The sequence below is a fragment of the Photorhabdus temperata genome, assembly GCF_025384845.1.
In the GTDB taxonomy this organism is placed as follows: Bacteria; Pseudomonadota; Gammaproteobacteria; order Enterobacterales; family Enterobacteriaceae; genus Photorhabdus; species Photorhabdus temperata.
The window spans coordinates 1-174,797 of sequence record NZ_JAJAFX010000002.1; the positions used below are offsets into that span (position 1 = coordinate 1).

General features: G+C 41.4%; 155 protein-coding genes, 3 tRNA genes and 1 other annotated feature. Of the genes, 66 read left to right on the top strand and 92 right to left on the bottom strand.

The features are described from left to right. Nucleotides 1-1,079 (bottom strand): tyrosine-type recombinase/integrase (locus tag LGZ99_RS00675; protein WP_262978792.1); only part of this gene is annotated, 1,079 nt, incomplete at its 3' end. Nucleotides 1,080-1,856: 777 nt separating this feature from the next. Next, complete coding sequence (sohB, locus tag LGZ99_RS00680; protein ID WP_262978793.1) at nt 1,857-2,903, bottom strand: protease SohB; 1,047 nt, start codon at nt 2,901-2,903, stop codon at nt 1,857-1,859. A gap of 198 nt (nt 2,904-3,101) precedes the next feature. Between sohB and LGZ99_RS00685 the strand changes: the two genes are divergently transcribed. Both LGZ99_RS00685 and cobO read left to right on the top strand, forming a co-directional pair. After that, on the top strand, nt 3,102-3,866 hold the full coding sequence (locus LGZ99_RS00685) for a YciK family oxidoreductase (RefSeq protein WP_036837135.1): 765 nt from the start codon (nt 3,102-3,104) through the stop codon (nt 3,864-3,866). After that, nucleotides 3,866-4,462 carry a cob(I)yrinic acid a,c-diamide adenosyltransferase gene (cobO, locus tag LGZ99_RS00690; protein WP_023045294.1) on the top strand — a complete coding sequence of 199 codons (597 nt, stop codon included), beginning with the start codon at nt 3,866-3,868 and terminating at the stop codon, nt 4,460-4,462. The genes LGZ99_RS00685 and cobO overlap by 1 nt, the downstream gene beginning before the upstream one ends. A 55-nt stretch (nt 4,463-4,517) precedes the next feature. On the opposite strand, the gene rluB is transcribed toward cobO, so the two are convergent. The 8 genes from rluB to LGZ99_RS00730 all read right to left on the bottom strand — a co-directional run bounded on the left by rluB (nt 4,518) and on the right by LGZ99_RS00730 (nt 20,394). After that, nucleotides 4,518-5,450, bottom strand: a complete 933-nt coding sequence (gene rluB, locus LGZ99_RS00695; RefSeq protein WP_021325828.1) for a 23S rRNA pseudouridine(2605) synthase RluB — start codon at nt 5,448-5,450, stop codon at nt 4,518-4,520. 465 nt (nt 5,451-5,915) lie between these two features. Further along, nucleotides 5,916-7,064 carry a C2 family cysteine protease gene (locus LGZ99_RS00700; RefSeq protein WP_021325829.1) on the bottom strand — a complete coding sequence of 383 codons (1,149 nt, stop codon included), beginning with the start codon at nt 7,062-7,064 and terminating at the stop codon, nt 5,916-5,918. A 305-nt stretch (nt 7,065-7,369) separates the two neighbouring features. Beyond that, nucleotides 7,370-7,990, bottom strand: coding sequence for an L-threonylcarbamoyladenylate synthase (locus LGZ99_RS00705; protein ID WP_023045293.1), 621 nt, complete (start codon nt 7,988-7,990; stop codon nt 7,370-7,372). A 27-nt stretch (nt 7,991-8,017) separates the two neighbouring features. Then, a complete protein-coding gene (gene rnm, locus LGZ99_RS00710) occupies nt 8,018-8,878 on the bottom strand; it encodes an RNase RNM (protein WP_036837133.1) in 861 nt (286 codons plus the stop codon). A 165-nt stretch (nt 8,879-9,043) separates the two neighbouring features. After that, nucleotides 9,044-10,933: a glycosyl hydrolase family 18 protein gene (locus LGZ99_RS00715; RefSeq protein WP_036837132.1), complete on the bottom strand. Its 1,890-nt coding sequence runs from the start codon at nt 10,931-10,933 to the stop codon at nt 9,044-9,046. 127 nt (nt 10,934-11,060) lie between these two features. Continuing rightward, the gene (locus LGZ99_RS00720; RefSeq protein ID WP_036837131.1) at nt 11,061-15,146 is read right to left on the bottom strand and encodes a Tc toxin subunit A-related protein; all 4,086 of its coding nucleotides are present in this window, start codon (nt 15,144-15,146) and stop codon (nt 11,061-11,063) included. Continuing rightward, a complete protein-coding gene (locus LGZ99_RS00725) occupies nt 15,139-18,675 on the bottom strand; it encodes a Tc toxin subunit A (RefSeq protein WP_262978794.1) in 3,537 nt (1,178 codons plus the stop codon). Before LGZ99_RS00725 ends, LGZ99_RS00720 begins: the two co-directional genes overlap by 8 nt. 96 nt (nt 18,676-18,771) lie before the next feature. Continuing rightward, nucleotides 18,772-20,394, bottom strand: a complete 1,623-nt coding sequence (locus LGZ99_RS00730) for a glycosyl hydrolase family 18 protein (RefSeq protein WP_036837129.1) — start codon at nt 20,392-20,394, stop codon at nt 18,772-18,774. Nucleotides 20,395-21,072: 678 nt separating this feature from the next. Then, nucleotides 21,073-21,173: a sequence feature (Trp leader region), on the top strand. Between the two features lie 28 nt (nt 21,174-21,201). Here LGZ99_RS00730 and LGZ99_RS00735 point away from each other — a divergent pair. Genes LGZ99_RS00735 through trpA form a run of 6 tightly spaced genes read left to right on the top strand, consistent with a single transcriptional unit; the run spans nt 21,202 to nt 27,778 of the window. Beyond that, on the top strand, nt 21,202-22,788 hold the full coding sequence (locus tag LGZ99_RS00735; RefSeq protein WP_262978795.1) for an anthranilate synthase component 1: 1,587 nt from the start codon (nt 21,202-21,204) through the stop codon (nt 22,786-22,788). Further along, nucleotides 22,788-23,366, top strand: coding sequence for a glutamine amidotransferase-related protein (locus LGZ99_RS00740; RefSeq protein WP_023045287.1), 579 nt, complete (start codon nt 22,788-22,790; stop codon nt 23,364-23,366). The genes LGZ99_RS00735 and LGZ99_RS00740 overlap by 1 nt, the downstream gene beginning before the upstream one ends. 15 nt (nt 23,367-23,381) lie before the next feature. Further along, nucleotides 23,382-24,380, top strand: a complete 999-nt coding sequence (trpD, locus tag LGZ99_RS00745) for an anthranilate phosphoribosyltransferase (protein WP_036837126.1) — start codon at nt 23,382-23,384, stop codon at nt 24,378-24,380. Nucleotides 24,381-24,382: 2 nt separating this feature from the next. Then, entirely contained in the window at nt 24,383-25,747 is a 1,365-nt protein-coding gene (trpCF, locus tag LGZ99_RS00750) for a bifunctional indole-3-glycerol-phosphate synthase TrpC/phosphoribosylanthranilate isomerase TrpF (protein WP_262978796.1), read from the top strand. Nucleotides 25,748-25,781: 34 nt separating this feature from the next. Further along, a complete protein-coding gene (gene trpB, locus LGZ99_RS00755; RefSeq protein ID WP_021325836.1) occupies nt 25,782-26,972 on the top strand; it encodes a tryptophan synthase subunit beta in 1,191 nt (396 codons plus the stop codon). Next, nucleotides 26,972-27,778, top strand: a complete 807-nt coding sequence (gene trpA, locus LGZ99_RS00760) for a tryptophan synthase subunit alpha (protein ID WP_036837122.1) — start codon at nt 26,972-26,974, stop codon at nt 27,776-27,778. The genes trpB and trpA overlap by 1 nt, the downstream gene beginning before the upstream one ends. Nucleotides 27,779-27,851: 73 nt before the next feature. Here trpA and ompW read toward each other — a convergent pair whose 3' ends face one another. Then, nucleotides 27,852-28,493 carry an outer membrane protein OmpW gene (ompW, locus tag LGZ99_RS00765; protein ID WP_021325838.1) on the bottom strand — a complete coding sequence of 214 codons (642 nt, stop codon included), beginning with the start codon at nt 28,491-28,493 and terminating at the stop codon, nt 27,852-27,854. 437 nt (nt 28,494-28,930) lie between these two features. Between ompW and LGZ99_RS00770 the strand changes: the two genes are divergently transcribed. Further along, nucleotides 28,931-29,695, top strand: a complete 765-nt coding sequence (locus LGZ99_RS00770) for a YciC family protein (RefSeq protein WP_036837120.1) — start codon at nt 28,931-28,933, stop codon at nt 29,693-29,695. Nucleotides 29,696-29,900: 205 nt separating this feature from the next. Here the strand turns inward: LGZ99_RS00770 and LGZ99_RS00775 are convergent, their stop codons facing one another. The 3 genes from LGZ99_RS00775 to LGZ99_RS00785 all read right to left on the bottom strand — a co-directional run bounded on the left by LGZ99_RS00775 (nt 29,901) and on the right by LGZ99_RS00785 (nt 32,713). Further along, entirely contained in the window at nt 29,901-30,431 is a 531-nt protein-coding gene (locus LGZ99_RS00775) for an Ail/Lom family outer membrane beta-barrel protein (RefSeq protein ID WP_036837116.1), read from the bottom strand. Between the two features lie 319 nt (nt 30,432-30,750). Continuing rightward, entirely contained in the window at nt 30,751-30,990 is a 240-nt protein-coding gene (locus tag LGZ99_RS00780) for an HVO_A0114 family putative DNA-binding protein (protein WP_327078665.1), read from the bottom strand. 10 nt (nt 30,991-31,000) lie between these two features. Further along, nucleotides 31,001-32,713: a SulP family inorganic anion transporter gene (locus LGZ99_RS00785; protein ID WP_036837114.1), complete on the bottom strand. Its 1,713-nt coding sequence runs from the start codon at nt 32,711-32,713 to the stop codon at nt 31,001-31,003. A gap of 225 nt (nt 32,714-32,938) precedes the next feature. Here LGZ99_RS00785 and LGZ99_RS00790 point away from each other — a divergent pair, with 225 nt between their 5' ends. Together LGZ99_RS00790 and yciA are read left to right on the top strand one after the other, a co-directional pair. After that, complete coding sequence (locus LGZ99_RS00790; RefSeq protein ID WP_023045278.1) at nt 32,939-33,475, top strand: septation protein A; 537 nt, start codon at nt 32,939-32,941, stop codon at nt 33,473-33,475. Between the two features lie 77 nt (nt 33,476-33,552). Beyond that, complete coding sequence (yciA, locus tag LGZ99_RS00795; protein ID WP_039878806.1) at nt 33,553-33,990, top strand: acyl-CoA thioester hydrolase YciA; 438 nt, start codon at nt 33,553-33,555, stop codon at nt 33,988-33,990. Nucleotides 33,991-34,052: 62 nt separating this feature from the next. On the opposite strand, the gene tonB is transcribed toward yciA, so the two are convergent. Next, nucleotides 34,053-34,739 (bottom strand): TonB system transport protein TonB, encoded by a 687-nt coding sequence (gene tonB / locus LGZ99_RS00800; protein ID WP_021325317.1) that lies wholly within the window; start codon nt 34,737-34,739, stop codon nt 34,053-34,055. Nucleotides 34,740-34,841: 102 nt separating this feature from the next. Beyond that, entirely contained in the window at nt 34,842-35,024 is a 183-nt protein-coding gene (locus LGZ99_RS00805; protein ID WP_023045275.1) for a YciY family protein, read from the bottom strand. Nucleotides 35,025-35,265: 241 nt separating this feature from the next. Here LGZ99_RS00805 and cls point away from each other — a divergent pair, with 241 nt between their 5' ends. Both cls and LGZ99_RS00815 read left to right on the top strand, forming a co-directional pair. Then, nucleotides 35,266-36,726 (top strand): cardiolipin synthase, encoded by a 1,461-nt coding sequence (gene cls / locus LGZ99_RS00810; RefSeq protein ID WP_021325319.1) that lies wholly within the window; start codon nt 35,266-35,268, stop codon nt 36,724-36,726. A 112-nt stretch (nt 36,727-36,838) separates the two neighbouring features. Continuing rightward, the gene (locus LGZ99_RS00815; protein ID WP_021325320.1) at nt 36,839-37,168 is read left to right on the top strand and encodes an HI1450 family dsDNA-mimic protein; all 330 of its coding nucleotides are present in this window, start codon (nt 36,839-36,841) and stop codon (nt 37,166-37,168) included. A gap of 28 nt (nt 37,169-37,196) precedes the next feature. Here the strand turns inward: LGZ99_RS00815 and LGZ99_RS00820 are convergent, their stop codons facing one another. From LGZ99_RS00820 to LGZ99_RS00860, 9 genes are all read right to left on the bottom strand, one after another. Further along, the gene (locus LGZ99_RS00820; protein WP_036837112.1) at nt 37,197-38,411 is read right to left on the bottom strand and encodes an MFS transporter; all 1,215 of its coding nucleotides are present in this window, start codon (nt 38,409-38,411) and stop codon (nt 37,197-37,199) included. Further along, the gene (locus tag LGZ99_RS00825) at nt 38,399-39,346 is read right to left on the bottom strand and encodes an HEXXH motif domain-containing protein (RefSeq protein WP_036837110.1); all 948 of its coding nucleotides are present in this window, start codon (nt 39,344-39,346) and stop codon (nt 38,399-38,401) included. The genes LGZ99_RS00820 and LGZ99_RS00825 overlap by 13 nt, the downstream gene beginning before the upstream one ends. A gap of 407 nt (nt 39,347-39,753) precedes the next feature. Next, nucleotides 39,754-40,755: a murein tripeptide/oligopeptide ABC transporter ATP binding protein OppF gene (oppF, locus tag LGZ99_RS00830; RefSeq protein WP_021325323.1), complete on the bottom strand. Its 1,002-nt coding sequence runs from the start codon at nt 40,753-40,755 to the stop codon at nt 39,754-39,756. Continuing rightward, the gene (gene oppD / locus LGZ99_RS00835) at nt 40,752-41,750 is read right to left on the bottom strand and encodes an ABC transporter ATP-binding protein (RefSeq protein WP_036837108.1); all 999 of its coding nucleotides are present in this window, start codon (nt 41,748-41,750) and stop codon (nt 40,752-40,754) included. The genes oppF and oppD overlap by 4 nt, the downstream gene beginning before the upstream one ends. Before the next feature lie 9 nt (nt 41,751-41,759). Further along, nucleotides 41,760-42,668 (bottom strand): oligopeptide ABC transporter permease OppC, encoded by a 909-nt coding sequence (gene oppC / locus LGZ99_RS00840; protein WP_021325325.1) that lies wholly within the window; start codon nt 42,666-42,668, stop codon nt 41,760-41,762. A 14-nt stretch (nt 42,669-42,682) separates the two neighbouring features. Next, nucleotides 42,683-43,603: an oligopeptide ABC transporter permease OppB gene (oppB, locus tag LGZ99_RS00845; protein WP_021325326.1), complete on the bottom strand. Its 921-nt coding sequence runs from the start codon at nt 43,601-43,603 to the stop codon at nt 42,683-42,685. 85 nt (nt 43,604-43,688) lie between these two features. Next, the gene (gene oppA / locus LGZ99_RS00850) at nt 43,689-45,329 is read right to left on the bottom strand and encodes an oligopeptide ABC transporter substrate-binding protein OppA (RefSeq protein ID WP_036837106.1); all 1,641 of its coding nucleotides are present in this window, start codon (nt 45,327-45,329) and stop codon (nt 43,689-43,691) included. A 136-nt stretch (nt 45,330-45,465) separates the two neighbouring features. Next, nucleotides 45,466-47,103: an ABC transporter substrate-binding protein gene (locus LGZ99_RS00855; protein WP_036837205.1), complete on the bottom strand. Its 1,638-nt coding sequence runs from the start codon at nt 47,101-47,103 to the stop codon at nt 45,466-45,468. Nucleotides 47,104-47,664: 561 nt separating this feature from the next. Further along, the gene (locus tag LGZ99_RS00860; protein ID WP_023045269.1) at nt 47,665-48,309 is read right to left on the bottom strand and encodes a YchE family NAAT transporter; all 645 of its coding nucleotides are present in this window, start codon (nt 48,307-48,309) and stop codon (nt 47,665-47,667) included. 427 nt (nt 48,310-48,736) lie between these two features. Between LGZ99_RS00860 and adhE the strand changes: the two genes are divergently transcribed. After that, nucleotides 48,737-51,385, top strand: coding sequence for a bifunctional acetaldehyde-CoA/alcohol dehydrogenase (adhE, locus tag LGZ99_RS00865; RefSeq protein ID WP_036837104.1), 2,649 nt, complete (start codon nt 48,737-48,739; stop codon nt 51,383-51,385). Nucleotides 51,386-51,518: 133 nt separating this feature from the next. On the opposite strand, the gene LGZ99_RS00870 is transcribed toward adhE, so the two are convergent. Next, nucleotides 51,519-52,115 (bottom strand): thymidine kinase, encoded by a 597-nt coding sequence (locus LGZ99_RS00870; RefSeq protein WP_036837103.1) that lies wholly within the window; start codon nt 52,113-52,115, stop codon nt 51,519-51,521. A gap of 642 nt (nt 52,116-52,757) precedes the next feature. On the opposite strand from LGZ99_RS00870, the gene hns reads away from it, so the two are divergent. Further along, on the top strand, nt 52,758-53,162 hold the full coding sequence (gene hns, locus LGZ99_RS00875) for a histone-like nucleoid-structuring protein H-NS (protein ID WP_021325507.1): 405 nt from the start codon (nt 52,758-52,760) through the stop codon (nt 53,160-53,162). Between the two features lie 294 nt (nt 53,163-53,456). Here the strand turns inward: hns and LGZ99_RS00880 are convergent, their stop codons facing one another. From LGZ99_RS00880 to rssB, 4 genes are all read right to left on the bottom strand, one after another. Continuing rightward, nucleotides 53,457-54,470 (bottom strand): NAD-dependent epimerase, encoded by a 1,014-nt coding sequence (locus LGZ99_RS00880; RefSeq protein ID WP_021325508.1) that lies wholly within the window; start codon nt 54,468-54,470, stop codon nt 53,457-53,459. Nucleotides 54,471-54,478: 8 nt separating this feature from the next. Next, a complete protein-coding gene (locus LGZ99_RS00885) occupies nt 54,479-55,822 on the bottom strand; it encodes a UDP-glucose dehydrogenase family protein (RefSeq protein ID WP_021325509.1) in 1,344 nt (447 codons plus the stop codon). 25 nt (nt 55,823-55,847) lie between these two features. Further along, complete coding sequence (galU, locus tag LGZ99_RS00890) at nt 55,848-56,765, bottom strand: UTP--glucose-1-phosphate uridylyltransferase GalU (RefSeq protein ID WP_031281089.1); 918 nt, start codon at nt 56,763-56,765, stop codon at nt 55,848-55,850. Nucleotides 56,766-57,180: 415 nt separating this feature from the next. Beyond that, entirely contained in the window at nt 57,181-58,206 is a 1,026-nt protein-coding gene (gene rssB, locus LGZ99_RS00895; RefSeq protein ID WP_023045266.1) for a two-component system response regulator RssB, read from the bottom strand. Nucleotides 58,207-58,362: 156 nt separating this feature from the next. On the opposite strand from rssB, the gene LGZ99_RS00900 reads away from it, so the two are divergent. The 12 genes from LGZ99_RS00900 to LGZ99_RS00955 all read left to right on the top strand — a co-directional run bounded on the left by LGZ99_RS00900 (nt 58,363) and on the right by LGZ99_RS00955 (nt 68,410). Continuing rightward, complete coding sequence (locus LGZ99_RS00900) at nt 58,363-58,824, top strand: YchJ family protein (protein ID WP_021325511.1); 462 nt, start codon at nt 58,363-58,365, stop codon at nt 58,822-58,824. Nucleotides 58,825-58,869: 45 nt separating this feature from the next. Further along, nucleotides 58,870-59,718, top strand: coding sequence for a formyltetrahydrofolate deformylase (purU, locus tag LGZ99_RS00905; protein ID WP_021325512.1), 849 nt, complete (start codon nt 58,870-58,872; stop codon nt 59,716-59,718). 153 nt (nt 59,719-59,871) lie between these two features. Continuing rightward, nucleotides 59,872-59,956, top strand: a tRNA-Tyr gene (locus LGZ99_RS00910). A 264-nt stretch (nt 59,957-60,220) separates the two neighbouring features. Then, complete coding sequence (locus LGZ99_RS00915) at nt 60,221-60,505, top strand: hypothetical protein (protein ID WP_021325513.1); 285 nt, start codon at nt 60,221-60,223, stop codon at nt 60,503-60,505. A 12-nt stretch (nt 60,506-60,517) separates the two neighbouring features. Next, nucleotides 60,518-60,931 carry a putative type II toxin-antitoxin system PemK/MazF family toxin gene (locus LGZ99_RS00920; RefSeq protein ID WP_023045264.1) on the top strand — a complete coding sequence of 138 codons (414 nt, stop codon included), beginning with the start codon at nt 60,518-60,520 and terminating at the stop codon, nt 60,929-60,931. A 438-nt stretch (nt 60,932-61,369) separates the two neighbouring features. Then, nucleotides 61,370-62,662 (top strand): 3-oxo-tetronate kinase, encoded by a 1,293-nt coding sequence (otnK, locus tag LGZ99_RS00925; RefSeq protein ID WP_262978797.1) that lies wholly within the window; start codon nt 61,370-61,372, stop codon nt 62,660-62,662. Further along, nucleotides 62,655-63,293 (top strand): 3-oxo-tetronate 4-phosphate decarboxylase, encoded by a 639-nt coding sequence (gene otnC, locus LGZ99_RS00930; protein WP_036837101.1) that lies wholly within the window; start codon nt 62,655-62,657, stop codon nt 63,291-63,293. Before otnK ends, otnC begins: the two co-directional genes overlap by 8 nt. Nucleotides 63,294-63,315: 22 nt before the next feature. Beyond that, a complete protein-coding gene (otnI, locus tag LGZ99_RS00935; RefSeq protein WP_021325517.1) occupies nt 63,316-64,095 on the top strand; it encodes a 2-oxo-tetronate isomerase in 780 nt (259 codons plus the stop codon). Nucleotides 64,096-64,107: 12 nt separating this feature from the next. Beyond that, nucleotides 64,108-64,875 carry a DeoR/GlpR family DNA-binding transcription regulator gene (locus LGZ99_RS00940; RefSeq protein ID WP_021325518.1) on the top strand — a complete coding sequence of 256 codons (768 nt, stop codon included), beginning with the start codon at nt 64,108-64,110 and terminating at the stop codon, nt 64,873-64,875. Between the two features lie 58 nt (nt 64,876-64,933). After that, a complete protein-coding gene (gene denD, locus LGZ99_RS00945; RefSeq protein ID WP_036837100.1) occupies nt 64,934-65,899 on the top strand; it encodes a D-erythronate dehydrogenase in 966 nt (321 codons plus the stop codon). Between the two features lie 2 nt (nt 65,900-65,901). Then, the gene (locus LGZ99_RS00950) at nt 65,902-67,287 is read left to right on the top strand and encodes a GntP family permease (protein WP_023045260.1); all 1,386 of its coding nucleotides are present in this window, start codon (nt 65,902-65,904) and stop codon (nt 67,285-67,287) included. Nucleotides 67,288-67,618: 331 nt separating this feature from the next. After that, the gene (locus LGZ99_RS00955; RefSeq protein WP_023045259.1) at nt 67,619-68,410 is read left to right on the top strand and encodes a S1 family peptidase; all 792 of its coding nucleotides are present in this window, start codon (nt 67,619-67,621) and stop codon (nt 68,408-68,410) included. Between the two features lie 163 nt (nt 68,411-68,573). On the opposite strand, the gene LGZ99_RS00960 is transcribed toward LGZ99_RS00955, so the two are convergent. From LGZ99_RS00960 to LGZ99_RS01045, 18 genes are all read right to left on the bottom strand, one after another. Then, a complete protein-coding gene (locus LGZ99_RS00960) occupies nt 68,574-69,284 on the bottom strand; it encodes a hypothetical protein (RefSeq protein WP_021325522.1) in 711 nt (236 codons plus the stop codon). Between the two features lie 398 nt (nt 69,285-69,682). Next, nucleotides 69,683-70,615 (bottom strand): YwqJ-related putative deaminase, encoded by a 933-nt coding sequence (locus LGZ99_RS00965; RefSeq protein ID WP_023045257.1) that lies wholly within the window; start codon nt 70,613-70,615, stop codon nt 69,683-69,685. Nucleotides 70,616-70,913: 298 nt separating this feature from the next. Beyond that, entirely contained in the window at nt 70,914-71,804 is an 891-nt protein-coding gene (locus LGZ99_RS00970; protein WP_036837098.1) for a Pvc16 family protein, read from the bottom strand. Nucleotides 71,805-71,828: 24 nt separating this feature from the next. Then, on the bottom strand, nt 71,829-73,904 hold the full coding sequence (locus LGZ99_RS00975) for an ATP-binding protein (RefSeq protein ID WP_036837097.1): 2,076 nt from the start codon (nt 73,902-73,904) through the stop codon (nt 71,829-71,831). 9 nt (nt 73,905-73,913) lie between these two features. Further along, nucleotides 73,914-75,812, bottom strand: coding sequence for a contractile injection system tape measure protein (locus LGZ99_RS00980; RefSeq protein ID WP_036837095.1), 1,899 nt, complete (start codon nt 75,810-75,812; stop codon nt 73,914-73,916). 63 nt (nt 75,813-75,875) lie between these two features. After that, nucleotides 75,876-77,150, bottom strand: coding sequence for a tail fiber protein (locus LGZ99_RS00985; RefSeq protein ID WP_036837093.1), 1,275 nt, complete (start codon nt 77,148-77,150; stop codon nt 75,876-75,878). 155 nt (nt 77,151-77,305) lie between these two features. Next, nucleotides 77,306-80,266 (bottom strand): baseplate wedge protein, encoded by a 2,961-nt coding sequence (locus LGZ99_RS00990; RefSeq protein WP_036837091.1) that lies wholly within the window; start codon nt 80,264-80,266, stop codon nt 77,306-77,308. Then, entirely contained in the window at nt 80,259-82,976 is a 2,718-nt protein-coding gene (locus LGZ99_RS00995) for a baseplate J/gp47 family protein (RefSeq protein ID WP_036837089.1), read from the bottom strand. The genes LGZ99_RS00990 and LGZ99_RS00995 overlap by 8 nt, the downstream gene beginning before the upstream one ends. 84 nt (nt 82,977-83,060) lie before the next feature. Further along, the gene (locus LGZ99_RS01000) at nt 83,061-83,477 is read right to left on the bottom strand and encodes a contractile injection system spike tip protein (RefSeq protein WP_036837087.1); all 417 of its coding nucleotides are present in this window, start codon (nt 83,475-83,477) and stop codon (nt 83,061-83,063) included. Continuing rightward, the gene (locus tag LGZ99_RS01005; RefSeq protein WP_023046404.1) at nt 83,474-83,920 is read right to left on the bottom strand and encodes a GPW/gp25 family protein; all 447 of its coding nucleotides are present in this window, start codon (nt 83,918-83,920) and stop codon (nt 83,474-83,476) included. Before LGZ99_RS01005 ends, LGZ99_RS01000 begins: the two co-directional genes overlap by 4 nt. A 12-nt stretch (nt 83,921-83,932) precedes the next feature. Continuing rightward, on the bottom strand, nt 83,933-85,534 hold the full coding sequence (locus LGZ99_RS01010) for a phage baseplate assembly protein V (RefSeq protein WP_036837085.1): 1,602 nt from the start codon (nt 85,532-85,534) through the stop codon (nt 83,933-83,935). Continuing rightward, a complete protein-coding gene (locus LGZ99_RS01015) occupies nt 85,531-86,214 on the bottom strand; it encodes a CIS tube protein (RefSeq protein ID WP_036837083.1) in 684 nt (227 codons plus the stop codon). The genes LGZ99_RS01010 and LGZ99_RS01015 overlap by 4 nt, the downstream gene beginning before the upstream one ends. Continuing rightward, nucleotides 86,201-86,380, bottom strand: a complete 180-nt coding sequence (locus tag LGZ99_RS01020) for a DUF5908 family protein (RefSeq protein ID WP_021325530.1) — start codon at nt 86,378-86,380, stop codon at nt 86,201-86,203. The genes LGZ99_RS01015 and LGZ99_RS01020 overlap by 14 nt, the downstream gene beginning before the upstream one ends. Further along, nucleotides 86,377-86,835: a phage tail protein gene (locus LGZ99_RS01025; protein WP_023046406.1), complete on the bottom strand. Its 459-nt coding sequence runs from the start codon at nt 86,833-86,835 to the stop codon at nt 86,377-86,379. The genes LGZ99_RS01020 and LGZ99_RS01025 overlap by 4 nt, the downstream gene beginning before the upstream one ends. Before the next feature lie 16 nt (nt 86,836-86,851). Continuing rightward, nucleotides 86,852-88,048, bottom strand: coding sequence for a phage tail sheath C-terminal domain-containing protein (locus LGZ99_RS01030; protein ID WP_036837081.1), 1,197 nt, complete (start codon nt 88,046-88,048; stop codon nt 86,852-86,854). A gap of 48 nt (nt 88,049-88,096) precedes the next feature. After that, nucleotides 88,097-89,602 (bottom strand): phage tail sheath family protein, encoded by a 1,506-nt coding sequence (locus tag LGZ99_RS01035; RefSeq protein ID WP_036837079.1) that lies wholly within the window; start codon nt 89,600-89,602, stop codon nt 88,097-88,099. A 54-nt stretch (nt 89,603-89,656) separates the two neighbouring features. Next, nucleotides 89,657-90,811: a phage tail sheath family protein gene (locus tag LGZ99_RS01040; protein ID WP_036837077.1), complete on the bottom strand. Its 1,155-nt coding sequence runs from the start codon at nt 90,809-90,811 to the stop codon at nt 89,657-89,659. A 63-nt stretch (nt 90,812-90,874) separates the two neighbouring features. After that, on the bottom strand, nt 90,875-91,324 hold the full coding sequence (locus tag LGZ99_RS01045) for a phage tail protein (RefSeq protein WP_021325533.1): 450 nt from the start codon (nt 91,322-91,324) through the stop codon (nt 90,875-90,877). A gap of 689 nt (nt 91,325-92,013) precedes the next feature. Here LGZ99_RS01045 and LGZ99_RS01050 point away from each other — a divergent pair. Continuing rightward, nucleotides 92,014-92,496 carry a winged helix-turn-helix domain-containing protein gene (locus LGZ99_RS01050; protein WP_021325534.1) on the top strand — a complete coding sequence of 161 codons (483 nt, stop codon included), beginning with the start codon at nt 92,014-92,016 and terminating at the stop codon, nt 92,494-92,496. Nucleotides 92,497-92,505: 9 nt separating this feature from the next. Here LGZ99_RS01050 and LGZ99_RS01055 read toward each other — a convergent pair whose 3' ends face one another. The 4 genes from LGZ99_RS01055 to LGZ99_RS01070 all read right to left on the bottom strand — a co-directional run bounded on the left by LGZ99_RS01055 (nt 92,506) and on the right by LGZ99_RS01070 (nt 96,843). Beyond that, on the bottom strand, nt 92,506-92,682 hold the full coding sequence (locus tag LGZ99_RS01055; protein WP_160171144.1) for a hypothetical protein: 177 nt from the start codon (nt 92,680-92,682) through the stop codon (nt 92,506-92,508). A gap of 114 nt (nt 92,683-92,796) precedes the next feature. Further along, nucleotides 92,797-93,924 (bottom strand): KPHS_23130 family T6SS system protein, encoded by a 1,128-nt coding sequence (locus LGZ99_RS01060; RefSeq protein WP_036837075.1) that lies wholly within the window; start codon nt 93,922-93,924, stop codon nt 92,797-92,799. A gap of 227 nt (nt 93,925-94,151) precedes the next feature. After that, complete coding sequence (locus LGZ99_RS01065; protein WP_036837074.1) at nt 94,152-95,252, bottom strand: Tli4 family immunity protein; 1,101 nt, start codon at nt 95,250-95,252, stop codon at nt 94,152-94,154. Beyond that, nucleotides 95,245-96,843, bottom strand: coding sequence for an esterase/lipase family protein (locus LGZ99_RS01070; protein WP_072008824.1), 1,599 nt, complete (start codon nt 96,841-96,843; stop codon nt 95,245-95,247). The genes LGZ99_RS01065 and LGZ99_RS01070 overlap by 8 nt, the downstream gene beginning before the upstream one ends. A 775-nt stretch (nt 96,844-97,618) precedes the next feature. Between LGZ99_RS01070 and LGZ99_RS24640 the strand changes: the two genes are divergently transcribed. Together LGZ99_RS24640 and LGZ99_RS24645 are read left to right on the top strand one after the other, a co-directional pair. Next, on the top strand, nt 97,619-97,885 hold the full coding sequence (locus LGZ99_RS24640; RefSeq protein WP_051769147.1) for a hypothetical protein: 267 nt from the start codon (nt 97,619-97,621) through the stop codon (nt 97,883-97,885). Nucleotides 97,886-98,038: 153 nt separating this feature from the next. Continuing rightward, nucleotides 98,039-98,200 (top strand): hypothetical protein, encoded by a 162-nt coding sequence (locus LGZ99_RS24645; protein WP_315903445.1) that lies wholly within the window; start codon nt 98,039-98,041, stop codon nt 98,198-98,200. 388 nt (nt 98,201-98,588) lie between these two features. On the opposite strand, the gene LGZ99_RS01080 is transcribed toward LGZ99_RS24645, so the two are convergent. After that, nucleotides 98,589-99,452, bottom strand: coding sequence for a helix-turn-helix domain-containing protein (locus LGZ99_RS01080; RefSeq protein ID WP_021325537.1), 864 nt, complete (start codon nt 99,450-99,452; stop codon nt 98,589-98,591). Nucleotides 99,453-99,953: 501 nt separating this feature from the next. Here LGZ99_RS01080 and xthA point away from each other — a divergent pair. Then, nucleotides 99,954-100,760: an exodeoxyribonuclease III gene (gene xthA, locus LGZ99_RS01085; RefSeq protein WP_021325538.1), complete on the top strand. Its 807-nt coding sequence runs from the start codon at nt 99,954-99,956 to the stop codon at nt 100,758-100,760. A gap of 55 nt (nt 100,761-100,815) precedes the next feature. Here the strand turns inward: xthA and LGZ99_RS01090 are convergent, their stop codons facing one another. The 3 genes from LGZ99_RS01090 to LGZ99_RS01100 are packed head-to-tail and all read right to left on the bottom strand — an operon-like array spanning nt 100,816 to nt 104,357. Next, complete coding sequence (locus LGZ99_RS01090; RefSeq protein WP_021325539.1) at nt 100,816-102,744, bottom strand: DNA topoisomerase III; 1,929 nt, start codon at nt 102,742-102,744, stop codon at nt 100,816-100,818. 5 nt (nt 102,745-102,749) lie between these two features. Further along, nucleotides 102,750-103,793 (bottom strand): selenide, water dikinase SelD, encoded by a 1,044-nt coding sequence (selD, locus tag LGZ99_RS01095; protein ID WP_262978798.1) that lies wholly within the window; start codon nt 103,791-103,793, stop codon nt 102,750-102,752. A 12-nt stretch (nt 103,794-103,805) separates the two neighbouring features. Then, nucleotides 103,806-104,357: an NAD(P)H nitroreductase gene (locus tag LGZ99_RS01100; protein ID WP_262978799.1), complete on the bottom strand. Its 552-nt coding sequence runs from the start codon at nt 104,355-104,357 to the stop codon at nt 103,806-103,808. Nucleotides 104,358-104,527: 170 nt separating this feature from the next. On the opposite strand from LGZ99_RS01100, the gene sppA reads away from it, so the two are divergent. The 3 genes from sppA (at nt 104,528) to pncA (ending at nt 108,233) form a co-directional block, all read left to right on the top strand. Beyond that, nucleotides 104,528-106,393 carry a signal peptide peptidase SppA gene (gene sppA, locus LGZ99_RS01105; RefSeq protein WP_262978800.1) on the top strand — a complete coding sequence of 622 codons (1,866 nt, stop codon included), beginning with the start codon at nt 104,528-104,530 and terminating at the stop codon, nt 106,391-106,393. A gap of 169 nt (nt 106,394-106,562) precedes the next feature. Beyond that, nucleotides 106,563-107,582, top strand: coding sequence for an asparaginase (ansA, locus tag LGZ99_RS01110; RefSeq protein WP_036837067.1), 1,020 nt, complete (start codon nt 106,563-106,565; stop codon nt 107,580-107,582). Between the two features lie 12 nt (nt 107,583-107,594). Next, nucleotides 107,595-108,233: a bifunctional nicotinamidase/pyrazinamidase gene (gene pncA, locus LGZ99_RS01115; protein WP_036837066.1), complete on the top strand. Its 639-nt coding sequence runs from the start codon at nt 107,595-107,597 to the stop codon at nt 108,231-108,233. A 61-nt stretch (nt 108,234-108,294) separates the two neighbouring features. On the opposite strand, the gene LGZ99_RS01120 is transcribed toward pncA, so the two are convergent. Together LGZ99_RS01120 and msrB are read right to left on the bottom strand one after the other, a co-directional pair. Further along, entirely contained in the window at nt 108,295-108,564 is a 270-nt protein-coding gene (locus LGZ99_RS01120) for a YeaC family protein (RefSeq protein ID WP_021325544.1), read from the bottom strand. An 85-nt stretch (nt 108,565-108,649) separates the two neighbouring features. Next, nucleotides 108,650-109,060, bottom strand: coding sequence for a peptide-methionine (R)-S-oxide reductase MsrB (msrB, locus tag LGZ99_RS01125; RefSeq protein WP_023045181.1), 411 nt, complete (start codon nt 109,058-109,060; stop codon nt 108,650-108,652). 340 nt (nt 109,061-109,400) lie between these two features. On the opposite strand from msrB, the gene gapA reads away from it, so the two are divergent. Continuing rightward, nucleotides 109,401-110,396, top strand: coding sequence for a glyceraldehyde-3-phosphate dehydrogenase (gene gapA / locus LGZ99_RS01130; protein WP_036837062.1), 996 nt, complete (start codon nt 109,401-109,403; stop codon nt 110,394-110,396). A gap of 218 nt (nt 110,397-110,614) precedes the next feature. Here the strand turns inward: gapA and LGZ99_RS01135 are convergent, their stop codons facing one another. From LGZ99_RS01135 to fadR, 4 genes are all read right to left on the bottom strand, one after another. After that, on the bottom strand, nt 110,615-111,367 hold the full coding sequence (locus LGZ99_RS01135) for a MipA/OmpV family protein (protein ID WP_023045179.1): 753 nt from the start codon (nt 111,365-111,367) through the stop codon (nt 110,615-110,617). A gap of 278 nt (nt 111,368-111,645) precedes the next feature. Continuing rightward, entirely contained in the window at nt 111,646-112,722 is a 1,077-nt protein-coding gene (gene dadX / locus LGZ99_RS01140) for a catabolic alanine racemase DadX (RefSeq protein ID WP_021325547.1), read from the bottom strand. Between the two features lies 1 nt (nt 112,723). Continuing rightward, the gene (locus LGZ99_RS01145; RefSeq protein ID WP_021325548.1) at nt 112,724-114,034 is read right to left on the bottom strand and encodes a D-amino acid dehydrogenase; all 1,311 of its coding nucleotides are present in this window, start codon (nt 114,032-114,034) and stop codon (nt 112,724-112,726) included. A 520-nt stretch (nt 114,035-114,554) separates the two neighbouring features. Next, a complete protein-coding gene (gene fadR / locus LGZ99_RS01150) occupies nt 114,555-115,274 on the bottom strand; it encodes a fatty acid metabolism transcriptional regulator FadR (RefSeq protein WP_021325549.1) in 720 nt (239 codons plus the stop codon). A 222-nt stretch (nt 115,275-115,496) separates the two neighbouring features. Between fadR and nhaB the strand changes: the two genes are divergently transcribed. Then, nucleotides 115,497-117,044 carry a sodium/proton antiporter NhaB gene (gene nhaB / locus LGZ99_RS01155; RefSeq protein WP_262978801.1) on the top strand — a complete coding sequence of 516 codons (1,548 nt, stop codon included), beginning with the start codon at nt 115,497-115,499 and terminating at the stop codon, nt 117,042-117,044. A gap of 179 nt (nt 117,045-117,223) precedes the next feature. Beyond that, nucleotides 117,224-117,733, top strand: coding sequence for a disulfide bond formation protein DsbB (gene dsbB / locus LGZ99_RS01160; RefSeq protein WP_023045177.1), 510 nt, complete (start codon nt 117,224-117,226; stop codon nt 117,731-117,733). A gap of 129 nt (nt 117,734-117,862) precedes the next feature. Here dsbB and LGZ99_RS01165 read toward each other — a convergent pair whose 3' ends face one another. Then, a complete protein-coding gene (locus LGZ99_RS01165; protein WP_021325551.1) occupies nt 117,863-118,168 on the bottom strand; it encodes a putative hemolysin in 306 nt (101 codons plus the stop codon). Between the two features lie 48 nt (nt 118,169-118,216). Beyond that, nucleotides 118,217-118,549, bottom strand: coding sequence for a DMT family transporter (locus tag LGZ99_RS01170; RefSeq protein ID WP_021325552.1), 333 nt, complete (start codon nt 118,547-118,549; stop codon nt 118,217-118,219). Nucleotides 118,550-118,985: 436 nt separating this feature from the next. Between LGZ99_RS01170 and LGZ99_RS01175 the strand changes: the two genes are divergently transcribed. Genes LGZ99_RS01175 through LGZ99_RS01205 form a run of 7 tightly spaced genes read left to right on the top strand, consistent with a single transcriptional unit; the run spans nt 118,986 to nt 122,683 of the window. Further along, on the top strand, nt 118,986-119,987 hold the full coding sequence (locus LGZ99_RS01175; protein WP_051769144.1) for a hypothetical protein: 1,002 nt from the start codon (nt 118,986-118,988) through the stop codon (nt 119,985-119,987). Nucleotides 119,988-119,989: 2 nt separating this feature from the next. Then, nucleotides 119,990-120,394, top strand: coding sequence for a hypothetical protein (locus tag LGZ99_RS01180; protein WP_031281038.1), 405 nt, complete (start codon nt 119,990-119,992; stop codon nt 120,392-120,394). Nucleotides 120,395-120,435: 41 nt separating this feature from the next. Continuing rightward, nucleotides 120,436-120,867, top strand: coding sequence for a hypothetical protein (locus LGZ99_RS01185; RefSeq protein ID WP_262978802.1), 432 nt, complete (start codon nt 120,436-120,438; stop codon nt 120,865-120,867). A gap of 37 nt (nt 120,868-120,904) precedes the next feature. Further along, the gene (locus LGZ99_RS01190) at nt 120,905-121,327 is read left to right on the top strand and encodes a hypothetical protein (RefSeq protein ID WP_023045172.1); all 423 of its coding nucleotides are present in this window, start codon (nt 120,905-120,907) and stop codon (nt 121,325-121,327) included. A 35-nt stretch (nt 121,328-121,362) separates the two neighbouring features. Continuing rightward, entirely contained in the window at nt 121,363-121,767 is a 405-nt protein-coding gene (locus LGZ99_RS01195; RefSeq protein ID WP_262978803.1) for a hypothetical protein, read from the top strand. Between the two features lie 41 nt (nt 121,768-121,808). After that, entirely contained in the window at nt 121,809-122,228 is a 420-nt protein-coding gene (locus tag LGZ99_RS01200; protein WP_262978804.1) for a hypothetical protein, read from the top strand. Between the two features lie 47 nt (nt 122,229-122,275). Beyond that, nucleotides 122,276-122,683 (top strand): hypothetical protein, encoded by a 408-nt coding sequence (locus LGZ99_RS01205; RefSeq protein ID WP_262978805.1) that lies wholly within the window; start codon nt 122,276-122,278, stop codon nt 122,681-122,683. A 1,632-nt stretch (nt 122,684-124,315) separates the two neighbouring features. Here LGZ99_RS01205 and LGZ99_RS01210 read toward each other — a convergent pair. After that, entirely contained in the window at nt 124,316-124,795 is a 480-nt protein-coding gene (locus LGZ99_RS01210) for an Hcp family type VI secretion system effector (protein WP_021325589.1), read from the bottom strand. A gap of 276 nt (nt 124,796-125,071) precedes the next feature. Here LGZ99_RS01210 and ttcA point away from each other — a divergent pair, with 276 nt between their 5' ends. Continuing rightward, a complete protein-coding gene (ttcA, locus tag LGZ99_RS01215) occupies nt 125,072-126,001 on the top strand; it encodes a tRNA 2-thiocytidine(32) synthetase TtcA (RefSeq protein WP_200862505.1) in 930 nt (309 codons plus the stop codon). Between the two features lie 344 nt (nt 126,002-126,345). Here the strand turns inward: ttcA and zntB are convergent, their stop codons facing one another. Together zntB and LGZ99_RS01225 are read right to left on the bottom strand one after the other, a co-directional pair. Further along, nucleotides 126,346-127,329: a zinc transporter ZntB gene (gene zntB, locus LGZ99_RS01220; protein ID WP_021325591.1), complete on the bottom strand. Its 984-nt coding sequence runs from the start codon at nt 127,327-127,329 to the stop codon at nt 126,346-126,348. A 16-nt stretch (nt 127,330-127,345) separates the two neighbouring features. Further along, nucleotides 127,346-128,968 (bottom strand): peptide ABC transporter substrate-binding protein, encoded by a 1,623-nt coding sequence (locus tag LGZ99_RS01225; protein WP_262978806.1) that lies wholly within the window; start codon nt 128,966-128,968, stop codon nt 127,346-127,348. Between the two features lie 170 nt (nt 128,969-129,138). Between LGZ99_RS01225 and tpx the strand changes: the two genes are divergently transcribed. Next, on the top strand, nt 129,139-129,642 hold the full coding sequence (gene tpx / locus LGZ99_RS01230) for a thiol peroxidase (protein ID WP_021325593.1): 504 nt from the start codon (nt 129,139-129,141) through the stop codon (nt 129,640-129,642). A gap of 121 nt (nt 129,643-129,763) precedes the next feature. On the opposite strand, the gene tyrR is transcribed toward tpx, so the two are convergent. The 6 genes from tyrR to pspA all read right to left on the bottom strand — a co-directional run bounded on the left by tyrR (nt 129,764) and on the right by pspA (nt 135,411). After that, the gene (gene tyrR, locus LGZ99_RS01235) at nt 129,764-131,347 is read right to left on the bottom strand and encodes a transcriptional regulator TyrR (protein WP_021325594.1); all 1,584 of its coding nucleotides are present in this window, start codon (nt 131,345-131,347) and stop codon (nt 129,764-129,766) included. A 256-nt stretch (nt 131,348-131,603) separates the two neighbouring features. After that, nucleotides 131,604-132,668: a YcjF family protein gene (locus tag LGZ99_RS01240; RefSeq protein WP_021325595.1), complete on the bottom strand. Its 1,065-nt coding sequence runs from the start codon at nt 132,666-132,668 to the stop codon at nt 131,604-131,606. Beyond that, nucleotides 132,665-134,062 (bottom strand): YcjX family GTP-binding protein, encoded by a 1,398-nt coding sequence (locus LGZ99_RS01245; RefSeq protein WP_036840477.1) that lies wholly within the window; start codon nt 134,060-134,062, stop codon nt 132,665-132,667. The genes LGZ99_RS01240 and LGZ99_RS01245 overlap by 4 nt, the downstream gene beginning before the upstream one ends. A 66-nt stretch (nt 134,063-134,128) precedes the next feature. Beyond that, on the bottom strand, nt 134,129-134,482 hold the full coding sequence (gene pspC, locus LGZ99_RS01250) for an envelope stress response membrane protein PspC (RefSeq protein ID WP_036840480.1): 354 nt from the start codon (nt 134,480-134,482) through the stop codon (nt 134,129-134,131). Then, on the bottom strand, nt 134,482-134,700 hold the full coding sequence (gene pspB / locus LGZ99_RS01255) for an envelope stress response membrane protein PspB (protein WP_023045672.1): 219 nt from the start codon (nt 134,698-134,700) through the stop codon (nt 134,482-134,484). The genes pspC and pspB overlap by 1 nt, the downstream gene beginning before the upstream one ends. 36 nt (nt 134,701-134,736) lie before the next feature. Further along, complete coding sequence (pspA, locus tag LGZ99_RS01260) at nt 134,737-135,411, bottom strand: phage shock protein PspA (RefSeq protein WP_036840482.1); 675 nt, start codon at nt 135,409-135,411, stop codon at nt 134,737-134,739. Between the two features lie 183 nt (nt 135,412-135,594). Between pspA and pspF the strand changes: the two genes are divergently transcribed. The 9 genes from pspF to gstA all read left to right on the top strand — a co-directional run bounded on the left by pspF (nt 135,595) and on the right by gstA (nt 145,236). Next, complete coding sequence (gene pspF, locus LGZ99_RS01265) at nt 135,595-136,599, top strand: phage shock protein operon transcriptional activator (protein ID WP_036840485.1); 1,005 nt, start codon at nt 135,595-135,597, stop codon at nt 136,597-136,599. Between the two features lie 257 nt (nt 136,600-136,856). Further along, nucleotides 136,857-138,521, top strand: a complete 1,665-nt coding sequence (sapA, locus tag LGZ99_RS01270) for an ABC transporter substrate-binding protein SapA (protein WP_036840522.1) — start codon at nt 136,857-136,859, stop codon at nt 138,519-138,521. After that, entirely contained in the window at nt 138,518-139,483 is a 966-nt protein-coding gene (gene sapB, locus LGZ99_RS01275; RefSeq protein ID WP_023045676.1) for a putrescine export ABC transporter permease SapB, read from the top strand. Before sapA ends, sapB begins: the two co-directional genes overlap by 4 nt. Next, nucleotides 139,470-140,360 (top strand): putrescine export ABC transporter permease SapC, encoded by an 891-nt coding sequence (gene sapC / locus LGZ99_RS01280; RefSeq protein ID WP_036840487.1) that lies wholly within the window; start codon nt 139,470-139,472, stop codon nt 140,358-140,360. Before sapB ends, sapC begins: the two co-directional genes overlap by 14 nt. Then, entirely contained in the window at nt 140,360-141,352 is a 993-nt protein-coding gene (sapD, locus tag LGZ99_RS01285) for a putrescine export ABC transporter ATP-binding protein SapD (RefSeq protein ID WP_021325600.1), read from the top strand. The genes sapC and sapD overlap by 1 nt, the downstream gene beginning before the upstream one ends. After that, a complete protein-coding gene (gene sapF / locus LGZ99_RS01290; protein ID WP_021325601.1) occupies nt 141,353-142,162 on the top strand; it encodes a putrescine export ABC transporter ATP-binding protein SapF in 810 nt (269 codons plus the stop codon). A gap of 174 nt (nt 142,163-142,336) precedes the next feature. Continuing rightward, complete coding sequence (gene fabI, locus LGZ99_RS01295) at nt 142,337-143,125, top strand: enoyl-ACP reductase FabI (protein ID WP_036840489.1); 789 nt, start codon at nt 142,337-142,339, stop codon at nt 143,123-143,125. Nucleotides 143,126-143,537: 412 nt separating this feature from the next. Further along, entirely contained in the window at nt 143,538-144,296 is a 759-nt protein-coding gene (locus LGZ99_RS01300; protein WP_036840492.1) for a hypothetical protein, read from the top strand. Between the two features lie 334 nt (nt 144,297-144,630). Continuing rightward, complete coding sequence (gene gstA / locus LGZ99_RS01305; RefSeq protein WP_023045581.1) at nt 144,631-145,236, top strand: glutathione transferase GstA; 606 nt, start codon at nt 144,631-144,633, stop codon at nt 145,234-145,236. Nucleotides 145,237-145,307: 71 nt separating this feature from the next. On the opposite strand, the gene pdxY is transcribed toward gstA, so the two are convergent. The 4 genes from pdxY to anmK all read right to left on the bottom strand — a co-directional run bounded on the left by pdxY (nt 145,308) and on the right by anmK (nt 149,559). After that, nucleotides 145,308-146,171, bottom strand: coding sequence for a pyridoxal kinase PdxY (pdxY, locus tag LGZ99_RS01310; protein ID WP_021325604.1), 864 nt, complete (start codon nt 146,169-146,171; stop codon nt 145,308-145,310). A gap of 179 nt (nt 146,172-146,350) precedes the next feature. Beyond that, a complete protein-coding gene (gene tyrS, locus LGZ99_RS01315; RefSeq protein WP_023045582.1) occupies nt 146,351-147,625 on the bottom strand; it encodes a tyrosine--tRNA ligase in 1,275 nt (424 codons plus the stop codon). Nucleotides 147,626-147,744: 119 nt separating this feature from the next. Continuing rightward, nucleotides 147,745-148,398: a pyridoxamine 5'-phosphate oxidase gene (pdxH, locus tag LGZ99_RS01320; protein WP_036840496.1), complete on the bottom strand. Its 654-nt coding sequence runs from the start codon at nt 148,396-148,398 to the stop codon at nt 147,745-147,747. Between the two features lie 48 nt (nt 148,399-148,446). Then, complete coding sequence (gene anmK, locus LGZ99_RS01325; RefSeq protein WP_262978807.1) at nt 148,447-149,559, bottom strand: anhydro-N-acetylmuramic acid kinase; 1,113 nt, start codon at nt 149,557-149,559, stop codon at nt 148,447-148,449. Nucleotides 149,560-149,904: 345 nt separating this feature from the next. On the opposite strand from anmK, the gene LGZ99_RS01330 reads away from it, so the two are divergent. Next, entirely contained in the window at nt 149,905-150,375 is a 471-nt protein-coding gene (locus LGZ99_RS01330; RefSeq protein WP_023045584.1) for an outer membrane lipoprotein, read from the top strand. A gap of 84 nt (nt 150,376-150,459) precedes the next feature. On the opposite strand, the gene slyA is transcribed toward LGZ99_RS01330, so the two are convergent. Beyond that, nucleotides 150,460-150,891, bottom strand: coding sequence for a transcriptional regulator SlyA (gene slyA / locus LGZ99_RS01335; RefSeq protein ID WP_021325608.1), 432 nt, complete (start codon nt 150,889-150,891; stop codon nt 150,460-150,462). Between the two features lie 558 nt (nt 150,892-151,449). Next, nucleotides 151,450-151,689, bottom strand: coding sequence for a DUF1289 domain-containing protein (locus tag LGZ99_RS01340; protein WP_023045585.1), 240 nt, complete (start codon nt 151,687-151,689; stop codon nt 151,450-151,452). 172 nt (nt 151,690-151,861) lie between these two features. Here LGZ99_RS01340 and gloA point away from each other — a divergent pair, with 172 nt between their 5' ends. Next, on the top strand, nt 151,862-152,275 hold the full coding sequence (gloA, locus tag LGZ99_RS01345) for a lactoylglutathione lyase (protein WP_021325610.1): 414 nt from the start codon (nt 151,862-151,864) through the stop codon (nt 152,273-152,275). Continuing rightward, nucleotides 152,275-152,931: a ribonuclease T gene (rnt, locus tag LGZ99_RS01350; RefSeq protein WP_021325611.1), complete on the top strand. Its 657-nt coding sequence runs from the start codon at nt 152,275-152,277 to the stop codon at nt 152,929-152,931. The genes gloA and rnt overlap by 1 nt, the downstream gene beginning before the upstream one ends. Before the next feature lie 114 nt (nt 152,932-153,045). On the opposite strand, the gene LGZ99_RS01355 is transcribed toward rnt, so the two are convergent. After that, the gene (locus LGZ99_RS01355; protein ID WP_036840524.1) at nt 153,046-153,393 is read right to left on the bottom strand and encodes a Grx4 family monothiol glutaredoxin; all 348 of its coding nucleotides are present in this window, start codon (nt 153,391-153,393) and stop codon (nt 153,046-153,048) included. Between the two features lie 485 nt (nt 153,394-153,878). Here LGZ99_RS01355 and purR point away from each other — a divergent pair, with 485 nt between their 5' ends. Next, a complete protein-coding gene (gene purR / locus LGZ99_RS01360) occupies nt 153,879-154,904 on the top strand; it encodes an HTH-type transcriptional repressor PurR (protein ID WP_021325613.1) in 1,026 nt (341 codons plus the stop codon). A 6-nt stretch (nt 154,905-154,910) separates the two neighbouring features. Here the strand turns inward: purR and punR are convergent, their stop codons facing one another. Further along, on the bottom strand, nt 154,911-155,819 hold the full coding sequence (gene punR / locus LGZ99_RS01365) for a DNA-binding transcriptional activator PunR (RefSeq protein ID WP_023045588.1): 909 nt from the start codon (nt 155,817-155,819) through the stop codon (nt 154,911-154,913). 146 nt (nt 155,820-155,965) lie between these two features. Between punR and punC the strand changes: the two genes are divergently transcribed. Next, nucleotides 155,966-157,165, top strand: coding sequence for a purine nucleoside transporter PunC (punC, locus tag LGZ99_RS01370; RefSeq protein ID WP_036840499.1), 1,200 nt, complete (start codon nt 155,966-155,968; stop codon nt 157,163-157,165). Between the two features lie 296 nt (nt 157,166-157,461). Beyond that, the gene (gene cfa / locus LGZ99_RS01375) at nt 157,462-158,613 is read left to right on the top strand and encodes a cyclopropane fatty acyl phospholipid synthase (protein WP_021325616.1); all 1,152 of its coding nucleotides are present in this window, start codon (nt 157,462-157,464) and stop codon (nt 158,611-158,613) included. A 52-nt stretch (nt 158,614-158,665) separates the two neighbouring features. Here cfa and LGZ99_RS01380 read toward each other — a convergent pair whose 3' ends face one another. Both LGZ99_RS01380 and LGZ99_RS01385 read right to left on the bottom strand, forming a co-directional pair. Beyond that, entirely contained in the window at nt 158,666-159,643 is a 978-nt protein-coding gene (locus tag LGZ99_RS01380) for a CgnE/CgnB domain-containing protein (protein WP_036840503.1), read from the bottom strand. Between the two features lie 406 nt (nt 159,644-160,049). After that, entirely contained in the window at nt 160,050-160,706 is a 657-nt protein-coding gene (locus LGZ99_RS01385) for a riboflavin synthase (RefSeq protein ID WP_036840506.1), read from the bottom strand. A gap of 224 nt (nt 160,707-160,930) precedes the next feature. Between LGZ99_RS01385 and LGZ99_RS01390 the strand changes: the two genes are divergently transcribed. From LGZ99_RS01390 to pykF, 4 genes are all read left to right on the top strand, one after another. Next, the gene (locus LGZ99_RS01390; protein WP_036840509.1) at nt 160,931-162,304 is read left to right on the top strand and encodes an MATE family efflux transporter; all 1,374 of its coding nucleotides are present in this window, start codon (nt 160,931-160,933) and stop codon (nt 162,302-162,304) included. 169 nt (nt 162,305-162,473) lie between these two features. Then, nucleotides 162,474-162,550 (top strand) — tRNA-Val (locus tag LGZ99_RS01395). 32 nt (nt 162,551-162,582) lie between these two features. After that, a tRNA-Val gene (locus LGZ99_RS01400) sits at nt 162,583-162,659 on the top strand. 417 nt (nt 162,660-163,076) lie between these two features. Continuing rightward, on the top strand, nt 163,077-164,486 hold the full coding sequence (gene pykF, locus LGZ99_RS01405) for a pyruvate kinase PykF (protein WP_021325620.1): 1,410 nt from the start codon (nt 163,077-163,079) through the stop codon (nt 164,484-164,486). Between the two features lie 768 nt (nt 164,487-165,254). Here the strand turns inward: pykF and LGZ99_RS01410 are convergent. Then, nucleotides 165,255-166,106, bottom strand: a complete 852-nt coding sequence (locus LGZ99_RS01410) for an enoyl-CoA hydratase-related protein (protein WP_023045595.1) — start codon at nt 166,104-166,106, stop codon at nt 165,255-165,257. A 440-nt stretch (nt 166,107-166,546) separates the two neighbouring features. Between LGZ99_RS01410 and LGZ99_RS01415 the strand changes: the two genes are divergently transcribed. Next, nucleotides 166,547-166,783: a major outer membrane lipoprotein gene (locus tag LGZ99_RS01415; RefSeq protein ID WP_021325622.1), complete on the top strand. Its 237-nt coding sequence runs from the start codon at nt 166,547-166,549 to the stop codon at nt 166,781-166,783. Between the two features lie 111 nt (nt 166,784-166,894). On the opposite strand, the gene LGZ99_RS01420 is transcribed toward LGZ99_RS01415, so the two are convergent. From LGZ99_RS01420 to LGZ99_RS01455, 8 genes are all read right to left on the bottom strand, one after another. Beyond that, complete coding sequence (locus LGZ99_RS01420; protein WP_036840512.1) at nt 166,895-167,965, bottom strand: L,D-transpeptidase family protein; 1,071 nt, start codon at nt 167,963-167,965, stop codon at nt 166,895-166,897. A 123-nt stretch (nt 167,966-168,088) separates the two neighbouring features. After that, on the bottom strand, nt 168,089-168,505 hold the full coding sequence (gene sufE / locus LGZ99_RS01425; RefSeq protein WP_021325624.1) for a cysteine desulfuration protein SufE: 417 nt from the start codon (nt 168,503-168,505) through the stop codon (nt 168,089-168,091). 39 nt (nt 168,506-168,544) lie between these two features. Further along, a complete protein-coding gene (gene sufS, locus LGZ99_RS01430) occupies nt 168,545-169,783 on the bottom strand; it encodes a cysteine desulfurase SufS (protein ID WP_036840514.1) in 1,239 nt (412 codons plus the stop codon). Continuing rightward, nucleotides 169,780-171,093, bottom strand: a complete 1,314-nt coding sequence (sufD, locus tag LGZ99_RS01435) for a Fe-S cluster assembly protein SufD (RefSeq protein WP_036840516.1) — start codon at nt 171,091-171,093, stop codon at nt 169,780-169,782. Before sufD ends, sufS begins: the two co-directional genes overlap by 4 nt. Next, a complete protein-coding gene (gene sufC / locus LGZ99_RS01440; RefSeq protein WP_036840518.1) occupies nt 171,068-171,814 on the bottom strand; it encodes a Fe-S cluster assembly ATPase SufC in 747 nt (248 codons plus the stop codon). The genes sufD and sufC overlap by 26 nt, the downstream gene beginning before the upstream one ends. Before the next feature lie 57 nt (nt 171,815-171,871). Further along, complete coding sequence (gene sufB / locus LGZ99_RS01445) at nt 171,872-173,368, bottom strand: Fe-S cluster assembly protein SufB (RefSeq protein ID WP_036840520.1); 1,497 nt, start codon at nt 173,366-173,368, stop codon at nt 171,872-171,874. Between the two features lie 12 nt (nt 173,369-173,380). Then, nucleotides 173,381-173,749, bottom strand: a complete 369-nt coding sequence (gene sufA / locus LGZ99_RS01450; RefSeq protein ID WP_021325629.1) for a Fe-S cluster assembly scaffold SufA — start codon at nt 173,747-173,749, stop codon at nt 173,381-173,383. A gap of 577 nt (nt 173,750-174,326) precedes the next feature. Next, nucleotides 174,327-174,464: a hypothetical protein gene (locus tag LGZ99_RS01455; RefSeq protein ID WP_155806654.1), complete on the bottom strand. Its 138-nt coding sequence runs from the start codon at nt 174,462-174,464 to the stop codon at nt 174,327-174,329. Nucleotides 174,465-174,797: the final 333 nt, after the last annotated feature.

Sequence of the window (174,797 nt, forward strand, 5' to 3'; positions counted from 1 at the left end):
TCAGAAACTCCGGTACGCATGGTTCTGCGTAAGTCGTGGATTGACCAATAGGTGTAGGAGTCAAAATAAGGTGCCATCTTTTTATTAAGCCCCTCAATGATCCTATCATGTGATCCATTAGCAAAAGGTTTGCCACCCGACACTGTCAATAGGTATTCACTCCCGTGATTTAATTTCTTTGCCTGCTCAATTAATTCCTTGGCTTCCGAGATAATCGGTCTGACAATGGGTTTTTTGGATCTTCTCCCTGTTTTGTGGTTACCTGGAGGAATAACCCAGATATTCTTCTCATAATCAAAATCGTCAACTTTTGCCTTTAATAATTCACCAATACGACACCCAAATAACAGACATAATTTTATTATTAATGCGTTCCGGGGATTATATTTAGGAGCATTAATAATACGGAAAAGAACCTCTAGTTCCTCTTCGCTTAATGTTCTCTCTCCCGTGTCAACATCGATATCAATGTCAGCATTAGGCTTCTTACCCTCCAAATCACTTGATGCCACATCAGATAATGGCGTGATGCTGGTCATTCCTCGCCGGACGGCCCACTTATGTGCCCTCTTGGAATATGTCAATATACGCGCTCCAATTGCTGGGGTTCGTTTGGAAACATCTTCAATTAAAGCTAACCAGACATGCAATGTCACTTCATCATGGGGTAATTTGCCAATCTTAGGGAAAACATGAATTTCAAAGGTACGCAATATCTGGTCAGCGTTAACCTTTGAACCCTCCATTGTCGTTTTCCACCACTCTCTTATGAGGCTTTCTACTGTTACGGCACTCAATGCAGATTCTTTGCGAACACGTTTAACTGTTTTAGGATTGCGGTGCTGTTCCAGCTCCCCGCGATAAGAAATCACGGTATCACGCGCATCTTTTAAGCTCATCGCCGGATACGTGCCGATGTCAATCCGATCCCCTTTTCCATCCCAACGATACCTGAACTGAAAAACTACTTTTCCTTTCGGAGTAACACGAACAGACAGACCATCCCTATCTGACTTGGTAATCATATTTTCTTGGGGTTTGCCGCTGATTGAGCGCAGCCATGAATCAGTAATAGCCATATCAATTTCCTTAAAAAATAATACAGCTTTTAATGTAGTTTATGTACACTGACATGTACATAATTTTCATGATGCCAAGTGAATATTTATGATTGCCACTGACTAAGACAAACCAAGATTGAATAAATTTCAATTTAAAATCAATTAATTAAGTTTATTTTCATGGCTAAGAATGATCATTAATGTTGAGGGGTGATTATAACAAGGTATTCGTCGCCAAAACATCTCACTTGATGACAAAAAACGTCTTTACTGCTCGAATTACCATGTATAAAAAGTACAGGTAATCCGTTACCGCCAGTATCAGCAACAGAGATGACGGCATGACTGGTATGAATATCGTACTGCGAAATAGCCATAATACTTTATTTCCTTAGGAATATTATTAATAAGTCGCCATTTTTTGGGATATGTACTGCGTTTAAATGCGCCGGCGGCGCGGTGTAAAAGTGACTTATACTTATTTGGAAATCAGCCAGATAGGACACATAAACGCGAAGCCAGAGTACCAATTATCAGTGTAGAAAATCCTGATTCTCATCACACAGGTGAAGTGGTATGTAAAGCAAATTATGTAACACCTGTAATGTTTTAACAGGGACAAAACATCTGGTTTTTCAGGGGAATAGCATCTTAACGATCAATGGGAAATGAGCGTAGCACAGTTCAATCAGAGACAGGCTATTAACAGACACAATATCAAGGCGCCCCTGAGCGTTAAAAAAACGCCGCTTCGGGTACGCCAGGATTTATTCATTTAAAGCCGGGGGATTTTAATCAAAGCAAAGGCTTTTCTCCTCTCTGCCACCAGCGTAATAACAGTTTATCAACGTTTTCCATTGCACTGCCAGTGAAACGCTCTACCATGCGTTTACGACGTGTAAAATTGACACCAATAACTTCACAATGATCTATTTGAGCAATTAACAGATCATCACTGACACCAATTTCGTCAATCAACCCTTTTTCTTTCGCCTGTGTGCCATACCAGTATTCACCTGTAGCGACACTTTCCACGTCAAGCAATGGACGATGTGTATGAATAAATTCTTTGAACAATTCGTGAGTCTGATTGAGATCTTCCTGGAACTTTTTCCGGCCCTGCTCTGTATTTTCCCCTAAAAAAGTCAATGTGCGTTTATATTCACCAGCCGTATGCAGTTCTACATCAATATCATTTTTCTTCAATAACTTATGAATATTTGGGATCTGAGCGACCACCCCAATAGAACCAATAATGGCAAATGGCGCGGCAACAATGCGATCAGCAACACAAGCCATCATATAACCCCCACTGGCAGCCACTTTATCCACGACGACAGTCAGGCGGACACCTTTCTGACGCAGGCGGGCAAGCTGGGAAGCGGCAAGTCCGTAACCATGAACCATTCCACCGGGGCTTTCAAGACGCAGCAAAACTTCATCTTTTGCATCTGCCACTGCCAGAACTGCGCTAATCTCTTCACGTAATGAATCCACTTCATGTGCATCCATACTGCCTTTAAAATCCAGCACATAGAGGCAAGGTTTCTGTAATCCTTTCTGCCCTGTCTTAGCTTCACTCTTCTTCTGCTTAGATTCGAGCTTTTGCTGTTTATTAAACTCTTTGTGCCAGATTTTTCTTTCGGCTTCGGTCATGCGGGCCCGCTGCATTTGACGCTGTTTATCCCGGTATGATTCACCAAGATCTGTCAGTTTCAACTCGCCTTTTGGCGAAGATTTCCGCATTCCCACACCAATACCAAATATAGCCAGGGCAATAACGGCCAACACCAACGTTATCACTTTGGCTAAAAACAACCCGTAAAGAGATAAATACTCCACAAAACCCACCTTTGTCTTCTGATAATTAATATTTTTCATTCTAACTAAAAATAGATATTAACGCCTGCAATGTTTCACCATTTATTTCTTAAGCAATCAGCCTTTACAAATTTGACTCAATATATCAATTTCTGTTTTGATAGCCTGAACTGCCTCCGACGGTAATAAATCGCTCTATCAATAACAGGAAATCTTCAAATGTTACATTACCAACCTAAACATGACCTCCTACAGCAACGTATTATTCTGGTTACAGGCGCTGGAGATGGAATTGGTCGTGAAGTGGCTTTGACTTATGCCCGTTATGGAGCGCAAATGGTCTTACTTGGCAGAACCACGCACAAACTGGAAGCTGTCAAAAAAGAGATAGAACAAGCAGGTGGCGCCCCTGTAGCTATTTACACCCTGGATCTACTCACCATAACAGCCGAAGAATGCAAAACATTTGCTGACGATTTAACGAAACATTATCCGCGTCTGGATGGTGTATTGCATAATGCCGGATTACTGGGCGCCGTCGCACCAATGGCAGAACAGCCGGTTCAGTTATGGCACGATGTTATGCAAGTCAACGTCAATGCGACCTTTATGTTAACTCAGGCATTGCTTCCGTTATTATTGAAATCACCCCACGGATCATTAATCTTTACCAGTTCAAGCGTTGGCCGTGAAGGTCGCAGCGGTTGGGGGGCGTATTCCGCCTCTAAATTTGCAACCGAAGGCATGATGCAGGTTTTAGCAGAAGAATATAAACACAGTTCGCTGCGCGTTAATTGCATTAACCCTGGAGGCACACGCACAAATATGCGTGCCAACGCATTCCCTAACGAAAATTCTGCTAAACTGAAAACACCGGCGGATATTATGCCGCTGTATCTTTATCTCATGGGCAGCGACAGTCTGCGCAAAACAGGCATCAGTTTTGATGCACAACCCGGACGCAAAGCAGGACCAGCCGAATAATGACAATCAATGATAACCAGCACCAAAAAAGGCAACAACGCCTGAAAGAAAAAGTGGATTCCCGTATTGAAGCCGCCCAGTTAGAGCGGGGAATTTTCATCGTTTTTACCGGCAATGGTAAAGGCAAAACCACCGCGGCTTTTGGCACAGTGACCCGCGCGGTAGGTCATGGGTTACGTGCCGGTGTTATCCAGTTTATAAAAGGTCAATGGGAGAATGGCGAGAAAAATCTGCTGGAACAGCATGGTGTGAATTTCCATGTTATGGCAACAGGTTTTACCTGGGAAACCCAAAGCCGGGAAACCGATACCGTAGCCTGCCATCAGGTATGGCGCCACGCGTTGGAGATGCTGGCTGATCCTGATTTGGATCTGGTGGTACTGGATGAACTGACTTATATGGTGAGTTACGGCTATCTTCCTCTTGAAGATGTTATTACTGCCCTGAAACACCGGCCAGAACACCAATCCGTTATTATTACCGGCCGCGGTTGCCACCGTGAATTATTGGAAATGGCCGATACCATCACAGAGATGCGCCCGGTAAAACATGCCTTTGATGCCGGCATTAAAGCACAAAAAGGAATCGACTGGTAAAAAAGGCCCCGTGATTACACGAAGCCCACAGAGCCTAGAAGCCTAAAAATAGAAATTAGCGCCCTTTTGGTGCAGTTGGACGCCCCGCGTTCTGGCGAGAGCTACCCGGACGCTTTCCTGCCGATGGACGTGATGTCCCCTGAGTATGGCGTTTAACCGCACGGCGGATTTGGTTAGCTTTAAGACGGCGTTGATCACGTTCAACCGCCACTTTGGAAACCGTCTCTTCATTCAAGCCCACTAATTGGCGCAAATAATTAGTCTGTTCCAGACCCAGTTCTGTCCAACCCCCGCGTGGTAAACCTTTTGGCAAACCAATATCACCATAACGCACACGAATAAGGCGGCTCACCTGTACACCCACCGCTTCCCAAAGACGACGAACTTCACGGTTACGTCCTTCTGTCAGCGTTACGTTATACCATTGGTTTATCCCCTCTCCGCCTTTGAACGCGACAGTGCAGAATGATGCCGGACCATCTTCCAGTTGAATCCCCTTAGTCAGTTGTTTCAGTTTGGCATCATCAACTTCGCCAAAAACACGAACAGCATATTCGCGCTCAACTTCCCGACTTGGATGCATCAAACGGTTCGCCAGCTCGCCATCCGTGGTAAACAACAGCAAACCACAGGTATTCACATCCAGACGCCCAACAGCTATCCAGCGGGAACCCAGCAATTTAGGCAGACGATCAAAAACAGTTGGCCGCCCTTCCGGATCACGACGGGTGCAAAGTTCACCTTCTGGTTTGTAATAAGCCAGAACACGGCAAACTTCTTTTTGTGGTTCTTTGATATTTAATATCCGGCCATCAAGGCGGATTTTTGTGGAGGGCTGAACTTCAATACGATCACCTAAAGTGGCAATCTTGCCGTCAACACTGACGCGCCCCTGTTGAATATAACCTTCTACTTCGCGGCGGGAACCGTGGCCGGAACGCGCGAGAATTTTCTGTAACTTTTCAGATTTTTGTGTCTTACCGCTCATTGAGCAACCTCTGCTGTCGCCTTCACAGGCGTCGTGTTATATGTCAATCAATACGTCATATTAGAAAAAATTATAACAAATTGATTTTAATAAATTTTTTAACATAGAGTGTTAGAAAACAGGTCATACACTCCGGTCCGTGGCCGGGCATTCTACACTAATTTTAAAATCAATGACTCAAATAAATATGCCCGTTTATCACTCACGCCGAAACTCATCAAGAAAATCCAAGATATATTACAGCCACAGCCGGAAACCAAAATAAAAATGGCCATAAGATATTAATCTCAGGCCATGTTTCATCAATCTTTTATTTAGCTTGTCATTAATACAAAACTAGAATATTAGTTATTTATACCCTTCATCTTTCAAGTTGCTGCTTTGTTGACTGCGTTCACTTACCGCCGCGCTGCAACTTGAAATCTATTGGGTATATAAATCAGTCTTGGTAAAATAACAATACTGTCACTCCTGAATTGGAGAGGGATTCGCAATACTCTTCAGTGAATCAGGAATTGTTTCACTTAGATACATATCACTGATTTTTGGCAAATTCTTAACATAGAGATCATATGGCATCCAAAATGATTTCCCTTCAAACCGGTTATTCTGGAATATATCGTTTTGAACGTCCGCTGGAATATCATCCCATTCAGCAGATCCAGGGGAATATGGACCTTGATATTTAACAACATTCCACGGATTATGCAGTCGGACTAACTTAATACCATTCCATTGTTGGGCATCAAGTAATAAATAAGCATGACCCGCGACTAAATCAGTAGATGAACCTGTTCCCTGATAAGTCACATGATGTTTTATTTTGAAAATATCTATAAATTTCCCATCCCAGAGACGTTCCTGATTATCCTGATCAATATAAGTATTCGCCGTAGAATCTATACCAAAATAGACTTCATTACCACCACCTAAATTCTGGTAACCTCCATGCAGTTTTGAAAATGCCTTTTCAATAAGGTAGTACCAGAATTCATTTTCATCTTCCATCTCAGAAAAACTAACTTGAGGGAGATCATCATCAATCAATAGATAACCAATCGTAGACCGATTTATAATCCTGATTGAATAAACGCCCGTTGGATTATAAACCGGCGGATAAATAGCAGAAAATAATACATTATGCCCTTCAGGATGGGATACGATTGCGCCAATAGTGCTAACAAAGCCACAATTACCGAGATAAAGCTGGCCCATATCGATCATCTCTATCCCTTTAATATACATCCCAGGAGATTTAATAAAATCCTTAATACGGCAATGCGTTGCAACGCCTCCACTTTGCCATTGCTCAGGAGGATATGAATCATCCAACAAATACGCATTCTTAGCTGATAATGCCTTAATTAAAGCCAACACCGGATCTTTGGTATATAAGGTTATTCCTTCAAAATCAAAAGGTTCACAGGTAGCCAGAATATCATTTAACTCACTTAATTTTACCGCTTTATCAGGATCCCCGACCAATGCTTCCTGCACCGATTTTTCAGCATACGCATCGCGCCCACATGCTATTAAATCCCTATCTGGTGATTTCGGCCAGGTATTAACATTACTGACATCAATTGGTTTATCGGAGAAATTAACAACTGCCATTTTCAATATCCTTTAAATTTATGATAAATGAATAACCTTACGCTGCCATTTATTTCAAATAGCCAAACTCAAGTTTTATACCTAATAGTATTTGATCACACTTACCTTAGGTGAGGTAAATATTTCCTTATCACGTTATCAAAAGCAACTTAATTATTAAATACATGATGTCTTTATTTTATTTAGTTACTATTAACAATTCGAAGCAATAATAAAAATTTCAATTCAATCAAAAAATCAAAAATATAAAGCCAGTGTATAACACACTGGCTTTATATAGATATTGGGAATGATTACAGCTTAACCTATAAGAATGGCGTTACATTTCCGGCACCTTCACGTATTACAACAGGCGTATCTTCAGTCAAATCAATTACCGTTGTAGGTTGCTGCCCTAAATAACCGCCATGAATAATCAGATCAACCAGTTTTCCCAAATTATCTTTAATTTCTTCCGGATCAGATTCAGCAAAATCATTCCCCGGTAAAATGAGACTGGTGGACATGAGTGGTTCAGCCACTTGTTCCAGAAGAGCCAACGCAATAGGATTAGATGGAACACGTAATCCTATTGTTTTCCGCTTATCATTCATCAAACGACGAGGCACTTCTTTCGTCGCCCGCAAAATAAATGTGTAGTTGCCCGGTGTATTATTCTTAATCAGACGAAAAGCCGAATTATCGACATAAGCATAGGTCGATATCTCTGATAAATCACGGCACATTAAGGTGAAATTATGATTACTGTCCAACTGGCGGATACGACATATCCGGGTCATCGAATCTTTATCTTCCAGACGGCAACCAATCGCATAACCGGAATCAGTTGGATAAACCACGACCCCACCTTTTTTGAACACATCCACACTTTGCCCTATTAAGCGTGGTTGCGGATTATCAGGATGAATATAAAAAAACTGGCTCATAAATTGCCTCTTAATTTTATGCAGCCCCTACAGTGACCAGTTGCGCCATATTGGTACCACATCACCGGGTAACCACAATTTACGCCCTAACTCTATCCATGAACAAGGCTGGTGAAAATCAGAACCTAACGATGCCATCAAATCGTACTCCCGTGACAATTGACCGAGATGTTTCCGCTCGTTAGGTGCCTGCCGGCACTGTGCAACCTCCATTGCATCACCACCATGTTGCTTAAACCAGACAATCAAACGTTTCAACCACTTGGCAGATAAATCATATCGCCCCGGATGCGCAATCACTGCCTGTCCGCCTGATTGATGAATGGCATCAATAGCTTGTTCAATTGTACACCATTGCGGTGGAACGTATCCGGTTTTTCCCCTCGCCAGATACTTCTTAAAGACTTTCGCAATGGTCGGCTCTTTACCAATTTCTATTAAGTAACGAGCAAAATGGCTCCGCGTCACCTGACCACCATCCGCTAACTGACTTGCTCCTGCCCAGGCATCAGGAATACCTGCCTTTGCCAGCCTGCGACCTATTTCAATTCCGCGCGCTTTCCTGAGTTCAGCCTGTTTACCCAACAATTCAGTCATTGCAGTTGCCTGAATATCTATATTCAGACCCACAATGTGAATCTCCATACTTTCCCACAGGGTAGATATCTCAACACCGGGTATTAATTTCAAGGGCAGATGATGATTGCGGATATATTCATGGGCCAGAGGAATAGCATCTGTCGTATCATGATCAGTCACTGCCAATACATTGACTCCCATTGCCACCGCCCGTTCAACCAACGCTGATGGTGAAAGTGAACCATCCGATGCAGTCGTATGGCTATGAAGATCATAAATTGTCACCAACTCAGTGGTTGAATTTGTCATTATCTCTTTCTCTGCCTGAATAGATTAGAACATACGACCAGGTAGCTTAACGGTAAATGGCGGCGTTTTACAGAAAAGAACGATATTCAGCCCTAAAATACCGGGCTGAATATTATCATTTTAAGCGGTAATAAATTTCATACTTTTTTCTATAAAGGATGAAAGTTAATCAGAATTTTTCTTCATTTCACCAATAGATTTCAAATACTGTGACTTGCCCGGATTATAGAGTGGCCCCATGTCGATAGTTTCATTATTAGATTTAGCAACATAGCCCATCCCTTCTCTGGCTGCATTTGCCAACAAACCACAATCCTGATCGCCTGACCAGGAAAATATACCACCCAGTTTATTCTTGGCTACATATTCAGCTTTCTGTTTCACCGTGCGCGGCGTATCTAATGAGATAAAGTGCCCTTCTTTTTCACTAAACAAGAAATCGGCATCGGCATTGGTATCCGTCATTAACACGAAGCTATTTTTCCCGGTAGCAAGAGTATGTTCAGTATCCAGATAATTATTAACAATATCAAAAAATTCAGGCGATCCTTTTTCCATTGTTCCTAATGCATCGCCATCTTTATTATATTCGCGCGTTTCAAGATTTGCTCCTTTGCCTGCACGACCATAGTTAGCATAGCCTAAGTTAATTTTCTCCAAAGGTATGCCAAGATCCTGATGTAAATAATTGATAGCAACCTCCGCGGATAAATCAGATGCACCTGATGGATCAGGCTCTTTCGGCGAATAAAGATTAGTATGATGCCCGATATAAGGTGCCCATCCAGTACCAAAATAGTCATAACTCATTAAGAAAATGTTATCCAGGCCATTTTTAACTAACTCTGCAATATTCGATGTTTCCAGTTTCGCTTTTACACCACTACAGGCAATCGAGATCTCTTTTCTGTCCTCTCGACCAAATCGACTATCCAAAGACTCACGTAATTCTTTAATTAACAGAGCATAATGTTCCCCATCTTTTTCACTGATAACATTACCGACCTCACCAGCGCTTCCTGGATATTCCCAGTCAATATCGACACAACTGAACATGGGAAAGCGCTCAAAAAAATCAATAATACTGTCAACAAAAACGCGGCGCTGCGCCACATCAGCAGCCATCACTGAGAAATAACCGGACATACTCCAGCCACCAATACTAAAAGCCAGTTCAAGTTTATGACCCGCTAAACGCGCTCTTTTTTGTAGCTCGCGTAATCCACCCAATAAGCCCGATGCTTTCTTTTGTTGATAATAAGGCAGAAATGTTCCGGAATTAATATCCGTATTAGCACTTTCTTTAGGTAATCCCACATTACGGGCAGTACCTAAATCACCATAAGGATCAAGAGGAACAATATGACCTTCAGTAATTTTAATGTCACTCTGGCTATTCCAGCCCTCTGCAACTTCCTTGATCTTCTTTCCTTTAACACCAGTGTCACCGTAAATACCCAAGAAGCTGAATATTAACTTATCATAGGCGGTGATATTGATAGTGCTTAAGTCAAATCCTCTTCCCCGATCATCCGCCTCTTCATTTTTACCATCCAAGCGGGCATCATATTGACACCAATCAGTAATATAAGCAGAAAGTTTCGGTCTGGATTTATCGCTCTCATATTCATTAAACATCGGGCGACAAACACGAGTCGCCGTGTAGGAAAGATTGTTACCTGAACCATCCGGCTTAAAATTAACATCTGGTCGCTGATAAGTTTCCTCGGTAATAGCATCCGGCTGTAAAACCGGTGAAGGAATCTCTTCAGTTGGATTAACACTCCCGTCAGTAGGATTTCCATGCTGTTTTATCTCTTCTTCTGTCGCTGGACGGATATACTTCCAGGCATTATGCGGTGTTCCCTCCTTAGAAGAAGGATCGGGAATATGCCAGCGTTCAACCCAATAGGTATTGGTATAAACACCACCATTAAAAATAACATTATAAACTTGTCCACCTGCCTGATTTTTCCATGCGGCTAATGGTTCACCAATAATATCACTGACATCGGACATGGATCTTGATGAAGTATAAGTATATTTGTTTACCATTTATAAACTCCAATGAGATTTATATTTAGCCTCCACATGGGTAGAAGAGGCTAATTTAAATATTAAAGATAACAAGTCAAAATTTTAAATTCAGATGACTGATTTATTTAATTTTCAAGTCCCACTATTACGAAGCTGGATTTTCCTTTTTTAATAATTCCTTAACCGCCACGCCAAACGATGCGGATCCTTCTTGCGCTGTATAGCGAATATGCAGAATCACATCCGTCAGACTGTCTAAATCCTGCGATGTATTGGTAAATTGGAAATTCCAACTCGATCCTACCCCTACCCCCTCAAAGGGTAAGAAACGCTCATCATCGAAATTAAGCGTGAACATCCCACTGTCATTAATCCCCGTAGATAAAGCGATTTGTTGATTGGGCTGTATACTGCGAACAGTATAAGGGGTTTCCGCACGCGTCCCTTCTTTCAACATCTTTTCAACGGTTTTGAGATCGGCTTTTGTCGTATAACTACTCACACCCGACAAACTTAATTTGGCGCAAATATCTGTATAAGGCCCAATTAACATAGGCAGCGTAACCGAAACTGATTTAATCCGCCGATTAAATAAACCCGAATAATCCGCACCAAATTGTTTTAATTCATCCAGATTAAACGTAATGGCATTATGCGCTTGCAGAATTTTAAGGTTATCTTCCCAAGACTCGCCCAATAAAGATTTAAGCGAAATCGTTTTGATAATTTCCAATTTACGTGAATTTTGCTCAACATAAGTACGTTCCATACGTTGCAGCGCCAATTTCAGATTTTCACCTACCAACAGCCCTTGATAGAGATCATTCCAGCTCGCACCATCAATAAAATTCTGCTCACCTAACCCGAGTTCATATTGTAAAGAGGCCTGTGCAGACAAACATAACGATGAAACCGCATCATAAGCTTGCAAATAGAGACTAGAAATCTGGCTAATCATCCAAGTATATAAACTTTCATTGGTAAAACGACTGGAGAAATAAGCCAACAGCGCCTGAGATTGCTGCTGCTGCGCTTCAACCTGCGCCAAACGCTTACGGGCAGCACTGACCTGCAACTGTTGGATACTGATTTGTTGCTCAATCGACTTCACTTCCCAGTCAGCTTGTTTATATTGCAGCTCCCACTCCTGCCGACGACGGCGATAAGATTCAGAAACACTGAGACTTTCCGCTTTAGTACTGTCAGATTGATATTTCAGTGTCGCTATCTCAGCCACCGCATTCAAAGCCGCTCCCCAGCGCGAACCACCAACAGCTAAACCATAAATATTGGGGATTAAATCCAGTGCGGCCGCAGCCGTTCTTGATACTTGTGAAGCCAACAGGGCAGAAGATGCCTGAGATTGTAATTCAATAACCTGCTGTTCCGTTGACGAGATATTTTCATCATAAAGACTTTTATAATGTTCGTACCGCTCCTGAGCAGATTGTTTACTCACTTGCAATGCATCAAGATTGGCCTGGTTAATATTGATATCCTGTTGCTGGAGGTCAACAGCAAAACGGTAGAGATCATTATTCTGGACCATCTGAAATGATTCAAAACTCAGATTATCTTTGCGTTCCAACAGGCTTAATAACGTGCTACCGAATTGTATCAATGTATCGACACCGGATTTTGCCCGTGCCAACATCGGTTCAAAACGATAATTTGGCACTCTGAAATTCATTCTGCTGGCATTTCTGGCCGCAACAACCCGCTGATAACGCTGATTCATTAACCCTCTGGGAGAAATTTTCGAATCATAAAGATCCATAGAAATTTCTTTACCATCCAGCGTTAAATTATGCCGTAAATTGTAAATCCGGTTTTCTATTCTATCCCACAACGCAGTCAACTCTTCATTGATAGGTTTCATAAAGAGATCATTATCAAGCGCACGAATAGTTTTATCATGGACCACCGGGGCATAAGGCAAAGGATAACTTATCATCTCCAATGCACGTACAGCACTATTCTTCTTATACGATGCATCCTCAAGAGTGATTGGCTGCCAAGAACTGGCTAATTGCAGATCAGGACGAGCGCCCAATAACGAACTTGCTGTTGCATAGCTTAGACGCGCCAACGTTCTGGCAGTCGGCTGAAGCTTCCGGTATTCCATGTCACCCTGATCGATAACATTTTTAACGTAAAAGTTAAAAATAGCCTTACGATAATGAATAGGTTCACTGGCAGAAATTGCATCAGGATCCGTCGGTTCTATCAAGCTACGCAATCGCTTTGGCTCGTCAATAATCGGACGGCTATTCCAATAACGAGGCTTATCCTGTGTTAATGCGGGTTCATCACTACTTTCAAAAGGGTTAAAAATAAACTTAATCCAGCGACTGGCTTCTTCATAACGCTGTTCCACATTAAACCGCCAGGCCACCATAAATGGCATATGGAAGAACAGCTCCCAGAAATAAATACCATTTGCCCCTTTCAGGTCGATAGGTTTTGAATCATTGCCGGTAATCGGCTCCTCATGAATATTTTGGGTTTCCCAACTCAGAACTTTGTCCAGTTTCTGACTCGCCTTACTAATTAACTCCTTTGCAAAAAGCGTATTTAAACGAATCTCTTGATCAGAATACCAACTTTCTGATTGCTCTTCTTTTGGAAATTGTAAATATTGGGTTTGTTTAGTCTGCTTAATTTGAACCTTGTCACGAAGCAATTTCCCGACACTCAGTTTTTGCTTAATTCTACCTGCAATATCTGTTCCCGTTTCTGATGGCAGGCTAAAACCAGTAACAACCGTCACATCACTCCTGTCACACCGATTCAGTACCACACTCAATGTTGGATCATAATCTTCCGGGGTAAGCACCTTATATTTCAGCCAACACCGTTCACCCTTGCTATCCTCCAGCCAAATACAATAAAGAATATTTTTGCTTCGGCTAAAATCATATTTATACGTTGATTTGGATGTAAGAGATATATTCAGTGTCCCTTCAACATAACCCGCTTGAAGATCAAATTGATCTATTGTACCCAAACTTCCTTCAAACTCTTTTTTCTCCGCTATCGGCCACTTCATATTATTATTAACGGGATAAAGCACCAATTGCTTATATTCCTCCGGCCCGCCATTCGATGGTTCCCGGAAATAGAACCAGACCAAAGCCGCGCCGTATGAATCCAGATCGGATAACTTTGAATTAGATGATTTAGGCAAATCCGTCGCCGCCATTAATAAGTTGTCACAAACATAGGTGAAAACCTCGTCATAATCGTACAACGAACCATCGTCATTCTTACCGTGCAAACGAACAAATGCAACCAACGCCAAACGTTCAACATCTCCGGTACGATCGAGAACAGCAATCAACTCTTTCATCGCGTGATCAAGTAAATCTTCACGAACCGTAGTTCCGGTACTCCAAGTACCATCAAACGCCAAATGGGCCAAATTAAGTTTGGTGCGATATTTAATGCTATTATCTTTATCTTGTTTTTCTTCAGAAACTTCAAACCAACTAATATATAACCGGTTATTTAAGATAATTGGACGAACAATACCGTTATACGCATTTTCTAAAGGGACATTAATCAGCTTCCACTCACTCCAAGCGGTAGGATACAGTTCGTCAGTCTGATTATTACGCTGTTTGGCATCTAAAGTCCGCCAAAAATAACGGTAGGGTTGGGTACGGGTCTTGGCAATGAAATAGACCTTATCATCGGCAATACCAACACCATCTTCGTAACCCGCAATAACCTCTAAATTACTGACCTCTTCAAAGTTATTCAGGTATCCCAATATTGCTTTCTGAGCAACATCATCCGTAAGCTTTCCTTGATTAAGTGCGCTTTCAAGTTGGAAGAAGAATTCTGTTTTTGTTAAACGTAATGTGGGATCAACATAGACTTCCGGGTAAATAGCCAGTTGTTGATTTGCAGCCCAATAACCATAACGATTAGCAAACTCCTGCCAATTATCTGCATCTTCCTGAGTCATCGATAAACCTGACTCTAAATTCAAAACAATACGATTAATATATTGTTGTACAGACTGAGTAACATGTGCGACACGGGCTGTTTTTACTTTGGAAGAAACCTGAGTGTCTAACAACAGAAAATCATACAGATCATCCACATTTTTAATTTTTTCACGCTGGGATTGAAAAGCGGTATCATGCGGGACAATCTGCCCAAGATAATAATCCACTAATGCATCACGCAGATTTTCCTGTAATTTTGCTTCAATTAAATTAGACATGCTCATCATCTCCTTGCGCTTTTAATGCGGCCATTACCGCTTCACCCATGCTTTGGAAAGCTTCAAAACCTGAATTAACGTCAAGTGCGCCAGCACCTAATAAAGGTTCAACGGACAGATTGGTTTTCACAGAAAGTTGTTGTAGTCGCCGTATCCAATCTATTTGAGATAAAGTCATTACACGTGTTTTTTCTAATCCTCCTTTTTCACAGGCAAGATAAATTTCATCAGGATCCCAATCTAGAATTTCAGCCAGTAACTGCGCACATTTATAATTGTTATCCTCTTCTTCTGCCTGTGGTAAGGTTTCATTGTTAGCAAAAGTAAAATATTCTTGAACCTTATCTTCATTTTGTTTTGCATTTTCCAATAAATCCTGATAGCGATTCAGCAGGAAAATTTCGTCTAACGATAATGATATTTTTGTTGTTTCATCTGCGCTTAGTCCAAGCCATTTAGGATTTGTCAGGCGCAATAACAACAGATTATTACTTATGCTCAATGCATTAATTAATTGAGTATAAATTAACAGACTGTAAGTCAGGTCCAGAAACTCTTTCTTAATATCCTCAACTTTTTCTGGCGTATTATCTAATACCAATTTCAGTACTGAGTAGACACTGCTTCCCAACCAACGAAGCTGTAATGGCACAATATCTTTTGATACGCCATATTCACCCGCAACAGCACTAGATAATAGACTCTCTTGTGCGGTTTTAGCTTGCAATATAATCTGCAAGACAATATTAATTTGATTATTATCTGGATTTATTTTTTTCTCCTTGACGATATCTTCAATCTTTTTCCTCAGAGATTCTTCGTCCGTTTTTCCCCATATCAATGGAATATCTTTTACTAATCCATTATCTCCATCAAAAACACCTTCTTTATCTGACAGAGTCGCCCACCAATCTATATCATTTATCTCTTGCCGATTAAAATCAGATTTTTTTAAACACACATTATCAGTAAGACCATCAGAAATTCCCTTATAAAAGGTTAACATCCCACTTGTTGGCACTAACGGAAGCTGAGTTTTACCTAATAATAAAGAGAGCTTAATGGGTGTCAGTTTTGTTTTAACTAACCAAGACGTTAAAACTTCCATCTGAGCAATAATACTGAGGATGTCATCTTTCTCCCCTAAAGCCGGTATATTTGCCAGATATCCGCGTTTATCCGTTAAAATATCGGCCAAAATCAATCCATCTTCCGCAGAAAAACCAAATAATCGTGGAATAGTGACTAAGCGATAAAGTCTGGACACGACATCGAGATTACGCACCAATTTGCCAGAATCAAGCTTCAGTGCATTTTCAACGATAGGCGCAATCACTTGAAATGTGGATACAGAAATAGCTAATCCAGCACACAATTGTTTAACTGTTTTCGCCCCATCTCCTTGATTTTCTGTATAGCTAAATACTTTACCATCCAAGATTAAAGGTTGATCAAAAAGTTTAGACTGATTAAAAAGTTGATCAAAAAAAGGAATATTATTGCTGATAGAGAATGGCGTAATTTGATATATCCATCCAGCAAACGCCTCCGGTAATACTTTATATTGTGTAGATAAATGCTGGAATAAGCCTAACGCTCTTAATGTATTATTAGAAATAGCCAATTCCATATTCTTTGGTTCAGCTTTTATTGCTGAGGTTACCAGTAAGTCAAGCTGATGATAAGGTAACGCTAACCAACGCTGTAAACGAATAAAGCGATTCATTCGATCATAGCGAAAATCAGAAACTGCACTTATCTGACGACCAGAGTCGGTTCTGACAATACTTAATGCCTCTAATTGGCCAGAATTTATATAAACACCACCATAATGGTAAGGTGCTGGAAAGTGTTCCGAGGTTTGCCCGCTATTAAAGATGGGATTAGAAAACACCACACTCGGTGAAACTAACGGCCGGAAATCACCACTGCTAAATAAGTGTTCGAGATCTGTCACTTTCGATCCTGTCTGTTGACCAAAAGACAAAATCTCGGTTAATTTCACACGGTCATCCGCAGAAAGGCCATAATTATCCTGGAAAAACTTCTCTGCTTCCGGCAATAATTCTGATTGTTCAGTGCCTTGTTTAGCAATAGCAAAACGGTAAGTCATCGTCAGGAAATTAATACCTTCAATATTTACCGAGGTATTATTTGTGCTTTCTTTTGGCACCGCAGCATAGACTGTCATTTCACCAAAAAAAGGTCCATTATCCAAATTACCAATTTCACTATTATCACTTTCGACATAAGTTAACGTTAATTGCCGGCTAAATGGTGATGAATTATCAAATGGTTCCATCCTTGCTTTTACGCGGTTATAGGTCAAGATATTTTCACCACGAAGTTTAACTTTAATTGTCTCTTTAACCTTATTTTTGCAGGTAATCACAATCTCATCATAGGCTTTATCAACATTATCACTCAACAATGTCGGGCCAGTGATATTTTCACCAGAAAGAATAATATAAGCATGTTTTGAAATATCACGCTCAGGCAATACTTCTGTCGTACTTGTGCTGAAATAACGCTTAATAAGCTGCTCACGTGATAAAAAATTTTGTGAAAATGGACTTTTCTCTGTCAGTAAAGTCATTTGCTCCTGACTCAATTGACTATAGGCAAACAAAGCCTGATCACGTTTTTCAGTTAAGATATGCCAGGGAAATTGCTGATCCACTTGCTGAATAATCGTGCCTAATTCAATCTCTTTTTCAGCCAAACCTTTATTGATCTGTTGAGAAGGCAAACTATAAGGTAATATGAATGGAAAACGGGTCTCTCCTAAAACCTGATTAACCGGCTTATCCGCATGGCCTGTTTGATCAATATATTCTCTAGCACTCTTCGACAAAACATCATTCACAACAGATATTGCCGTGATCTCTTTGTAAAGATTATCACTATCAAGTAATAAGTCAGGAATATCTGCGCGCCGTTGCTCCAACCCCACGGCATTATTAGCACCATCCAGCTCTATTTGTTTGACAAATTTATAAAGATCGAGCAGGTAATTTACCGGACTATCAAGAGACTCAATAGCGTCCGGCTGGCAGAAATTATCCCAAGGTTCAGGAAATAAATTACTGTAATCAGGTAATTTTTCTTTCTCATCAGCATTATCATTGCTATAAGAAAAATATCTTGCCTGATGACTCGCTTTTCTTAATGTTGCTCCATCATAATCTCTCAGTTGCCTTTGCCGATAATTTTGCACCAGTTGGTTAGCTGCACTAACGGCTTTATCAAAAATCACCTCTGCATGGCCCAATAAAGATTCATTATGGCGTTTAATAAAGCGTTGTTTTGACACATCAATAATGTCAAAAATAGAATGATAACCCAAATGCTGGAGTGTATTAAGCAGCGTGATAGTGGAATTATCTTCATTCTGTACTGAGTTTGATAACATATAACTCGTCGGTAATATTGACGATGCTGGTGATTTTATTTCCGCCACCGCAGACAATAACGGTGATACTTTTGTTATATCCTGTTTTTCACGAGAAATGCTTTTATATTTATCCATTATATTATTCCCAACCTAATTAATCGGAAACACCTGAATAGAACAGTTATAGAGACTATAACCATATTAAACAGTGAAATTTTTTAAAGAGTTAGTTCAATTTAATTTGCACGCTTCACACTGCTTCTCTTTCGGTTTGTCATAAGAAGGAAGCTCACCTTCGAAATAAAATGGCTCCATTTCGATAATTTTTTTAATTGGCTTACGCCCCAACCCTTCATGAGCAGCATTAGTTAACAAACCATTATCTTGATCACCCGTCCAAATAAATAGACCACCCAAACCTTTCTCTTTAACATAACGGCCTTTTTCCCTTACTGAACGGGGAGTATCTAATGACATAAATACTTTGAGATCTTTATTGTAAAGATAATCAGCTTTAGCGATCGGATCATGGAAAACCTCAAAGCCATTACGTCCTATTTGATTCTCATAATCAACATAATTATAAATAATATCTGTCCATTCAATGACACTGCTTTCAAAACTCCCTACCGTGGAGGTTCCATCAGTATATTTCCCAACCAGCTGTTCATTGTTCTTACTCTCTAACTCCGCAGTTCTGGCATTGCGTGTATAACCAGAATAGCCGATATAAATTGATTTTTTATCAATCTTTAAAGAAAGAAGATAATTAACCGCATCATCGACTGAATATTTAGAATACTGATCATCTTCTTTGCGATAAAGATTGGTATGGTGAGAAAGTTTATTATCGCCTAATGTAAAGAAATCATAAGTCATTAGGTTAATTTCGTTAACGCCCGCTGCGATCAATTCTGGAATATGCGCGGCTTTAATTTTTTCTATATCGGCGGAGGCAGCAATACTTATGCTTTTTAAATTACTTATATTTGCATTCTTCAAATCCTTAATAAGTTCGACAAAATGCTCATAGTCATCTGGAGCGTTTGGATTACCGTCCCCGGCAGAACCGGGATATTCCCAATCAAGATCAATGTGAGTCAATATAGGAAACTTGTCGAATAAATCTTTAATCCCATCAATAAACCGCTGGCGGAAAATGTCATTACGGCATACTTCATAAAAAGCACCGCTCATTGACCAACCGCCAACGCTAACAGAAATTTCCAGATCCGAATTTGCCTCTTTTAGCAAACGAAGGCCGCCTAATACCCCTTGTGCTTTATTTCCATCATATAAATTCCAAGTTTCGTCCTTCCAACTACTGAAACCACAATTAAGATAAGCCGCCACATCCCCCCAAGGATCAACCAGAATAGGTCTCCCTTTGTAGTTTTTAAGGATTTCATCCTTATCTTCTCCCATCTTCCATCCCTTTATCGCCTGTTCTATGATGCCCTCCCCTTTACTACCGGGATCACCAATAATACCGGCAAAGCTAAAGATAATTCTTTTAAACGGCTTTCCATTTTCTTTATCACCCTTAAAACGCATTAAATCAGCACCTCTTCCCCCTTTTATTTTAAAGGAATCCTCATTTATTGGTGCTAAACGCTCATCATAAATTGACCAATCAGTTAAATAACAGAGAACAGCAAAATCATCATTCTCGTCATAAGTATTGAAAACTGCTTTAGCAAGTCTTGTTGGTGTATACGATAATGCACTATCGGTTTTTTTTGGATCAAAATCATTTAACCGATAGGTTTTTTGCGCTGCTCCTTCTCCCGAATCCTTATGTGGATCAGTTTGATATACTAATTGACTATCTGCTTTTGATTCATCTTTACTCATATCATACTCCACTAACGATACAATTGTTTTAAACATCAGAAAGTTACATCATGGCAATCTATGCCGGAATTCAGTAGAGTTCTATAAGTATTCATATTAAAAACCGCTCACCAAGAATACCTATAATTTATTGAATACAAAGGATTACATAGCTTAAATGCATGAAAATGCACACTTTAAGTAACACGATATGTTAGAGGTCTGAATACTACTTCTTACCGTAATATTTGTTAAACCTCTTTTTTCCATATGCAGATATAAAAATTGATTGTCTATTCTCGCCATCTGACTATTGACTCAATAAAAAGCCAGCCAATCATGCTTTTTAAGTAAAATTCACTACAGCTAAATTCTGTTTTTTATGGAATAAAATTGATATGTGTAATATTATTAAATATGCACCATAGCGATATCATAAAATGATAATATTAACTATTTATGACAGTAGAATAATAAATTTATTAATATCAAACGACCAGAATTAGCCGATTCTATCCTGATAACCCGTTGTACTTATCCAACCAACCGACAAAAATTTAATAGAATTTTTTTCATAAAATTCTTGACACACAAACATCGTTCCAGTTTACTAGTACACAAGAAATGGCAGTATTATCTCGTATATCATCTATATTTAATGCGAAAGAGGCACTGAAAATGACTGTATTTATGATGTCTATCCGTTGGTGGCACAACTTCCCATTAAGGGCGGTATGGTCACGCACATAAATCCACAGTGCCAAATTACCAGAACCCGCCAAAAAGGCGGGTTTTTTTATATGCATAACTCATGAGCAGGACGAAAAAATGACGGATAAACAACCAAAACTCACAATTATTGAGCAGGAAACAACTTATCAGCCCGATCCTGCACGGCTATTTAATCAACTCTGTAGTCAGCGACCGGCAACGTTATTGCTGGAATCGGCAGAAATTAACAGTAAAAAAAGCCTGAAAAGCCTGTTAATCATCGACAGTGCCTTGCGTATCAGCGCAAACGGCAATCAAGTCAATTTCGACGCCTTGACAGAAAATGGCCGAAATTTATTACCGGTTTTGCTTAAAAAATTTCCCAGCAATGTCCAATCTGAAATGACACACGATTCTCTTCAATTGATCTTTCCACCAATCAATCACAATATGATAGATGAAGATAGTCGCCTGAAAGCCATATCTGTATTTGATGCACTACGTGCCCTTCTTTCTCTGGCAGAATTGCCATCGCAAAACGAATTACCATCGCAAAACAATGCAGAAGCAATATTCGTTGGCGGCCTTTTCTCCTACGATCTGGTCGCCGGGTTTGAGCCGTTACCCACAGTAAAAACCGTTCAACGTTGTCCTGATTTCTGTTTTTATCTGGCAGAAACTTTAATGGTGATCGACCATCAAAATAAAAGTGCACGCCTGCAAATCAGTCTCTTCAATGATTCTCCAGAAGAACGACAACGTCTTAAGCAACGGTTGAAAACATTAGCGAAACTCATCACAGAACCCACTGAGCCAGTGCAACAAATCTCGCTGCCGGCAATGAAAGTCTCATGTAATCAGGATGACGAGACATATGCAGAAATAGTGACACAATTGCAACAATACATCCGCCAGGGAGATATTTTTCAGGTGGTGCCATCACGGCGCTTTTCTCTGCCATGCCCAGCACCGCTTAATGCTTATCAAAAACTTAAACAGCGCAATCCAAGTCCTTATATGTTCTTCATGCAGGATAAAGACTTCTGTCTGTTCGGCGCTTCCCCTGAAAGCGCACTGAAATATGATGCGTCTAATCGTCAAATCGAGATTTACCCTATCGCCGGCACACGTCCCCGTGGGCGCAATGCTGCCGGAGAGTTGGATGCAGATCTGGACAGCCGGACTGAGCTGGAGATGCGTACAGATCATAAAGAATTAGCTGAACACTTGATGCTGGTTGATTTAGCCCGTAATGATTTGGCCCGTATTTGTGAACCCGGCAGCCGCTATGTCGCTGATCTGACAAAAGTCGATCGTTACTCTTTCGTCATGCATCTGGTTTCCCGTGTGGTCGGGACATTACGCCATGACTTGGATATTTTCCATGCTTATCAAGCTTGTATGAATATGGGAACACTTACCGGCGCACCGAAAGTTCGGGCAATGCAACTTATCGCCCATTACGAAAATGAACGTCGTGGCAGCTACGGTGGCGCAGTCGGTTATTTCACCGGCAAAGGTGATATGGATAATTGTATCGTTATCCGCTCCGCTTACGTGGAAGATGGCATAGCGACGATTCAGGCCGGCGCTGGCGTAGTATTGGATTCCGTTCCTTTGGCAGAAGCTGAAGAGACCTGCAACAAAGCAAGAGCCGTCATTCGTGCCATTGCTGAAGCACATCAGGCAGAGGAGATTTTCTGATGGCGAATATTCTCCTGCTCGATAACGTAGATTCATTCACCTATAACCTCGTCGATCAATTACGCAATAAAGGTCATCAGGTTGTTATCTATCGCAATACCGTTGCAACTGACATCATTATGCAGCAATTCAAGGCGCTGCCTTCTCCGTTACTGATGCTTTCACCGGGGCCGGGTAAACCCTCTGACGCGGGCTGTATGCCTGAATTACTTGAAAAAATCATCGGCAAAATTCCGGTGATCGGCATCTGCCTTGGGCATCAAGCAATTATTGAAGCCTATGGTGGAGAGATTTCTGCCGCTGATGAAATCCTGCACGGCAAAGCTTCTCTGGCAGAACATGATAATCAGGCTATGTTCGCGGATCTGGATAATCCTTTGCCCGTTGCCCGTTATCACTCTTTGGCGGGTTGCAGAATTCCATCTGAATTGACGATTTCTGCCCGTTGTGGCGACACCGTTATGGCGGTTCGCCACGACAAACATAAGGTTTGTGGGTTCCAGTTCCATCCTGAATCCATTCTCACAACACATGGCGCCAGATTACTTGAACAAACTCTAGCCTGGGCATTGAATTAAAAAGGAGGTATGAAAATGCAATCTATTTTCGACAAATTGTTCAGTGCGCAGATACTGACACAACAAGAAAGCCAGCAACTGTTCTCCGCCATAATTCAAGGAAAATTAAGTGAGCCGCAACTCGCGGCGGTCCTTATCAGTATGAAATTGCGCGGTGAGCAGCCACAGGAGATCGCCGGAGCCGCACAGGCGTTACTGGCAAATGCCCTGCCATTTCCGAGGCCGGACTACACTTTCTGCGATATTGTCGGAACCGGGGGAGATGGAACTAACAGCATCAATATTTCAACCGCCAGTGCATTTGTCGCAGCAGCTTGTCATATTAAAGTCGCCAAACATGGTAACCGCAGTGTTTCCAGCCGTTCCGGTTCATCTGATTTGCTGGCCGCGTTTGGTATCACGCTTGATGTCAGTGCAGAATGTGCCCGCAACGCCCTGGATGAAATCGGCATCTGTTTTCTGTTTGCGCCGCAGTATCATATTGGATTCCGCCATGCGATACCTGTACGTCAGCAACTGAAAACCCGGACACTGTTCAATGTATTAGGCCCTCTGGTTAACCCGGCCCGCCCGCCGTTGGCATTAATTGGCGTTTACAGCCCTGAGCTGGTTGGCCCCATTGCCCGTACCTTGCAAGTCCTGGGCTATCAGCGGGCAGCGGTTGTTCACAGTGGTGGAATGGATGAAGTTGCCCTGCATGCACCCACAATCGTTGCAGAACTTAATGATGGAGAAATTGCCCATTATCAATTAAATGCTGAAGATTTTGGTTTACAAAACCATCCAATATCGGCATTAAAAGGGGGGGCACCGGAAGAAAACCGTGAAATGATCAGTTTATTGTTACAGGGTCGGGGTAAGAAAGCCCATGCTGATGCCGTTGCCGCTAATGTTGCCCTGTTGATGAAAATTCATGGACAAGAAAATTTACGTCATAACACTCAACAAGCCCTTGAAACCATTCACAGTGGTCTGGCTTATGAACGAGTCACCGCACTTGCCGCAAGGAGTTAATGATGCAAACTACCGTTTTACAGAAAATTGTTAATGATAAAGCCGAATATCTTATTGGACGCAAGCAACAACAACCTTTGGAAAACTTTATTGATTCTATTGTTGCCAGCCAGCGTAGTTTTTATCAGGCGCTGAGCAGTGAACCGACTGTTTTTATTCTGGAGTGTAAAAAGGCATCGCCTTCAAAAGGACTCATTCGTCAGGATTTTGATCCCATCCAGATAGCAAAAACTTATCAGCCTTATGCTGCTGCAATTTCAGTATTAACGGATGAAAAATATTTTCAGGGCAGCTATGACTTTCTCCGTCTGGTGAGTAATGCCGTTCATCAGCCGGTGCTATGCAAAGATTTTATTATCGATCCTTATCAAGTTTATCTCGCTCGGTATTATCAAGCAGATGCCATTCTGCTGATGCTGTCGGTTCTTGACGATGAGCAATATATTATGCTGTCTGAACTCGCTCATAGTCTAAATATGGGAGTACTGATAGAAGTAAGTTCAGAAGAAGAACGGATCAGGGCTGTCACACTAAAAGCCAAAATTATTGGTATCAATAACCGTGATCTAAGAGATCTTTCCATAGATTTAAACCGTACCAGACAACTTGCGCCACAATTACCGGAAGGAGCGATTGTTATCAGCGAATCAGGCATCCACCAGCATCAGCAAATTCGCGAACTCAGCCATTATGCCAATGGTTTTCTGATCGGCAGTGCTTTGATGTCCCAGTCCAATCTGGATCTGGCATTACGTCAACTGATTCTGGGGGAAAATAAGGTCTGTGGATTAACCCGCCCACAAGACGCCAAAGCGGCATTACAAGCAGGGGCTGTTTATGGTGGTTTGATATTTGTTGAGCATTCTCTGCGTAGAATTAATATCGAACAGGCCCAACAAATCATCAATGCGGCAGCTCTCAAATATGTGGGGGTATTTCAAAATCAATCATCTGCATTTATCAATCATACTGCTCGTACTCTGTCTCTCGCTGCGGTGCAATTACATGGAGCAGAAGGTGAAGTTTATATTGAAGAACTGCGGAAATTATTGCCTGAAAACTGCCAGATTTGGAAAGCGATTGATATGTCGAAAGATTCATTCCACGCTAAAGCCGGAAATATTGATCGGTATCTGCTTGATAACGGCAAAGGTGGAACCGGCAAAAGTTTCGACTGGCAATTACTTGAAAAACAATCACTCGACAATGTGATGTTGGCAGGTGGATTAAATGAAGAAAATTGCCAACAGGCAGCAAAATATGGCTGTTGCGGACTTGATTTTAACTCTGGTGTTGAAAGCGCGCCGGGTATTAAAAGCAGTCATAAATTGAGTAAAGTGTTTCAGCGTCTACGAAGCTACCAATAAACAATGATTCTTTGATTAATGGACAAACAGAATAATGAGTAAACTTAACCCCTATTTTGGTGATTTCGGTGGACAATTTGTGCCACAGATCCTTATTCCCGCCCTTGAACAATTAGAAACGGCATTTATTGATGCTCAACAAGATCCTGAATTCCAGCAAGAGTTTCAGGATCTGCTGAAAAACTATGCCGGCAGACCAACGGCATTAACTTTATGCCGTAATTTGACTAAAGGCACTAAAACCCGCCTTTATCTGAAGCGGGAAGATCTATTACACGGCGGCGCTCATAAAACCAATCAGGTACTTGGTCAGGCATTACTGGCGAAACGCATGGGCAAAAATGAAATTATTGCGGAAACCGGCGCCGGCCAGCATGGTGTAGCAACAGCCCTTACCTGCGCACTATTAAATATGAAATGCCGTATTTATATGGGTGCTAAAGATGTGGAGCGCCAATCCCCTAATGTCTTCCGTATGCGTCTGATGGGAGCCGAAGTTATCCCGGTTCACAGCGGCTCTGCAACCCTAAAAGATGCCTGCAATGAAGCACTGCGCGACTGGTCCGGCAGCTATGATAAGGCTCACTATTTGTTAGGTACCGCCGCGGGCCCACACCCCTACCCAACCCTAGTTCGGGAGTTCCAGCGTATGATTGGTGAAGAAGCCAAAGCCCAGATTCTGGCAAAAGAGGGACGTTTGCCTGATGCTGTGCTGGCCTGCGTCGGCGGGGGTTCCAATGCTATTGGCATGTTTGCCGAATTTATTCCTGAAACATCAGTACGCCTGATTGGTATTGAACCCGCGGGACACGGTATCGAAACGGGCAAACATGGCGCCCCGCTGAAACATGGCGAATTAGGTATCTATTTTGGGATGAAATCACCCATGATGCAGACAGATGAAGGCCAGATTGAAGAATCTTACTCTATTTCAGCCGGCCTGGATTTCCCTTCTGTTGGCCCTCAACATGCCTATCTGAACAGTATCGGCCGGGCTGATTATTTTTCCATCACTGATGATGAAGCATTAGCTGCATTCAAAACGCTTTCCCGTGAGGAAGGTATTATTCCAGCTCTCGAATCCTCTCATGCGCTGGCTTATGCTTTAAAAATGATCCATCAAGCGCCTGATAAAGAGCAATTACTGATCGTCAATCTATCCGGTCGCGGTGATAAAGACATATTTACTGTCCATGATATTTTAAAATCCAGGGGGGAAATCTGATGGAACGTTACGAGCAGCTATTTAAACAATTGGAAAGCCGTAAACAAGGTGCTTTTGTCCCCTTTGTCACACTCGGCGATCCAAACCCAGAATTATCGTTGGAAATTATTGATGCACTGATTGCCGGTGGTGCTGATGCCCTTGAGTTAGGTATTCCTTTTTCTGATCCGCTGGCTGACGGCCCGACAATTCAGAATGCCAATCTGCGTGCTTTCTCCTCAAATGTTACTCCCACTCTCTGTTTTGAACTATTAGCAAAAATTCGGACAAAATATCCTGATATTCCCATTGGTTTATTGATGTATGCCAACCTGATTTTTCATAACGGCATAGACGAGTTTTATCGCCGCTGCAAAGATGCAGATGTCGATTCTGTATTAGTTGCAGATGTTCCTGTATCAGAATCACGACTATTCCGTACCGCAGCGATGAAATATGGTATTGCCCCTATCTTTATTTGCCCTCCGAATGCGGAAGATGAATTATTACGTGAAATCGCCTCTTATGGCCGGGGATATACCTATTTATTATCCCGGGCCGGCGTTACCGGCACAGAAAGACGCGCTGAACATCCTTTAAATCATTTAGTCAATAAGTTGCGGGAATATCATGCTGCACCGCCATTACAGGGATTTGGTATTTCAGAACCTGCACAGATAAAAGAAACGTTAGCAAATGGTGCTGCTGGTGCAATTTCCGGATCTGCCGTAATCAAAATTATTGAAGCAAATCTTTCTCAACCAGAAATAATGCTGAAAAAACTCACTGAATTTGTATCAATAATGAAATCTGCAACTCAACTGTAGTATAAAAAATGGGGCAAAATCTGCCCCATGCTTTTCATATCAAACAACTTATGTTAAACAGAGGTGGTTCTTATCAGAAGTGATAACCGACACCAAACATAAATACCCACGGATCAAGCCGGGTATCAATTTTATGGCTCCGATCGTTTGCTTTGAATTTCACATCAGTTTCAATGTTCACCCACCACACAGACGCATTTAGCATCCAGTTCTGATCTAACTCATAATCTAAACCAACATGCCCAGCCACACCCCAGGAATCTTTCAGATCCAGACTGTGTAAATTACTGACTTTAACAGCATCATTATCATTGAATTTCTCGTTAAAGAAAGTGGTATAGTTCAAACCAACACCAATATAAGGGCGGAAATGACTTTCTTTAGAGCCGAAATAGTATTGCGCCATTAATGTCGGTGGCAGACTCTTTATTTTAGCAATATTACCAGCACCCGGTAAACTTACCCGATGCTGGAAAGGTGTCCCAGCGAGTAATTCAACACCAATATTATCGGTAATCATATAACCGAAGGTTAGACCCATCTGGGTATTATTATCCGCACTCAGAGAACCTACCCCTAATACATTATCAGAGCCGGTATTAGGTCTTACTGTTGCAGTACCCGTGCGGAAAAGAAAATCACCCGCTTCATGAGCAAAAGCGAACGATGGTGCTAAAGTTGCCGCTGCTAATACAAATGCAGAAAATTTTTTCATTATTCATCCCATTCCTGTGATTTAAAAGTCAATAAAAATATAGCCATATATTTAAAATTATGATCCAAGATAGATCACATCTTTTAAATAATTTAATAAAAATCGTATATTTGCGATATTATTATTCCAAATTGGAATTATTTTAAATTGACACAAATCAATATTTATCATTAATTATTTGAATGTTTTTTATATTTATATGCCAACTCCAACATTTTATCTTTCATCTGATTATATTTCCATGATGTTTTAACAAAGTTAAATTTATGTTTATTTTTATATTGAAAATATAATATGAAGTACTTTTCCCTTTCATCAACAATCACAGCCAATCACTAATTTATCCGCGTAATCTCCTTTCAGCTATCCACATCTGCCCATAACAGAGTACAATTAACCGCTGTGTATTATTGTTTAACCTGATAGGAGCTGTCTTCATGCCAATCACGGCGAATACCCTGTACCGTGACAGTTTTAACTTTTTCAAGAATCAACTGTTAAGTACTCTGACTCTGGCCGTTCTGGCGGCTCTAGTGACTACCCTATTGGGGCACCTGTTTATCCCTGATAGCGAACAGATGAAACTGCTGACAGAAGCAGAATTCACTTTTGCAACTTCAGGTAAAGCCGGAATTCAGGATATGGTGTCCCAAATGACCCCAGAGCAACAATCAATGATCATGCGGGCGGGAATAGGAACTATTTTCTCCAGTATGATTGGCAATGTGCTACTGGTTGGTGGTGTATTGACGTTGGTCACGGCAATTTCAGCGGGAAATCATATTTCTTCATTACAGGCAATTGGTTTATCAGCAAGCCAATTACCAAAACTGTTCCTGCTACTGCTTATCTGCACCTTGCTGATCCAACTTGGTTTAATGCTGATGCTGGTACCAGGTATTATTTTGTCTATCGCCTTGGCTTTATCACCCGTGATTATGACCGCTGAACGTCGTGGTATTTTTGCGTCGATGAAAATAAGCTGGAAACTGGCATTTGCCAATATTCGCTTGCTGGTTCCGGCAATTCTGCTATGGCTGACCGCAAAGCTCTTGCTGGTGTTTATTATTGATCGTCTGACATTCATTCAAAGTGAGATGGCGGGAATTATGCTTGGCGTGTTTAATAATCTGATCTCAGCCATCCTGCTAATTTATCTGTTCAGGTTATATATGCTGGTTGCCTCTTCACAACAAAAATGAATATAAAATAGCCGTTCAAACAAACCCCATAGCGATAAAAGCTATGGGGCTGACAGAGAATACAACATGAGCCAGTTTATATCCGTGTACAGCTGTGTATAAGAGCTTTATTGCTATTTGGATAAGAGCAAAAAATTCCCTGCCATACAACAGGGAATTTCTGTAGAAAGAGGTTGCTAATTAAATACAAATTAGCAAATTCCGATTAGAACCGATAACCTACGCCAACTACCCAAGTGCCTACTTTGATGTCACCCAATTTGCCGTCACCAAATTTTGAGTATTCATAGGATGTATCAATAGTCCAATTTGGCATAGGGTTAAACTGTAACCCCAATCCGTAGCCGACAGATGTCTTACCTTGGGTATATGATCCATTAAAAACAGGAATTTCAAGCTCTCCACGCGCAGCACCAACCATACCGTATATACTGACATATTCATTAAAGCGATATGCAGGGCCCGCCATCAGGGAATAATAATTCACATCAAATCCATCGAAACCCTTGTGTGTATATGTGAATGAACTAATAACACCAAAATTATTATCCAACTCGTAGCGGTACTTCAGGTTGAAGCCCTTTCCCTTTGGATTACCATCAAGTTTTTCACCATCAAACTTTACATGACTCTGAGCATAGCCACCAGAAATTGTACTTTCACCGCTCGCATTCGCTGCAAATGCGAATACAGATAAACCAACAGCCACCACTGAAGCTACCAGTGTTCTTTTCATTGAAAATCCCTAATATTGTATAAAATATAGAAAAAAATAATTACGGGGAGGTATTATTTATCAGTAACCAATAGAAAACAACGAAATTCCATTTATTGTTAATTTCCCGTTTAATAAAGCAAAACACTAAGCATTACCGTCGTATTCCTCTTTTTTAACAGAAAGATACTTTCCTTAAAGGAAGACAGATGATTATCTATCAAATTGGCTTTATTATCTGTTATTACGGCTAAATAATTGTTCAACCAAGCCCCATAGTTGTAAAAACGATGGGGCTGACAAGTCATAAACAGGATCACACTGTATTAAATGTGCTGCTTCAGGCCGCTATATTTTTAGCCCCACAAGATGACATAACTCTTTCAACTATTTCTTGCTCAATTTTTATTTCAAAATCAGTAAACAACGCCTTTGGCTTTACACTTCTACCATTTTTTTCCAGCGCGACAAAACCGTGTTGATTCAGCGTCTTTAACGTAGCTGACAAGTTGCTTGGTTGCCTCCCTGACAGCTTGGCCAGTTCTGCGATTGTTTCTGGTTTCTGTTCATTAGTGAACAGCTATGAATCATTACCTTTTAATGTAATTAGAGTACCATTCGGGCTTACTTTGAATCATTCGAACGGCAAAATAGAGATCGGGCACCACAACTAGATCGTCATCACTGCTTCTCAATTTATTTTGTTTTATCCAGCGGGTAAGTTCTGTCCGTCGGCCAGCGAGCACCAATGTGACACCTTTTACTTTCAATTCAGTAATCAGTTCATCAATAGCCGCAAAAACACTCACATCGTCATAAGTAAAACTCACAGCCGCATCAACAACTAACCAACCCGGACGCTTTTTCGCCCTGTCTACATGCTGCAACACCCGTTTTTTAAAATAACTGACATTGAAATAAGTTAATGGTGAGTTAAACCGGTACATCATCACACCGTCTACCGGTTTAATTTCATTGCCTTGGTTAATGGAATGAATCATCCCTTGTTCATTAACGCCCAAAAGCTGATCTGTCGGGCGGAAGACAATTCGCAAAAACTGCAATAAGCCAAGCAAAACAGCAAAACCAACACCGTTAATCAAACCCACCACCAACACTGAAATCAGGGTAAACAATGATAAAGTGAATGCCTGACGATTTCGTTTCCGCAGTGACCAGATCCCCCGTAAATTTAACAATGATGATGCCGAATAAATCAGCACTACACCAAGAGATGACAATGGAATATGCGCCAGGAAACCCGTCATAAACAGTAAAACCAGCAAGATAACCACAGCGGCAATCACAGAAACCAATTGAGTTTTCCCACCAATAGCATCATTAACCGCAGTTCGGCTGCTGGCAGCACTGACAGCAAACCCTTGTGATAAAGCAGAAGCAATGTTCGCAATACCTAAGGCCCTAAGCTCTGAATCCGCATCAATCTGATAGCCGTTTTTGCTGGCAAAACTACGGGCCGTCATCATAAAACTGACAAAACTGATAACGGCAAGGTTCAGGGATGGGATAACCAGATCACGCATAATTCCAGGTTGGAAATCAGGCACTGGCACAACAGGCAACCCTCCACCGCTGACACTGCCAACAATCTGAATACCCTGTTTTTCAAGCCCAAATTGCCAGCTGACATAAGTCGTTAATACCATTGCCAACAAAGGCCCCGGCCAGGTTGGGCGCAAGAAACGTGCAGTAAGCAAAATCAACACTGTCGCGACCGACATTGCCAACGTTGGTAAATGTGTGCTCATTAATTTGGCAGGTAATGCGATCACCCGTTCAATCAACCCAACGGGTACGCCGGCAAAGCCAAAGACTTTAGCCAACTGATCCACCATGATTGTCAATGCCACACCGTTCATTAATCCTTTAAGGATCGGTCTTGAAAGAAAATCAGCAAACGCACCTAATCGAAAATGACTCGCGAGAACACACCATATCCCTGTCATTAAAGTCATCACGATCGTCAGCTGCCAACGTACATCTTCATTACCAAAAACCAAGGGCGCAACTGCCGCCGCAATAACGGCACACGTTGCTGCATCCGGCCCGACAATCAACTGTCTTGAAGTGCCAAATAACGCATAAGTGAACATTGGCAAGACACATGCATAGAGACCGATAATTGCACTTATTCCCATTAATTCAGCGTAAGCAATAGCAATCGGCAGAGCTACTGCGGCCACAGAAAGCCCAGCCCTTAAATCATGACTAAACCACTCTTTGCGATAATGAGAAAAATTGCCCAACCCTGGCATCCAACGCTGTAGTTTTTTCCACTGCATCTGGTTTATGCCCTCTTATTTTTCAACGGGTTTTAGCTATAATGCTGTGTTATATGTTCACTGACAACAGGAAGTTAATTACGCCGCTCTTTATGGTAAAATTGTGCGAAACAGATCGATAAAAATCTTTATTTATCGATAAAAAAAGCCATACTGTTGCCGCTTAGTATATTCAACCACCAAAATCGGATAGAGTCAGCTGCCGGAATTACAATAGGTTCAAACATGAAACAACTTTTAGACTTTCTACCTTTAGTCGTATTTTTTGTTGTATACAAAATGTATGACATTTTCTATGCTTCCGGGGCACTGATTGCCGCCACCGGTTTAGCTGTAGCGATAACTTATTTCATCTACCGGAAAGTAGAGAAATCATCTCTGATCACTTTTATCATGGTTGCTGTTTTCGGCACTCTGACCTTAGCTTTCCACAGTGATCTCTTTATTAAGTGGAAAGTCACCGCAATCTATGCCTTATTTGCATTAGCCTTGCTCGTCAGCCAATGGTTCATGAAAAAACCACTTATTCAAAAAATGCTGGGCAAGGAATTGATTTTACCGGAGTTTGTCTGGAGTAAACTCAATATGGCATGGGCGCTGTTTTTTATTGCCTGCGCACTGGCCAATATTTATGTCGCGTTCTGGTTACCACAAGATGTCTGGGTTAACTTCAAAGTATTTGGTCTGACTGCCCTGACTCTGGTTTTCACCGTGCTCAGTGTAGTATATATTTATCGCCACCTGCCACGCGAACAGAAGTAACCCTATTCAAATGGATACCTGCCTGCTATCGTCTGTAGGCAAGTATTGTTTTTTCATCAAATAAAGTAAAGTTTTCAATGACACAACAACAATTACCTAACGGAGAATTAGTCCTCCGCACACTGGCTATGCCCGCTGATACCAACGCCAATGGAGATATTTTTGGTGGATGGCTGATGTCACAAATGGATATTGGTGGCGCAATTCTGGCAAAAGAAATTGCGGAAGGCCGTGTTGTCACTGTCAGAGTAAATGGTATTACTTTCCTTAAACCTGTCGCTGTTGGTGATGTCGTCTGCTGCTATGCCCATTGTCTCAAAACCGGTAACAGTTCGATTACTATTAACATCGAAGTCTGGGTGAAGAAAGTAGCATCTGAGCCTGTAGGCCAACGCTATCGTGCAACCGAAGCGGTATTCACTTATGTTGCTGTTAATGAGGATAATACCCCCCGCCAGTTACCAGAAGGCAAAACCCAATTTCAACTGACCAGCAGCACTGACGAACAAGCCTGATTATTAATGCAAAAAAGGAGCATCCAAATCATGCTCCTTTTTTATCTGTATTTTCCCGCCGATCAGGATTGAGAGATACCGGTCATTTTGAATTCTACTGTTGTGATATAGCCAACCGCGGGTATTTTTTCAAAGCGCCATTTTCTCATTGCTTTTTTTACTTCCCTGTCAAAAACATTAGGCGGATTGGCGCCAATCACTTCGATATTCTTTACCCGGCCGTCTTCATCAATATCATATTTGACTCTAACATTACCCTCAATCCCCAATGCTGCCGCTCTGGATGGATAAATGGGTAACGTTTTACTTAATGCTTTTGGCCCATTCTGTGATTTAGTTACCGTATTAGTTGCCGGTTTATTCTGATTATTATCAGTACGGTTAACCAGTGGCTTTTCCTTTTCCAATTGTTCAGTTATCTTCTCAACTGGCTCCGATTGCTTTTTAACAACCTTCTTCTTCACTTCCGGTTTCGGTTTCAGCTTCTTCACCTCCGGCTTTGGGATCACCGGCTCTGGAACAGGTTCCGGCTCCTCCGGCTCTGACTCGGGTTCAGGCGCCGCGGGTTGTGAAACCGGGGTTTCTTCAGCAGCTAACTGAATCATAGCTACAGACATAAGTACAGCATCAGGCTGTTTTTCCGGTATCACAGAACAAAAAAGTGCGGCAGCAACAGAAATATGCAAACAAACTGATAATAATATTGGCCAATGTATCCAACGCATAAGAAAGTTCTTGATTAGCAGCATAATAGTCAATCCTCGAATAACTGCTAGTTTAAATGCAAATAGCAATCATATTCAATAAAGATTGTAGTTGAGCGTGAATATAAGGCCAAAAATATTATTTTTTTAATGCGTCCATACACTATGTTGAACAAACAATAAAGCTCGCCGCTGTTTATAAACATCTAATTTACGTAGTGAATAAATACGTAAATTACGTCTTGATTGCCCTTCCAGCCAACGGCGACGGCGGTTGGAATGCTGACGCAATCTCCGCCACCGCCCTACTTCATTCCGACTATGTTTCATACAACTATACCTGTAAAGAATATCATGCTCATTATAAGCCTTTAAAAAAGATATCCAAGGCGTATCTGAAGAGTACTTTTTATGTCATATAGTGCGAAATAACCAATATCAAGTATGATGCTTGCAGTATAATTGCCGATTTTTTGGTAAATTCATCGGGTTAATTAGAATCCCGTGTTTTGGGGAAACCGTGTTAAACGCCACCAAAGATGTCTGAACAAAACAGGATTGATTGCCGAACATGACAACCTTTTATTCCGTCCTAAGTTGGCTTGCTATTTTCTTCTATTGGCTGATCGTTGCCAGTATCACCTTGCGTATTTTAATAAAACGCCGGCCTGTAACTTCCGCTATGACCTGGCTGCTGATTATTTATATCCTGCCCTTAGTTGGCATTATCGCTTACCTGTCATTTGGTGAGCTGCATTTGGGAAAACGCCGAGTTGAACAGGCAAAAGCCATGTGGCCGTCAACAGCAATATGGCTTGAAGAGCTGCGAAAATCTCGTCATATCTTCGCCACGGAAAATAGCGAAGTCGCGACACCGTTATTCCAGCTTTGCGAACGGCGGCAAGGGCTTGAAGGCGTTAAAGGTAACAAGATCCAACTGCTGACAACCTATGACAACTCACTAAAAACCATCATCAAAGATATTGAAAATGCCAAACACAGCATTGAGATGATGTTCTATATCTGGCAATCCGGCGGCTTGGTTGAACAAGTGACTGATGCCCTTATGGCCGCAGCACACCGCGGAGTCAGATGCCGTGTTATGGTGGATTCAGCCGGCAGCTGGTTATATTGCCGTAGCCAATACCCGGACATCATGCGCCAGGCGGGAATTGAATTTGTTGAAGCTTTGCCAGTCAATATCTTCCGTTTATTTCTGCGTCGGATGGATCTGCGCCAGCATCGTAAAATTATCCTGATAGACGACTACATTTCTTACACCGGCAGTATGAATATGGTAGACCCACGCTTCTTTAAACAAGACGCCGGTGTTGGACAATGGATCGACATCATGGTGCGGATGGAAGGACCGGTTACCACGACAATGGGTGTTATTTACGCTTGTGATTGGGAAATGGAAACAGGTCAACGCATCTTTCCACCCTCACCAGACAACAATATCATGCCATTTGAACAAGCCAGCGGGCATACAACTCAGATCATTGCATCTGGTCCCGGATTCCCTGAAGAGTTAATTCAACAATCTTTAATGACGGCTATTTTCTCTGCCCGTAAGCAATTGATATTAACCACCCCTTATTTTGTTCCCAGTGATGACTTGATGAATGCTATCTGCACTGCGGCTTTAAGGGGTGTGGAAGTTATTATTATTGTTCCTCGCAGAAACAATTTTTTCCTTGTTCGCTGGGCAAGTCGTGCATTCTTTTCTGAACTATTGAATGCGGGAGTTAAGATTTATCAGTTTGAAGACGGTTTATTACATACCAAAAGCATCTTGGTTGATGGTCAACTCAGTATGGTTGGCTCAGTTAATCTCGATATGCGCAGCCTGTGGCTGAATTTTGAAATTACTGTGGTTATTGATGATGAAAACTTTGGTAATGATCTGACTCTGGTGCAATACGATTACATGGCCCATTCTACATTGCTGGAAATCCATGAATGGGAACAGCGCCCTTTGTGGCATCGGATAATTGAACGTATTTGTTACTTTTTCAGCCCACTACTGTGACCAATACCCTCGTCTTGACAAGATGGGGGTATCAATCAATACTCCGTCATGCTTTAATTCTCCCATCATTACTGACCAATGAATTGATATGGACAACAAACCTTCACAAACAATGGATTTAGATCTCAATAACCGAATGACAGAAGATGAAACCCTTGAGAAAGCGTATGACATCTTTCTTGAGCTGGCTTCATCCAATCTTGATCCCGCGGATATTTTGCTATTCAGCTTACAATTCGAAATACGGGGCGGCGCAGAATTACTGGCTCCTTCAGAGGATTGGCTGGAACATGTGGAGTTCGATCTAAACCCTGATTTTTTCGCAGAGGTGATTATCGGGCTAGCTGAATCTGAGGATGCTGAAATTAATGATATTTTTGCCCGTATTCTGATTTGTCGGGAAAAATCTCACCAGATTTGCCATATTTTGTGGAAAGAGTAATTGTAGCGACAATAGAGTACAGACAATATTAAGATACATCAATTTCATCTTTTATTTTTGTACTCCTCAGCGCCTCATATAAGAAATAGATGCTGACGATAAGTAAATAAGTGCCTAATGTAATCATTGCATCATTTGATTGCATGTAACGTGACAGAATGTAAGAAACAGCAGAGCCAAACGGTATTGCAGAATAGATAATCATGTAAGATGCAGAAATAACACTCACCACTTCATCTTGGTGATAATGAGTCTGTCGTTCAGTATAAAAAACAATTAAGTTGATGGCACTCAATAACATAACAACGCTCCACGCTATTGATGCAATATAGATGTTATTAGCTATAGGTATACAAATTAAACACAGAGCACATATTATCCCTGTAATGGAAATCAAATGCCATTTGTTAACATTGTTCTTATAAATAATCCTGCCGATCCTTACTCCTATAATTAACCCGACCGTGGATATAGCAAAAAACAATCCTAATTGTATATCCGTCAAATTGAATCTTTCGATTAAAAAATATGTCAGTATAGATTGGAATCCATGTAAGGCTATGTTTGAAAAGAAAAAACGCCTCAATAAATAATTAACAAATAAATTATCTTTAATAAGTTTAAAACCTTTGATGGTTTTTAAGATGAAATGCTCACCGGTGGTTTTTACTCTTAACCCTATGTTTATTTTAGTTAAAATAAACATAGAAACCACATATATGACACCAATGATAATAAATACATTGCTATAACCTAAATAACTTAATATAGTTGCGCCGATAATTGGCCCTATAGCAGGAAACAGGCTATCGACAAAAGCAATTTTCCTGCTCATTTCTTCCATGTCTTCTTTATGTGGTAATATCTCTTTCAATGTACTGTGGATAATGGTTTGATACAAGATAAGAATGGATGATAACAAAAATACCACCATAAAGAAAACAAGGTTATTAAAATTAATCTCAAAATAGGTATAGGAAAAGAGACATAAAAGCAAGCCAATTAAATTCAGTATTAATAGGCTTGCTTTTTTTGCAAGCCTGTTTTCGAGCAGATTAGCTACTGGAGGGGCAATGATATTTGGTGTAAACAGCAATCCATAGCTAATCGTCATCATTTGCAATGATTTTGTTTCTGAATAAAGAACTAACGGAGCGATAAATTTAAAAACCCAATTATTCATCGAGTTGAGGATATATGAAATTAAAAAATATAATGATTGGCTACTTTTTAATTTAAACATTGGTCAACTCGTTCCTTCATTTCCTTGAATATCGCATAACCCCTTTCTGTTAGGTCACCATACTGCTCTATGATATTGTATGTTTCATTATACCGAGTTAATGCCCTTTCCAAGAACTTCTCATTGCTATTGGGATCTGCTTTAACAGCTTGTCTGAAATAAGACACAATATTACCAAGCACATAATTGGCATGATAAATACCTGACATTGGCCTTTTGTCTTTTCTGAATGGTGCCGTATAGAGATTTTCTATAGGATTGTTGACAAGCTGATCTTTGGTTTGCTCTAAAAATAATTTTGAGTGTGATGCCTCATGAACCAAATCTTCAATATATTGGTTTATTGAGCTGATCTCTTCCTTCGTATTGGGAGAAATAATTATGCATCCCAACGCTTTTAATGTTGATCCCGATTTTATGCCCCCACGTTCAGTTTGACCGACCAAGACAATATGCTTTATTAACGAATTGACAAAATCGTAGTAGTAGGGTGAAACAGATTTCATGAGATCCAACGATTGATGTATTTTAACTATCTCTTCTTCTGAGTTTCCCGTGAATGGGCCGAATGCATAAACACCATCATCATTGATGTCATTATCCGGTTTATCATAGATATCTTTTAAAGTTTTTGATATATATTCCGAGATGTTAGCATTAGTAATAACTAATATTTCCGGTCTACTAGGGACCAATGTATTAGGATTGTGAACAGATAAGTGATCTAATGCAGATTTTAAGAAATTTTCTGCATTTTTTTGGTTTTGCTCTTTTATCGCATCAACACACAAAAAGTAGTTGGCAAAAACTTTCCAGTTATAATTTATTTTTAACTCATCGTTGAAGGCAATATTGAAGTTTTCAGACAAATACTTTAATGAAGACAACACTTCATCTTCAAAAAATGCCTTATTCTTCTCAATGACAGTAATCATGACAAACTCCTTATTAATAAAGATATTAAAGTGTCCAGATGATTCCATTTGGACACTTTAATGACGTTAGATAACACTCACTTTAAATTGATGATAACAACAGCAGTGTACAAATGACCTTTTGGGATAAACAATTTTGAAAGATCGATATTGTTCATATTGACGTCTCCTTTGCTTAAGTAAAGTTCAATTATACCAATACACCAAAAACATTAATTTAATTAATATTTATGACAATGCATCGTAACATTTACCACGTTATTTTATTAAAGTCAATGTTTTTAATTTTTTATACTCTATATTATAGTGGATAATACACTACATCAATAATTTCATTGAGTTATAAGCAAAAATCAATAGATTACCAAGTAAGGCACACCACCTAATATGACAACGTCACCAACAATTTATAATGGATCAACCTTCAAGCAAGACACTGCATGACGGAAACTTCCCTCCATCAATGGCCGGGTCTTAGCACATTCAGGATCTGCCATTGGACAACGTGTACGGAAAACACAACCTGATGGCGGATTAATCGGTGACGGTAATTCCCCCTCCAGTAACTCAATATGCTTATTTCGTTCTTTATCCGGATCAGGCACCGGCACTGCCGACATCAATGCTTTGGTATAAGGGTGCTGTGGATTATGATAAACCTCATCATAAGTACCCAATTCCACCGCATGCCCAAGATACATCACCAATACACGGTCAGATATGTGCTTAACCACCGCAAGATCATGGGCGATAAAAATCAGCGACAGCCCCATTTCCCGTTGTAATTCCTGCAACAGGTTCACTACCTGAGCCTGAATGGATACATCAAGTGCAGATACCGGCTCATCACAAATCACCAATTTAGGTTCAAGAATAAGCGCACGGGCAATGCCGATACGTTGACACTGACCGCCAGAGAATTCGTGCGGGTAACGGTTAATCAGATTCGGCAGCAATCCAACCTTCATCATCATTGCTTTTACCCGGTCCTTGATTTCCAGCTCTTTCATCTTGGGATGATAAGTACGCAGTGGCTCTGCAATAATATCGCCAATCGTCATTCGCGGGTTCAGAGATGCTAATGGATCCTGGAATATCATCTGGATATCGCTGCGAATATTCCGCCACTGTTTATCATTCATATCCAGCAGGCTTCTTCCCAACCAAGTTACTGAACCACCAGAAGACTTGACCAATCCGATAATTGCACGAGCAAAAGTCGATTTACCACAACCAGATTCACCAACCACACCAAGGGTTTCCCCTTCGTATAACCTTAATGTAACGCCATCAACCGCTTTCAGGGTTTTTGCTGGTTGCCAAAACCATTGTTTGCCATCTTTGATATCAAAGTGAACTTTCAGATCGGCCACTTCCAGCAACACGCGTCTTTCTTCAATCGGACTCATACCAATTCTCCCGGCGCTTTAAAACAAGCTCGCAAACGCCCATTGTCAAATGCCTCTAGCTTTGGTTCACAATCTACGCAATGGTCTACTGCAAACTGACAGCGGGGCTGGAACGGACACCCTTTCGGCAACCGTATTAAATTAGGCGGATTCCCAGGAATTGTCGTCAATGACTCTTCATCACCATCAAGACGAGGTACAGCATTAAGAAGGCCAATAGAATAAGGATGTGTTGGTTGATAAAACACTTCGCGAGCCGTGCCATATTCCATAGTCCTCCCAGCATACATCACCAGCACTTTGTCACAAATACCGGCAACTACCCCCAAATCGTGGGTAATCATAATAATCGCGGTATTAAATTCCTGTTTCAGTTCATTCAGCAGAGTCATAATCTGTGCCTGAACCGTAACATCAAGTGCGGTTGTCGGCTCATCAGCAATCAACAATTTTGGCCGGCATAACAATGCCATTGCAATCATCACGCGCTGACGCATTCCACCAGAAAACTCATGAGGGTACATGCTCATACGTTTACGCGCTTCCGGCATTTTGACGGCATCCAACATCCGAATCGATTCAAGATATGCTTCACTTTTACTCATACGTTTATGCAACATTAATACTTCTGTGAGCTGATCACCAATGCGCATATAGGGATTGAGAGAGGTCATTGGGTCCTGAAATATCATTGATATTTCTTCCGCTCTCATGCGGTTAAGTTCTTTCTCTTCCAAGTTAAGAATTTCCCTGCCATTAAAAATAGCAGAGCCGCCAATCGTACCGTTTCTGGCAAGCAATCCCATCAGAGCAAAAGCGGTCTGTGATTTCCCAGAACCAGATTCACCGACAATTCCCAGTGTCTCCCCTGCCCGTAAATCAAAATTCAGCTTGTTCACCGCGGTAACATCCCCATCCGGGGTACTAAAAGTCACGTCCAAATCTTTAACAACTAACAACGGCTCAGAACTTTTCTGGTTTTTAACGCTGTTCATGTTACCTCCTTAACGATCTTTCGGATCGAGGGCATCACGCAGGCCATCGCCGATAAAGTTAAAACAAAACAGTGTCACCACCAAAAAACCGGCAGGAAACATCAGCAACCATGGGGAAACTTCCATCGAATTCGCACCATCACTTAACAATGCTCCCCAACTGCTTAATGGCTCCTGAGTTCCCAATCCTAGAAAGCTCAAAAATGATTCAAACAGAATCATGCTTGGAACTAATAAAGATGCATAAACCACCACCACACCCAATACGTTAGGGACAATATGGCGTAACACGATGTAACGGGTTGGCACTCCACACACCAGCGCCGCTTCAATAAACTCCTTACGTCTCAGGCTCAGTGTCTGACCACGGACAATACGCGCCATATCAAGCCATGACACCATGCCAATCGCGACAAATATCAGCAAAATGTTCTGTCCAAAGACGGTCACCAGCAGGATCACAAAGAACATGAATGGGAATGAGTTCAGAATTTCCAGCAGACGCATCATCACTGAGTCTATTTTTCCACCCAGATAACCGGATAATGACCCATACAAAGTTCCAACGACTACGGCAACCAAGGCTGCGGCAATCCCAACCATCAATGAAATGCGCCCACCAATAGCAACACGTACCAGTAAATCACGGCCAGAGGAATCAGTACCGAAATAGTGACCTGATTCAAACTCAGGTGGCATAGACATCATAGCCCAGTCAGTATCATCGTAAGTAAACTGGGCCAGCATCGGGGCCAAAATCACAAACAAAGTAATCAACGATAACAAGCACAAACTGGCAATCGCTGCCCGGTTGTGAATAAAACGACGTCGTGCATCCTGCCACAAACTGCGGCCTTCAATTTCCAGTTGCTCAGAGAAATTTTCCAGAGCTTCGCTATTTTGTTTATTGACTATCATTGCGCGCTCCAATCTTAATAACGGATCTTCGGATCGATGACGGCATACAACACATCAACAATCGCATTAAACAGAATAGTCAGGCCACCAACCAAAATCGTCAGGCTTAATACCAATGAATAGTCACGGTTCAACGCTCCATTAACAAATAACTGCCCTATTCCCGGTAAACCAAAGATCGTTTCAATCACCATTGAGCCGGTGATGATACCGACAAAAGCAGGCCCCATATAAGAGATGACCGGCAATAATGCAGGTTTTAAGGCATGGCGGAATATAATGATACGTAATGGCAACCCCTTGGCACGTGCAGTACGGATAAAATTAGAGTGCAGTACTTCTATCATCGAACCACGGGTGATACGCGAGATACTGGCAATATAGGCCAAAGACAGTGCTACCATGGGCAAGATCATAAATTTTGGCGCTCCGCCATTCCACCCCCCTCCCGGTAACCATTTAAGGTGAATGGCGAACCCCAGCACCAATAACGGCGCCACAACAAAGCTTGGGATAACAACCCCCGTCATGGCGAATCCCATCACGGTATAATCCCACTTTGTGTTCTGGTTAAGTGCAGCAATAACCCCGGCGCTGACCCCCAGCACAACCGCCATAATAAATGCCGATGCACCTAATTTAGCCGATACCGGAAATGCCGTCGCGACCAGATCGTTAACTGTGTAGTCCTTATATTTAAAAGAAGGTCCAAAATCCCCTTTGGAAAGCTGGATTAAGTAATCAAAATATTGCTTATACATGGGGTCATTCAGATGATATTTCGCTTCAATATTCGCCATCACTTCTGGTGGCAATTTCCGCTCACCGGTAAATGGGCTGCCTGGCGCTAGCCGCATCATGAAAAACGAAATAGTGATAAGAATAAAAAGTGTCGGGATCGCCTCTAAACAACGGCGTAAAATAAATTTAAGCATCGCCCGTTCCTATGTGTTGGCCCTAAACCCTGGCCTTAAAATAATCTGACACTAAGGCAGCCCTTGCCGGGCCGCCCTGCAACTATTAGTGTTTGATAATATAAAAATCTTTGGTGTGTAGATTATCCAAAGGATCTTTCCCTGTATAACCACCAACATAGGGCTTCACTAACCGGGTATTCACATAGTAATAAAGGGGAACAATGGCTGAATCTTTATCTAGCTGTGCTTCTGCCTTTTGATAAACGGCCGCACGCTCATCATCAGTTTTTACTTGCAGGGATTCTTTCATCAGCTTATCAAATTCACTGTTCTTATAATGAGAGGTGTTATTACTGCTGTAAGAAAGTAACATATTAAGGAATGAAGAAGGTTCATTGTAATCGGCACACCAGGCAGCACGGGCTACATCGTAATTGCCCTGATGTCGGGTATCAAGGAAGGTTTTCCACTCCTGATTTTCCAAACGAACATCAACACCTAAATTCTTCTTCCAGACCGAAGCTATTGCGATGGCAATTTTTTTATGTAGATCGGAGGTATTGTAAAGCAAGTTAAATTTCAATGGATTATCTTTAGTATAACCCGCTTCAGCCAGTAATTTTTTGGCTTCCTGGTTACGTTTTTCCTGGTTCCACTCAGTAAACCACGCTGGTTTTACCTCTTTCATACCATCAGTAAACGGCGGTGTAAAACCGTAAGCAGGGATATCACCCTGTGCTTTGACTTTATTGGTCACAATGTCTTGGTCCATAGCCAATTTTAATGCAGTACGGACGCGAGGATCATTAAATGGCGGTTTTTCGTTATTAATTTCGTAGTAATAAGTACATAACTGTGGGTTAATACGCAATTCGTTCGGAATTTCTTTTTTCAGTTTCTGAAACAGTTCAATCGGCAAATTAGTGTGGGTCATATCAATTTCACCACTGCGATAACGGTTTACATCTGTTACTTCTGAAGAAATTGGCAGGAAAGTGACCTGATCAATAACAGTATTTTTGTTATCCCAGTATGTTGGACTACGTTCCATCACAATACGTTCGTTGACCACCCAGTTTTTCAACTTGTAAGCGCCATTACCTACAAAATTCTGCGGCTGAGTCCACTTTTCGCTATATTTTTCCACCGTAGCTCTATTAACCGGCGACATTGAAGAGTGAGCCAAAAGCCTTGGCAGATAAGGAACCGCTTCACTCAATGTGAGCTGTAATGTATAGTCATCCAGTGCTTTTACACCCAGAGTATCCGGTTTCTTTTTGCCACTGATGATGTCATCAATATTCGTGATATGGGCATACTGGAGATAACTTTCATAAGGAGAAGCTGTATTAGGATCAGCCAAACGCTGCCAGCTGTAAACAAAATCATGAGCAGTGACAGGGTCACCATTAGACCACTTAGCATCTTTACGCATATGGAATGTCCAAACGGTAAAGTCTTTATTTTCCCAACTGGTTGCAGAACCCGGCAAAATTTCACCATACGGCCCAACGATTACAACACCTTCAAACAGATCACGGGCTAAATGTGATTCCGGCACCCCTTCAATCTTATGTGGGTCCAGCGATTGCGGCTCAGAGCCGTTATTACGGACTAACACCTGTTTATCAGCTAATTGAACACCATCTGGCACTTTTGCAGCAAATACCTGACTCGCCACTACCATACTTAGTACAGCACTGATGCTGACAGTAAGTAATTTATTCTTAGTTGTGTTTATCATCTTTTTCTACTCCAATTTTACATCGTCGGACTTTTTATCAGTCGACGGCCCAGAAATACGGGTCGGATTATCACCTGCATCCAAAAGGAACGATTTTGTTTGCAGGGCCAGTAACTCTTTTGAGTAAAACTAATGTCTAGTTTTTTATCATATACAGTCGCTTAATATCCATATAATCCAATGGGTCTTTCCCTGAAAACCCTCCCACTGATGGGCTAACAAGCCGTACACTCACTCGGTAATAAACGGGAATCAATACCGAGTCTTTATCAAGTTGAAATTCAGCTTGTTGGTATAATTTCTTACGCGCAGCCGCATCTTTAGCGACTAACGCCTGCTCCAGATAGCTATCGAAATTTTTATTCTGGTAGAAAGTCGTGTTATTACTGCTATGAGAAAGCAACATATTTAAAAACGCAGTAGGTTCATTGTAATCCGCACACCAAGTCGCTCTGGTAACCTCATAATTCCCTTGGTGGCGGCTTTCGAGAGAAGTTTTCCATTCCTGATTCTGTAAAATCACATCAGCTCCCAGATTCTTTTTCCACATAGAAGCGGCAGCAATAGCCTGCTGTTTATTTTGATCCGATGTGTTGTATAACAATGTGAATTTCAGCGGATTCTCCTGATTAAAACCCGCCTGCGCCAGTAATTCTCTGGCACGCTTATTGCGCTGTTCCTGTGTCCAGTCAGCCCACTCTGGTTTAGAAAAATCACCACCACCGATAAACGTTGGAGTAAAACCATCGGCCGGTATTTGCCCCTGCCCCATAATTTTTCCCGCAATAATCTCCCTGTCGAGAGTTAACTTAACGGCTTCACGAACTCTTACATCAGTAAACGGGGGTTTATTATTGTTAATTTCGTAATAGAACGTACAGAGATAAGGGCTGACGTGCATCTGATCAGGGATCTCTGTTTTCATTTTCCGATACAAATCCGGAGGGATAGCGCTGTTGGTGATATTTATTTCCCCACTACGGTAGCGGTTAACACCGCTGGTTTCGGACTGAAGTGGTAAAAGCGTCGCTTGCTCAATAATAGTCTTACCGTTATTCCAGTATTGTGGATTACGTTCAATCACAATCCGCTCATTCACCACCCACTCTTTCAACCGATACGCCCCATTGCCCACATAATTTTCTGGCAGCGTCCACTTATTACCCCATTTTTCGACCAGATCCTTTTTCACTGGTTTCATTGCCGTATGACTGAGCATATTGACGAAATAAGGCACGGGATGCGTCAGAGTAACCTGCAAACGATGATCATCCAGCGCTTTAACCCCCAACTGGTCAGGAGATTTTTTACCTTTCAGAACATCATCAATGTTTTCAACGTAAGCATATTGAAGATAACTGGCATAAGGTGAACCCACCTTTGGATCAGCTAATCGTTGCCAACTATACACAAAATCATGTGCAGTGACGGGTGTTCCATCACTCCATTTAGCATTATCACGCAGATAAAAAGTCCAGACCTTGTAATCCTGATTTTCCCAATGGCTCGCAACGCCCGGAACAGTCTCTCCCTCAGAACCCGTACTGACTAATCCTTCCAGGAGATTAAGAATAATGTTGGTTTCCGGCACACCTTCGACTTTATGTGGATCAAGTGAGGCAACTTCTGTGCCATTATTGATAATAATCTGCTGTTTATCCGCGAGTTTCACCCCCTCAGGAACTTCAGCGGCAAACACAGCCGTAACAGGAAATACCGATAATAAAAATATACAGGATACAAACTTATGTAATTTTAATTGTTTGATCTTCATTTTTTTACCTCCAGTTTGGTGAACCTGCTCATTCATTTCGCATATATCCTATAAAGGCCAGTACCTTCACATTATTTAGCTCAAAGTAACGGATTAAATATTAAAGGTGACTTATCATATCAATTGTTAAAATACCCTTCCCATATTGTAAAAACCATCCTTACAAACAACTTAATGCAATCTATTACATTAATTGATAAAACATCCCAAAAAACAACGTAACAAATTGATATATATCACTTTATTCACATTTCACTTAACTAAAATAGTAAACAAAGGTAGTCCATAGATGAAAATAAACATAATTTTAACAAATTGCAATCAATGCAAATTAAAAACCTACATTCATCACAAAACTACGGTGGAAGCAACCAGTTACAGATTGAACTAGCAGGTAAGAATAATTTAGAAAAATATTGGGTTATTTGTATAAAATTCAGGAAGTACCAGTAAAATAAGTGAGAAAATCCCATAAAACAGGCTTTATAATAAAAATGACAAGAATATTATAATTTGTAATTTGACTCGAAAAAAATCCGGCATCTTTTATCGTCAATCGTATCAGAGTAACCCTGGAAATAATGCTCTGATCCCTGTCACAATCAGTTCGATTCCCAAAGACATCAGTAGCAGCCCCATAATTCGGGTGATAACGTTGATGCCTGTTTGCCCAAGATATTTGACAACTAAAGGAGCTGATCGGAATAACAACCAACAGCAAAAAGCAAACAAAGCGCTGGTTAACACCAACCCAATAAAATTCTGCCACCCCTGATAGCGGGAACTCCAAACGATACAAGAGCTGATCGCCCCGGGGCCGGCCATTAACGGCAATGCCAGCGGCACAACACCAACACTCTCTCTAATGGCGGTTTCTGATTTTTCTTGCTTATTCTGTTTGTCTTCCCCAAGTTTACCGTTAATCATCGACATAGCGATGGTCACAACAAGGATCCCACCGGCAATACGGAAAGAGTCGATAGAAATGCCAAACATCCACAGTATCGAGTCACCCAGCAGCAAAGCTGTCCATAAAATGATGGCAACAGAAATATTGGCGATAAAATTAGTTCTATTGCGGGCAGCCTGAGCCTGGTAGTGAGTCATGCTGATAAAAACAGGCAAAATACCAACAGGATTGACGAGTGCGAACAACCCAACAAAAAACTTAATGTAACCAGGAAGATCCAACAGTAAATCACCCACGAACAACCCCTCTTGAGTTACGCAGTGTTAACGAAAATATTTTCATATGATTACTTACCCCAAAATCATAGAAAACTTAATTTTTTCTTTATTTTATACGGATGACATTCCGCTTTCCATCGACTGCGACTCATTTTTCAATTTAAAATGTCTTATATAACAAGTTGTTAACCTGACTTTTTCATTAGGTTACAAACTCAACCTGATTAACGCTTCTACCACCTCACCCAATCAACAATAGTGATCACTCACCTGAGCTGAGCTGAGCTGAAAGGAGTCAGCTTGGAATTTATATGATTAAGATCAATATTTATTTAATACCAAATGGTAATCTGTAGCCATCATAAAATCACCAAGCTAAATAGTCTGCAAAACACTTATTCTCTGATATTAAAAGATTTTTAATATTTTCCAGGAGTACCTCTTTATGACTGTAACTCATATTACTGAATTGAACGAGCTGGTTGCCCGGGTTAAAAAAGCACAACGTGAATTTGCCAACTTCTCTCAGGAGCAAGTTGACAAAATCTTCCGTGCCGCGGCCCTTGCAGCAGCAGACGCACGCATCCCTTTAGCAAAATTAGCCGTGGCGGAATCAGGGATGGGGATTGTCGAAGACAAAGTGATCAAAAACCATTTCGCTTCCGAATACATCTATAACGCTTATAAAGACGAGAAAACCTGTGGCATTTTGTCCGAAGACAAAACATTCGGCACCATCACTATCGCCGAACCTATTGGCTTAATCTGCGGTATCGTGCCAACGACTAACCCAACATCCACCGCTATTTTTAAGGCTCTAATCAGCCTGAAAACCCGTAACGGTATTATTTTCTCACCCCATCCACGCGCTAAAAAAGCAACGAATAAAGCAGCTGAATTGGTTCTGTGTGCTGCGGTTGAGGCTGGTGCGCCAAAAGATATTATTGGCTGGATTGATGAGCCGTCTGTTGAGCTTTCCAATGCATTGATGCACCACCAGGATATCAACCTGATCCTGGCGACTGGTGGCCCTAATATGGTCACAGCGGCATACAGCTCTGGTAAGCCGGCAATCGGCGTTGGTGCGGGTAACACACCGGTCGTCATCGACGAATCAGCGGATATTAAACGCGCGGTCGCCTCTATTTTGATGTCCAAAACTTTCGACAATGGTGTTATTTGTGCTTCAGAACAGTCCATTATCGTAGTGGATTCTGTTTATGATCAGGTGCGTAAACGTTTCTTTACTCATGGTGGTTATTTGTTACAGGGTAAGGAACTGAAAGCGGTTCAAGATATCATCCTGAAAAACGGTAACCTGAATGCGGAAATTGTTGGTCAACCCGCAACAAAAATTGCCGAAATGGCAGGCTTTCATGTTCCGGAAAGAACCAAGATCCTGATTGGAGAAGTCAATCTGATTGATAAAGCAGAGCCCTTTGCCCACGAAAAACTGTCGCCATTACTCGCAATGTATCGTGGTAACAATTTTGAAGATGCGGTAGAGAAAGCAGAAAAACTGGTTGAAATGGGGGGAATTGGGCACACATCCTGCCTGTATACCGACCAGGACAATCAAGCGGCACGAATCAAATACTTTGGCGACAAAATGAAAACAGCCCGTATTCTGGTGAATACACCCGCTTCTCAGGGGGGTATCGGTGATCTCTATAATTTCAAACTTGCCCCCTCTCTGACACTGGGCTGCGGTTCATGGGGAGGAAACTCCATCTCTGAAAACGTAGGGCCAAAACATCTTATCAACACCAAAACTGTGGCGAAAAGGGCAGAAAATATGCTGTGGCATAAACTTCCGAAATCAATTTACTTCCGCCGCGGTTCACTGCCTATCGCATTAGAGGAAGTCGCAACCGATGGTGCAAAACGCGCTTTCATCGTAACAGACCGTTTCTTATTCAATCATGGCTATGCTGACCAGGTCACTGATGTACTGAAATCCCACGGGATAGAAACCGAAGTTTTCTTTGAAGTTGAAGCAGACCCTACCCTAAGCATTGTTCGTAAGGGTGCGGAACAAATGCACTCATTCAAACCAGATATCATTATTGCCCTGGGTGGTGGTTCTCCAATGGATGCAGCCAAAATTATGTGGGTGATGTATGAACACCCTGAAACGCATTTCGAAGAATTAGCCCTGCGGTTTATGGATATCCGTAAACGTATCTACCGATTCCCCAAAATGGGGATTAAAGCGAAAATGGTAGCGATTACCACAACTTCCGGTACAGGCTCTGAAGTGACCCCCTTCGCCGTTGTCACTGATGATGCAACCGGTCAGAAATATCCACTGGCTGATTATGCTCTGACGCCGGATATAGCTATCGTTGATGCCAACTTGGTGATGAATCTGCCAAAATCACTGTGTGCTTTTGGTGGACTGGACGCAATCACCCATTCCCTGGAAGCTTACGTATCGGTCCTGGCAAACGAATACTCTGACGGACAAGCACTGCAAGCGCTAAAACTATTGAAAGAGTTCCTCCCAGCCAGCTATCACGAAGGCGCCACTAACCCAATCGCCCGTGAACGGGTTCATAATGCTGCCACTATTGCGGGTATTGCATTTGCTAATGCTTTCCTGGGGGTATGTCACTCTATGGCGCATAAATTGGGTTCTGAGTTCCATATTCCACATGGCCTTGCTAACGCACTGCTGATTTGTAACGTTATCCGCTATAACGCTAACGATAACCCAACCAAACAGACTGCATTCAGCCAATATGACCGCCCGCAAGCCCGCCGTCGTTATGCTGAAATTGCGGATCATCTTGGTTTGTCTGCGACCGTCGATCATACAGCGGCAAAAATCGAAAAACTGCTGGCATGGCTGGAAGAGATGAAATCGACACTGGGTATCCCGACATCTATCCGCGAAGCGGGTGTTCAGGAAGCCGACTTCCTGGCGAAAATTGATAAGTTATCTGAAGATGCCTTCGACGACCAATGTACTGGCGCTAACCCACGTTACCCTCTGATTTCTGAGCTGAAACAATTATTGCTGGATTCATTCTATGGACGTGAATTCACAGAAACAGAGGTAACACCAGAACCTCCGGAAAAAACAGCCTGTTAACTGATTTAAACCACTTAAAGGGGCCAATATAAGCCCCTTTAACTTTACCTCTGCCCCATTTTCCTCAATGTTAAGCCAAGCCCTCAAACGGCCTCAGGAAGCTTTACAACAGACAACAGTATAAATTGTATACTTATTTTCGTCTTTCCTTAGCCTTACTGATAGCATCCATATAGTGCTTACGGCAAACAGACACATATTTCTCATTGCCGCCAATATCAACCTGTTCGCCATCGTAAATGGCCACACCTTCACCATCAAAGCGTAATACACGGCTTGCCTTGCGCCCACAATGGCAGATAGTTTTCAGCTCAACCAGCTTATCCGCCCACGCCAGAAGATACTGACTACCACTAAAAAGCTCCCCGCTGAAATCCGTTCTCAGCCCATAGCAAAGAACCGGAATATCATCGTAGTCAGTCACTTTACATAGCTGTTCAACCTGCGCTTTTGTGAGGAACTGACACTCATCAATCAGCACACAATGCACTTTTTCCTGCCTATTTTCATTTCTGATTAACTCACCAATATCTGTCTGTTGGCTAAACAGATGTGCATCAGCAGATAATCCAATACGAGAGCTGACTTTTCCTTTTCCAAACCGGGTATCAATTTCTGCGGTAAAAATCAGCGTTCTCATCCCTCTCTCATTATAGTTATAAGAGGATTGCAACAGTGATGTCGATTTTCCGGCGTTCATTGCGGAATAATAAAAATAAAGTTGAGCCATCGGCCCTGCCTCTTAACAAAATTTATAAAGCCATATAGTCAGATGAGTTTACCATAAACTTTAGTGGTGATTATCCATCTCAGTAAGCTTTACCGATTGATATACAGAAATATTTAGCTTAGTGATGTCTTAATGATTCATGACCCTGATCACATCAAATGGGTAATAAAGCGCATTTGAACGACAAATGTTCATGTTTAAATTAAGAAATGAAAGCCAGACTGATTTGTTGCATATTGTATACAAATTAATAAGGCGCGTGACTTACACCCAGAAAATAGTCACAGAAAATCAACGATAACTCATGGATTAGTCATAAGTTTTTTTTAACTTAGTATTATTCTGCCTTAGCAGGTATGATAAGAAACAGTTAAAATTACTTACCGATTTAGTATATGCTTGGTTTATAAATTAGAGAGATAATCATGCTCCCTTTGTTAAAGGTACCTTGAACATGTTATTGTGGAATGACAATCAAAATAGCTGTATAAAAAGCGCTATATAACTTTTGTAAAGAAATTACGTTTAAAAAAAAAGAGTCATTTTATCCGAATATGAGAAATTGACTATTGCAGAAAATAAAATAGCATTCTATTATTATATCCACATCAGCCATCATCATTATAATTTGAGACCAGGACAATGAGCGATTTAAAAACCCTAAATAACATCCGTACTTTACGAGCTCAAGCAAGAGAATGTGAACTTGAGTTCTTAGAAGAAATACTTGAAAAACTGACCGTCGCTGTTGAAGAGCGCCGTGAAGAAGAAAGTCAGGTAAAAGCTGAATTAGAGGAACGTTCACGTAAATTGGAAGAAGTTCGTAAAATGATTCTTGAACAAGGAATTGATCCAAGCGAATTGCTTCAGACAATGAGCGCCGGCAAATCTGCTGGTAAAACAAAACGTCCTGCGCGTCCAGCTAAATACCAATATGTTGATACAAACGGTGAAACTAAAACCTGGACTGGTCAGGGACGTACACCTGCTGTTATCAAAAAAGCAATTGAAGACGAAGGAAAAACTCTGGAAAGCTTCTTACTGTAACATGTTGTTTTTAAATTGATTTAATTATAAAAATACCCTCTTACAAGGGTATTTTTATTATATAAACGGTTTAACTGACAAACGGATTAATGCCTGTTATATGAGCTTAAACATCATTGGCAGGCATTTAATCAAGTAACAACCTGTAGTGTCATTTCTTTGTTGTAAAGCAACGCTAGCCGGTTACTAACTTAGCCAATGCTAAGGCAAATTAATAACCAACCAGGTACCGTTATTTACTTCTCTTGTCGCTGTCGGTGATTCAATAGAAAAGGAGCCAATGGCTCCTTTTCCTTATTTGGATTGATGATAGAAATTCAAATACCACTCTACAAACTGCTTCACGCCATGCTTTAGCAGCGTATTGGGGGCGAATCCTATTTTTTGAAAAAGGTCACTTGAATCAGCACAGGTCGATAGAACATCACCATCTTGCATGGGCATAAAGTTTTTCTTAGCCTGAATGCCTAATGACTCTTCTATCGCCTCAATAAAATCACCTAGTCTAGTCGGTTGACCATTACCAATATTATAAATACAGTAAGGAGCAGAACTGGCAGATATTTGCCCATCCTCAACCATCCAGCTCTCATTTGATGCAGGAATGATGTCTTGCAACCTGATTATTGATTCAACGATATCATCTATATAAGTAAAGTCTCTAACCATGTTACCGTGGTTATAAACATCAATAGGCTGCCCTAATAACATCGCTTTAGTGAACTTAAATAAAGCCATATCAGGACGTCCCCACGGGCCATATACGGTGAAAAATCGCAAGCCTGTCGTTGGCAACTGATAAAGATGAGAGTAACAATGAGACATTAATTCATCTGATTTCTTAGTTGCCGCATATAGTGAAATTGGGTGATCAACTGAATCGTTTGTCGAAAACGGTTGCTTTCTATTTAACCCATAAACAGAACTGGAAGAAGAATATAATAAATGCTCAACATTATTATGGCGACAACCCTCCAGGATATTGATATGCCCGACTATATTCGAATCAATGTAAGCCATTGGGTTTTGCAACGAATAGCGAACACCAGCCTGAGCGCCCAGATGGATAACCCGCTGGAATTGATGCCGCACAAAAAGATCGAAAATGGCTATTCTGTCAGCTAAATCCAGCTTTTCAAATTTAAAACCCGGCTTATCAAATAATAGATCTAACCGTGCTTGTTTGAGATTCACATCATAATAGTCATTAAGGTTGTCAATACCCACAACCTCATGCCCCATTTTCAATAATCGCTGGCTCACATGAAAACCAATAAAACCAGCAGCACCTGTCACTAAGAATTTCATCGTATTACTCAGATAACCGGGTTAATGGATGCGCCACGACCAATCCCATAATACATAAAACCACGGGATTGCAGGCGTTCAGGATCATAGAGATTCCGCCCGTCAAAGATAACTGGCGTCCTGAGAGACGCTTTGATGACATCAAAATCCGGCGCCCGGAAACTTTGCCATTCAGTACAGATAATCAGGGCATCTGCCCCATTCAGCGCCGCTTCCTTAGTCCCCATCAATGATAAATCATCACGCTGACCATAAATACGCTGAGCTTCCTGCATAGCCTCAGGATCGTAAGCCTGTATCTTAGCTCCTGCCTGCCACAACGTTTCCATCAAAACACGACTTGACGCTTCACGCATATCATCGGTATTCGGTTTGAACGATAACCCCCAGACCGCAAACGTCTTACCGGATAAATCTTCACCGAAATGGCGTTTGACAAAAGAGGGTAATTTACTCTTTTGCAGTTCATTCACTTGTTCTACCGCATGAAGAATCTTGGGTTGGTAGCCAATTTGCTCTGCGGTACGAATTAACGCCTGCACATCTTTCGGAAAACATGAGCCACCATAACCACAGCCCGGATAGATAAAATGATAACCAATACGGGAATCAGAACCCATTCCCTGACGAACATGCTCAATATCCGCCCCCAGCATTTCAGCTAAGTTCGCGATCTCATTCATGAAACTGATTTTCGTTGCCAACATACAGTTCGCGGCATATTTCGTCAGTTCTGCACTGCGGATATCCATCACAATCATACGATCATGATTACGGTTAAATGGCTCATACAACTCACGTATCAGGTCAACGACTCTGTCGTTGTCACACCCAATAATAATCCGCTCAGGGCGCATACAATCTGCAACAGCGGCCCCTTCTTTGAGAAACTCCGGGTTAGAAACCACATCAAATGGGATATCAATATTGCGTTTACGCAGAGTCTCATTGACAACCGCATTAACTTTATCTGCTGTACCAACAGGAACGGTAGATTTATCAATAATAACTTTATAGCTATCCATGTACTCCGCAATAGTACGGGCAACGGCGGAGACATACTTCAAATCCGCTGAACCATCTTCATCGGGAGGCGTACCTACCGCAATAAACTGTAACTTACCGTGAGCAACACCGGCTTTTGCATCAGTGCTGAAATTCAGACGGCCTTCTTCATAATTCTTCTTAACCAGTGGCGCTAAGCCAGGCTCAAAAATGGGGACTTGACCATTTTTCAGATTCTCAACTTTATTTTCATCTACATCAATGCAAAGGACATCATGCCCTACTTCAGCTAAAACCGTAGCCTGAACCAGGCCAACATAACCAATACCAAATACTGTAACTTTCATATGATACCTAAAAATTTCCACAAGATTATTCTTTAGCTTGATCCTGCAAAGCCACTAACCAATCAGTAAACTCTTTGCCTAAAGCATGATGTTTCATACCATATTGGACAAACGCCTGCATATAACCGAGCTTATTACCACAATCATGACTTACCCCCCGCAAGTGATAGGCTTCCACGGGTTCCTTTTCCATTAACATAGCAATAGCATCGGTAAGCTGAATCTCATCTCCGGTACCCGGTGCTGTTTTTGCCAATAATGGCCAAATTTTTTCAGACAACACATAACGGCCAACAATAGAAAGGTTTGACGGCGCTTCTTTTGGTTCAGGTTTTTCAACCACACGCCTGATAGGTTTACTGTCGCCGGGTTGCAGATTTTCTCCCTGGCAATCGACAATACCATAACTGGAAACATCTTCATGAGGCACAGGTTCTACTAATATCTGGCTGGCTCCCGTTTCATTATAACGAACCAACATCTCGCTCAGATTATATTTAGTCAAGTCTGTACTGTACTCATCAAGAATAACGTCAGGGAGTATCACCGCAAAAGGCTCATCGCCAATTAAGGGCTTGGCACATAACACCGCATGGCCTAATCCTTTAGCAATTCCCTGGCGAGTTTGCATAATAGTGACGTGACTTGGACAAATAGATTGAACTTCATCCAGTAGCTGACGTTTCACCCTTTGCTCAAGGATAGCCTCCAGCTCGAAACTGGTATCGAAATGGTTTTCAATTGAATTTTTTGATGAATGAGTCACCAGGATAATTTCATTAATGCCAGCGGCAATACATTCATTAACAACATACTGAATAAGAGGTTTATCCACTAAGGGCAGCATCTCTTTAGGAATTGCTTTCGTAGCGGGTAACATCCTTGTTCCCAATCCCGCGACGGGAATAACGGCTTTCTTTACTATTTTACTTACTGATGGCATTAATCTTTTCTCCTGATGTTTTTTTGGCTGAAACAAATCCGTCTTCAACTCAAAATCAGTGCTGGCCCTTTAAGAACCTATTCCAATAAGGCGTCATTAATTGCAGACCATTCTTGTCAATAAATCGAGAGTGCGGGCAGCATACAAAAACCGACGCATACACAGAACACATCGCTTTGCCCGCCTTTCTGGTCACATGAATAGTACACTCAAAAGTTATCGCTTTTATCTGCGCCTTGCTAAATTCACTCTTTGCACTAAAGAGCGATAAATAAAACAGCCGGGTAGATTCCAAGCAGAATGAACTGAGTATACCAGCTAATTCTACCCGATAAACAGCGCCATTCTGTTTAATTACATCACCGTGACTTGATGTTTAATATCTGCTTTAAACAAAATCCCACCTTGGTAATATTCACCCGGAATATATTGAAGAAAGCATCAATTTTATTTGACTATCTGTATTCCAAATCCGACATTGCCATTCAGCACTATGAGAACAAACCTGGTTCGAACAAATTGTTCTCAACGTCCCAAGAGGAACACCACTATCTAATTGGATTTGGTGGTTACCCGACTTAATACTGGCATGTAACCCCGCAGAAGTCAGCAGAACCGTTTTATTGATTGTATGATAATACCCAAGCAGCAATGGAAATTGCCCTTGTAATCCGGCATCTTCCAACAAATTATTAATCCTGTTTAGAATACCTGACATACTGGGTAAACGCCGGGAATGATGGGTGATATGCTCTTGTAACAAACTGTTAAATACGACTCTGAGTAATAATGCTGAAATCACACCGTACTCTGTTGAACGGCTGATATCCAGACAATAAAAAGCTAATTCATTGTCGGATAACGCCGCCATATCGAGAATTAATCCTGGTTTATCAATCATATTTAATTTTCGGTAATTAACTTTACAGTGAGCAATCACCTGAGAAACTGGGGGTTGTAACTGCTTAAGCATATTTAATGCTTCATCTGAATTATGTTTCAGCGTTAACCAATCTTTATTCAAGTTATTCTGTTCAATTGCACCAGACATAAAAACCGTTGGATGTAAATAGGCCAGCACTGTTTTTTTTATCTCATTTAGATCTGCAACAGGTTTTAATAAAACATCTTTTGCACCTAAACGAAGCACTTCATCAACTTCTGCCATCTTATTAGTTGCTGAAATAATGATAACTGGAATATTAATCCCCTCATTAGTCAATTTCGCAACAAATTCAATGCCATTCATAACCGGCATATCTAAATCACATAAAATAAGTTCAATATGAGCTTCACGTCCCAACACCTGTAGTGCAATAGCACCATTAGATGCGACCAATACCTTAGCGCCCAACGTTCGCAAATACCCAGCCAGCAAAGAACTAAAAACAGGTTCATCCTCTACAATCAGAATCTGTTTGCCTGCCAGTGCTTTTTCCATAAACACGCTCCCTTAGCTTAATATTGCGACTTTCACCTGTTCTTAGGTACTATCAATCATATTAGTTCAATAAAGTGACTATCATTTGTTCTCTTACGTTTCTTTGCAATAGAAAACGCATAAAATGGTATTTCACCCTTTACAATTGGAGTTATTTTGACAGAGTTATGCCCTTGCGGCAGTGGAATAGATTTTGCGGATTGCTGTTCTGCCTATCTCAAAAACACAAAACCTGCCCCCAACGCCGAATCTTTGATGCGTTCCAGATACAGCGCCTATGTAAAACATAATGCGGATTATCTTATTGCCAGTTGGCATCCTGACTGCCAGGCTGAAAAGTGGCGTTCAGATATAGAACAGAGTTTTATTGCTACCCAATGGCTCGGATTAAATGTTATCGCAACTGAAAAAGGTAAAAACGATAACGAAGCCTATGTTGAATTTTCAACTTGCTTTCTTGATCAAAAAGCCCAGGATAAACAACTTATTCATGAGCGTTCACGTTTTCTTCGTATAGACCAGCGGTGGTATTATATTGACGGCGTTAAACCTCAAACTGGCCGTAATAGCCCCTGTCCATGCGGTTCAGGTAAAAAATACAAAAAATGTTGTGGTTAATCACCACAGACAAAAAGTGAAAAAGATTTAAGGATCATCCCATTCATGCAACACCAACATGTACAAAAGAAAATTCTGCGCACTATTTGCCCTGATGCAAAAGGATTAATCGCCAAAATTACTAACATCTGCTACAAGCACCAACTGAATATCGTTCAGAATAATGAATTCGTCGATCATCATACCGGCCGCTTTTTCATGCGTACTGAGCTTGAAGGAATTTTCAACGATGAAACATTTCTGGCTGACTTAGATGACGCGTTACCGGTGGGTTCTCAGCGGGAATTAAATACTGCTGGGCGGCGACGTATTGTTATTATGGTGACAAAAGAAGCGCATTGCCTTGGGGATTTACTCATGAAAAGCGCTTACGATGGGCTTGATGTTGAAATTGCCGCGGTTATCGGCAACCACGCAACATTACAATCATTAGTTGAACAATTTGGTATCCCTTTCCATTTAATCAGCCATGAAGGTTTAACCCGTGAGCAACACGATGAAAAACTGATTGCCCAGATCGACCAGTACAAACCTGATTACGTAGTACTCGCCAAATACATGCGGGTACTGACACCGGAATTTGTCCGGCATTACCCAAATCAGATTATTAATATTCACCACTCCTTCTTACCTGCATTTATCGGGGCGCGCCCTTATCATCAGGCATATGAAAGAGGCGTAAAAATCATAGGAGCGACAGCCCACTACGTGAATGATAATCTGGATGAAGGACCAATCATTACTCAGAATGTCATTAACATAGACCACACATACACGGCTGAAGACATGATGAGAGCGGGCCGGGATGTTGAAAAAAATGTACTGAGCCATGCTTTATACTGGGTACTTGCCCAACGGGTTTTTGTTTATGGAAACCGTACGGTCATTCTTTAATAGAAGAAGATCCCTTGCTTATTGCTCACAACTGACTCGCTCGGGGCAAAAAAACAGCATACGGTAACTTATTTTCAAATATATACTTTACAGCGGCGGTTCATTTGATATGATTCCGCCCGCTGTAAGCAACAGTGATACTTTTCAAAATCTGGTGGGGTTCCCGAGCGGCCAAAGGGAGCAGACTGTAAATCTGCCGTCACAGACTTCGAAGGTTCGAATCCTTCCCCCACCACCATCAAAAACAAGTTATTATTCCTGAATATTCAAACAAAGCTGCGGATGCATATTCCTCGTTTGGAGGAAGGTTGAGAACCTTCACTAAGAAACACTAGTATCAGCCATCTATGTTTAATCAACTCTTCGATGAAGTTATAGAGAAATATGGCAGACAACCGTTTGTTCATGACTACATGTTGAATGGGTAGTGATAGCATATCTATATTTGATATAGATATGCTATCATCATGTCTGAACAAATACACTCATACGAGGTATACCCATGCAAAACACTCATGAAAAACCAGCAGCCAGCTTTCTTTTGCGTTTGCGCAGCCGGGACACTCCTACCAGTATCAGTGCTGCAACCCTTGATACGCTGGTAAACGTTACGGGGATGAGTAAAACAGAACTCGTGCACCTTGCCTTACGCAATCTGGCCGATCAGTATCTTCCTCATTACGAACGTGATGACGGCCCGCTGACACACGAACAGATAGCTGCTATCCACAAAGCAAGTGAAGCAAGCACCCTGCCAGATAGTGTTTTTACGCAAAGTTTAATCTGACGGAGGTAACTGGTGGCGAAAGCAAAAAGAATAACGCGCTTCACCCCGCTAGCAACAATAGGAAGCATACTATGGTGCCGGTTCCCACAATGTGTTGGCGTACCGGGGCCAAAACCAAGGCCAGCTCTTGTGCTGGCTGCATCGCCCGCCGAACATGCTTTAGTTGTGGCTTATGGTACTTCACAGAAAACAGACAAAATCTATCCCGGAGAATTTGTCATTGAGACAACTGATCCAGATTTTGTTCTAACAGGTCTGGCATTCGATACGAAGTTTGATCTCAACCACCGGCTAAAGCTCTATTACACCTCAGAATGGTTCAGCATTGCACCTGCCCGTCGAACCTTCCCTATCCCAGTCTCACCACACATAGGTATGTTGCCAGCAAGTTACTACGAGGCTGTACGTAAGGTTGCACGTCAGTAACCTTACGATTGATAAACGAGCTTACCTATCCTCCACTACTGTATTGTGAGGCGTTAGACGTTAAAAGCACTCAACGAAATTCGCTTACCTGGCCTTAAATGTGTATCCATAATCATATTTTTCATCACACCTTTATGTGAAAGTTAACATTTCACAACAATCCAACATAAACTTTACAAATCAAATAATTATAAGAAAAATCAACTTCGCGCATAGGATGCTCGAATGTGATAGCAGTCGTATATTTGTGAAATAGCGTGTGAAATAATCATAAAAAATAACAAATTATAACAACAACACTAGGGAACCATCATGAACCCGTCAGCACAAAAAATAAGAATTATAGGATTGGGGGAATGGGAATCGCCTGTTCATTAATACGTGCAGGCATTCCTACATATGGGTTTGATTTAAACTCACTTTGCCGGAGAGAAAATAATGACCATCAAATTGGGCGTTATTGCCGATGACTTTACCGGCGCAACCGATATCGCAGGTTTTATGGTGCAAAGTGGCTGGCGAGTCATTCAGCTTCTTGATACGCCTGATGAAAATACCATCATTTCACAGGACATTGATGCCCAAGAGATTGATGCGATTGTTATCAGCCTGAAAAGCCGCTCCTGTCCGGTAAATGAAGCAGTGAATAACGCGCTGAAATCCTGTCGCTGGCTACGCCAGAAGGCAGGCTGTCAGCAAATATTCTTCAAATACTGCTCAACTTTTGACTCCACCAGCAAAGGCAATATCGGGCCGGTAACTGATGCTCTGATGGATGAACTGAAAACAGACATCACGCTAATCTCCCCTGCCCTTCCTATCAACGGTCGAACAGTTATTCATGGACATCTGTTTGTCAACGGTCAACTACTTAACGAAAGTGGTATGCAGCACCATCCCGTCACCCCCATGACAGATGCCAATCTGATACGCCTGATAGAGCAACAAGCTCAGGGAAAAGCAGATTTGGTGGATCTGACATGTATTCATCAAGGGGAACAGGCAATCCGCGATCGGCTAAACAATTTACAACGACAAGGCATACGTTACGCAGTAACAGACGCCATGACCATGAATGACCTGCTACCTACTGCCAGAGCTGCCTTAAAACTGAAATTAGTCACCGGTGGTTCCGGTCTTGGTGCTGCACTTGCCAGCATAGATACCGGAAAACCATTGATACCACTTCAGCCGGAAGGCGCAACACCACCAGCCCAGAATAGACATACCGTAATCTTTTCCGGCAGTTGCTCCGCTATAACTAACCAACAAGTTGCCCAATACCAAAAATGGGCTCCTGCCAAAGCCCTGGATATTGGTTCATGCATCAATGATCCTCAGTATGCCAAACGACTGGTAACCTGGATTATTCAACAACCTGAAAACAGCCTGGCGCCAATGTTATACACAACTCAACCCCCGGAAACATTGCAGAAAATCCAACAACAACATGGTGCAACCATTGCCAGTGAAGCAATAGAAAACATATTCTCCAGCGTTGTAAAAAGCCTGCATCAACAAGGGTTCAATACATTTATTGTCGCAGGCGGCGAAACTGCCGGTAAAATAGTACAAAGTCTGAACATCCGACAATTCAGTATCGGTGCGCCTATTGCCCCTGGCGTACCCTGGGTACACGATCTACAACACAATTATTGGCTGGCATTGAAATCAGGTAACTTCGGCGATATTGATTTCTTCCTGCGTGCACAGGAGATGTTTCATGTGTGAACAAGCGCTACGGACAGAACTAGTCGAATGGGCCCGTTCAATGTTTTACCGGGGTTATAGTAGTGGCGGTACAGGTAATATCAGCGCTAAGTTGACAGATGGCACGATCATCATTACGCCAACCAACTCCAGTTTTGGCGACTTGCAAATTGATCGCCTGAGCAAGCTGGATGCAGAAGGTCACTGGCTATCCGGTGACCAACCCACAAAAGAAGTTGCCATGCACCTGGCAATGTACCGCAACCGTCCCAAATGTCAGGCGGTGGTACACCTGCACTCCCCTTGGTTAACTGCCCTTTCCTGCCTGCCAAATCTGGACAGCTGCAACTGTCTACCGCCGATAACACCTTACTATGTCATGCGGATTGGCAAACTACCGCTGGTGAAATATCTACCACCTGGAGATAAAAGAATCGGTGAAGAAATTGCGAAGCTGGCCGCAAAACATAACGCAATTCTGCTATCGAACCACGGACCCGTTGTCAGCGGAGAAACTTTACGGCAAGCTTTTTTCAACGCGGAAGAATTAGAAGATACCGCACGGCTCTATTTAACATTATTACCACACGGTTTCACGACGCTAAATGAAGAACAAGTACAGGAAATTGAAACTCGTTACCCAAAAAACTGAGTAAACCAACAAGGAATTGATCATGGCTAAATTTGCGGCAAACTTGAGCATGATGTTCAACGACGTGCCTTTTACAGAACGTTTTGCCCGCGCAGCCAAAGCCGGATTTAAAGGCGTTGAATATCTGTTTCCTTATGAAGCAGCGGCAGAAGATCTTGCTGCCCTGTTAAAACAGCATCAATTAACCCAGGTTTTATTCAACATGCCAGCCGGAAACTGGGCGGCAGGTGAAAGAGGAACAGCCTCTATTCCCGGACGTGAAAAAGAATTTGCTGAAGGTGTGCAAACTGCCCTGAAATACGCATTAACGCTGAACTGCAAGCAAATTCATGCTATGGCGGGAAAGCTGAATAAACAATTTACACCGGAACAACAGCGTGAGTGTTATATCAGAAATATTCAACATTCCGCAGATGTCATGGCAGAACGTAATATCAATATATTAATTGAACCGATTAATAACCGTGATATGCCGGGTTATTTTCTGGCAACTCAGCGCCAGGCCGAAGTATTGCTCAAAGAAATTGATCGACCAAACGTTTTTATCCAGTTGGATCTATACCACTGCCAGATTATGGAAGGGGATTTATTGCACACCATTAAACGCCTATGGGGAAAATTCCAGCACATCCAAATTGCCTCTGTGCCGGAGCGTCATGAACCCGATAGCGGCGAGGTAAACTACCCGTGGCTGTTTAATCAACTGGATGACATGGGTTATCAAGGGTGGCTGGGTTGCGAATATCACCCCGCCGGCCACACAGAAGACGGTCTGGATTGGCTTCTCAAAGCACAAAAATAACCAGGAGAAAATATGCTCCCATCAGAGCGCAGAGACTTTATTTATCGCTATGTACATGAATATCGGACAATCTCTATCAATACACTGGTTGAATTGATGAACGTCTCGCATATGACAGTACGGCGGGATATCCGCACTCTGGAGGAAGAAGGAAAAGTTATCAGTGTCAGTGGCGGTGTGCAACTTAGCGATGTCTTACGTCAGGAACTGCCCTGGAATGAAAAAGCCCGGCTTCATCACCGGCATAAACGGGAAATTGGTCAATACGCGGTATCTATGGTTGAAGACGGACAAGTGGTTTACCTTGATGCCGGTACCACCACGTTTGAGATTGCCAAAGTGCTGGCTGAACGTTTTAACCTCACCATCATCACTAATGATTTTTCCATTACCCAATACCTGATGAACAAACCCCAGCTGAACCTGTTTCATACCGGGGGGCAAGTCGATAAGAGGAATCACTCTTGTGTTGGCCGCACCGCAGCTATGCTACTTCGCAGCCTGAATGTGGACATTGCCTTTATTAGCACCAGTTCATGGGATCTGGGGCATGGCGTCTCCACGCCACATGAAGAAAAAGTATTAGTTAAACAGGCAGTACTGGAAATCGCCCGCCGCCGGGTTTTGGTTTCTGACAGCAGTAAATATGGCAAATACGGTATGTTTCGTATCTGCCCGCTTTCGAGTTTGGATGACATTGTCTGTGATAGCCAACTTCCGCTAAAGGTGCAGCAACAATTACGGGAACACAACCTGATATTGCATACCGTCAACGTATAAAAATAAAAATTCCTACCCTACAAGCAAATAGCCCAGGGCTATTGAACAGGAGAGTCACATGAAAGTGATAATCACTGGCGGCGCAGGTTTTCTGGGCCAGCAACTCGCCAGTGCTTTGCTAAGAAACAACCAGGAATTCAATTTCGATCAGTTAATACTGACCGATATTCAATTCCCTGTTTCACCGGTCAATGATCCTCGCGTCCAGTATCTGGCACTGGATTTAACTCAGGCAAATGCTGCGGAAAAGCTGATTGATGAAAACAGCACCGTATTATTCCATTTAGCCGCCATTGTCAGTAGCCATGCTGAAAATGATTTCGATCTGGGTTTGCAAGTTAACTTCGATGTCACCCGAAACTTATTGGCAATCGCACGGGCCAAAAATCCAAAATTGAAGTTTATTTTCACCAGTTCCCTTGCGGTATTTGGTGGAGAATTACCGGCGACTATCACCGAACAGAATGCAGTTAATCCTCAATCATCCTATGGCACACAGAAAGCCATGTGTGAATTGCTGATTAACGACTATTCCCGTAAAGGCTATGTGGATGGCCGGGTACTCCGCCTGCCGACAATTAGTGTTCGTCCCGGAAAACCAAACAAAGCCGCATCCTCTTTTGCCAGTGGCATTATCCGTGAACCTTTGTATGGAGAAAGTAGCATCTGTCCGGTTTCCCGCGATCTCACCTTATGGCTTTCCAGCCCTGAAACGGTGATCCGCAACTTTATTCACGCCGCTCAAATCCCGGCGGAGAAATTTGGCCTTTCCCGCACAGTTAACTTACCCGGTATCAGTGTCACCGTTCAGGGCATGATTGACGCACTGGCAGAAATTGCCGGACAAAAAGCGGTGGATCTGATCCGCTTCGAACCGGATGAAAACATTAACCGCATTGTCGCCAGTTGGCCGGGTCATTTTGATATCAACCGTGGGCTGTCGCTCGGTTTCCAGGTTGATCGCGCTTTCAGTGATGCCATCCATGCTTTTATCGCCAATAACCTGTCCCTGGATGGTGGCTGATTATGGAGCTCTACATTCCGGTCATTGGTCTGGGTGTAGCCGTATTTACCCTGATCTTTCTGGTACTGCGTACCCGTGTTCATGCTTTACTGGCAATGCTGATTGCAGCGGTGATCGCCGGGATCTCCGGTGGTTTAACCGCAGCGAATACCATCGATATCATTACTAAAGGTTTCGGTTCCACACTGGGCAGTATTGGTATCGTTATCGGTTTGGGGGTCATGATGGGACGGGTGCTGGAAGTTTCCGGCGCAGCTGAACAGATAGCCTACAGCTTTATCAAATGGTTAGGTAAAAAACGCGAAGAGTGGGCATTAGCGATCACCGGTTATATCGTCAGCATTCCGATTTTTGTCGACTCTGCTTTCGTTATCCTCTATCCACTGGCTAAGGCCCTGGCGAAAAAAGGCAAACGCAATCTGCTAACGCTTGGCGTCGCATTGGCCGGTGGATTGGTTGTTACCCACAGTGCCGTCCCGCCAACACCGGGACCACTGGGTGTTGCCGCTATCTTTGGCGTAGATATCGGCGCCATGATGCTAGCCGGTATGGTTTTGGCCGTTCCTTGTGTTATCGGCATCGTGTTTTATGCCAAATGGTTAGCCATAAAATATCCAGAATTTCAGCCAGTTGATGAAACAGCAAAAACTGAGGACCTAAAAGAAATCCATCAGCGCTATATAGAAGAAAAAGTCAATAAACCCCTGCCCGGTCTATTTCTCTCTCTGATGCCGATTATCGTCCCTATCGCATTGATCTTCATTAAAGCCATTAATGGACTGTTACTGAGCACCAAAACTTTTTTTGGGCAAGAAAACAACTTATATTTTCAGACATTCGATTTCCTTGGTGCGCCAGTTATTGCCCTGGCGATAAGTGTATTGCTGGCAGTTTATACCCTGATGCCAAAAGTCAGTAAACATGAAGTAATGGAGCGTTTGGAAGAGGGTTTACAGGCTGCCGGTATTATTTTGCTGGTGACGGGAGCTGGCGGTGCATTAGGGGCGGTATTGCGCGAAAGTGGAACCGGTACTATTTTGGCACAACACATAGCGAACTTACCCCTGACTCCTGTGTTAATCCCATTTATTATCGCAACGCTGGTTCGACTGATCCAAGGCTCGGGCACCGTGGCAATGATTACCGCGGCTTCCATTTCCGCACCCATTATTGGTCAGATTCCGGGGATCAATATGCTGGTTGCCGCACAAGCGGCAACCATGGGTTCGCTATTCTTCAGCTACTTTAATGACAGCCTATTCTGGGTGGTTAACCGAATGATAGGCATTAACGATGTCAAACAACAAATGATCGTCTGGTCAATGCCAACCACTATCGCTTGGATAATTGGCTTGTGTGGCGTCATTATCCTTAATCTGGTGTTATAAACCCAATAAAGCAATATTAATTCAGCCTCCCTTACATGGGAGGCCGAATCAATGCATTAATAATCCAATAACTTTTCTACTGATTTTTATCTCCCGGTCATCGGAATATTGACTCCGGCAGTAAAACATTACCCCAATCCTCTTGTTATCCATATTATAAAAACCAAGTTACTTAATAATAAGTGTTTATTTTTCTTGATTTCAAATAAGAAAAATCCATTAATTATAAATGAGGTACAAATATAAATACAATTGTTATTCCACCAGACCATATTGATATAACATACAATGGAGTTTTATCTCTGTCATCATATTACACAAGGATTCTATTATGAAAGAAAAATTACTTCTTACTCTCGTTTTTATCGGCACGCTCTCATATTCATTAATGGCAAGCAGCGCCAGAGAATTAGATATAATAAATGGTCAACCTGCGGAACCGGGTGAATTTCCATTTTATTCAGCACTTAACACAAAAGATGGCAACATTGAAGGGCACCGTTGTGGCTCGGTATTAATCAATAAACGTTGGGTTTTAACCGCAGCTCACTGCGTTGAAGATGATAATATAAAATCCACAATCTATATAGGATTAGAAAGGTATAAACCTACGCCAATTTATAAGGATAAAGTTGATATTGAAAAAATTATTATTCATCCAAAATGGTTTGCACAAAAACGTGGGCAATATGACATAGCGCTAATTAAGCTCAACCGAGAGACAAACAGTGATGCTTTTGCAAAACTCAATGGAATAGATGAAACTATTGATCTGCCAGTTGATACAGAATTAACGGTTACTGGTTTTGGAAAAACAGAAAGTGTATCAACCCCGAATATATTAATGAAAACCGATGAATATATCCTTGATGATAATAAATGTATCGAAGTTCCTCCAGGATATCCTGATACAAATTACGATCCGGAAATAAATATTTGTTCTGGTAATCAAAATGGAGGTGTCGGCGGTGGGGACTCAGGAGGGCCATTGATGGTTAAAACAAGTAATAAAGATTATATCGTTTCTGGGCTGGTATCTCGTTCACTTTTAAAGCCAGCAGAACAATTTACCAAGGTCAGTTTCTTCAAAGATTGGATAATTGAAACGGTGAAGGAAAATTAACGCTTATTAGGTCTGCCGTGACATTGCTCCTATCGAATTAATCTGGTCTTAGCATAAAAAGTTAATCAATAAGAAGGAAACTCAATGCCTGAGGAGTGATCAAATCTTTTACGATGAAGCGACTCACATAATCCTCAGGCATAATTTACTCAATAAACCTCATCTACACACGTCTTAAACTAGAATGATCAAATGCTCTAATTTCCTTATTAAAACCTGTCACTTGTTCAAAAATGAGCTTTGTAATTGAAGAAGGACCCTGTCCTATTGCGTTTTTCATTAAAATATTATAGGGAAGAAGACCCGCTCTATCGGCAGAAGAATAATTTTTACATGTATAAATCACTTGTCCCCCTCGTTTTTCTCGTTTATATCCAAAATTGAGAAGACCTAATATTTCTCTTGCTGTAACTACATGGTAGCCATCTTCGTGATTCCATAAATTAGCAGGGGCTGCTGTTGACATTAGATGAAAGTCTGCATGCCTATGAATACCACCAAGTACCCAACAGTCATTTATTACACCAGACCATTTGTCTACTACCAGCATATTTCCTTGAGCATTTGGGTTCCATAAATTCTCATTTATTCCTTTACCAAGTCCAAGTGGCTTAAGAAATTTGTCTTGCCAAAGATCATTAGCTCGACCAATTAACATTGGCCCCGTTGATAAAAGGGCTTTACGATAAACTAGCCAGCAATACTCTGCTAAATCATTAAGATGATTCTTTTTCCTTCGACTATTAGGGAACTGATTGGAAAGACTTTCATGAACAGCATCCTTATCTTGTTCCCATAAGAATGGGTTGTTCTTTTTTCTATAACCTAGTGACTCAAGATCTCGTCTTAACGTCAATATTTCATATTTTTTCATATTTCATACCAACCATTTATGATAAAGAAATTATAGGAGTTATTTTTCTTTTGATTTTCACTTCATTAGCATTATATATTATCACCGTCAATTTAATCCGCTACCAATAATTTATAATTATTATTTAATAAATAATTCAGATAGTTAAAATAACACTTTCCCTCTAGAAGAATTTTAATAAGCGTTTATATATTCCAACTGTAATAAATAAATTCAATTCCCGAAGATATGAATAATTCCAATTTCTATTTATTGATTAAATAGTACAATCGTTATTATATTTTCAACTCCGAAAAAATAAAAAATAACCCATACTCATTGTTAAGAATGTAAAATAATGGTGCCTCATCCTTGAAATAAAGCACCATGATAAATCGTCCATTTAATAAAATACTATTTTATATTGGTGATTCTTGTGATCTATTATATCGAGATAATGTTGATGAAAAATTACTGCCCGCACTTTCCACCTTACCAGTAATAACATTAGCTGGCGCTGATAATATTCCAGAGCAATTATGGCAAGCGGCAAAATCATCTCCCGCTTGTTTTGTTGTTAATCGCTGTGTAAAAACAGATGATTTCAGCATATCCCGCATATATTCGCCTATTTTTCGGCTTCCAATAGTTTTCCCGGCCCTTTTATCTTCTAAAATCAATAAATGATTAAGTGCTTGTACCTCTGCGTGCAAACCAGCAATACCCGCCATCGTAGGTAATATATAATCATTATTAATAATATGATTTCTGATCAGGGATTCTGTTATTGGATGTAAAGATGTACCTGCTTCACTATACATATTCTTTATCCCTAAAATAAAAGAATCAATATCACTGACCTTATAAGCATCGACTTCTATTTGTTTTATTTCCCATTCATTTGTTTCTTTATTTTTCTCTATTAATGGCCGCCTAATCAAATTAACTCCAGGAAATAGCTTACCTTCGGCTAAATTTCTGTCATTATCCTTAAAATTGACAAACTCATCTTCATAATGACCATTATGTTCATATCCTGCATGAGCAGCGAAATTCGACAAAGAGTTTTTTGAATAAATAAACTTTCCGTCAGAAACACCATTCGCTTTTAAACCAGGTTCAGAGAAAGCACGTTGCTTTGCAGGTTTTAGCTGACCAAATCTCTTTGAAGAATTGAGAATTAATTTCGTCTTTTTATTAAAATCAGGTAACTTAGGTGTCTTTTTCTTATAAGCAGACATGACTGATTTAGCATTAGGGATATCCAGATATAATGCATCCAATAGCATTCCATCTGAAGTTTTACCTTTGCCAGATTTAACTGTTTTGTCATAAACATCATTTTTGAACATTTATAAATCCTCTATCATAGCTGAACTTGTTACATTTAAAATTATCATCAAAACGATTTAACACTTCAATTACAAATATTTAAATAAATAATAACTCTTAATAACTTTTTCATTATCCTGAATAATGCATTTAATCTGAATATCTTTCTATAATACCGCTATACTTATACCTTTGTTTTCTTTTTGAATCATATTATCTATCTTTTTGTTATTATTCAAAATAAACAAAGCACTTTCTGACAAATCAGATAGTGAAGAATATTGCAAGATAAATGAGCGAGATAGTTAAACCATAATTCTATATTCCAATTAACTTGGCAGAATTTTCTTTAGCAATAAAAATACCCACACCATTTATTTCAACAATTGCACTTTGACTATTTTCCCATTCAGAAATAATAGCTTTTATTCTCTCTAAATAATCCAAACGGGTAACACCAGAAACCTCAAGAATAACTTTTTCATTTTCCTGATTTTCATTATCCTCTGCGGTAAATTCAGTTTTCAGATTCACTTTAGCAAGAACAAAACGTACATCTTCTGTGCCACCTAAATCAAGACATAATTTCTCTGATAAAGCTTGATTTATTTGTTCACTAACCAAATTTGGTTTTTGATTCATAGAATGGGAAATCTCTCTAACCGGTTCTACCGTATTTATAATATCTTGAAGTTTTACAGGTGCTGTAACTGAATACAATAAAGATAGACGTGGACGATTACCGAGAGCCTGCCAAAAATTACCCAAGCTATTTAAATTTTCCTGCGGTGGGATCACTCGGGTATATGCGCCGGGAATTTTATATAATTGACGATTATTAATCAAGGCGTTCAAAACACCAGTCATTATTTTTGCAGCCTGATTATCGGGCTGACTATCTGGACTACAACCATCACTTGATGGTTTACTCGAATGCCAGTAGGTAATTAAATAATTATAATTAATATTTACCCATCCCGGTAATAATAGATGATTCGCAGGGCTATAACGCCTTGGCTCAGCAGAACGTAATTGTAAATCTTCATGTATATCATAAAGAAATACACTTATTGTCGGCTTCGATGGAATTAAATCCATTTCTGGCAGATCAAAACGAATATCAATATTAGTTAAATACTGAGATAGAATATCCTTTAATGCGTTATTAACTTCCACAATAGCATTATCAGGATCAATGATATTTTTCATATCGACTCCAAAATTAACAAATATTTAAAAAACCAATCGGCCGACTTTATTCAATTCAAGTATAATTGCTCGCTCGATATATTTATTTTCAATTTGTTCATTATTATCATTTACTGCCAATATTGATGATAATAAAGCAATATTCCTGATATTAGCACCAGTTATATCGGCACGTTTAGCCAAATGTTCAAAATTAATCTCATTCGATAATCTCAATTGTTCAGGCCAAATTGCCCACCACATTTTTTTACGCAGCTCTTCATCGGGATAAGTAAAGTGGGTAATAAAGCTAAAACGGCGATTAAAAGCGCTATCCAGATGGCTACGATTATTAGTGGCTAAAATAACTAATCCCGGATAATCCTCCAGCCGTTGTAACAGATAAGAAACCTCAATATTAGCATGTCTGTCCTGAGCATCTTTAGTTTCACTGCGTTTGCCAAACAGTGCATCAGCTTCATCGAAAAACAGTACCCCGGAATCCGCTTCGGCCAAATCGAAAATGCGAGAAATATTCTTTTCAGTTTCACCAATATATTTATTCACCACCGTAGAAAGATCGACCTTAATCAGATCAACCCCCAGATGCCCGGCAATAATCTCTGCGGCCATCGTTTTACCCGTCCCTGATTCACCATAAAATAAGGCACTAATACCTGTACCATAGCTTATTTTTTCCTGAAAACCGGCAGCTAATACTTGATCACGATAATTAATAGCGGCAATAATTTCTTTCAATTGTCGAATTAATTCATCAGAAACCACTAAGTCATTAAAACTACGTTTTGGGGTTATCCGCTGTGCTAATTTACCTAAGTTCTGTTGAGCACGGAAACTTAATGCCTGACGCAGATCGATCTCTTCCAATTGGCCTTCCGGCTGTCGAAGTATTTGGTATTGGCAAGCTTCTTCAAGGATTAGTGGCAATGTTTCCGCTGTAAATGAAAAACGCTGACATAATTGAGCAATATTAATTTCATCCGAAGCATGGTTTGGTAAGCTTTTTTCTAGCATGGTTTTTTTCTCTATCAGTGTTGTTATGGGCATATCGATTTGCACCATAGGCAGATGTTTAATCCACACTAATGAGTCTCGCGGTTCCATTAAACACACTACACGTAATTTTGTCTGATTCAGTAAAGCAGATAACGCACTATTCAATATTTTCTTTTCCTCTGCAAGTAAAGAAAAATTGCGGATTAATAAACAGGCATCGTGTAACCGGACTTCCCGTATTGCATCGGTTAGTAAGTTAGATATTACCGTTAGATTCTCTTCGTCTGGTAGGCGGGCTAAATCAAGGGTTAAAGTACTGATACCATGAAACGCCATAATATTACTGACGGCTAATTCTCTGGCGCTCCCCTCTTTTCCTCTTAATATCACCAGCGGACGTACTTCATTCAATAATATCTTTTCAAGTGAAGAATAAAGGGCTGATGGATACCAAGTTTGCAAAGCCGGCGTATTCCAGTAAGCACAAGTTATCAAGGGTGGTAAAATAACCCGTTGTCTTGATAGAAAATGCCAGACAGCACTGTGAGTTAAAAATTGCGTTTGTAGCCAAATAGGTTCCTCATCGTTATTGAGCCGTAATAAGTGGTTAAGAATTAATGGTGTTTGCGGTAAAAAGCTGTTTTGCAGTAACTGCCGATCACTTTGACGTTCACTAAATAATTCAATTGCTAAAGCAAAACTGGGCCACTGTTTTTTACTGTTACCATGCAAAGCAGCAAATAACGCATGATAACGGTTGTCGAAATGAGGTAATAAGCCTAACAATAAGGCATCACGTTCAAATTCAGTGAGTTCGAAACGTTCAATTAATAAGGATAATATATCAAAGCATGGGTTTTCTTCGATTTCAGGGAGGTTAACAATATCATCCCCTTTAATTATCCAATGGGGAATACCTAATGGTGTCACCAAACGTTGTTTTATTTCATCTTCAGTCAGTAAAAAACTCTCTGGTAAAGAATCGTATTTGTCGCTGTTTTGATAATAGTAATGCTGTAACCGCAGATCAACACGTTCCAGATGGGGATAAATCCAGCATAATTCAGCCACCATGCAGTGATTATTTTTCAGTAAAGAGTTCATATAAACCTTTTAAATATTTTGCCAGTCAATTTGTAAAGGGCGATTTAGCCAGGGAAATTTTGCAATATTTAACGGCCACGGCCAGTCGGTTAATAGCAAATCAAACGGTTGATGCTGTACTGTGATTTTGATTTCCTGATTATCTATCAGCAATTCACCCGGTCGTTGTAAAAACAGCTGGCGGACATCATTACGGCCTAATTTTTTCCACGTGGGAAGCTGGTTGATAATAGCATCCAGCCATTGTTCTATTATTAACTTTTTTTCCGGTTCAAGAGGCGCTAATTCAATAATTTCGCCAGCCATTAATCCACACAGAACGTTATTCAGAATCTTTCGTTCTGTTTGTACTTCTTCGTTCCCCCAAATAAAGTAATCAAGGAGACACACAGCATTAAACTGAGCCTGACGATGGATAAATTTCTGCGCTTCGAGCAAACCAAGCCGATTAAATAATGCGGGTAATATCGGCCATAAAACCAATATTCCTGCATTACTCACCTGACACGGAAAAGTTTGTTCAGTGAATAAAACCCGGTCAACGTGTGATCTATTGATAATTCGTGGTTGGTTACCGTGATTACCTGTAATGTTCAGGTTATCCAATGCCGATAATGCTTGTCGATCTTCGGTAATTAACTTTTTATCTGCATTATTTAAAATAAAGCGTTGCGAAAGATCTTGGTATTCTTTAGCAGAAAGATGTTTCTTACATACCAGTGAAACAGGAGCTAATTGCCATAGCGACGCTAACCAAGTTGTCCCATCTCGGTTATATAACGCCGAATGTTGAAATAGCTGGATAATATTTTGAGCGTTGACCTCTCCTTTTTGAATCGCTGTGGCTATTAATGAACGTTGATGCTGATTTAATGGCGGTAAATTTTGCTGCGGCTCTGTCGCTAATGCCTGTAATAATTCAATTAGTAACAGATCAACTTCAGTTATTTTTTGTAGAACGGGTTCTCTAAGACTCTGGTTTTCACAGCCAAAACGGTTAACTAAATTTTCATATTCCTGAACAGAGAGGTGTTTTTTACAAAGTTGTGGAATCAATTCTATTTGCCAAAGGGGCTTCAACCATTTATTTAATAAGGAATTATCAGTTACTATATTCTGGCGAAATAACGTAATAATAGACACAACATCAAGTATGCAGCTCTCAAGTTCAGCCGTGATATATGATATCACTTTCACATCTGGTTCAGGTATTTCCTGCGGATCATTCCGATGTATATATCCCAGTGCATTCAATACCAGTTGCCAAGAATAAACCGCCTTTCCTTGATGCTGGAATATATCTATATCCTCTGATAACTTACGATTAATAGCGGTTAATAAAGCAGGTTGATTGATAGATAAAAGCCGCTTCAAGCTGTGTTCAGATAGACAGCTTTTTGCCAATAATAGTGCTAAATTACTCTCTATTTTCATTAATTGATTAATTAATTTATTGATATCTGCATTATTACCCTCTATTATTCCCATTGTATTTAATTGAAAATCTTTACGATATAAATAATGAATAAAATCCTTAATGTGAACCAAATAATTATCATACAGTAAAGAAGATTTTTCGATGTTTTTTCGTAAAGTTAACTCTTTCGTGAGGATCTTATCCTTATTATTATTTTTATGATATTTGCTCAACACTCTATTTAGAGCGGTATTAAGCCGAATCGGAAACACTGAATTGAAATCATACAAACTTATTTCACCAAGATTTAGGGATAATGTTTCTAAATATATATTTCTGTTAATAGTGTATTCATTAAAGTATAAATCGAATAGATTATTTATATTGACTTGATTCAGTAGAGAGCCATGAAATATTTTTTTAGCTTCCTGTTGATTATTAGCCTCAATAGTAATGGTAATCCGACGCAACAGATTTGGCTCTGAAATCATATTAATATGTCCTTTATAATTAGAGAATAATAGATGATTCAAGTTTGTCTGTGTTGAATGGAACTAAAGTTTCATAATAAAAGCAAGAATATAATAAGGTGGAACTACATCAACACTGTGAGTATGTGAAGGGGATGATGCTGTTGCCTTATGATCATGTCCTTGTCCACCACCCACTTCTGAAGTATGTGGGTGATGATCATTTCCAGATGCTTTTGGGTGCCATAGGGAGGAGGAGGAGGTATTATTTATTTGGTATTTTGTTGATCCTATATTAGTATTATCGTATGCAAATCCCAGAGTTTCAAAATAAGGAAGACTCTCGATATGCTTATGTTTTGGTATTTGTAATTCTGTTAACGTCGTGTTTTGTACAGTAACATTTACCGAAACTGTAGTTGATGTTGTATTTCTAGAAAAGTTTTTTCCATTGCCACTACCACTGGCTTTACTACTGCTTTTCCCTGTCTCAGAAATAGTTTCACCACACATTACAAAACGGCTTCTTAAATCTGGAACTGTAACTCCATTATAAGTTCCTCCATCACAAAATGCCCAACCTGTAGGGGCACTATTGCCAGAGAACATCACAATCATTCCTCTGGGGAGTACTTTATCAGGATCAATACTGACACCTTTATCATCAACCTTAATACCGTTACCAGCTTTAACGGAAACACCATTTTTATCAACGTTAATACCATTACCAGCTTTAACTTTTACACCACTCTCACTCAAACTCAAACCACTTACACCACTCCAAGCATTACTTCCATCCCCTCCCTCCAATTTTAAATAAAGACCCGTCTTATCAGTTACTACAATCCCACCCCCTTTCCAACACTTAACAGCTATGCCCTCTGAGTCAACGGAAATACTGCCATTATTCTTAGCCTTAACCTCCACCCCTTTTTCACCAACATTAATACCGTTACCAGCCTCAACAGCCACATTATCTGTATTTACAACAATGCCATTGCCTTTACCAACACATATTCCATTGTCTTTATTAATTAGACCGCTACCAAGGTCTACAGATAAAATATCCTCTTTTAACATTAATGGAGAAAAGTCTTTATTGGTGATAGTGCCTATTTTTAAATTAAGTGTACCACTATCATCCAGTTTCAATCCTACTCCTGGTCCATTCTGTTTCGGTGCTTGCCCGGTTGCTTTACGACCAATATCAGCAATATTAATTAAATGTTCATAATCGGTTTGTAATGGGATGCTGCCTGCTTTAAAGCGTTTCTTTAAATCATCTGCTGAGGGATCTTCATTGTTATTATTATTTTCTGAACTAAGCTCTGAATTAGATATATTGTGTTTCTTTTCCATTTTTATCACCTTATATATTAGTCTATTCTATTGCTAATATCCTAAAATTATGACCACATAATGACATAGTAATAATTAAAGATAACGAATTTAATAGTACAATAAGTATCTTTTACTGTAATACTATATTAATCCACTTTTTGCCTATAGATAAATTAATCTTTGTCTTTATTATCTCCAGACTGAAATTGAGGATTTTCAATTGGTGTATTTCCTCTATCATCTTTACTACGATAAATATCTTCTTGAACTTTCGGTACATATAGTAATTGATTACTCTCAATGAATTCAGAATTCCATTCTGTTTCAGATTTACCCATGACCTCAGTTCTCTGCCCTTCAGTGGCAATTCTCATATTCCCTATGCCAGTTAATGCGGAAGGTAGACGTCCCAGCGTTAACATTTCTAAAATATGGTATGCCTCATCTCCTAAAGAAATACCATTATTTTGCCAACGCTTATAGGTGCTGGCAAAATTCCTGAAATGCTCCGGTGACAACCAGTGAATAATCATGGAAACATGAGCAGGAAATTCAGCCAAAATTTCGGTTTTTACCCACGATTCCAGTTTGTGAGGATCGACATTTTTATTCTCAATTAACTGACGATTAATCACTACGCTGACGACAAATGAAAAACGATCAGTATGAGCATATTCTGCACTGGAGAAATACCAGCGATAACGCCATGCATTTTCCTTTTGTGGGAAAGCAACCTTGGTATCTTTATTGCGTGTAATTAATATTTTACCTTTAATACGATCGAATTTTTTTACCGAAGCTTTAAGCATATAGTCAGATGAGGATTTCGTGTTAGCTGACATTTTTTTGGCGGGTTCATAGGAAGTAATTTTATATTTTAGCGTGATTTCGTCACCTTCTTTGATCATAGCAGGAAAGGGACTTTGAGGACTGGAAGTGATCCAGCGTTCATTTTCAGCACCACTTTGATCCGCTTCATCAGCATAAACCAGTTGATAATCCATATCCTCCAGCCACACCGGGCTATCACACCAACGTAGATTACCCTCCGTAAATGCCTGCTGCACTTCGTTCAACCGGTATTCCAAAACAACGCTGTTACGAGTGTCAAGATAAAATGATTTCTCTGTAATCTCAGTGATCACTTGGCCTCGCAACGTGAATCCATTATCGCCTTCGATAATCAGATCAATCATCTGCCCCTGTAATAGCCGCCCTGCTGCACTTTGCTGGGTGATAATTAAGTGATGGCTTTTAGAATCAGGATGACTTTTAATTTCCAGTCCATCAGGTGTTTGTTTACTGTCAAATGCCACATCAGGTTTCACGGGTAAGAGCCGACGATGTTCAATCAGGTAGAAAGGCAGATCAGCCAAATCTGGCGTTTCACTAAAACATTTTCTTCCCAAACCCAATCGGGCCGCAATCCGTTTTTGCAGCGCTGATACTTTATCTATCCGAATATTATTGCGCTGATAGGCCAGCTCTGGCTGTTGAGCCAAATAATCGCGCTGAGTAGACAGAAAATCCTGTCGGCTAAGTATAAGTGGTCTGGCTGCTCGATGAGCACCAAAATAGCCTAACAGATATTCAAGGATAGCCAGCTCCTTTGCATAGTTTCTCTCCTGAATAATGCCTTTATGAGAGATATATGAATCATTATGAAGCTTTTCTACCAAATCAGATTCTATATTTTGATGGACTTTATGGCTGACTGTATTCGCCTTAAAAGGCCATTGTGCGCCATATACCGTATTTCCTCGTTGTTTAAAAGCCAATAGTTTTGGCAATAAAGCAAGTTCGGCACAGCTGTTAGCTAATATTTGTTCAAAAGGCAGTATAAATTGGTGTAACTGCACTTGTTGTAGGGTATGTTTATGAGTTTGCAATCCATAGCAGGCAGGTAATTTATTACTCACCGGATAGTAATCTAGGGCTTTACGATGCCTGCCCCAACTCAATAATTCTGGATGTGTAGTAAATAGTGGCTCCTTAATGACCTTTTTCTCTATATCTTGTTTAAATACGGTTATATTAACCCCACCTTTAGCGGTAATGGTAAGTGGGCTGTTTGATGAAGTAATCAATTCTAAAGGGTCACGGCTCCATAGTCTGGGATAATATCCTTTAACAATTTCCCAAGACCAATGATCACCCGATAACGGAGAAATAATGTCAGCATCATACTTATCTAATTCCAGCCGGGTAACGCCTTGAACACCTTTAATAGCCAATAATCGGTTAACCAACGGGCTTAAATTTAATACCATAGAAGCGTTGTAGTCTCTGATCGGCGGTAATTTAGGTATCCAGCCGTGGTGTAAATAAGGGCCATCAAAGATTTCTTCATTACTGTAACCCATTTCTTTCAGAGTTTGAGTGGTATAACGCAACGGCTTTTCAAGTATGGTTTGTTCCGCCATCATATAAATTTGCGCAAATATGTCAGCAATATCTTTAACGTCATTATCAAGCTGAATACCAATCTTCAAGGGTAAATCAACGGGTTTTAACCAGATAACCTTACTCACCCATTCTCCCAAATTACGATTATCTTTCAGAAATGCTTTCAATCTATTCTCAGCCAGGGTTTTATTATTCTCACTTTCCCGACTCGGCAGTAAATAAAGCCAATAATTTCCTCTTAATGTTAACTGTTCACCCTCTGATTTTGGCATTTGAAAACTGTATTTTCGTTCCTCTTTGCTATACCAGTATGTGTAGCGTTGATCTTTTGGTTCACATATCAGTAGTACATCATTAAATAAAAAGTAACCATTAACCGTATCGTCACTATGCAAATCCAGCAATGCCCGACGATAATCCTCGGCAGTAATTGGGCCACAAGTCAGCATTTGTTGCGGGCCAAACTCCTCTGGAAAAATACCATTGCCGGGTGTCTGTTCCTCTTTACTGGGCGTCAGCAGATCCTTGAGTGGTAATGAGTGGCGGTAAGCCAAATCTGATGCGCCATAACAACACGCTTCTAATAAGGTGACACCAGGATCACTTTCACCCATATCACTCCAGCAGTTACCGGACTGTTGTTCAATAACCGCCTTTGCCTGGTTAAGTAAGGTATCAAAGGCAATATCATCTTTGACGATGGGAAATAAAGCATCCTGATTACTCATGTGCTAACTCCTCTTTTGACCAGACTAAAATCAATACTTCATTATCGTCAGCCCAAATATTTTCACCGATTGCACCTGCCTGCTTTCCCTGTTTTTCCAAGGTTAAGTTCGTCACCCGTTCAACCAGAGAGAATTGCTGGATCGTGGCTAACAACTGGTAATAATCAATGCAGTTACCGGTTGTTACACCAATAGCCGGATTTTCTCCCCACGGCATATAGTTTCGGCTCAATTCCTGTTGTAGCTGATGATGACCGTAGTCAGGATTAACACCTGCGACAAACACCAGTTGATAACGGATCAGGACGTTAACGTAGGTAGGATTGTTAATTTCAATGGTTGCCCAAGGGCTGCTTAATCGACTTAACCATTCAACCATCTCTGCCAACCGGGCCGGGTTCAGTTCTGGACGTAGCGCATCATTATTATCTTTGTAACGGTTATCGGGGATCACAATTAATTGTTGCTTTCCCGGCGCCGGAATGGTGGTTAATTTACCGCCAGAGTGGTGTCTGACATCAAATAGGCTGACAAAATGATCTTTTAGTAAAGTGACCATGTTCCCCCGACTCAGTACCCGGTTACGATGGGACAGCCGGACAGGAATTCGTTTTAGGAAGGCTTGCTCCGTTTCCCGGGGGCGACCGCTCCAGGAAGGCCAAGGTTGAGTGACGTTGCTCATTGCAACAACCGTGTTTACCGGTTGTTTAATGCTGCCAGCGGCCAATCCGTTAATAAAATGATCCTGCTCAACGGTTTCTGTGTTGGCTAAAGTTGCCGTGGTAGCGTTATATAACAAGCCCTTAATTCTAGGGTAATCCTGAGGATCGGTCTTCTCAGTTATCTCTGCTTTCAGCCAGTACCGCCCCGTCGGCATCAAGGCTGCCTGATTTGAAGCATCTGGTGGCAATAAAGCGCGCCAGATCCCCCGGTCAAACAAGTTACGGGTTTGATCGTCAACTAATTTATCCAACTTAATCCAGGTATTACTCTTGTTGAGATAAGACCAAGATAAAGCGAGTGCTTTAATGCCTTCTAACTGCCAATAGAGAGATAACGTTTGCCCCGGTAGTACCCCCGTAAAGCCTAAATAGAATGCTTCATGGACGAGTGCCGGCGTTTCTGCTACTGCCTCGCCCCGGCCAAAAGGCGTCAGAGGATAAACAGTAAATTGCTCAGGTTTAGCTTTAGCGCTGAATTGAACCTGCAACGCATTGATTTGTGGCGTATAGGGTAAATTCTTCCCGGTAGGATCTTGCCAATATTGGGTGTGCATAAAATCCTGCCCAGCCAGTTCTATGCGTATTGATGCAGGCCAGTCGTTGGGCTTTGGGCTGTCTGCAAGAGGGTAATTCATTGCCGGTAAGGTAAATTTCAGACTTTGTCCCTGTGGTTCGTTATCTCCACTGAATAATGATTGAGACTCAGCCTTAGTTTCAGGCTCTTTTAGTATGGTTCTTTCCTGAGGCGTGACTAAATAACCTTGTACTTTAAACGCGCTATTATCGGGTTTAGGGCTATAATCTTTATACCATTCTTTAAAACTCTTGGTAGGTAAGCCAACCCATTGAGGGATAATCGTCAGGGTCGCGTTTTCGGAGTCATACCATTCTGAGGCAACCAAATTAAAACCAGAACCTAACGACGGCAATTGACCAAAGGGAAAGCTGGCGGTATCCGTTTGTTCAATACCGCCGTCAGAGGCATAGTACACATTACGATTGCCGTTAATGCTGATCTCAATATCTTTAATCTTGGGCAGCACAGGCCCCTGAGCAGTGCCCAATTTAAGTACTGGTACAACCGGTGCATCAAATGTCATTCCATCAAGATTGTCAGGAGGCGTGATAGGATCATCATTAGCTGATAAGCAAAGCATCAGATCATCGGTATCTTTTTCTTTTTTTACAGACAGAGAGAGCCAGTGGTCTCCTGAGCTAATCTTAGCGGTGATGTGATCAGCATTACCTGCCCACTTGTCTGCCAGTGTCACTTTAATACTTCGTTCTCCTGCCAACATGGCAAATAGAGGCGAAGTAATCAGATAACCGGAAAGCACCGGAACACCATTAAGCTTTGAGCTAAAAAGTTGGATACCGTTTTCAGGGAATACCATGTTATCTGCAAGATTTAATAATATTGCCGATTTCCAGCCATCCCCCTCTTTCCGACACCAACGTAAGTCGGTCAGTTCCCCTTGATTTGCCAATACATTCGACTCGGACACATAATGTAATGGATTTCCCGCACTATCATGTCCGGCATCAAAGCGAGTTCCTTTAGGAACAAGATATTCAATACGATCCGAACTCAGGGTAATACCTATCGCCACCTGATCCGCCTGGGCATCTCTCGGTTTCAAACCCAATAATTGCCGATAATAAAGATCCCGATGCCGCGCCGGAAAGGTATTAAATAATGTTTTAGTCGTTTCTAATAGTTTTAAAAAAGCCAGTAAAAAAGCCTGATGAGCGGGTAAAAGGCCATTTGCTTTATTCGCATGTTGGTAAATATTGGCTAATTCCTGAGGGCTATTTTTCTGAAAAAAATAGAAGCTACTCCAGAACTGTTTTTTCTCTTGATCGAAAGGGATTTTTTCAGCGTATTCTTTAAGCCAGTTTAAAATATCCAGTGTACTTCTTTCATCAAGTTTAAAATCAGTATCCGATACGATAGCGGCAAGTTTATTCGTTAATCCGGTCTGTCCCATAGTTATACCACCTGTTATTTGAATATAACCTTAATATGTTTTCAGGAGATCGTTGTTATTTAAAAAGAAGATTGGCGAGGTTATCTACCCGGCACTGACAGTATATTGACTGGCAATAAAACGGCCTTTTCCCATACTGGGTACCGTTACATCCGGCCCGGTTGACGGATTATTTGCCGGTTGTGACGGCGTAAAACGGGCGATAAACTGCTGCCCAACCACAATCATCGTGACAGGGCTACGGCAAAAGTTTACCTGCTGGCGGGTATCCAATTGAGCAATGGTGACCATGCCCATGCCGGGTATCGGGTGACTGGGGGTAATATACTGCGCTTGAAACTGTACCTTTTTTTCATCCCCCACAATCACGATCTTTTTTCCCTGGATTTGCGCGTGCCCACTGCCCCTGATGGTCGCCAGTCCCAAAATGGTGACCTGCCGGTTGCCGAATAAGGGTTCAAATAGCAGGATGTCGCCATCAATAACCAGTTGTTTACTCATAAGATCACCCGTATCGGCCCTTCACCAATCTCAAGAATACCTTCAATTTGCAGGCTGATTTCGCTACCCCTTAAAGTATAAGTCACCTGAACATGTAAGGTATTAAGCAAATCTGTTCCCTGATTCACCTGAATTTCAGTCACTTCTGCACGGGGTTCATAACGTAATACGCGTTCTTCAATACGTGTTTGAATCCGTGCCATCAATTCATCACTGATATTTTCAAACATATAATCATTTAAGCCGCAACCGTAATCTTCACGCATAATCCGTTCGCCAGGTTCAGTTAAAAAAAGAATTTTCATATTCTGGCGGACATGCTCTGCTCCTTCCGCCATTATTACGCCAGATTGTGTTTCAGGATGCGCATTATCTTTAATAGAAAATTGAGGCGGGAATGCCCACCCCCGGCCATAAATATCAGCTAATATTTTATCTGCCATCTCACTACCCTATTATTGTGTTAAATTAATTTTTGCCCCTTTAATATCAACCCCAGATTTTCCAGCGGCTGACAGGGATTTATCGGCCTGGAGATTAATTTCCTGTGCATGAGTGATGAGATTTTTAGTGGAACTGATGGTGATATCTTTATCCTGCTGCAAAGATAATGTATTTTTTCCACTATTAAACGCGAGCGTCTTATCTTTATTATCGAATATCAGTGCTTGCTGATTCTCTCCTTGCTTAATCACTAACGTTTTCACCAGATTTTTTTCACTCGGTTCCAACGGCGATTTATTTTTAGGGTTATGCATAGATCCTAATATCACCGGAAAACGAGGATCACATTCAAAGAAACCGATAATCACCTCATCTCCCGGTTCCGGGTAGAAGCAAAATCCACTTTCATGGCTGGCATAAGGTTTACTTAAACGGGCAAAAAGAGTGCCGTTAGTTAAGTTTAAAGCCGGTATTTTAACCGGAATACGACCCAGCGATTGGCTGTCCTGGTGGTATTTTTCTACAATCCCGATATGCAGCTCTTTAACCTGAGGCACAATGTGTTCTACATCTGATTGCATACCTAAAGTTAACCGGGTACGCCAGCCTTGCCGCTGAGTGATGGTCTGCTTTACACCGGTAATAATCGCCTGACCATCCATCCCCTGACCAAAGCCAGTTAATGCCAAAACATCACCCGGCTTATAGCGATCATCACCCTCAACCTCAAAATTACCGGAGATATTATGGCTTCGTCGGTTGCCTATGATGCCTTGAGCAAACTGCTTGGTTTGTTCATTATCCAATGGGTAGCTTAAAATCCATTGCCACTCTTGGTCGGTAAGCGGTTTCAGAGTGTCCGCCGCAAGCTGACCGCGGCCAAATCCGCTGTTCTTTGCCTGAATCGCCTGAGACAGCTTTTGTTGGGTAATATCCCAGGACTGCACTCTTATCGTTTTGGGGCTACGCTGATTATCCCATTGCAGATTAGCTTCAAACAGCACCACGTCCTGGTGGTTACCGCGCTGACGGAGGGTATGTACAGTTGATTGATTCAGTGATTCCGGTGTTACCAACGTAATGGTGTCATTGCCGGGGAGTAACCAGGTATTGGTAGCACTAAGCCGGCTTTTGAGAAAAGTCCAGTCATTACAGCGAAACTGCACCATTTGTTCATGCACCGTCTTAAGCTGAGGCGCTTGTTTTATCGCAACAGGCACACCAGCCTGGCTGAATAACTGCTTGATAATCGCCTCATCGCTCTGTTTACTGAATAGTTGCGAGTGGAAACTATGCGTTAATTTTTGCAGTGGATGTTTTGCCGTCAGAATCATCAGACTGTCCTGACCTTTAAGCCCTAAGGTCTGCCGAACAATGACCCCTTTAAACAACACATTTTTTTGGATCTGCACAATAAGTTCATGATTCGGACGACAACTTGCCAGTTCAGCCTGCGCCTTAGCATCAAAAATATGGCTGGTATCACCGATGATACCCAAAGTGATGTTAGCTGAAGGAATGCCATTGATAGGATAATTTACTGACAAGCTGATGACAGTAAACTGATTGAGTATCTTGCCGCCTATCTTAATCGCTATTGTGGGTATCTTCATACCTCCCTCCGCGCTTGTAGCGTCTGTCCCGGAGTAAAATCATCAAGATTATCCAGACCGTTTTGCCAAGCGAGGGAGAGATAATCGATACCGCCCGCGAGAGAAGCGCCAGCGCCCAGTGCAATCAATGGCAGGGAGAGCATATCGGTTACGTTAACCGCGGTAGCCGGTGGTGATCTTAACTGTTGCTCGGTAGTCTGAATAACAAAACTCTCCTCTGCCACCAGAGATAAAGTGGCAGTTGCCCGCAGCGGGGTAGCATCCCGGTCAAACAAGGTGTAATGAATGCTGAGACCGTCGGCCCGGCAGGCAAAATAGCCTTTGTTTTCCCAGCGCATTTTTCCCCACTTGATTTTAAGAAAGTGAGAGACTTTGGTACCGGCATCAATGGCACAGAGAGTTTTCAGGATCGCCAGTTGAGTTTCTATCGGCGTAGTGTTGCCGGGCATGGATGCATCAAACAACAGATCTAATGACAAGCCGGCAGGTTGAGATGACACATAGTGATTGCTTTGGTGGGTACTGGTAATGCTTTCATCCTTTTTATAACTGGCTTGATAATCCAGTTGGATAGCATCAGGGTTATACATCACCTGTAAACTGCCCACCAAAGTTTTACCTTCCCGATCTTTAAAAGCCGTCAGCGTGAGTTTAGACAGACTACGTTCAATTAAGCTCATAATGACCTCCTGTTTCCCGTAATGCCTCTAACACCTCGTGCTTTATCCTTTCAATCAGGCGAGCGTCGTCCAACGCTTCCTGCACTAATGTTCGCGGAGATGACAAATCACTGGCAGAATCGGTAACTTTAGCTTGAATAATCAATTCTTTAATTTCTACAGTCATGCTTTCACTCCTAACCAGAGCATATCTTGATAACGTAACTCCAGAGAATTCACCAAAACAGCATTACTATTGGCATCAAAGTTACCGGTAGACCAACGAACCGGTAACGCGTTACTGATTGTCCAACTCGCCACGGGTAAAAAATTTTCATTCAGCAACATAATGACCACATCAGCATAAATCGCTTTTTCCCCGCGCAAGACATGATCAAATATCAGAGTGAGTGGTGTCACGGTCATCACACCACGTTCCAACACCAAACTACCGTGTTGGATCTTATCGGCCAGCCAGACATTTCTGGCATTCTCCCCCCCTTGATTGTGTTGAGTCGTTTGCAATTCACGGCTGAGGCCCGATATCTGCTGAAAGGCAATATCAAATGGGCTGGGAATATTGTTAAAAAGAAAACTGGCGATAAAACGGTGTGACACTGATGGGGTGTAGAGGTTATGCATATTTTGCCCCTGTTTATTAACTTAATCGGGTTGCGCCGGTACGAGTATCAAACGTTAAGTTCAGCTCAATAAATTCCGCCGGAATGAGCAGAGACAATTTGATTTTCATGATCATTTTCCCGGCCAGCACATCCGCTTCACTCATTGATTCATCAACACCGAGTAATATGTCAAATGCCCGCTCTTCCTGGGTACCTGACAATCCACCTTTTAACCATAACTGATGCAGCCAGTTGTAGGTTTGGCCCTTAAGTTTCATCCAGGTGATCGGATTATTGGGTTCGAAAACAAAGGCCCGGCCCAGTCGGGTTATATGAGCTTCAATATAGGAGACCAGACGGCGAATTTGGATATAGCGCCAAGGGGAGTCAGGTGTGTTGTCCAGAGTTCGGCATCCCCAGATTTTAATCCCTTTGCCCGGAAAACTGCGAATCAGATTCAGCGGAATGTCGTCATCTCGATTAAAGAGTGCATCAGCTTCAATAAAAGAGCGTACCGGGCTAACCACTTTGGCTAAAGCCACATTAGCAGGGGCGGTCCATATGCCTTTCCGATTATCGTGATTCTGGATGACAGCAGCGACCGCCGCGGTAGGCGAAAGGATGAGATGTTTACCACTTTCTTGGTATGCACTTTTCAGTCCCGGCCAGTATACCGCTCCCCATTGCCGATCATTTGAAGAAAATTGCGCTAAACATTTAGCCGCCAATACTGGGTCATCAGGAGCATCCAGCAATCCCATGATGCCACGCCGACTTTTACCAAGATCAAACACTGACTGCCAGAACTGTAACCAAAGATCTATGGTGGCGTCAGGCTCCCCCTCCTGATTAAAGCGGACAATATCAGGGACCACAATCAGTGTGATAGTACTCTCCGCGGCAATAGCCTGTTTAATCCATTCCTGTTGTAGCGCAGTGATCAATGACTGAAAATCTTTTAATTGCTCATCAGGACCCAGTGGCAGTACATAGGCTTGTTGACCACCATTTTCAAAAAAGTGGCGTACGGAGTAGTACATTAATCCTGACTCCCGAAATTTCAGGGTAAAATTGGTCAGGCTGTTTATTTCGACGACGGTTTTATCACTGATATGGTTGTTTTTAGCCGGTTGGATACAACCAATAAAAACCGGTACACCGATAAATGCATCATCCTGCTTCTGGGATATCAGGTTTTCCGTTACTGTGACGCCCGGCTGTTTAATCGCCATTGTCGTTTCCTCAACAGAACAGGCGCGGCAAACCGCGCCTCAGTATGGTTACTGTGCTACTTTTTGCGAAAATTTCAGGATGATAAATTCAGCCGGGCGTACTGCCGCCATACCCACTTTGACGATCATTTTTCCTTGCTTAATATCGTCGTCGGACATGGTGACATATTGACCAATTTGGACAAAATAGGCTTCTTGGGGACTACTGCCGACCAGCGCCCCTTGTTGCCAGAGTTGATGGAGATAGTTGTCAATGGCTGACCGCACCCGCTCCCAAGTTGGTTGACTATTGGGTTCAAAAACAGCAAATCGCATTGCCTGTTTGATATCCCGTTCTGCCGCATTAAATAAACGCCGTACCGGAATATAGCGCCAGTTGTCATCATCTTTCAGGGTACGTGCGCCCCAAATCAGTGTGCCTTTGCCGGTAAAGTAACGGATAGCATTAATGCCCGCTTTATTCATCCTGCTTTGATCGTTGTCGGTAATTACCTCAACAGGTTTTGCATTATTTAATGCTACATTGGCTGGCGCTTTCCAGACCCCCCGACTGGCATCGGTTGCCGCATAAGCACCCGCAACTGCGGCACTTGGGGGTAAGATGATTTTAGTCGCTTTAAATTTGTCATCGACAGCTTTTTTAGCTTTAACATATTCCTCTGGTGAAGCTGTTTTCAATGTTTCCAGGTTATTAGCTGATGGATCCTCATAACCACTCAGGACAATATCAGCCTCCGCTGGCTGGTTATAAGTAAAAGAGGTCTCTAAATAAGGGTAATAAACAGCGGTTTTATCCGGCTGTGTAGTTGGTTTATCTTCCCCATCTGTACTATCAGCAATCAGGAAATAACCCACTTTGTCTTTTAACAGAGAATTTACTCCACTGTAAACCTCCTGTTTTTGACTGGGTGCTAACGTTTCATCCGTTTCAGGGCAGAGCAGTAAGGTGATCTCCTGCTGTTTTTCTATCAAGTCCGGCAGAGTTGCTAATTCATATTTTACCGCCTTAGCAGTCTTTACTGCTGTAGCTGCTTTTACTTTCGGAATATCAGTTGTCGCTGCCGCTACCAATGGCAGCAAATAACAAACACCACCGCCATTACTAAAATAATGCTGCACAGCAAAAGCACTGAAAGAAATGGTCTTGACATCGGCAACATAGGTATAGGTTTTTTTAACTTCCTCATCCACTGAGATACCACCACCGATTTTAGCATTTTTCTGACTGTTTTTGAGTGGCTTAGGAACAGTCTCCGCGCTTATTTCTGCCTTTTCTTCTGCTTTTTCTTCTGTTTTTTCCTCCGTCTTTTCCTCTGCCTTTTCTTCTGTAGCCTGTATTGACACTATAAAAGATGAAGATAATGAAAACTGCGAGATAAAATCTAACCAACTGGTGATTTTAATACAGCTACCCTGTTCTATTTGGCTCCCATCTTTTCTGAAAAACTTACCAATAAAAACTGGAATAGCCGTTGGGCTGGTGCTAATTGATAACGATAGCGAAGCATCTTCCTCAATATAAACACCGGGTGTAGTATATGCGTCAGACGGCATTATGACTTCCTCATTCAATTTAGATGATTAAACTATTAAGCAGGCCACAATTATTTACCGAGCTTGCCCAATTGATTGGCTAAACTGCAAAATAATAAATTCCGCAGGACGAACAGCAGCCATACCAATTTTGACGATCATTTTGCCCTGTTTAATATCGTCATCAGTCATAGTGGTATCCTTACCAATTTGAACAAAATAAGCCTGTTCAGCTTTATTTCCCACCAATCCGCCTTGTTGCCAAAGGGAATAAAGATAATTATCGATAGCTCGACGCACTATTTCCCAAGTGGGTTGACTGTTAGGTTCAAAGACCGCGAAGCTCATGGCATTTTTAATGTCCCGCTCTGCGCTGTTAAACAGGCGGCGAACCGGGATATAGCGCCAATTATCACTGTCCTCAAGTGTACGGGCCCCCCAAACCAATGTGCCGCTCTTAGGAAAGGTGCGGATCATATTCAGCGCCTTTCCTTGGTTATATTTCCCTTGCAGATCGTCAGTCACCAGATATTTAGGTTGTAATCCACCTTGAATAGCCACGTTAGCCGGTGCTTGCCAAACACCCCGGCTGTTATCGACACGGGCATAAATACCCGCCATCACTGCGCTGGGAGGAATATCAACCTTGGCTTTTTCATCTCCCCATTCAGCGGTCAGCCAAGGATAATAAACCGCGCCATAATGAGTAGCAGGATAAGATTCGAGTACATTTTCCGTTTTTTCCACTTCCGTTTTTTCCACACTGGTGGTGCTATTCCTTTTAGTAGGAGTATCTTTAGAGGCATCGTCTCCTTTGGTAACATCAGATTGTGGGCCATCAAAAATGGCAAATAGTCCTTTTCCCGGTTGGCAGAGTATCCCTACGGCAACTTTGATGTCTTCTCCAGCAGCAACCAGCAATGTGACATCGTCGAGTTTTGGAACTTGTTTTTCTAAATCTGTGGTTTTGACGAGATAACAATATCCACCGCCGTTAATAAAATAGGCGCGCAGTGAAATATCAAGCTTATCACCAGAATCAAATGGCCTGCCTTTTAGTGTCAGATATTCCAACCAGCTATTAACTCGAAGAGAGGTACTCGCTGATACAAATGAATTGTCATCTTCGACAGCAAAAACAGGTACCGCCGTTGCACTTGAACGAATAGAGAGTGCCAATGAGGCATCTTCTTCAATATAGACACCCGGATAAGATGTAACAGTTGTCATAATATTAGCCTTTAAAAACCACTGAATGGATATGCCAAGCTATTCGTGGCACCAAACAGTGTATTAATGGAATTCCACAGTAACCCGATCGGCTTTCAAACTAATTTCCTGCACCGCAACTTCATTACTGGAAGCATCAAAACTGGGCGCCGTCAATTTTTCTGGAAAAGCATTAGAAATATTCCAGGTAATTAGCAAGCTTGAACCGGTTTCATCAGTCAAGCTGATAGAAATATCTTTCTTTTCTATCTGATTAAGCGAAATAGAATTAATCCAATCGTATAATTTAGATTGCCCTTTAAAAATACCGCGTTTCAAGGTAATCGTTGGTCTCTGACGCTGACCAGGCATTTGTAACCAGTTACCAATTCCATCACGATATTCAATTGTGTCATAGCTGATATCTAATCCCGATACGCTTTGAAAAGACATTTGTTCATCACCAACAGTAACGACAAAACGGTAAGTGGGAATGGGGTATTGAACAGCAATTTGCTCGGCAGTTGTAGACATTGTTATTTCCTTCTAAGGAGTTTATTACATTTATAAGCTGGGTTAGAATACTCATCATTATCATTTCAGGTACGCTACCGCCCTTAGGTATCATGCCTAATTCTGCTAATTCTGGTATATCCGCCTGGCTTTATATTCATATATCCACATACTCATTAAAGAATGAGGCGATCTAACGACTACTGACCAATGACTAACGACTAACTCAGTTAATACGTGATAAACATCACGTTGGCGTTATTCATAGCTAAATAATCACGCGACCACACCTAAATAAAAGTTAAAAATAAAAATTAATTATTTTAATTTATATTTTTCCAAATAATTCAATATCATAGAACAAAGCCATTCAGTTAATTGGGTTATTATTCATGATCACTTATTCACTCATTAATCCCTAAAAAGTTCTTATCTATATTATGAATTATGAAAATTTCCTCTGTTTCCAAAGTAGATAGATAATTCACCACAAATATAAAAAAAACTGATAAATAATTATCATTAATTTTATTTCTTAATAAGAAACAGAAAAATAACCCACATGACAAAATAAAATAAAAAATTTTAAATCATTTATTTTCTTGCATTACTCATGCAGAAATTATATAAATTTTAACAGGCATAAGCCTATTTGAGCTCTCCTAGCTATGACGAATAGACAAACACTAAACAGAGGCAGAGAATGCGTTATGCTGAAAATAACTAGAGATGTTTATTTAGACTGTGACTCAAACAAAATAATCCATGGTAAAAATATATTCGTTATTACGGAAAAAGAGAAACGCCTGCTACTCGCACTGTGGGAACATGCATCGCAAGGGAATACGTTAAACCGGGAGCAACTCATCCCTTTAGTTTGGCCTGAACGCAAAAATGGTGTAGCAGAAACCAATCTGCTGCAATTGATCTGTAAATTACGCCGAACACTACGCTATTGTGACTTGGGTGAAGCAATCCACACCGTATACCGACAAGGCTATCGTTTTATCCTGCCATTTCAGGATAATGAACAAGATGATAGTCAGTCAAAAAATACCCAATTATCCACGTCCACTGATACAACCCCAAAGCCGTCTTATTGGCGTTTCACCAGACTTGTTATTATGTTCATTACGGCAAGCATCTGGCTATCAACTATCCTATATACCGCCCCTTTTCTGACTAAGAAATAATGATGACTTTTATACCCAATAGATTTCAAGTTGCAGCGCGGCGGCAAGTGAACGCATCCCCAGGAGCATAGATAACGATGTGACTGGGGTAAGTGAACGCAGCCAACAAAGCAGCAACTTGAAAGATGAAGGGTATATTTGCAGATCGGTTAATTCACCGTCAATGGAGGTAATTAAAGTTATCAACTCTCCTCCGCGGCTCACTCAGTAATTGATGGGCCGCTTTAATAAGAAAATATCATGACTCATAACGATGAGAAAACACGCCCACCATTAACAGCATTGAGGTTATTTGTTTTTTCATCGATGTAACTCCTTCGTCATTAAATAGAGTACTGCACTACCCTCAGGTAATTGATTAATAACGATATGGTCGCTATTTGTCAGGTGAATTACTTCAGTCAGCATAGCTGATGTCAAAAATACAGACAGCGGCCCTGGCTGGCCAAAAGAGTGATCGATTAAATGAATCGGGTTCTCCGGGGAGAAATTGAGTGAATTATCATAACTGTAAATCATCAGCTCAGTCCGCACCTTGTCAGTGACACCCGTTACCCAAAGGTGTTTCATGTTCTTTTTATCAATACGGTTATATTCAAACAATACATGCAAATCTTTTATTATTTCTCCCGGTAACGAAGGTAAAGGCCGCCTCATGCCAGCAAGAATGTTTAACTTCTTTTGAGTAGCAAATTTTGTGGATGAGAATAGTTGAGCAGACACAAATTCACTGTACGCCTCTCTGTCATCCTTAGCAGGCCAAAGCTGCAATGCGATAACCATTATCAGCCCCTCAAAAGTCGCCTCATTATATAACTTATCGATCTCATCCCGGTTCGCTATGTGTACCCGTTGAACTTTCCAGTGTTGACCAATCAATTCCTGATCGCGAGACAAATCGATAGAAGGGGATTCTGCGAGATAAACCTTACGCAAAAGGTAGCGATAACCCGGGCATTGTTTTTCAAAATCCTGATCAATTTTATCCAATAATTGCGAGATATCTCTTGATGGTGAAAATAATGCACGCCCTCTATGAGGAAAAGCAGGAATATCTTTCGAATCACCTAATAGTGATGCCATGCCTTGTTGTTCAGGCGTCAAAATAATATTACCGACCACAGCCAGTTGTTTTCTGCTCCATTGCTGCCATTGGAAACGGGTTTCAGCACTGGCCTCTTCCCAGGCATACGCTGCCGCGCAATATTGCTCATAGCGATTTAACACTGCGCCGAATAACATCAGCCATACCAAAAAGGAAGGTAAACTGCTATAAAGCGCCGCGTGAACGAAATCGGTCATGTCTTTTAGAAAAGCATAAACGAGTGTGCCGGCAACCAGTATTAAAAGCAAAATGATAAACCATAATTTATAGCGTAAAGGCGCTACTGGTTTAAGTTCAGGTATTTCAGGAATAGGCCAGCTCATGATAATGACTCGATATGGTGATGGAACGCAGGACTTAAACTATAGCAAGAGCAATCACCCATCATAACCGGATTAATGCCCTGCCTCTTTTTAGGGCAAGAAATCAATTTAATCATATTCAACCTCTGATTAGTTCATTACTTTTAAAAATATCCGACTTTTCACCAGCAGAACAATAGCCATAATAGGTAGTAAAATATTTAATTTAAAAAGAATTTTTATTGCTATTAGAAAGCACCCGGCCTTTTACGAAAGGTACTTATTACCGTATCCCAAAATGTAATCAGCTCATCTCCGGTATAGGGCGTCGGGGGTAACTGATAATTCATTAACATAATACTAACATAGGGATTCTTATAATCTCCTGCGGTTTCATTTGCAATAAGATCAAATTGATACCGGGGATTATTGTCAAAAGGTTGCAAACCAATTGCTAATAATTCTTCCGCATGAATACCGTTTACTTCCCGTTTTCCTTTCCTGGCTATTCCGCCGCGGTTAGCATGCAAATCCTTTTCAATTTCACCAATACGTTCAAGCAAAGTATTTTCCCCCGTAAGGTCATTAATGATTTCAACGCTGAACGTGAAATGATCATCCTTATTTCCCTGATAGACAAAGGTCATCCTCTCTTTCTCACTGCGACCGCCACTACCGGCAATAAATCCGTCAGGGATGCAGGTTCCCGCTACTGTCGGGATTTCTGTATCTTTTCTGCCGCTGATTCTGGCAAGCAGGCTGTTCATTTTATGCAGAGTTTGATACAACTGATTATATTCCCTTTCAGAAAATCCACCTTTGATAAAATCGTCCCTGTCTGCTTTATACTTATCATCTGACAACTCAGTAAATTTCATTGTTACGGTAAAAGCAACACCATTGCTATACAAATGCGCTTCTAATACCCGGGCATAACCAGGAATACCAGAACTTTCATTTCTATCGAAGATCACACCTTCCATATTACCTTGCAGACGATAGACTTTTTTTAAAAAAGGCATATCTTTCGGATCAACATATTGAGTCGTCTTTAATTCCTGCTCTCTAGCCTCTATCCGATATTCAAATTCAGGTGGATACAAACGTTCCGTTTCTATTTGCGCATCACCAATAAATATCCCATCATGGATAATATTGCCAAATGCTGTGGGGATATCAATCAGATAACGGCCCACACAACGGGTTTGCATATTGGCTAACATTTCAGTTGTCACTTGCTTTTCCTTCTCGGTTAAACTGGGGTGATAAGGGTCAGGGAAATACCACCGCCAGAGTGCATAAATAGCCAACACAGACAATAAAATAAGAAAGATATTTTTCTTATTCAATCTTCACCGCCTGAACCATCTTCACAATTGAACGCAGGGTAAATAACCTGGCTTTATCCTCGTTATATGCCCCTTCATGGTCAGCATCCGTTGCCAACTGGCTGCATAATCTTCTGGTTGGAATACGGCCAGCCTGTTCCGGCACGGTACCATCCCCTTTCTCATTTGGAGGGGCCAGTTTAAAAGTTTTCGCGGCAATATCCTGAAAAGAAGGCCCGACAGAAAATTGAACCATACGTGTTGTGCCAGTTTCCAAATCAAAAGGATCATATAACGGTTGATTAAATGTCATGCCAGAATAATCTTCTGTTTTATTGTAATAATTTTTACTGACTTCTTTCCAAGAGATAACTCCATATGACAAATGTTTCTCACTAGCACCATAAAAGGCATACGTATTGGGGTGGTATTTACCACTCAGCTCTTCAATAAATGGCTTGACTGTTTTCTTCATTAATCGCCAGTAATCATTCCAGCTTTCCTTATCTTTCCATTTATCTTCTTTATCTGGATTTAAAAACCGGGTTTCACATAATCCCCACCATCGGCTCTTTTCCAGATAGATTTCCTGATAAGGGTCGGATTCCGGCAGCTTGTGCATGATTTTACCATCGGCGATATGTAACCAACCTTTACCATACGCCTTTCCCGGCAAGAGCTGTAAAGGGCCAGGAGACTGAGCTAATACTGGGGTCATCTCTGCACCATTACTGCCGATAACCAGCCCAGTTATGCCATCTTCACCGGTTTTCATCCTCTTATAAGTCATGGGTGAACCCGTATCAGGCATAACGCCATGCACGATACCTAAAATTTTATCCCGGCCACCCAACTTTTCTGAATAATAGCGGGCTACCAGCCCTCCCATGGAGTGAGTAACTAAAATAACCTTATTTGCCGCACAACGTTTACCGTAGAGGGCTAAAACTTTATCAACATATTTTGCCAGCTTTTTAGCGGAATCCTCATTAGATTGCAGCCAGTTATAACCCATCACGTGAACCGGATACATAAAACGATAACTGTGTCCAACCTCTTCCTCTGTCAGTGGTTCTTCACCCCACTCAGCCCCCAGATTCTGACCGATCAATTGTTGACGAGCAGTCTTTTTTCCCTGTCCTTCCATGCGATACTCAAACACCAGACGCTCATCATCCAGCACCAGTTGAAGCCAGGGCAAAAAATGACCATAGCTCAGATAGGCCACTTCTCCCCAACCACGTTGGTGACGATCAGGAAGTTTCCTCCCTTCGGCGATGTAATTATTTATTGCACCCGAATCGTAAATATCGGTGTTCTGGGGATCTAACGTTCTTTTCCTATAAGAAGCATCCTTTGATATCCAACCTGCAACACCAAGCTGAGAATTTACCAACCAAACCGGAACACCATCTTTCGATTTTAAATTGCTCCCCATTACCCCCGGCAAGAAAATCACCGGGATCACCTTACTCGCGTATTTCAAACAAACTGCTATCAGGTTTTCTTCCTTTCTGGCATTAGGTAGGTTGTAGTACGGACGACCACATTCATCATATTCAGGATGAAGATAAATTTTATTTTCTTTTTCTTTTTCAATTGGTTTATCCATTATCTACTCCTTATCTTCTATTGCGTTAATGGGATGAGTTGTTTCTGGATAAGGTTATTCTCTTAACGAGTGTCTACAGAAGCCAATATAAATAACATGGAAAACATAACATATCAAAAAAAACCAAACAATATGAAATTTATTTTCAGGAAAGATTTCATTGATTCTTTTAATCTGGATTACCGAAAATTATTATTTCAATAACAGTTCTTCCATTTTATACTTTAATAAATTACAAATGTAATGATGCCCCCCTATTCCATCGACTTTCATTAAATATATTTTCATTTAAATTTCAATACCTTAAATTACACAAATCAATGTAAAAGAGTCAATTTATCTATTCTATCATTGCCATCCCCTCATTCATTTGGCAAGTAATCGGAATATCATTTCCCTTAATAAGAAAGAGAATTAATCTCAATTACGCTATATTTAACTAAACGATACTTAAACAACATCGTCCATAAACCTCATAATCAATGGCATTTTTAGGAATATTCTTAGTGATCTCTTAATGAAGGTTTAATTATAAAAACATGGATCAATGAGGATTAACACGCAGAAAAGAATTACCTATATTCGAAGAAAATCCAGCATTGATGAGAGGATGAGTTGTCAGTCTGACATTACTAATTAATGAATAAAGTAACTTTACGATGTTAAACAAATTCATAAGTAAACGAAACTATTCACCTCGTTAAACAGTCATAATCGCATCTATGATGACCTCAACCAACTACATGAATTACTGAAACGTCAGGATATTGATGGCGTGCAAATTGTTTATAACTGGAAACAATTGGAGAGTGCGCCGGGAAAATATGATTTTTCCGCGATCGAAAAAGATCTGATGCTGCTTAATAAGATCCAAAAGAAGTTGTTTATCCAAATTCAGGATCGCTTTTTTAAGAAGGATGCCCGCTATATCCCATTTTATCTTCAACAGAACTCGAAATATCAAGGCAGTTTAGTTGCGCAGGTTGATAATCCCGGTGAAAATAAAGAGCAGGGTTACGGCTGGGTTGCTATTCACATGTGAATGGAACAACGATCATCAATACATGTCCCGGCTATTTAATTTCGCGTCGAAAAATAAGATCGGCCTGGGTAGCCCCGATATCGTGCCATATCAATCCGCACAGATGAAAAACACCCATCCCTTTTTCAACCGTTACAAAGGCAAGCTGGATTTATGGATTTGGTTGCGATGGCAGTCCAGGAACCAACTTTGACCGACATTAACTCAAAAAACCCAAAACCCTTCACTCAGGAGAAGTTTGCTGATTTCGCTGAAAACGACCTGGGGGCAAACATCATTTTTTGGAACACTACAACGCCATGGCTGAAACAATAAGACAAGGTTGTGGTAAACGCGCCAGAAGGAGAATATCACCAAGAAAGACTGTAGCTATCCCTGAATAGCCTGAAGCCGGGAGAACCCCGGCTTAGAAATCATGTATCACTTATCTCAATGAATACATGGCACTCACATGCAGGATGCTTTGTACTTCGAGCAAGGTTCGAATTAAGCAAAGCGAAATAACAGCGTAGTGCTTACAGCGTGTTAGTCCAAAAGGCGAGGAAACAGTCTATCTTTCCCTACCACCATAAAAAATTATTCCGGGTATAACAAAAAATAATAAATATAAATTTATCATCTGGGTACAGTGAAAACTTTCTATCATCATCTCCGCAAAACAACAACGCGGAGCTTACAATAATCTACTCCGCGTAAAATAAATTTAACTCATATCATTTACTGAATCGATAAAACGATTAAGTACACTTGAATGTGATTTAGACTTATAAATATAACATTGGTTTGCTGCACCCGGTTTTTCAATAGGAACAAAACTTAAAGCATCACCTCCTTCCAATTCATCAGGATGAGAGTCTGTAATGAAAATATAGTCTCTTGAATAAATGAAATTCATGCAGCACCCCATATTATCCATCTGGCGCATATTCACTTTGCCACCACTTTGAATAACTTCTTCTTCCAGATTTTTAATGAAACTGCTTTTATAAAGTACAGGATCACATAACCAAGTATTATTTTTTAGTAATTGCATTACATCACCGCCAGCAATATCCAATAACTCTTTTCGGCAACAAATTCCCAATTCTGGTCCTTTTATTTTACGAATAAGACTAAAACGGTCACTTAGTATCTTTTCTGAGCTCATAATGAGCGTGTTGCCGTCATAATCCACTATTTCTTCAATGTTATCATAACTAAACCGGAATATATTTACTTGGGAGCTATTTCTGTCAGCTGCCTTATATAAATAAATTAGGTGTTTGTTTTTCCCCCAATCGTAATAAATATTAACTATGTTACATATACTACCACTGATATGTTTTTTAGTTATTTCTTTTTCTTGTAAATAAAGATCTTTAAGATCATTATATAATTCTAAACCATCTTTAGTCAGACTCATCCCAAATTTCTCCCTTTTGAAAAGGCGCTTCCCTAATGTTGCTTCGAAGTCTTTGATTGATTTAGCTACTGGAGGAGTTGTACGGTTCATCACTCTTGCCGCTTTACTTAAAGAACCATTTTCCACCACTGCCATGAATGCTTCTAATTTACGAGAAAAAAACATAATTCACCGTTCCTATATAACTTGTGGCTAAAATAATTTCTTTGAAATAGCCTTCACCAAATGACAGCTAAATCAGTTCGATACTGTGAAGGCGTAAATTTTGTACAAAAAAACAAATACTTCTCAAACATATACCACATAAAAAAAGCTTATGTTCAATACATAGGTGGCTCAATAAACTCTATTATTCATGTTTATCATGGTTCAAAAATTAATCTTAACCAATCAACCATTAGAAAATATAAACATTACTAACGAGCTCAATTTTCTATCAAAGATTAGGATAGGGTTCTACATTTTTCAGTAATCAATTTTTGTAACACTAGAGATAAAAACGGTCTAACCTCAGTGTTTTCTCACCATAAATTATTATATTTTTCACAATTAATTATAATATTAGGGGTTCCGTTACTATTTCGTCCTGACCATTGTCAATAGTTACTTTTTAAGATCCATCTGTTATTATTGTTCTTGTGTCTTTTCACTGGATGGCTGTAAAAGATGAAATTTATCTCTTTTAATATTAATGGATTACGTGCCCGCCCCCATCAGTTAGCTGCGATCGTCGAGCAACATCAACCCGATGTTATCGGCCTACAGGAAACAAAAGTTCATGATGAGGCGTTTCCTTTAGAAGAAGTGAGTAAACTTGGCTATCATGTGTTTTATTACGGCCAGAAAGCCCATTACGGCGTTGCTCTGTTAACACGCCAGGCTCCTGTTGCTGTGCGCCGTGGTTTTCCTGGGGACGATGAAGATACCCAGCGCCGTATTATCATGGCAGATATGGAAACCCCACACGGGCTATTGACAGTCATTAATGGCTATTTTCCACAGGGAGAAAGCCGTGACCATCCAGTGAAATTTCCTGCAAAAGAGAAATTTTATCAGGACCTGCAAAGCTATCTGGAACAAAATTTATCACCTCAATCGCAAGTGCTTATCATGGGGGATATGAATATCAGTCCGACGGATCTGGATATCGGCATTGGTGAGAACAACCAAAAACGCTGGTTAAAAACAGGTAAATGTTCTTTCCTGCCAGAAGAGAGAGATTGGATGGATCGCCTGAAAAGTTGGGGTTTGGTTGATACATTCAGGAATCTGAATCCTGAATGTAACGACCAATTTTCTTGGTTTGATTATCGATCAAAAGGGTTTGATGATAATCGCGGGCTACGCATAGATTTACTTCTTGCTAGTCAACCCTTGGTGGAGCGCTGTATTGCGACAGGTATCGATTATAAAATCCGTGAAATGGAAAAACCGTCAGATCATGCGCCTGTCTGGGTAGAATTTGAAATGTGATATTCTGTTAACGCCGGATATCAACCATTTTTTTAAAATAACGTAGCACTGCGCCCTACGGCGCAGCTGCTTTAGCGTTTTTTGTCGATTTTGTTTTTTTCCCTTTTTTCTCTTTAACCGGAACCGGGGGCAAATCACGAAAAGCTTTTAAATTACGGTTCTGTTTAGCCTGCCAAATTAATTGCTGCAATGTCTCCTCAAGTGGCCCCATGAAATCTTGATAACGGAACTGTTTTTCGCTGATTTGCGTTAATCGGGACTCCCAGTGGGCTGTCATATCCGGTAAAGCGGCCATATCAGGCAATACATGAATAAGCGCCCTACCCGCAGGCGTTGCATGAATATGACGCCCTTTTTTATAAAGAAACTCCCGTTTAAACAACAGTTCGATAATGCCGGCTCGTGTTGCTTCAGTTCCCAGCCCATCCGTTGCACGAAGGACTTTCTTCAATTCCTTATCCTGCACAAAACGGGCAATTCCCGTCATAGCAGAGAGGATAGTTGCATCCGTAAATGGCTTTGGCGGTTGAGTTTGCCGTTCTATCACTTCTCCTCTTTCACACAATAATTCATCACCCTTAGCAACAACCGGTAATGGTGTTCCGTCATTTTCTTCATCACGCTCTTTATTACCAAGCAATGTTCTCCAACCTGCCTCAGCCAGAAAACGCGCTTTAGCAATAAATTTGCCACCGGCAATTTCCAATTCAATAATACATTTACGGAATATGGCATCTGGGAAAAATTGCATCAAATATTGTCTGGCAATCAAACCATAAATATTATCCTCGTTGTCTGTCAGATTTATATGGTTACTTCGTGCCGTAGGAATAATCGCATGGTGGGCATCAACCTTTTTATCATCCCAGCAACGATTCTTCCTGTCTGTTTCCAGTAATGCTTGTGGCAACAGATTTGTTGTATGAACAGATACTGCATTAAGCACCGCATGGCGCCCGGCAAAGTGCTCTTCAGGCAAATAACGGCAATCAGAACGGGGATAAGTAATCAGCTTATGCGTTTCATACAATCGCTGGCAAATATCCAACACTTGCTGTGCATTCAGACCAAAACGTTTAGCAGCTTCAATCTGTAACGAAGATAATGAAAACGGCAAAGGAGCAACCTCAGATTCCCGTTTATCCTGATAGGATGTCACATAGGCCGGCTGGCCGGTGATTCTGGCAACAACATGTTCAGCCAAAGGCCGATGTATCAATCGCCCTTCTTCATCCAGAAAATCAATACAAGATTCACTTGGCTGCCAGAGCGCGGTAAAACGCTCATCCTTTGGCGTCACAATATGCGCTTTCACCTCAAAGAAATCTTTTGGTACGAAATGCTCAATCTCTTCATCCCGGCGAACCACTAACCCCAGCACAGGCGTCTGAACCCGCCCGACAGATAATACGCCCTGATACCCCGCATTGCGTCCAAGCAAGGTATAAGCCCGGGTCATGTTAATGCCATACAACCAATCAGCCCTGGCTCTGGCGAGAGCAGAAACACATAGCGGGATAAAATCCCGGTTATCTCTTAATCTGTCAATAGCTCTGGTAACCGCTTGTGGATTTAGATCACTTATCAAGCAACGGCGAACATTTTTTCGCTTTTCACCATCCAATTTCAAAAAATCCAGAACCTCATCCACCAGCAGCTGCCCTTCACGATCCGGGTCGCCCGCATGTACCACTTCATCTGCTTTTTCCAGCAACTCCCGGATGACGTTGAGCTGTTTCGCCACAGAAGATCGCGGTTTTAACTGCCATTTCTCCGGAATAATAGGAAGATCAACCAGTGACCAACGGGCAAAACGACTGTCATAAGCATCAGGTTCCGCCTGCTCCAATAAGTGCCCAATACACCAGGTCACAAACTGGTTATTTCCACAAGCAATAAAGCCATCACCACGGCGATGCGGTTTCGGTAAAACATCAGCAATCGCCCTGGCTAGGCTTGGTTTTTCTGCAATAAAAAGCCGCATGGATATTATTCATTAACCTCAATCAGCACTCTGCCTGACTGTTGCTCAGACAACTCACCCATTGCTGTCAGTTCAATGCCATGACATCGTGCAATCATTTTCACTTCATCTGCCGCTTCTGGAAGAACGGCCAGCAACAGGCCGCCTGATGTTTGCGGATCACATAACAGGTTACGCTGAAGCGCTGTCATTTCACCAATAAGATGACCATAACTGTCAAAATTACGCCCAGTGCCCCCCGGAACACACCCTTTTTCAATATAAGATTCCACTTCCGGCAGTTTAGGAATTTTTGCAAAATGGATAGTTGCCCGGACACCCGATCCTTGACAAATTTCACTCAAATGCCCTAACAGACCAAACCCGGTCACATCAGTCATTGCTGTAACACCCGCAACTTCGGCAAGATCAGCCCCCAGTTTATTTAGGCGACACATGGTTGCTGTCGCGACGCCCTGATGCTCAGGCAACAACAGGCTTTTTTTCTCCGCCGTGGTCAATACCCCAATGCCAAGCGGCTTTGTCAGAAATAGCTGGCTACCGGCTTTCGCTGCACTGTTCCGTTTCACCCGGTCAATATTAACGATACCGGTTACAGCCAGACCAAAAATAGGCTCAGGCGCATCAATAGAATGTCCTCCCGCCAGTGAAATTCCTGCATCTTTACAAACAACCCGGCCACCTTCAATCACCTTGCGGGCAATTTCCGGCGCCAGTTTATCCATCGGCCATCCCAGAATCGCTATCGCCATAATGGGCTTACCGCCCATGGCATAAATATCGCTGATAGCATTTGTCGCGGCAATCCGTCCAAAATCAAACGGATCATCAACGATCGGCATAAAGAAATCGGTCGTACTGATAATGCCCGTACCATTGCCAATATCATAAACCGCCGCATCATCACGCGTTTCATTACCCACCAGTAAGTGAGGATCAAGAAATTTTTCCTGTTCACTATGCAGAATGGTTTCCAAAACTTTCGGTGAAATTTTACAGCCGCACCCAGCACCGTGACTGTACTGGGTAAGGCGAACTTCTGTTGGCATAACAGACTCCGGTCAGAAGTAGCTGACAAAATTAGTCATATCCGGCGTGGCAACGTTGCCCGGCGCTTTCAAAACAGGCGTTCCAAGGTAGAGAAAACCTACTACCTTGTCATGCTCATTACAACCCAGACCAGTACGCACCGTATCATCATCAGTCCATGAGCCAGTACGCCAGATACCACCAAACCCTTGCGCCACTGCCGCCATTTGCATCGCGTGCACCGCGCAACCGGCAGAAACCACCTGTTCCCATTCCGGTATCTTGGAATTCTCCATCACCTTTGCCAGAACAGCGATAATTAATGGTGCACGATAAGGCGCACTTTTGGCTTTTTCTTCCGCTTCAACCCCCAGATTACTGTCAACGGCAGCCTGGTGAAGTAATTGTCTAAACCGATCAATCCCCTCATCCTGCATGACAATAAAGTGCCACGGCCGTAATGCGCCATGATCAGGCGCTCTCATTCCCGCGGCCAGAATATTCTGTAACGCTTCATCTTGAGGCGCCGGTGTTGTCAAACGTGATACTGAACGTCGGTTCAACAAGAGTTCTAATGCTTTCATATTTTTTCTCCTGAATAAGCTATTTTGTTATAAGCTAACATTTTCTGTTTATTTGTTAACGAATAAAAGCCCAAAAGCGGCCTTTTCGGACAATTTGACACTATTTGAAGCTGACATTTATATGTCTGGTCATTAGGATAGCCCTACTTGATCCTATCTTTGGAGATGATATGCGTATTTTATGGAAGTGGGTCGCAAGATTATTTAAATGGAGTTGGCGACTGCTGAATTTTGTTCGGGAAGTCATTTCAAACCTGATTTTTATCCTGCTTATCCTGGTGATTGTTGGCGGCTTTATGCTTTATCAACAGCCCAATAAAACGGTGGATAGTTATCGGGGAGCATTGTATGTCAATCTCACCGGTGTTGTTGTGGATCAGGTTTCCAGCCGTAACCCATTGAATCAATTGGGACGTGAACTGTTTGGTTCATCTGGCAATAAATTACAAGAAAATTCTCTGTTTGATATTGTTGATACTATTCGCCTGGCAAAAACCGATAACAAAATCACCGGTCTGGTGCTGAAACTTGACGATTTCATCGGCGCTGACCAGCCATCGATGCAGTATATCGGTAAAGCGATTAATGAGTTTAAAACCTCAGGCAAACCCGTTTACGCTATCAGTGATAACTACAACCAACCGCAATATTATCTGGCCACTTTTGCCGATAAAATTTATCTGTCGCCACAAGGTGCGGTTGGTCTTTATGGCTATTCAACGAATAACCTCTATTACAAATCCCTGCTGGATTCACTGAAAGTCACCACACATATTTTCCGGGTCGGGACGTATAAATCAGCCGTAGAGCCGGTTATGCGCGATGATATGTCTCCGGCTGCACGGGAAGCTGACAGCCGTTGGATCAACGGTCTTTGGCACAACTACCTCAATACTATCGCCGCTAACCGCAAACTTTCTGTTCATCAGGTATTCCCAGGCGCGGATGAGATGATTGCCGGTCTGCGTACTGTCGGCGGCGACAATGCCCAATATGCACTTAAACGCAAACTGGTCGATTATGTCGCTCCACGCAATATCATTGAAAGTGAAATGACAAAAGCTTTTGGCTGGGATGAGAAAAACCGACATTTCAATGCCATCAGTATTTATGATTACGCGCCACAATTGCTGGCAAATAAATCATCATCCAAGGGCAATATTGCCGTTATCATAGCGCAAGGCGCGATCGTTGATGGTCAACAGGTTCCAGGAATGGTTGGCGGTGATACAACCGCCGCTCAGATCCGTCAAGCGCGTTTGGATAATAATATCAAAGCCGTTATTCTGCGGGTAAACAGTCCTGGCGGCAGCGTTAGCGCTTCCGATGTTATCCGCACTGAGCTGGCCGCTCTGCGTGCAGCGAATAAGCCGGTCGTTGTTTCTATGGGTGGAATGGCTGCATCCGGTGGTTACTGGATCTCCACCCCCGCAAATTACATCATTGCAAACCAAAGTACGTTGACCGGTTCTATTGGTATCTTCGGTGTCATTACCACTTATGAAAACAGTCTGGATCATATTGGTATCCACACTGACGGCGTTTCCACGACACCACTGGCGGGTATTTCTATCACTAAAGGGCTCAGTAAAGAGTTCTCAGAGCTAATGCAGCTTAATATTGAGAGCGGCTATAAGAACTTTATTGGCCTTGTTGCTGACTCACGCAATAAGACATCAGAAGAGGTCGATAACATTGCTCAGGGCCATGTGTGGATTGGTAATGACGCTAAAACCAATGGATTGGTCGACCAATTAGGTGATTTCGACGACGCGGTTGTCAAAGCGGCTGAATTGGCAAAACTGGATAATCCAGAACTTGATTGGATGCAGCCGGAAATGTCATTCAGTGAGTTGCTGATGAACCAGCTGACGGCAACCACTCAAGCTATCGTACCGGAAGCTCTTCAGGCATGGCTGCCTGCGCCACTGACACAGGTCGCTCAGGCAGTAAAACAGCAAGCTGAGTTCTATCGCCATTTGAATGATCCACAAAATCGTTATGCGTTCTGTTTAAACTGCGGAGATATTCGCTAAAAAACCATCATAATGCATGATATTAGCAAAAACATGCCGTTAGAATTCCTCGGTATGATCCTGGCGATAACTTAATTAATGACGTTTTTAGCCTGACAGATACCCTGTCAGGCTTTTTTTATTTTGTAATACTCCTATAATTCAGCTGATCTTTTTACGAGGCACAGTCATGCAGAAGAAATCTATTTATGTCGTCTATACGGGCGGAACAATTGGGATGCAACGCTCATCTCAGGGATATATTCCCGTTTCCGGGCATTTACAGCGCCAACTCACCAAAATGCCCGAATTCCACCGGTCTGAAATGCCGACATTCACCATCCGTGAACATCAACCACTGATTGATTCTTCTGATATGACGCCAGAAGACTGGCAACTTATCGCTGACGATATCCGGCAAAATTACGATGATTATGATGGTTTCGTGATCCTGCATGGCACGGACACGATGGCATTTACCGCATCCGCTCTCTCTTTTATGTTTGAGAATCTGGGTAAGCCAGTGATTGTGACAGGATCACAAATTCCACTAGAAGCACTGCGTTCTGACGGGCAGACAAACTTGCTGAATGCGCTTTATCTTGCCGCTAACTATCCCGTTAACGAGGTCAGCCTGTTTTTCAATAATAAATTGTTCCGTGGGAACCGGACAGTCAAAGCACATGCAGACGGTTTCGATGCTTTTGCCTCACCAAACTGTTCCCCATTGATGGAAGCGGGTATTAACATCAAAACCTTCAATGCATGTCCGGCCCCTGCCAGCCATGGCGAATTTATCACTCATCAGATCACCCCTCAGCCCATTGGCGTGATAACTATTTACCCCGGCCTTTCCAGTCAGGTTGTGAATAATATTTTAATGCAACCGGTTAAAACCTTAATCCTGCGCTCATATGGCGTCGGCAACGCGCCACAGCATCCTGAATTATTGAAAGAGCTAAAACAGGCGACAGAGAGAGGGATTGTGGTTGTCAATCTGACTCAGTGCATTTCTGGCAGGGTAAACATGGAAGGCTACGCAACCGGTCATGCTTTGGCTGAATCCGGTGTTATCAGTGGCTACGATATGACCTTTGAAGCAACGTTAACTAAGTTGCACTATTTACTCAGTCAACCCTATAGCAGTGAAAAAATTCGTTATTTAATGCAACAAAATTTACGTGGTGAATTAAGTTATGCCGACAAATAATCTGGGAAAGAGATGAAAACAGCCCTATTACTTATTGATCTACAGAACGATTTCTGTACCGGCGGTGCGTTAGCCGTAAAAGAGAGCGAGCACGTCATTGATGTTGCAAATCAGGCAATTGATATCTGTCTGAAACACAATATCAGCATTATTGCCACCCAAGACTGGCACCCTGCTGAACATATGAGCTTTGCAGTAAACTCCGGTCAGAAGATCGGGGATATCGGTATATTGAACGGTATTCCGCAAGTATGGTGGCCGGAACACTGTGTTCAGGGGCAACATGGCGCTGATTTCCATCCACAACTGAACAAGCAGGCCATTATTGAGGTTTTCTACAAAGGCGAAAATCCACAGATCGACAGCTACAGCGCTTTCTTTGATAACGGCCATCAGAGTAAAACCCGGCTTGACGATTGGCTGCAAACAGAGCAAATTGAACGCCTGTTTATTATTGGTATTGCCACTGATTATTGTGTGAAGTTTACCGCGCTGGATGCGCTGGCATTAGGTTATGAAACCTGGGTAATCACTGATGGTTGTCGGGGAGTTAACCTCAGTCCAGGTGATAGCCAATCCGCATTCAAAGAGATAAAAACACAAGGCGCGATCCTGATAGAGCTTGCCCAGTTAGAAAGCGCCCTTTTCTGATACCCATCAAGGCCAGGCTGAGTTCAACAAACTCAGCCTTTTCATAGCCATCTTGCGAAGATTATGGCTTAAATGTTGCCACCATTTCAGACTGAAAGGCCGCTTTCAGTTCTTGTTTACTCTTCATCACCAACTGACCATCAGTACCGATTGTCATATGCTCAGGTTCATGGTTATGCCTTGCTTGCCATAACATAATCATTTGCAGGCTATTCTCTTTCTGCTCTACAGTTAAAGGCTCACCATCCTGCCATTTACCCAGTTCGACTGCCTGAACCAGGCGTTGATATATCTCTGGTGTCATTACTGATAACAGATCATCCAGTTCCATTGATATTTCCTCATTATTTTCCAGAATTAGCTGAAACGATTTTTCTTACATAAATTAACGGCGATGCCGGCAATGATAAAAGTGTCTAACCGGCTGTTTTATCACCTGTATTTTCATCAGTGAAACTTAACGCAGCCGAGTTGATACAAAAACGTTCTCCTGTTGGTTTCGGACCATCAGGGAACACATGCCCCAAATGAGCGTCACAATGGCGGCAACGAACTTCAATACGCTGCATATTATGATTATTATCATCAAGATACAGCACCGCATCATCACTGACAGGCTGGTAAAAACTCGGCCAACCGCAGCCTGAATCAAATTTAGTATTGGACATAAATAACGGCTGCCCACAGCACAGACAATGATACACGCCACTTTTTTTATTATGTAGCAATTTCCCCGAAAATGGCGGTTCCGTCCCGGCATTCTGGGTAACATGACGCTGAATATCAGTAAGCTCTGTATAAAGGGAAACATCAGGATTCTTAGCCATAACGACCACCTTAATAAGACTCATGTTTTCAATAAAATCAAATGATAATAACAAAAGATTAACATTACATCAGTGGAATCTATTTTAAGCGGTTAACTAAAGATGTTTATCCTACTATTTGTGATGTGACTCGCATATCTAACCGATTAACTTTCAATATCTGTCGGTGCCCCGATAATGATGGGCGGATCGATTGCTGGTACCGTATAGCAAGCGTCTGAATGGTGTACTCAAAGTCGATGTTTTTCGACTATTGACACGATTCCGCTTGACGGCTGGCAAGGTTTTGGTAACTTTAGTAATAATTTTTAATTCACTAAAAAATAGCTGGTGGAACACTATGACTATCAAAGTAGGTATCAACGGTTTTGGTCGTATTGGCCGTATTGTTTTCCGTGCTGCACAAGAACGTTCAGACATCGAAATCGTCGCAATCAACGATTTGCTGGACGCCGAATACATGGCTTACATGCTGAAATACGATTCAACTCACGGTCGCTTCAATGGAACGGTTGAAGTAAAAGACGGCCATCTGGTTGTTAACGGTAAAACTATCCGTGTTACAGCAGAAAGAGATCCCGCTAACCTGAAATGGGATGAAGTGAGCGTTGATGTTGTTGCAGAAGCAACAGGTATCTTCCTGACTGATGAAACTGCACGTAAGCACATTACCGCGGGTGCGAAAAAAGTGGTTCTGACCGGCCCGTCCAAAGATGACACACCGATGTTTGTTATGGGGGTTAACCACAAAGCTTACGCAGGCCAGGACATCGTTTCCAATGCCTCTTGCACCACTAACTGTCTGGCGCCGCTGGCTAAAGTTATCAATGATAAATTCGGCATCGTTGAAGGCCTGATGACCACTGTTCACGCAACCACTGCGACGCAGAAAACAGTGGATGGCCCTTCTGCGAAAGATTGGCGTGGTGGTCGTGGCGCCGCTCAGAATATCATCCCATCTTCTACCGGTGCAGCGAAAGCAGTAGGTAAAGTTATCCCTGAACTGAACGGTAAACTGACCGGTATGGCTTTCCGTGTTCCTACTCCTAACGTCTCTGTTGTTGATCTGACTGTACGTCTGGAAAAACCAGCGACTTATCAGCAAATCTGTGATGCCATCAAAGACGCCGCTGAAGGTGAACTGCAAGGCGTTCTGGGTTACACCGAAGATGACGTGGTGTCTAACGATTTCAACGGCGAAAAACTGACTTCTGTATTTGATGCAAAAGCCGGTATCGCTCTGAATGACAACTTTGTGAAGCTGGTTTCCTGGTATGATAACGAAACAGGTTATTCTAATAAAGTTCTGGATCTGATCACTCACATCTCTAAATAACTGAGTCATCACCTTGCCTGAAAAGAGCTGCCTTTCTGGCGGCTCTTTTGTTTTAATCTGTTTACAACATGCGTTATTCTTGGGCCATGCCCAGCGCACATTTCGGTTGTCATTCGTTGCCGGAAAGACCATCCGTAAATATCTTAAAAAAAACCACAAAAAAGACTGAATACAATCCGGTGAATTCAGTCTCTATCCGGTATTATCGTTTCGGGTAATTAAAAACTATATGTAATACCTGTCCAGACAATACTTGAATATGATTTATTAACCATTGGGCTATCTTTAATTTCAGACGGTAGCCATTCAACACGCCCCATCATAAATACAGACCATGTCTGGTTAAATTCATAATTGGCAGATAATTCCAGGTAGGGAGTCCAACTATCACCTGGCGTATATTTTTCCAACCCGCTACGATGTGATTCACGCTCTTTAATACCATATTCGTAACGATTTTGTTTTTTACTATTCCAGACCACACCTAATCCTGGTTGTAATGACAAACTCCCTATTTCAAAGTCATATAAATAAGCCAGGTCAACCGTGATCCCTTTACTGTTACTTAAAGTATCCGCCGCAAAAGAACTGCGTAACGTTCCCCAATCTTCAATATGACGATAACTAAAACCGCCCATCATGGTATCGCGACGTTTATCCAGCTTTTTCAGCTGCTTATCTTCATTGTCTTTTGGGCTGAAACTTTGAGGATAATAATACACATCCAAAGATAATTTATCTTTCGGTTCGTTCCACAAATAATACCCAGCAGCTAAAGTATGAAAATAGAAATTGTCAGTTTCATAATTAACCATTGGAACAGGTGACACTTTATCTTTACTCTTTACTCCCTTATAAGGTGGTGACTGAGCCAGAACAGATACGCCAACTGACCACTGCCCTGCATAAGCTACCGATGAAGAAAAACAAAAAGTGATGGCTGCCGCTAGAACTTTTGCTTTGTTGATCATTATTAACTATTTCCTATAAAACAATTATGCGATTGGCTATTATCAAGTGTAAGTGTAAAAGATCATCTCCCTTATTTCCAAGAATAACATAGTATTTTTGTCCAAAAAGCACTATATGTCTAAATTATGCTTAATTTTCTTAACGAAAACATACAGATTATATGTGAAAAACAAATATATTAATTTAGAGAAATCGATAACTTATTTTCTGAATAATACCAGCAATAAATTATTATTTATCATTCTCTCAATCAGAGCAAAACCGTCCTATCTGGTATTTAATGACATAGAGATACCGGGACCCGATCCGCCAGTGCACACAACAATTCATAACCAATCGTTCCAGGGATCTCTGCCACATCATCCACCGGCAGGTTTTGCCCCCACAATTCGACAGGGCTGCCAATTTGGGCTTGCGGGCAAGGTGTCAAATCCACTGACAGCATGTCCATTGATACTGCTCCTAACACCTGAGTTCTGACGCCATCGACAATAACCGGGGTTCCTGTCATTGCTTTACGGGGGTAGCCATCAGCATAACCACAGGCAACAGTACCGACTCGAATAGGGCCTGATGCGGTATATTTACCGCCATAACCGATTTTTTCTCCAGCCTTGAGATGCTGAATGGCAATAATCTCACTTTGCAGACTCATCACGGCTTGCAACCCAATATCCGCAATATCTTTCCACTTTCCACTCGGAGAAGCACCATAAAGCACAATACCGGGACGTACCCAATCCCGATGAGTTTGCGGATACCACAGAGACGCGGCTGAATTAGCCAAACATTGAGCAATATCCAAACCCTGACTGACTGAATTAATAATGTTAAGTTGTTCCGTAACGCCAATTTCTTTATTATCTGCATTCGCAAAATGCGACATCAACGTGATTTGCCCAATTTGCCGGATCCCCCTTGCCAGCGATAAAACCTCTCTATATTGATCCGCAGGAAAGCCCAACCGATTCATGCCGCTGTTTAGTTTTAGATAAATATCGATTGGCCTATTCAAACTAGCCATCTCGATTGCTTTAAGTTGCCAATGACTGTGTACTACCGTTGTCAACTGATACTGATCAATTATCGACAAATCTTCAGGTTTGAAAAACCCCTCCAACAGCAAGATCGGCCGCTGCCAACCCTGCTCCCGCAATAAAATGGCCTCATTAAACTCAAGTAAAGCAAATCCATCTGTCTGATCGAGATACCGCCATAGACAACGCAGGCCATGCCCATAAGCATTTGCTTTAACTACAGACCAGATTTTGCTATTACCGACCCTATTACGAATAATCGCCAGGTTATTTTTCAACGCATCAAGATGGATCGTTGCCGAAATCGGACGTGGCATATCAGCCCCTCAGTTCAGTGTGCAATTGATGGCCCCATGACCCTAATTTCGTATTAAAACCATTAACATAACGGAATACTGATAAATCATCAGAAGCAATGGAAGTCTTCTTGCCTGAAATAAGATCAGCCAGTAACTGACTGGAACCACATGCCATTGTCCATCCTAACGTGCCATGTCCTGTATTGAGGTAGAGATTGTTATAGTCAGTCGGACCAACAATTGGAGTACCGTCTGGTGTCATTGGCCGTAAGCCTGTCCAGAAATTAGCCTGAGCAATATCGCCCCCTCCCGGATAGAGATCCTGCACCACCATTTTTAATGTTTCACAACGTGCTTTAAGCACATTCAAATTGAAGCCCACAACTTCTGCCATGCCGCCAACACGAATACGATTGTCAAACCGGGTGATCGCAATTTTGTATGTTTCATCCAACGCAGTCGAGACCGGAGCCCGTTCTGCGTCTACGATAGGCATAGTTAATGAATAACCTTTCAGTGGATATACCGGGATTTTGACAAGACCCTTCAACAGTTCAGTGGAATAGGCGCCCATCGCAACAACATAGCTGTCTGCCGTCATGACGCCATCTTCACACTGGACACCCGTAATACGATGCTCCTCTACCAGCAACTGTTTGACCTGTTTATTAAACAAAAACGTAACCCCAGCCGTTTCTGCTATTTTTGCCAATTCTTTGGTAAAAAGCTGACAATCACCCGTTTCATCGTTCGGTAATTGTAAGCCTCCCGTCAGTTTATGAGCGACATGGGCCAGTGCCGGTTCGACTGTCGCCAGTTTATCTGCCGTTAACAGGTTGTAAGGCACACCTTCTTGCTCAAGAACCGCGATGTCATTCATCGCATTATCAAACTGCTTATTGGTGCGGAATAATTGAAGTGTGCCCCCCTGACGACCTTCGTATTGAATACCGGTATCTGCCCTTAACTGTTTGATACAATCGCGGCTGTACTCTGCCAGCCGTACCATCCGGCTTTTATTGATTGCATAGTGGCTTGCATCACAATTGCGCAACATCTGCCACATCCAGCGTAACTGAAACAACGAACCATCAGGGCGGATAGACAGCGGAGCATGACGTTGAAACATCCATTTAATGGCTTTCAGTGGGATACCTGGCGCTCCCCACGGCGTTGCGTATCCTGGCGAGATCTGACCGGCATTCGCCGCGCTGGTTTCCTGCGCAGCACTTCCCTGACGGTCAATAACGGTTACTTCATGACCTTGCTGTACCAAATACCAGGCACTGGTTACACCAATAACGCCACTACCTAAAACAAGGATTTTCATCATGGTCCCCTGATGATTAAAAATTTAGCCAAGCATAATATGCTGCCTAAAAAAAACCAATATAGGACAATCATCGGTAACGTCAATAATCTACATTTATGATTTAGATCACAATAATATTACATTTATGCAACAAGGATGTTTGTTGCTTATACACAAGCAATTTACAAAGACTGATACTAAGATGATGAAATTAAAATAAAAATCAAGATTTATATCGCATGCTAATTATTGAATATCTAGTAATTATTCTTATTTTTTCAGCGAAAATGATGAATCAATTAAACAACCACAAGATACCAATAACCATCAATTAATCGAAATAAAAATTCAATAAAAACCCATAAATTCAGAATAGTATTCTGAATTTATATATTGATGATTGACTTGAGATAAGGGGAAAAAAGAAACAAAATTCCCGGGGCAGCGTATTCTGCCCCGGGTCAGTTCAAAATAGTTTTGATTTGAAACTAATGAATTGGATTAAGACTTGGCATTAAGTAAAAATACTAACGAGATATCAACGACAAACTTCAGCTAAATCACTTGGCATCGTACTTTGCATACTGTGCCAAATGATACCGCTCTCTTTACCATAATTACGTACACACTCCATGACCTTATCATAGGATTTATCCTGGCATAATACCGCCAGTTGCTGATAAAAGTTCAATGCCAATTTGCGGGCCTCAGGATTAGAGAAGTAATAACGTCCTACACGGGTATACAGCCCTTTCAACCCATTGATAATAAGGCCGTAAATTGGATTGTCTGAAGCAAAAGCCAAACCACGGAAAATATCATAATCCAGAGCGCTGAAAGACTCTGAGTTATCTTCCACATTCTCTTTTTTTGCCAACACTTCCAATGACTGACTTGGATTATGCCTAAAAGCTGTGCGAATAAATATTGCGGCAATATTCGTTCTCACTGCCAGTAGATTATCAATTAACTCAGGAACGCGATCGTGATCAAGACGAGCCAGTGTTTCTAAAATATTAAGACCGGATGTTTCCCAAAAGTTATTCACTTTTGTTGGCTTGCCATGCTGAATAGTTAACCAACCATCGCGTGCCAAACGCTGCAATACCTCACGCAGGGTAGTCCTTGTTACACCAATCAACTCAGATAATTCACGTTCTGCCGGAAGAATAGAGCCAGGAGGAAAACGACCGTTCCATATACTCTCAATAATATACTCTTCCGCAAAACCTGCGGGACTTTGAGCCTTAATGACCATATTTTTGTTATTCCAACGTGAATTTTTCAACTAATAATAGATGAAATTATATCAGAATGCGCCCCTCCAATATAGCGGTCTAGTCTAGAAACCACAAAAACGGTCACGAAAAAAGCACACAAATTGTTTAACTGTGCCTCATCTCCCTTAAAATATTTTGTATTAAAGCGTACTATTGTTTAGAGAACACAACTTTACGAATTTAGAGGAATTTTAATTATCATGGAAACCAATATCCGGAAAGCGGCGATAAAAAACTTTCTCGGTAACTCACCGAATTGGTATAAGTTGGCTATCATCGCTTTTCTTATCATCAACCCACTTGTATTCTTCATCATCAACCCATTTGTTGCCGGCTGGCTGCTGGTTGTCGAATTTATCTTTACTTTGGCAATGGCGCTTAAATGCTACCCGTTACAACCCGGTGGCCTGTTAGCCATTGAAGCGGTCATCATCGGTATGACCTCACCTCAACAAATTGGTCATGAAATTGCTAATAACCTGGAAGTTGTTCTGCTGCTGATATTTATGGTCGCAGGGATTTACTTCATGAAGCAGTTATTATTATTTGCGTTCACTAAACTTCTTCTATCCATAAAATCCAAACGGATGCTTGCCCTGGCATTTTGTTTAGCCAGTGCATTCCTCTCAGCATTTCTTGATGCCCTGACGGTTATCGCGGTAGTTATTAGTGTTTCCCTTGGCTTCTATTCTATCTATAACAATTTTATCTCTGATCAGCATGATGCATTGAAGCCGAATAGCGATCGTCATATTGATGCAGAGAAAAGGAAACAAACGCTCGCACAGTTTCGTGCTTTTTTACGTAGCCTGATGATGCATGCAGGTTTAGGGACTGCGCTCGGTGGTGTGATGACCATGGTGGGAGAACCCCAAAATCTGATTATCGCCAAAAGTGTTGGCTGGGATTTCGTCACCTTCTTTATTCGCATGGCTCCGGTTACCTTGCCTGTTTTTATCTGTGGACTGCTGGTCTGTTTTCTGGTCGAGCACTTTAAGTTATTCGGTTATGGTGCAGAATTGCCGGAACGCGTCCGGCAAGTGCTGGAAAATTATGATAAAAAAGCCAGCGTAAAACGAACCCGCCAGGAAAAAGCGCAGCTTATTGCTCAGGCACTGATTGGCCTATGGCTAATTGTCGCTCTGGCATTTCATTTGGCAGAGGTTGGTCTGATCGGTCTGTCAGTTATCATTCTGACCACCTCTTTTTGCGGTATCACGGAAGAACATGCGCTAGGCAAAGCGTTTGAAGAGGCATTGCCATTCACGGCATTATTAACGGTTTTCTTTTCCGTTGTTGCAGTGATAGTTGACCAACAACTGTTTACGCCATTTATTCAGTTCGTCTTGCAGGCTTCAGAAACTTCTCAGCTTTCTCTGTTTTATCTGTTTAATGGCCTGCTCTCAGCCGTGTCAGATAACGTATTTGTTGGTACGGTTTATATCAATGAAGCCAAGGCTGCTATGCAAGAAGGGCTGATTTCACATCAACAATATGAATACCTGGCGGTTGCCATTAATACCGGTACGAACCTGCCTTCTGTTGCGACACCTAACGGACAAGCTGCATTCCTGTTCCTGCTGACCTCAACGTTATCACCCTTAATCCGTCTGTCTTATGGCCGAATGGTCATGATGGCATTGCCCTATACCATCGTGATGACGCTGGCTGGTTTGCTATGTGTGGAATTTCTGTTAGTTCCGATGACCGACATCATGGTTCATTGGGGTTTAATCGCGTTGCCATAACCGGCAACAAATTTATTTCATAACGTTATTACCCATGCCGGATTGAGCGCTAATTATGTTCAATCCGGCTTTATTTTTTACCCGAAAAAACAAATTTACTTTAATTAACTTTTTTTGTTGCATTTTAGGCGGCAAAATAGGCGTTCAATTATTTATCTTATTTGCATGGAAAAAAGGACATGATGCGATTTTTAACCCACTGTTCTCAAGGACGAAACGCATGGCTGTTAATGGCTTTAACTGCCTTAATACTGGAAGGTTCAGCCTTATATTTTCAGCACGTGATGAAATTACAGCCCTGTGTGATGTGTATTTATGAGCGGGTTGCTCTGTTTGGTGTGTTCGGTGCTGGATTACTGGGCGCAATCGCGCCAAAAACGCCGTTACGTTGGTTGGCTATTATTTTGTGGATCTACAGTGCCTGGCGTGGCCTGCAATTGGCATGGGAACATACTATAATCCAATTATATCCTTCCCCATTTAATACTTGTGATTTTTTTGTAAACTTTCCTTCATGGTTAGCATTAGATAAATGGCTCCCTTCGGTGTTTGAAGCCTCCGGTGACTGTTCAGCAAGACAATGGCAATTTCTGTCATTAGAGATGCCACAATGGTTAGTTGGTATTTTTGCCGCTTATCTGGTTGTTGCTGTATTGGTGTTGATCAGCCAATTTTTTGATCGTAAATAATTGCCAATTCAGACGCTAAAACAGTTGGCTGGTGAATCAAATATACTCGCAGAATCATGCCTAAGGTATCTACCACAGTGATCCCAACGGCATGTTCCTGCTCAAACAGACAGTTGCCTGATTTCTACTTTAAATTGGTGCGCAAGAACCTTGCAATAACGCCCTTTCATCACAACGTTTGCCATTCACCAACTGACACACCGGTGTTTGTGTACCATTTAATTGTACGGCTAATGCAGGTGTACCACCTGCATAAATACAAGTTGCTCTGGCATCAATTCCAAGACCAATTTCTGGCTGAGAATATTGTATCGCCTGATATTGGACAAATGTTTTCCCTGTTTGACGACTACAGCCAGCCAATAAAGCAAAATTAAAGAGCAGTGCTCCTAATAAAACTTTATTGAATCCCTTCTTATCGTCGATATTTAACATATCTCTTCTCCGAAAAACAATTCAGGGAAAACCATGCAGCATCATTAATTAATGTGCACTGCTGTCAGAAAGCAAATTTATTACCATAACGCCCGCAATAATAAGCGCCATACCTAACATAGCCGCCCAATCCAACTTCTGCTGATATAAAAATATCGCCGCAACAGAAACCAGCACAATACCAAGGCCAGACCATATCGCGTAGGCAACGCCCAATGGCACAACTTTAACTACATGAGATAATGCCCAAAAAGCAATGCCATATCCAACAATGACCAGTATAGAAGGGAATAATTTACTAAACCCATCGGAAGCTTTTAATGAAGCGGTTGCCACAACCTCAGCAACAATTGCCATTGCTAAATATACAAATCCATTCATAACTTTACTCTCTATAACAGAAAAACATAAATTGAACAACACTAATAGACAAAAACGGGCTGAATCTATCACAAATCCTGGCAAGAGTAACGTAACAAAAATGATATATTTCGTCCCCTAAATCCAATTCAAACATTATTTACAGCGTGTCCGTGAAGTATCCTGATGACAGGAAGATCATTGGAAAGATTCTACAAGAAGTATGGAAAAGTGCTAATGATAGCTTCCAGTTTTGCGATTCAGACCAAAATCATTCAGCACGAGAACCTTTACCATCACTTGGGAAAATATAGCGTCGAGGGATTAAACACCGATATATTTATAAGTTAAAAATAATCCTATTATCTGATTAGGCAATCATTGTGGAACTAAAAGAAACCTATACTGTCTGAATTTGAGTAATCTTATTTCAACACGCTTTGAGGGGCAAAATAGTATGGAGAGGAACATTCAACCCGGTTTCTGTGTAGTACAACAACCTGGAGGATTAAGTTTTCAGGCAAGCTTGTTGTTCAGTCATTCGAATAGCAAAGCGGCCCGGTATTTTATGGAGTTGAATGCCGATAACCGGTACCTGAAACCAGGGCAGATTCTACTTGTTGCCGATCCTGATTCTTATAATCCGCCGCATATAATGCAGCTATTAAAGCAATCCCAGTATGAAATAAACCAATCCGTTTCGAGCTTGCCTAATGAATATGCCGCATTTTTGCATCACCATTTTGGTCTGTTTCATTATTTACTGGATCAGGGAGGAACACTTATCGGTACTGCTTCATCACTGAGTGGAAGCTATTTTTCTGCAATTAATAAAAACCTGTCAGATTTACAGTCTCTTTATGAGAAAGAATATCGGTTAAATGGGCTAAATCGGAAGTATGCCAGCCCCGATTTTTATCTAGAAAGACAGAAGATTATGGGTAATCTAAAGAGACTATTGAATAAGGTTGGGAGACTTTCTTTAAAAATCGAAGAACATCCTAACTTAAAACATGCGCTAAAGTTATCAACCAAAGCCATTGCCCATCAATGGGATAAAGCAGGGATTGGTGCAATAAAAGGATATAGTCAAACAATTATCCAAGGTGAAAAAATGGCTAAATGGATGAAGTACGGTGGCCGTATTGCGATCGGATTGGACTTTGTTGATACCACCGGGCAGATTATTGATGCCTGTAATTACGGACAATCAGGAAAATGTGAAAAAGTGGCAGTTAAGGAATATAGTAAATTTGCTGGTAGAACAGGAGGGGGAATGCTTGGAGGATATGTGGGCAGTATAGAAGCAGGGGCAGCATGTATTGCTCTTGGGGCTGCAACGGGGGGTTTAGTTGCAGGACTCTGCATAGTTGGGGGCGGTTTAGCGGGTGGGGCCATAGGTAGCTATACACTTGACAATACTATGGGATTCTTTGCAGATATGTTTATAGGAGATTAATGATGAATATATTAGATTTAATCACAATTATTTCCGTTATTTTTTTCTTCTTCTTTTTAATTATATCAATAGCTATTTATAAGATAAATCAAAAAAAAATGGATGAAATTATTGAATCATATATTAGCGAAGGGCTTTATTTGTCAGCAGGCGTAAAATTAGGCCGATTCTTAGGCGTTCATGGTCAATTTCAGGTTGCTGTATTTTTCTATAAATTACTAACCGGTAAGAGAATGAGAATAAATGAAAAAGATAGCAAATACATGTACCAGAAATCTTATGATTTCATTCAAAACTTACCCTCTAATTTAACTCATTGGATAAAAATATATTTTATCACCATTAATATAAGTGGAGCCTTCTTCTTTATATTAATGGCAATATACTTATTTAAAACATACGATTAATTTTAAACTGAAATCTGTTAGATATTCAATAGGATATTAATATGAATAGAATCACTTTTATCATTTTACTTATTTCTTGCATTTCTTTTTTTCTTTTTCTGGCTATATCAATAATTATTTACAAAATAAACCAAAAAAAGATGGATAAAATTATTGAATTATATATGAAAGAAGGATTTTGTTTGTCATCAGGAGCATATATGGGTCATCTTATGGGTATTCATGGTCAATTTTATCCTGCCGTATTTTTCTATAGGCTATTAACAGGAAAAAGAATAAGAATAAGAATAAGAATAAATAGACCTGATAGTAAATATATGCCCCAAGAATCTTATGATTTTATTCAAAGTTTACCCTCCAGTTTAACTCACTGGATAAAAATATATTTCATTACCATTAATATAAGTTTTGCATTCTTCTTTATATCATTAATAACGAGTTTATGTCACAAATACTCTTATCTTTTAAATTAACAACTAAAATATGCTGAAAATTCAATGAGATATTAATATGCACAGAATAATTCCTCTTATCGTTGCTGTCTCTTATATTTCCTTTATTGTATTTTTCATTATATCAGTAGCTATTTACAAGATAAATCAGCATAATATAAATAAAATTATTGAATTATATATGGAAGCTGGGCTTTATATGTCAGCGGGAGCAAGAATGGGCCATTTTTTAGGCATTTATGGTCAATTTTATGTCGCTGTATTTTTCTATAGGCTATTAACCAGAAAAAAAATTAGGATAAATGAGCCTGATAGTAAATATATGTATAAAAAATCCTATGATTTTATTCAGAAATTATCAAAAAGAACAACAAATTGGTTAAAAATTTACATGACAACTATCACTATTAGCTTAATGTCTTTCGCTATTGGAATAGTATTTCTTACATATGATAAATATGCCTGGCAATTTTTCAGTTAGGGATTTTTTGCAAATTTACTTACAGAGAATTTATTATGAACATATCAGACTTAATAACAATTATTTCCGTTATTTTTTTCTTCTTCTTTTTAATTATATCAATAGCCATTTACAAAACAAATCAAAAAAAGATGGATGAAATTATTGAATCATATATTAGCGAAGGGCTTTATTTGTCAGCAGGCGTAGAATTAGGCCGGTTCTTAGGCGTTCATGGTAAATTTCAGGTTGCTGTATTTTTCTATAAATTACTAACCGGTAAGAGAATGAGAATAAATGAAAAAGATAGCAAATACATGTACCAGAAATCTTATGATTTCATTCAAAACTTACCCTTTAATTTAACTCATTGGATAAAAATATATTTTATCACCATTAATATAAGTGGAGCCTTCTTCTTTATATTAATGGCAATATACTTATTTAAAACATACGATTAATTTTAAACTGAAATCTGTTAGATATTCAATAGGATATTAATATGAATAGAATCACTTTTATCATTTTACTTATTTCTTGCATTTCTTTTTTTCTTTTTCTGGCTATATCAATAATTATTTACAAAATAAACCAAAAAAAGATGGATAAAATTATTGAATTATATATGAAAGAAGGATTTTGTTTGTCATCAGGAGCATATATGGGTCATCTTATGGGTATTCAAGGTCAGTTTTATCCTGCCGTATTTTTCTATAGGTTATTAACAGAAAAAAGAATAAGAATAAATAGACCTGATAGTAAATATATGCCTCAAGAATCTTATGATTTTATTCAAAGTTTACCTTCTAGTTTAACTCACTGGATAAAAATATATTTTATTACCATTAATATAAGTGGAACATGCTTCTTTATATCATTAATAACGAGTTTATGTCACAAATACTCTTATCTTTTAAACTAACAACTAAATCCAACTAAAATATGTTGAAAATTCAATGAGATATTAATATGAATAGAATAATTTATACTATCATGCTTATCCTTTACATTTTATTTCTTGCTTTGCTTGTTGTATCAATAATCATTTACAAAATAAATCAGAAAAAGATGGATAAAATTATTGAGTTATATATGAAAGAAGGATTTTGTTTGTCATCAGGAGTATATACGGGTCATCTTATGGGTATTCAAGGTCAGCTTTATCCGGCCATGTTTTTCTATAGGTTATTAACAGGAAAAAGAATAAGAATAAATAGACCTGATAGTAAATATATGCCCCAAGAATCTTATGATCTCATTCAAAAATTACCAAAAAACATGACAAATTGGTTGAAAGCCTATATTTTAACTATCTCTATCAGCCTATTATCCTTCGCTATTGACATGATATTTTCTTTATATTTTAAATACTTCTGAGAGACTATAAGTGAATAATATGAATATTTTAAAATACGTTACATTCTTTATATCCTGTTCTGCCTTTTTCTTAATTCTGGTATTTATTATTTTTTACATGTTAAACAGTTCGAAATTTAGAGAACTAACGGAGATTTATATCCGTGAAGGTTATTCTATACCTCAAATCATCTATATGTCTTCATTCTCAGGGATCTTTGGCAGCATTATTGTTTCTTGTTTTTTCTATCAGTTGATAACCAAGAGAAAATTACCACTATCATATTCTTTTATAGAGAACTCCATACCAAATGAAGCTTTTATATTCGCAAAAAAAATCCCTAAAAAATTATCATCATTTATAATAAGATACTACTATATTTCTATATTTATGATGATATTATTTTTACTAACCGCATTGTTATTGCCAATGTACAAATTTCTGCTCAATACCTAAAATAATCATCACAACATTAGGGGAGATTGGGGAGATGAATTTATTTACAATGCTATTATAAGTAAATAATATGAATACTTTTAAACACATGGCTGCATTCAGTATAAGTTTATTTTTAGGCATTATTATGATTATTCTCTATGCAATAAAAAATTCAAAGCTCAGACAAATTACAGATTTTTACACCCAGAAAGGCTTTTTCATTCCACAAATTATACATATATTCTCATTTACAGGAATTTCTGGCAGCTTTACCGTGGCCTGCTTTTTTTATCAAAAAATAACAAGAAAGAGAACCATTATATCTCATGCTTACATAGGTAATTCCATCTCAGATGAAGCCAATTCTTTCGTCAAAAGATTTTCTTGGAAAATATCCACTTTTATAAAGGTGTACTATTATATTTTTATGTTGTTTATAGTTGTCTTTATTACTGGCATTGATAAACGAATTTTTCATTAAAATATAGCGAAAATTTTTCATTAACATTATTAAAGGTGAATAACATGAACATTCTAAATAATACAATTAACTTTATCATGATTTCTTTATTTTTAGTTAGCATGTTTTTGCTACTATTTTTATTCGTTTTTTATGGAATAAAGAAGACATCCTTCATAGAAATCAGAGAAAAATATACACAAAATGGCTTTTTTATACCACAAATTATATATGCAATATCGTTTTCCAGTTTTTTTGGCAGTTATTATCTATCATGTTTCTTCTACCAGATAATAACTGGAAGGAAGACTATAATATCTCGTTTTTATATAGGTAATTCCATACCACAAGAAGCATATGAGTTCGCAAAGAGTATACCTAAAAAACTTGCTTCAATAATGATTATCTATTATTATTTTTTTTCTATTTCTATATTCTCATTCACCTTAAGTAGTATACTTGCATTGTTATACAAGTATTTAACGAATACATAAAGCAAACCCTATTAATTAAAAGACCGATAGAAAATTAACATGAACAGATCAACTCTTATCATTATGACTATCCTTTATATTTTATTTCTTGCTTGTTTTGTTGTATCAATAGCCATTTACAAAATAAATCAAAAACTTAAACATATCAATTATATTTGATAATTAGGATTACGATAACCACAACTTATTTATATTAATATATTTACTTCAAAAAACACGCCTAGTTATTAACTAAAAACTAAGCGTATAAATTATAGTTATCAATAAACCATCTCATCCCAGATACAATATCCTGATGTTCCTGCCATATAATGCCGACAAGTAATGTTAACATACTGAACTGAAACAACTTCCTCCGGTTGTCCTTTATTATCATTAACAACATGCGGATAATTAACATTCAAACCGCAAATTTTTGCCCCAGTGAGCAAGATGGAATAGAAAAGTTCCTGTGAGCCTATTTGCGAGGTCCGATAAACATCAAATGTCAATTCCATTTTTTCACGATTAGCCGCCGCTATCATTAATAATGGTGAAGATTTATCTAATGGTTTAATGAAGTTTACCGGCTGATAATTGACATTCTGCGCGACAGTCAAGCCATGATTAAATTGCAGTACCATAATTTGATTTTCATGTCCATTCTGATACCGGTTACCAATAGAATCCAGAGTTGAGCATCCTTGAGAAATAAGCCCTTGCGTTTCACCTTTTATCGTTACATAAATCATATTTGCCATACTATTTATCCTATATTTTTGCTTAATCTTTCATTCTGAACTACTTTTTTGGCATTTCAATGATAAAATTGTAAAAAACAGTCAAATATATTATATAAATGTAAATACAGAACACCTACAATCAATCTAAAAGCGCAATCCTTATCTTCTATAACAGAAAAAGCTGTCAATTCATCAGTATTAACGGGTAAAAACGAGCGGAATCCATCACAAACTCTTTAAGGTGCCAAGTGATAAAAATGGTATACTCTCCCCCCTAAATTCCATTTAAACATTATTTACAGAGCGTCCGTGGTGGATCAGAAAGCACAATATAACCAAAACAAATTACAGAAACGTTTACGCCGTGATGTCGGTCAGGCCATCGCTGATTTCAATATGATTGAGGAAGGCGACCGTATTATGGTCTGCCTTTCCGGTGGTAAAGACAGCTATACCCTGTTGTCTATCCTGCAAAATCTGCAAAAAAGCGCTCCGGTTAATTTCTCACTTGTTGCAGTTAATCTGGATCAGAAACAGCCAGGTTTTCCTGAGCATATCCTTCCCGCTTATCTGGATGAACTGGGTGTCGAATATAAAATTGTTGAAGAAAACACTTACGGCATTGTGAAAGAAAAAATACCCGAAGGTAAAACAACGTGTTCTCTTTGTTCCCGTCTGCGTCGGGGCATTTTATATCGTACTGCGACTGAGTTGGGCGCAACTAAGATTGCATTAGGGCATCACCGCGATGATATTTTGCAAACCCTGTTTCTCAATATGTTTTACGGCGGCAAGCTAAAAGGGATGCCACCGAAGTTAATGAGTGATGATGGTAAGCATATTGTAATTCGTCCCCTCGCCTATTGCCGTGAGAAAGATATTGAACGCTATACTGCCGCCAAAGCGTTTCCTATCATTCCTTGTAATCTCTGTGGCTCGCAGCCAAATTTGCAGCGCCAGGTTATCAAAGATATGTTACGGGAATGGGATAAACGCTATCCGGGAAGGATTGAAACAATGTTCCGTGCGGTACAAAATGTCGTTCCATCCCATCTCAGTGATTTTAATCTGTTCGATTTTAAAAATATCACTCATGGAAGTGACGTTATTGATGGTGGTGATCTCGCTTTTGACCGCGAAGAATTACCTGTACAACCCGCCGTTGATATAGAAGATCAACCCGATTATCAATCAGAACGGCTGGATATTGTCGAAGTAAAATAGTTATCCTTAATTATACCGCTCCAGATATATTTCAGAGCGGTAATTTTATTTTTCACTGCTTTTTTATTTAAAATTTCCCTATTCTGCTTACAACAACAATGAAAAAATGCCGATATTAAAAAGTAATATCGGCACAAGAATGGGCAATTATTCTGTATAAAGACTCATGTGAGAAAAATTACAATTACGGAGAACAACGTTCATCGCTTAACGTTGTTTTCACCTGCGAGAGTTATAATGCCCCAATGATGCCGGGTGAGTATTGATCTATCTCAAATTAAGGGTCAGTTTTAGCAATATTTCCCGGTGGTTGCGTTTTATTTCTCTGAGCAATTATTTAATTTTCATAACCATCTACTGCGCTTTAACCACCACGCAACAAATATAATCAATCCCAATAATAACAAGCAAAAAATACTAAAGCCCAAATAATATTCATTGCCTGGGATACCACCAAGGTTGACGCCAAATAATCCGGTCAGGAATGTTGTTGGCAAAAAAACCATCGCAAATAATGACATAACATAAGTGCGACGATTCATCGCATCCGCCATCATTGATGTAATTTCATCTGAAATAATGGCGGTACGGGCAATGCAACCATCCAAATCATCCAATTCCCTTCCCAGACGCTCGGAAATCTCCTGCATCCGACGGCGATCTTCATCACTCATCCAAGGTAATCTTTCACTGGCAAGACGGGCAAATACATCTCTCTGAGGCGCCATATAACGACGCAAAACAATCAATTGCTTACGCAGCAAAGCCAATCCACCCCGCCCCGGTATTCGCTGCTCCAGAATCATATTCTCAAGCTCAATAAGATTGTCATGAAGATCTTCAATAAAATTACCGACTTCATCAGTGATTGCATCAACCATGTCGACCAGCCAGTGCCCGGTAGTTTGCGCGCCAATGCCATTTTGCAAATCACTCAATACTTGTTCAAGTGAATGAACTTTACGATGCCGGCTGGAAATAACAATTTTAGAATTAATATAAATACGGAACACCACCAGCTGATCGGGGCGTTCACTTTCATTGCTATTAATTGTTCGCAATGTGATCATCGTACCATCGCCGGTACGGATTATTTTCGGCCTCAAACTTTCCCCAGCCAACCCCACTTTCACTGATTCCGGTAATAAATCCGTCTCCATTATCCAGCGATAACTCTTGGGATTACGGTAATCCAGATGTTGCCAGAAAGGTTGAGCTGGTGTGGCTGATGCATTCATATCTATCGCTGTCATACCGCCTCGACCATCAAACTGACAGGTATAGACTGCATCGGCATCTTTAAATGATGAACCATAAATTGTTTCCACATCCAGCTCCTTACTTTTAGTGCTTGATAATGTACATAGTATGGCTATAGGCCACATCTTCAGGATTGGTGATCGGGTATGCTTTTAACCAAGGTTTTATCAACCGGCCGTTTGTATACTGATAAATCGGTGCAATAGGCGCCTGTTCAGCAATCATCTGTTCCGCTCTGTTATAGTCATCGTTTCTCCGGGCATCATCCGTTTGCAAACTGGCAGATTGGAGTAGTTTGTCATAATTAGCCTGATGGAATTTGGCAATATTGCCACTATGCGTTGAAGTCAACAGGCTCAGAAACGTGGATGGTTCGTTATAATCCCCCACCCAAGATGCACGAATAACATCAAAATTACCGGTGTTGCGGTTATCAATATACGTTTTCCATTCCTGATTCACCAGATTCACCTGTACGCCCAGTTTTTTCTTCCACATAGAGGCAACAGCAATAGCAATTTTCTGATGGTTTTCGGAACTATTATAGAGCAGAGAAAGTTTCAGTGGGTTGTTCAAGCCATAACCCGCCGCCTGTAGCAGCGTCTTGGCCTGTTGGTCCAGTTCTGCTTGTGTGTGTTGTTCCATGTCACTGATCACAGGATGGAAACCCGCAGTCACATCCGGCGTGAAATGCCAGGCGGGTTTCTCTCCTGTTCCCAATACTTTTTCCGCAATAATTTTACGGTCAATTGCCATAGAAAGCGCTTTACGCACTCTGGCATCATTGGTTGGGGCTCGTTGGGTGTTAAAGGCGTAATAATAGGTACCCAATTGATCCGGCGTATAAACCTGCCCAGGTAATTCATGGCGCAACTTTTTGTACATATTTTTCGGGAAGGATTCGGTAATATCCAGATCACCAGCCAGATAGCGTTTAGTCGCGTGTGATTCCTGATTAATGGGTACGAATGTGACTTTGGTCAGAACCGTTTTTTTATGATCCCAGTAATAAGGATTTGGCGTCAGAACGATTTTCTCATTCACAACCCGATCGTGTAATTTGAAAGCACCGTTCCCCACCAAATTACCAACCTTTATCCACTCTTTCCCATATTTTTCTACCGTTTTCTTATTGACCGGATAGAGACTGAAATTCGCGGTCAGATTGGGGAAATAAGGCACAGGCCGGTTTAGCGTCACCTGTAATATGTGCGTATCAATAGCCTTAACACCCAGTTTTACAGCAGGCAATTTTCCGTCAATAATTTCTTGCGCATTCTCAATACCTGCCAGGGCGGCAAACCAGGCAAAAGGAGAGGTATTAACCGGGGTGACTAATCGCTGCCAACTATACACAAAATCCGCCGCAGTAACCGGTTCCCCATTTGACCAACGGGCATCAGAACGCAACGTAAAAAACCAGGTTTTATTGTCTGCCGTTTTCCATGCTGTCGCGACACCGGGGATTGCATTGCCATACGCATCCTGATTTACCAGCCCTTCAAACAGATCACGCTGAACCTGAGCCTCCGTCAAGCCCACCGCATTAATCGGGTCTAAGGATGCCGGTTCGTCTTTTAGATGACGTACCAATTCTTGTCTGTCATTAAGCTGAGTACCGGGAGGCACTTCCGCAGCAAAGGCAGAAGCAATGAGAAAAGAGCCACTGATAAGTAGCGCACATGAAGTCAAGCTGAAATAGCGCATTAAGGTAATCTGCCCTGTATGTAAAATAATTATTCCAGAATCGAATTATAAGCCATTGTCAAAGTAGCACAATCAGACAATTTTACTTCACAGGTGCTATTTTGATGGGCAAGAGCCGACTATTCTTCTACACTGGGAGGCTGTGGTTCATTTATCAGAGGAAGAAAACTATGACACAAACAGTAAAATTTCAAGGCAATGATATTTCCGTAAGCGGCCATTTCCCAAAATCAGGGGAAAAAGCGAAAGATTTTACTCTGACAGCCAAAGATCTCTCCGATGTCTCTCTCAGCCACTATGCCGGAAAACGTAAGGTGCTGAATATTTTCCCAAGCATTGATACCGGTGTTTGTGCAGCATCGGTCCGTAAATTTAATCAGGCAGCGAATGACCTGGAAAATACCGTTGTACTGTGCATTTCCGCCGATCTGCCTTTTGCGCAGTCACGTTTCTGCGGCGCGGAAGGGTTATCAAATGTGGTCACTCTTTCTACTCTGCGTGGCGGTACTTTCACTGAAGATTATGGCGTTGCTATCAGCAACAGCCCTCTGCGTGGTCTCACAGCCCGGGCAGTCGTTGTGCTTGATGAAAACGATAACGTGATTTACAGCCAATTAGTTGATGAAATCACTAATGAGCCAGATTATGACAACGCACTGGCGGCACTGAAATAAATCCATTGATTTTATACCCAATAGATTTCAAGTTGCAGCGCGGCGGCAAGTGAACGCAGCCAACAAAGCAGCAACTTGAAAGATGAAGGGTATATAATGCCCACTTAAAGTGGGCATTATTTCACTCATCATTATCCAATTCATGCCCGGCAGAATGCTTCCTGCTGCTCAGGCCATATTCTCTCAATTTATTGGCAATCGCAGTATGCGATACCCCAAGACGTTTAGCCAGTTTACGAGTACTTGGGTAGTGCCGGTAAAGACGCGTCAACACCGAGCGTTCAAAGCGTTTACTGATTTCATCCAAAGAACCATTGAACACATCTTCACTAAAAGAGATCTCTGTTTCAAATTCCGGCAGTTGTATATCCCGCGGAGCCAGCTCCATATTTTCAAGCTGAGTCAATGCCCGATAGATGGCGTTCTGTAACTGCCTTACGTTACCGGGCCAACTGTAACTAGCCAGAAAGTGAGGAAGTTCAGGGGATAGTTTAGGTTTCGGTACCCCTTGTTCTTCAGAAAAGCGCTCAATAAAGTATTCCACCAGCGGCATAATATCCGCTTTACGATCACGCAGTGGCGGAAGCATAATAGTCAGTACATTAAGGCGATAATAGAGATCTTCGCGGAATTCTCCCCGCTGTACTAATTCAACCAGGTTTTTCTGTGTAGCACAGATGACTCTGACATTCACTTTAACTTCGTTTTCTTCCCCTACTCTGCGGAAAGTGCCATCATTAAGAAAACGCAGCAACTTAATCTGCATCTGTGGCGACATTTCGCCAATCTCATCCAGCAAAACAGTGCCGCCATTGGCCTGCTCGAAGAAACCTTTTTTCCCTTCAATGGCATTAGGATAAGCACCGGCAGCATAGCCAAACAGTTCGCTTTCTACGACATCATCCGGCATAGATGCACAGTTTAACCCCAGAAAAGGTTGTTTCCCGCGCAAACTGTGCAAATGACAAGCTTTCGCCAAAATATCTTTACCGGTTCCTGTCTCACCAATCAGAAGCAGTGGCGCATCCAACATCGCTATTTTGCGGGCCTGCTCAATAATCTGAGCCATTTTTGGGCTAACAGAGATAATTCTCCTAAACTCACCACCATCATTGACAGTCAGTTTTTTCAGCTGATGACCTATCCGGGCAGCGGATTTGAGCATAATCACAGTGCCGACACACTGTATTTGCTGCTTTTCGTCAGTCAGTTGAATTGGCATAATATCCATCAGGTAGTCCAGACCTTTGAGCGTTATCCTTTCCACACGTTGCTGGCTATTTTTATTTTCAAACCAGCGCGTGAAGTTATAACCGCTGATAAACTGCCCGATAGGTTTTTGATAGATTTCTTCCTCACTAACGCCAAACAACTTGAACACAGCAGAGTTAACAAGCTCAATATTTCCTTTTAGATCAACTGAAAAAACAGGCTCAGGCAAAGATTCCAACAGTGCGCACATCGCTTTGTGTTCTCTTTCCGAAGGTAGAAAAGAGACCGTACGAACATCAATAACACCATTAATACGGCGAATTTCTGCCATTAATCTACGGAATATATTGAAATCAACCGGTGAAAAATTAAGATAAATCCGGCCAGTTTGGGATATTTCCACCCCTTTCAAATCAATATCCTGTAATACCAGTAGATCAAGCAATTCCCGGGTCAACCCGATTCGATCATGGCAAATAACTTCTAAGCGCATCTGTTTTGACCTTATTTACACTAATACATATAATTTTTCTAAATACTACTCTCTACGATTATTCATATGAAGCATTCTGTCAGCAAAAATTGACAAGAATCCGGTTTTTTAATGGAGTAAATAACACAGCATTTGAAATTTTCACTAAAATAAACAGATTCTAAGATTAACTATAAAATGGTTTAATAAAATAACGTAAAATTCTACCGTTATCTGGATATTTTGTGCGTTAGTATAGAATTAAAGTATATATCATTTAATCAACTGTGTTCTTAGACTTATTTGGCAGGATATTCTTAAGTTGAGTGATTAACTGGCGACGGAAATCTCCTAATTTAGGTTTATCACCCTCTATCCAAGGCAGTGGCCTGCATAACTCCATGGCTTTAATGCCAAGCCGAGCTGTCAGTAAACCCACACCGATCCCTTGAGCGGCTCTGGCAGAAAGACGCGCAGCAATATCCTGAGATAGCCAATCCATCCCAACTTCCCGCACCACCTCTGAAACACCCGAAAAAACAATATTAAGCAAAACAAGACGGAAAAGCCGAATGCGACTGAAATATCCCAGTTCAATACCATAAAGCGCAGCAATACGGTTAATCAGCCGGATATTGCGCCAGGCAATAAATGCCATATCGACAATCGCTAACGGGCTGACGGCTATCATTAATGCTGATTCCGCAGCATAGCGGCTGATCTCAGCTCTTGCCTGAGAATCCAAAACAGGCTGAACCAATTTACCGTACAACGCCACCACTTCACGATCGTTATGTGTATCATGTAAAGCAGCCTGCCAACGCTGTAATGCCGGATGATGCGGCTCAATACCCGCCTGACTTGCCAACTTTTCGCAAAATGCCCGGCCTTTACCCACACCATGATTTTGCAGTAGCTCTTTCGCTGTATCACGTTCCTCAGCACGCATTCTTAGCCGGTGAAAACGACGCCATTCACTGACCACAGAACCCATACCGGCAAATACTATCATTCCCCCCGCCGCGGCCACACCTAACGCAATCCAATCCTGTTGCTGCCATGACCGATAAATCCACTGCACAGACTGAGCAACAACACTCATTCCCAGTAAAATCAGAGCGCCATAGACCATTTTACGCCAATAACTGCGCCGGGGTTTCAATGCCGCATTCACTATTCCTTCTACCTGGCCTTCGCACTCTTCAGCCTCAAGCTCTGGTGAGGCAGGACAGAAATTCGCTGTGTCTTTTCCATCAAAGATCTGAGCGGGTTTTAAAACCGGTTCTTGTGGCTCCAATAAGGGTTCTTCAAAGTCAATTCTTGGCTTCAGAGAATCTGTCATTTCACTTTATCTCCCAGTAAAAACTCCAGCACGGTATCCAGCCGGATATGCGGCAATGGTGCATCAATATTCACCTGACGGGGGCTGAATTCTTCGAAACAGAAACCCTGCTTTTGCCAGAAATTATCCCCGGGCAAACTCCGTGGCACTTCACCGGGGAAAAATGTCAGTAATTTACCATCTGTCAAGCGATGTCCTTTCAGCGCCGGGACGTTTTCACCATGATGTTCAATCATGCCACTTTCTGTCGCCCGTACCGATGCCAAACCAACACAATCCATGCTGATGCCTTCAAAAGCCGCATTTTGTCTGGCCTCTTGCACCAATTGTTGCAGTAAAGCAACCAGATTGGCATGTTGATCTGCGGTAACATGATCAGCCTTACTGGCAGCAAACATTAACTTGTCAATACAAGGGGAAAACAGGCGGCGGAAAAGTGTTCGTTTGCCATAATGAAAACTCTGCATTAATTGTGTCAGCGCCAAGCGCATATCATTAAACACATGTGGCCCGCTGTTTAATGGCTGTAAACAATCTACCAACACAATTTGCCGGTCAAAACGCAGAAAATGTTCTTTATAGAACCCCTTCACGACTGACTGACAGTAATATTCAAAACGCTTACGCAGCATACCGATATTCGTATGTTGATCTGCCTGAGTAAACGGTGACTCAGCGATATGACCGATATCCGGCCACGGAAAAAACTGTAAAGCCGGAGCCCCCATCATTTCACCCGGCAGAACAAATCTCCCCGGTTGAATAAAATGTAATCCTTGTTCTTTGCATTTAATCAGGTATTCCGTATATGCCTGAGCAATAGCAGCCAATAGATTCTCATCCGCCGGCGCCAATGGATCGCACTGTTTACACAGTTCCAGCCAGGGTTTTGCCCATTCAGCTCTCTGTCCCTGCAATAAACCATTCATCTGGCGTGACCATGCTAAATAATTTTGTGCCAACATCGGCAAATCCAGCAGCCATTCGCCGGGATAATCGACAATTTCCAGATATAACGTGGCAGTCTCTTTAAAATGGCGCAGCAGAGCATTCTCAGAACGGTAACGAAGCGCCAAGCGGATTTCACTGACACCTCGTGTCGGGGTCGGCCAGACGGGAGGAGTACCATAAAGCGCGGTCAATCCTTCATCATAAGCAAAACGAGGAACCCCCAAATCCCGTTGGGGAACCCGTTTCACCCCCAGCAGGCGACCATCACGCACAGCAGAAAATAGCGGCAACCGAGCGCCGCTATGGAGATGAAGTAACTGATTAACCAAAGATGTAATAAACGCTGTTTTACCACTACGGCTTAATCCTGTAACAGCTAACCGTAAATGACGATCCATCCCGCGGTTAACAAGCGCCGTTAATTCATTTTGTAGCCGTTTCATGTCTGTCCTATGGTAAGTCTTACGACAATTTCATTATGTCAGCCCAGCAATATACCATTCTCACTCTCAAAGCTGTCTGAAACGGCTGCGAACACTGAATGTTTCTGAGGTGATATAACGCTCCATTTGGCGCAGACGAAGCTCACCCGCTTTCAATTGATAATCTGCTTCATTCAGTAATTTCTGTACCGAAAAACCGGCTTCTTCGGTATAACTGACCGGTGCCGGATCCAAGACGAAAACCAGTACAATATAAGCAATAACGACTAAACCAAACAGGCCAAAGAACAGTGACAATATAGCCATTGCACGAATTAAACCTACGGGTACACCAAAATAGTAAGCCAACCCAGCGCAAACACCTTTAATCTTGCCTTTTTCAGGTATTCGATACAGTTTCCGGCGGTTATAATTCGACATTATGATTGCCTCCAGTCAGGATGCTCCGCATCCAGAATATCTTCCAAGGTTTTGATTCGTGCCTGCATATGCTGTACACGCTCTGCCAAGCGCTGAACTTCATTCTGATCCAACTGATTTTGGTTTGAATTCCGGCTGTTATAATGCAACCACAACCAGATAGGTAAAACAAAAAGTACAAAGATAATCAGTGGAATGCCAATAAATATAGAGCTCATCACTTTTCCTTAATGGTGAGTTGAGTGCACCAGTATTTAATGTTGTTCTTTATTAGCATTTATTTTAGCTTTCATTGCGGCTAACTGCGCACTAATTTCATCGTCTGCCTTTAATTCAGCAAACTGTTGATCCAAGGATTTTTGTTTTCCCATACCCACAGTTTCCGCTTCAGCTTCCATATGATCAATACGGCGTTCAAATTGCTCGAAGCGAGCCATTGCCTCATCAATTTTACCGCTGTCTAACTGGCGACGAACCTGTCGCGAAGAAGCGGCAGCCTGATGACGCAAGGCCAATGCTTGCTGTCTTGACCGAGTTTCACCGAGTTTGTTTTCAAGCTCAGTGACTTCCCCTTTCATACGCTCAAGGGTTTCTTCCAATATGGTTAATTCATGCTTCAATGTATCCACTAAAACAGCAACTTTCTGTTTTTCAATTAGTGCTGACCGCGCCAAATCTTCTCTGTCTTTATTCAGCGCTAATTCAGCTTTTTCCTGCCAGTCATGTATTTGCTGTTCGCCTGACATAATGCGACGAGATAACTGTTTTTTTTCTGCCAGCGTACGCGCAGAAGTTGAACGGATTTCAACCAAAGTATCTTCCATTTCCTGAATCATCAGGCGAATCATTTTGTGCGGATCTTCCGCTTTATCCAGTAATGAAGAGATGTTGGCGTTCACGATATCGGCAAAACGAGAGAAAATACCCATAGTAAATTATCCTCTTTGACTAAGATTTTCAGATTTGTTGTACTGCTAATGACATACTATCAAGAGTCGTGCCAACTTTTTTATTCGTTTTATCCACATGAAATATAAATGAATTTTTTTATTTGACTTTTTATCATAACGAAATAGAGTGGTTATAATAACCAACTGTTAGCGAAAATAACCATGAATGAAGTTACAGAAAACCTGTTAGGTGAAGCAAACAGCTTTATTGAAATTCTGGAGCAGGTATCCGCTCTGGCAAAATTAAATAAACCCGTGCTGGTTATTGGCGAACGCGGAACAGGCAAAGAGCTGATTGCCCGCCGTCTGCATTACTTATCTCCCCGTTGGCAAGGGCCATTTATCTCCCTAAACTGCGCTGCGCTAAACGAAAATTTATTGGATTCAGAACTATTTGGTCATGAAGCCGGCGCATTTACCGGCGCACAAAAAAAGCATCAGGGAAGGTTTGAGCGTGCTGATGGCGGAACGCTGTTTCTTGATGAGCTGGCAACCGCCCCCATGCAGGTTCAGGAAAAGTTGTTGCGCGTCATTGAATATGGGCATCTTGAACGGGTTGGCGGCAGCCAGCCATTGCAGGTCGATGTTCGATTGATATGCGCAACCAATGATAATCTGCCCGCCATGGCAGCTAAAGGTAAATTCCGCGCTGATTTACTCGATAGATTAGCGTTTGATGTGGTTCAAATCCCACCATTGCGCCAAAGGCAGCAGGACATCATGTTACTGGCACAGCATTTTGCTATTCAGATGTGCCGCGAGTTGGATTTGCCATTATTTCCCGGATTCACTGAACAGGCAAAACAACGGTTACAGAATTACTACTGGCCCGGTAATATCCGGGAGCTGAAAAATGTGGTGGAACGCTCGGTTTATCGTCACGGCGAAAATTTCGATCAACTTGATAATATCATTATTAATCCATTCGTTTCTGCGCCGCATTCTATCGTCAATGTTGATAACAGTAACGATTCATCTTTACCGCCTCTGCCTTCCCTGCCGGTTAATCTGAAACAATGGCAACACGACAGCGAACGACAATTAATAGAATTATCATTAAAAGCCAATAGGTTTAATCAGAGAAAAGCGGCAGAAAAGCTAGGGCTGACCTATCATCAATTGCGCGGCTTAATAAAGAAACATAATATCAGTACCAACGATAAGTGATCCAAATGACAGATAAAAAAAAGCCAGCACCCGAGCTGGCTAAAAAACACTGGAAGCAATGTGAGCAATGTCGTGCCTTTCCTAGGATAACAAAAACTGTTCCCCGGAAGTGCGATACAGATGATAATGTTTCTCAATACCATTTGTAAAGCACTTTATTGAGAATTTTTCTCATTATCGTCATCGCCCGGTTTTTTTGGGCTCAAGCGCTAATTGAGATACAATGTGTCAATTCTAATTAATAACAGATGCCTTATATGCGTAGTTTGATTTATTGGATCATATTATCCCTCTCAGCTTCGGCTATTGCAGAGACAATGGCTACGCCTGAAAAAAAGCCTCGCGTTCCGGCTGATATCCGGCAGCAAGGATTTGTTTATTGCGTTAATGGCAACCTGAATACCTTTAACCCGCAACTGACTACCAGCGGTTTAACGGTCGATACTCTGGCAGCACAACTCTATGAACGCCTATTGGATGTCGACCCTTATACTTACCGCCTGCGGCCCGAATTAGCCTCCCGCTGGGAGGTGCTGGATAATGGCGCAACATACCGTTTTTATTTGCGCCGTAATGTCTCATTTCAATCAACAGGCTGGTTTACTCCGACCCGTAAAATGAATGCCGATGATGTCCTTTTTAGCTTTAACCGTTTATTTGATAAGCAACACTCTTATCATTACGTCAATGGCGGGCATTATCCCTATTTTGACAGCCTCCAGTTAGCCGATTCTATTCAAAGTATCCGTAAAATTGATAAATATACGGTGGAATTTCGTCTGAACGAACCCGACGCTTCTTTTCTTTGGCATTTAGCAACTCATTATGCCCCAATACTCTCACAAGAATATGGGCAGCAATTGCATGAAATGAACCGTCATGAGCAAATTGATTGGAAACCTGTCGGCACAGGCCCATTTATGCTGGAAAATCACCGAACCAGGCAATTTATCCGTCTGGTTCGCCATGATAAATACTGGAAAGGCAAGCCACAGATGCAACAAATCGTTATTGATGTCGGTGCCGGCGGCACAGGGAGGATGTCCAAACTTTTAACTGGCGAATGTGATGTATTAGCTTATCCGGCGGCCAGTCAGCTTAAAGTCCTGCGGGACGATCCCCGCCTGCGTCTCACTTTACGCCCAGGAATGAATATCGCTTATCTGGCTTTCAATACCAGCAAACCACCACTTGATAAATTACAGGTTCGACAAGCCATTGCCTACGCAATTAATAACCAGCGGCTGATGCAATCCATTTATTACGGAACAGCGGAAACCGCCGCATCAATTTTACCGCGGGCATCATGGGCTTATGATAATCAAACTGAAATTACAGAATACAACCCGGAAAAATCCCGCAAAATGCTCAATGACCTTGGACTGAATGGCATGCAATTGAGCTTATGGGTCCCTTCCGCTTCTCAGTCTTATAATCCAAGTCCACTAAAAATGGCAGAACTGATCCAGGCTGATTTAGCACAGGTGGGGATTACCATGCATATCAAACCTGTTGAAGGCCGCTTTCAGGAAACCAAACTGATGGATAAATCCCATGATATGACGCTATCAGGCTGGTCCACTGACAGTAATGATCCAGACAGTTTTTTCCGTCCATTGCTAAGTTGCGCTGCGATCGCCTCACAGACAAATTTCAGCCATTGGTGTAATCCAGTATTTGACAAGATCTTACAACAAGCTTTGATTAACCAGCAATTATTATCCCGAATTAAGTATTATCATACTGCTCAACAAATTCTTGAACAGCAATTACCAGTATTACCCTTAGCCTATTCCTTGCGCTTGCAGGCTTACCGTTATGATATTAAAGGGCTGGTACTCAGCCCATTTGGGAATACCTCTTTTGCCGGTGTTTACCGGGAAAAAGAGCGTGATCAGATGACTCAGAAGGCCAACAAATGACTATTTACATTCTCCGTCGTCTGCTACTGTTGATTATTACGCTATTTTTCCTGTCGCTGATAAGTTTCAGCCTCAGTTACTTTACGCCTAATGCTCCCCTTGGCGGAGCATCCCTGTTTGACGCTTATACATTCTATTTCCACAGCTTATTGCTATGGGATTTTGGTGTATCCAGTATTAATGGTGAACTCATCAGTGAACAACTCAGGGAAGTATTCCCTGCCACAATGGAGCTCTGTATTCTGGCTTTCTCTGCTGCCTTACTGGCCGGTATTCCACTGGGTATTATTGCGGGGGTGTGGCGTAACAAAACAGCGGATACCGTTATCACTTCCATCGCCTTAGTTGGGTTTTCTATTCCAATTTTTTGGCTGGCGTTATTACTGACCCTGTTTTTTTCCCTTTATCTCGGCTGGCTACCGGTTTCCGGTCGCTTTGATCTGCTATATCAGATTGAGCCCGTGACAGGTTTCTCACTCATTGATGCCTGGTTATCAACATCACCCTATCGCAATGAGATGATTATCAGTACCATGCAACACTTGCTCTTGCCAGTGATTACACTCGCGGTTGCACCGACAACCGAAGTTATCCGGCTGATGAGAAACAGCACAGAAGACGTTTTTGGTGAAAACTACATTAAAGCCGCTTCAACCCGGGGTTTATCAAGGCTGACAATTATCCGTCGTCATGTCCTGCATAATGCGCTGCCTCCCATCATTCCGAAACTGGGGTTACAATTTTCCACCATGCTGACATTGGCTATGATGACGGAACTGGTATTTAATTGGCCGGGGCTTGGTCACTGGTTAGTCAGTGCAATCCGCCAACAAGATTACTCCGCCATTTCTGCGAGTGTGATGGTTATTGGCACGCTGGTTATTTTGGTCAATGTTCTGTCTGATATCATTGGCGCAATGACTACCCCTCTGAAGCATAAGGAATGGTATGCCCTTAGATAATTTTTATCGTGAAAAGAAAATGCCGTCGCCGATAAAGGTCATCTGGCGTTTTTTTTCTTCCGATATGCTGGCAATGACGGGATTTTATGGGGTACTTATTCTGGTTGCCCTAAGTCTGTTTGGCTGGTATCTGGCACCCTATCAGCTTGATCAACAATTTCTTGGGCATCAGTTGCTGCCACCTTCGTGGTCACATCACGGTAATATCGCCTTTTTTTTGGGTACCGATGATCTTGGGCGCGACATTCTCAGCCGATTATTGATAGGTACGGCATCCACATTCGGTTCAGCACTGCTGGTCACGTTGGCAGCAACTTTATGCGGTCTGATCATCGGCTGTCTGGCTGGTATGACTCGGGGACTGAAATCCGCCGTGCTCAATCATATTCTTGATTCATTACTTTCTATCCCTTCATTATTGCTGGCAATTATTGTCGTCGCTTTTGCCGGCGCCAGTTTGGCCCATGCCATAATCGCTATTTGGCTGGCGCTATTGCCACGTATCGTTCGCACTGTTTACAGTGCGGTTCATGATGAATTGGATAAAGAGTACGTCATTGCTGCGCGCCTGGATGGCGCCTCCAATTACCATATTCTATGGTATGCCGTACTACCGAACATTACCGCTGTATTAGTCAGCGAGCTGACCCGCGCCCTTTCTATTGCCATACTTGATATCGTTTCTCTTGGTTTTCTTGATCTTGGCGCCCAGCTTCCCTCGCCTGAATGGGGAGCGATGTTGGGCGATTCACTGGAGCTAATCTATGTTGCGCCCTGGACCGTTATGCTGCCCGGCGCGGCGATAATGATGAGTGTCTTGTTGATCAATCTGCTAGGTAATGGATTACACCGTGCAATTAATTCCGGGGTGGAATAATGCCATTACTTGATATTCGCAATCTCACTATTGAATTTATGACTGCCAAAGGGCCAGTTAAAGCCGTTGATCGCGTCAGTATCTCACTGACAGAGGGTGAAATACGCGGTCTGGTTGGTGAATCAGGCTCTGGTAAGAGCCTGATTGCCAAAGCGATAAGCGGGGTCACTAAAGATAATCTCAAAGTGACTGCTGACCGTTTTCGCTTCGATGATATTGATCTGCTGCGCCTGACTCCCCGGCAGCGCCGAAAAGTGATCGGCCACAATATCTCAATGATTTTTCAGGAGCCACAATCTTGTCTTGATCCTTCTGAAAATATTGGTCAGCAACTTATTCAGGCGATCCCCGGCTGGACTTATAAAGGTCGTTGGTGGCAACGCTTCAAATGGCGAAAACGCCGGGCCATTGAGTTACTTCACCGTGTGGGAATTAAAGACCATAAAGATATTATGAGTAGTTTCCCTTACGAATTAACTGAGGGAGAATGCCAGAAAGTGATGATTGCTATCGCATTGGCTAACCAACCGCGCTTGCTGATTGCAGATGAACCCACTAACGCGATGGAACCGACCACTCAAGCTCAGATTTTCCGTCTGTTAGCTCGATTGAATCAGAACAATAACACCACCATTTTACTGATAAGCCATGACTTGCAAATCATGAGCAAGCTGGTGGATCGCATTAATGTTCTGTATTGTGGTCAAACTGTCGAAAGCGCTGCGCCCAATGAATTACTGATAACACCACACCATCCCTATACACAAGCGTTAAGCCGCGCTATTCCCGATTTCGGCAGCTCTCTGCCCCATAAAAGCAGGTTAAATACATTGCCAGGCGCCATTCCATCCCTTGAACATCTGCCAATCGGCTGCCGTTTAGGTCCACGCTGCCCTTACGCACAAAAAACCTGTATTGAAACACCACGGTTGCGGGTAATTAGAAACCATGCTTTTGCCTGCCATTTTCCATTGAATCTGGAGGAACAATAATTGGTTAATACTTTGCTGGAAGTCAGGAACTTAGCTAAAACTTTCCGTTATCGTACCGGTTTTTTTCATCGTCAGCATCTTGACGCGGTAAAGCCTGTCAGCTTTACCTTAAAAGCAAAACAGACCCTGGCAGTTATTGGTGAAAACGGTTCTGGAAAATCAACCCTGGCAAAAATGCTTTCAGGTGTCATGGAACCCACTTCCGGCGAAATCATGATTGAAGGGCATAAACTCACTTATGGTGACTATAGCTATCGCAGTCAACGCATTCGCATGATATTTCAGGATCCAAGCACCTCACTGAATCCTCGCCAGCGGATTGGGCAAATTCTTGATGTTCCTCTTCTGCTCAATACAGAGCTCAATACAACCGAGCGGGAAAAACGGATCAATCAAACATTGCGGCAAGTTGGCCTGCTGCCTGACCATGCCAATTATTATCCTCATATGTTAGCCTCAGGCCAAAAACAGCGGGTAGCACTGGCGCGGGCATTAATATTACAGCCTCAGATTATTATTGCTGATGAAGCATTAGCATCACTTGATATGTCTATGCGCTCTCAAATAATTAATCTGATGTTGGAATTACAGGAAAAACACGGGATTTCTTACCTCTATGTCACCCAGCATCTTGGCATGATGAAACATATCAGCGATCAGGTCTTGGTCATGCATCAAGGCGAAGTTGTCGAACGGGGAAATACAGCTGAAGTGTTGGCTTCTCCGCTGCATGATATGACCCGCCGCCTGATCGCCAGCCATTTCGGTGAGCCACTCACCTCTGATGCTTGGCGACAGGATATTCCCTGACGCATATAAAACAATAATCACTGCTCGGAGCAGAACGCAAAATACAGCACATTTCTCTCCAGCGTGATAGAATCACTGGGTTTATTAACAATAAAATGCCGTATTGATATTGTCTCTGTTAGCAATTTTAATCCATTAATATCATTATTGGCTTTATCACACAAGGATACTGTTATGGGCTTTATGACCGGCAAGCGCATTCTGATCACTGGCGTCGCCAGTAAACTCTCCATCGCTTATGGTGTTGCAAAAGCAATGCATGATCAGGGAGCCGAACTGGCTTTCACTTATCAGAATGACAAGTTAAAACCTCGTGTTGAAGAATTTGCGGCTTCCCTAGGCTCTACTCTCGTTCTGCCTTGCGACGTGGCTGAAGATGCAAGCATTGAAGCTCTGTTCACTGAATTAGTTAAAACATGGTCAAAATTTGATGGCTTTGTTCACTCCATTGGTTTTGCACCTGCTGATCAGTTGGATGGCGACTATGTCAATGCCGTTACCCGCGAAGGCTTTAAAATCGCACACGACATCAGTTCTTATAGCTTTGTTGCTATGGCAAAAACTTGCCGTGAAATGCTGAATCCAAATTCTGCTTTGCTGACCCTCACCTATTTGGGTGCAGAGCGTGCAATCCCTAACTATAACGTGATGGGTTTGGCAAAAGCATCTCTGGAAGCTAACGTTCGCTATATGGCTAACACCATGGGTGCGGAAGGTATTCGTGTTAACGGTATCTCTGCTGGCCCTATCCGTACTTTGGCCGCTTCCGGCATCAAAGATTTCCGTAAAATGCTGGCTCACTGTGAATCCATTAACCCAATTCGTCGTACGGTAACAACTGAAGATGTCGGTAACGCTGCGGCATTTTTATGTTCGGATCTGTCCGGCGGTATTACCGGTGAAATCCTGCATGTTGACGGTGGTTTTAGCATTGCAGCAATGAATGAGCTGGAATTGAGATAATCAGTTAATCATCCTTGATGATTAGCGTAAAAGGCCGGGAAAATGAGTTTTTCGGGCCTTTTATTATTGATAAAAATAATACATTAATTGCTTAATTAAATTATCACTAATAGATAAAGATTAATTTTAAATTAAAATATAAAAAAATTTTGAAAATCGATTAAAGCCTTTTTAATTAAGGAGTTAAATGATATCACCTTATAATTATTTTAATGAAATTAAAAATATCATCTCATTTCCTTGCACTAATCAGTAATCTGTCCTTTAATATAATCAACAAGTTAACTTTCATAAAATCGATTATCAGTACAATATTTTATTTTTATTATCATTTTAACCTTTTAGTTTAAATATTATATTTCATACTTTTATAGAGTTTAATAATGTTTATTATTTTATCAAGGTGCATAAAATGAAAAATGACTTTTTAATTATATCTAATATGTTTAAATCCATTACGAATATAACACTACCAGAATGTCTGGAAAATTATGACCCATCAAAAGAAATTGAATCTTTTTGGAATGAGTTTAGTAAATCATTATATGGCTGGCCATCAGCATTGGAAAATTATGAATATGCATATAAATTCGATGAACAAGATATTGACACAATTATTAAGAATATAAAAAAAGTAACAACTTATTTAGGAGCACTTGGCTGTGGATATCTAGGTCATGGTTATATTGCCAGCATCAGTCATACATTGAAAGAAATTGAATCAGATTTTAGTAAGGTAAATGATTTCATTTCAAAAATAACACAACCATTTGAAATAGCTAAAGTTAATTTTGAGTGTAAGAAAAATTTCGCCGGAAAAACACATATAAAAATCCAAAAATTATTAAAAATCATTCCCGACGGAGAAAATAAAAAGCAAATATATAAAATTTCTTTATTGATAGAAGAAATTATTTTAAACATATCAGATGTTTCATTTAGCCTGGAAACTATAAGCAATTCGGTGAATAGGCTTAATGGACAAATAAAAACAATTAACAATACTTACAATAATTTAATTGAATATTTTAATAAAGAAAATAAAAAAGATATTTTCACAAGAAACTATAGGCAATGCATGGTTTATTTTAGCGACCTAACAAATAAATTAAATTTATTTTCCTATGATTACAAGTCATTTAATAAGAATAATATATTAATTATCTTATAATCAATACAAGGTGAATTTATGAAATTATTAACAATTTCTATTGTTTATTTTGTATAATAAATAAGATTCCAAAATAGCGCTACATCTTATACCCTCATAATTCTATGTATAACAATGGGTTGAAGAAGGTCATGTGTAGCAGAATTACGAAACGTTATTTATAATTAGATGTAAATATGCCATATAACACAAAATACAGGTCAGTTCTGGGTAAGTAGTTTTACATAACATATTCCCATATAGCGTGGTAATATATATCAAGGCCATGAAAAATGCCTTACTGAGTTCCTTTGTCCCATAATATTCATTACCGGAAATTTTTAAGGAGCGATACATGAAACTTTATTACCAACCTGGAACGTGTTCCCTATCTCCTCACATCATCCTCCGTGAAGCAGGGCTTGATTTCAGCGTTATTAAAGTTGATCTAAAAACGAAAAAAACGGAGAATGGCGACGACTTTCTCGCCGTTAATCCAAAAGGCCAGGTGCCAACTCTCTTGCTAGATAACAATGAGATCCTTACCGAAGGATCTGTTATTGTTCAATATATTGCAGACCAGAAACCGGAGAGAAAATTAATTGCACCCGCTGGGACGATGGAGCGATATCACCAGCTTGAATGTCTTAGTTATATTTCCAGTGAAATTCATAAAGGGTATTCGCCACTGTTTTTACCAGGAACACCAGACAATTATCGTCCTGTTGCTATTAATTATCTACTTAAAAAGTTCAATTATATAGATGAAATATTAGCAAAACAGCCCTACATTGCCGGAGATAACTTTACTGTTGCTGACGCTTATTTATTTACAGTCAGCAACTGGGCACCTTTGGTTCAGTTAGATTTATCCAGCCTGATACATCTTAAAGCCTATCAGGAAAAAATTGCAGAACGTCCAAATGTTCGTGATGCATTGAAGGCTGAAGGGTTAATTTGATCTACAGATAAACACACCGTTCCACACAGCATCAGTGGAACGGTTAAATACATTATTGCTCTAATTGCGTATTAATCTAATTGCTTCGCACGGAATTCATGGTCAGGTGTCACCATTCTGTCTTGAGCAGCGACAATCTGTAACTCATATTCGTTCATATCTTTGGTTGTTATCATAACTTCATAAACCGCAGCAGCGACATGTTCAAGAGCCGTTTGTAAAGACTCCCCTTTTAATAGATTAACTAATAGCAAACCGCTGGTTAAATCACCAACACCAACCGGCTGACGTTCGCCAAAATCCACTAAAAGCCGACTAACATGCCAACTATGCTCTCGAGTCACTAATAGCATTTCAAAACGATCAGCCCGGTAACCGGCACGACTAAGGTGTTTAACCAGTACAATATCCGGCCCTCTTTCGCACAGAGATCGGGCAGCCGTAACCGCCTGTTCGACATTGGTCACTTTCTGCATACTGAGCGTTTCAAGCTCCAGCAAATTTGGTGCAATGATATCACTCACAGGGAGCGCCTTTTCACACAAAAATTCAGCAACCCCCGGCGCAACAATACAACCTTTTTCTGGATGTCCCATAACAGGATCACAGAAATACCAAGCATCAGGATTCGCCGCCTTCACCCGTTTCACAATATCGATAATATGATTACCCTGCTCTGGTGAACCGATATATCCACTCAGAACTGCACTACAAGATTTAAGCTGTTCAATTTCTTCAATGCCCTGAACGATTTCGGTGAGATGGTCAGCCGGCATAACACACCCTTTCCATTGAGCATATTGGGTGTGATTTGAAAACTGGACAGTGTTCAACGGCCAGACATTTACCCCCATCCGGCGCATAGGGAATTCCGCAGCGCTGTTACCAGCGTGCCCAAAGACAACATGAGATTGAATCGAAAGGATATTTTTCACAATCGTGGCCTATATTTTTATTCTGGCTTCTGTTTGTAAGATAAAGTTAGGGTAAGAAAATGGGCAACATTACCGTTGCCCATTTATACCCTTCATATTTCAAGTTGCTGCTTTGTTGGCTGCGTTCACTTGCCGCCTCGCTGCAACTTGAAATCTATTGGGTATATACTCAATATTGGTTATTTCCAGCAGATCAAGCAATCGTGTTTTTTGCCACGACGCAACAATGTGTAACGATCAAACAGACGATTACTGTCAGTAAACACATATTCAGGTTCAGGCTGCTTTTCACCATTAACCGCAACAGCATTGGAACTAATCATAGTCCGTGCTTGTCCACGGGAAGGGACTAACCCGGCATTAACCAGAGCCTGTTGCAAATCTGCGCCTTTTTCCAGCTCGATTACCGGCATACCATCCTGTGCCAGTTGAGCGAAATCCTCTTCGGTCAAATCAGCGACCGCACCGGAGAACAAACTTTCTGTAATACGTTTAGCGGCTGCCAACCCTTCTGCACCATGCACCATGCCGGTGACCTGTTCTGCCAACACGTACTGGGCACGAGGTGCTTTGCCACTATTTCTGTCTTCTTCTTCCAAAGCATCAATATCTTCAAGACTCATAAAGGTAAAGAACTTCAGGAAGCGATAGACATCGGCATCCGCAGTGTTAATCCAGAATTGATAGAATTTGTATGGGCTGGTTTTCTTCGGATCCAACCAAACAGCCCCACCTTCTGTCTTACCAAATTTAGTGCCATCAGATTTAGTAATCAGAGGAACAGTCATACCAAATACTTGCTTCTGGTTGATACGACGGGTTAAATCAATACCAGAAGTAATATTCCCCCACTGGTCAGAACCACCAATCTGCAACTCAACACCATGCACTTCATTCAGGCGGGCAAAGTCATACGATTGCAGCAAGTTATAAGAAAACTCAGTGAAAGAAATACCCACATCATCACGGTTCAAACGCTGTTTAACCGCTTCTTTGTTAATCATCTGATTAACCGAGAAATGTTTGCCGATATCACGCAGGAACGTTAAAACATCCATGTTGCCAAACCAATCATAATTATTGGCTGTTTTAGCGCTGTTCTCACCACAATCAAAATCCAGGAAAGGTGAAACCTGCCGGCGGATTTTTTCTACCCACTCTTTAACGGTATCTTCAGTATTCAACTTACGCTCAGTGGCTTTGAAACTGGGATCACCAATCAAACCCGTAGCCCCACCGACCAACGCCACCGGTTTATGCCCGGCCAGTTGGAATCGTTTTAAACACAGCAAGGGAACCAGATGCCCCAAATGCAAGCTGTCAGCGGTCGGATCGAAACCACAATAGAGGGAAACAGGGCCTTGCGCCAGTCTCTCTACTAACGCATTTTCATCCGTAACCTGGGCAATGAGGCCCCGCTCTTGCAGTTGTTTTATCAGGTTATTGCTAGACATTAATGACTCCATCAGTTTGTTTATTTTGTCTGTTGTATAAATCGCGATTCAAAAAGAGTGCGGCATAGCATAAAGCGCCAATACTATAAGTGCCAGTATTAAAAATGGTAATCCACTATTTATGGTGCAAGCCTGTCAACATACCAGCTATCACCTTCCCGTTGATAAATAAACCGGTCATGGAGCCGACTTGAACCACCTTGCCAAAACTCGACAGAATCAAAGGTCACTCTAAATCCACCCCAGAAGCTGGGTAAAGGAACCTCACCATTGAGGAATTTCTGTTTCAGCTCAAGGAATTTCCCTTCCAAAATACCGCGTGTGGAAATACGGGATGATTGTTGCGACACCCATGCAGCAATCTGGCTATCTTTAGGGCGACTATGGAAATATTTCACCACTTCAGCAGGAGAAAGACGTTCAGCTTTACCCAGAAAAGAAACCTGCCTTTCCAGTGGATGCCAAGGGAAATGAAGGCTGATTTTGTTATTCTGCATCAAATGTTTTGCCTTCCGGCTGCCTAAATTTGTATAAAAAACCAAGCTATTGGCATCAAAATGCTTCAATAACACAATGCGTTGATACGGTTGGCCATGCTCATCAACCGTGGCGATACACATTGCTGTTGGATCATACAATTTGGCTTCACATGCCTGCTTGAGCCAACGCTCAAAAAGTTCGATGGGTTCTTTGGTCAAATCTTTACGTCTTAACCCGCCACGAACATATTCGCGGCGTAATTCTGCAACATCAAATTCATTACGTTCTGACATTATGTAGCCCTGCTTATGACTCATTAAATACCAGACAGCTTATCATTGTTATTCATTAGTAACAGGATAAATTGCACCTAAAATAGTTTCAGTACTGGCGCCAGTCACAGAGGGTAAATTTCCTGAAGCCCCCGACATCGTACGGAATGCTAACCAGGCAAATGCCAGTGCTTCCATATCATCACCACTAAGACCATATTTATCTGTCGGACACACTTCCGTCCCCGGCAATAATGCCGAAAGTCGACTCATTATTTGTGGATTACGCGCGCCACCACCACAAACCAGCAGACGTTCACACCCACCACTCAACATAATTTGCTGTGACACAGACACCGCCGTCAGTTCGGCCAGCGTTGCCTGAACATCAACAAATGATACATCAGGGAAATTAACTAATTGTGCCTCCAGCCAGCTCATATTGAAATACTCCCGGCCGGTGCTTTTAGGCGCTGGCCGTGAAAAATAGTGATCAGAGAGCATTTGTCTGAGTAAGCTGTTATTGACGACACCTTCCCGTGCCCATTGACCATCTTTATCATAAGGTTTTTTCTGATGGCGCCATACCCAGCTATCCATCAGCATATTACCCGGACCGGTGTCATACCCTTTGACTAACGATCCAGGTAACAGCGTCGTTATGTTGGCAATACCACCAATATTGAGAATTATCCTGCGTTCTGTTGGATGACCTAACACGGCAAAATGAAAAGCCGGAACTAATGGCGCACCCTGCCCACCATATGCCATATCCCGCCGGCGAAAATCACCAACCGTCGTCATCCTGGTTAAAGCCGCGATACGGTTATTATCGCCAAGCTGCATAGTGAAAGGCGTGTGACTGTCCGGCTCATGCCAAACGGTCTGCCCATGGCATCCCACAGCAATGATATCGCTTGTCGTTAACCCAGTTTTAGTGAGTAAACCTTGCACAGCTTCAGCGAATAAAGAACCCAGCTCATAATCTAACCGGCCTATTGCAGATAATGTCGTTTGTTGCCCCTGACAAACTGCGAGAATTTTTTGCTTCAGTTCATATGGAAACGGATGTGAATAACTAGCTTGTTGAGCAACAACTTTATCGCTGATTGCGGCAAGCACCACATCAACTCCATCCAGACTTGTACCCGACATAACACCAATATAACGACTTGACTTCATAACCATTAATTTGCCTTCCTGCTTAAAATCTACCTTGATAAAATCAGAAACCACGCCAATAACTATAAAGCGCGGTGGTTTTAGCTGTATATGGTTAATAGGAAAACAAAGGAATAAAACCTAAGTTTTGGAAACAACTTCACAAAAAATGCGGAATTTTTCATTAATAGCTATTTCTTTTAAAAATCTCTATTGACGTTTAATATATGTTTAGCACTAGATTGCTAATGTACCGATTATTCTATCCGAATAAATTTTTTATTACTTGTTGCCAATGCCGGTTGTAGCCTGGTTGTCCATAAGCTATCAGATTTCCGCAGTCAGGCATCAAAATCAGGAGTTATTATGTTTAAGCATTTTTTAGTTAGCGCGGTTGCCGTTGCATCATTATCAGGCTGTGTCAACACCGATTCTCTTTCTGGTGATACCTATACTGCCGGACAAGCTAAACAAGTCCAAACAGTCTCTTACGGTACGATTGTTTCCGTTCGTCCTGTCAATATTCAAGCAGGCAGCAATGAGAATGTATTAGGTGCTATCGGTGGCGCAGTTCTGGGTGGCCTGGTTGGTAATACTATTGGCGGGGGTAGTGGCAACACATTGGCGACTGCCGCGGGTGCCGTTGCCGGTGGTGTTGCAGGCCAAAACATTCAGGGGGCACTCAACACAACTAAAGGTGTAGAATTGGAAATTCGTCGTGACAGCGGTGAGAGTATCATTGTTGTTCAAAAACAAGGTAAAACAGTCTTCAGTAAAGGCCAACGTGTCAGAATCGCAGGCCAAGGTAATAATCTGACGGTTTCACCTCGACAATAAAATATAGATAAGAAAACCGTGACTTCATCTTTGTAAGTCGCGGTCTTCTTTCATCCGGTTAGCATTTCATGGATATCGTAATTACTATCTACTCTGTAATTGGATAATATTTTGCTCTAGTTTCTGCACTAAAGTGGAAAGAAAAGCAAGTTCCTCGCGTGAAATACCATCCAGAATCTCATTTCTTGTCGATTCAATAACACCATCTAGCTCCCTAATAACTGATGCAGAGTCTTCAGTCAGCTTGATTCTTTTTGCACGACGATCATTGGCACAAGTATGCCGGGTGATAAGTCTTTTTTCCTCAAGCTGATCTAATGTTCTGACTAAAGATGGTTGTTCAATACCGATAGCTTTCGCCAACTGTATCTGAGATTGCTCCTGGGGTAACCGGCTAATATTGTATAGCGTTACCCAATGAGTCTGAGTTAATTCCAACGGCTTTAAACGATAATCAATTAAAGCACGCCAAATACGGACTAACCGTGCCAGATCTGATCCCAATGTAGATTCCAATTGTCCCTCCTTAAATAACTAGCCTACTAAACATAACAGCCAAATTTTTCTAAATCAGGCTAATTAGCCTTAAAAAAGTATATATAACTTCTGTGTAATCACAGTAAACTCTTAGTAACTAACTAATTCAGGTAACTATAACCAAGAACAACTAAACTTAAATTCAATTCAGAACAAAACAATTAACATACAATATTTTTAACACAAAAACTATCAGAACTATGAATACAAACAAATAGAAACCAATAAATATCATTCAATACTTTATTCCAAGTACTATAAGGATAGCTGTCATCTAAATGCTAAGCTATCTATTTTTACATTAATGTTGTTTTTATTTTACATTTGTCACACAATCAAACTAAAAATTCCATTCAAAACATAATGTTATAAAAAATTCAAAATAAAAACCGCTAACCTTCCCGTTAAGCAATAAATAAAAAAATAACAAACAAAACACCTTAAATTATAGTAGAACATTTATAACTTCGCCAAAAATATAACTCTATATAAGTAAATCATTGAATTGTTAACTCTAATAACCTCAAAATTTTCTAATTAAAATAGTGATGGCTGCTCAGGCAGTTCTTCATCTGTCTGATTTTGTGCTCTCACTGCACGTAAATATCTTTGCCGGCACAATCTCAATACTTCACGCTTTTGCCCATCTGACATTTTCATCCAATTAAATCTTTCTTCCCGGCTGCGATAACATCCCAAACAGAACCCCCGCTCATTAGCCTGACAAATTCCTCGACAAGGAGTGGGAATAGCAAAGAACTCTAGTTGCTCGACCATCACATCCCGTTTCCTATACAGTTCATATACTATATTTAATTATAAACCCAGATGAGAATAAATTATAATTATGGATAAATTGAACTGTAACCGTAAGACACGTTATAGTTAGTGGTTTTTGTGCGGCCTGCCGCACAAAAATACTGGTAAAACCATTAAATGAGAGGTAATTATGCGCTTACTCCACACCATGATCCGCGTTGGTGATCTGCAACGCTCCGTTGATTTTTATACTGAAGTATTAGGAATGCGCCTGCTACGCGTCAGTGAGAATACAGAATATAAGTACTCACTCGCCTTCGTTGGCTACACAGATGAAAGCGAAGGGGCGGTGATCGAGTTAACTTATAACTGGGGAGTTGACCATTATGCAATGGGAGATGCCTTTGGTCATATTGCATTGGGTGTCGATGATGTCGCAGCCACTTGCGAATCTATTCGCAAAGCAGGTGGTAACATTACCCGTGAAGCCGGCCCGGTAAAAGGTGGAACAACCGTTATTGCTTTCGTTGAAGATCCAGATGGTTACAAAATTGAGCTTATTGAAAACAAAAATGCCAGCAACGCCCTGGGTAACTCAATCTGATGTCTGACAAAAAAGAGCCAAACGTCCTTAGTAGGCGTTTCCGAGGTTATTACCCTGTTGTTATTGATGTTGAAACTGGCGGCTTTAATGCCAAAACAGACGCGTTACTTGAAATTGCCGCCATCACACTGGAGATGGATGATCAAGGTTGGCTGGCGCCAAGCGAATCACTTCATTTCCATATTGAACCATTTGAGGGCGCAAATCTTGAACCAGCGGCCCTAGAGTTTACCGGCATCGATCCATCAAACCCGCTACGTGGAGCAGTAAACGAGTATGAAGCTCTGCACGCTATTTTCAAAATGGTTCGTAAAGGGATAAAAAATAGTCATTGCAGTCGGGCCATTATCGTTGCGCACAATGCTAACTTTGATCATAGCTTTGTTATGGCTGCCGCAGAACGCGCCAGACTGAAACGGAATCCATTTCATCCATTTGCGACTTTTGATACGGCTGCTTTGGGTGGCCTGGTATTAGGACAAACGATTTTAGCAAAAGCCTGCGCCACAGCCGGGATCCCATTCGACAATAATCAGGCTCACAGCGCCTTATATGATACTGAGCGTACCGCTGAATTATTCTGTGAAATGGTTAATCGCTGGAAACAACTTGGCGGCTGGCCCTTAGCGACAACAGAAGAAGAAAAAACCGGATAGACTTATAGCTAACTATAAGATTAATATAATCAAATTAAAATTTAAGCAATAACAAAAACCCCCATATATCAACATATGGGGAGATAACATAATAGCCTGTCGCTAATTTAAAAATTATTCTGTCGCGTTTTCATCCTGAGAGCGATATTTATCAGCGGTTTCTTTAATTAATGTTTGTAGCTCACCACGTTGATACATTTCAATAATAATATCGCATCCACCTATCAACTCACCTTCGACCCAAAGCTGAGGAAACGTTGGCCAGTTAGCATACTTTGGCAATTCTGCACGAATATCTGGATTTTGCAAAATATCTACATAAGCAAAACGTTCACCACATGCAGATAAAGCCTGAACAACCTGGGCAGAAAATCCACAATTTGGTAATTTAGGAGAGCCTTTCATATACAGCAGAATCGGGTTCTCTTTAATTTGGCGCTCAATCTTCTCAATAATCGTCATTTTTATTTCCTTTAAACCAACAGTATGTTGATAACCAACATCGTCACAATATTGGCGGAGAATACCATTTTCTCTCACCAATATGCATCCTGATATTTTCTTATCCTGGTAAGGATGGCCTTTATCAGGCAAAGATCAAGCAAACAGCAGCAAAAATGGCAATCATCACCAACGTGCTCACCGCAGTAAATAAGCCAAGCTTCAAATCGGTATTCATCGATCCCCCCTAAGAATAGAAGTCTATAACCAAAAATACCATTCAGTTAACATGGTTAATTATCCTTACATTAAGGAAAAAACATAAAATAACGATCACCCTGTATTTTATAACATTGATTATTGCTTTCACTTTTGAGCCAGATCAGACAAAATTCAGGATTTATCGCTAAATTATTGCCAGCAGACACCCTAATGTATAAAGATACTGGTAAATAATTAACAAAGAGTTTTAAATTTAGACCAAAAGGTCAGGAGTATTTCATCTCATGGCAACGATCAAAGATGTGGCTAAGCACGCTGGCGTTTCAACCACTACCGTATCCCATGTTATTAATAAAACCCGTTTCGTCGCCGAAGATACCAAGGCCGCCGTTTGGGCTGCTATCAAAGAACTGAGTTATTCACCCAGTGCTGTTGCCCGCAGTCTGAAAGTTAACCATACAAAATCGATCGGATTACTGGCAACGTCCAGCGAAGCCCCCTATTTTGCTGAAGTCATCGAAGCCGTTGAGAACAGTTGTTATAGCAAAGGCTATACGCTGATTTTGTGTAACTCACACAATAACATTGATAAACAGAAAGCCTATCTGGCCATGCTGGCACAAAAACGGGTAGATGGATTGCTGGTGATGTGTTCAGAGTACCCGGAACAATTGCTGGGAATGTTAGAAGATTATCGCAATATCCCAATGGTCGTCATGGATTGGGGGCAAGCCAGAAGTAATTTCACTGATACTATTATTGATAACGCATTCCACGGCGGTTATCTGGCTGGTCGCTATCTTATTGAACGTGGTCATCGTGATATTGGTGCGATCCCTGGCCCCCTGGCACGAAATACCGGTGGCGGCCGTCATCAGGGATTCTTGAAAGCCTTAAAAGAAGCCAGTATTCCAATCAGAGAAGAGTGGATTGTTCAAGGGGATTTTGAACCCGAATCGGGCTACAAAGCCATGCATCAAATTCTGAATCAAAAACAGCGTCCGACCGCAGTTTTCTGTGGTGGCGATGTTATGGCAATGGGGGCTATTTGTGCTGCTGATGAACTAGGATTACGCGTCCCACAGGATATTTCTGTGATCGGTTACGATAATATACGCAACGCCCGCTATTTCTCTCCGGCATTGACGACTATCCATCAGCCAAAAGAACGTCTGGGACAAATGGCATTTTCTATGTTACTGGATAGAATAGTCAGTAAACGTGAAGATGCACAAACTATTGAAGTACATCCACGTTTGGTTGAACGGCGTTCTGTCACAGATGGCCCCTTTATCGACTATCGCCGTTAATCCTCCCTATTCATCCTGAAGCCATTCAGCATTAAGAGTTTCACTATCGCCGAGATAGCCAAGAAGCCAACTTAATGCCGGAGAATGGCTATTTTGCACCCATGTCAAACAACACGGGCTATCCGGCAAAGGCTGCTCTAATTCCAATGCTTCCAGTTTTTTCTGCCGGATCAGCGGCATTGCCCTATGCTTAGGTGCCATCCCCACACATAAACCCTCGTTCAGACAAGCCAGACCAGATTCCCAATCAGGTACCACCAGTCTGCGCTGATTATCCAGAGTCCAGGTGTCACGCTTCGGTAAATTGCGGGATGTATCCTCAAGACACAAGCTAGGATAAGGTCGCATTTGATCATCTGACAGAGGGCCGGTCAGCTGAGTCAAAGCATGACCCGTACTGACGACACACAGCCAGGGCATAAATCCCATATCTCGGAAACTGTACCTTTCCCCTACCGGCGCTACCCGGGTGGCGCCAATTGCAACATCAACCCGGCCATCCACCAGCGCGTCCCATACACCATTGAATACTTCCTGATGAATAAACAGCTCTATATCAGGAAAATGGTGATAAAAATCAAGAATAAGCTGACGACTGCGTTCTGGTTTAACAACCCGGTCAATAGCAATACTGAATTGCCCTCTCCAGCCATTTGCAACCTGTTGGCACTGATGACGAGTGTCAATCATTTTTTTGATAACAGCGCGAGCCTCTTTGATAAAAATAGTGCCTGACTCAGTTAATTCCACATCCCGATGACGACGTTCAAACAACGGGACCGCAAGCCACTCTTCCAGTTGTCTTACGGTATAACTGATTGCAGAAGGGACGCGGTGAAGTTCCGTTGCAGCAGCACTAAAACTTCCCGTTCTGGCAACAGCATCCACAACTTCAAGTGAATATTCTGACCACATAATTTTACCTTTCAATTTTTTTCACAGCATTATCCAAATATTACCGTTTCACAAGTAAAAATCACGGCATATAGAATATGTAAAAATATTCTTATCTACCTACACAGCAAGTTATTTCAATCATGACATCCAAAGAGAGTAATCAAATGAAAAACTCAAGTCAGTTCATGTTCTACCTTGCAGGCTTGAGTATGCTGGGTTACCTGGCTATTGATATGTATCTACCGGCATTCGGCCCTATGCAACAAGAATTAGGTACATCGGCGAGAGCAATCAGTGCCAGCCTGAGCATCTTTCTTGCAGGTTTTGCCTTTGCTCAACTTTTGTGGGGGCCTCTTTCCGATCGCTTTGGAAGAAAGCCTATTATCATCACCGGGTTATCAATGTTTTCTGTTGGCTGTCTGGGTATGCTTTGGATAACAGACGCCACGCAACTTTTAGTTTTGCGTTTTATCCAAGCCATAGGTGTTTGTTCAGCCGCAGTTTCATGGCAAGCATTAGTTATTGATCGTTATGACGCCAACCATACTAAACGCGTTTTTGCCACGATCATGCCCCTAGTCGCACTTTCCCCTGCCCTGGCGCCTTTGATGGGTGCCTGGCTGTTACAACATGGCGGCTGGCGCATCATTTTTCTGGTATTACTGGCAATTACATTATTACTGCTGTTGCCTACTCTATTCCTGCAAGAAAACCGCCAAAAAAAGCGTGAGACTGAAACGCAGAAAAGCAATGTATCTTTCTTTACGTTACTAAAATCTCCGGTGTTCAGTGGCAACGTCCTGATATTTGCATCATGCAGCGCTGGTTTTTTTGCCTGGTTAACAGGTTCACCTTTTATTCTCAGTAATATGGGCTATAGCCCAAAGGATATCGGTCTGAGTTATGTGCCTCAAACGTTAGCCTTTATGGCCGGTGGTTATGGATGCCGCAGTATCTTGACTAAAATAAGAAGTGAAATTGTTTTCCCTTATTTGTTGGTTGGCTATGCTGTCAGCATGATTGTGCTGTATTTAATCGCAAAATTTAGCGAACCAACCATGTTAACGATTCTGATTCCTTTCTGTTTTATGGCCGCTATGAATGGTGCTTCATATCCCATTGCAGTCGCTAATGCTTTATCCGCTTACCCACAAGACAGTGGAAAAGCCGCCGCATTGCAAAACACGCTCCAATTAGGGCTCTGTTTTATTGCCAGCCTGATTGTTTCAGCATTTATTAACAATCCGCTTATATCGACAACCACTGTCATGGCTTCTACCATTATTCTGATGGCATTAGGATATTTTATACAGTGGAAAAAAAAAGCTGATCGCTGTATTCAAGCTGTTGAACAACATTCCTGATATTAATCAAATCGTTACTTCAATAAAGACTGTTAATTATCAATTAATTGCAGTCTTTATTTATTAATTGATGAAACAATTTTCCGCTTTTATACTCATACAAGTTCCTTATTCTAAATAACCCGAATTTGAGGTTTTCAGGAGCAATGATGACCCCCATGAAGTTTATGGATTAGTGATTTCTAGGGTTTCGCGCTTTAATTCTTTGCTATTTTTTGCATTTTGCTCCCTCGCATTCTGCTTTGTTAGCTAAAACGAGCCTCTCAATATTCCATCACCCTAACCTTGGAGAGTATATGAGTTCATCGCACATTGAAAACCAAAAAACTGTCATTAATTCCTGGCAGCGAATTGCCAATGAAATGCTACAAGAAGCAGGGATTCAGATTAATGGTCACAATCCCTATGATATCCAGGTAAAAAACCCTGATTTCTATAAAAGAGTTTTACAACAGGGCTCACTGGGATTAGGTGAAAGTTATATGGATGGCTGGTGGGATTGTGAGCGGTTAGATATTTTCTTTTATCGCGTTTTACGTGCTGGATTAGAAAATAAAATGCCCAATAATTTCAAAGATATAATGAGAATCGCAATAACCCGCTTACGTAATCTACAAACGCCAAAACGGTCATGGATTGTCGGTCATCAACATTATGATTTAGGCAGTGATCTTTTTACCCGTATGCTTGACCCTTATATGCAATATTCCTGCGGATACTGGAAACAAGCTAAAACACTGGAACAGGCTCAGCTTGATAAGTTGAAACTCATCTGCGAGAAATTGGAACTTTCTCCAGGTATGACCCTGCTGGATATTGGATGTGGTTGGGGTGGGCTATCAGCTTATGCCGCTAAAAATTATGGTATTTCCGTCACAGGTATAACTATTTCAGCCGAACAACAGAAATATGCACAGAAACAATGTACAAATCTGGATGTAAAAATCATTCTGAAAGATTATCGGGATTTACATGAGCAGTTCGACAGAATTGTTTCTGTCGGTATGTTTGAACACGTTGGACCTAAAAATTATGCGACTTACTTCGATGTTGTTCAAAGAAACTTGAAACCTGATGGCTTATTCCTGCTACATACCATTGGTTCCAGCAAAGCTAAGGCCAGTGCTGACCCGTGGATCAGCAAATATATTTTTCCTAATGGCTGCCTGCCTTCGATTGATCAAATAGCCCACACCAGCAAAAACTGTTTTGTTATGGAAGATTGGCATAACTTTGGCGCAGATTATGATCGAACATTGATGGTCTGGTATGAAAGATTTATTGCCAGCTGGCCGGAAATACAAGATAACTATAGTCCAACATTTAAACGCATGTTTAGCTATTATCTGAATGCCAGTGCAGGTGCATTTCGTGCACGCGATATTCAATTATGGCAAATCATGTTCAGCCCAAAAGGTATTGAAGGCGGGTTACGGGTAGCCCGGTAATTAACTAAAAGCTACAGTGGGAACCCACTGTAGCTTTTAGATATATTTATCACTAACGAAAATAACCAACATAGCCATTATCAAAAAAGGTCGTTTGATCAAATGCTATTTTCCCACCAGAAAATATCAAATCTAAATGATGGCTTCCCTTTACACCGCCTCCCAAACCAAGATGTAAACCAGGATGACGTTCTTCAAAACCCGCATTTCTGCCGTAAAGTGCTTTCACTCCCGTATTGGTGCCAATACCAAATTCTTCAACAATTCGATTTCCGTGATTATGGTTTAGATATAAATTAAAATCTCTGTTAAATTCCACATTGTCACAATCAAACCCAATGATTTCACCCTCTTTTATATTTATCGTCATCATATCATTGACAACTCCATACTTTATGGCAAAGGGTGCAGTACTCAAAAAGGTGCCACTAAAACTAACACTACCGTTAAGGTTCTTTATATGACTCGCAATTTCCCCAGGAATAACATCAAGATTTCCATTACCATCAATGGATGTCCACTGATGGTCTTTATCCAAATAACCTACAATTGAGTTTCCTTGATTATCTGTATATTGAATCTTCTGTGATCGACTTGATAGTTCAATCAATTTTTTGTTTCTTTCTGTTATTAATGTTTGTGGTTCGCTGAATGCCTCAATAAAATGAGGGCCATAATCTTTAAACAGTACTGATTTCTTCCACGATTCAGTAATAAATTTTCTTATTTTGATTAAATATTCTGGCCCTTGTGGAGATGCGCTCTTTAATGTTGATGATGCGTAAAGAAAGATAAATAAATCGCAATCGGATATTTTTTGTTTTATATCGTCTGCTGATGTTTCTTCTAAAAAAGCGAAATCAGATTTTACATTAAAATTCTTTTTGTACCCATGCATCTTTTGGGCAATATCGCTATGCTCAGTATCAGATCCAATAAATATCTTTATACATTCACCATGTCTTACTTTATCCGAAATTGCAGGGTGATATGATAAACAACGATACATATTTTCAAAACTTTTATCCATGAGAGCAATCCTATTTATTTTTAAGTAAGGGGAAGCCCCCTTACTTCAATTATAGAGAACCGCTAAGGGTTCTATTATAGGGAACCATTAAGGCCAAAGTGCTGTACCGAAAGGTACAACAGCCTGTGCATTCATCATTTCAACAGCATCATCATGTGTAGGTTCTTCAAGCCATTCATCTAACTCAATCGCGTTTTCCATAAGGTAGTCTCAAAAATATAGTTGTGAAGGTTAACCTGCACTTTACGAGAAAGCGCATTAACATAATAGTAACAATGAAAACCATATTAAGTAACATAATGCACAGAATACTGCGATGTAAATCACAAAAGGATCATTAACAGGCTCAACGAGCCTTGTTGGTATAAGCGACAAGAAAGTCCTCCTGTCGCTTCTTATTTATTGATTATTCGCCAATAACAGTGGCTGGAGACTGAAAGATAACCTGTTCCCGCTCTTTCTGAGCAAGAACGCGCTCCACTGTATCGACAAGCGCCTGAGTCTGTGAATCAATCTCAATATTCACTTTATGACCAAGACGTTTTTTGCCCAATGTTGTACGCTCCAACGTTTCAGGAATAAGATGGACACAAAAACGATTATTCACGACATCACCAATCGTCAAGCTAATCCCATCAATGCCGATAAATCCTTTATGCAGGATATATTTCATCAATTGCTTATTGTGGATCCGGAACCATATTTGATGATTATTTTCTGAAGTGAAAATTTTAGCTATCTCAGCAACAGTGATAATATGGCCGGACATCAAATGCCCACCAATTTCATCACCAAATTTAGCGGCCCGCTCCAGATTTACATAATCCCCTATCTGTAAATCACCAAGATTGGTCAGGCGTAAAGTTTCTTTCATTAAATCGAAACTGATCTCATCGCCTTCTATTTTGGTTACTGTCAGACAACAACCGTTATTAGCAACCGATGCTCCTGTTTCAATGCCTCGCAATAATTCAACCGGGAATTTAACGACATGAGTCCGAAAGTTGTTTTTTTCATCAATAGCAACTAATGGTGCTTTTCCCTGCACGATACCAGTGAACATAGGAGAACCTCTTAATGACCATGTAAAATTATTAGTTAGTTTATATCAAGTTGCCACTTATAAATACTACCTGAGCACTTGAATATAAACTCAGCATTATTGTTGGCTAATATAGTATTAAACAGATACAATACCTCAGTTAGTAAACGGTTGATTTTTCAAAAATCGTTTCTTATATGCAGGAATTTTTCTTAATATTTTTTACTTTCAAAAAGGTGTAATACGTGCAGAAGTATTTAAAAGAAGCGCGTAGTCTGCTCGCTCTGGGGATCCCCGTCATCATTGCCCAATTCTCACAAACTGCAATGGGGGTTGTGGATACAGTTATGGCAGGTAGCGTCAGTGCAACAGAAATGTCCGCGGTTGCTATTGGTGCCTCTATCTGGTTGCCAGTGATCTTATTTGGTTACGGCTTATTATTAGCTTTGACACCCACTATTGCGCAAATGAATGGTTCTGGTCGCAGAAACCTGATTGCCAGTCAAACTCAGCAAGGATTCTGGTTAGCCACTTTCCTCTCAATCATAATTATTTTTATTCTATACAACAGCAAATTTCTTATTGACAAGCAACACAATATAGATCCGCTTTTGGCAGAAAAAGCGGTTGGATTTATCCACGCAATAATGTGGGGGGCACCGGGCTATCTGTTTTATCAGGTACTCCGTAATCAATGTGAAGGTTTATCAAAAACCAAGCCAGGAATGATCATTGGTTTTTTAGGATTATTACTTAACATTCCGATTAACTACGTACTCATTTACGGTAAATTCGGCGCTCCCGCTCTGGGGGGTGTTGGCTGTGGTGTCGCTACCGCCAGCGTTTACTGGGCTATGTTCCTGTCAATGCGCTGGTATGTGAAACATTCGTCATCACAAAAGGATATCCGCCCTAAACATCGTTTTGTGGCACCAGAATGGCATACCTTGAAACGCATCTCAGCCCTTGGCTTGCCTATTGCTATGGCGGTATTTTTTGAAATTACCCTGTTTGCGATAGTGGCATTATTGATTACCCCTTTAGGCATTACCGCGGTTGCCGGGCACCAGATCGCACTAAATTTCAGTTCATTGATGTTTATGTTCCCAATATCTTTAGCCGCAGCAACCACTATCCGCATTGGCTACAACCTGGGGCAAAAATCTACCGAAAATGCCCGGATATCAGCTTATACCGGTCTTGCCGTCGGCTTGATATTTGCCGGCTTCACCGCGGCCTTTACTGTCATTCTGCGAGAGCCGATTGCCTTGATGTATAACGACAACCCTGAAGTTATCATCATGGCGTCAAATCTGATGCTGTTTGCCGCTTTTTACCAACTGTCTGATGCCATACAGGTGGTGGGTTCCGGTGTTTTACGTGGCTATAAAGATACGCGCTCTATCTTCTATATCACTTTCATTGCCTACTGGATTTTGGGGCTACCAAGTGGTTACATTCTGGGATTAACCGACTATGTTGTACCCGCTATGGGGCCACAAGGGTTCTGGATTGGCTTTATTATTGGCCTGACCGCATCAGCAGTGATGATATCCTCGCGTATTTTGTGGACACAAAAACAATCAGACGAGGCAGTTCTGCGGCGCTCAAGCCACTGATTTGCTTTCCCTAAAACCGGGGACGAATACTTAGCTGGTGGAATAAACGACAAATTCGCTGTAGCAGCTGCAAATACGAACAGTTGAACAACAATTTGTATTATTCCCTTGCCAGAAGGCTAACTCGCCGCTAATATTCGTCCCCGTTGTCACCAATGCAATTTAGATTGCGTCCGTAGCTCAGTTGGTTAGAGCACCACCTTGACATGGTGGGGGTCGGTGGTTCGAGTCCACTCGGACGCACCAGATTGTTTGGTTGATAGCGCTCTCTCTTTAGTGCGTCCGTAGCTCAGTTGGTTAGAGCACCACCTTGACATGGTGGGGGTCGGTGGTTCGAGTCCACTCGGACGCACCAAATCGCTGAAATCATTCTTCTGTTCTGAAATAGCCAATGAATTTTTCATAAGGAAATTGAGCAGTGAATTACAATCCCTGCTGTTATTTGCGTTATTTCGTCGTCCTAACGTTATAATTAATTCACATAATCATTTTTTGATTCATTTCACAGAAATAAATCTCTATAATACGACCCAATTTATAGTTGAATGGTTTCAGCACATTAATTTGCTTAATGCTGAAAAATTACAGATTGATAGTATGCATAAGCTCACATAATTACATATGCCTGATTTCACATAAAAAACACTGCATGTCTTCCCCGTCACCTGTCCTTAATGATGTTGCGCAACATTCAGCACCCTATGGTATCTGCGCAAACCATAAAGTTGGTGGTTCACTATTTTATCCATTAAAACCTGTAGATTAAGTTGTCATGAAAAAAACCAAAATTGTTTGTACTATCGGACCAAAAACAGAATCCGAAGAAAAACTGACCGAACTGTTGGATGCAGGCATGAATGTTATGCGCCTCAACTTTTCGCATGGAGACTATGAAGAGCACGGCCAGCGTATTCAAAATATCCGTTCAGTTATGACTAAGACAGGTAAACAGGCAGCTATTCTGCTGGATACTAAAGGCCCTGAAATTCGAACCATGAAGCTGGAAGGTGGCAATGATGTATCCCTGACTGCTGGTCAGACTTTCACTTTTACCACCGACACAACCGTTATCGGTAATAAAGACCGCGTTGCTGTCACTTACAGTGGTTTCCCTGCGGATCTGGCTCCAGGTAACACCGTTCTGGTTGATGACGGCTTGATCGGTATGAAAGTTAAAGAAGTCACTCAGTCAGAAGTCATTTGTCAGGTTTTGAACAACGGTGATTTAGGTGAAAATAAAGGTGTTAACCTGCCAGGTATATCTATCAGCCTGCCTGCCCTGGCAGAAAAAGATAAACAAGATTTGGTCTTTGGTTGCCAACAAGGTGTTGATTTCGTCGCCGCTTCTTTCATCCGTAAACGCTCTGACGTTCTGGAAATCCGCGAACATTTGAAAGCGCACGGTGGTGAAAATATACAAATTATCTCTAAGATTGAAAATCAGGAAGGTCTGAACAACTTTGATGAGATCCTGGAAGCTTCTGACGGGATCATGGTTGCCCGCGGTGACCTCGGTGTTGAAATCCCGGTAGAAGAAGTTATCTTCGCCCAGAAGATGATGATCCAAAAATGTAACATGGCCCGCAAAGTTGTTATCACTGCAACTCAAATGCTCGATTCCATGATCAAAAACCCACGCCCTACCCGTGCCGAAGCCGGTGACGTAGCTAACGCCATTTTGGATGGTACTGATGCAGTTATGCTTTCCGGTGAAAGTGCAAAAGGCAAATATCCAGTAGAAGCCGTAACTATCATGGCAACAATTTGTGAGCGCACAGATCGTGTCATGCCAAGCCGCATTGAAGCTGTCAATTGCCGTAAATTACGCGTGACCGAAGCGGTATGCCGTGGCGCCGTTGAAACAGCCGAAAAGCTGGAAGCCCCTCTGATTGTAGTCGCAACCTATGGTGGTAAATCTGCTAAATCTATCCGTAAATACTTCCCTGGCGCACCTATTCTGGCATTAACCACCAATGAAGTGACTGCACGCCAATTGCTATTAGTTAAAGGTGTTTCTACTCAAATCGTTAAAGAAATCGCATCTACCGACGATTTCTATCGCATCGGTAAAGAAGCAGCACTGGTCAGTGGGCTGGCGAAGAAAGGCGAAATCGTGGTTATGGTATCTGGTGCTCTGGTGCCAAGTGGCACAACCAACACGTCGTCTGTCCACGTTCTTTAATTTGATATGTAGATTTATTTCTGAAACACCGCAAACGTGGCGGTGTTTCAGGGCATTAGATAGCTGATTTTCCCTGCTAATTTGATGGAATACCAAACCACCAAGGCAACAATTACTCATCCTCTCAATCATCGTCACCAATCGCTGACATAGGCGTGCCATCAACCGGCGTCACCTGTTTTCGTTCAATCAGATCAGGTATTTCCCAACCGGATGTTAACCGGGATATAAATAATTAATCGGGCTATTCATGCACCATCAATTAGTCAATTCATTAATAGGATGGACTGTCACTGAATAATCCGATTCTCCCAATGAATACATATGAAAATCAATTATTTCTTTATCAAATAGCACAATATGTTAAATACCAAATAAATATAAAAGCTGATACAAGAAGATAAATTATATAACATTTAAATAAACATAAAAAGATGACATTTATTTACATAAAATAAAGATGCTCGCTTATTCTTATATAATAAGATAGTCAATTCTCAATGAAAACGTTATGTTCATGTTATTATTAGTTTAATTACATTATATCCGTCATATCTAAGGTCATTTTAAAATCCGCAATCGAAGACATAAAACAATTTCTATCCATTCAACCATATTGCCCTATTCATTCGAACTTGTATAATAATAATGCCATCTTCTATTCCTCCTGATCAGAAAATGGCTTAACCCTCATCCACAATGAAGTTTCCCAGCATTACGTCATTTGCGGAAACCCCATTTTGCATGTTATCAACATCTCTGTCTTAATCATGGTTCTTCGAAAGCTTTCCCTACTTCGTTTAAATTCTGGAACTCACTTGTTATTCCGGTCGCTTTTGCCTGAATAGAGCACAAAATATCCTGACGACTAAAAATCGAAGCTTGCAACAATGCTGTTTGTTGTAATGACTCGTAAACACCATGATCACGACTGTAAAGCATAGCCCGTTTAACCCCGTTAATAGCAATCGGGGGCCGATCCGCTATACGTCGGGCAGTCGCTAAAGCCCCCTCGATCAATGTCTCCGCAGAAGGGAAGATCTTTACCACAAGTCCTAAATCATGAGCCTGAGCGGCATTCAGTGTATCCCCTGTGAGTGCAAGATAGCGAGCCATACCACCAGGGATCAGATGTTGCAGACGCTGAAGGATACCTAAGTCAGCCATCATACCGATATTGGTTTCCTCTATACGAAACTTCGCGTTTTCAGCAGCAAAACAAAAATCACATGCAGCAATTAGGTCAAATCCTGCACCGAGACATGCTCCTTGTACTGCGGCAATGACCGGGAAGCGGGCACGTTCCAATACATTTATCGCCTCCTGCATTTGTAATAAGCTAAACTGCATAGCTTCCCGCTCATTAGGATTAGTCGTATGGGTTTCTTTGCTGGAGGCGAAAATTTGCAAGTCAAGCCCACCACAGAATGCGCTGCCTTGCGCAGAGATCACCATTGCCCGTACCTCTCCTGAGCGACTGAGTTGCTCTATTGCCTCAGGAAATAGTTTCCAGAACGCCAGTGCCAGGCTGTTTGCCTTTTCGGGGCGACTGAGCTGCAAATGAGCGACTCCGTTGTCAACGGTGATGTTAAAATACTCGTTGGATTGATCAATTAGCATAGAAGACTCCTCTTACCAGTTTGAATCTGAGCCTAGAATTCAACCTGAGTATTGTCAAGGTGCTTATCTACAATAAGATTCAGTTAACAAATTTGTTTTAAGCGAAACCCTAAATTTATGTATGCGAAATGTCTCCATGTAAGATATATCCCTATGACTCAATAGACGCAAGATGGCTTCGATGTGGTGTTGTTTATTTATAAGAATTTTTAACTAAAATTATTTCGGAGAATATCATCCCCTTATGGAATAGGATTTCTTTGATTAAAATGTTACTCAATCGTTTTGTTTTTTTACATTCAGATGAAAATTACCCACCTACTAAAGAGAAAATTTGAAATAATTGGTTTTCATGACAAAAATTTATTCTCTTTCTAAAAAACTTTGTGTAATACTTATATGGCTACTTGGAGATTAACTTAAATCTAGAGGGTATTATAATGAATCGTACTAAAATTGTACTGGGTGCAGTAGTTCTGGCTTCTACTCTGTTGGCTGGTTGTTCAAGCACTGCTAAAGTTGACCAACTGTCTTCTGACATTCAGACTCTGAATGCAAAAGTTGATCAACTGAGCAATGACGTGAATGCAGTTCGTACTGACATTCAAGCCGCTAAAGACGATGCAGCTCGTGCAAATCAGCGTCTGGATAACCAAGTTCGTTCCTACAAAAAATAATTTTTTGTAATAAAGTACAAAAATGGCGCACAGGTCATCTGTGCGCTGTTTTTTTTATCATGAAGCTCTGTCAGAAAAATATTCGCTGACCTCCCTGTCTGCCATAAAATATTAATTTTCCCGATAGATTGGCCCAGGCTGATATAATGGCGGTAATTTAAACGATTCAGATACACCTTCATTAACTTCTTGTTCTGCATCTTTAGCATCGTCTTCCATCGGCACTCTATTTTCTTCCCGCAGATCCTGTTGTGTTTCAGGCTGTGTATTTTCACTTACCAGCACCGGCATACCAGAACGGCGTACAATAGCTTGTTCAACAATATTTTTATCTGTCTTGTTATCATCAATGAATTTGTTCAAACCAGCTGATCGGACAATCTGTAATGTCTGTGGATCATCTCCCTCTTTTTTAGACAACGGCTGATGGACTTCAATATAACGTTTACCATCCGGCTCGACAGAATACTTAACGGCTTCATTGATAATCTGTACTCTGGTTCCACGGGAAACCGTATTAAACACAGCTTCAATATCATCAGGACGCAGACGAATACAACCCGAACTCACCCGCATACCAATGCCAAAATCAGCATTTGTGCCATGAATCAAGTATTCTCCGCGCCCAGCAGCTAAACGCAATGCAAATGCCCCCATTGGGTTTTCCGGGCCAGCAGGAACAACCACAGGTAAGATAATCCCCTGTTCAGCATAATGCTTACGAATATTCTTAGTCGGCGTCCAGGTTGGATCTTTAATTAGCTGGCTTACCGATGTTGTCATCACGGGTGTGTTACGACCAAGCTGTCCAATGCCAATTGGGTAAACGATGACTTTGTTTTTTCCTTTAGGGAAATAGTAAAGTCTTAGTTCAGCAAGGTTAATCACAATCCCCTGCCTTGGTGTATCAGGCAACAACATTTGTGATGGAATAATCAGTTCAGAACCCGGAGCAGGCAAATAAGGATCGGTACCGGGATTAGCTTCCAGCATTGCCAGTAATCCAATTTTATATTCGGCGGCAATGGCCTCCAGAGAACGTCCGTCATCTGGCACAACAAATGTCGTATTTTCGCCAATTAAACGACTATTGGCAGGTGGCAAGGTATATTCTGTAGCGCTGACGGTATTCGTCAGCGCACTTAACAATAACATGCCGATAAACGTTAAAACTCGTTTCATGCTCGCTTCCTGGAATGACTTCTGAATGTTATCGGATAAATTAAGCGCGAAAGGTTGAAGCCTTATTCACCTGTCGTGACCGTGTATATTATCAGCCGCAAAAGAAACGCGTAAGACTGCCACTTAAACCATTTTACTTGCCGTATTGCGGATGGCATATATCATCGCATGCAGCCCCTGTGTCCGTGATGGTGTTAAATGTTGCTCCAGAGAAAGTTTTGCAAAATATTCAGCCACATCCAAATCCAGAATCTCCTGAGGCGTCTTGTCCTGAAAAAGAATAAAAACCATCGCAACCAACCCTTTCACGATAGCGGCATCACTGTCTCCAACAAATTCCACTTTGCTTTGGTTATTCTTCCTCAGCAAAATCCACACCTGACTCTGACAACCGGCGATTAAATGCTCAGGTTGACGCTGTTCGTCAGTCAGTGGGGACAACCTCGCCCCCAGTTCAATCATATAGAGATATTTTTCTTCCCAATTTTGACAGCGGGAAAAATTACGTAACAATCTATTTTGGTCGGGCAAACTTGCCATGACTTTTTCCTTATATCACTCTTTCGATCTATGACCGTCTCAACCAAGCAGTTTTTCTATCCGCTGCAATGCAGCAACAAGAGCATCAATCTCTTCTTGCGTAGTATAAATCGCCAGCGATGCCCTGCACATACTGGAAACGTGATAATGTTCCATCAGCGGAAGTGCGCAATGATGCCCGGTACGAATAGCGATTCCATATTGATCAAGGAAACTTCCCACATCATAAGCATGATGGCGGCCAAGGTTGAACGCGATAACGCCCTGACGTTGCTCAGGACCATATAATCTCAGTGACCTGACCTCTTTCAGCCGAGTCATTGCATAATCCATCAGCGCCTGTTCATGTTGCTGAATTTTATCCAGCCCCAGTGAAGTGACATAATCAACCGCAGCGCCAAGCCCAATAATTCCCGCTATATTCGGCGTCCCCGCTTCAAACCGCCATGGTGGTTCCGCATAGGTTATCCCTTTTTGCAAGCTGACGTGTTTGATCATTGCTCCGCCACCTTCCCAAGGTGGCATTGCGTCCAGAAGGGATTTACGCCCATAAAGCACGCCAATTCCTGTTGGTCCATATAATTTATGGCTGGAAAAAACATAGAAATCGCAACCCAGATCCTGCACATCAACTTTCTTGTGCATAATGGCCTGAGCGCCATCAACCAGAATATGTAACTGCCCCCCCTGCTCATCAGCCACTCTTCTTGCCTGTTGTATAATTTCACGTACAGGGTTCACTGTGCCGAGCACATTAGACAGGTGAGTAAAAGAAAGTAATTTAGTACGTGAATCAATCAGGGATGCTAAAACCGATTGATCCAGCTCACCAGTTTCATTCAGTGACCACACTCTGATTTCAAACCCAATTTGTTCCGCCAACATATACCACGGAACAATATTGGCGTGATGTTCCATTTCAGTAATCACAATATTATCGCCACTCTTGATAAATTTGCGGCCATAACTGTTAGCTACCAGATTAATCCCTTCTGTCGTACCTTTGACGAAAACAATCTCTTTATCACTTTGAGCATGGATGAATTGCGCCATCTGGTGGCGCACATTTTCAACCATACGGGTAGCAGCAGAACTGAGAGTATGAATTCCCCGGTGAACCGCCGCATACTGGTGTAAACAGAATTCACTTTCCCGTTCGATAACCGAAACCGGCTTTTGAGCACTGGCGGCACTATCAAGATAAACCAGCGGATGCCCATTGACCTGCTGAGTGAGTACCGGGAAATCCTGTCGTACCTTTTTTACAGAGAAGGTCATTTTTTCACTCCCGCTAAACGCTGTTTAATCTGTTTCATGACAACGGCTTTCAGGGCTTCATCTTCAATAGACTCAGTAAGTTCGGCAGCAAAAGCAAATATAATCATATGTTGCGCATCACACCGGCTGATACCACGTGATTGCAGATAGAACAGCTGTTCTTCATCTATCCGGCCAACGGTCGCACCATGACTGCACTTCACATCATCCGCGTAAATTTCCAGTTGTGGTTTGGTATCCACTTCCGCCCGTTTACCTAATAACAAATTATTATTGGTCATTTTCCCATCGGTTTTCAATGCATGAGGCGCCACTTTGATCATGCCGTTAAATACCGCTCTACTCTGATCCATCACAATTGTTTTATGTAACTGGCGGCTTTCACAATAGCCCTTATTATGTTCCAAATAGGTACGAGTATCAGCGACCTCTTTTCCTTGCGGCAACAACAAGCTGTTCAACGACAGAGCCGCCCCTTCACCATTAAGCTGAACGCTAGTGTTGTGTCGACCAAGTCCGGCACCTAACAGAAAATTGGTGCTCTTCACCCGGGTATTACGGCCAACCACAATATCGTTATGTGCAAAGTGGTAACTTGCACTATTCTCAACGCCCAGTTTTATATGGGTTAAGCTGGCGTTATCCCCCACTTCTGCGGTCAACCGGCTTCCTGTCATATGGGGTTGCTGCTCATCAGTACTGACGAAATGTTCAATCACTCTAGCGCCGGCATTCGCACCCACAGTAATGTGATAACGGTAATGGCTGGTATTTAATGCTTCACCACAATAACCACTGGTTATATTCAGCAAATAAAGGGGTTTTTCCGCAACTTGCCCGGCTTTTAATGTTATGACCAAAGGCTGTTGAGCCAGGCTTTCTGTCAAATGCAGAAAAATCTCACTCTGGATCGGCACCGGAAGCCTACTTTTGTTATCCAGTAAACTCAACTGATACGGCCCAAATTCACAAGAACTTAGCAAAGGAGAAAAACAACCATCCACCATAACGATACGCCAGCAATCCATCGGAATCGCCAGTTGTTCACATTGTGCTACTGTCAATTCCCAAGTTTTGCCACTGTATTGCTGACTTAACAGTTGTTCCAGCGGAGTATAGCGCCAATCTTCATGTCTGAATTGAGGAAACCGGGTTTTAGTCACTTGCTGCCAATGCAGACGGGCATGAGATGAATCATCACCATGACGGCAATGATACAAATCAGCGAAACGCGCTAAGGCTTGCTGATTACGCTCCGCAACCTGACACGTCTTTTCAACTTTTTCACTGTTGGTCAATAAGCCAGCCATAGCCTTGCTCCTCCAACTTTTTCGCCAGACTGAAATCACCGGATTTAATAATCCGCCCCTGATAAAGCACATGGACAAAATCAGGTTTCACGTAATCCAAAATACGTTGGTAGTGGGTCACAATAATGAATGAGCGGTTTGGATCACGCAGGGAATTCACACCATTAGCAACAATTTTCAGGGCATCAATATCCAGCCCTGAATCTGTTTCATCCAAAATACAGAGTGTCGGCTCCAGCGCGGCCATTTGCAGAATATCGTTACGTTTTTTCTCACCACCGGAAAAACCAACATTGACTGAACGTGTCAGCAAGTCTTGCGGCATATTCAGCAGTTCTATTTTTTCTTCGATAAAATCGGCAAAATCAAAGCGATCCAGCGGCTCCTGATGGCGATATTCACGGACAGCGTTCACTGCCGTTTGCAGGAAGAATTGATTACTGACACCCGGAATTTCCACCGGATATTGAAAAGCCAGGAAAATCCCCTCACCAGCCCGCTCTTCCGGTTCAAATTCAAGTAAATCTTTTCCTTTAAAGATGACTTCACCATCATCAATTTCATACTCTTCACGGCCAGCTAACGTTGCCGATAATGTACTTTTACCGGAGCCATTCGGTCCCATAATGGCATGAACTTCACCCGGTTTAACTTCAAGATTTAATCCTTTCAGGATTTCATTACCTTCCACACTGACTCGTAAATTTTTAACACTTAACATATTACATGCCTTCGAACGGCTTAACGTTCTGTCATAAAAAAGGGAAATAGGGAGAGCTCACCCGACGCTATGTTCAAGGCTAATTGCCAGTAATTTCTGCGCTTCAACGGCAAACTCAAGGGGAAGTTCAGAGAACACATCCTTACAGAAACCATTAACGATCATTGAAATCGCATCATCTTCACTAATGCCGCGTTGCAGGCAATAGAACAATTGATCTTCACCAATGCGGGAAGTTGTCGCCTCATGCTCCAGTTGCGCAGTGTTGTTCTGTACTTCTACATAGGGAAATGTATGCGCGCCACATTCAGTACCAATCAGCATGGAATCACATTGGGTATAATTACGGGCATTTTCCGCTCCCGGCAATATTTTTACCAACCCACGATAACTGTTCTGGCTACGGCCGGCAGAAATACCCTTTGAAATAATGGTCGATTTGGTGTTACGGCCAATATGGATCATCTTGGTGCCGGTATCTGCCTGTTGAGTACCATTAGTGAGGGCAACAGAGAAGAATTCGCCAATTGAGTTATCCCCTTTCAGGATCACACTCGGATATTTCCAGGTAATTGCTGAACCCGTTTCTGATTGCGTCCAAGACATTTTGGCATTTTCACCTTCACACAATGCTCTTTTAGTCACAAAGTTAAGAATTCCCCCCTCACTGTCACCGCCTGAAAACCAGTTCTGTACCGTGGAGTATTTTACTTCAGCATCTTTATGGATAATCACTTCCACAACAGCGGCATGTAGTTGATAACTGTCACGTACAGGTGCAGAGCATCCCTCTATATAGCTGACATAACTGCCCTCATCAGCAATCAGAATGGTGCGCTCAAATTGACCGGTTTTCGCCGCGTTAATACGAAAATAGGTGGAGAGTTCCATCGGACACCGAACCCCTTTTGGCACATAAACAAAAGTACCATCAGAAGCTACCGCGGCATTCAACGCGGCAAAGAAGTTATCGCGACTTGCAACCACACTGCCGAGATATTTACGGACTAACTCAGGGTATTCCTGTATTGCCTCGCTGAATGAACAGAAAATAATACCTTCTTTCGCTAATTTATCCCGATAGGTTGTTGAGACAGAAACTGAATCAAAAATAGCATCTACTGCGACAGCTTCACCTTCCCGCACAGGAACACCCAACTTATCAAATGCTTCTTCAATCTCTGCCGTCAAATAATTATTCGTTTGCTCTGCACCCGTTGTCTGCATAGCACCGGATTGAGAGCTGCAACTATCATCACAGGCACCACATGAAGGTGCTGAATAATAGCTATAGTCCTGGTAATCAAGATTAGGGTAATTCGCCTTCAACCAGTGCGGCTCTTCCATTCCCAGCCAATGGCGATAAGCCTCCAGCCGAAACGCCAGCATCCATTCAGGCTCATTGCGTTTTGCGGAAATTGCCCGCACAACATCTTCACTCAACCCCTTAGCCAACTCATCAGTCGCTACCTGAGTGAAAAAACCCTCTTTATAACGATGATCGCTGAGCCAGGTCTGCACATCATCGCTGATTTCTACATTGCTCTGAGACATATATTGGTACACTTATATACCAAAGCTTTCACCACACCCACAGGCATGTTGAGCTTTTGGATTATTGAATTTAAATATCTGATTTAAACCTTCACGAACGAAATCAACTTCAGTTCCATCAATAAATGGCATGGCTTTCAGGGGAACATACAGACATGCCCCTTCATCTTCATACAGTAAATCATCAGGCGCAGGATCGTTAACCATCTCAAACACGTAGCCAAAGCCAGCGCATCCTGACTGCTTAACCCCCAGATATAACCCTTTACTTTGTGGGTTCTGCTGCATCAATTTCAGGATCTGTGCTGCGGCTCTCTCTGTGATAGTGATTCCTTGCCATGCGGTTTCATTCAGAGAGAAGGTTTCAACACTATTTGTCATAGTTGACCTCATATTTTTCTTTAGCAATTTTTTGCCGCTGTTATCGGAGTATTCTCCTTACCGTATAATGGTAATGATAACCCTTATCACTTCAACCATTTGTTTTAAGAGGATATACCTTAAATAGATTAAATTTCACCCAAACACAACGACTTATGTTCATCACATATGAAAATATATTTTTAATTCTTTGTTTTATATATATATTATTAGTTTGATTAATTGTACTGATTTGTACTTTTTGATACAAAATAAAAGCACAAAAGGTTCATCATAAATACTTTTGATGTGAGCTTTCAGATATACCGGAGATGCAGCATAGACGTTGCCATTATGATTATAATATATACAAACAGGGTTCCCATTTAATCAATTCAATTAATTAAATGTATTCAAAAACAATTTTATCTATATATTCCACTCTCAATATTTTTTCACTTTATTTATTAACAGCTTTATTAGCCGATAATTTAATTTGAAGGTGTTACGTGACCGTAATAAATATTTTCAAGTTATTGCATCTCATGGGAATAAACGTATACTGCCTCCGGGTGCTTGAGACTTTCTGTCTTGAGCATTATGTTCCAGGTAGAAAGAAAAAAGCCCCACCAACACAGATAACGATAATAGCGATAAATACCGCTTTTTGCTGTTTCATGGTTAGCGTCTCCTTGCCTTTCGGCGTGTAAGAGGCTAATCTTATGTTGCAAAGCATAGATAGGCCTCGGGTTGATTGAAAAATCACTCGGGGCTTTCTTCTATCCGCTCCAGCACGCCAGAGACAGATAGTCTCAAGCGCCCGCCCAGAATATACCAAAGCAAAATACCTATATCTATAGGAAATGACACAAATTAAAACCGCTGAAATTTTAGCGCTCATTAATATATCCCGACGTTTATAGATTTGAATAAAAGGAAGTTTTTATCTATTTCGATATTAATCCTTTTAATATAATTCACCATATCCATTCCACTCGACATTTAAATTCATCAAATATATAAGCAGCTCAAATAAGCAATGATATTATAAAAATATAAATAAAATGAC

Bases quoted from the DNA above. Each gene is read 5' to 3' on its own strand.
- LGZ99_RS00685 (WP_036837135.1), top strand. From the start codon at position 3,102: ATGTTACATTACCAACCTAAACATGACCTCCTACAGCAACGTATTATT.
- cobO (WP_023045294.1), top strand. From the start codon at position 3,866: ATGACAATCAATGATAACCAGCACCAAAAAAGGCAACAACGCCTGAAA.
- rluB (WP_021325828.1), bottom strand. From the start codon at position 5,450: ATGAGCGGTAAGACACAAAAATCTGAAAAGTTACAGAAAATTCTCGCG.
- LGZ99_RS00700 (WP_021325829.1), bottom strand. From the start codon at position 7,064: ATGGCAGTTGTTAATTTCTCCGATAAACCAATTGATGTCAGTAATGTT.
- LGZ99_RS00705 (WP_023045293.1), bottom strand. From the start codon at position 7,990: ATGAGCCAGTTTTTTTATATTCATCCTGATAATCCGCAACCACGCTTA.
- rnm (WP_036837133.1), bottom strand. From the start codon at position 8,878: ATGACAAATTCAACCACTGAGTTGGTGACAATTTATGATCTTCATAGC.
- LGZ99_RS00715 (WP_036837132.1), bottom strand. From the start codon at position 10,933: ATGGTAAACAAATATACTTATACTTCATCAAGATCCATGTCCGATGTC.
- LGZ99_RS00720 (WP_036837131.1), bottom strand. From the start codon at position 15,146: ATGTCTAATTTAATTGAAGCAAAATTACAGGAAAATCTGCGTGATGCA.
- LGZ99_RS00725 (WP_262978794.1), bottom strand. From the start codon at position 18,675: ATGGATAAATATAAAAGCATTTCTCGTGAAAAACAGGATATAACAAAA.
- LGZ99_RS00730 (WP_036837129.1), bottom strand. From the start codon at position 20,394: ATGAGTAAAGATGAATCAAAAGCAGATAGTCAATTAGTATATCAAACT.
- LGZ99_RS00735 (WP_262978795.1), top strand. From the start codon at position 21,202: ATGACGGATAAACAACCAAAACTCACAATTATTGAGCAGGAAACAACT.
- LGZ99_RS00740 (WP_023045287.1), top strand. From the start codon at position 22,788: ATGGCGAATATTCTCCTGCTCGATAACGTAGATTCATTCACCTATAAC.
- trpD (WP_036837126.1), top strand. From the start codon at position 23,382: ATGCAATCTATTTTCGACAAATTGTTCAGTGCGCAGATACTGACACAA.
- trpCF (WP_262978796.1), top strand. From the start codon at position 24,383: ATGCAAACTACCGTTTTACAGAAAATTGTTAATGATAAAGCCGAATAT.
- trpB (WP_021325836.1), top strand. From the start codon at position 25,782: ATGAGTAAACTTAACCCCTATTTTGGTGATTTCGGTGGACAATTTGTG.
- trpA (WP_036837122.1), top strand. From the start codon at position 26,972: ATGGAACGTTACGAGCAGCTATTTAAACAATTGGAAAGCCGTAAACAA.
- ompW (WP_021325838.1), bottom strand. From the start codon at position 28,493: ATGAAAAAATTTTCTGCATTTGTATTAGCAGCGGCAACTTTAGCACCA.
- LGZ99_RS00770 (WP_036837120.1), top strand. From the start codon at position 28,931: ATGCCAATCACGGCGAATACCCTGTACCGTGACAGTTTTAACTTTTTC.
- LGZ99_RS00775 (WP_036837116.1), bottom strand. From the start codon at position 30,431: ATGAAAAGAACACTGGTAGCTTCAGTGGTGGCTGTTGGTTTATCTGTA.
- LGZ99_RS00785 (WP_036837114.1), bottom strand. From the start codon at position 32,713: ATGCAGTGGAAAAAACTACAGCGTTGGATGCCAGGGTTGGGCAATTTT.
- LGZ99_RS00790 (WP_023045278.1), top strand. From the start codon at position 32,939: ATGAAACAACTTTTAGACTTTCTACCTTTAGTCGTATTTTTTGTTGTA.
- yciA (WP_039878806.1), top strand. From the start codon at position 33,553: ATGACACAACAACAATTACCTAACGGAGAATTAGTCCTCCGCACACTG.
- tonB (WP_021325317.1), bottom strand. From the start codon at position 34,739: ATGCTGCTAATCAAGAACTTTCTTATGCGTTGGATACATTGGCCAATA.
- LGZ99_RS00805 (WP_023045275.1), bottom strand. From the start codon at position 35,024: ATGAAACATAGTCGGAATGAAGTAGGGCGGTGGCGGAGATTGCGTCAG.
- cls (WP_021325319.1), top strand. From the start codon at position 35,266: ATGACAACCTTTTATTCCGTCCTAAGTTGGCTTGCTATTTTCTTCTAT.
- LGZ99_RS00815 (WP_021325320.1), top strand. From the start codon at position 36,839: ATGGATTTAGATCTCAATAACCGAATGACAGAAGATGAAACCCTTGAG.
- LGZ99_RS00820 (WP_036837112.1), bottom strand. From the start codon at position 38,411: ATGTTTAAATTAAAAAGTAGCCAATCATTATATTTTTTAATTTCATAT.
- LGZ99_RS00825 (WP_036837110.1), bottom strand. From the start codon at position 39,346: ATGATTACTGTCATTGAGAAGAATAAGGCATTTTTTGAAGATGAAGTG.
- oppF (WP_021325323.1), bottom strand. From the start codon at position 40,755: ATGAGTCCGATTGAAGAAAGACGCGTGTTGCTGGAAGTGGCCGATCTG.
- oppD (WP_036837108.1), bottom strand. From the start codon at position 41,750: ATGAACAGCGTTAAAAACCAGAAAAGTTCTGAGCCGTTGTTAGTTGTT.
- oppC (WP_021325325.1), bottom strand. From the start codon at position 42,668: ATGATAGTCAATAAACAAAATAGCGAAGCTCTGGAAAATTTCTCTGAG.
- oppB (WP_021325326.1), bottom strand. From the start codon at position 43,603: ATGCTTAAATTTATTTTACGCCGTTGTTTAGAGGCGATCCCGACACTT.
- oppA (WP_036837106.1), bottom strand. From the start codon at position 45,329: ATGATAAACACAACTAAGAATAAATTACTTACTGTCAGCATCAGTGCT.
- LGZ99_RS00855 (WP_036837205.1), bottom strand. From the start codon at position 47,103: ATGAAGATCAAACAATTAAAATTACATAAGTTTGTATCCTGTATATTT.
- adhE (WP_036837104.1), top strand. From the start codon at position 48,737: ATGACTGTAACTCATATTACTGAATTGAACGAGCTGGTTGCCCGGGTT.
- LGZ99_RS00870 (WP_036837103.1), bottom strand. From the start codon at position 52,115: ATGGCTCAACTTTATTTTTATTATTCCGCAATGAACGCCGGAAAATCG.
- hns (WP_021325507.1), top strand. From the start codon at position 52,758: ATGAGCGATTTAAAAACCCTAAATAACATCCGTACTTTACGAGCTCAA.
- LGZ99_RS00880 (WP_021325508.1), bottom strand. From the start codon at position 54,470: ATGAAATTCTTAGTGACAGGTGCTGCTGGTTTTATTGGTTTTCATGTG.
- LGZ99_RS00885 (WP_021325509.1), bottom strand. From the start codon at position 55,822: ATGAAAGTTACAGTATTTGGTATTGGTTATGTTGGCCTGGTTCAGGCT.
- galU (WP_031281089.1), bottom strand. From the start codon at position 56,765: ATGCCATCAGTAAGTAAAATAGTAAAGAAAGCCGTTATTCCCGTCGCG.
- rssB (WP_023045266.1), bottom strand. From the start codon at position 58,206: ATGGAAAAAGCACTGGCAGGCAAACAGATTCTGATTGTAGAGGATGAA.
- purU (WP_021325512.1), top strand. From the start codon at position 58,870: ATGCAACACCAACATGTACAAAAGAAAATTCTGCGCACTATTTGCCCT.
- LGZ99_RS00915 (WP_021325513.1), top strand. From the start codon at position 60,221: ATGCAAAACACTCATGAAAAACCAGCAGCCAGCTTTCTTTTGCGTTTG.
- otnK (WP_262978797.1), top strand. From the start codon at position 61,370: ATGACCATCAAATTGGGCGTTATTGCCGATGACTTTACCGGCGCAACC.
- otnC (WP_036837101.1), top strand. From the start codon at position 62,655: ATGTGTGAACAAGCGCTACGGACAGAACTAGTCGAATGGGCCCGTTCA.
- otnI (WP_021325517.1), top strand. From the start codon at position 63,316: ATGGCTAAATTTGCGGCAAACTTGAGCATGATGTTCAACGACGTGCCT.
- LGZ99_RS00940 (WP_021325518.1), top strand. From the start codon at position 64,108: ATGCTCCCATCAGAGCGCAGAGACTTTATTTATCGCTATGTACATGAA.
- denD (WP_036837100.1), top strand. From the start codon at position 64,934: ATGAAAGTGATAATCACTGGCGGCGCAGGTTTTCTGGGCCAGCAACTC.
- LGZ99_RS00950 (WP_023045260.1), top strand. From the start codon at position 65,902: ATGGAGCTCTACATTCCGGTCATTGGTCTGGGTGTAGCCGTATTTACC.
- LGZ99_RS00955 (WP_023045259.1), top strand. From the start codon at position 67,619: ATGAAAGAAAAATTACTTCTTACTCTCGTTTTTATCGGCACGCTCTCA.
- LGZ99_RS00960 (WP_021325522.1), bottom strand. From the start codon at position 69,284: ATGAAAAAATATGAAATATTGACGTTAAGACGAGATCTTGAGTCACTA.
- LGZ99_RS00965 (WP_023045257.1), bottom strand. From the start codon at position 70,615: ATGTTCAAAAATGATGTTTATGACAAAACAGTTAAATCTGGCAAAGGT.
- LGZ99_RS00970 (WP_036837098.1), bottom strand. From the start codon at position 71,804: ATGAAAAATATCATTGATCCTGATAATGCTATTGTGGAAGTTAATAAC.
- LGZ99_RS00975 (WP_036837097.1), bottom strand. From the start codon at position 73,904: ATGAACTCTTTACTGAAAAATAATCACTGCATGGTGGCTGAATTATGC.
- LGZ99_RS00980 (WP_036837095.1), bottom strand. From the start codon at position 75,812: ATGATTTCAGAGCCAAATCTGTTGCGTCGGATTACCATTACTATTGAG.
- LGZ99_RS00985 (WP_036837093.1), bottom strand. From the start codon at position 77,150: ATGGAAAAGAAACACAATATATCTAATTCAGAGCTTAGTTCAGAAAAT.
- LGZ99_RS00990 (WP_036837091.1), bottom strand. From the start codon at position 80,266: ATGAGTAATCAGGATGCTTTATTTCCCATCGTCAAAGATGATATTGCC.
- LGZ99_RS00995 (WP_036837089.1), bottom strand. From the start codon at position 82,976: ATGGGACAGACCGGATTAACGAATAAACTTGCCGCTATCGTATCGGAT.
- LGZ99_RS01000 (WP_036837087.1), bottom strand. From the start codon at position 83,477: ATGAGTAAACAACTGGTTATTGATGGCGACATCCTGCTATTTGAACCC.
- LGZ99_RS01005 (WP_023046404.1), bottom strand. From the start codon at position 83,920: ATGGCAGATAAAATATTAGCTGATATTTATGGCCGGGGGTGGGCATTC.
- LGZ99_RS01010 (WP_036837085.1), bottom strand. From the start codon at position 85,534: ATGAAGATACCCACAATAGCGATTAAGATAGGCGGCAAGATACTCAAT.
- LGZ99_RS01015 (WP_036837083.1), bottom strand. From the start codon at position 86,214: ATGAGCTTAATTGAACGTAGTCTGTCTAAACTCACGCTGACGGCTTTT.
- LGZ99_RS01020 (WP_021325530.1), bottom strand. From the start codon at position 86,380: ATGACTGTAGAAATTAAAGAATTGATTATTCAAGCTAAAGTTACCGAT.
- LGZ99_RS01025 (WP_023046406.1), bottom strand. From the start codon at position 86,835: ATGCATAACCTCTACACCCCATCAGTGTCACACCGTTTTATCGCCAGT.
- LGZ99_RS01030 (WP_036837081.1), bottom strand. From the start codon at position 88,048: ATGGCGATTAAACAGCCGGGCGTCACAGTAACGGAAAACCTGATATCC.
- LGZ99_RS01035 (WP_036837079.1), bottom strand. From the start codon at position 89,602: ATGCCGTCTGACGCATATACTACACCCGGTGTTTATATTGAGGAAGAT.
- LGZ99_RS01040 (WP_036837077.1), bottom strand. From the start codon at position 90,811: ATGACAACTGTTACATCTTATCCGGGTGTCTATATTGAAGAAGATGCC.
- LGZ99_RS01045 (WP_021325533.1), bottom strand. From the start codon at position 91,324: ATGTCTACAACTGCCGAGCAAATTGCTGTTCAATACCCCATTCCCACT.
- LGZ99_RS01050 (WP_021325534.1), top strand. From the start codon at position 92,014: ATGCTGAAAATAACTAGAGATGTTTATTTAGACTGTGACTCAAACAAA.
- LGZ99_RS01060 (WP_036837075.1), bottom strand. From the start codon at position 93,924: ATGAGCTGGCCTATTCCTGAAATACCTGAACTTAAACCAGTAGCGCCT.
- LGZ99_RS01070 (WP_072008824.1), bottom strand. From the start codon at position 96,843: ATGGATAAACCAATTGAAAAAGAAAAAGAAAATAAAATTTATCTTCAT.
- LGZ99_RS24645 (WP_315903445.1), top strand. From the start codon at position 98,039: ATGGATTTGGTTGCGATGGCAGTCCAGGAACCAACTTTGACCGACATT.
- LGZ99_RS01080 (WP_021325537.1), bottom strand. From the start codon at position 99,452: ATGTTTTTTTCTCGTAAATTAGAAGCATTCATGGCAGTGGTGGAAAAT.
- xthA (WP_021325538.1), top strand. From the start codon at position 99,954: ATGAAATTTATCTCTTTTAATATTAATGGATTACGTGCCCGCCCCCAT.
- LGZ99_RS01090 (WP_021325539.1), bottom strand. From the start codon at position 102,744: ATGCGGCTTTTTATTGCAGAAAAACCAAGCCTAGCCAGGGCGATTGCT.
- selD (WP_262978798.1), bottom strand. From the start codon at position 103,793: ATGCCAACAGAAGTTCGCCTTACCCAGTACAGTCACGGTGCTGGGTGC.
- LGZ99_RS01100 (WP_262978799.1), bottom strand. From the start codon at position 104,357: ATGAAAGCATTAGAACTCTTGTTGAACCGACGTTCAGTATCACGTTTG.
- sppA (WP_262978800.1), top strand. From the start codon at position 104,528: ATGCGTATTTTATGGAAGTGGGTCGCAAGATTATTTAAATGGAGTTGG.
- ansA (WP_036837067.1), top strand. From the start codon at position 106,563: ATGCAGAAGAAATCTATTTATGTCGTCTATACGGGCGGAACAATTGGG.
- pncA (WP_036837066.1), top strand. From the start codon at position 107,595: ATGAAAACAGCCCTATTACTTATTGATCTACAGAACGATTTCTGTACC.
- LGZ99_RS01120 (WP_021325544.1), bottom strand. From the start codon at position 108,564: ATGGAACTGGATGATCTGTTATCAGTAATGACACCAGAGATATATCAA.
- msrB (WP_023045181.1), bottom strand. From the start codon at position 109,060: ATGGCTAAGAATCCTGATGTTTCCCTTTATACAGAGCTTACTGATATT.
- gapA (WP_036837062.1), top strand. From the start codon at position 109,401: ATGACTATCAAAGTAGGTATCAACGGTTTTGGTCGTATTGGCCGTATT.
- LGZ99_RS01135 (WP_023045179.1), bottom strand. From the start codon at position 111,367: ATGATCAACAAAGCAAAAGTTCTAGCGGCAGCCATCACTTTTTGTTTT.
- dadX (WP_021325547.1), bottom strand. From the start codon at position 112,722: ATGCCACGTCCGATTTCGGCAACGATCCATCTTGATGCGTTGAAAAAT.
- LGZ99_RS01145 (WP_021325548.1), bottom strand. From the start codon at position 114,034: ATGAAAATCCTTGTTTTAGGTAGTGGCGTTATTGGTGTAACCAGTGCC.
- fadR (WP_021325549.1), bottom strand. From the start codon at position 115,274: ATGGTCATTAAGGCTCAAAGTCCCGCAGGTTTTGCGGAAGAGTATATT.
- nhaB (WP_262978801.1), top strand. From the start codon at position 115,497: ATGGAAACCAATATCCGGAAAGCGGCGATAAAAAACTTTCTCGGTAAC.
- dsbB (WP_023045177.1), top strand. From the start codon at position 117,224: ATGATGCGATTTTTAACCCACTGTTCTCAAGGACGAAACGCATGGCTG.
- LGZ99_RS01165 (WP_021325551.1), bottom strand. From the start codon at position 118,168: ATGTTAAATATCGACGATAAGAAGGGATTCAATAAAGTTTTATTAGGA.
- LGZ99_RS01170 (WP_021325552.1), bottom strand. From the start codon at position 118,549: ATGAATGGATTTGTATATTTAGCAATGGCAATTGTTGCTGAGGTTGTG.
- LGZ99_RS01175 (WP_051769144.1), top strand. From the start codon at position 118,986: ATGGAGAGGAACATTCAACCCGGTTTCTGTGTAGTACAACAACCTGGA.
- LGZ99_RS01180 (WP_031281038.1), top strand. From the start codon at position 119,990: ATGAATATATTAGATTTAATCACAATTATTTCCGTTATTTTTTTCTTC.
- LGZ99_RS01185 (WP_262978802.1), top strand. From the start codon at position 120,436: ATGAATAGAATCACTTTTATCATTTTACTTATTTCTTGCATTTCTTTT.
- LGZ99_RS01190 (WP_023045172.1), top strand. From the start codon at position 120,905: ATGCACAGAATAATTCCTCTTATCGTTGCTGTCTCTTATATTTCCTTT.
- LGZ99_RS01195 (WP_262978803.1), top strand. From the start codon at position 121,363: ATGAACATATCAGACTTAATAACAATTATTTCCGTTATTTTTTTCTTC.
- LGZ99_RS01200 (WP_262978804.1), top strand. From the start codon at position 121,809: ATGAATAGAATCACTTTTATCATTTTACTTATTTCTTGCATTTCTTTT.
- LGZ99_RS01205 (WP_262978805.1), top strand. From the start codon at position 122,276: ATGAATAGAATAATTTATACTATCATGCTTATCCTTTACATTTTATTT.
- LGZ99_RS01210 (WP_021325589.1), bottom strand. From the start codon at position 124,795: ATGGCAAATATGATTTATGTAACGATAAAAGGTGAAACGCAAGGGCTT.
- LGZ99_RS01225 (WP_262978806.1), bottom strand. From the start codon at position 128,968: ATGCGCTATTTCAGCTTGACTTCATGTGCGCTACTTATCAGTGGCTCT.
- tpx (WP_021325593.1), top strand. From the start codon at position 129,139: ATGACACAAACAGTAAAATTTCAAGGCAATGATATTTCCGTAAGCGGC.
- tyrR (WP_021325594.1), bottom strand. From the start codon at position 131,347: ATGCGCTTAGAAGTTATTTGCCATGATCGAATCGGGTTGACCCGGGAA.
- LGZ99_RS01240 (WP_021325595.1), bottom strand. From the start codon at position 132,668: ATGACAGATTCTCTGAAGCCAAGAATTGACTTTGAAGAACCCTTATTG.
- LGZ99_RS01245 (WP_036840477.1), bottom strand. From the start codon at position 134,062: ATGAAACGGCTACAAAATGAATTAACGGCGCTTGTTAACCGCGGGATG.
- pspC (WP_036840480.1), bottom strand. From the start codon at position 134,482: ATGTCGAATTATAACCGCCGGAAACTGTATCGAATACCTGAAAAAGGC.
- pspB (WP_023045672.1), bottom strand. From the start codon at position 134,700: ATGAGCTCTATATTTATTGGCATTCCACTGATTATCTTTGTACTTTTT.
- pspA (WP_036840482.1), bottom strand. From the start codon at position 135,411: ATGGGTATTTTCTCTCGTTTTGCCGATATCGTGAACGCCAACATCTCT.
- pspF (WP_036840485.1), top strand. From the start codon at position 135,595: ATGAATGAAGTTACAGAAAACCTGTTAGGTGAAGCAAACAGCTTTATT.
- sapA (WP_036840522.1), top strand. From the start codon at position 136,857: ATGCGTAGTTTGATTTATTGGATCATATTATCCCTCTCAGCTTCGGCT.
- sapB (WP_023045676.1), top strand. From the start codon at position 138,518: ATGACTATTTACATTCTCCGTCGTCTGCTACTGTTGATTATTACGCTA.
- sapC (WP_036840487.1), top strand. From the start codon at position 139,470: ATGCCCTTAGATAATTTTTATCGTGAAAAGAAAATGCCGTCGCCGATA.
- sapD (WP_021325600.1), top strand. From the start codon at position 140,360: ATGCCATTACTTGATATTCGCAATCTCACTATTGAATTTATGACTGCC.
- fabI (WP_036840489.1), top strand. From the start codon at position 142,337: ATGGGCTTTATGACCGGCAAGCGCATTCTGATCACTGGCGTCGCCAGT.
- LGZ99_RS01300 (WP_036840492.1), top strand. From the start codon at position 143,538: ATGAAAAATGACTTTTTAATTATATCTAATATGTTTAAATCCATTACG.
- gstA (WP_023045581.1), top strand. From the start codon at position 144,631: ATGAAACTTTATTACCAACCTGGAACGTGTTCCCTATCTCCTCACATC.
- tyrS (WP_023045582.1), bottom strand. From the start codon at position 147,625: ATGTCTAGCAATAACCTGATAAAACAACTGCAAGAGCGGGGCCTCATT.
- pdxH (WP_036840496.1), bottom strand. From the start codon at position 148,398: ATGTCAGAACGTAATGAATTTGATGTTGCAGAATTACGCCGCGAATAT.
- anmK (WP_262978807.1), bottom strand. From the start codon at position 149,559: ATGAAGTCAAGTCGTTATATTGGTGTTATGTCGGGTACAAGTCTGGAT.
- LGZ99_RS01330 (WP_023045584.1), top strand. From the start codon at position 149,905: ATGTTTAAGCATTTTTTAGTTAGCGCGGTTGCCGTTGCATCATTATCA.
- LGZ99_RS01340 (WP_023045585.1), bottom strand. From the start codon at position 151,689: ATGGTCGAGCAACTAGAGTTCTTTGCTATTCCCACTCCTTGTCGAGGA.
- gloA (WP_021325610.1), top strand. From the start codon at position 151,862: ATGCGCTTACTCCACACCATGATCCGCGTTGGTGATCTGCAACGCTCC.
- rnt (WP_021325611.1), top strand. From the start codon at position 152,275: ATGTCTGACAAAAAAGAGCCAAACGTCCTTAGTAGGCGTTTCCGAGGT.
- LGZ99_RS01355 (WP_036840524.1), bottom strand. From the start codon at position 153,393: ATGACGATTATTGAGAAGATTGAGCGCCAAATTAAAGAGAACCCGATT.
- purR (WP_021325613.1), top strand. From the start codon at position 153,879: ATGGCAACGATCAAAGATGTGGCTAAGCACGCTGGCGTTTCAACCACT.
- punR (WP_023045588.1), bottom strand. From the start codon at position 155,819: ATGTGGTCAGAATATTCACTTGAAGTTGTGGATGCTGTTGCCAGAACG.
- punC (WP_036840499.1), top strand. From the start codon at position 155,966: ATGAAAAACTCAAGTCAGTTCATGTTCTACCTTGCAGGCTTGAGTATG.
- cfa (WP_021325616.1), top strand. From the start codon at position 157,462: ATGAGTTCATCGCACATTGAAAACCAAAAAACTGTCATTAATTCCTGG.
- LGZ99_RS01380 (WP_036840503.1), bottom strand. From the start codon at position 159,643: ATGGATAAAAGTTTTGAAAATATGTATCGTTGTTTATCATATCACCCT.
- LGZ99_RS01385 (WP_036840506.1), bottom strand. From the start codon at position 160,706: ATGTTCACTGGTATCGTGCAGGGAAAAGCACCATTAGTTGCTATTGAT.
- pykF (WP_021325620.1), top strand. From the start codon at position 163,077: ATGAAAAAAACCAAAATTGTTTGTACTATCGGACCAAAAACAGAATCC.
- LGZ99_RS01410 (WP_023045595.1), bottom strand. From the start codon at position 166,106: ATGCTAATTGATCAATCCAACGAGTATTTTAACATCACCGTTGACAAC.
- LGZ99_RS01415 (WP_021325622.1), top strand. From the start codon at position 166,547: ATGAATCGTACTAAAATTGTACTGGGTGCAGTAGTTCTGGCTTCTACT.
- LGZ99_RS01420 (WP_036840512.1), bottom strand. From the start codon at position 167,965: ATGAAACGAGTTTTAACGTTTATCGGCATGTTATTGTTAAGTGCGCTG.
- sufE (WP_021325624.1), bottom strand. From the start codon at position 168,505: ATGGCAAGTTTGCCCGACCAAAATAGATTGTTACGTAATTTTTCCCGC.
- sufS (WP_036840514.1), bottom strand. From the start codon at position 169,783: ATGACCTTCTCTGTAAAAAAGGTACGACAGGATTTCCCGGTACTCACT.
- sufD (WP_036840516.1), bottom strand. From the start codon at position 171,093: ATGGCTGGCTTATTGACCAACAGTGAAAAAGTTGAAAAGACGTGTCAG.
- sufC (WP_036840518.1), bottom strand. From the start codon at position 171,814: ATGTTAAGTGTTAAAAATTTACGAGTCAGTGTGGAAGGTAATGAAATC.
- sufB (WP_036840520.1), bottom strand. From the start codon at position 173,368: ATGTCTCAGAGCAATGTAGAAATCAGCGATGATGTGCAGACCTGGCTC.
- sufA (WP_021325629.1), bottom strand. From the start codon at position 173,749: ATGACAAATAGTGTTGAAACCTTCTCTCTGAATGAAACCGCATGGCAA.
- LGZ99_RS01455 (WP_155806654.1), bottom strand. From the start codon at position 174,464: ATGCTTTGCAACATAAGATTAGCCTCTTACACGCCGAAAGGCAAGGAG.